Source organism: Mesorhizobium sp. M0077, assembly GCF_040322955.1.
Lineage (GTDB): Bacteria > Pseudomonadota > Alphaproteobacteria > Rhizobiales > Rhizobiaceae > Mesorhizobium.
Genome location: NZ_JAMYUL010000002.1, coordinates 113362 through 340330, shown reverse-complemented (window position 1 = coordinate 340330; position 226969 = coordinate 113362). Strand labels below are relative to the sequence as shown.

General features: G+C 60.9%; 211 protein-coding genes and 13 pseudogenes (1 of these 224 cut by a window edge). 118 read left to right on the top strand and 106 right to left on the bottom strand.

All coding sequences use genetic code 11. The features are described from left to right. The 8 genes and pseudogenes from NKJ57_RS05850 to NKJ57_RS05815 all read left to right on the top strand — a co-directional run. On the top strand, nucleotides 1-54 hold the 3' end of the coding sequence (locus NKJ57_RS05850) for a flavin reductase (RefSeq protein ID WP_352511263.1). It extends 474 nt beyond the left edge of the window; 54 of the gene's 528 nt are visible here — the last part of the coding sequence; its start codon lies beyond the left edge, outside the window; its stop codon occupies nucleotides 52-54. Further along, on the top strand, nucleotides 51-980 hold the full coding sequence (locus tag NKJ57_RS05845) for an AAA family ATPase (RefSeq protein ID WP_352511262.1): 930 nt from the start codon (nucleotides 51-53) through the stop codon (nucleotides 978-980). The genes NKJ57_RS05850 and NKJ57_RS05845 overlap by 4 nt, the downstream gene beginning before the upstream one ends. Nucleotides 981-985: 5 nt before the next feature. Next, nucleotides 986-2230 carry a vWA domain-containing protein gene (locus NKJ57_RS05840; protein ID WP_023669078.1) on the top strand — a complete coding sequence of 415 codons (1245 nt, stop codon included), beginning with the start codon at nucleotides 986-988 and terminating at the stop codon, nucleotides 2228-2230. A 59-nt stretch (nucleotides 2231-2289) separates the two neighbouring features. Further along, a complete protein-coding gene (locus NKJ57_RS05835; RefSeq protein WP_023669077.1) occupies nucleotides 2290-2628 on the top strand; it encodes an XdhC family protein in 339 nt (112 codons plus the stop codon). Between the two features lie 2 nt (nucleotides 2629-2630). After that, nucleotides 2631-3335 (top strand): XdhC family protein, encoded by a 705-nt coding sequence (locus NKJ57_RS05830; protein ID WP_023734543.1) that lies wholly within the window; start codon nucleotides 2631-2633, stop codon nucleotides 3333-3335. After that, complete coding sequence (locus NKJ57_RS05825) at nucleotides 3332-4942, top strand: NTP transferase domain-containing protein (RefSeq protein WP_352511260.1); 1611 nt, start codon at nucleotides 3332-3334, stop codon at nucleotides 4940-4942. Before NKJ57_RS05830 ends, NKJ57_RS05825 begins: the two co-directional genes overlap by 4 nt. A gap of 185 nt (nucleotides 4943-5127) precedes the next feature. Further along, nucleotides 5128-6039, top strand: a complete 912-nt coding sequence (locus NKJ57_RS05820) for an alpha/beta hydrolase family protein (RefSeq protein WP_488377170.1) — start codon at nucleotides 5128-5130, stop codon at nucleotides 6037-6039. A 74-nt stretch (nucleotides 6040-6113) separates the two neighbouring features. Then, a pseudogene (locus NKJ57_RS05815) lies at nucleotides 6114-6440 on the top strand (epoxide hydrolase N-terminal domain-containing protein); the annotation flags it as partial. 9 nt (nucleotides 6441-6449) lie between these two features. Here NKJ57_RS05815 and NKJ57_RS05810 read toward each other — a convergent pair. Further along, the gene (locus tag NKJ57_RS05810; RefSeq protein WP_352511258.1) at nucleotides 6450-7508 is read right to left on the bottom strand and encodes a DUF1176 domain-containing protein; all 1059 of its coding nucleotides are present in this window, start codon (nucleotides 7506-7508) and stop codon (nucleotides 6450-6452) included. Between the two features lie 124 nt (nucleotides 7509-7632). Here NKJ57_RS05810 and NKJ57_RS05805 point away from each other — a divergent pair, with 124 nt between their 5' ends. Beyond that, the gene (locus tag NKJ57_RS05805) at nucleotides 7633-8139 is read left to right on the top strand and encodes a DUF1993 domain-containing protein (RefSeq protein ID WP_023743118.1); all 507 of its coding nucleotides are present in this window, start codon (nucleotides 7633-7635) and stop codon (nucleotides 8137-8139) included. Between the two features lie 58 nt (nucleotides 8140-8197). Here NKJ57_RS05805 and NKJ57_RS05800 read toward each other — a convergent pair whose 3' ends face one another. Next, nucleotides 8198-8362, bottom strand: coding sequence for a hypothetical protein (locus tag NKJ57_RS05800; protein WP_023706483.1), 165 nt, complete (start codon nucleotides 8360-8362; stop codon nucleotides 8198-8200). Nucleotides 8363-8686: 324 nt separating this feature from the next. Here NKJ57_RS05800 and NKJ57_RS05795 point away from each other — a divergent pair, with 324 nt between their 5' ends. The 3 genes from NKJ57_RS05795 to NKJ57_RS05785 all read left to right on the top strand — a co-directional run bounded on the left by NKJ57_RS05795 (nucleotide 8687) and on the right by NKJ57_RS05785 (nucleotide 11727). After that, nucleotides 8687-9229: a hypothetical protein gene (locus NKJ57_RS05795; RefSeq protein WP_352511257.1), complete on the top strand. Its 543-nt coding sequence runs from the start codon at nucleotides 8687-8689 to the stop codon at nucleotides 9227-9229. Nucleotides 9230-9344: 115 nt separating this feature from the next. Then, the gene (locus NKJ57_RS05790) at nucleotides 9345-10412 is read left to right on the top strand and encodes an aldo/keto reductase (protein ID WP_352511255.1); all 1068 of its coding nucleotides are present in this window, start codon (nucleotides 9345-9347) and stop codon (nucleotides 10410-10412) included. Between the two features lie 52 nt (nucleotides 10413-10464). Beyond that, nucleotides 10465-11727, top strand: coding sequence for a cysteine desulfurase-like protein (locus tag NKJ57_RS05785; RefSeq protein ID WP_023690167.1), 1263 nt, complete (start codon nucleotides 10465-10467; stop codon nucleotides 11725-11727). A 4-nt stretch (nucleotides 11728-11731) separates the two neighbouring features. Here the strand turns inward: NKJ57_RS05785 and NKJ57_RS05780 are convergent, their stop codons facing one another. The 5 genes from NKJ57_RS05780 to NKJ57_RS05760 all read right to left on the bottom strand — a co-directional run bounded on the left by NKJ57_RS05780 (nucleotide 11732) and on the right by NKJ57_RS05760 (nucleotide 17416). Then, nucleotides 11732-12760 carry a histone deacetylase family protein gene (locus NKJ57_RS05780; RefSeq protein WP_352511253.1) on the bottom strand — a complete coding sequence of 343 codons (1029 nt, stop codon included), beginning with the start codon at nucleotides 12758-12760 and terminating at the stop codon, nucleotides 11732-11734. Then, a complete protein-coding gene (locus NKJ57_RS05775; protein ID WP_352511251.1) occupies nucleotides 12757-13260 on the bottom strand; it encodes a GNAT family N-acetyltransferase in 504 nt (167 codons plus the stop codon). Before NKJ57_RS05775 ends, NKJ57_RS05780 begins: the two co-directional genes overlap by 4 nt. A 209-nt stretch (nucleotides 13261-13469) precedes the next feature. Next, nucleotides 13470-14399, bottom strand: a complete 930-nt coding sequence (gene kce / locus NKJ57_RS05770) for a 3,5-dioxohexanoate:acetyl-CoA acetone transferase (protein ID WP_023743112.1) — start codon at nucleotides 14397-14399, stop codon at nucleotides 13470-13472. Nucleotides 14400-14409: 10 nt separating this feature from the next. After that, complete coding sequence (locus NKJ57_RS05765) at nucleotides 14410-15783, bottom strand: aminotransferase family protein (protein ID WP_023743111.1); 1374 nt, start codon at nucleotides 15781-15783, stop codon at nucleotides 14410-14412. A 1-nt stretch (nucleotide 15784) separates the two neighbouring features. Then, nucleotides 15785-17416: a N,N-dimethylformamidase beta subunit family domain-containing protein gene (locus tag NKJ57_RS05760; protein WP_352511250.1), complete on the bottom strand. Its 1632-nt coding sequence runs from the start codon at nucleotides 17414-17416 to the stop codon at nucleotides 15785-15787. A 169-nt stretch (nucleotides 17417-17585) separates the two neighbouring features. On the opposite strand from NKJ57_RS05760, the gene NKJ57_RS05755 reads away from it, so the two are divergent. From NKJ57_RS05755 to NKJ57_RS05730, 6 genes are all read left to right on the top strand, one after another. Beyond that, on the top strand, nucleotides 17586-17834 hold the full coding sequence (locus NKJ57_RS05755) for a ParB N-terminal domain-containing protein (RefSeq protein ID WP_023694150.1): 249 nt from the start codon (nucleotides 17586-17588) through the stop codon (nucleotides 17832-17834). A gap of 117 nt (nucleotides 17835-17951) precedes the next feature. Next, the gene (locus NKJ57_RS05750) at nucleotides 17952-18908 is read left to right on the top strand and encodes an alpha/beta fold hydrolase (RefSeq protein ID WP_352511248.1); all 957 of its coding nucleotides are present in this window, start codon (nucleotides 17952-17954) and stop codon (nucleotides 18906-18908) included. 186 nt (nucleotides 18909-19094) lie between these two features. Beyond that, entirely contained in the window at nucleotides 19095-19493 is a 399-nt protein-coding gene (locus tag NKJ57_RS05745; protein WP_023684918.1) for a GFA family protein, read from the top strand. Between the two features lie 116 nt (nucleotides 19494-19609). After that, nucleotides 19610-19801 (top strand): hypothetical protein, encoded by a 192-nt coding sequence (locus NKJ57_RS05740; RefSeq protein ID WP_023669058.1) that lies wholly within the window; start codon nucleotides 19610-19612, stop codon nucleotides 19799-19801. Between the two features lie 281 nt (nucleotides 19802-20082). Next, entirely contained in the window at nucleotides 20083-21147 is a 1065-nt protein-coding gene (locus tag NKJ57_RS05735) for a glycoside hydrolase family 25 protein (RefSeq protein ID WP_352511247.1), read from the top strand. A gap of 153 nt (nucleotides 21148-21300) precedes the next feature. Further along, nucleotides 21301-21807 carry a DUF2314 domain-containing protein gene (locus NKJ57_RS05730; protein ID WP_023684921.1) on the top strand — a complete coding sequence of 169 codons (507 nt, stop codon included), beginning with the start codon at nucleotides 21301-21303 and terminating at the stop codon, nucleotides 21805-21807. On the opposite strand, the gene NKJ57_RS05725 is transcribed toward NKJ57_RS05730, so the two are convergent. Further along, nucleotides 21797-22756: a LysR substrate-binding domain-containing protein gene (locus tag NKJ57_RS05725; protein ID WP_023684922.1), complete on the bottom strand. Its 960-nt coding sequence runs from the start codon at nucleotides 22754-22756 to the stop codon at nucleotides 21797-21799. The genes NKJ57_RS05730 and NKJ57_RS05725 overlap by 11 nt on opposite strands. A 104-nt stretch (nucleotides 22757-22860) precedes the next feature. Between NKJ57_RS05725 and NKJ57_RS05720 the strand changes: the two genes are divergently transcribed. From NKJ57_RS05720 to NKJ57_RS05710, 3 genes are read left to right on the top strand one after another with little or no spacing between them, the layout of a single operon-like run. Beyond that, complete coding sequence (locus tag NKJ57_RS05720; protein WP_198022463.1) at nucleotides 22861-23034, top strand: hypothetical protein; 174 nt, start codon at nucleotides 22861-22863, stop codon at nucleotides 23032-23034. A gap of 28 nt (nucleotides 23035-23062) precedes the next feature. Next, nucleotides 23063-23671 carry a class I SAM-dependent DNA methyltransferase gene (locus NKJ57_RS05715; RefSeq protein ID WP_352511245.1) on the top strand — a complete coding sequence of 203 codons (609 nt, stop codon included), beginning with the start codon at nucleotides 23063-23065 and terminating at the stop codon, nucleotides 23669-23671. Further along, a complete protein-coding gene (locus tag NKJ57_RS05710) occupies nucleotides 23668-24552 on the top strand; it encodes a DMT family transporter (protein WP_023739360.1) in 885 nt (294 codons plus the stop codon). The genes NKJ57_RS05715 and NKJ57_RS05710 overlap by 4 nt, the downstream gene beginning before the upstream one ends. 20 nt (nucleotides 24553-24572) lie before the next feature. Here NKJ57_RS05710 and NKJ57_RS05705 read toward each other — a convergent pair whose 3' ends face one another. Next, a complete protein-coding gene (locus NKJ57_RS05705; protein WP_023739359.1) occupies nucleotides 24573-25514 on the bottom strand; it encodes a phosphoribosylaminoimidazolesuccinocarboxamide synthase in 942 nt (313 codons plus the stop codon). Between the two features lie 163 nt (nucleotides 25515-25677). Between NKJ57_RS05705 and NKJ57_RS05700 the strand changes: the two genes are divergently transcribed. The 3 genes from NKJ57_RS05700 to NKJ57_RS05690 are packed head-to-tail and all read left to right on the top strand — an operon-like array spanning nucleotide 25678 to nucleotide 27808. Then, nucleotides 25678-26649 carry a DUF3592 domain-containing protein gene (locus NKJ57_RS05700; RefSeq protein WP_352511243.1) on the top strand — a complete coding sequence of 324 codons (972 nt, stop codon included), beginning with the start codon at nucleotides 25678-25680 and terminating at the stop codon, nucleotides 26647-26649. Between the two features lie 27 nt (nucleotides 26650-26676). Further along, nucleotides 26677-27198, top strand: a complete 522-nt coding sequence (locus NKJ57_RS05695) for a hypothetical protein (protein ID WP_352511241.1) — start codon at nucleotides 26677-26679, stop codon at nucleotides 27196-27198. Between the two features lie 4 nt (nucleotides 27199-27202). Continuing rightward, nucleotides 27203-27808: a hypothetical protein gene (locus NKJ57_RS05690; protein WP_352511239.1), complete on the top strand. Its 606-nt coding sequence runs from the start codon at nucleotides 27203-27205 to the stop codon at nucleotides 27806-27808. A gap of 29 nt (nucleotides 27809-27837) precedes the next feature. Here NKJ57_RS05690 and NKJ57_RS05685 read toward each other — a convergent pair whose 3' ends face one another. From NKJ57_RS05685 to NKJ57_RS05660, 6 genes are all read right to left on the bottom strand, one after another. Beyond that, nucleotides 27838-28044, bottom strand: a complete 207-nt coding sequence (locus NKJ57_RS05685; protein WP_023816570.1) for a type II toxin-antitoxin system HicB family antitoxin — start codon at nucleotides 28042-28044, stop codon at nucleotides 27838-27840. A 475-nt stretch (nucleotides 28045-28519) separates the two neighbouring features. Then, the gene (locus NKJ57_RS05680; RefSeq protein WP_352444732.1) at nucleotides 28520-29233 is read right to left on the bottom strand and encodes an ImmA/IrrE family metallo-endopeptidase; all 714 of its coding nucleotides are present in this window, start codon (nucleotides 29231-29233) and stop codon (nucleotides 28520-28522) included. A gap of 1283 nt (nucleotides 29234-30516) precedes the next feature. Then, nucleotides 30517-30900 carry a hypothetical protein gene (locus tag NKJ57_RS05675; protein ID WP_352511237.1) on the bottom strand — a complete coding sequence of 128 codons (384 nt, stop codon included), beginning with the start codon at nucleotides 30898-30900 and terminating at the stop codon, nucleotides 30517-30519. 217 nt (nucleotides 30901-31117) lie between these two features. Continuing rightward, nucleotides 31118-32497: a hypothetical protein gene (locus NKJ57_RS05670; RefSeq protein ID WP_352511235.1), complete on the bottom strand. Its 1380-nt coding sequence runs from the start codon at nucleotides 32495-32497 to the stop codon at nucleotides 31118-31120. A 550-nt stretch (nucleotides 32498-33047) separates the two neighbouring features. Beyond that, nucleotides 33048-33608, bottom strand: a complete 561-nt coding sequence (locus NKJ57_RS05665; RefSeq protein ID WP_352511234.1) for a hypothetical protein — start codon at nucleotides 33606-33608, stop codon at nucleotides 33048-33050. A gap of 344 nt (nucleotides 33609-33952) precedes the next feature. Then, nucleotides 33953-34711, bottom strand: coding sequence for a DUF3800 domain-containing protein (locus tag NKJ57_RS05660; protein ID WP_352511232.1), 759 nt, complete (start codon nucleotides 34709-34711; stop codon nucleotides 33953-33955). A 558-nt stretch (nucleotides 34712-35269) separates the two neighbouring features. On the opposite strand from NKJ57_RS05660, the gene NKJ57_RS05655 reads away from it, so the two are divergent. Then, entirely contained in the window at nucleotides 35270-35635 is a 366-nt protein-coding gene (locus NKJ57_RS05655; protein WP_352511231.1) for a hypothetical protein, read from the top strand. Here the strand turns inward: NKJ57_RS05655 and NKJ57_RS05650 are convergent. From NKJ57_RS05650 to NKJ57_RS05625, 6 genes are all read right to left on the bottom strand, one after another. After that, entirely contained in the window at nucleotides 35593-35895 is a 303-nt protein-coding gene (locus NKJ57_RS05650; protein WP_352511229.1) for a hypothetical protein, read from the bottom strand. The two genes, NKJ57_RS05655 and NKJ57_RS05650, sit on opposite strands and share 43 nt — an antisense overlap. A gap of 233 nt (nucleotides 35896-36128) precedes the next feature. Further along, nucleotides 36129-36974, bottom strand: coding sequence for a hypothetical protein (locus NKJ57_RS05645; RefSeq protein WP_352511227.1), 846 nt, complete (start codon nucleotides 36972-36974; stop codon nucleotides 36129-36131). 205 nt (nucleotides 36975-37179) lie between these two features. After that, nucleotides 37180-39201 carry a TniQ family protein gene (locus NKJ57_RS05640; protein WP_352511225.1) on the bottom strand — a complete coding sequence of 674 codons (2022 nt, stop codon included), beginning with the start codon at nucleotides 39199-39201 and terminating at the stop codon, nucleotides 37180-37182. 2 nt (nucleotides 39202-39203) lie between these two features. Beyond that, nucleotides 39204-40280: an ATP-binding protein gene (locus NKJ57_RS05635; protein WP_352511224.1), complete on the bottom strand. Its 1077-nt coding sequence runs from the start codon at nucleotides 40278-40280 to the stop codon at nucleotides 39204-39206. Beyond that, complete coding sequence (locus NKJ57_RS05630; RefSeq protein ID WP_352511400.1) at nucleotides 40277-42523, bottom strand: TnsB C-terminal domain-containing protein; 2247 nt, start codon at nucleotides 42521-42523, stop codon at nucleotides 40277-40279. The genes NKJ57_RS05635 and NKJ57_RS05630 overlap by 4 nt, the downstream gene beginning before the upstream one ends. Before the next feature lie 66 nt (nucleotides 42524-42589). Continuing rightward, nucleotides 42590-43171, bottom strand: coding sequence for a PDDEXK family nuclease (locus NKJ57_RS05625; RefSeq protein ID WP_352511223.1), 582 nt, complete (start codon nucleotides 43169-43171; stop codon nucleotides 42590-42592). A gap of 1325 nt (nucleotides 43172-44496) precedes the next feature. Here NKJ57_RS05625 and NKJ57_RS05620 point away from each other — a divergent pair. Both NKJ57_RS05620 and NKJ57_RS05615 read left to right on the top strand, forming a co-directional pair. Further along, on the top strand, nucleotides 44497-44682 hold the full coding sequence (locus NKJ57_RS05620) for a hypothetical protein (protein ID WP_352511221.1): 186 nt from the start codon (nucleotides 44497-44499) through the stop codon (nucleotides 44680-44682). Nucleotides 44683-44899: 217 nt separating this feature from the next. Next, nucleotides 44900-45259: a hypothetical protein gene (locus NKJ57_RS05615; protein ID WP_352511220.1), complete on the top strand. Its 360-nt coding sequence runs from the start codon at nucleotides 44900-44902 to the stop codon at nucleotides 45257-45259. A 559-nt stretch (nucleotides 45260-45818) separates the two neighbouring features. Here the strand turns inward: NKJ57_RS05615 and NKJ57_RS05610 are convergent. After that, the gene (locus NKJ57_RS05610) at nucleotides 45819-46037 is read right to left on the bottom strand and encodes a hypothetical protein (protein ID WP_352511219.1); all 219 of its coding nucleotides are present in this window, start codon (nucleotides 46035-46037) and stop codon (nucleotides 45819-45821) included. A 323-nt stretch (nucleotides 46038-46360) separates the two neighbouring features. On the opposite strand from NKJ57_RS05610, the gene NKJ57_RS05605 reads away from it, so the two are divergent. Further along, nucleotides 46361-46852: a hypothetical protein gene (locus NKJ57_RS05605; RefSeq protein ID WP_352511218.1), complete on the top strand. Its 492-nt coding sequence runs from the start codon at nucleotides 46361-46363 to the stop codon at nucleotides 46850-46852. Between the two features lie 33 nt (nucleotides 46853-46885). Here NKJ57_RS05605 and NKJ57_RS05600 read toward each other — a convergent pair whose 3' ends face one another. From NKJ57_RS05600 to NKJ57_RS05560, 9 genes and pseudogenes are all read right to left on the bottom strand, one after another. Next, complete coding sequence (locus tag NKJ57_RS05600) at nucleotides 46886-47722, bottom strand: carbon-nitrogen hydrolase family protein (RefSeq protein WP_352511217.1); 837 nt, start codon at nucleotides 47720-47722, stop codon at nucleotides 46886-46888. A 129-nt stretch (nucleotides 47723-47851) separates the two neighbouring features. Continuing rightward, nucleotides 47852-48628, bottom strand: coding sequence for a Qat anti-phage system TatD family nuclease QatD (qatD, locus tag NKJ57_RS05595; RefSeq protein WP_352511216.1), 777 nt, complete (start codon nucleotides 48626-48628; stop codon nucleotides 47852-47854). Next, the gene (qatC, locus tag NKJ57_RS05590) at nucleotides 48625-49947 is read right to left on the bottom strand and encodes a Qat anti-phage system QueC-like protein QatC (RefSeq protein WP_352511215.1); all 1323 of its coding nucleotides are present in this window, start codon (nucleotides 49945-49947) and stop codon (nucleotides 48625-48627) included. Before qatC ends, qatD begins: the two co-directional genes overlap by 4 nt. Beyond that, nucleotides 49940-50611, bottom strand: a complete 672-nt coding sequence (locus tag NKJ57_RS05585) for a Qat anti-phage system associated protein QatB (protein ID WP_352511213.1) — start codon at nucleotides 50609-50611, stop codon at nucleotides 49940-49942. The genes qatC and NKJ57_RS05585 overlap by 8 nt, the downstream gene beginning before the upstream one ends. Nucleotides 50612-50700: 89 nt before the next feature. Further along, a pseudogene (locus NKJ57_RS05580) lies at nucleotides 50701-51921 on the bottom strand (KAP family P-loop NTPase fold protein); the annotation flags it as partial. Between the two features lie 108 nt (nucleotides 51922-52029). Further along, on the bottom strand, nucleotides 52030-52464 hold the full coding sequence (locus tag NKJ57_RS05575; RefSeq protein WP_352573663.1) for a P-loop NTPase fold protein: 435 nt from the start codon (nucleotides 52462-52464) through the stop codon (nucleotides 52030-52032). A gap of 140 nt (nucleotides 52465-52604) precedes the next feature. Next, on the bottom strand, nucleotides 52605-53879 hold the full coding sequence (locus tag NKJ57_RS05570; RefSeq protein ID WP_352573661.1) for a hypothetical protein: 1275 nt from the start codon (nucleotides 53877-53879) through the stop codon (nucleotides 52605-52607). 397 nt (nucleotides 53880-54276) lie between these two features. Further along, complete coding sequence (locus NKJ57_RS05565; RefSeq protein ID WP_352511210.1) at nucleotides 54277-55248, bottom strand: TniB family NTP-binding protein; 972 nt, start codon at nucleotides 55246-55248, stop codon at nucleotides 54277-54279. 209 nt (nucleotides 55249-55457) lie between these two features. Further along, complete coding sequence (locus tag NKJ57_RS05560; RefSeq protein WP_352511208.1) at nucleotides 55458-56033, bottom strand: hypothetical protein; 576 nt, start codon at nucleotides 56031-56033, stop codon at nucleotides 55458-55460. Between the two features lie 184 nt (nucleotides 56034-56217). Between NKJ57_RS05560 and NKJ57_RS05555 the strand changes: the two genes are divergently transcribed. From NKJ57_RS05555 to NKJ57_RS05545, 3 genes and pseudogenes are all read left to right on the top strand, one after another. Beyond that, nucleotides 56218-57075 (top strand): serine hydrolase domain-containing protein, encoded by an 858-nt coding sequence (locus tag NKJ57_RS05555; RefSeq protein ID WP_352511207.1) that lies wholly within the window; start codon nucleotides 56218-56220, stop codon nucleotides 57073-57075. Nucleotides 57076-57173: 98 nt separating this feature from the next. Continuing rightward, a pseudogene (locus tag NKJ57_RS05550) lies at nucleotides 57174-57419 on the top strand (amidohydrolase); the annotation flags it as partial. A 214-nt stretch (nucleotides 57420-57633) separates the two neighbouring features. Continuing rightward, a complete protein-coding gene (locus NKJ57_RS05545; protein ID WP_352511206.1) occupies nucleotides 57634-58161 on the top strand; it encodes a hypothetical protein in 528 nt (175 codons plus the stop codon). On the opposite strand, the gene NKJ57_RS05540 is transcribed toward NKJ57_RS05545, so the two are convergent. After that, entirely contained in the window at nucleotides 58162-58749 is a 588-nt protein-coding gene (locus tag NKJ57_RS05540) for a TetR/AcrR family transcriptional regulator (RefSeq protein ID WP_352511205.1), read from the bottom strand. It lies immediately after the preceding gene. A 203-nt stretch (nucleotides 58750-58952) separates the two neighbouring features. Here NKJ57_RS05540 and NKJ57_RS05535 point away from each other — a divergent pair, with 203 nt between their 5' ends. Together NKJ57_RS05535 and NKJ57_RS05530 are read left to right on the top strand one after the other, a co-directional pair. Then, complete coding sequence (locus tag NKJ57_RS05535; protein ID WP_352511204.1) at nucleotides 58953-59777, top strand: class I SAM-dependent methyltransferase; 825 nt, start codon at nucleotides 58953-58955, stop codon at nucleotides 59775-59777. A 145-nt stretch (nucleotides 59778-59922) separates the two neighbouring features. Continuing rightward, nucleotides 59923-60552, top strand: a complete 630-nt coding sequence (locus NKJ57_RS05530) for a DUF1007 family protein (protein ID WP_352511398.1) — start codon at nucleotides 59923-59925, stop codon at nucleotides 60550-60552. A gap of 1 nt (nucleotide 60553) precedes the next feature. On the opposite strand, the gene NKJ57_RS05525 is transcribed toward NKJ57_RS05530, so the two are convergent. The 5 genes from NKJ57_RS05525 to NKJ57_RS05505 form a co-directional block, all read right to left on the bottom strand. Next, entirely contained in the window at nucleotides 60554-61279 is a 726-nt protein-coding gene (locus tag NKJ57_RS05525) for a nickel/cobalt transporter (RefSeq protein WP_352511203.1), read from the bottom strand. A gap of 3 nt (nucleotides 61280-61282) precedes the next feature. Next, a complete protein-coding gene (locus NKJ57_RS05520) occupies nucleotides 61283-61717 on the bottom strand; it encodes a YqaA family protein (RefSeq protein WP_352511202.1) in 435 nt (144 codons plus the stop codon). Between the two features lie 37 nt (nucleotides 61718-61754). Continuing rightward, entirely contained in the window at nucleotides 61755-63077 is a 1323-nt protein-coding gene (locus NKJ57_RS05515) for an MFS transporter (RefSeq protein WP_352511200.1), read from the bottom strand. A 64-nt stretch (nucleotides 63078-63141) separates the two neighbouring features. Continuing rightward, nucleotides 63142-64482, bottom strand: coding sequence for a cation diffusion facilitator family transporter (locus NKJ57_RS05510; RefSeq protein ID WP_352511397.1), 1341 nt, complete (start codon nucleotides 64480-64482; stop codon nucleotides 63142-63144). Between the two features lie 8 nt (nucleotides 64483-64490). Then, nucleotides 64491-64772 (bottom strand): metal-sensing transcriptional repressor, encoded by a 282-nt coding sequence (locus NKJ57_RS05505; protein ID WP_352511198.1) that lies wholly within the window; start codon nucleotides 64770-64772, stop codon nucleotides 64491-64493. Between the two features lie 102 nt (nucleotides 64773-64874). Here NKJ57_RS05505 and NKJ57_RS05500 point away from each other — a divergent pair, with 102 nt between their 5' ends. The 9 genes and pseudogenes from NKJ57_RS05500 to NKJ57_RS05460 all read left to right on the top strand — a co-directional run. Further along, complete coding sequence (locus NKJ57_RS05500; RefSeq protein ID WP_352511197.1) at nucleotides 64875-65264, top strand: hypothetical protein; 390 nt, start codon at nucleotides 64875-64877, stop codon at nucleotides 65262-65264. 48 nt (nucleotides 65265-65312) lie between these two features. Then, entirely contained in the window at nucleotides 65313-66047 is a 735-nt protein-coding gene (locus tag NKJ57_RS05495) for a HupE/UreJ family protein (protein WP_352511195.1), read from the top strand. Between the two features lie 23 nt (nucleotides 66048-66070). Further along, entirely contained in the window at nucleotides 66071-66724 is a 654-nt protein-coding gene (locus tag NKJ57_RS05490; protein ID WP_352511194.1) for a transmembrane anchor protein, read from the top strand. Between the two features lie 236 nt (nucleotides 66725-66960). Further along, nucleotides 66961-68304 (top strand): hemolysin family protein, encoded by a 1344-nt coding sequence (locus tag NKJ57_RS05485; RefSeq protein ID WP_352511395.1) that lies wholly within the window; start codon nucleotides 66961-66963, stop codon nucleotides 68302-68304. A 272-nt stretch (nucleotides 68305-68576) separates the two neighbouring features. Next, entirely contained in the window at nucleotides 68577-69770 is a 1194-nt protein-coding gene (locus NKJ57_RS05480) for a hypothetical protein (RefSeq protein ID WP_352511193.1), read from the top strand. A 94-nt stretch (nucleotides 69771-69864) separates the two neighbouring features. Further along, nucleotides 69865-71541 (top strand): RecQ family ATP-dependent DNA helicase, encoded by a 1677-nt coding sequence (locus NKJ57_RS05475; protein ID WP_352511192.1) that lies wholly within the window; start codon nucleotides 69865-69867, stop codon nucleotides 71539-71541. Between the two features lie 268 nt (nucleotides 71542-71809). Further along, complete coding sequence (locus NKJ57_RS05470; RefSeq protein ID WP_352511190.1) at nucleotides 71810-72145, top strand: system killer suppression protein; 336 nt, start codon at nucleotides 71810-71812, stop codon at nucleotides 72143-72145. After that, the gene (locus tag NKJ57_RS05465) at nucleotides 72145-73236 is read left to right on the top strand and encodes a HigA family addiction module antitoxin (protein WP_352511188.1); all 1092 of its coding nucleotides are present in this window, start codon (nucleotides 72145-72147) and stop codon (nucleotides 73234-73236) included. Before NKJ57_RS05470 ends, NKJ57_RS05465 begins: the two co-directional genes overlap by 1 nt. A 20-nt stretch (nucleotides 73237-73256) precedes the next feature. After that, nucleotides 73257-73499: pseudogene (locus NKJ57_RS05460) on the top strand (ATP-binding cassette domain-containing protein); the annotation flags it as partial. 344 nt (nucleotides 73500-73843) lie between these two features. On the opposite strand, the gene NKJ57_RS05455 reads toward NKJ57_RS05460, so the two are convergent. From NKJ57_RS05455 to NKJ57_RS05445, 3 genes are all read right to left on the bottom strand, one after another. After that, on the bottom strand, nucleotides 73844-74287 hold the full coding sequence (locus NKJ57_RS05455) for a hypothetical protein (protein ID WP_352511187.1): 444 nt from the start codon (nucleotides 74285-74287) through the stop codon (nucleotides 73844-73846). A 420-nt stretch (nucleotides 74288-74707) separates the two neighbouring features. Continuing rightward, nucleotides 74708-75499 (bottom strand): hypothetical protein, encoded by a 792-nt coding sequence (locus tag NKJ57_RS05450; protein ID WP_352511186.1) that lies wholly within the window; start codon nucleotides 75497-75499, stop codon nucleotides 74708-74710. A 359-nt stretch (nucleotides 75500-75858) separates the two neighbouring features. Further along, a complete protein-coding gene (locus tag NKJ57_RS05445; RefSeq protein ID WP_352511184.1) occupies nucleotides 75859-76143 on the bottom strand; it encodes a hypothetical protein in 285 nt (94 codons plus the stop codon). A gap of 463 nt (nucleotides 76144-76606) precedes the next feature. Between NKJ57_RS05445 and NKJ57_RS05440 the strand changes: the two genes are divergently transcribed. Then, nucleotides 76607-78037, top strand: coding sequence for an ATP-binding protein (locus NKJ57_RS05440; protein WP_352511183.1), 1431 nt, complete (start codon nucleotides 76607-76609; stop codon nucleotides 78035-78037). Nucleotides 78038-78328: 291 nt separating this feature from the next. Here NKJ57_RS05440 and NKJ57_RS05435 read toward each other — a convergent pair whose 3' ends face one another. Then, nucleotides 78329-78877: a hypothetical protein gene (locus NKJ57_RS05435; protein ID WP_352511182.1), complete on the bottom strand. Its 549-nt coding sequence runs from the start codon at nucleotides 78875-78877 to the stop codon at nucleotides 78329-78331. Nucleotides 78878-78935: 58 nt separating this feature from the next. Here NKJ57_RS05435 and NKJ57_RS05430 point away from each other — a divergent pair, with 58 nt between their 5' ends. The 6 genes from NKJ57_RS05430 (at nucleotide 78936) to NKJ57_RS05405 (ending at nucleotide 84969) form a co-directional block, all read left to right on the top strand. Then, entirely contained in the window at nucleotides 78936-79940 is a 1005-nt protein-coding gene (locus tag NKJ57_RS05430; RefSeq protein WP_352511181.1) for a hypothetical protein, read from the top strand. Nucleotides 79941-80315: 375 nt separating this feature from the next. Continuing rightward, complete coding sequence (msuE, locus tag NKJ57_RS05425) at nucleotides 80316-80873, top strand: FMN reductase (protein ID WP_352511180.1); 558 nt, start codon at nucleotides 80316-80318, stop codon at nucleotides 80871-80873. A 34-nt stretch (nucleotides 80874-80907) separates the two neighbouring features. Beyond that, a complete protein-coding gene (locus NKJ57_RS05420; RefSeq protein WP_352511178.1) occupies nucleotides 80908-82272 on the top strand; it encodes an LLM class flavin-dependent oxidoreductase in 1365 nt (454 codons plus the stop codon). Nucleotides 82273-82296: 24 nt separating this feature from the next. Continuing rightward, nucleotides 82297-83145, top strand: a complete 849-nt coding sequence (locus NKJ57_RS05415) for an ABC transporter permease (protein ID WP_352511176.1) — start codon at nucleotides 82297-82299, stop codon at nucleotides 83143-83145. 35 nt (nucleotides 83146-83180) lie between these two features. After that, entirely contained in the window at nucleotides 83181-84179 is a 999-nt protein-coding gene (locus tag NKJ57_RS05410) for an ABC transporter substrate-binding protein (protein WP_352511174.1), read from the top strand. A gap of 25 nt (nucleotides 84180-84204) precedes the next feature. Further along, complete coding sequence (locus tag NKJ57_RS05405) at nucleotides 84205-84969, top strand: ABC transporter ATP-binding protein (protein ID WP_352511172.1); 765 nt, start codon at nucleotides 84205-84207, stop codon at nucleotides 84967-84969. 189 nt (nucleotides 84970-85158) lie between these two features. Here NKJ57_RS05405 and NKJ57_RS05400 read toward each other — a convergent pair. The 9 genes and pseudogenes from NKJ57_RS05400 to NKJ57_RS05360 form a co-directional block, all read right to left on the bottom strand. After that, a pseudogene (locus NKJ57_RS05400) lies at nucleotides 85159-86045 on the bottom strand (transposase); the annotation flags it as partial. A gap of 286 nt (nucleotides 86046-86331) precedes the next feature. Beyond that, on the bottom strand, nucleotides 86332-89196 hold the full coding sequence (locus NKJ57_RS05395) for a phospholipase D-like domain-containing protein (RefSeq protein ID WP_352511170.1): 2865 nt from the start codon (nucleotides 89194-89196) through the stop codon (nucleotides 86332-86334). Nucleotides 89197-89790: 594 nt separating this feature from the next. Further along, nucleotides 89791-90732: a DMT family transporter gene (locus tag NKJ57_RS05390; RefSeq protein ID WP_352511169.1), complete on the bottom strand. Its 942-nt coding sequence runs from the start codon at nucleotides 90730-90732 to the stop codon at nucleotides 89791-89793. Between the two features lie 13 nt (nucleotides 90733-90745). Next, entirely contained in the window at nucleotides 90746-91882 is a 1137-nt protein-coding gene (locus tag NKJ57_RS05385; protein WP_352511168.1) for an aromatic ring-hydroxylating oxygenase subunit alpha, read from the bottom strand. A 387-nt stretch (nucleotides 91883-92269) separates the two neighbouring features. Further along, nucleotides 92270-92719 carry an SET domain-containing protein-lysine N-methyltransferase gene (locus tag NKJ57_RS05380; RefSeq protein ID WP_352511393.1) on the bottom strand — a complete coding sequence of 150 codons (450 nt, stop codon included), beginning with the start codon at nucleotides 92717-92719 and terminating at the stop codon, nucleotides 92270-92272. 230 nt (nucleotides 92720-92949) lie between these two features. Then, entirely contained in the window at nucleotides 92950-94521 is a 1572-nt protein-coding gene (gene tnpC, locus NKJ57_RS05375) for an IS66 family transposase (RefSeq protein WP_352493672.1), read from the bottom strand. A 54-nt stretch (nucleotides 94522-94575) separates the two neighbouring features. Further along, nucleotides 94576-94929 carry an IS66 family insertion sequence element accessory protein TnpB gene (tnpB, locus tag NKJ57_RS05370; protein ID WP_352469379.1) on the bottom strand — a complete coding sequence of 118 codons (354 nt, stop codon included), beginning with the start codon at nucleotides 94927-94929 and terminating at the stop codon, nucleotides 94576-94578. Further along, nucleotides 94910-95383, bottom strand: coding sequence for an IS66-like element accessory protein TnpA (gene tnpA / locus NKJ57_RS05365; RefSeq protein ID WP_352453912.1), 474 nt, complete (start codon nucleotides 95381-95383; stop codon nucleotides 94910-94912). Before tnpA ends, tnpB begins: the two co-directional genes overlap by 20 nt. 457 nt (nucleotides 95384-95840) lie before the next feature. Beyond that, nucleotides 95841-96845, bottom strand: coding sequence for an NADP-dependent oxidoreductase (locus NKJ57_RS05360; protein ID WP_352511167.1), 1005 nt, complete (start codon nucleotides 96843-96845; stop codon nucleotides 95841-95843). A 132-nt stretch (nucleotides 96846-96977) separates the two neighbouring features. Here NKJ57_RS05360 and NKJ57_RS05355 point away from each other — a divergent pair, with 132 nt between their 5' ends. From NKJ57_RS05355 to NKJ57_RS05345, 3 genes are all read left to right on the top strand, one after another. Beyond that, the gene (locus NKJ57_RS05355; protein WP_352511165.1) at nucleotides 96978-97889 is read left to right on the top strand and encodes a LysR family transcriptional regulator; all 912 of its coding nucleotides are present in this window, start codon (nucleotides 96978-96980) and stop codon (nucleotides 97887-97889) included. A 467-nt stretch (nucleotides 97890-98356) separates the two neighbouring features. Further along, nucleotides 98357-98713 (top strand): hypothetical protein, encoded by a 357-nt coding sequence (locus NKJ57_RS05350; RefSeq protein ID WP_352511163.1) that lies wholly within the window; start codon nucleotides 98357-98359, stop codon nucleotides 98711-98713. 261 nt (nucleotides 98714-98974) lie between these two features. Continuing rightward, on the top strand, nucleotides 98975-99160 hold the full coding sequence (locus NKJ57_RS05345; RefSeq protein ID WP_352511162.1) for a hypothetical protein: 186 nt from the start codon (nucleotides 98975-98977) through the stop codon (nucleotides 99158-99160). Between the two features lie 111 nt (nucleotides 99161-99271). Here the strand turns inward: NKJ57_RS05345 and NKJ57_RS05340 are convergent. Next, nucleotides 99272-99454, bottom strand: a pseudogene (locus NKJ57_RS05340) (AAA family ATPase); the annotation flags it as partial. A gap of 59 nt (nucleotides 99455-99513) precedes the next feature. Here NKJ57_RS05340 and NKJ57_RS05335 point away from each other — a divergent pair. Then, nucleotides 99514-100626 (top strand): hypothetical protein, encoded by a 1113-nt coding sequence (locus NKJ57_RS05335; RefSeq protein ID WP_352511160.1) that lies wholly within the window; start codon nucleotides 99514-99516, stop codon nucleotides 100624-100626. Nucleotides 100627-100670: 44 nt separating this feature from the next. On the opposite strand, the gene NKJ57_RS05330 is transcribed toward NKJ57_RS05335, so the two are convergent. Continuing rightward, entirely contained in the window at nucleotides 100671-101450 is a 780-nt protein-coding gene (locus tag NKJ57_RS05330) for a DUF1194 domain-containing protein (RefSeq protein ID WP_352511159.1), read from the bottom strand. Between the two features lie 578 nt (nucleotides 101451-102028). On the opposite strand from NKJ57_RS05330, the pseudogene NKJ57_RS05325 reads away from it, so the two are divergent. The 5 genes and pseudogenes from NKJ57_RS05325 to arsC form a co-directional block, all read left to right on the top strand. Further along, nucleotides 102029-102158 (top strand): annotated as a pseudogene (locus NKJ57_RS05325) (IS481 family transposase); the annotation flags it as partial. A gap of 69 nt (nucleotides 102159-102227) precedes the next feature. Continuing rightward, a complete protein-coding gene (locus NKJ57_RS05320; protein ID WP_352511157.1) occupies nucleotides 102228-102560 on the top strand; it encodes an ArsR/SmtB family transcription factor in 333 nt (110 codons plus the stop codon). Nucleotides 102561-102571: 11 nt separating this feature from the next. Beyond that, entirely contained in the window at nucleotides 102572-103081 is a 510-nt protein-coding gene (locus NKJ57_RS05315; RefSeq protein ID WP_352511155.1) for an arsenate reductase ArsC, read from the top strand. A 5-nt stretch (nucleotides 103082-103086) separates the two neighbouring features. Continuing rightward, the gene (locus tag NKJ57_RS05310) at nucleotides 103087-103776 is read left to right on the top strand and encodes an aquaporin (protein ID WP_352511153.1); all 690 of its coding nucleotides are present in this window, start codon (nucleotides 103087-103089) and stop codon (nucleotides 103774-103776) included. Beyond that, nucleotides 103773-104195: an arsenate reductase (glutaredoxin) gene (gene arsC / locus NKJ57_RS05305; protein ID WP_352511151.1), complete on the top strand. Its 423-nt coding sequence runs from the start codon at nucleotides 103773-103775 to the stop codon at nucleotides 104193-104195. Before NKJ57_RS05310 ends, arsC begins: the two co-directional genes overlap by 4 nt. 475 nt (nucleotides 104196-104670) lie before the next feature. Here arsC and NKJ57_RS05300 read toward each other — a convergent pair whose 3' ends face one another. Together NKJ57_RS05300 and NKJ57_RS05295 are read right to left on the bottom strand one after the other, a co-directional pair. Next, complete coding sequence (locus NKJ57_RS05300; protein ID WP_352511150.1) at nucleotides 104671-108198, bottom strand: AAA family ATPase; 3528 nt, start codon at nucleotides 108196-108198, stop codon at nucleotides 104671-104673. Next, nucleotides 108198-109472: a metallophosphoesterase family protein gene (locus NKJ57_RS05295; RefSeq protein WP_352511148.1), complete on the bottom strand. Its 1275-nt coding sequence runs from the start codon at nucleotides 109470-109472 to the stop codon at nucleotides 108198-108200. The genes NKJ57_RS05300 and NKJ57_RS05295 overlap by 1 nt, the downstream gene beginning before the upstream one ends. A 726-nt stretch (nucleotides 109473-110198) precedes the next feature. Between NKJ57_RS05295 and NKJ57_RS05290 the strand changes: the two genes are divergently transcribed. Continuing rightward, complete coding sequence (locus NKJ57_RS05290; RefSeq protein ID WP_352511147.1) at nucleotides 110199-111188, top strand: hypothetical protein; 990 nt, start codon at nucleotides 110199-110201, stop codon at nucleotides 111186-111188. A 182-nt stretch (nucleotides 111189-111370) separates the two neighbouring features. Here NKJ57_RS05290 and NKJ57_RS05285 read toward each other — a convergent pair. Both NKJ57_RS05285 and NKJ57_RS05280 read right to left on the bottom strand, forming a co-directional pair. Further along, nucleotides 111371-111956, bottom strand: a pseudogene (locus NKJ57_RS05285) (DUF6088 family protein). Between the two features lie 216 nt (nucleotides 111957-112172). After that, nucleotides 112173-113295 (bottom strand): annotated as a pseudogene (locus tag NKJ57_RS05280) (IS630 family transposase). 46 nt (nucleotides 113296-113341) lie between these two features. On the opposite strand from NKJ57_RS05280, the gene NKJ57_RS05275 reads away from it, so the two are divergent. Next, nucleotides 113342-113647, top strand: a complete 306-nt coding sequence (locus NKJ57_RS05275; RefSeq protein ID WP_352511145.1) for a LexA family protein — start codon at nucleotides 113342-113344, stop codon at nucleotides 113645-113647. Between the two features lie 215 nt (nucleotides 113648-113862). Beyond that, nucleotides 113863-114414, top strand: a complete 552-nt coding sequence (locus tag NKJ57_RS05270; protein WP_352511144.1) for a hypothetical protein — start codon at nucleotides 113863-113865, stop codon at nucleotides 114412-114414. A 256-nt stretch (nucleotides 114415-114670) separates the two neighbouring features. Here the strand turns inward: NKJ57_RS05270 and NKJ57_RS05265 are convergent, their stop codons facing one another. From NKJ57_RS05265 to NKJ57_RS30875, 4 genes and pseudogenes are all read right to left on the bottom strand, one after another. Then, a complete protein-coding gene (locus NKJ57_RS05265; RefSeq protein WP_352511143.1) occupies nucleotides 114671-115096 on the bottom strand; it encodes a HEPN domain-containing protein in 426 nt (141 codons plus the stop codon). Beyond that, a complete protein-coding gene (locus tag NKJ57_RS05260) occupies nucleotides 115093-115452 on the bottom strand; it encodes a nucleotidyltransferase domain-containing protein (RefSeq protein WP_352511142.1) in 360 nt (119 codons plus the stop codon). The genes NKJ57_RS05265 and NKJ57_RS05260 overlap by 4 nt, the downstream gene beginning before the upstream one ends. 124 nt (nucleotides 115453-115576) lie before the next feature. Further along, nucleotides 115577-115921: a hypothetical protein gene (locus NKJ57_RS05255; RefSeq protein ID WP_352573658.1), complete on the bottom strand. Its 345-nt coding sequence runs from the start codon at nucleotides 115919-115921 to the stop codon at nucleotides 115577-115579. Nucleotides 115922-116004: 83 nt separating this feature from the next. Beyond that, nucleotides 116005-116091 (bottom strand): annotated as a pseudogene (locus NKJ57_RS30875) (transcriptional regulator TraR); the annotation flags it as partial. Between the two features lie 317 nt (nucleotides 116092-116408). On the opposite strand from NKJ57_RS30875, the gene NKJ57_RS05250 reads away from it, so the two are divergent. The 3 genes from NKJ57_RS05250 to NKJ57_RS05240 all read left to right on the top strand — a co-directional run bounded on the left by NKJ57_RS05250 (nucleotide 116409) and on the right by NKJ57_RS05240 (nucleotide 119803). Then, complete coding sequence (locus NKJ57_RS05250; protein ID WP_352511140.1) at nucleotides 116409-116810, top strand: hypothetical protein; 402 nt, start codon at nucleotides 116409-116411, stop codon at nucleotides 116808-116810. Nucleotides 116811-117214: 404 nt separating this feature from the next. Beyond that, nucleotides 117215-117835 carry a hypothetical protein gene (locus NKJ57_RS05245; protein ID WP_352512711.1) on the top strand — a complete coding sequence of 207 codons (621 nt, stop codon included), beginning with the start codon at nucleotides 117215-117217 and terminating at the stop codon, nucleotides 117833-117835. Nucleotides 117836-117904: 69 nt separating this feature from the next. After that, nucleotides 117905-119803: an AAA family ATPase gene (locus NKJ57_RS05240; protein WP_352512710.1), complete on the top strand. Its 1899-nt coding sequence runs from the start codon at nucleotides 117905-117907 to the stop codon at nucleotides 119801-119803. A 655-nt stretch (nucleotides 119804-120458) separates the two neighbouring features. On the opposite strand, the gene NKJ57_RS05235 is transcribed toward NKJ57_RS05240, so the two are convergent. The 4 genes from NKJ57_RS05235 to NKJ57_RS05220 all read right to left on the bottom strand — a co-directional run bounded on the left by NKJ57_RS05235 (nucleotide 120459) and on the right by NKJ57_RS05220 (nucleotide 122540). Then, the gene (locus tag NKJ57_RS05235; RefSeq protein ID WP_352512708.1) at nucleotides 120459-121076 is read right to left on the bottom strand and encodes a hypothetical protein; all 618 of its coding nucleotides are present in this window, start codon (nucleotides 121074-121076) and stop codon (nucleotides 120459-120461) included. 6 nt (nucleotides 121077-121082) lie between these two features. Beyond that, a complete protein-coding gene (locus NKJ57_RS05230; RefSeq protein WP_352512707.1) occupies nucleotides 121083-121373 on the bottom strand; it encodes a hypothetical protein in 291 nt (96 codons plus the stop codon). Between the two features lie 325 nt (nucleotides 121374-121698). Then, nucleotides 121699-121833, bottom strand: a complete 135-nt coding sequence (locus NKJ57_RS05225; protein ID WP_352512706.1) for a hypothetical protein — start codon at nucleotides 121831-121833, stop codon at nucleotides 121699-121701. A 140-nt stretch (nucleotides 121834-121973) separates the two neighbouring features. Then, nucleotides 121974-122540, bottom strand: coding sequence for a PIN domain-containing protein (locus NKJ57_RS05220; RefSeq protein WP_352512705.1), 567 nt, complete (start codon nucleotides 122538-122540; stop codon nucleotides 121974-121976). A 97-nt stretch (nucleotides 122541-122637) separates the two neighbouring features. Between NKJ57_RS05220 and NKJ57_RS05215 the strand changes: the two genes are divergently transcribed. From NKJ57_RS05215 to NKJ57_RS05205, 3 genes are all read left to right on the top strand, one after another. Then, the gene (locus NKJ57_RS05215; protein WP_352512704.1) at nucleotides 122638-122877 is read left to right on the top strand and encodes a hypothetical protein; all 240 of its coding nucleotides are present in this window, start codon (nucleotides 122638-122640) and stop codon (nucleotides 122875-122877) included. A 390-nt stretch (nucleotides 122878-123267) separates the two neighbouring features. Further along, nucleotides 123268-123900: a hypothetical protein gene (locus tag NKJ57_RS05210; RefSeq protein WP_352512702.1), complete on the top strand. Its 633-nt coding sequence runs from the start codon at nucleotides 123268-123270 to the stop codon at nucleotides 123898-123900. A gap of 476 nt (nucleotides 123901-124376) precedes the next feature. Next, nucleotides 124377-124955: a hypothetical protein gene (locus tag NKJ57_RS05205; protein WP_352512700.1), complete on the top strand. Its 579-nt coding sequence runs from the start codon at nucleotides 124377-124379 to the stop codon at nucleotides 124953-124955. Nucleotides 124956-125465: 510 nt separating this feature from the next. Here the strand turns inward: NKJ57_RS05205 and NKJ57_RS05200 are convergent. After that, nucleotides 125466-125738, bottom strand: a complete 273-nt coding sequence (locus NKJ57_RS05200) for a DNA -binding domain-containing protein (protein ID WP_502902055.1) — start codon at nucleotides 125736-125738, stop codon at nucleotides 125466-125468. Nucleotides 125739-126193: 455 nt separating this feature from the next. On the opposite strand from NKJ57_RS05200, the gene NKJ57_RS05195 reads away from it, so the two are divergent. From NKJ57_RS05195 to wecB, 15 genes are all read left to right on the top strand, one after another. Further along, on the top strand, nucleotides 126194-127153 hold the full coding sequence (locus NKJ57_RS05195; RefSeq protein WP_352512699.1) for an ROK family protein: 960 nt from the start codon (nucleotides 126194-126196) through the stop codon (nucleotides 127151-127153). A gap of 8 nt (nucleotides 127154-127161) precedes the next feature. Beyond that, nucleotides 127162-128226 (top strand): SIS domain-containing protein, encoded by a 1065-nt coding sequence (locus tag NKJ57_RS05190; RefSeq protein ID WP_352512697.1) that lies wholly within the window; start codon nucleotides 127162-127164, stop codon nucleotides 128224-128226. Between the two features lie 62 nt (nucleotides 128227-128288). Further along, nucleotides 128289-129242 carry an alpha/beta hydrolase gene (locus tag NKJ57_RS05185; protein WP_352512695.1) on the top strand — a complete coding sequence of 318 codons (954 nt, stop codon included), beginning with the start codon at nucleotides 128289-128291 and terminating at the stop codon, nucleotides 129240-129242. Between the two features lie 126 nt (nucleotides 129243-129368). Further along, nucleotides 129369-130706 carry an MGH1-like glycoside hydrolase domain-containing protein gene (locus NKJ57_RS05180; RefSeq protein ID WP_352512693.1) on the top strand — a complete coding sequence of 446 codons (1338 nt, stop codon included), beginning with the start codon at nucleotides 129369-129371 and terminating at the stop codon, nucleotides 130704-130706. Nucleotides 130707-130797: 91 nt separating this feature from the next. Next, nucleotides 130798-132078: an ABC transporter substrate-binding protein gene (locus tag NKJ57_RS05175; RefSeq protein ID WP_352512692.1), complete on the top strand. Its 1281-nt coding sequence runs from the start codon at nucleotides 130798-130800 to the stop codon at nucleotides 132076-132078. A gap of 73 nt (nucleotides 132079-132151) precedes the next feature. Further along, a complete protein-coding gene (locus NKJ57_RS05170) occupies nucleotides 132152-133000 on the top strand; it encodes a carbohydrate ABC transporter permease (protein ID WP_352512691.1) in 849 nt (282 codons plus the stop codon). Further along, on the top strand, nucleotides 132997-133836 hold the full coding sequence (locus NKJ57_RS05165) for a carbohydrate ABC transporter permease (protein ID WP_352512690.1): 840 nt from the start codon (nucleotides 132997-132999) through the stop codon (nucleotides 133834-133836). Before NKJ57_RS05170 ends, NKJ57_RS05165 begins: the two co-directional genes overlap by 4 nt. Before the next feature lie 13 nt (nucleotides 133837-133849). After that, on the top strand, nucleotides 133850-134896 hold the full coding sequence (locus NKJ57_RS05160; protein ID WP_352512689.1) for an ABC transporter ATP-binding protein: 1047 nt from the start codon (nucleotides 133850-133852) through the stop codon (nucleotides 134894-134896). A gap of 46 nt (nucleotides 134897-134942) precedes the next feature. Continuing rightward, on the top strand, nucleotides 134943-135992 hold the full coding sequence (locus NKJ57_RS05155; protein WP_352512688.1) for a LacI family DNA-binding transcriptional regulator: 1050 nt from the start codon (nucleotides 134943-134945) through the stop codon (nucleotides 135990-135992). Between the two features lie 278 nt (nucleotides 135993-136270). After that, nucleotides 136271-136822: a Mu transposase domain-containing protein gene (locus NKJ57_RS05150; protein WP_352512687.1), complete on the top strand. Its 552-nt coding sequence runs from the start codon at nucleotides 136271-136273 to the stop codon at nucleotides 136820-136822. A 413-nt stretch (nucleotides 136823-137235) separates the two neighbouring features. Next, nucleotides 137236-137940 (top strand): glycosyltransferase, encoded by a 705-nt coding sequence (locus tag NKJ57_RS05145; protein WP_352512686.1) that lies wholly within the window; start codon nucleotides 137236-137238, stop codon nucleotides 137938-137940. Further along, on the top strand, nucleotides 137937-138815 hold the full coding sequence (locus NKJ57_RS05140) for a DMT family transporter (RefSeq protein ID WP_352512685.1): 879 nt from the start codon (nucleotides 137937-137939) through the stop codon (nucleotides 138813-138815). Before NKJ57_RS05145 ends, NKJ57_RS05140 begins: the two co-directional genes overlap by 4 nt. After that, nucleotides 138805-139740: an alpha/beta hydrolase gene (locus tag NKJ57_RS05135; RefSeq protein ID WP_352512683.1), complete on the top strand. Its 936-nt coding sequence runs from the start codon at nucleotides 138805-138807 to the stop codon at nucleotides 139738-139740. Before NKJ57_RS05140 ends, NKJ57_RS05135 begins: the two co-directional genes overlap by 11 nt. After that, nucleotides 139724-140308, top strand: a complete 585-nt coding sequence (locus tag NKJ57_RS05130) for a histidine phosphatase family protein (RefSeq protein WP_352512682.1) — start codon at nucleotides 139724-139726, stop codon at nucleotides 140306-140308. The genes NKJ57_RS05135 and NKJ57_RS05130 overlap by 17 nt, the downstream gene beginning before the upstream one ends. After that, complete coding sequence (gene wecB, locus NKJ57_RS05125) at nucleotides 140301-141416, top strand: non-hydrolyzing UDP-N-acetylglucosamine 2-epimerase (protein ID WP_352512680.1); 1116 nt, start codon at nucleotides 140301-140303, stop codon at nucleotides 141414-141416. The genes NKJ57_RS05130 and wecB overlap by 8 nt, the downstream gene beginning before the upstream one ends. Before the next feature lie 337 nt (nucleotides 141417-141753). On the opposite strand, the gene NKJ57_RS05120 is transcribed toward wecB, so the two are convergent. The 3 genes from NKJ57_RS05120 to NKJ57_RS05110 all read right to left on the bottom strand — a co-directional run bounded on the left by NKJ57_RS05120 (nucleotide 141754) and on the right by NKJ57_RS05110 (nucleotide 146678). Continuing rightward, entirely contained in the window at nucleotides 141754-145188 is a 3435-nt protein-coding gene (locus NKJ57_RS05120) for a class I SAM-dependent DNA methyltransferase (RefSeq protein WP_352512679.1), read from the bottom strand. 274 nt (nucleotides 145189-145462) lie between these two features. Beyond that, on the bottom strand, nucleotides 145463-145612 hold the full coding sequence (locus NKJ57_RS05115; protein ID WP_352512677.1) for a hypothetical protein: 150 nt from the start codon (nucleotides 145610-145612) through the stop codon (nucleotides 145463-145465). Between the two features lie 208 nt (nucleotides 145613-145820). Further along, nucleotides 145821-146678, bottom strand: coding sequence for a metallophosphoesterase (locus tag NKJ57_RS05110; protein WP_352512676.1), 858 nt, complete (start codon nucleotides 146676-146678; stop codon nucleotides 145821-145823). 373 nt (nucleotides 146679-147051) lie between these two features. Here NKJ57_RS05110 and NKJ57_RS05105 point away from each other — a divergent pair. Next, nucleotides 147052-147219 (top strand): annotated as a pseudogene (locus NKJ57_RS05105) (DUF4236 domain-containing protein); the annotation flags it as partial. Between the two features lie 111 nt (nucleotides 147220-147330). Beyond that, nucleotides 147331-148188: a hypothetical protein gene (locus tag NKJ57_RS05100; RefSeq protein WP_352512717.1), complete on the top strand. Its 858-nt coding sequence runs from the start codon at nucleotides 147331-147333 to the stop codon at nucleotides 148186-148188. A gap of 320 nt (nucleotides 148189-148508) precedes the next feature. Here the strand turns inward: NKJ57_RS05100 and NKJ57_RS30870 are convergent. The 10 genes and pseudogenes from NKJ57_RS30870 to NKJ57_RS05045 all read right to left on the bottom strand — a co-directional run bounded on the left by NKJ57_RS30870 (nucleotide 148509) and on the right by NKJ57_RS05045 (nucleotide 160024). Further along, nucleotides 148509-149460 (bottom strand): annotated as a pseudogene (locus NKJ57_RS30870) (IS630 family transposase). 77 nt (nucleotides 149461-149537) lie between these two features. Beyond that, nucleotides 149538-149888 (bottom strand): hypothetical protein, encoded by a 351-nt coding sequence (locus tag NKJ57_RS05085; RefSeq protein WP_352512670.1) that lies wholly within the window; start codon nucleotides 149886-149888, stop codon nucleotides 149538-149540. Nucleotides 149889-150174: 286 nt separating this feature from the next. Continuing rightward, nucleotides 150175-150816 (bottom strand): hypothetical protein, encoded by a 642-nt coding sequence (locus tag NKJ57_RS05080; protein WP_352512668.1) that lies wholly within the window; start codon nucleotides 150814-150816, stop codon nucleotides 150175-150177. Between the two features lie 427 nt (nucleotides 150817-151243). Beyond that, nucleotides 151244-151906 carry a Pycsar system effector family protein gene (locus NKJ57_RS05075; RefSeq protein ID WP_352512666.1) on the bottom strand — a complete coding sequence of 221 codons (663 nt, stop codon included), beginning with the start codon at nucleotides 151904-151906 and terminating at the stop codon, nucleotides 151244-151246. Next, complete coding sequence (locus NKJ57_RS05070) at nucleotides 151903-152901, bottom strand: MvdC/MvdD family ATP grasp protein (protein WP_352573656.1); 999 nt, start codon at nucleotides 152899-152901, stop codon at nucleotides 151903-151905. Before NKJ57_RS05070 ends, NKJ57_RS05075 begins: the two co-directional genes overlap by 4 nt. After that, nucleotides 152867-153163, bottom strand: a complete 297-nt coding sequence (locus tag NKJ57_RS05065) for a hypothetical protein (RefSeq protein ID WP_352512662.1) — start codon at nucleotides 153161-153163, stop codon at nucleotides 152867-152869. Before NKJ57_RS05065 ends, NKJ57_RS05070 begins: the two co-directional genes overlap by 35 nt. 246 nt (nucleotides 153164-153409) lie before the next feature. Continuing rightward, on the bottom strand, nucleotides 153410-154867 hold the full coding sequence (locus NKJ57_RS05060; RefSeq protein ID WP_352512660.1) for an SIR2 family protein: 1458 nt from the start codon (nucleotides 154865-154867) through the stop codon (nucleotides 153410-153412). 20 nt (nucleotides 154868-154887) lie between these two features. Beyond that, nucleotides 154888-155331 (bottom strand): TIR domain-containing protein, encoded by a 444-nt coding sequence (locus NKJ57_RS05055; RefSeq protein ID WP_352512659.1) that lies wholly within the window; start codon nucleotides 155329-155331, stop codon nucleotides 154888-154890. An 8-nt stretch (nucleotides 155332-155339) separates the two neighbouring features. After that, the gene (locus tag NKJ57_RS05050) at nucleotides 155340-155873 is read right to left on the bottom strand and encodes a hypothetical protein (protein ID WP_352512657.1); all 534 of its coding nucleotides are present in this window, start codon (nucleotides 155871-155873) and stop codon (nucleotides 155340-155342) included. Nucleotides 155874-156259: 386 nt separating this feature from the next. After that, nucleotides 156260-160024 (bottom strand): vitamin B12-dependent ribonucleotide reductase, encoded by a 3765-nt coding sequence (locus NKJ57_RS05045; protein ID WP_352512656.1) that lies wholly within the window; start codon nucleotides 160022-160024, stop codon nucleotides 156260-156262. 731 nt (nucleotides 160025-160755) lie between these two features. On the opposite strand from NKJ57_RS05045, the gene gltX reads away from it, so the two are divergent. Continuing rightward, nucleotides 160756-162129 (top strand): glutamate--tRNA ligase, encoded by a 1374-nt coding sequence (gene gltX, locus NKJ57_RS05040; protein WP_352512654.1) that lies wholly within the window; start codon nucleotides 160756-160758, stop codon nucleotides 162127-162129. Here gltX and NKJ57_RS05035 read toward each other — a convergent pair. After that, on the bottom strand, nucleotides 162047-163240 hold the full coding sequence (locus NKJ57_RS05035; RefSeq protein WP_352512652.1) for a DUF2865 domain-containing protein: 1194 nt from the start codon (nucleotides 163238-163240) through the stop codon (nucleotides 162047-162049). The genes gltX and NKJ57_RS05035 overlap by 83 nt on opposite strands. A 203-nt stretch (nucleotides 163241-163443) precedes the next feature. On the opposite strand from NKJ57_RS05035, the gene NKJ57_RS05030 reads away from it, so the two are divergent. Then, on the top strand, nucleotides 163444-164064 hold the full coding sequence (locus tag NKJ57_RS05030; protein ID WP_352512650.1) for a DUF1287 domain-containing protein: 621 nt from the start codon (nucleotides 163444-163446) through the stop codon (nucleotides 164062-164064). A 5-nt stretch (nucleotides 164065-164069) separates the two neighbouring features. On the opposite strand, the gene NKJ57_RS05025 is transcribed toward NKJ57_RS05030, so the two are convergent. Together NKJ57_RS05025 and NKJ57_RS05020 are read right to left on the bottom strand one after the other, a co-directional pair. Continuing rightward, nucleotides 164070-166394, bottom strand: coding sequence for an NADP-dependent malic enzyme (locus tag NKJ57_RS05025; protein ID WP_352512648.1), 2325 nt, complete (start codon nucleotides 166392-166394; stop codon nucleotides 164070-164072). Nucleotides 166395-166553: 159 nt separating this feature from the next. Further along, a complete protein-coding gene (locus tag NKJ57_RS05020; protein WP_352512646.1) occupies nucleotides 166554-167333 on the bottom strand; it encodes an SDR family oxidoreductase in 780 nt (259 codons plus the stop codon). Between the two features lie 120 nt (nucleotides 167334-167453). On the opposite strand from NKJ57_RS05020, the gene NKJ57_RS05015 reads away from it, so the two are divergent. Beyond that, nucleotides 167454-168269: a UDP-2,3-diacylglucosamine diphosphatase gene (locus NKJ57_RS05015; RefSeq protein ID WP_352512644.1), complete on the top strand. Its 816-nt coding sequence runs from the start codon at nucleotides 167454-167456 to the stop codon at nucleotides 168267-168269. Nucleotides 168270-168373: 104 nt separating this feature from the next. Next, a complete protein-coding gene (locus NKJ57_RS05010) occupies nucleotides 168374-169588 on the top strand; it encodes an MFS transporter (RefSeq protein ID WP_352512643.1) in 1215 nt (404 codons plus the stop codon). Here NKJ57_RS05010 and dgcA read toward each other — a convergent pair. After that, nucleotides 169559-170542 (bottom strand): N-acetyl-D-Glu racemase DgcA, encoded by a 984-nt coding sequence (gene dgcA, locus NKJ57_RS05005; RefSeq protein WP_023690143.1) that lies wholly within the window; start codon nucleotides 170540-170542, stop codon nucleotides 169559-169561. The two genes, NKJ57_RS05010 and dgcA, sit on opposite strands and share 30 nt — an antisense overlap. A gap of 77 nt (nucleotides 170543-170619) precedes the next feature. On the opposite strand from dgcA, the gene NKJ57_RS05000 reads away from it, so the two are divergent. The 4 genes from NKJ57_RS05000 to NKJ57_RS04985 are packed head-to-tail and all read left to right on the top strand — an operon-like array spanning nucleotide 170620 to nucleotide 174694. Beyond that, a complete protein-coding gene (locus tag NKJ57_RS05000; protein WP_023708615.1) occupies nucleotides 170620-171807 on the top strand; it encodes an MlaE family ABC transporter permease in 1188 nt (395 codons plus the stop codon). Between the two features lies 1 nt (nucleotide 171808). After that, a complete protein-coding gene (locus NKJ57_RS04995) occupies nucleotides 171809-172627 on the top strand; it encodes an ABC transporter ATP-binding protein (RefSeq protein WP_488494662.1) in 819 nt (272 codons plus the stop codon). Between the two features lie 14 nt (nucleotides 172628-172641). Further along, a complete protein-coding gene (locus tag NKJ57_RS04990; RefSeq protein WP_023708614.1) occupies nucleotides 172642-174015 on the top strand; it encodes an MlaD family protein in 1374 nt (457 codons plus the stop codon). A gap of 37 nt (nucleotides 174016-174052) precedes the next feature. Continuing rightward, a complete protein-coding gene (locus NKJ57_RS04985; protein ID WP_502897930.1) occupies nucleotides 174053-174694 on the top strand; it encodes an ABC-type transport auxiliary lipoprotein family protein in 642 nt (213 codons plus the stop codon). Nucleotides 174695-175003: 309 nt separating this feature from the next. Here the strand turns inward: NKJ57_RS04985 and NKJ57_RS04980 are convergent, their stop codons facing one another. Continuing rightward, a complete protein-coding gene (locus tag NKJ57_RS04980) occupies nucleotides 175004-181213 on the bottom strand; it encodes a kinesin (RefSeq protein WP_352512640.1) in 6210 nt (2069 codons plus the stop codon). A 313-nt stretch (nucleotides 181214-181526) separates the two neighbouring features. Here NKJ57_RS04980 and NKJ57_RS04975 point away from each other — a divergent pair, with 313 nt between their 5' ends. From NKJ57_RS04975 to NKJ57_RS04965, 3 genes are all read left to right on the top strand, one after another. Beyond that, nucleotides 181527-181865, top strand: a complete 339-nt coding sequence (locus tag NKJ57_RS04975; RefSeq protein ID WP_023700815.1) for an Hpt domain-containing protein — start codon at nucleotides 181527-181529, stop codon at nucleotides 181863-181865. A 157-nt stretch (nucleotides 181866-182022) separates the two neighbouring features. Next, entirely contained in the window at nucleotides 182023-182343 is a 321-nt protein-coding gene (locus NKJ57_RS04970; RefSeq protein ID WP_023707481.1) for a 2Fe-2S iron-sulfur cluster-binding protein, read from the top strand. Nucleotides 182344-182447: 104 nt separating this feature from the next. After that, complete coding sequence (locus tag NKJ57_RS04965; RefSeq protein ID WP_023715858.1) at nucleotides 182448-183479, top strand: NAD(P)/FAD-dependent oxidoreductase; 1032 nt, start codon at nucleotides 182448-182450, stop codon at nucleotides 183477-183479. Nucleotides 183480-183499: 20 nt separating this feature from the next. Here NKJ57_RS04965 and NKJ57_RS04960 read toward each other — a convergent pair whose 3' ends face one another. Beyond that, nucleotides 183500-184984 (bottom strand): MDR family MFS transporter, encoded by a 1485-nt coding sequence (locus NKJ57_RS04960; RefSeq protein WP_023715857.1) that lies wholly within the window; start codon nucleotides 184982-184984, stop codon nucleotides 183500-183502. Between the two features lie 231 nt (nucleotides 184985-185215). Then, on the bottom strand, nucleotides 185216-185836 hold the full coding sequence (locus tag NKJ57_RS04955; RefSeq protein ID WP_023728091.1) for a DUF922 domain-containing Zn-dependent protease: 621 nt from the start codon (nucleotides 185834-185836) through the stop codon (nucleotides 185216-185218). A gap of 148 nt (nucleotides 185837-185984) precedes the next feature. Here NKJ57_RS04955 and folP point away from each other — a divergent pair, with 148 nt between their 5' ends. Genes folP through folK form a run of 3 tightly spaced genes read left to right on the top strand, consistent with a single transcriptional unit; the run spans nucleotide 185985 to nucleotide 187709 of the window. Continuing rightward, entirely contained in the window at nucleotides 185985-186830 is an 846-nt protein-coding gene (folP, locus tag NKJ57_RS04950) for a dihydropteroate synthase (protein ID WP_352512639.1), read from the top strand. Nucleotides 186831-186847: 17 nt separating this feature from the next. Beyond that, nucleotides 186848-187207, top strand: coding sequence for a dihydroneopterin aldolase (gene folB, locus NKJ57_RS04945; protein WP_023673502.1), 360 nt, complete (start codon nucleotides 186848-186850; stop codon nucleotides 187205-187207). Further along, complete coding sequence (folK, locus tag NKJ57_RS04940) at nucleotides 187191-187709, top strand: 2-amino-4-hydroxy-6-hydroxymethyldihydropteridine diphosphokinase (RefSeq protein WP_352512638.1); 519 nt, start codon at nucleotides 187191-187193, stop codon at nucleotides 187707-187709. Before folB ends, folK begins: the two co-directional genes overlap by 17 nt. Here folK and NKJ57_RS04935 read toward each other — a convergent pair. Beyond that, nucleotides 187706-188254: a DUF924 family protein gene (locus tag NKJ57_RS04935; RefSeq protein ID WP_023673500.1), complete on the bottom strand. Its 549-nt coding sequence runs from the start codon at nucleotides 188252-188254 to the stop codon at nucleotides 187706-187708. The two genes, folK and NKJ57_RS04935, sit on opposite strands and share 4 nt — an antisense overlap. Beyond that, complete coding sequence (locus tag NKJ57_RS04930; protein WP_023742508.1) at nucleotides 188254-190101, bottom strand: monovalent cation:proton antiporter-2 (CPA2) family protein; 1848 nt, start codon at nucleotides 190099-190101, stop codon at nucleotides 188254-188256. Before NKJ57_RS04930 ends, NKJ57_RS04935 begins: the two co-directional genes overlap by 1 nt. A gap of 160 nt (nucleotides 190102-190261) precedes the next feature. Here NKJ57_RS04930 and NKJ57_RS04925 point away from each other — a divergent pair, with 160 nt between their 5' ends. The 3 genes from NKJ57_RS04925 to NKJ57_RS04915 all read left to right on the top strand — a co-directional run bounded on the left by NKJ57_RS04925 (nucleotide 190262) and on the right by NKJ57_RS04915 (nucleotide 192970). Continuing rightward, nucleotides 190262-191251: an AraC family transcriptional regulator gene (locus NKJ57_RS04925; RefSeq protein WP_023706171.1), complete on the top strand. Its 990-nt coding sequence runs from the start codon at nucleotides 190262-190264 to the stop codon at nucleotides 191249-191251. A 60-nt stretch (nucleotides 191252-191311) separates the two neighbouring features. Further along, a complete protein-coding gene (locus NKJ57_RS04920) occupies nucleotides 191312-192520 on the top strand; it encodes an MFS transporter (RefSeq protein WP_023688655.1) in 1209 nt (402 codons plus the stop codon). A gap of 183 nt (nucleotides 192521-192703) precedes the next feature. Next, on the top strand, nucleotides 192704-192970 hold the full coding sequence (locus NKJ57_RS04915) for a hypothetical protein (RefSeq protein ID WP_023688654.1): 267 nt from the start codon (nucleotides 192704-192706) through the stop codon (nucleotides 192968-192970). A 343-nt stretch (nucleotides 192971-193313) separates the two neighbouring features. On the opposite strand, the gene NKJ57_RS04910 is transcribed toward NKJ57_RS04915, so the two are convergent. The 4 genes from NKJ57_RS04910 to NKJ57_RS04895 all read right to left on the bottom strand — a co-directional run bounded on the left by NKJ57_RS04910 (nucleotide 193314) and on the right by NKJ57_RS04895 (nucleotide 197076). Next, nucleotides 193314-193862 (bottom strand): hypothetical protein, encoded by a 549-nt coding sequence (locus NKJ57_RS04910; protein ID WP_023673495.1) that lies wholly within the window; start codon nucleotides 193860-193862, stop codon nucleotides 193314-193316. Between the two features lie 82 nt (nucleotides 193863-193944). Beyond that, a complete protein-coding gene (locus NKJ57_RS04905) occupies nucleotides 193945-195012 on the bottom strand; it encodes a YcjF family protein (RefSeq protein WP_352512636.1) in 1068 nt (355 codons plus the stop codon). After that, nucleotides 195009-196487, bottom strand: coding sequence for a YcjX family GTP-binding protein (locus tag NKJ57_RS04900; protein WP_352512634.1), 1479 nt, complete (start codon nucleotides 196485-196487; stop codon nucleotides 195009-195011). The genes NKJ57_RS04905 and NKJ57_RS04900 overlap by 4 nt, the downstream gene beginning before the upstream one ends. An 85-nt stretch (nucleotides 196488-196572) precedes the next feature. Beyond that, entirely contained in the window at nucleotides 196573-197076 is a 504-nt protein-coding gene (locus NKJ57_RS04895; protein ID WP_023688651.1) for a SixA phosphatase family protein, read from the bottom strand. Between the two features lie 69 nt (nucleotides 197077-197145). Here NKJ57_RS04895 and NKJ57_RS04890 point away from each other — a divergent pair, with 69 nt between their 5' ends. Both NKJ57_RS04890 and dksA read left to right on the top strand, forming a co-directional pair. Beyond that, nucleotides 197146-197325: a hypothetical protein gene (locus tag NKJ57_RS04890; protein WP_023696495.1), complete on the top strand. Its 180-nt coding sequence runs from the start codon at nucleotides 197146-197148 to the stop codon at nucleotides 197323-197325. 5 nt (nucleotides 197326-197330) lie between these two features. Further along, the gene (gene dksA, locus NKJ57_RS04885) at nucleotides 197331-197747 is read left to right on the top strand and encodes an RNA polymerase-binding protein DksA (protein ID WP_023673491.1); all 417 of its coding nucleotides are present in this window, start codon (nucleotides 197331-197333) and stop codon (nucleotides 197745-197747) included. Nucleotides 197748-197922: 175 nt separating this feature from the next. Here the strand turns inward: dksA and NKJ57_RS04880 are convergent, their stop codons facing one another. Then, on the bottom strand, nucleotides 197923-198639 hold the full coding sequence (locus tag NKJ57_RS04880) for a hypothetical protein (RefSeq protein ID WP_352512632.1): 717 nt from the start codon (nucleotides 198637-198639) through the stop codon (nucleotides 197923-197925). Nucleotides 198640-198844: 205 nt separating this feature from the next. Here NKJ57_RS04880 and cckA point away from each other — a divergent pair, with 205 nt between their 5' ends. Together cckA and NKJ57_RS04870 are read left to right on the top strand one after the other, a co-directional pair. Beyond that, nucleotides 198845-201415, top strand: a complete 2571-nt coding sequence (cckA, locus tag NKJ57_RS04875) for a cell cycle histidine kinase CckA (protein WP_352512630.1) — start codon at nucleotides 198845-198847, stop codon at nucleotides 201413-201415. 84 nt (nucleotides 201416-201499) lie between these two features. Then, nucleotides 201500-202210, top strand: a complete 711-nt coding sequence (locus NKJ57_RS04870) for a purine-nucleoside phosphorylase (RefSeq protein WP_352512628.1) — start codon at nucleotides 201500-201502, stop codon at nucleotides 202208-202210. A gap of 5 nt (nucleotides 202211-202215) precedes the next feature. Here the strand turns inward: NKJ57_RS04870 and NKJ57_RS04865 are convergent, their stop codons facing one another. Next, on the bottom strand, nucleotides 202216-202518 hold the full coding sequence (locus NKJ57_RS04865) for a ribbon-helix-helix domain-containing protein (RefSeq protein WP_023670924.1): 303 nt from the start codon (nucleotides 202516-202518) through the stop codon (nucleotides 202216-202218). A gap of 220 nt (nucleotides 202519-202738) precedes the next feature. Between NKJ57_RS04865 and NKJ57_RS04860 the strand changes: the two genes are divergently transcribed. The 3 genes from NKJ57_RS04860 to NKJ57_RS04850 all read left to right on the top strand — a co-directional run bounded on the left by NKJ57_RS04860 (nucleotide 202739) and on the right by NKJ57_RS04850 (nucleotide 205363). After that, on the top strand, nucleotides 202739-203134 hold the full coding sequence (locus tag NKJ57_RS04860) for a VOC family protein (RefSeq protein WP_023684616.1): 396 nt from the start codon (nucleotides 202739-202741) through the stop codon (nucleotides 203132-203134). A gap of 82 nt (nucleotides 203135-203216) precedes the next feature. Beyond that, nucleotides 203217-203741, top strand: coding sequence for a gluconate 2-dehydrogenase subunit 3 family protein (locus NKJ57_RS04855; protein ID WP_352512627.1), 525 nt, complete (start codon nucleotides 203217-203219; stop codon nucleotides 203739-203741). A gap of 50 nt (nucleotides 203742-203791) precedes the next feature. Further along, on the top strand, nucleotides 203792-205363 hold the full coding sequence (locus NKJ57_RS04850) for a GMC family oxidoreductase (RefSeq protein WP_352512625.1): 1572 nt from the start codon (nucleotides 203792-203794) through the stop codon (nucleotides 205361-205363). Nucleotides 205364-205427: 64 nt separating this feature from the next. Here the strand turns inward: NKJ57_RS04850 and NKJ57_RS04845 are convergent, their stop codons facing one another. Continuing rightward, nucleotides 205428-207341 (bottom strand): PhoX family protein, encoded by a 1914-nt coding sequence (locus tag NKJ57_RS04845; protein WP_352512624.1) that lies wholly within the window; start codon nucleotides 207339-207341, stop codon nucleotides 205428-205430. A 117-nt stretch (nucleotides 207342-207458) separates the two neighbouring features. Further along, nucleotides 207459-207854 (bottom strand): hypothetical protein, encoded by a 396-nt coding sequence (locus NKJ57_RS04840; protein WP_352512622.1) that lies wholly within the window; start codon nucleotides 207852-207854, stop codon nucleotides 207459-207461. 312 nt (nucleotides 207855-208166) lie between these two features. Here NKJ57_RS04840 and urtA point away from each other — a divergent pair, with 312 nt between their 5' ends. From urtA to NKJ57_RS04810, 6 genes are all read left to right on the top strand, one after another. Further along, complete coding sequence (gene urtA, locus NKJ57_RS04835; RefSeq protein WP_023832056.1) at nucleotides 208167-209477, top strand: urea ABC transporter substrate-binding protein; 1311 nt, start codon at nucleotides 208167-208169, stop codon at nucleotides 209475-209477. Nucleotides 209478-209589: 112 nt separating this feature from the next. After that, nucleotides 209590-211206, top strand: coding sequence for an urea ABC transporter permease subunit UrtB (gene urtB / locus NKJ57_RS04830; RefSeq protein ID WP_352512620.1), 1617 nt, complete (start codon nucleotides 209590-209592; stop codon nucleotides 211204-211206). Further along, complete coding sequence (urtC, locus tag NKJ57_RS04825) at nucleotides 211203-212435, top strand: urea ABC transporter permease subunit UrtC (RefSeq protein WP_023670933.1); 1233 nt, start codon at nucleotides 211203-211205, stop codon at nucleotides 212433-212435. The genes urtB and urtC overlap by 4 nt, the downstream gene beginning before the upstream one ends. Nucleotides 212436-212439: 4 nt before the next feature. Next, nucleotides 212440-213186, top strand: coding sequence for an urea ABC transporter ATP-binding protein UrtD (gene urtD / locus NKJ57_RS04820; protein WP_352512619.1), 747 nt, complete (start codon nucleotides 212440-212442; stop codon nucleotides 213184-213186). 69 nt (nucleotides 213187-213255) lie between these two features. Beyond that, nucleotides 213256-213951: an urea ABC transporter ATP-binding subunit UrtE gene (urtE, locus tag NKJ57_RS04815; RefSeq protein WP_352512617.1), complete on the top strand. Its 696-nt coding sequence runs from the start codon at nucleotides 213256-213258 to the stop codon at nucleotides 213949-213951. A gap of 530 nt (nucleotides 213952-214481) precedes the next feature. Beyond that, complete coding sequence (locus NKJ57_RS04810) at nucleotides 214482-214658, top strand: hypothetical protein (protein WP_023670936.1); 177 nt, start codon at nucleotides 214482-214484, stop codon at nucleotides 214656-214658. 92 nt (nucleotides 214659-214750) lie between these two features. Here NKJ57_RS04810 and NKJ57_RS04805 read toward each other — a convergent pair whose 3' ends face one another. From NKJ57_RS04805 to NKJ57_RS04770, 8 genes are all read right to left on the bottom strand, one after another. Beyond that, nucleotides 214751-215896 (bottom strand): GGDEF domain-containing protein, encoded by a 1146-nt coding sequence (locus tag NKJ57_RS04805; RefSeq protein WP_352512615.1) that lies wholly within the window; start codon nucleotides 215894-215896, stop codon nucleotides 214751-214753. A 315-nt stretch (nucleotides 215897-216211) separates the two neighbouring features. Continuing rightward, nucleotides 216212-217015 (bottom strand): DUF72 domain-containing protein, encoded by an 804-nt coding sequence (locus tag NKJ57_RS04800; RefSeq protein WP_023693383.1) that lies wholly within the window; start codon nucleotides 217013-217015, stop codon nucleotides 216212-216214. A gap of 28 nt (nucleotides 217016-217043) precedes the next feature. Continuing rightward, nucleotides 217044-217508 carry a GNAT family N-acetyltransferase gene (locus NKJ57_RS04795; protein ID WP_023706185.1) on the bottom strand — a complete coding sequence of 155 codons (465 nt, stop codon included), beginning with the start codon at nucleotides 217506-217508 and terminating at the stop codon, nucleotides 217044-217046. A 34-nt stretch (nucleotides 217509-217542) separates the two neighbouring features. Beyond that, nucleotides 217543-220464, bottom strand: coding sequence for an excinuclease ABC subunit UvrA (uvrA, locus tag NKJ57_RS04790; protein WP_023693385.1), 2922 nt, complete (start codon nucleotides 220462-220464; stop codon nucleotides 217543-217545). A gap of 783 nt (nucleotides 220465-221247) precedes the next feature. Continuing rightward, the gene (locus NKJ57_RS04785; protein ID WP_033003135.1) at nucleotides 221248-221469 is read right to left on the bottom strand and encodes a hypothetical protein; all 222 of its coding nucleotides are present in this window, start codon (nucleotides 221467-221469) and stop codon (nucleotides 221248-221250) included. Between the two features lie 146 nt (nucleotides 221470-221615). Then, nucleotides 221616-222224, bottom strand: a complete 609-nt coding sequence (locus tag NKJ57_RS04780; RefSeq protein WP_023734315.1) for an ATP-dependent Clp protease proteolytic subunit — start codon at nucleotides 222222-222224, stop codon at nucleotides 221616-221618. Nucleotides 222225-222253: 29 nt separating this feature from the next. Then, nucleotides 222254-222721: an SRPBCC family protein gene (locus NKJ57_RS04775; RefSeq protein ID WP_023734316.1), complete on the bottom strand. Its 468-nt coding sequence runs from the start codon at nucleotides 222719-222721 to the stop codon at nucleotides 222254-222256. Beyond that, the gene (locus tag NKJ57_RS04770; RefSeq protein ID WP_023670944.1) at nucleotides 222718-223032 is read right to left on the bottom strand and encodes an ArsR/SmtB family transcription factor; all 315 of its coding nucleotides are present in this window, start codon (nucleotides 223030-223032) and stop codon (nucleotides 222718-222720) included. The genes NKJ57_RS04775 and NKJ57_RS04770 overlap by 4 nt, the downstream gene beginning before the upstream one ends. 133 nt (nucleotides 223033-223165) lie before the next feature. Between NKJ57_RS04770 and NKJ57_RS04765 the strand changes: the two genes are divergently transcribed. From NKJ57_RS04765 to NKJ57_RS04750, 4 genes and pseudogenes are all read left to right on the top strand, one after another. Then, nucleotides 223166-223567, top strand: coding sequence for a hypothetical protein (locus NKJ57_RS04765; protein WP_023734317.1), 402 nt, complete (start codon nucleotides 223166-223168; stop codon nucleotides 223565-223567). A 210-nt stretch (nucleotides 223568-223777) separates the two neighbouring features. Continuing rightward, nucleotides 223778-224311 carry a single-stranded DNA-binding protein gene (ssb, locus tag NKJ57_RS04760; protein ID WP_023670946.1) on the top strand — a complete coding sequence of 178 codons (534 nt, stop codon included), beginning with the start codon at nucleotides 223778-223780 and terminating at the stop codon, nucleotides 224309-224311. A gap of 37 nt (nucleotides 224312-224348) precedes the next feature. Next, complete coding sequence (locus NKJ57_RS04755; protein ID WP_460221574.1) at nucleotides 224349-224747, top strand: DUF2306 domain-containing protein; 399 nt, start codon at nucleotides 224349-224351, stop codon at nucleotides 224745-224747. A gap of 23 nt (nucleotides 224748-224770) precedes the next feature. Beyond that, nucleotides 224771-225195, top strand: a pseudogene (locus tag NKJ57_RS04750) (OsmC family protein). A gap of 16 nt (nucleotides 225196-225211) precedes the next feature. Here the strand turns inward: NKJ57_RS04750 and NKJ57_RS04745 are convergent. From NKJ57_RS04745 to NKJ57_RS04735, 3 genes are all read right to left on the bottom strand, one after another. Next, on the bottom strand, nucleotides 225212-225841 hold the full coding sequence (locus NKJ57_RS04745; RefSeq protein ID WP_023670949.1) for a MarC family protein: 630 nt from the start codon (nucleotides 225839-225841) through the stop codon (nucleotides 225212-225214). 106 nt (nucleotides 225842-225947) lie between these two features. Further along, the gene (locus NKJ57_RS04740) at nucleotides 225948-226325 is read right to left on the bottom strand and encodes a VOC family protein (protein WP_023734320.1); all 378 of its coding nucleotides are present in this window, start codon (nucleotides 226323-226325) and stop codon (nucleotides 225948-225950) included. 34 nt (nucleotides 226326-226359) lie between these two features. Next, a complete protein-coding gene (locus NKJ57_RS04735; protein ID WP_023734321.1) occupies nucleotides 226360-226896 on the bottom strand; it encodes a hypothetical protein in 537 nt (178 codons plus the stop codon). Between the last annotated feature and the right edge of the window lie 73 nt (nucleotides 226897-226969).

Genomic DNA, 226969 nt, shown 5'->3' with positions numbered 1-226969 from the left:
CGCGACTACCACGTGCTGCAGAGCGGAGCAGAGGCGGCAACGGAGAAAGAATGACCGAGCTGAAACCGCGCCCCGTGCCGCGGACGATCGACGAAACGCTCGATCTCCTGACCGGCGCGGACTATGTCGCGGATCGCTCGCTGGCCACGGTGCTGTTCCTGTCGCTGCGCATGCAGCGGCCGCTCTTCCTTGAAGGCGAGGCCGGCGTCGGCAAGACCGAGATCGCCAAGGTGCTGGCGCAGGCGCTCGGCCGCCGGCTGATCCGCCTGCAATGCTATGAAGGGCTCGACGTCTCCTCCGCCGTCTACGAGTGGAACTACGCTGCGCAGATGATCGAAATCCGCATGGAGGAGGCGGCAGGCAAGGTCGACCGCTCCGACATGGAACGCAACGTGTTCTCCGAAAAATACCTGATCCGCCGCCCGGTGCTCGATGCGCTGACCGGCAAGGCGGGTGCGGCCCCGGTGTTCCTGATCGATGAGCTCGACCGCACCGACGAGGCGTTCGAGGCGTTCCTGCTCGAAATCCTCTCCGACTTCCAGGTGACGGTCCCCGAACTCGGCACGATCAAGGCCGAGGAGCCGCCGATCGTCATCATCACCACCAACCGCACCCGCGAAATCCACGACGCGCTGAAGCGGCGCTGCCTCTATCACTGGGTCGACTATCCCAATGCCGAGCGCGAGCTGGAGATCGTGCGCCGCAAGGTGCCGCAGGCCAACAGCCGACTTTCCGCGGAAGTGGTGTCGTTCATCCAGAAGCTGCGCCGGGTCGAGCTGTTCAAGGCGCCGGGTGTCGCCGAAACCATCGACTGGGCCGGCGCGCTGACAGAACTCGACAAGGTGGCGCTCGATCCCGAAACCGTCTCCGACACGATCGGCGTTTTGCTGAAATACCAGGACGACATTGCCCGCATCGGCGCGGGCGAGGGCCGGCGCATCCTCGACGAGGTCAAGGCCGAGCTGGCGGCGGCGGAGTAGGGCAAGTGAAGGCGCCCGAACCCAGAGAGGCGACGGAAGACGGGCGCATCGCCGACAACATCGTCTATTTCGCCCGTACCTTGCGCAAAGCGGGCATGCGCGTCGGGCCGGCTTCGGTCAAGGATGCGATCGAGGCGGTGCTGGCCGCCGGCATCGGTTCGCGCGACGATTTCTACTGGACGCTGCATGCCGTGCTTGTGTCGCGGCACGAAGATCACCCTGTTTTCGACGAAGCCTTCCGGCTGTTCTGGAAATCGCGCGAGCTGATCGAGAAACTTCTGGCGATGTTCTCGCCGGTGGCTCCTGACACCAGGGAGAAGCAAAAGCCGCGCGCGGCAGAAAACCGCGTCAGCCAGGCCATGTTCGAAGGCCACGAGAAGAATCGGCCGGTCAGGGAAATCCCGGAGATCGAAGTCGACGCCCGGCTAACCTTCTCCGGGAATGAAGTGCTGCGCGGCAAGGATTTTGCCCAGATGAATGCCGACGAGATGGCAGACGCCAAGAAGGCGATTGCCCGGCTGCGGCTGCCGTTCGACATGGTCCGTACCCGACGCTTCAAGGCAGACCTGCATGGCCGCCGTATCGATCCACGCGCCATGATGCGCTCGGCCGCGCGCACCGGCGGCGAACTGATCCTGCCGAAATTCCGCTCAGCCCGCGAAGTGCATCCGCCGCTGGTGGTTCTCGCCGATATCTCCGGTTCGATGAGCCAGTACACGCGCATCTTCCTGCACTTTCTGCATGCGCTGACCGAAAAACGGCGGCGCGTGCACACCTTCGTCTTCGGCACGAGGCTGACCAATCTCACGCGGCAGATGCGCCATCGCGACCCCGATGCCGCCCTTGCCGACTGCTCGGCGGCGGTCAAGGACTGGTCGGGCGGCACCCGCATCGGCGATACGCTGGCGGAGTTCAACAAGCACTGGTCACGCCGCGTGCTCGGGCAGGGCGCGGTGGTGCTTTTAATCACCGACGGTTTGGAGCGCGACGATGTTTCCGGCCTGTCGCAAGAAATGGATCGCCTGCACAAATCCTGCCGGCGGCTGATCTGGCTCAACCCGCTTCTGCGCTTTGGCGGCTTCGAGGCGCGGGCCCGCGGCGTCAGAGCGATGCTGCCTCATGTCGACGAGTTCCGCTCGGTGCACAATCTCGATGCGCTGGCCGACCTCTGCGCCTCGCTGGACAAGAAATCGGCCGCTTCGGTCGATCCGCGTCGCTGGCTGGACGCTGGTGTCAGGCGCGCCGCATAGCCATATTGGATTCCGAAAAACAGGCTCCCAGAGAAAAACAGACTTTGAGGCAAGCGATCATGGACAACAGCATCTATCTCGATGAGGCCCGCGACCCCTTGATCATCGCGGAAGGCTGGATGAAGGACGGCAAGGATGTCGCCATCGCCACTGTGGTCGAGACCTGGGGTTCGGCGCCGAGGCCGGCCGGCAGTCATCTGGTCATCGACGCCGAAGGCAATTTTCACGGCTCGGTCTCGGGCGGCTGCGTTGAGGGTACCGTGGTGAGCGAGGCGATGGACGTCATCGACTCGGGGAAAGCGAAGATGCTGGAGTTCGGCGTTGCCGACGAAACCGCCTGGCAGGTCGGCCTGTCCTGCGGCGGCCGCATCAAGGTCTATGTGGAGCGGCTCGGTTAGGCATGGATCCCTACGCTCTCAAAGCCCTCAATGCCGAACGCCGTGCCCGCCGTGCGGCGATCCTGGTGACCGATCTCGGCGACGGCCGCGACCGCATCGTGCGAGAAGGCGACCAGGTTGCCGGCGATCTCGGGCAAGCGATCGCCAAGGCTTTCCGCACCGGCAATTCGGGTTCGGTCGAGGCTGAAGGGCGCACCTTCTTCCTCAACGCGCATTTGCCGCAGCCGCGCCTGGTGGTAGTCGGCGCCGTCCATATCAGTCAGGCGCTGGCGCCGATGGCCAGGATCGCCGGCTATCCCCTGGAGATCGTCGATCCGCGCACCGCCTTCGCCACCCCGGACCGTTTTCCCGATGTAGCCCTGCATGCCGAATGGCCGGAGGATGTGCTGAAACGCCAGCCGCTCGACAGCTATACGGCGCTCGCCGCCGTCACCCATGATCCGAAGATCGACGATTTCGCACTGAAGGCCGCGCTCGACGCCAACTGTTTCTATGTCGGCGCACTCGGCAGCCGCAAAACACACGCCAGGCGCGTCGAGCGCCTGCTGGCGCTCGGCGCCAGCGCCGACCAGATCGCCCGCATCCACGCACCGATCGGTATCGACATTGGCGCGGCGAGCCCGGCCGAGATCGCCGTCGCCATCCTGGCGCAGACGATCCACGCCTTTCGCTCGCGCGGGCTGGAATCGAAAGGCGCTGCGGCGTGAGATTCGGTCCGGTTCCAATCGACCAGGCCGAAGGCGCGGTGCTCGCGCATGCCACCACGGCGGGTGAGCGACGTTTCCGCAAGGCGCACACGCTGAGCGCACAGGACGTGGCGGCGCTGAAAGCAGCCGGCATTACCGAAATTGTCGCGGCGGTGCTTGCCGCTGATGATCTGAGCGAAGATGCGGCGGCTGAAAAGATCGCCGCTAGCATGATCCATCGCAACATCGAGGCAAAACCCGCCGCGACCGGCCGGGTCAATCTCCATGCCAAGGCAGCCGGTGTCTTCACCGTCGATGCCGCTATGATCGACGCTATCAACACGGTCGACCCGACCATCACCATTGCCACGCTGGCGCAGCACGCGCCGGTCGAGCAAGGCCAGATGGTGGCGACGGTCAAGATCATCCCGTTCGCCGTCGCCTCGGCCCTTGTCGATGCGGTGACAAAGATCTGCGCCGGCGGCGAGATCTTCGCCGTCAACGCCTACCATCCGGTGCGCATCGGCGTCATTCAGACGATGCTGCCCGGCATCAAGCCCAGCGTGCTCGACAAAACGCTGCGCGTCACCGAGGCCCGGCTGGCACGCTCCGGCGGTCGGCTGACGACGGAGCGCCGCACGCCGCACGAGATCGCGCGTGTAGCCGAGGCAGCGGCCGCGCTGGCGCGCGACAACGACATGGTGGTGATCTTCGGCGCCTCGGCGATGAGCGATTTCAACGATGTCGTTCCGGCGGCGATCGAGGCAGCAGGTGGCACGGTGATCCGCGCGGGCATGCCCGTCGATCCCGGCAATCTGCTGGTGCTGGGCACGCTCGACGGCAAGCGCGTCATCGGCGCGCCCGGTTGCGCCCGCAGCCCCAAGGAGAACGGTTTCGATTGGGTGCTCGACAGGCTGATCGCCGGCCTCGACGTCACCGCCAAGGACATCGCCGGCATGGGCGTTGGCGGCCTCTTGATGGAAATCCCGACCCGGCCGCAGCCGCGCGAGCCGCTGCCGGCGAGAGCCGGGCTGAAGGTCGAGATCGTGCTTCTGGCCGCCGGTCGCTCCAGCCGCATGGGCGGGCCGAACAAGCTTCTGGCGCTGTTCGACGGCAAACCGCTGGTGCGCCGGACAGTCGAGCGCGCACTGGCCTCGAAGGCAACCAGCACCGTTGTCGTCACCGGCCACCAGCGTGAGCGGGTGCACCAAGCCTTGACCGGCCTCGACGTGATCTTCGCCGACAATCCGGATTTTGCCGACGGCCTGTCCTCGTCTCTAAAAGCCGGCATTGCCCGCGTTGGAGCCGAGGCGGCCGGCGCCATGATCGTCCTCGGCGACATGCCGGGTATCTCATCGGCCGATCTCGACCGGTTGATCGAGGCCTTCCGTAGGGACGGCGGCCGCTCAGTGGTGCGTGCCGCCCATGACGGCCGCCGCGGCAATCCGGTGCTGCTGCCACGCGCGCTGTTTGGAGGCATCGCTCACCTCGAGGGCGACACCGGCGCCCGCCACCTGGTCGAGGCCGAGGGACTGGATGTCATCGACGTTGAGATCGGCGACGGCGCGTCGATCGATGTCGACACCCGCGAGGCGCTGGAAGACGCCGGCGGCGTGCTGCAGGATTGACAAAGCGAAGCCGAAAAACGCATGCCTTTAGCATGGCTCTCTCTTTACTTGCCTCAGCGCTTCTACCCCCCTCTGGCCTGCCGGCCATCTCCCCCTCAAGGGGGGAGATCAGCAGCCTCGATGGCGGCGTCTATCCTACAGCTTTGAAGATTGGCGGAAGCCGGCGTGACATCCAATCTCCCCCCTTGAGGGGGAGATGGCCGGCAGGCCAGAGGGGGGTAGCCGCGCTCCATACCCTTCTGGTTTCACTTCTGTTCCTGTTCTCCACCACCCACGCTGACGCCCTCGAACTAAAACCCTACAAGGATGACCTCTTCGCCTATCCGGCGACGCTCTCTTCGTCTGACAAAGGCGCTTACGCCGTCATCGACTATCGCGAGATGCGCGACATCAACGACCGCGACGAAGTGCCGGAAAAGCGCGTGCATGCGCAGTATACCGACACCGGCGTGCGCAAGGTGCAGCGGGATTTGATGCTGAAAACCGAAGCCGGCGATGTCAGGCATGTCGCCGTAGGCAAGACCGAAGGCGCCGGTATCATCGTGCTTTACCTGCACGGGCAGGGCGGCAGCCGCAAGCAGGGCGTCGACGACTTCACCTTCGGCGGCAACTTCAACCGAATCAAGAACCTGATGGCCGGCAATGGCGGCCTCTATCTCTCACCCGATTTCACCGATTTCGGCGACAAGGGCGCGGCCCAGGTCGCGGCGCTGATCGGCCATTATGCCGAGGCCTCGCCGGACGCGAAAATCTTCGTCGCCTGTGGCTCGATGGGCGGCGCGCTGTGCTGGAAGCTGGCCGGCCGCAGCGATACGGGACGGCGCATCAACGGGCTGCTGTTGCTCGGCTCGCTGTGGGATGACAGTTTCCTGTCGAGCCCGGCCTACAGGCGCCATGTGCCGGTGTTCTTCGGCCAGGGCAGCAAGGACCCGGTCTTTCCCGTGGAGAAGCAGGAGGCCTTCTTCCGCTCCATCATTGCGAACTCGAAAGCCTATCCGACCCGGTTCGTCCGGTTCGAGACCGGCACCCATGGCACGCCGATCCGCATGGTCGACTGGCGCCAAACGCTGAACTGGATGCTGTCGAAGGCGCCCTGAGGCATATCGCCCAGAGGTGCCCCTTGGTTTTGGCAATCATGGTTCGGCCGATATCCTCTTAGGTGTAGGCTGATATGATCCAACAGATCGGAAGCACAGCGATGGACGCCCACCCCTTCAAGATCCAAATTCCGAACGAACAACTTGAAGATCTCCAGCGCCGGCTTAGCGCAACACGATGGCCAATTCCGCTAAGCGAAGCGGGCTGGAGCGATGGGGCCGAGCTGCCGTTTATCAAGCGCCTTGCGGATTACTGGCGAGACCGCTTCGACTGGAGAGTGCAAGAGGCGCGGCTGAACCGGCTGCCGCAATATCTGACGAGGCTGAACAACCTAGATGTCCACTTTCTCCACCAGCCAGGCAACGGACCGGCGCCGCTGCCGCTGATCATAACGCATGGCTGGCCCGGCTCACGGCGCGGTGTTGTAGTCGACCACTGTCTGCGGGTTCTCCTCGCCATCGTAAGACGCGTCCACATCATATTGGACGAGGGAAAAATCGCCGTTACGGAACAGGTATATCCCCTTGTCCGAGGCGTCGCCGATGCCGCGCCATTTGTTGAACGTGGTCAGCGTCTTGGCGTCTTCGTCATATTCGGAATTGGCCGCCCAGCCGGTTGTGCGGAAGCCGATGATATCCATGCCCAGCAGTTTGCCGTCGCTGTCATTGTTCTCGTAACGGATATCCATTTCGGGCTCGGTGAACTGCAACTGCCGCACGCCCGATACTTCGTCGGTCATGTAGTAGACCGAACTTGCGTTATAGGCTGCCGCTTGGCAGTAGAACTCGAAAAGCCGCGTTTCCTTGTCGGGATCGCTGGCAGCCGCGTCCTTTGCCTTGTATTTGATCGAAAAGATGTTCGGCTCCTCGCCGAGAAATTGCTTGTCACACTGATCGCCATAATCGGCGGCGAACAGTTTCTTCACCTGCTCGAGTGCGGTGTCCTTCTTCGGCGGCGGCGGCCCGTCACCACAGCTTGGCGGCAGCGCCCCCTCGAAATCGGCCTTGGATGGCTTCAGCGCGCCCTTGTCGATAAAGATTGGTCGGAACGGCGGGGCCTGGATCTGAGCGCTGACCTGGCGCAGCGTGTAGCAGCCGGCGAAGACTGCTTCCTTGCCGTCCTTGTCGGTGGCGCGGATGGCCACCGGGACACTGTAATAGATGCTGCCGGCGGCACCTTCATCGGAAATGGCGCCGGTTTCCACGTCGACCTTGTCGGTGCCGTCATAGCCCTTGACGAAAGTGTCGAAATCCTTTGCCGGCTTGGTATCGCCGTAGTAAGCCCAGGCGCGGGCGAATTCGTGCCGGTTGATGGCACTGTAGAGCGAACGGACCACCGCTGCGGCATCCGACCTGTCGTCGACATAAGGTGCCTGGTCATCGGTCGCCGGGTCATCATCGGCCAACAAAGCTTGGCTGGATACAGCAAGGGAGAAAAAAGCGGTCGCTGCCAGAAAGACAAGTCTCATCGGGGATCTCCACCACGACAGGATTCTATCACATCGATTGCGGCGACGTGGTGACGCTTGAAAAATCCTCCGGGAAGGCGCTACGTCCCGCCGTCGGCGCTTCAGCCGCAATGGAGATTTGAACGTGACACTATCGATGTATGAAGCCTCGGTGCCGGTGTTTTCGGCCAGGCTGAAGGCGCTGTCCGGCGTGCTGTCGGCGGCCGAACAGAATGCAATCGAGCGCAAGATCGACCCGCAGGTGTTTTTGACCGCGAGGTTGGCGCCCGACATGTACGCGCTGGTCAGGCAGGTGCAGGTCGCCACCGACCACGCCAAGGGCGCGCCATCAAGGCTGGCCCGTCGCGAGGTGCCGAAATACGAAGACAATGAAGCGACCTTCGCCGAGCTTCAGGCGCGCCTGACCAAGACGCTCGATCTGCTGGCGTCATTCTCGGCCGCCGAATTCGATGGTTCGGATGAAAGGGTGGTCGAACTGAAGTTTGGCCAGCGCGAAGCCTCGATGCCCGGCATGCAGTATCTGCTGCATGTCGCCATGCCCAACTTCTATTTCCACGTGACCACCGCCTACGACATCCTGCGCCACAATGGCGTGCCGCTGACCAAGGGCGCCTATCTCGGTAATCGTTGACGAATTCGGCATTCCGAGGTTTCCCGGTCGCTGCCGGGAAACCTCGTCTCGCGCTGGTTCAGCGCACGGACATTTCGCGGGCTATGCGCGGGAAGTCGGCCGGCTTGATGCCGATGTCGGCGCGGTCGGCATTGCTCATCGAGTGCAGCAGTGCCAGGGCGGAACGATAACGCAGATGCTCCTGCGGACGCGGACGGGCAAACATTTCAGTGAAGAACCCCATGATTCGGCCCCTAGTTGATCCTCCACATCTTCGAGTATAGGCAAATTATGAAGATTGTGGTGCAGCATTTGCATGGCAGCCATGCCGGGGGCGCAATTTTTTCGGCACAATTGGCTCACCCGCTGAAACTTATGACTGGTGCCGACCGTACGCATAGACGCTGGCACATGGCCGGCTTTTCCTCGCCACTCCTGGCGAATTTCCGGACTGCATGCAAATGCAGTCCGGCTTTTTGTTGAGCTGCACCATCAACCGGTCGCGCAAGCCCGGCGAACGCCTAAACTGGTTAAGATCAGCGGCATTCATTTTTAACGAGCCGGTTCTATGCTGCGACCGGCTCTGTTCGCACGCTTAAACGAGGGGGAGGCTGACATCGGCGCCAAGCGGGATTTCGCTTCCTTGCTCGACGATCTGTTCGTTGCCTCCGACAAGGATGAGGCGGCGGAAGAGACGAGCGCCCGGCCGTCGATCCCGTTCGACTATCTCTCCGTGGCCGACGAGCTTCATTCCGGCCGCATCAAGGTCTCGGGCGAAACGTTCGCAGCCGAATACCGCGAGGCGGGAGCCGATCTCGCCGCCGAATTCGCAGCCCTTCTCGATCATGCCAAGCTGGCGCTGGCCGGCGAAGAGGCAAAGCCCGAGGAAAAGCTGCCGACGATCGACCCTGACGCGATCGCCGTCGAGCTCGGCCTCGATCATCCAGTCAAGAACGCCGATCTCGGCCGCATGCGCCGCAGCTTCGCCTTCGCCAACCACCCCGACCGCGTCGCGCCGCATCTGCGCCAGCGCGCAATGATCCGCATGCAGGTGGCCAACATGCTGATCGACGAGGCCAAGCGGCGCGCTTTGGCTGGCGTCCGGCGCTGACTTTCCAGGGTTCACGCAAAAGTCGGTCCGCTAAGGGTTGGAGAGCGGCGCCGCTTTCCCTATAGATGCGGCTTCCTTCCAGCGTAGCCGCGCAATTCCCGCCGGAGAAAATTCGATGCATAAACGCCGTCTCGGTCGGACCGATCTTCTTGTGACCCAGATCTGCCTGGGGTCGATGACCTGGGGCGAGCAGAACACCGAGGCCGATGGCCATGCGCAGATGGATCTGGCTTTTGAGCGCGGCGTGAATTTCATCGACACCGCCGAGCTCTACCCGATCCCGCCCAAGGCCGAGACGCAGGGGCGCACGGAAAAGATCATCGGCAGCTGGATGAAGGCCAAGGGCAACCGCGACAAGGTGATCCTGGCCTCGAAGGTGGTCGGCCGCACCGCCAACAGCTGGTTTCGTGGCGACCGTCCGTCGAAATTGGTGCGCGCCGACATCTTTGACGCCATCGACAAATCGCTGGCCGAGCTCGGCACCGACTATCTCGACCTCTACCAGATCCACTGGCCGGAGCGCGACATCCCCTGGGGCGCCAACCCGACCCGCGTGGGTGCTGTGCCGCGCCGTGCCGATGCCGTTGGCGCGCCGGCCGGCGAGACGCCGATCGCCGAGACACTCGCAGTCTTCGAGGAGCTGGTGAAGGCGGGAAAGATCCGCCATCTCGGCCTGTCGAACGAAAGCTCCTGGGGTGTCATGCGTTTCATCGCCGAGGCCGACAAGGGCGTCGGCCCGCGCATCGTTTCGCTGCAGAACGCCTACAATCTGGTCAACCGTACGTTCGAGGTGAACCTGGCCGAAGTCTGCGGGCGCGAGGATGTCGGCTTTCTCGCCTATTCGCCGCTGGCGCAGGGCTATCTCACCGGCAAATACGACCATGGCGCACGGCCGCAGGGTTCGCGCTCGCAGCTGTTCAACCGCGGCCAGCGCTACGAGACGCCGAATGCGGCGGAGGCGCAACTCGCATACAACGAACTGGCGCGTTCCTTCGGCCTTGAACCGGCGCTGTTTGCCAACGCCTATGTCGCCAGCCGGCCTTTCGTCACGTCCAGCATCATCGGCGCGACGACGATTGCCCAGCTTGAGATGGCGCTGTCGTCAGCCGACGTGACCTGGACCGACGAGATGCAGAAGGGCGTGGATGCGATCCACCAGCGCGTCGGCAATCCGTGCCCATAAGCAGACCGTTTGGCCGGGATTGCCGAGCAAAGACAAGGGGAAGGGGACAGCCATGGATTTTCCGATCGAGACCGTCAGGGGAAAATTTCCGGCGCTGGACCTGACCGACAAGGGCCGCCGGCGCATCTATCTCGACAATCCGGCCGGCACGCAGGTGCCGCAAGCGGTTGCCGACGCGGTGGCGCGCTGCCTCCTCACCACCAACGCCAATCTCGGCGGCTATTTCGAAACCACGCTTGCCGCGCAAAAGGTGTTCGACGACGCCCATGAGGCGATGGCCGATTTCCTGGGTGCAGCGAGCGCGGAGGAAATAATCATCGGCGCCAACATGACGACGCTGACCTATCACATGTCGCGCACGCTCGGCCGCGGCTTCAAGCCGGGCGACGAGATCATCGTCACCCGCATGGATCATGAGGGCAATGTCTCGCCCTGGCTGCAACTGGCCGAAGATCTTGGCCTCCTGGTGCGCTTCCTGCCTTTCGACGAGAACAGCTGGCAGGTCGAGGAGGCGGCGCTCAGCGCTCTGCTTACCGACAGGACAAAACTCGTTGCGCTGAACTATGCCTCGAACCTCACCGGCTCGATCAATCGGGTGAAAGCGCTGACGGCCATCGCCAAACAGGCCGGCGCGGTGGTCTATGTCGACGCCGTGCAGTTCGCGCCGCATGGGCTGGTCGACGTGCAGGATCTCGGCTGCGACTTCCTGATCTGCTCGGCCTACAAATTCTTCGGCCCGCATATGGGCATATTGTGGGGACGCCGCGACATCATCGATGCGCTGCAACCCTACAAATGCCGTTGCTCTTCCAATGGCCTGCCGGAGCGCTTCGAACTCGGCACGCCGCAGATCGAACTGATGGCCGGGCTTACCGCAGCGGTCGATTACTTCGCCGAACTCGGTGCTGCGGCCGGCGAGGGCGGTTCGCGAAGGCAAAAGATCGCAAAGGCATACGAAGTGTCGATCGCCTACGAAAACCCGCTGGCGCTGAGGCTGATCGATGGGCTGTCCGCCATTGAGGGCCTGACCATCCGCGGCATCACCGATCAGAAGCGTGTCATTGAGCGCGTGCCGACCGTGTCCTTCACCGTCGACGGCATCGTGCCAGAGACGATCGTGCGGCAGATGAATGCCGAGAACATTTTTCTATGGTCGGGTCACAACTACGCCTGGGAGATCGTCCACCATCTCGGCATTCCGGCCGAGCAGGGCGTCGTGCGCATCGGTATTGCGCACTACAACACGGCGGCAGAGATCGACGAGACGTTGGAAAGCGTGCACCGGGTGATCGCCATGCTGAGGCAGCAGCGCTAGTCAGCTATCGCTGTTTGCCGCCGAAACCGGTGAGGAACGCCGTGAGATTGTCGCCGAGCGCGTCGCAAAGATAGCCGCCTTCCTGGACGATAACCGTCGGCAGGCCGAGCTTGGCAATTGCCTCGCCGATCCGCGAGAAACCGGGCGTGGTCACCGAAAGCCCGCCGAACGGATCGCCCTCGAACGCATCGAGACCGAGCGCCACGACCAGCGCGTCCGGCGAAAAGGCGCGGATACGCTGGAACGCCACTTCGAGGGCCTCCAGAAACGCCGCGTCGGCTGATTTGCGCGGCAATGGCAGGTTGAAATTATAGCCGAGGCCCGGACCTTCGCCGCGCTCATCGGCATGGCCCCAGAAGAACGGATAGAAGCGCACCGGATCGGCGTGCAGCGACACCGTCAGGACGTCGGAACGCGTATAAAAGATGCCTTGCGTGCCATTGCCGTGATGCAGGTCGACATCGAGGATCACCACCCGCGCTGCCTGCTTGCGCAACACCTGGGCCGCGACCGCTGAATTGTTGATGAAGCAGAAGCCGCCGGCGACATCGGCAAAGGCATGGTGCCCGGGTGGCCGGCAGAGCGCATAGGCGGCGGGCGCGCCAGCCATGACGGTTTCAGCCGCCTCGACCGCGCTCCAGGCGCTCCACAGCGCGCTGTGCCAGGTTTCGGCCGAAATCGGGCAGGCGGTGTCGGCCATGTGGTAGCCGGCCTGGCCGACCGCCGAGGCCGGATAGGACCCTGTGCGGGCCAGTGGATGGATGTTGGGGATGACTTCCGCGGATGCGCCCTCGATGCGCTGCCAGCGCGCAAAAATGTGTTCGAGGAAGGCGAGATATTCCGGCGTATGCACCGCCGCCACCGGGCCTAGGCCATGTTCCCTGGGCCGTTCGATGGTCAATCCGGCAGCTCTTGCGCCGGCTAACAATCGCTCGGCGCGCTCCGGCTGTTCCGGATTGGGCTGCGGCGCGCCGCTGGACAGGAATGCCTTCGGGTCGTGGCGTTTCTGCTCCTCGGCAAAGAAGGCTTTCATTCCGCGTCCCCATCCTGCGCTGCATCGGCAAAGGCGAAAAAGGCTTCACCGACGATCTTCTGCGTCTGCTCGTAGTGCGCCCAGGCAATGCCCAGCTTTTCATAAAAAGCCTTGGCGCCGTCATTATCGGTGTCGACGGACAGCCTGAGATAGACGCCGCCATCCCTGCGGCAGTCGCGGGCGACGCGGCGCAGCAGACTTTCGCCAATCTTGCGGCCGCGAAACCGGTCCTCGACATAGAGGTCCTGGATATAGACGCCGGGCCGCCCCATCCATGTCGAGAAGATCGGGAAATGCAGGCAGAGCCCCGCAAAATCGCCGCCGATCTCGGCGATCAGGGTGGAGAAGGCGGGCTTGTCGCCAAAGCCGTAGCGGCGGAGATCGTCGGCAGTGGACGTGATCTCCTGATGCGCGCCGATATGGGTGCCGAGCTTGAGCAGCGCGGCATGGATGGTGTCGACGTCGTCGATGGTGCCGGGGCGGAGGGTGACTGTACTCACGATAGGCAAGGCGCCCAGGCACCCCCCTCTGTCCTGCCGGACATCTCACCCTCAAGGGGGGGGATTGGCAGCTTTGGCGCTGCCATCCATTTTGCAACGATTGAGATTGGCGAAGGCCGCAGTGACATCCGATCTCCCCCCTTGAGGGGGAAATGGCCGGCAGGCCAGAGGGGGGTGTGCCAGAAGGCCATCATCGCAGATCAATCATCTCAAAACGCCACCCTATCACCGCCCTTCAGCGCCAGCATCTCGCGCGCCTCGGTCGGCGTTGCGACCTCCAGCGACAGGCCATCGAGAATGGCGCGTATCCTGCGCACCTGATCGGCATTGGATTTCGCCAATTGCCTTCCATCGTAGAGACTGTCCTCCAGCCCGACGCGGACATTGCCGCCCATCGCCGCCGCGATCGAGATCAGCGGCATCTGGTGGCGGCCGGCGGCGAGCACCGAGAACTGGTAGCTGTCGCCGAACAGCTTGTCGGCGATGCGCTTCATATGGATGAGATTGTCGGGATCGGCGCCGATGCCGCCGAGAATGCCGAGCACGAACTGGATGAACAGCGGCCCCGACACCAGCCCGCGGTCGCGAAAATGCGCCAGCGAATAGAGATGGCCGACATCGTAGCATTCGAACTCAAAGCGCGTGCCGCAGCCCTTGCCGAGCTTTTCGAGCACGCCTTCCATATCGGCAAAGGTGTTCTTGAAGATGGTGTCGCGCGTGGCTTCGAGCAGCTTTGGTTCCCACTCGTGCTGCCACTCCCTTGGCTTGTCGAGCATCGGGAACAGCGCGAAATTCATCGAGCCCATGTTCAGCGAGCACATTTCCGGCTCGGCCCGCAGTGGTGCCGCCAGCCGCTGGTCGAGCGTCATCAGCGACGAACCGCCGGTGGTGATGTTGATCACCGCATCGGTCGCTTGCTTGATGCGCGGCAGGAACTGCATGAACACCTCAGGATCGGCGGTCGGCCGGCCGTCTTTGGGATCGCGGGCGTGGAGATGCAGGATTGAGGCGCCGGCCTCGGCCGCCGCGATGGCGTCAGCCGCGATCTGGTCCGGCGTCACCGGCAGATAGCGCGACATGGACGGGGTGTGCACCGAGCCAGTGACCGCGCAGGTGATGATGACTTTCCTCGGCGCCATTCTTTAGCCCTCAGCCTTCGACCGGCAGGTCGAGTTCGGCGGCCAGAACTTCCAGCGAATCGCCGATGATGGAAATGATCTCGCCGACCTCTTCAGCCGTGACGATCATCGGCGGCGCCACCATGAAATTGTCGCCGTCGACACCGCCCTTGACCCTGCGGCCGTAGATGATCAGCCCGCGCTCGTAGGCGAGGTCGAGCAGGCGCTGCGTGGTTTTCTTGCCCTGCTCGATCGGCCGCAGCGTGTCGGGATCGGCAACCATCTCGGCGCCGGTGAGCAGGCCTTTGCCTCGGACATCGGCGATGAACGGAAAACGCTTCGCCAGCCCTTTCAGCCCGTCCATCAGCACGTCGCCCATCGCGGCGGCATTGGCGATCAGGTCGAGGCGGTCCATCTCGCCGAGCACGGCGAGCCCGGCCGCGCAGGCGAGCGGATTGCCAGCATAGGTGTGGCCATGCTGGAAGCCGCCCGACGCCAGCAGCGGCTCGACCAGCCGCATCGGGGCGGCCAGCGCGCCGAGCGGCGCATAGCCGGAGCCAAGCCCCTTCGACAGCGCGACGATGTCGGGCTTGCAGTTCCAATGGTCGCCGCCAAGGAATTTTCCGGTGCGGCCGGCGCCGCTCATCACTTCATCATGGATGAGCAGGATGCCGTAGCGGTCGCAGATCTCGCGTATACGCGGATAATAGCTGTCCGGTGCGACGAGGGCCGAAGTCGCCGCACCGCCGATCGGCTCCATGATGAAGGCGAGCACGCTGTCCGGGCCCTCGGCCTGAATCTTCTCCTCCAGCATGTCGGCATAGCGGACGCCGCGCTGCTCCATCGAAAGATTGTCGCGGTCGCGCCATGCCGTCGGCGCCGGCACGGTCGGCATCACCCGCATCATCGGTGTGAACGTTTCGGCCAGCGCATCGTCGCCGGTTATCGAAAGCGAACCCAGCGTGCCGCCATGATAGGAGGGAAAACGCGTGATAACCTTCCAGCGCTTCGGCTGGCCGGTCGCGACCGCCCATTGCCGCGCCAGCTTGATGCAGGATTCCGTCGCCTCCGAACCGCCGGAGACGAAGAAGATTCGGTCCATGCCCTCCGGCAGTTTGCCGGCGAGCTCCCGCGCCAGTTCTTCCGCCGGCTCGTTTTCGAAATGCAGGCGGTAGGCGAAGGTGGCGCGGTCCATCTGCCGCTTCATGGCGTCGAGCACGTTGCGGTTGGAATGGCCGATATTGGCGACCATCGGTCCGCTCGATCCGTCGATGAAGCGGCGGCCGTCCTGCGTCCACATATAAATGCCTTCGGCGCGGTCGATCAGCGGCCGGCGCAGGCTGGAGAGGTAGAACAGGTGCGAGGGCGCGCGCGTTCCTGAACCAGTTGATGAGGGCTTCTGCATGTCAGGACTTTCCGAGGTAGCGATCGATTACATTCCTGGTCACGCGCTCGACCATCGGGTCCTGCCTGAGCAGGCCGGCGACCCATTCGCAGCTTCCGGCGTGGAAAACCTCGCCCTTGCCGCGCGGGAAATTGACGATCATGCCGTTGCCGCGTTTGACCTTTTCCAGATTGGCGTCGGTCGCCTCACCAAACAGCGTTTCGGCCGTAAAGCGGCCATCCTCGTCGGTGAGAAACTGGTCCTCGATCGGGATATCGGCGCTTTCCTCGACCTGGCTCGCCATGCCGACGGCCAGCACCTGCAGCCCGTCAGGCGCACCGCTGTCCGGTGTCGGATAGGGCAGGCCGCCGCGGATCTCGAAATCGAGCCCGTCGACCTCATAGCCATAGACATGACTGTCGGCGCCAAGCAGGTCGCCATAATAGATTCCGGTGCCGGCAAAGGCCCAATGCTCGGGCCGATAGACCGGAAAGCCGCGCACGCCGCGCGGCGCGCAGCCGCCCCAGCCGGCATAGACGCCCCTCGTTGCGTTGAGGCCGAAGGTCAGAGCGCCGGGACGGCCGATCTCCGGCGCTTCCCAGGAGTTGGTGGCGCGGGTGACGTCGCCGCCATAGGCCGGGTCTTCGGCCCGCGCGCGGTATTTGTAACAGACCTGCCGGCGGCCTTCGTCCTCCAGCCTTGTCTGCCACATGAAATTGCCGGCAAAGCGCGCCGCATGGCCGCCGCGCTCGACGTAGCTGTCGACGGCGTCCCGCATTTCCCAGGTCCAGTACTCGTCATGGCCGACGAAGACCACGCAGTCATAGCCATCGAGGATTTCGGGCGAGAAGTGCAAATCGTGCTGGCTGGCGAGATCGACGCCGTAGCCGGCGCGCTCGGCAAAGCGGAAGAAGTGGCAGTCATAGCTCGCCCAGCCGGAGGAGGTGTATTTCTTCGAATGTCCGGTGGCGTACGCCCATTCCATGTGCGGATAGCGCGGCACTGTTTTCGGCGGCACCGCGACCTCCAGGGGCACGCGCGGCGCGTCCTTGGGCAGCACGACAAAGCCGCGGCACCACGGCCGCTGCGTCGACACCATGCGCGCATACTGGTCGCGGCCAGGTCCGGTGATACCCTGATAGGCGTTGGAGCCGCCCCAGGTGTTGTAGGACAGCCAGGTGCCCGTCGCCGCCACCTGCAGCACGCGACCGGGTTTTCTGCCGGGCAGGGGCGCGACGATGATGAGGTGATGGCAATGGATAGGCTCGCGCCCGTCCGCCGTCAGCGTCAGCCGATAGGCGCCGGATGGCCAATCGTCGCCGATGCGAAATTCGAAAGACGCCTCCCAGCCGCAGCCTTCGACCGAGCACTGGTCGGGCGTATCCTGCCAGCGCGCCGAAAGCCCCGTTTGCTCGAAGACCTTTGTCTCGCTGCCGCCGTCGCGGACAATGACAATGCTGAAGCGCGGCGCCGTCGAGCTGACATGCAGCGTCACGCTCTCGCCGGCGCGGTAGGAAAATCGATCAGAATAGCACCAGATCTCGCCCCGCTCGCCGTCCATTCCCGGCCATTCATAGTAGTGGCCGCGCACTGCCTCGCGGCGCTGCTCGGGCGTCAGTCCGAAATCGGGAAATTCGGTTGGCAGATGGGTCATGAACACCGGAAAAGTGACAGGCCGCCATTTCGGCCATCTGCCGGCCAAGCGTCAAATGGAAACGATCGGGCCAGCAATTGCATACGACACAATTGCTTGGCCGCTCTTGGCCGCACCCGGCAAACCGACTATCTCAGGCGAGGCGGTATGTTCCGCCTCGGGAGCCGGCATGCTGAGAGTGCAGAAGGTCAAGGTCGATGACATCTACGTGCCGACGGCGCGCAAGAAGACGCTGCATCCCGAAACGGTCCGGCACCTGGCCGAAGACATACTGGAAAACGGCATGAAGACGCCGATCCAGGTTCGCAATGACGGCAAGCGCCACATCCTGGTCGAGGGCCTGCACCGGCTGGAAGCCGCCAAATGGCTCGGCGAGACCGAGATCGACGCCTATCTGGTGCAGGCCAAGCGCCACTGAGGCGCGCGACCCGATCGAAAACAGCCAAACCGGTCATTCTTCCGCGGATTTTTTCGCAGGGCATGTCGGCATGCGGCGTGCTCGCTCGTCCTTGGGGCGGAACCCGAGGAGACCGACATGTCCAGACCAATCTATTTCGCCATTCTTGCCTCGGTCGCTGCCTTGTTTGCAGCGCCCGGCCCAGCCAATGCAGTGGAGACCAAGCCCGCCATGACCACCGGAGCAACAGCCATGCCGAAGCCGGAAAAGTCCGGCCTGCTGCCGATCGACGGCCTGAATTACTACTATGCCGTCTACGGCAAGGGCGAACCGCTGCTTCTGCTGCATGGCGGCCTTGGCACGTCGGACATGTTCGCGCCGCTGCTGCCGAAGCTGGCGGAAAACCGCACCATCATTGCCGTTGACCTGCAGGGCCATGGCCGCACCGCGCTCGGCGAGCGACCCTTCAGCCTGGAGGGGATGGGCGACGACATGGCTGGTATCGTCAAGGCGCTCGGCTATGACAAGGTCGACGTGCTTGGCTATTCGCTGGGCGGCGGCGTCGCCTTCCGCATGGCCGTTCAGCATCCCGAGACGGTGAGACGTCTGGTCCTGGTCTCGACCGGCTTCGCCGCCAATGGCTTCTATGACGAGATGCGCGGCCAGCAGGCGCAGGTGAGCGCGGCCGCCGCCGATTTCATGAAGGACACGCCGATGTACAAATCCTACGTCGCCGTCGCCCCACGTCCCGACGATTTCCCCAAACTGCTCGATGCGCTGGGCAATTTCATGCGCAAGGATTACGACTATTCCGCCGATGTGGCGAAGCTGAAGATGCCAGTCATGCTGGCCTATGGCGACAGCGACATGTACAAGCCCGAGCACGAGATCAAGTTCTACCAGATGCTCGGCGGCGGGCTGAAGGATGCCGGCTGGATGCGTGAGAACCTGTCGCAGAACCGGCTGGCCATCATTCCCAATCGCACCCACTACGACGTCTTCTTCGCACCGGATCTGACGGCCGCGGCACTGCCCTTCCTCAATGGCGAAACCAAGGTGAAGACCTGGGACGAAGTCCTCAGCGAAACGAAATAGCTTGCCTGAAATGCATGCCGGCCGTCTCGAAGAGGCGGTCGGCTTTTTTGTGCCTGCGAAGCTACGGAGCCTTGGCGCAGCGATTGGTCGTATCAGCGCAATCGATGGCGCCATCAGGGCTTTTCAATTGACCGAAAGGTACCTGTCGATATCATCAAGAGACCTTCAGTGTGATGGGTTCGAATGATGACGAAATACCAGGGCGGATGCCATTGCGGGGCAGTGCGCTACGGCACCGAGGCGGCGCCGCTCAACCAGCGCGTCTGCCACTGCCGGCGCTGCCAGAAGGTCATCGGCGCGGCGTTCAACGCCCGCCTTTTGTTTCGCATCGACGATGTCACGGTCGAGGGAGAGGTGGCGACGGTCAACACCTCTCCGGACCTCAAGCGCGGCTTTTGCGCCGCTTGCGGCACCACGCTGTTTTCCCGACGCGACTCCGCCGGCATCGTCGGCATCACCACCGGCTCGCTCGACGATCCCTCGCTGTTCAAGCCGGAAATGCATATGTGGACCGCCTCGAAGCAGCCCTGGCTGCAACTCGATGACGGCCTGCCGCACCATGAAGGCGCGCCGCCTCCGAACTGACGCCGGCCTTACCGGAAATTAATCCCGAAACCACGACATAGCCGGCAAAGCGTCATTGGCGGGCCATGATTGCCTGCCTATCTATCGTCTGCGGGCCGGTATCGAGGAGACGACCGATGAGCGACAGAATCAGCACCCTGGACGAGCTTTTGAGCGACCCGATGGTCCTCCTCGTCATGGAGCGTGACCGCGTGCGCCCCGAACAGGTTCGCCTGCTGCTCGAACGTGCCCGCCGCCCGGCCGCCGACGCCGTGCCACCGGCGCATGTGGTGGCCAAAAGCTGCATGCAGCAATGGCTGGGAAGGTAAGGGCTTCCCCTTCTCCCCTTGTGGGAGAAGGTGGCCGAGCGAAGCTCGGTCGGATGAGGGGTGTTCCAGGGAACGCCAACGCCTCACTCCGCTGGAACACCCCTCATCCGTCTCGGCGCTACGCGCCGATCCACCTTCTCCCACAGGGGGAGAAGACAAGAGGGCCAATTCCTAACAACTTGATTCAAACTTTGTTGGTAATTTCTCGTTAGTAATCGAGGCCGGTTTGTCCGGCGGCGTCTGTTTGCCATCGGTCTGTTGTGTTTTGCGTACAGGTCCAGATGCGGATTTCAGGCGTCGTCAGTTTTGTCGTGGCATCGATTTGCCTTGCCGGCTGTTCGTCCACAGCGGGCGTCGATGGCTTGCAGCCGTCGAACGAGACGACCAGTTCGGTCGTGCGTCCGAGCGCGCCGGTCACAGCGGCTCCGGCGGAGACCGCCGACCTCGCGCCGATGCGGTCCGACATGGTGGCCGACAACGCTGTGGCCGACAATGCGCCGCCCTTTTCCATGGTCGAGGAAGAAGAGGCCATCGTCGCGGGCACGCCGCAGGGGAGCACCAGACCACAGCTCGAGCCCGCCGCTCTGATGTCTGCGCCGAAGCGGTTGACGCGCGCGGCGCCGGCCATGCTGGCCTCGCCGGTCACCCGCTACGGTTTCCGCGACGCCAAGCCGATCAATTTCGGCAAGGCTTCGCCACGCTACCTTGCCGTCCACGGCGTCGACGTCTCGCGCTGGCAGGGCAATGTCAACTGGGGCAAGCTGCGTGCCCAGGGCGCCAACTTCGCCTACATCAAGGCGACTGATGGCGGCGACCATCTCGACCCGATGTTCATGAAGAACTGGCGCAATGCCGACGCCGCCGGGCTGAAGCGCGGCGCCTATCATTTCTTCTACTGGTGCCGCACTGCGGGCGAGCAGGCCGACTGGTTCATCCGCAATGTGCCGAGGGTCGAAGGCGCGCTGCCACCGGTGATCGATGTCGAGTGGAACGGCGAATCTTCCTGCAAGCGGCGGCCGTCGCGGGCCACCGTGCTGGAAAAGATGAAGGTGTTCATGGACAAGCTGGAGCGCCATTACGGCCAGCGGCCCATCATCTACACCGCACCGGATTTCTATCGCGACAATCTCAAGGGTGCGTTTCTCGATTATCCGTTCTGGCTGCGCGCCGTGGCGCGGCATCCCTCAAAAGTCTATCCCGGCCGCAAATGGCTGTTCTGGCAGTATTCCGGCTCCGGCCTGTCGCACGGCGTGACCGGCCGCATCGACCTCAACGTCTTCCATGGCGACGAGCGCGCCTGGCGGGCATGGGCAGGCGGGCAGACGACCGTCGCCGACGCCGACTGAACGTCAGGCCGGTGCCGGTGCGCCTGCGCTGCCTGCCGCTGCGCCTTGGGTTGAATTTTCAGCGTCTCGCTAACGATCCGCTCACTCTGTCCTTTAGCGGTATCGCAACAGCCTTCCGGTAACGTGCCCGTGATCGGGTTTTCGGAGGGATCCATGCGCAATCCAGTTGTGGCTGTCGCACTTGCCGCCGCCGTCGGCTACGGGTTTTTCAGTTCGCTCGGCCACATGCCGGGCGGAAGTGGCGCTTCGCTGGCGGAGTCGAAGCAGAACGTCGTGTCCTATTCCACCGAGGACAAGGCGATGCAGGCCGCCAAGGACAGCGGCCGCTCGACCCTCAAGCGCTTCCACGAACTGATGGACGCCGGCACACCCGGCACCTACACGGTAAAATTCCCGCTGACCCAGAACGGTGCCACCGAGCATATCTGGCTGCAGCTGGTCGGCTACAGCGACGGCTCCTATATCGGCCTGCTCGCCGACGTCCCGGTCAATGGCAACAAGTACAAGATGGGCGACAGGATGACGGTGACCGAGGCCGACGTCGAGGACTGGATGATCAAGAACGGCAAGGTGATCTATGGCGGCTACACCACGCGCCAGGCGCTTGCGGATATGCCGAAGGAACAGGTTGCAAGATACGGGTTGACCTTCAAGGACTGAGGGTTGAGGCGGGGGCGAGTTTTATCGCGGTGCCTAGAGGGCTGTCGCGCTTTTCGCGTTCGCGTATCTCAGCCGTCTGCGCCAGCACCCAGTCGCGAAACACCTTGATTTTGGGCGCGTTGCGGCGGCTCTCCAGATGCACCAGCCAATAGCCGTCGCCGTCCGAGCCAAGCACGTCGAATGGCTGTATCAACTGGCCCTTTTCCAACAGGGCGCTGTAAAGGTTTCTGGTGAGGATCGCGGCGCCCTTGTCGGTCAGCGCCGCCATCGCATCATAGGCCTGCGTACCCAGCTTCGGGCCAGCGATGACGCGATCGGGCTCGAACGGCACGCCGGCAGCCTTGAACCAGATTTCCCACCAGGGATCGTCGGCACAGCATAGCGGCAGTTGGTAGAGATCCTCAGGGCGGTGGATGCCGCCGACGCTTTCGGCGAGTCTCGGGCTGAGCATCGGCGTATAGTCCGCCTTGAACAGATAGTGAGCCGTCAGGCCCGGCCATTTTCCACTGCCGGTGCGAATGCCGACATCCATGTCGCCGCGCGTGAAATCGACCAGCCCGTGCGATGTATTCACCTTCACGGCAAGATCGGGATGCATCAGCTGGAATGTTCCAAGCCATACGGCCAGCCAGTTCGATGCGAAGGTTTCCATGGTCGTCACCGACAGCACGCCGGTCGCTCCACCCTTGGTGGCGACCCATGCGTCGGCCAGGGTCGAGAACGCGCCTGTTGCGTGCGGCGCCAGCTGCTGTCCGGCCTCGGTCAGCGCGATCTGCCTTGTTTTTCTTATAAAAAGCGGCGTTCCGGCACGTTCTTCCAGCACCTTTATCTGATAGCTGGCAGCTGATTGGGTCATGCCGAGTTCTTCGGCTGCCTTGGTGAAACTGCCCAGCCGGGCCGCGGCTTCAAAGACCCTGATGGCTCCTAATGGTGGTAGTTCCCAGCTCATGACGCATCAATCCCGCTGATGCATACTACGCGACGTTCGATTGGAAACCAAGCCCGGAAAACGGCATGCTGCATTCATTGGATCAAACCCTGGAGGATACGGCAATGACCACCACCATCGCTCTCTACAACACGCTTCGCCGCCCGGTGCTCGACCTCTTCACCGCGCCGTTCAGGCCTCGCAAGCACGGCCTGCTCGACCGCCGCTCGCTGTCGGATCATTTCCTCAGGGATATCGGTATGCTTGACGGACGCGTGCCTCCCGGCACCATTGGCTAAGCAAGCTCTTTGACCAGGGGAGGGAAAGATGACTGTGTTATCCGAGGATCTGGCGAAGAGCCGACAAACGATCAACGCCTATGAGGACTATGCCGAACGCTACGACGCTCTGGTGCGGCACGTTCCGAACCAAAGAGAACAGAAATGGCTGAAGCGCCTGGTGAAGATCGCCGGCAAAGGTGGCCGGATTCTGGAAGTCGGTTCGGGACCCGGATACGATGCGGACTTCGTCGAAGGGCTCGGTGTCCAGGTTCGGCGCACAGACGCAACGAAGCGGTTTCTCGAGTTGCAGGCCGCACGCGGCAAGCAGGGTGAGTTTCTCGATCTCGTCACCGACGATCTCGGCGGCCCCTATGACGCGGTGCTCGCATTGTGCGTCCTGATCCACGTGCCGCGCGAGCAGGCCGACCAGGTGCTTGCCAAGATTGCCGGGGCGCTGCGGCCGGGCGGCGCCTTCCTCGTCTCGATGCGCATTGGCGATGGCGAGAAGAGCGGCGAATATCATACGGTCTACTGGCGCAGGGACGACTTCGCGGCCCGCCTCGAAAACGCCGGGCTGGTCCTTGTCGGAGACGAATTCAACGTCGGCCGCGATCGCGAAGAGTGGACCACCTTTCTGGCTTTGAGGCCGTCATGACGCGCCGCGGACTGTTTTTGTTCGTGCTGCTCAGCCTCCTGTGGGGCATTCCCTATTTGTTGATCAAGCTGGCGGTTGCCGAGGTGTCGGTGCCCTTCCTGGTCTTTGCCCGAACAGCCGTCGGCGCGCTCGCGCTGCTGCCCTTCGTCCTTGTCCAGCGCAGTTTCGGATGGCTGAAGACACATTGGCGGGCGGTCGCCGCATTCTGTCTGGTCGAGATGATCCTGCCATGGGGGCTGATCACCCATGGCGAAGTCAGCATCGACAGTTCCACCGCCGGACTGCTGATTGCCATGACGCCGGCCGTAACCGTCGCGCTCTCAAAGCTGATGGGCTCGGATGAGCGGCTGGGGATACGCCGCTGGACCGGTCTTTTCCTCGGTTTTGCCGGTGTCTTCGTGCTGGCGCTGCCGACCTTGGGTGGCGGATTTCTCGCGGTCGTCGAGATTCTCATGGCCGCGGCCTGCTATGCCTCGGGTTCGATCATCGCGTCGCGCTGGCTGAACGATGTGCCGGCAACCTCGCTGACGGCAGTCTGTCTGGCAGGGGCCGCGCTGATCTACGCCGTGCCGGCGGCGTTGGCCTGGCCGGCGGCCATGCCGTCGACAACGGTGGTTGGCGCAATCCTCGGTCTTGGCGTGTTTTGCACGGCGATCGCCTTCGCCACCTATTTCCTGCTGGTGCGGGAGATCGGCCCCGAACGGGCGGTCGTCATAACCTATGTGGCGCCCGCCGTCTCCGTGGCAGCCGGCGTGCTCGTCCTTTCGGAGCCGCTCGATATCGGCATTGTCGCGGCCTTCGCGCTCATCCTGTGCGGATCATATCTCGGCACGTGGCGCGCTCCGCCAGAACCGTCCGCGTCCGCGACCTCGGCAAGTTGACCGGCGGCCGCCAGCCGCCGTCAGAAATAAGGTCGCAGGTTCTCGCGAATGCGGTCCAGCACCGTCTTTCCCGAGATATCGGCGGTGAAGGTCTTGCCGGTGATGGTCTCAAAGGCCTGCGTGTAAACCCGCGATGTCTGCTCGATGAGCTCGGCGGGGATTTTCGGAATACGATCCTTGTAGGGATCGCAGCGCGCGGTCACCCAGGCGCGAATAAAGTCCTTGTCGAAACTTTGCGGCCGCTCGCCCGCCTTGAAACGCTCTTCATAGCTTGCCGCAAGCCAGTAGCGGCTTGAGTCGGGCGTATGGATTTCATCGGCAAGGATGATGGCGCCATCCTTGTCCGTGCCGAACTCGTATTTGGTGTCGACCAGGATCAGGCCCCGCTTGGCGGCCAACGCTTTGCCGCGCGCAAACAGCGCCAGCGCATAGCGCGAGACTGTGTCCCATTGCTCTTCCGATAACAGGCCGCGCGTCAGGATCTCGTCGCGCGTCAAGGGCTCGTCATGACCGCCATCGAGCGCCTTGCTGGTCGGCGTGATGATGGCCTGCGGCAGCTTCTCATTGTCGCGCAGTCCGTCCGGCAGGCGGATGCCGTACATATCGCGTTCGCCGTTCTTGTATTTCGTCAGCACCGAAGTGCTGGTGGTGCCGGCGAGATAGTCGCGAACGACGATTTCCACCGGCAGAATGTCGAGCCTGGTGCCGACGACGACATTGGGGTCGGGATAATCGAGCACATGGTTGGGGCAGATGTCCGCCGTTTCCTCGAACCAGTAGCGCGCCGTCTGCGTCAGCAGCTCTCCCTTGAGCGGTATTGCGGTCAGGATCACATCGAAGGCGCTCAGCCGGTCGGTGGCGATGATGATGCGGCGGCCATCCGGCAGATCGTAATTCTCGCGGACCTTGCCTTTGTAGTGGTTCGGGAGTTCCGGAATGAAGGCATCCGAGAGAACGCGCAGTGCTGTCATCCTGGTCTCATGGCTCCTAACAGTTTGGGCGACTCTTAACAAAGTTGAGGGGGCTTCGATACCCGAGGAAGGGCGGTTCGTCCTTTGCGAATAATCAAGACATTGCCTTCGCCGTGCTATCTATTTGCAGCTTCCGGCACTCCTGGGGGACGCGGTGGACGTAGAGCTCAAATTTCTGATTGTCGGATTTGCCTGCGCGATCGCGGGCGGTCTGTCGTTCATCACCTTCGTCAAATGGCGCGAGGTGCAGGCGATGAGCCACTGGCTGCCGGCGACGGGCAAGATCATCTCGTCGCGCGTCGAGGCGCGTGAAGTCAGAAGGTCGGGCGTCGGCTCGGACAGCAGCGACACCACCGAGATGCGCAATTTTCCGGCGATCACCTTCGAATACAAGGTCGGTAAAAAGAAATATCAAAGCTCGCGCTACAGCGTGAAGGAGAATCTGGGGAATTTCGAAGTCACCGAAACCCTGGCGCAGTTTCCCACCGGCGCTGAAGTGACCGTCTTCTACAATCCGGCCAATCCGGGCAAGGCCGTGATCGAACGCACCCTGCCGGACGGCGCCTTCAAGTTCATGGTCAAGCTCTCGGCCTGGCTGGTGATCGGCACGGTGGTGTTGGTGTTTTCGCTCGGTGGCGTGCTGGAGGCGATCCGGCCGCACCTGCCCAAGCCGCAGAACCTCGGCGCCGGAGCGCTGCTGCTGTTCATGGGCCTGATGATCCTGCGCATGGCCTTCGTCCAGAAGTCGCTTGCCGAGCAGGCGGCAAAATGGCCGGTCGCGCCCGGCCGCATCGATTCCTCCGGTCTGCAGGCGCTACGAAACTACAGGGGCCACCGACGCTGGAGCACCGTTTTCAAATCCCGCATCGTGTACAGCTACGGCGTCGCAGGCCAGCACTACACCTCAGACCGCGTCACCTTCGGCGCCACGGTCACCGCTTCAATGCCCGGCCTCGTCAGCGGCCAAGGGCGCAGCTATGCCGAGGGCGGCAAGGTCGACGTGCATTACGACCCAGCCAACCCCGCCTCGGCAGTGCTGGAATGCAGGGTGCGCGGGCTTTGGCTGCTGTGGGTCTGTTCGGCCGCGTTTTTGGGCGGCGCGGCTTGGCTGGTCGGTTTTATCTGAGGCGCCACTTTTATGACGAGACATCCAATGATCGTTCGCAGGCTGGCCGTCGTTTGCCTGGCTCTGCTCGGCGCCGTGCAGGCAGCGAGCGCAAGAGAGTGTCTGCTAAGCCACGCCACCTATCGCGAGCCGCGTTCGGGCGCGGTGTTGCAATTCCGCCCGCTCGACAATGAACCGGCGGCACTGACGGTCGAAGTGTTTTCGGTGACCGTCCCCAACACCGACACGCGCTTGCCGGCCGACATCACCTGGACCAATGGCAAAAATTCGTTTCCGCTCGGCACCATCCGCCATGCCTGCACCGACGACGACCGCGAAGCGGGGCTGGAGGACGGCAGCGGGATGTGCCGGATATGGATGGGCCAGGTCTATGCGTTGACCGGAGGCGGCGCCGAGCAGCTGAATTCGCGCGAAGCGACACCGGCGCCGAAAGGGCTGTTGCTGCCCGATTTCGGCGCGGGCTTCACCGAATTTGCCGATTTCGCCAATGCCAATCCGGACGGCTCGGCGTGGGACGCCTTCACATTGACAGGATGCAGCGATGAATAACGCCATGAGATCAATTGTCTGGATTTGCGTGCTGTTTGCCGCCGCGGCGATATCAGCCGCTGCATATGCGGACGAGCCGTCGCCGTCGCGCCCGCCGATCGACAAATGCGTCTGGGAAAAAATGGCCGACAAGACGGTTGGGCTGGCCGCTTGGGCGCAGCGCTGCGATTTCGGCTTCCGCCAGATCCATTTCGAGTTCGCCGGCAATGCGCTCGCCATCAAATACAGCGATGGCGGCGCGCCCGATCCACTGGTCGAGGTATTCGATATTAAGGCAGGCGAAACCGCCGAGCCTGCGGTGCTGCGCCTGCTATTGGACAAGACCGACAAATCAGTCAGCGCCCGCTGCGTGCTGGTACCCTACACCGAAGGCACCGTGCCCGCCGGCGTCAAACGCTACACATTCAGCCCTGATGCTGCCTATGCCAAAGAGCTGAAAGCGGTGGTGAGTGATGACGTTCCCGAACCACCCTGCGGCGACTGGGGCGAAATGCCCGACGGCATCCAGTACTTCGAGGTACCGGCGGGGCGGAAGGTGCTGTTCGTACGGGCGGGGCAGGACGAGCCGTTGTTTGATGAGCAGACGCTGCGGGTGGTGTCGGCGGGGTAGGTGCTGAGATCCTGATCGCAGGATCTGTCTTATGCTTCGACGTATTCCGCGAGGCTGACGCCTTTCGGCACGTCCAGCCCATCGGCACGCAAGCCTTCGATGTGAAAGCGTATAGCGTCGCGAACTTCGGTTTCCACTTCTGGCACGGTCGCACCGGTCGCGATGCAGCCGGGTAAGTCCGGCACATAGGCAGAGAAATTGTTTCCTGTTTTTTCGATCACTACCGCGTAACGCATTGACCACTCACAGATCGGTTTGATCGATCAGCCTACTCAGGCCTTTCTTCGATTGTATGGAGACTGGTTTGTGGGCTTTAGGGACACCCCTTCCTCAGAAGCCTTCGATTGCACCGCTCCCGGTGTACGGCCAAGCTTTAGGCCGATAATGCGTGTAGGGGTGTTATCTTTCGCCAAAACCTTAAGCTGCTTAATCTCTGCCGGTTGCCATATCTTCCCTGAATTGCGTTCTGTCTTCGGTGTCTTAGCCATTTTATGACCTTTATTTGCGTTGCTGCTTTGTTCTACAAGGGTCTTACGTGCAAGGCAATCTGTCTTGCACGTAACGATTTAGTTTCTCGCAGCTAATTTAGGAATATCCCGTCACTCTGCATGCGGCACTCGCAGGCGTTCCTGCAGAGGGGTTTGGTATCTGGAGCAGTATTGCCCTATAGCCGCGCAGCAGCGGCGGATGCCGTCCATGCGGCGTAAATATCTATGCGTTGAGTGCGCCGCGCTGTGATTGCTTGCCGTTAAAAAATAACGAGAGTTGACCGAGGGGGTCCGGAGTCCGTTCCAACGAAGCTCTTTTTGGGAGTTCGGAAATTACAGCTTTGATCCAATTGCCATCGTTGGACGCAACGGTTTCATTTTTTCGTACTTTAAGCCGACTCAAGTGTCGACTAATTCTAATGGCCTGCTTCTCAGTCAATTTATATGACTTCCGAATTTCGTTTGCTGATTTATATTTTTTGCAAAAGGAATACGGATAAAGGAAGCAAAGAGCAAAAGCTGTTGCTTGCCATTCGGCGCTATTAGGTAGGGGGGTATTTCTGACGCTGTCGCTATATACTGCGTCAGCGTTATTCAGGCCAAGCGCCGCATACCTGTGATGTAGAAACAGGTGCCCAACCTCATGGAGGAGAACTTCCATAGCGAACGCCGACTTATTTGCGGCGGCCTCATAGATGCTCTCGGATACAACGATCCCCAGCGGGTCTTCAGAAATGAAGGCGCGCCGCGAGCCCATCGTTACATCGTCTTCTATGAAGAGATAAAGCCCCGGAAAAATCTTAGGTAAATCGATTTCCAGATATCGAATTATATCCAGTTCTCCTTCGCCAGGCCCAAACGCGGACGTCCGAATTGTCTCTGCCAAACGATTGATTTGGTGGAGAGAGGCTCCTTTGGCGACATAGACGTTTTTCATCGCACATCACCGTATCGTGGCTGCGAAACGCGCGTAAGCCTGTAAGTCGGGTCTTGGGCCGCAAGTGCTGCTTCAACCTCTTCGAGATCTAAGCCGAGAACTCCCATCGCCAGCACGACATAGTGCGCAGGGGGTATCTTTTGGCCACTCTCCATAAGAGAAATATCGCGGGGACTTGTATTTACCAGTTTTGCCATTTCAGGTCGGGTCATTGTCATGGCTGTACGCCCTTCGGTACATTGCTGTCCAAAGGGCGTAAGCTGGTAGTGGTCATTCGACGCCACAACTTTTGTTGTAGCCATTTCGGTTGGTGCGAGAGCCAAAGTTGTATCCAGGCCCCTTCAGATCTAATTGAAATTGCAGGCATTTTAATTGGGAATATATTCCACACCCAAAGTTAGGTACCTGCCAGACGCAAAGTTGTATCCTGATGTGCCTGACAAGGGTTTTCTGGCCCCGTTTCTGGCATCAAGATCAAGTCTATCTCGTGCGGGACGAGGTATTTGCGCCTGGGCGATGGCCGAGGCCGCTCTCCCGTTAGCATCCAGATCGCGCCCAAGAGGAGCTGGGCAACCCGTCACCGCGGGAGATGGCGCTGAGACCACAGTCTGACTGCTGGCGAGCCCGCGATGCCCCTGAGCAGAGTGGCGCGCGGGACGACGGCGGCACTGCCAACCGGGGTCTTGGCGGGAAGAGACCAGCAGAGGACTAGGCGGATGACCCGCGCCGACGGACTACCTTGACGCTATGAAGACGGTCACGAACCGACGGTGACAGCGAGATCAGGGCAGATTCCGAACGTTTATCCTCAGCATCGAGCTCTTCAACACCGATTGGAGAGCGTGCCTCCGGGCCTGAGTTGGAAGATCCCTCGGGGGGAATAGGCCTACGAGATGAGCCGTTGACGTTTGCCAATTGGCGCCTGACCTTGGTTGGGTTCAAACAAGAGGAGCCACGGTCATGGAAGATGGAAGCCGGAAAATCTACGTGACGAGCGAAGCAGAGAAGCTTGAGGTTCTCGCCGGGCTCGAGTTGTCCGGAAGCGTTCGCACCCTGAATCGGCTCCTCGGGACAAGTTACGCCGACTTGGCGGCTTCGCAGTCCGAAGAGGTCAGGGCGAGATACGCGAGATGGCAGGAGGTTGCCCGGAATGGACTGGCCATCGAGGCGGAATGGGGCGAGGGGGCTCTCCTGAATCTTAACGATCCAGTCTTCGTCGACATGCGAGCACGAGGGCAAATGAATCCCGTCCGCGTCCGGAATGCGGAAGCGTATGCCGCAGCTCATCCGCCGGCTGAGTTCAATTCAGCAAGCTCGTTGTAGGCGCGAATTTGGGTGCCGACCACTGTGTGCCGCACCCCGGTGCTAGCCGGAATCACAATAAAGGTTCCTTCGCTTTCGTCCGGCGCCTTTCCGTCCTCCGTTAGTTTCAGCTGAAGGTAGATCTCGCCGTCTTGGCTCATATCGACCAGGCGTTCCTCGTACTGGCTGATATGGCCGGGTTTCTCGTTTTCTTTGTTATGTTCAGGATGTTCCACAGGCATACTCAAGCTCCCTTCTAAGGACTTATGCGTCGGCAACCCGTAACCCTTGAAACATTGCGGTTTCGTTATCGTGCTCGTCGCGGTGTAGAGTCCGCGCATCGTCTTGCCGAAGCGGGTCGACACCAAACGCGCGATTGCTGTCCTAAGGCTTCGAACGGTTCGCCGATGCGGTTCTGGAAATCGACCCGCCAAATCCTCGCTATGTCCTCGCGGCTGCAAGAGTTTGCCGAAAGGAGCCGTCCGCCGTTATCGGCTCCAACGCCAACAAGACGCTTCATTTGCTGGCCAGCCCGTACCTGGCTCCGTTCTTGATCGCCTCTCGGCCTGCTCTCATCGCTGCCTAGGCTTTTGCCAGTCCCGCTAATTGCAGATTGACTTGAACGGACCGGTCTTCCCAACCAGGGGGCTCGACACGAACTGCTCGGGTTTTCAGCAGGTTATGCAGGGGCTCAACAAAGTGAGATTGAAAGTCCCGGTTGTCGGTAACGCCTGCGATCCTGATTTCGATCGATGGGGGCGCTAACGAGTCTGCAGCGCGCCGGAGCATTCGTTCGGCATCCACCGCAAGGATTAGCGCCGTGACAGACGCTAAGTCAGGCAAGGTCATAAGTTCGAGCCGCTTACGGCTTCGGTAGAGTTCAAGGTCGCTGAAACTGGCATCCAGTGTCCACAATTTTGCGGTGGTTTCAATCCTTCGACAAAGCACGATGCTGGTCCCCCACCATTGTGTCCTATTCATCAACCCGACGGCGCTTCGTCCATCAAGTCCTGTCGCCCCCAGACGCTTCGGTACCCAAAACTCGCTGTGCCGACGAAAATCGTCTCCTGCAACACGCAGTCCTTCAGGATAGTGCGGGAACAGCTTATGCGCATCATCCGTCCAACCCCGAAAAATGTCATACGGTGAAACGTTGCCCCATTTCCGATAATCGGCGACCCAGCGCGCATCCATAGGCCTGATTGGTCCTGGCGCCAAATCGGGCATCTCTGCAGGAGCCTTAATCTCGCTGTCGCGCTCGCCTGCCTCTGGATGTCGATGCAGCATAGGATCATTGACCCTTCCGCCACGCTTACGGTCGTAGATCAGTCGGCACGGTACTGCCAAAGCGATGAGATTCATGGTGCTCTCTTGGACACCGCTAAGAAGAGGATGCCGGCGAGATCCGAAGAGAACGCGGTCCGTCATCCAACCTTCCTTCGACCAGCGACGCTCCCAGTGGCTCGGAGCGTCGCTAATCCTGGACAAAAGCCTATCGATGTGGCGCAACATGCCGTCGTAATCGCCAGCATATCTGGGCCGTCGCGCCTTCTTCAATGCCAGATCAATATCGCCAACGCTGTCCTGCTCCCTCAGGAGGCTGCCGAACAGCCAAACTTCTTCGACAAAATTGACCGCATCGGGATCTTGATTGAGAGCGTTGACGCGGTCGAGGAATTCATCGAGCTGTGTCTGTGCCTGGGAATAAGGTGTCCGTCGCTTCGCTTTCGCACGCGCGATGGCTTCGCCGCTGTCGGTAAGCTTAAGCGTCTCTTGGTCGATTAGCCCTCGGTCAAGGCATTCTTCAAACACGATCGCGCCGTCCCGACGCAACGGGAATACCGATTTGAGATCGATTACGTTTCCTGGCGATCCGGTCCTCTCAAAGCTCTGCAGCGCTTGCTTGAAAACCGCAGGTCTGTAACCGGCGATCCGCATTCTCCCATCGAAGCTGATCCCCACCGCTTTCCTCCTTCAGCCTGCGCACAATCGAGGGATGCAGCACAATTTGAAAGCGAGTCAATCGATCAATAGTCCTTTTACGAAATCTCGGGAAGGATTGGATCTGCTCGATCACCTGAGGCTTGAGAACGTGCGTGCCGTAGCTGCCGTGCGCCGGCTCGTCGCAAAGTGATCGCACAGGAGGCGGGGCGCGATCGAAACGATGTGTTCGGCTGGTCCATTTGATGCCGTCCTTGCCTTCGCGCTGGTTTCTGCGCGCCTCGAATGCTTGGCGTACGAAGTCGGCGTGACAGCCCTGAACACGACGCCGGAAGAAGCGGCAGCGGTCCTTTGGCAGGTCGCGGAACGCCCATCTCAGATTTCGTCGAGAATTTCCAGGCAGCGAAGTTTCACGGAATGGTTCGGAGGCCCTGCCGAGAAGGCTGTGGGAGAAAGCGCGGTCGGATATCGGGAAAGAGATTGGAGTGATTACGGCAGGACTGTTCGATCCACAATCCAGCTGGTTCTGCTCAGAGCGGCCTGAGTGACGGACCCGGTCCTTGGCGGAGCTTTACGGAGACATCCTCGCGCTGTGACAGCGAGTTTGCCGGGAGGCTATCTCGACTTCAACTGCCTTCAACAGAGCCTCGTTGCGCCTGTCGTTGGCGGCGACGTCCGCCTCGGTTTGGGTGATTGGACGACTAAGGTCGGCGTCGTTGTAGTACCGCCCCTGTTTGTATGGTGATCCCGGCGGCGCGAACTTCACCTTGTAGATGAGGATCGCCATTATCGTCTCGCCGCTGAGCCGCCTTATGTCTTCAGGAAGGATCACCTCCTTGTATGCGCGCATGAAGTCAACGCCATGCCTTTCGGCCGATGGTACCGGAAGGCTCCGCATAGCAGTTTCGAGCTCGCCGGCAGGGAGGCATAAGATGACTCGGTACGAGTACCTTGAGTTTCCAACCGTCAGTTCCCAGAAGGGCGGCAGCGCCGGATCGTAGAAAGGGTTGCGCTGGAAGTGGACGACGTAGTTCGGAGTGCGTCGGATCCAGTTCTCATGGAAAACTGTCGCGGGAATGCCCAAGTAAGCATCAGCGCCGGTAGGGCGGCTCATGTTTTTCCTGCGTCGCATCCTTCATCTCCTCGATATCTCGGGAGAAGATTGCGCGGCGCGATGCAAGCTTCAAAGCTTGGCTGCCCCGGGGGGACTTCAAGGGCTTTTCGGCCCTCCAAGATCAGCATTAGCTGCATTTTGGCCTCGGAAGCCCCCGTCCAGCGTTGGAAGAAGCTCAAGCTCGCCTGGCAGCAAAAGCCACAACGGGAATCGGAGCAGCGTGCAGCTTTTGAAGGCCGGCTCACTGTTCTGATGATCTAAAAAAGCGCTTGAAAAGCCGGAAGCACCGCCCTATAACATGTTCATGGCTTTGCCACGGGGTCTGGCTTTACGCTGACCGCCATAAGGGACCTTCGGGTCCCTTATGTGTTTCTAGGGTTCACCCATTCCTTGTATGGATCATCGTAGCAGGAGTACTTGACCGCGATCGTCTCGTCGCCGTTGCTCCTCAAATCGATAATTTGTCCTGCTTCTGACAATCGGTCGTGCGCTCGGTTTTTCAAGCCGGTTGGACGGTGACCGAGGGGGTGAAGCACAAGGTCAGCCAATTGCAGCATGGGATTGCTTTTCCCGTCTGGCCAAATGGTCAGAAGCGTCTCTGCCAGCTCATCTTTCGTGAGAGGCGTATGCTTCGATGAGTTTGTTGCATCAAAGCCAGTTCCTTTTTTGAGAAGTCCCTCGAAATAATTTTCGATGAGGCGATCCTCGACCGCGCCTGATCGTTCATAAGCAATAGAGAGTTTCCGGCCAGCGAGCCTCGCGTACTTCGCCGCACGCTCGACGGAGATGTCGAAGGCCGTCCGGCTCATCTGCCATCGTGATCCTTCAGCGTGCTTCTCATAGTACCTGTCTCGATAGCCCGGGCGGCAGATCACGCATGCATGGGCCGTAATACGATCATCGATGATCAGAGCTTCCAGCTCTTCGAAGAAGAGGTTCCTCCGTCCCTCGTCCTGTTTCAGGAAACCGAACTTGCCCTTTCCGGATCGAATCTTATTTCCGTGCAGCTCCGGTACACCCCAGCGCTTGCAGAACCGAATTGTGGCATCAGACAGCGCCTGGACCGCCTCCGAAGGAACGATTATCCCGCCGAGGCCAAAGCTGAAGATATGAGACTCCATAGGCAGGGCGTCATAGGCAGGGCGTCACCCGGTTTGCACATGGTACGAGTTCCGAAATCGTCCATGAAAAAAGTCAGGTGAGGCTGGTCGTCGTTCACAGTATTTCTTTCCACCACAATTGCTGTCGACACTGAGCTTTGCGAGAACTACATCCATTCGGGTTTACAGATTGTTTTGCGTATCGCTCTTTGGGGTTTCGGATTCGGGGCACGTACCACAGAGCAATGCCCGGGAGTCGCCCTTACCGTCTCGCGACGTTGACTATGCCGCCTGGGCTCGTTTGGAGCAGAAGCCAGAGACCTCAATTTTATTGCGCTTCGTCACGACTATGGAACGGTCGGCTGAGATTGCCGGATCGGGAACGGGCGAGTGGAACTGCCGGAGCGACATGGAAGCGTAACGCGCCCCCTCATGGAATCGCGCCTCATCTCTTACTATGGTGTCAGCTTGCTTCGGCTTCCGGGCGAGCCAAAGGGAGCGGGATATGAGGCGTGCTGCGGTTGACGTCAGCAACCTGGCGCCTGACCCTTTCTGCATCGAGAACAGAAAGGTTGCGCGATGGAAAACGAGCCACGGTATTTCTGCAGGCTGACCGAGGATGAAAAGCTTAGTGTCCTCGCCGGGCTCGAGCGGTCCGGCAGTGTCAGAATGATGGCCAACGTCTTGAAGGGGAACTTCTCGGACTTGGCGACCTCGGCGTCGAAGGACGTCAGGGCGAAGTACGCACGATGGCAGGAAGTCACAAAGAAGTGGCAGGCCATCGAGGCGGAATGGGGCGAGGGCGCCCTCCTGAAGCTCGACGATCCGGTCTTCGTGGACTTGCGTGCAAAAGGGCTGTTAAATTCGGATATCATCCGCAATGCAGAGGCATATGCCTGCGCTCACTCGTCCTTGCCGGAATTCAACACTCCGAGCGCCTTATGAGCGTCTCCCAAGTCACCAACCACGGTGTGTCGTTTCCCGGTCTTCGCCGGAATGACCACGTAGGCGACATGCTCTCCGCCCTTCCGTTGTTCAACGATTTCGCCATCGCCGTTGCTGTCGACCGGACCTTCTTCGATCTCCGGGGCGATGTCGTCGGAATGGTTCCCTGACAAAGTCTTGCTCCTTCCACTAGCTTCGCTTTCGGTAGCGACCAGCTTTCGAATCCTTGCAGTCCGCTGGTTAGCGCGATCCGGCCACATTCGGCACTCACGGATTCACTGCTGATGTCAAGCATACGTGCTGGATATCGGCGAGCTGGAACGTTCGGCGTAGTGGGCGATCCGATTTCGAAACTCCTTGATCCGCATGAATCCGCTCCAGATGAGCGGCCACCTTGTTTCAAACTGGAGATCCATCGGACGGCAGCGTTTTAGAAAGGAGCTGGCGAAATTTCCACGCGCGTGCAAACCTCGTTGCTTGCGCAAAACTCAAGCTAATTCTGGATTGCGAGCCGATCATGAGGTATGGGGGCGCATGCCCAGACGCGGCGAAATGCCGAAGTCTTGCCTGCTGCATCTTGCGTCTTGGCGCATAGCATTCCGATGACGTCCAATGTTTTCTCGTAGTTCTCCACCACCGGCTTGCATATCAGGTCCTTGTGGTGGGCTACGTTATTTCTGAACGTGCGGACGAACTCCACTCCATCGTGAAGGTGATCGATATTCTTCTCTTTCGGGAACCCCGCCAATATTGTGTGGAGTTCGGCTCTCCATAGATGCGGGTGGAATTTCCTCGTGAAAACGTTCACCCAGAAACCGAAAGTCAGTTCGCTGGTGATGTAGTCGGATAGGTCGCCTCGGCGTCCCTTATCGATTTCGCTCTGATAGGCGTCCGTCAACTGCTGGGCAAGGTTCGACTTTCCCAACCGATAATCGAGGAGATCGGTGCTACGGTACCATTGCCTGCCATATTTGCTCGCGAGCCTTCTCATCGCGACGTTCCGAATCGTGATCTCTGCGATGTGCAACGTTGGCAGAAGCGAACCAGCGACCGCAGCATTCCACGTATGCAAGCGTACCGCTAGTCGCAGGTCGCCATCGGCCAAATCGAGGTAGCGCTTCATACGGGCAGGCGATATGGTTTTCTTCAGTTTCTCCAAGGCTGCGATAGGCACGGAATTTGGGCCTTGCAGAAAGTGATCAGCTACCTTATAAGTTTCGCATGCGCTGTCGGGTTCCATTTCTGCACTAGCAGTCAAATCCCCGGTGGACACAGACATGGGGGTTGGACCTACGGGTGCCAGCCCCCCTTTGTTTTCAGCCTCTACAACGCCGTTCAAGCATCATTCTCCGTTGGTTCGTCATTGCGACCATATCCGGCGTTCTTTCGCTCCACAACAACCAGATCGCCAGCTTCCTCACCGTACTCGTATGCAACGCCGTCAATGGCAACGCCGCATGGTGAACTGTTTCCTACATTGTCCTTTTAATTGCGTATTCCTGCCGTCTCTGTCTGTCACTTACGGTTGTGCGTTGCGGTGAGCATCAGGAAACCCGCGGACCTGACGTCGCGTCGGCCGGAGGGTCTGTTTTTCTGGGCGCAACTGCAGAAGGAGCGGCCCGCCGCACTTCCGCTTTCTGCTTCCTGATCATTTTCTGAACTGATGCCTTGTCGTAGGCCCAGGCATTCGCGCCTTCGGCCTCAAAGCATTCGACCAACTGCCTGTTATAGAAGAACGCTCCGACCGTTTCCGGGAGCAGGGTCGGCGCGATTCCGGCCAGCCTGAGAAGCGCACGGACCTGCTTGTGATGCATCAACGTCTTCTGGCAGAGCTCGCCAAGCGAAACGAAGCGCGTCCTGAATGCCTCTGCGCTCTCCCGTGAAACGACCGGGATCATCCGCCTTGCGTCGGGACTGAATTCTTCGACGAGGGTAAGGTGGCCTGCCTCGATCAACCTGTTGACGACACGCTCATGCGTACCGGGAAGGAACGCCTCGGCCTCCGCTTTGGTAAAGTTTGTGCGCGTCTCGCGAGAACGCACGATCCGCGTCATCTCGTCGGCGTCCAGCAGCAGTGCCATGTAGTCCGTCCTGCCAACTAGCCTGCCTTTCCAACTCAGCTTCCCCGTGAAGACCATGTCGAGAAGGTCTGGAATGCTGCAGGAGGACGCACGCCGCGCGCCGATAACATCGACCTGACGCTCGGTTGGCTTTAAAATCTCGCAAGCGCCGTCGAAAAGGTGGGTCCGAAGCTCTTCGACTGCTTCTGTTGAGAAACGTCGCTTCGCATTCCTTCGAGAGCCTGTATCTGCCAATGCAGAAAGGTGCCCGCCGGCGACCAATGCCTTCAGGTGTAGGCGGGGAACGCCGAGAAGCTTCTCGACCTCCGGAGCGGTGATCGCATCCTTGAGCTCGGAAACGACTCGATGGACGTCGCCGGACGTGGCGAGGATGCGATGGTCCATGACCCCGGATCGCTCTCCCGCGCCGTCGATGCCCATCCGCTTGAATAGCCGACGGATGGTGAGGGCATGCACGCCGGAGTCCCGGGCCGCGGTGCGAACCGTGTGGACCTTGCGGTCGCCCGCTGGCTCTCCGAGCACGTCGGTCCCGGGTTCGATCGGCATGGTCGCCAGGGCGAAGTGGCGCACGGCGTCGCGCAGTTTGGCGTATGCCGGGTCGTCCACCGTCTTTTGGAGCAGGCCGTATGCATAACCGTAGGTGTCCCGTGGACCCCAGAAACCGCGCGTCGAAGACTGCGCGTCGTTGAGCCTTCCGAGAAACGTGCGAAGGGATTCCTCACCGACGCTGGCAATACGGAATCCTTCATCGGCGGCCGCGGCCCAGTCGGAGGCGGTGAACTGCGCGACCTTGACCTTGGGCTCGTGCAGCGAGGAAACGCCGAGAGCCTCGCAGAACGGGGCCGCCACGTACAGCGGGAGGTCGTCCAGCCAGTTCTCCTGCGACCGCACACCGCGGATCCGTTTCTGAAGCCATGTCTGGAAAGGGGAGGCGGGCGCAGGGATCGCCGCGTCAGCAATCTGGTGAAGGCTCGGAATCAGCCCATGCATCGTGCCGCTGAAATCGAATGGAGCGAAGGGCGTTCGGATGGGGTTCGTCGCGGTAAGAAGGACATTGTGGCGATCGCAGGACCGAAAATGAGACAGGGTCCATTGAAGGCGGAGCCACGGTCTACTGGACGACGGACCGTCATAGCGGTCCATGTCCTCCCGCGCGCAGCGGGCACAGAACCGGAAATACGTCCGGTTGACCGCAAGCCGGACGACTGTCTCGTCGGCTACCTCGTAGAATCTGCCGCCCTTGGGAATAGGCGTAAACCTCAGCAGGGTATCCGGGTCTGCCCGTCCAAGCGTGGCGATGTCTCGCACTGCCGACGGGACACCCTTGTCGAGGCTCCGCTGATGGATGCTCATGTCGCGGAGGAGATCCTTCAGCGAACGGCCATTCAGGACCGCCAGGCGGGACGCGAAGCCCGCCGCCGGTTCCTGATCCTCGAGCGGATAGGCAAACGCAAGCGGTTCGAGAATCCGCCCGTTCGTTCTCATGATCAGTGGTCCTCGATCATGAATAGGCCGGGCTCCAATCGAATCCAGTCGTCTACAAGGAAGGGGTTCATTTCGTCATGGCCGCGGGCCTGTGAATGTTCGATGTAGGCTAGGGCGAAATGGTCGCGCGTCAGAGCGGCAGCGTTTTTCGACGCCGCTTGCTCAATCGCGGCGAGGATCACCTGAGCGATCCGTCCGTACCGATACCTGGCCGCATGCGCGATACGGTCCGGGAGGTCGCTTTCCAGCACCTTGCTGGGGTTCAGCCCGGCCGCTTCGCACATAGCGGCCACGACATTGAGGATGAGGATGCGCTCCGCTGGAAGAACGACATCCGGAAGGTGCAGGTGTCGTGCGCGCCGCTCGATCTGCTCGTCAAGCTTCGCGAGGGAGGTGATGCTTGGCATGCCGGACATGATGAGGCTGACAGGCCACGGCGTGTAGTTCATGACGCCCTTGAGCGCCTTCCTGACGGAGTCCCGCTCCTTGTCGGATTCGGTCAGCTTCAGCAGGTGCTGCGTTTCGTCGATATGAATGACAAGAACCTTCCGCAGGTGGAGCTGCTCGGGGAGGATGTCCCATACCTCGCCTTGCTCGTACTTGCGGGTGATCTTGTAACCTGCCTTCCGCAGGATATTCAGCCCTAGGAACTTGAGGGTCGAAGGTCCCATCAGCGTAAGGGAAATCACGGGTTCGATGGTGCCATACGACTTCTTGATCGGGGCCAGCGTGAGGTTTTCCTCAAGCATGCGCTCCACCAAGGTAGTTTTTCCCGCGCCGCTTTCGCCGGTGACGAACAGGATGCGGCCGTCGTCTCTCCGATTGTTTTTCTTCGCCAGCATCATCGCGACAAAGCGGGAGAGAGTCTTTTTGGCGACGTCGTCCCGTCCGCAGCGCACGTAAACGCTCTTCGCGCGTTCCAGCATCTGCTTGACGCGTTTGTCCTTCTCGCTCAGGCGGCTCTCGATCGTATCGAGAAAGTCGTCGTCGGACATGGCATCGTTCCAGTCCGTCACGGGCGTACCGTCGGCACGCTCGTGATCTGCACGGAGCCCCTGATCGGCAAGTTGACGCGTCATTCGTCGTCTCCGTCGTAAAGGTTCATGCTTCCGCCGAACGGCTTCGGCTTTGGTGAACTTTCTTCGTGGGGCGATTCCGGAGACGGGAGGGACTTCTGCCCGGTATCGACACGGCGTCGCGTCGAGAGCGCGACGATTGTACCCAAACCGTCGCCCTCGGGTTCCTCGGCCGCATGTTCAACAGACCCAAGTCCTGCCCTGCCGGAGAACACGATCCGAGCTTCGATCAGATCCAGCGTCTTTTCCGTGATTTCGTGGGTCGCGATGGCGGCCCTCTTGCGGACGTTTTCGGCCAGATCAAGGAAGTGCCGATGGGCATCGATGCGGATCGTTCGCCCTGCTGCCTGCTCGGCTTTGACGAACTCGCGCACCGCCTGCTTCGCCAGGAGCGTTTCAGCAAGCGTCTTCCCGTTGCCTGTGCCGTCCACGCTGGGAACCGTGAGGAAGTGCTGGTCTTCGGGGACTCCTTTGATCCGACCCCTGAACTGCTTGGGAATCCGGACGTATACGCCGCCCAGGTCCTCAGGTTCGATGATGACGTCGACCTTCTTCTGGCCCAAGAGAGCATAGAGATGAGCGAGTTCCAGCGAGTTGTATGAAATCCCCAGAAACTCGACGCCGTGCTTGCTGATGCTGCGATCCTTGCGCCGCAGCCCGAAGGCAACGGCCAGTTGCTGCTTGGATGGGGCAGGCGGCAGGCCAGCCTTTTCAAGCTCCATCCACTTGCCGTACGGCGTCCGGCCCTCGAGGCCACGGTGGGGGCGGAGATGGTAATAGTCGACGATGAACACGATGAGGGTCTTGTAGAATTCTCCGACCGTCAGCGCCGCGAGCTGTTCCGCCGGATAGTCTCCCCGTTCGACAACGTTCGCGAACGCTCGTCCGGCGAAGTAGCGGCAAAGGCGCTTCATGTAGCGGAAAAAGGCTTCGACCGTGCCGCGCATGCGGGGGTCTTGCTCTGGGATCACACGACTGACGTTAGCGCGCATCGCTGCGTCATCGAATTCGCTGCCGTACGCCGGTCCTCCGTCAGTCGCCACATAGGTGGGGCGGCCATGCATATGCCAAGAGGCCTTTGCGCCCGCCGCAGCCGCCAATTCGGTCTTGTCGACCATTACCGACCTGAGCGCCGGCTTCGTCGTGGCAGTCGAGGGACTGTTGATGGAAAGGTTGAACCCGACGATGGCGCGGGACGCGCAGCAGATTCCCGCCGTAAAGGCCATCCGGACGCGGGGCACAAGCTTTCGCTGCTCGGGCTTCAAGACCTTCCAGATAGCGGAGCGCTCAATGAGCGCATGGAGGTCGACTTCCCAGTCGTCCATTTCGACCCGGCCCAACGCCGTGGTGACCAAAAGCCCCTTGCCGACCGGTGTGTATTTCCGAAGAGCGTAGTCGCTGTCCTCACGGCCGGCGTCGACCATAAAGGGGTCGAGCGCATGAATCCTGCGGCGAATGGCGTTGTCGCTGGCGTAGACATGCTGTTGCGGCGGAAGCCTTTTGTTGATTTCGTGGAAGGCCAGCTCAACGTTCTGGCAGATGTCCGCCATCTTGGGCTTCAGGATGCTGGCAAACTTTTGGACTTCAACGGCAATCACCGCGGCGGCGCGGGGGTCGAGTTGATCCCGGTTTCCGCAGTTCGAGTAGCGCGGACGGAAGCTGTCCATGCGGCAGTGCCCCGCAATGAACTTTGCCATCCATTTCTTTAGGGAGGGAGGGCTTGGGTAATCGAATGCCTTCCGCACTTCGCCTGGGAGTCGCCGGCCGGGCCGCCGTCGCTCTCCGAATGTGTCGAGGTACCAGCGATCCATGCGGTCCGCGTTCTCCTCAATGAAACGCGCGCAATCATCGATCGTGCGGCGAGGTCGCCAATGCCCTTCGACGTTTGCCGCGGCGTCCAAGAAACGAACGCACCACTCCTTCTTCCAGGCGACGGTCCTGAGATCCGCTTCCGAAAGATCGCTGAGGTCGGAGTCGTCGAACCGTACCCGCAGGATGCCGAGGGCCTTAGAATAATAGCCTTCGTCGATGCGAATGCGCTTCGAACGGATCAGGCCGTTGATCTCTTTGTCCGTCTTTACGACGAAGAAGTCCTCGGCGATCAGGTCGCCGGTCACGGGCTGCAGTACGTGCGAGTCCTTGACCTTGCGCTCGACCCTGAAGGACTGACTGTCGATGACGAGCCTGTCGTGGCGGCCAAATAGGTGAGGTCTTTCGTAGCCTCCCGCCAACACCGCCGGGTTCATCAGTTTCACGCACGCCCCCATTATCTTGTTTTCCTTCGCCTTTATTGGGTTCCCGTAAGGATTGAATTAACGGAGCACTTCGCGTGCCGCGAGATTGACGAGGAGCGCGTTGTCGGCCAGCCGGACGTTCGCCGGAACCTTCAGGAGTCCTTTCTGGACCAAGGCCACAGCGGCGCGTCGCCCGCGTTCACCCAAGCCTGTCACGCGGACGACGTCGGCGAGCAGGACCCGCGCGGGAAGCCCTTGCAGCGCAGCGGTCACGAGCGCCTGGCCTTCGAAGTCGAAGTCGGACGCATACGCCAGGATTTCCCTGGCGTTCTCGATCTGCGTCAGTGTCAGGTCTTTCTCGGTCAGGATCCGGAACTCGTCGGCGAACCGATCACCCTGTTGTTCAGAGACAAGCCGGAGCGTTTCTCGGAGGTCGTCATCCACGTCCTCCTTGTACTTGACGGCGTAGGCGATCCTGCCTGATGCCGTTCGCTGGACGAAGTCGAAGTAGTGCCTTCGCTTCTCGCCGTGTTGGATGTACTCCGCTTTCTGCTGTTCGCGGATCTCCAGGGTTTGGGGCAGGGTGACGAGGACTACAAGTACGGACTCTTCCAGGCCGCTGTCGAACCGAATGGTCCTGCGGCGGAACGGATCGACCACGGCGCCTACCTTGGAGCCGCGCTTCCTCGGTCGCGGCACACGGTTGGCTACGCTGTCCTCGACGTCTACCGCAGAGGCATCCCGGCCCCAGTCACGTGTAGCGGCATCGGTATAGACCAGCCCCCGGACGAGCTGCGGACCTCGGCCACCTGATGGTTGGCGAGCGCGTCGGAACGGAAGCTGAATCCGTGGAAGGATGTCTTCAAGGCTTCGGCGAGCAGGAGGTTATGGCAGCGCATTTTCGTTTCCCTTGCGACAATCGGAGCGCCCCGCCAACAGGCGACGTACGCATTGATGAGCCGACCGCAGGCGACGGGAAGGATTCCGACAGCAGGCGGAACCAGACCCGACCTTCCGGTCATGGAAACGTTCACGCAAGCCGTCGCGGGAAACCGCCACGTCATCCATCGATCAAGGGGAGGGCCGAAAAGCCGGGCTTGAAATCCGGCGGAACATGCCGGGGGCTTCAGTTCTGTGCTTTGCGGACTTCCCGCAGTGCTATCGATATGTTCTTCGCGAACATGAAATTGTCCTCTCGAATGGTCGCTTGAGCGCGTGTCCATTAAGGGCCCGCAACCGGAGCGGCGAATACGGCGTCAAAGCGGAGCGTGTCAAAAGAAAATCTTGGAGAAGGTTACGCCGATGGGTCAGAGGATCCGGCGGACCTGGCGACCGTCCGCCGGGGCGGCCAACGCGTTGAGCAAACATCGCGATACGGCAGCGGGTGCCGCCTGCTCAGCCAGCGGCAGATCATCTGTCCGTTGGGAGAAAAATGTTTAGAGGCGAGCTGTTTACTCATGACTACGATCCTTCCTGGCTAGATAAACAGGCTAGCTGGGGAAGGGCGAACCGAAGCCGATGTCAGCCATCGGCATGAATCATACCGATGGCTTAAGTTCTGGCTTTACGGCCGTCCTGCCCAACTATCGATATGAATTTCATCATGGAATTCGGTTCCTTTTTTCCGGCAGGCTTGGTGCCGGGAGCGGCGTTTTGACGGCAAAGGATTGAGATATGGTTAGGAAAACTCATCAAATTCGATAGGATCCGAACTTCTTCGATCGCGATATCGAAATCCTTGTCTTCTTGGTCAGGGTGCCGCGAGAGGTGGGGCAAATGGCAAATGATACCGACTTGCAGTCAAAGTGGAGACTGGTTCGCTGGCGAACTAACTGGGATAGTTGACGGGGATTTTTCGGATTGCCGAAGGCCTAAGGCAGGGCGTATGCGACATCACAAGTAAGCTTTCCCAGCGAAAATTCGGCTTTCGTCGCGAAATGTTTACTGTTTCTCGGTAGGCCACTTTATGTCATAGGAAGCGTGAATTGAACATTCTAATTGAAGCTCGGCAAGGAAAGTTGTTCTTCCACGTCAAGCTTGACGACGGCAGCGAGGAGAGCGGCTTCGCCCCCGAAGGGTGTTCGTTGCCACATAAGCCTCGACTCACCCCCATTGAAATCGTTGATGTTTATCTAGCGGTCGCCAATGGTGTTCAAACCGTCGCCACATAAGTCTCGATTCCGGGCGGCCATCGCCACATGAATTTGCACCATGCTCAGGGCGGCCTTCAAAGCACAACCTCCGGTGTCATGAGGCCAAGAGCGAATCTCAGTGGAATCCCGCCCAAGCAGAGAGTGCAAGGGATTGATCTAGAATTCGAACTCTTCCTGTTGTTTCAGACCACGAATCCGCAGATACAGCAGCCTGACACGACAGCAGGAATCCTGAATGGCGGAGCGGCGGATTTCAGTAACATTCGACGCGGATGGCGAGATCGTCGTCTACGCTAGGACTCGCAGCGGGAAACCACTGTCCGCGATTGGCCGGGGCGGCTTCGACGACATGATGGAAGAACTGGCGCACGACGAGGACTTCCACGATCTGATCGACGCGGCAACCAGCCTCATTCGCTCGATTCCAAACGGCCGTCGAGTGGAAATCGAAGACCTTGGCGGACTTCGGTTTTCGATCTTCGATTTGTCGGGCAACGCCGTGTTCCTCGACCTCATCGGCTTGGATAACGCTCGCGAAACTTTAGAAGGGATTCCGGAAGCTGCACGGTCAGTGCGTGATCCGGGGTCTCCCTGAACCGCTCGGCATTCGCGATCTCGTCCGCGGTCACGAACTTCACTGGGCCGTTATTGACGATCAAACGTTGAACATGTGGATGTTCGAGGCTCATAACGGACCCTGTTCCGTGTCTTGCCTCGGCGACTTCCCATCGTTCCAAAAGCGAGCGAGCCGCCTCGACGAACTCGGCGGCAGACGGCGGGTTCTCCCGGTGTTCCAGCATTGGCTTGTAGCGACGGAGCATTCCCCTGAGACTGCCAAGCCTCCCGCACTCAGCCGCGAACACTATGGAACTGATAATGTCATCAGAAAGAGGGACCTGCAGAGCCTTCTCTCGCCAGCTTGGCTGTCTCTCGACCAATTGACCAACGACCGCGTCACAGCCTGCGCGTCCTTTGTTTGCCGAACGGTCTTGATTTCCGGCCCCTAGGTCAGCACCGCTCATCACATTTCCTTCCAGCGTTGGCACAAGCCTATCTGAATGGTTGCCGGTGCTGGATGTCGGCGCAAGCTCAACCGCGCTGGGGTTACACATCGCGAAAACTGGCGATTAGGTCGAACGACAGACGCGGCTGTCCTAGAATTCTTGGTTGGCGGCGCTTGGCATCGTTACCTGATCGATGTCGTTTCTGCCGCCAACTTGATTGTTCAAATTCGCGATGCGCTGGATGCTGATTTCCACCGTGGTAGCGGTGCGGTCCACTGACCGGCTGTGCCAGGAGGATGCCCGCCAATGCTCGATCAGGGACCTGGCTTCCTTAGCGCAGGATCGCCGAGGACGTTTCACTACCTGCATGGCCGTCTTGCCTCCAAGCTGAATCCTTCTTCCATGGTGTGGTGTTGGTCTTCTGGACGCAAGCGCTGGCCGTCGGATTCCGCACCTCCGGTACCTGCATACGCTTGATTCCGGATGGGCGCTGCCAGGCTGTCTGGCAGCGCTCCGATCCGATCTTGCTGGGAATGGGTATTGCACTGGCGCTCGTCACCCACGGCCCCCCCTCTGCCATTCAGTTATCGACGAATTCACGGGTGTCCGCACCCTGTGTTGACAGGGCTTGACGTTTCCACTACACATGTGTCCGCACCATGTTGCAACACGCTGCGAGAAGGAGATCGGCCTTGACTTCACAGAACACAACCAGGGTCTCGCTGAGGCTAAAGAACGATGTACATGGGGCGATCCTGCGGCGGGCCGAGGATGCGGGTCTCGATCCTTCGGCGTACATGCAGGACATTCTTGAAAAGGCGGTAATCGAGAATCTGCCGGAGGACCTGCGCCTCAGGATCGAGAGGGAGAGGGCACTCTACGATGCGGCCCAGCGAAAGGCGCGGGAGGCATTCGCCGACGGCGTGTTCGATGAGCATTTCACCAGAACCGTGTTCCGGCTCCTGGTCGAGGACAGTGATACGCGAAGGCTCTACGAGGACGTGATCGGCGCCGGGGCCGGAGCCGACGGCGCGCCGGGGAAGACCCCCGTCAACATGTACCTGGGGTGGTATATCAAGAACGCCATCGGGGCCAAGCCGCAGCTTGGACCAGACGGCAATCCTCGCAGGGCGTTCGTCAGAGGCGAACCAATCAAGAGCTACACGCTCCTGACCATGGAGTGACGAGAGGTAAGCCTGAGCGGTCCCGCGTTCGCCTCAATATCCGCCTCTGTTCCGGCTTCTGGTGTCATCCACCATCTTTTCCCGATAAATCTCGCCTAAACGGGCCTTTGCGCGCCACGGGCGGGCTTTTTGAAGCGGGACATCGTAGTCTGGATCATCACGATCCAGAACCGCCACCGCATAGCAGGGGATCGGTGAGGCTGGACAAAGTGCCGACCATTTGCCGTCGGGCCCGAGGATACCCGCAGGTCCCTTCGGTGCTTTTTGCGCAGGCGTTGCTGCGCTGATCCACAAGCAGTTCAAGCCTGCATGTGCCCGCAACGCGGCCTGAAAGTATTCCGGAATTCCATAGGATGAGAAAAGCACGGCATCCGTCCCGAGGCGTTCGTATTCGCTGAACACCTCGGGGAACTGGGATTCTATGCATATCGCGCAACCGAAGCGGTATCCGTCGGCCTCGAAGATGATCGGTTCGGTACCGGGCGTGTACCAGTCTGTGACCTCGCTGTGAGACAGGAACCGCTTGTCATATCGGGTGAGTAATTCTCCAGATGCCGAGAAAATGTAGAGGCTGTTGTGGGGGCGGTGTGTCGCCGACAGCCTGTGAGCCCCGCCGACGACCGCGAAGATGCCGAACTTGCCGCAGAGAGCGGCGATGCCCCGAAGCTCGGCTTCCTGGGCGCTCCAGTCGAAAGACACCCAGTCATTGGGCTCCGCTATCTGGAACTTCGAGTATCCGGAAAGAGCGCCCTCGCAGAAGCTGACCAGCCTCACGCCTTCTGAAGCGGCATCCGAAAGCACTTGTCTGATGGCTGCCCCGTTCGCGGACAGGTCCTTTGAAACAACGGTTTGGGCAGCGGCGATCTTCACGGTCTGTTTCCCTCAAATCATGGATATTATTGTCCGTTGATTTGAAGGACTTGAGAACCGATAAATCTTACAAGACTGCTTTTTGTGGCACTGTTCCGTAATGCCATAAAACTGACTTGGAGCACTTCGTTAGTTGATGAGTGCCGCCGAGCTGAGCGAATTCGGCCGGAACTTGCCCGCTTTCGCAACGAGCGTCCTCAGGTTATCGTTCAGCTGTCGCTCTACGGAAGCGACATCGCATTCCCAGAATCCCGCAAGCGCCGACACCGTCTCCGCAACCGCTGCCACCGGATAGTGCTGTCCCGACGTCGACGCGAACGGCGCGTCCGTCTCAGTGAGAATTCGGTTCCTGGGCATTTTGGAAAGCAGGCTTGCAGCGCGTCTGCTCCGGACCATAGGAAGGCCTACGGAAAACCATGCACCGATATCGGCAGCCTTCTCGGCATGCGGAACGGATCCAGAGAACCAATGTAGGATTGGAATGCCCGATCCGGGATTCCGCGCAAGCGCTTCGAGTACTTCCCCGCTGGCATGCCGGCTATGGATGGACATCACGCGACCGCCCGCCTGCGAGCACGCTCGCAAGAGCCTGTCGAAGACATCCTTCTGCAGGTCAAGGTGGCGCGCGAATTCATCGCCGCCGTCCAGGCCTATCTCACCAACGTATTCGCTCTCGCCCAGCAGCCTGACAAACAGCGGCACCTCGCCATGCCGCTCATGAACAAGCTGGGGGTGAAGTCCAAGGGCTGTCCTGATCCGCTTCCTGCCTTTGGCGAGCTGGGCCGTTTTAGGGAATGCCTTCGGCGTGTTCGTCACGGAAAGCACGTACATTCCGGCGCGCTCTGCGCTATCCGCGGCAAGTGCCGGGTTCGGAAACAGGTCAAGGTGGCAATGAAAGTCGATCAAGGCCCGAACCCTTGGCTCCTCAAGTAGGTTCCGACCTCCTCGAGCCCACGCTTGTGGACGCCGAACCATCCCTCACGTTCTGCACTTTCCATTGGCAAAGGTCCACTCGAGATCGCTCGCTGCCGGAGACCACTTCCATCGCGCGCCGTCGCCACAAGCATCGCCATCACGTCGTCACGGATGTCGGGCCTGTCCCACGCCAGCCCGAGGTCGGGATATTGGTAGTTCGTGGTATCCTTTATGCCTGCCTTGGCGAAGGCAGAACGACGGATGAGGCAGGGGACGCAGTGCCCGCATTGCTGGCTCTTGCGCTTCCACTTACCACAGGAGACCGTCGAAAGCGCCGTCTGTGTCAAATCCTTGCCCGGGTTAAGTCCCTTTAGCATCTCGCCCTTCGTCATGTGGCGGTATTTGTTCTCCAGCTGAACCGGGAGGCCGACCTTGTCGAGGATTGCCTGTACCTGAGCGAGAAAGTGAGGGTGAGTCGTGCGGGTGCTGTGCGACCCGATCCGCCGCCGGGTTAGAGGAGCGTTGAGCGCGATGAAACCATTTTCTGGCACGTAAAGCTTGATATCGTTTTGGGCGGCTTTCACCGATGATAGGGCGCTGGCTCCGATCACACCGTAAGCCAAGAACCCGAGGCTGCGGGTCCGCATGCTAGTATCATTCTTGTTCGGTCCGCTGAAGACCGGGTTGGCGTTTGCCTCGAAGCGGGGGAGGGTCTTGCCCAGTCCCGGAGCGACGTTCTCTTGGTAGCTCTTGTCGCCGCGGTATGAGTGGCTGATCAGCAGCGGCTTCCGCCCATCCTCGATCAGGCGTTGTGCGCCAATCATGCTGTCGAGGCCGCCGGAGAAGAGGCAGGCGCAGTCCGTCGCACCGATACCGATATGGGTCCGGAAATGTCGGAGGATACTGTCCTTGGATGGAGGTGCCTTCCCGCCCGTAGAAAAAGATAGCTTCCACTGGTCGCCACTCAGGAAATTCAATGCCTGCTCGAGTTCGCCAGATACGCCCTGCCAGACTGCAGGTCGCGCCACCGGAATTTGGAGCGAAAGTTCGCGCGACCATCCGTTCGCTGACCTGGATTCTCTGTCGATGAACGTGTCGGCAGCGACGACCGCGAGAGCGATGGAGAGAAAATCGAACGCGACCGGATCGATGGGAGCGCCAAGCCGGGTCGCAGCCTTCTCAAGTCGGTTGCCAATCGATCCGGTTCCAAGGCGGGCAGGCCGGGAGCCAAAAAGATGCACATGGACGGTATCGGCAACGTCGGTAGGCGGGATGGAAGCCTCGTCCACATGGAATTTCAGCTTAGTCATCGTAGTTCTCCCACTCCTGCCAAACTTCGGTGACCGTTTCCCGCATGAACCGATGGACGTCGGCTCTATTCAGGCCTTTTTTTCCCTCCATTTTCGGACCAAGCTTCTCATCGACAATGACGCGGATCAGTTCAAGCAACTCGGCTTCGGCTTCCGGAGTCCTCTTCTCGTCCGGGGCGTTCGCCCACGACCCGCCGACCTCTTCGACGATCTCCTGAAACACGGCTTGCGATAGGTATTCGGCGAGAATGCGGTGAACCGTCTCCTCATCGAGGCGGTCGGGATCGAAATTCTCGTCCTCGCCGAGTACCTCAAGCATCGCTTCATCGATAGCCTCGCGAATTCTGTCCGCATCAGCATTGTCGGGCGCGAGCGCCTCCGCGAGACGCTGACACACGACGTCGAGCGGCTGGCCGGTCAAGGATTCCTTCGAAAGCCCTAGCGTGTCGGCTTCAGCGCCGTCTCCACCCAGCGATGACAGCACCGAGTAGAGGTCCCCGCCCGTGGTGTAGACGGAGCCAAACCGCCGAGGTCCGACCGAGCTGCCGCCCGTAGAGGTACGAGCATAATGCCCGAGAGCGCGCTGCAGGGTGGCCTTGTCGCCTCCTTTCAGGTAGCTTCCGAAGGACGTGCGGAAGGCTTGAAAGCGTTTGGGAGGCGGCATCGGCAATGGCGTTCCCGGCTGGTCGTCAGCCCATGGCGGGACCATTGGCTGATTTCGTCCCGATCCCTTCGACGAAGAAGACGTTCCCATCAGCTATGCCCTCCCGTGTCATCCTTCATTAGCGCGGTAATCCATCTGGGGACGCGCGGGAGCCCTTCGACAAAGCGAACAAGTTTCTCGTGGGCCATAGGCCAACGCCTTGCCAAGAGCACAGCGCCGCGGAAATCGTCTCGCCCCTTCGCCCAATCGGAGTTACGGGCAAAGGACCCAATCATTTCGTCCATGGCCTCGCCTGCCTCCGCAGGGTCGATCTCTTTCAATGCCTGTTTCGACGCAGGCGAACTCGTCGTGGTGGTCTTCAGGAGCGTCTCCACCGCCTTTTTGGTCTTGGAACTCAGACGTGACGTGTCGAAGCGCATGGGTAACGTCTCACGAGCCAAGTAGACGGCGGGCCGGAGGTCGATCTCGCCCAGCGGCGGGTGAAGCTTGACCCAGTCAGAGACGAACGCAGCGAAATCGCCCCAATCCTTGGGAAGAAGCCCAGGGATGTCAGCCGCCTTCGAGGATTCAAGCTTCGCGAGAAGCGGGACCTTGCCGTCAGGAGCGCCGCTCACGAGGCGGTTGAACTCTCGGATTGCGTCCTCACTCGTGCAGCGCTCAAAGAGGACCAGCTTGGCGATGATCGCCTCGTCGAGCGCCATATTGCGGCGCCTCGCGACAGAGGCTCGCATGCGGATCACGTTCAGCATCCGCTTGACGATGCGGGGATTTCCGTTGATCCGCTGCGAGAACGCCAGAAGCCCTGCTAGCCGATTCATCGTGTCCAGAGCGCGTCTCAGCTCGTGTGTGGCCGGAATCTCAAGTCTCGCGGCCACCTGGTCGACATCAAACGGTGGGTCGTCTGACCAGCTCTGCCTGAGCTTGTCGATGAGGAATTTCCGTAGGCTTTCGAGCTTCCCCGGATCCACGCCGGACCGTGAGGCAGCAAGCATGAAGAGGTAGGCCCGCACTTCTTGCAGGCCAAGCTTCGGGACGCGCACGGGAACCTGGATGAGTTTGTCGAGATAGTCGGAAACATGCCGATCACCCGGGCTCGAGAAATGCTTGGAAACAGCGTGCCGGATCATCTCTTCGTCTGCCGCCACTATGAAGGCCGTGCGCGGAAGAAACAGGAATAGCCGCATCGCCTCGAGTGTGGCGATCGCATTCGCCGGCAGGCAACGGTCGAGGTTATCAACGAATACGACGAGCTTCCGATCTATCGACAGCAGCAGGTCACTGAACTCCTTCCGGAAGGCTTCGATCTCCTCCGGCGGATTTCGTTTCTCCTGCGGACGGAGAAGGCCGGAGGCCCGCCCCTTGACTTCCTTGGCTGCACCTTTGAAAGCTGCGACATCCTCTTCGTCGGCATCGGCCTCCTAGATGTGGGCGAACGCCCCTGCCGCATTCGTAAACATTCCGAATGTTGGTATCCAGGCAGCAAATGCCCCGATGTCCGCGGCAATTGCGAAGGCTTTATGCTTGTTGGTCCGCCTGTAGAGGCTGACAGCCTTGTCTTTGAAGCCTTCAGGGGTCGCGTCGTACAAGCTCTTCGCGATCACCGACATCAAGGCGGACTTGGCTTCGTCGAAATCCTGATAAAGCCATGCGTCGAATGGGACGATCAGGTTCCGCTTGTCCCCGGAGAGTTCCTTTGCGACCAGCTGCAGGACGCTAGACTTGCCAACGCCCCAGCTGCCATACACGCCCAAGGAAATCGGCAGCATGGAATCGTCGGAGATCATCTCGCTGATCATCTCCGATACTTCCGAATAGTTCAGGTAGTCGACATCGCTTTCGCTGTCTGCCCACATGTCACGCCCCAAAATGCCCGAAAACGAGGGTGAGCTTTGGGGAACCATGCGTCAATCGCTTAAACGTCCGCTCAACAGGAAGTTGCACGGCGTATGTCTCATCAGTCGGCTGCCGAACCTGATCCACCGAAAGGAATCGATCACACTCGGGATCTCAGCTCTGCGGCGGCGTTCACCCTGTCCTCCTGCCTTCCTAACCCCATCCGGATGAGATGCTTCCTGATGGTGGGGGTCGATACGCGTTCGCCTTCCTCAGCCAGAACCTTCGAAAACGTGCGTGGTCCGCCCATTGGATTGGCCAGCGCGAGTTCCCTGATCCGATCACGCGATGCTTGTGAGGTGTCTCGTCGCCGCCTCTGAAGCAAACGGGCTGGTTCGAGGAACCGAAGGCCCATCAGGCCAACGCTTCCAGGCTTCCGGCAGACTGGCGCCAGTTCGCCCGTCGCGGCCATCGCCACCAGCCTGCCGGATTCCATGCGCAGGCGCCTGGCGCACACGATCAACGAGATCGCCTGCTTGACCTCACCTTCCGGGATGTCGCCGAACATGTTTTCAAGGAATCCCTCAACCTGAGACCTCGCGTACCTGCTGCCCCGCATTCCGCGGCCGGTCACGTTTGCGAGCCGATCCAGGACGCCGGCTTTCACCAAGGGGCCGAGCTGACCCGGAGGAAGGCCAAGGATGCCATCTGCCTCCTGTGTCGTGATGACGTCGTCCATGAAATGCCGGATGCGTGTAGCCTCTCCATGATCGAAATGAACCCGTGCCCGATACCATTCCCGCTCGGGCAGGATGCCGAGCTTGTCCGCAATGGCAGCAACCCCGCGGCGAACGATCCCTAGTTCTTGTGCGAGGGCCTCGATCCCGATGTCGTCGCTATAGAAGTCGGCGTCCGAGAATTCTCGCGGCATAGTACGGTTCTCCGCCGCGAGGGCTTTCTTCATCGCCTTGTTGAACAAGTTCGACATTCGGGGGGACAATGCGAACCGATTGTCGGTAATCCAGCCGAACGCAACGGCATGGCCGCGACGACGGGACTCCTCCGGAACCTCGCGGCTGAGCCACATTCGGAGCTTGCCCACGAGACTCGCCGGACCATGAAACAGAGCCTCGAATCCGATTCCCGGGTGGGCCTCTAACGAGGGTGGATGGCGTGCAGTCCTCGGCGAACCAAGTAGCCGCCCGAGCATGTCGCACGCGTCGATAACCTCCTGCAGCGACATGTCGTCCAAGAGAGGGGCAGGGCGCGACTCACAGAAGCCAAGCCGGGAGAGGACATATCCGGCGAACGTGCCTCCGGGATATTGCCGGGAGACCCCCTTCCTCCCAAGGTACTCGCCCTTCGGGGAACGATCGAAATACGGCCACCACCACATGAGCGGACTCCCGTCGGGAAGCGAATCCTCGATCCGCATCCGGTGGAACGGACATTCCGTGATTGCCAGGATGTCCCACCAGAGCCGATGGTAGGCGCTCTCCCCGAGGCAGGCGGGACAGAAGCGCCGCTTCGAGATGGAGAACTGCTTGTCCCGCAGAAACTCGCCACAGAGCCTGATGCCGTCCTCCTGGTCACGGGCGTGGAGTGCCGCAGCCTGTCGCGCCAGCTCGCGGGAATAGGCAGTTGAAGGATGACACCCAGCTGCTCGGCAGGGACGATGTCCCTACCGTTCATGCCGATCTCGTTTGCGTACACCCGCGAGCTGCCGTGTTCCTCCTCCGCAACGAGACGCCCGAAATAGCCATGCGCCGGCTCGTCAGGATGCGGTTCGATATTCCAGATGGAGAACGGTCGTTGAAGCGCCTCCTGCCGTGTCATGCAGATTCTCCCGAGCGGTTGTCGTAGAATGGACGATAGGTCTCGCCGACTTTCATCCGGATAATTGCAGCTGCTTGCAGGTGCTCCATCATGATGCATGCGGTGCCGTCGTTGATGGCACGCAGCGCCGCGTCGGCGATGATGTTCATGACGCGGCCGATCTTGCCCTCCGAGCCGTGGTAGAAGTCTGCAGCCTTGCTCGGATTCGCCAGACCCGACAGCTTGAGGAACGGAAGCCTCCTGTCGATGCCGTGCAGCAGGAGCATGAACTGCTCCCGTTCGTCCTCGATCTCCCACCTCAGGGGCTTGGTCTCCCAATGCGGGAAGTCGCCACTTCCGTTAAGCTGGTCCGCACCTTCAATAAACGCCTGGAGGCCCGGCAGACCCGCCAGAAGCACGTTGCAGGAACCGATGTCGGCAATCCCCTTCACCAAGCTCTTGAAGGTCGCCTGCACGCGTCCTTTCGTTTCGAGCAGAAGGAAATGGGAGTCATCGATGATAACGAGTTCGGTCCCGACCTTGAGCAGCCGTCGCTGGCTGGCCGTAATCAGCGCGGGAGTCTTCATCGAAGGTACGGACTTTGCGCCCGTGGCCATGAAGACCTGTTCGGCGAAGTGGTAGGGTGTCCAGTCGCCGCGGGCTTCGAGGTAAACGACGGGATATTTTTCTCCCTCCTCAAGAACCTGAACGGGGTAGTCGGCTGCGTAGTGCTTGCAGATGTACGACTTGCCAGATCGGGAGGCGCCGATCACGCCCCCGATCGCTCCCGTGCCGTGCGTCCCGCCAACAACGGGGTGGTGGAAGCGGGCGACCTCCGACGACACTTCCTTGAAAAGCGGATACTCGAATAGCAAGTTCTCGACCATCCACTGACGCTGCGCTGCGGGAAGCGCGGCGGCGGTCCCACGCTCCTCGTCGGTGTCGAACTTGGTCGTGTGGAACCGGACCTCAGAGGGTACTGCAGACATGGGTCACTCCTTCGTCAGGGTTGAAGAGGTCGGCGTCATCCCCGCATCCGGTGATGACGCGGGGAAGCTGTTCAGGAATTCGGGGTGCGGCAGGACCAGGCTGCCGATCGCGTTATTCGAGCGTCCCGGAGGCCTGTCCGGGCGCGTGGTCCCGCATGCGGGGAATGACGGCGTGACTGCGCATCAATCGTATCCCTCATGCTTGGATTTCAGGAATGCGATGTCCTGTAGAGGAGCCCGCGGCAGCGTGTTTCTCGATGCCGCCTTTCGTGCGGGCTTGCTCCCCGCGGGCTTCGGAACCGGATCGCGTTGCACGCCGTGTAAGTTGGCACGGTGAAATTGCCTCCGGTCTCAGGACGAACCGCAGTCTTGCTTGCCCGAATTGACCGCGGCTCTGCAGGAGCAGGCGACAGCGGGTTGGCCACGTCCAGTCGCTCGGAGCTGGCATTGGGGCTGGTGACGGCCTCCACGAGCCTGCTGCGGGCCACTTTGCGGGCCTGCTGGCTCATGAAACGGGCAAGCTTGAATCCTGTGCCGTGCTTCCGGCGGCGCTGGTGGATCTTGACGAGGCCGAGCTGGTACTCGTCCTTGGCCTTCTCAAGTTCGGCGGCGTTGGCAGGCTGGCCGTGGTTCTCGTTCCAGTATTTGACGAGAGCGCGGTGCTGGAAGAGCCGAAGCCCGTTGGCGTAGCTGTAGTCGGCCGAGCAGGCCGGGACCTCGATCGTGGTCTTGCGGTAAGGATCCCAGAGCCATGCCCGACCGAGATCCCCAGGATCACGCACCACCCGGTATTTGGTGCCCCTGTGCCGACCCTCACAGATTCACAGTCTATGAGGCTCATAGCCTGTGAGGCCTCGCCTCTGCAGGCCGACAGCGGCACCATGCTGCAGCCGGCCCGGGGCTATGCTGTGCGGAAGGCTGACCGCAAACGGTTCTCGCGCCGTGCTCGCAGGCAGCTTAGAATATGGCATGGAAGCAAGGGTGTTCATTCGTCAGGATGGCAAAACGGACGCAGGGGGCGTTTCGGACCCGGTTCCGTGGTGGAGCTTCACGAAGACAGCGTTGGCTATTGCTCTGCTGCGCCTGTCGGATTACGGCAGGGTCAACCTCGATGAACCGGTCGAAGGTGAGCCCTACACTCCCGTTCAACTCCTGCGGCATGAAGCTGGGTTGCCGGACTACGGTTCCCTTCCAAGCTACCATTCGGATGTTGAGGCGGGGCGTTCGCCTTGGCCTACCAACGATCTATTGAAGGCGGTCGAAGCGGAACGGCCACGATATGTCCCCGGGCAGGATTGGGCCTACTCGAATGTCGGCTATCTGAAAGTCGCCCAGCTGATCGAACGAGCGTCAGGACTGCATCTGGCCGATGCCCTTTCCGAGATGGTTTTCTCCCCAGCCAAAGTCACCACAGCCCGGCTGGCGACTACACCTGATGATTTGGGGAACGTTTGCATGGGAGATGTCGTCGGCTACCATCCGGGGTGGGTCTATCACGGGTTGGTCGTTGGGACGGTGCTGGACGCGGCTCGCCTTCTGCATGGCCTGTTTGAGGGTGCTTTGGTCAAACCTGAAACGTTGACCAGAATGCTCGACTGTCGGCCGCTTCCCCAACTTCGCTCGGAGCTTCACCCCAATCCGGCATACGGATTGGGGTTGATGGTGAGCGCGACGAATTCGCTCAATCATCCTGTCGGACACAGTGGAAGCGGTCCCGGCAGTCGGATCGCCGTCTATGCAAAGCGAGGGACGACGAGTGCTGTATGGGCCGCCACGACATCTCGCACTTATCCGGAAGCGGAGGTTTTCCGATCTCTGCAGAAATAGCAGCTTCTGACATGCCCGACGCGATGGCGCTGAGGTGACTGTCCCTCTGTTTTCCCTTAGCCTCGAAGGCGGTATCGAAAGCGATGGAGGACGGCGCGATGGCCGATCTGAACCGCCAAAAACTAGGGTGTGCCGAGGTCGCCGAATGGCGCCGCGAACTACATGCACATCCGGAACTCCTCTACGACGTTCACAGAACGGCATCGTTCGTCTCAGCGAAACTCACGGAGTTTGGATGCGATGAGGTCGTGACCGAAATCGGCAGGACAGGCGTCGTAGGCCTCATTCACGGACAGAAGCGCTCAAGCGGCAAAGTCGTTGGCCTAAGGGCCGACATGGACGCTTGCCGATTCTTCTGCTTGCTCTGTTCCGCAAGGTTCGCCCGCCGGAGGAACGATTGGAAGGCCTGTAGCAGCTCCGCGGCACGCCCGAGCCAACATGAGCGGCGCGCCCCACGTCATTCTGCAGGTGCGACGTCCTGGCGACCGCTTGACCAGCGTGCCAATGGGTCCGTCTTAATCGCACCGGTGCTCGCTCTTCAGCGCGAGTGTAACTGATATGTTGAAGGTCCTCTTCGTTTTTGCGCTCGCAGGCGTCTGCCTGATATCGACGCCGGTGTATGCCGACACTGTCGATCTGGGGCTAGAAGCTTTTCACGAAACCTGTCTTGCCCATGGCCCCGACTTCGAGCGAACCGCCGCTGTGGCGAAGGCGCGTGGGTGGACACCGCTATCCGGTGACGCAGCGCTTGCTCCAGTCGATGACGTGGATGCCTTTCAGGGGTGGGCGGTGACTGGCAACGATCTACCTGCCGGAACCATAATCGCGGTGACCAAAGCCACCTTGAACGGCAAGGCCGTGCAGACCTGTTCCATCAGACTGTTCGACGTCGACCGCGCGACATTCGAGCAACGCTTCTTCGCCCGGACGGACGCCGAAAAAATCAGCGAGGAACGGAATGGAGATCAGGTCTCCAAACTTTACATATTGATTGCGGGCAATCGAAAACAGCTTGTCCATTTGACATCGCCGATCGACACGGGGAGATCGAACACGATTATTGCAAGCTCGATAGCCGACGACTAGTCAGGCGCCGATGCCTCTTCCCGCCATCCCCTGGAACAGATCATCTGCCTGTGTCGGTGAAAGGTTCATGTCGGTGCCGACCCACCAGGCGAGGACCGCAAGAAATGCGCCGGCGATGAACTGAATGGCGAATTCGGCAGGCATACCGCGATCGCCGATCCGTTTCTCGACGAGTTCTTCCCGGACGGCTCGCCGGATACGCTCGCGCAATTCGTCGTGGATCGTATCGCCGCTGCTTGCAAGCAATGCGTGGTGAAGCGGTCGGAATGCATGGGCGTGCTCGAACATGGGCAGGCTGAACTCGAACAGGCGGCTACCTGTTTCTTGACTTGCCGCCTCGCGCCTGCGGCCGATCGACCGCAGATGCGCCTCGATGGTTGCGCTGCGCAGAGCATCCTTGTCGGCATAGTGGGTATAGAAGGTCGACCTGCCAACATTGGCCCGCTGGCAAATGTCATCGACCGTGATGGCGGCATATCCCTGCTCCGGGATCAGGGCGATGAGCGCGTCCTGCAGCAGGCCGCGCGTCCGCGCAACGCGTCGATCGATCGTGTTCCGCTCGCCCGCACGTTCGATTTTCATGGTCATGGCCCTCTGCAGTGGCCGGTTTCGGACATTCGGCGGTCCGGTGTCCGACAACAGCATTTCCAGACATTGTGTCCATTAGATACGCCAAGTCCAGGAGCTCAGATTGGTTGGGCACGCCGCAATGAAGCAGAAGGTCGCCAGACATGCACTCATCTGATCATCACGCCGGTAACGGATCGCATTCGCGCAAGAGGGTGATTGCGTTGGCCCTGCTTGCCAAGCTGTCGCTGGTCGCTGGCTTCCTCGTCCTCGCCAAATTGGGCATGGGCTACATTCAGGCCGGCGCCTGGACGGCGGCATTCCACGGCCTCGTCCTCGCCGTGATCGCGGGATTGGCGCTGTGGGGCAGCCTGCGTCACAGGGTGCTGGTCGGCAAGGGTGCGCAGAGCGCGAGCGACCGGGGCATTGGCATCGTCCTGCACCGGGCGGTGGCCTATGACTTGCTTGCGCGCGTTCTGACCTTCGGGCACGAGGGCCGGTTTCGCGAGTTCATGCTTCGCCCGGCAAAGCTCCAGCCCGGCGAAGCGATGCTCGATGTGGCCTGTGGAACGGGAACCCTTGCCATTGCCGCGAAGCGGCTGGTCGGTTCGGCCGGAAGCGTCACCGGCGTCGATGCGTCGGCCGAAATGATCGAGCGAGCGCGCGCCAAGGCCGAACGGTCCGGTCTCGATCTGACTTTCGTCAAGGGGATGGCGCAGGAGCTTCCCTTCAAGGACGCGCAATTCGACATCGTCGTCGGCACGCTGATGCTGCATCACCTGTCGAAGCCCGTTCGATCGGCCTTCATCCGCGAGGCGGCGCGCGTCTTGAAGCCAGCAGGCCGGCTGTTGCTCATCGATTTCGGCAGGCCGGTGCGCAAGTCCAGATTGCCCAGGCTCCACAAGCATGGTCATGTCGACATGCATTCGGTCGCCTCGCTGTTGGCCGAGAGCGGATTCCAGGTCAGCGATATCGGCGCCATAGGTACCAAGAACCTGAGCTATATTCGCGCGACGACGAACAAGGACCAGCAAGGCCAAGCGTCGTGATGACGCTCAGGCGCTAGTTGCATGGCGACCCTGTTCTGAAGAATTGGCGTTTGAATGTCCCATTTCGGCCTGCTTGCAATGGCAGGTGTCCTGCCTGATCCGGAATCGGCGAGCGAAATGTGAGCGAAAAATGCGACTGACAGGCATGATATCAGGCGCGGCGCTGTTGCTCGCTTCCGCCACGGCGGCGAACGCCCATCCGCATGTGTTTGCCGAAGCGAAGCTGGACCTGACCGTCGGTCCAGACAGGACGGTCAAGTCGCTTCGGCATTCCTGGCGTTTCGACGACCTCTTTTCCAGCACCGTGCTGATGGAATTCGACAGGAATTCCGACCTTGTGCTTGATGCCAAGGAACTCGATGAAGTCGCTCTCACCGTCCATGCGTCGCTGGCCGAGTACAACTACTTTCAGATGGTGACCTTGAATGGCAAGGACGTGGCTATGGCGCCACCGCCGAAATTTAGCGTCAGCTATGAAAACGATCAACTCGTCGTCCAATTCGAAACGCAGCCGAAGGACCCGTTGGCTCTTGCTGGAAAAGTCAGCATCGGCGTCTACGACCCGACCTTCTACACGGCGATCGATTTTACCGACGACGACAAGATTGCTGTGGCTGGCCTGCCTGAAGGCTGCTCGCGCGCGGTCGTGCGTCCCGATCCGGACACGGCCATCGCGCAGAACCAGAAGAGCCTGACGGACGCGTTCTTCAGTGACCCGACGGGAACCGATCTCGGCAAGATTTTCGCGACGCGCCTTGAATTGACGTGCGGCTGACTCACTTCGCGATGATCGCGTTCCAGGCTACGATGACAAGGACAAGTCCCGCCAGAATTTGAATGGCCCTCGTGATCACATCCACGACGCGTGGCTGAGTCTCCAAGAGCCTGACAAGCTGCTGGCGAAAGAACACGGCCGCAAGCGCCACGACAGAGAGCGTGAAAGCCACCCCGAGCATCATCGTCACCGCGAAGGCAACGCCTGCCTGCGGAACGCCGCGCGTGATCGCGAACGTCATGACGAACAGCGTCAGCGGGCAGGGGATCAGGCCCGCCATGAAACCGACCATCGAGCCTTCGCGGCTGCCGTGGTGATGATGCTCCCCGCGAAAGCCCTGCCAAAGCATCCAGAGGCCGATCACGCCCAGGAGGCCCCGGCTGATGTCCTCCAGCAGCGGCGCGCGGCCGACGCTGCCGAGCGTCACCGAGACCAGCGGCAGCGACAGCAGCGCGATGATGACTGATGTCGTGACATGGGTGAAGGACAGCACCAGTGACACGAGCAGCGCCCTCGGCAGCGATGCCGTCGATCCGGTCAGGTATGTCGCAAGGACCGCCTTGCTGTGGCCGGGGGTCATCGCGTGGACGGCGCCGAAGACGATTCCCATCGGGAGGTAGGCGGCAAGGACCGCCCAGTCGCCCGTCTTCGCAAAGCTCCCGATCCGGTCAGCGAAGGCCAGGTAGATTTCGCGCTGGATCGCGATCAGGTGCTGGAAAAGGAACATCGGCTAGATCCAGCTCAGCGTGGCTGCCAGCACGACATAGCGCAAGGTCTTGGCTATCGCCACCAGCATCAGGAAACTCCAGAACGGTTCGCGCAGGGCACCCGCCACCACGGTCAGCGGATCGCCGATCACGGGCACCCAGCTCAGCAGCAGCGACCATTTCCCATAGCGACGGTACCATCTCATGGCGCGTTCGAGCATCGCAGGATTTGCTGGAAACCACGAGCGGTCTCGGAACCGTTCAATGCCGCGACCAAGCAGCCAGTTGACGATGGAACCAAGCACGTTTCCGGTGCTGGCCACCAGGATCAGGATTCCCGCTGGAAAGGTTTGCGTCAGCAGCAGCCCGACGAGCGCTGCCTCCGACTGCATCGGCAGGATGGTAGCAGCGGCGAATGCGACGGCAAACAATCCGGAATAGAGAGCGAGATCAGTCACAGAGCGGTATCGCAAGATACCGATTTGAACAGGCGCGTCATGCGAGGCGAGGCCATTCAGGGTGATGACCGTCGATGACATAGGCATGGGCGTGCCTGTGGCCGTTGCCGACGGGCACCGCATCGGCAAGATGCTGGTGGCCAGCGTCGAGCGTGTCATGGACGTGCTCGATCGCGTCGGGATCGTGAGCCGGCCACAACCGCGTTGCGACGAATACGGCCACTGCGGCGATCACTCCGAGCGTTGCGAAGGTGAACGGCAAGCCTGCCTGGGCGCCCAGCCAGCCGGCGACGGGATAGGTAATCAGCCAGCATGCATGCGACAGCGCGAATTGGGCCGCGAACAGGGACGGACGGTCCTCGGGCTGCGAGGATCGGCGCAGCAGGCGGCCGGACGGCGTCTGCGCCAGCGAATAGCCGAGACCGAGCGCAAACCAGAGCGGCAGCAGCAACCTGAAGCCAGGAACAAGGGTGCCGACAAACAGGCCGGCGATCAGAATAATCGCGCCGACGAGCATAGCGGTTCGGTCAGGTATGTTCTCGAGCAGGCGCGGCAGGAAGAGCGCCGCGATCATCGAGCCACCTCCGAACGCAGCGAGGGCGAGTGCCGTGGCGCGCTGCGTCATGCCGAACTCTGCCTGCACCAGCACCACAGTGTTTACGATCACCATGGCGCTCGCGGCGGCGACGGCGAGATTGAGCGCTAGCAGGCCACGCAGGCGCGGCGTGGCGAGGTAGATGCGCAGGCCGCGCGTGGTGCGGTCGTAGATGCCTCGGCGCTCGGTCGCCTTCGGGCTTGGCAGCACGACCGAGACGACGAGCGCGGCCGAAGCGAGGAAGCCGACAATCGTGCCTGCGAACAGGCTGTGGAAGCTTATGACGGTCAGCAGCGCCGCCGCCAGCATCGGACTGACGACGCTCTCCAGATCGTACGCAAGCCGTGAGAGGGACAGGGCCCGGGTGTATTCCTTCTCGTCCGGCAGCACGTCGGGAATGGTCGCCTGGAAGGTCGGCGTGAACGCGGCCGAGGCTGATTGCAGCACGAAGATCAGGACATAGATTTCCCATATCTGCGTCACGAAGGGCAGCGCCAGGGCCACCGCCGCCCGTATCAGGTCGAGCGAAACCAGCATCGTCCGGCGTGGAAGGCGCTCGGCAAACGCGGCGGCTACAGGCGCTACGCCAACATAGGCGATCATCTTGATGGCGAGCGCTGTCCCAAGCACCGCGCCCGCGTTTGCCCCGGCGAGGTTATAGGCCAGAAGTCCGAGCGCCACGGTGGCAAGGCCAGTGCCGACGAGGGCGATGACTTGGGCAAGAAACAAATGGCGGTAGGTTCGATTGGCGAGGACTTGCAGCATATGTCTGTCTTCTTGGAGGAGCGACGGGTGGTTGATCCGCGGCGATTGAAAGCGGCCGCCGATCTCAGTGATGGTGGCCTTCGGGTTCGACCATCTTGAACGGAAGCACCTGCTCTCGATCCTTTGCGGCCAAGACCAATCTCGCCTGGAACTCATGCGGCTCGGCAGGGGCCACGGTGCTCTCAAGGCGATGATGGTTGTCGGCGACGGGTTCGAGGTGAAGCGTCTCCGGGCCGTTGGGGCGCTCGATAATCACCGTGGCGGTCAAATCATCGGCGTGCCGATCGACCGTGAGACGCATCCGCTCCCCCGCAGCGGTGTCGACAATTTCTAATGTCCCAGCGGCCAGATCACACGCGACCTTGAAAGGCGACGGCGCATGATGACCGTGGGCATGAGACGTTTCCGTGCCCTTGGCGGCCGACCCGGCCGGGCTTTCCAGGCGGACATTCGCTTCGGCCAGCGCCGGCAGGTGAGCGAACAGTTCCTCCTTGAGGGCCTCGGTGACGCTCAGGACGTCTTTTGCTGTTGCTGCGTCTTGGACACTGATAGCAACGTCTGCATGCAGGCGATGGCCGATCCAGCGCGCCTGCACGCTTTGGACACGCTCGATGCCGGACACGTGCTCGGCTGCATGATGGATTTCATCGATGATGCCGGGCTCGACGCCATCGAGCATGCGCGTCAACACGGCTTTGGACGACTGCCAGACGATGGCGAAGATCGCTACGGTGATCAACAAGCCGACGATCGGATCGGCAAGCGGAAAGCCCAGCCATACGCCGATAGCACCCAGCACGACCGCCAGACTGGTAAAGCCATCTGTACGGGCATGATAGCCATCCGCGATCAGCGCCGCGCTGTTGATCTCGCGGCCGACCCGGATACGGAACACGGCGACGGCTTCATTGCCGATGAAACCTATGAGGCCAGCGATCGCGACCCAACCAAGAAATGTGATGGGCTTCGGATTGATCAACCGGTCGATCGCCTCATAGCCGGCGACGATGGCGCTGAAGAGGATGATGAGAACGATGACGATCCCGGCCAGATCCTCGACCCGGCCCAGGCCGTAGGTGAACGTTTTGCTCGGTTTGCGGCGGGCCAGCACGAAGGCGATCCACAGCGGGATAGCGGTGACCGCGTCGCCGACATTGTGGATCGTGTCGGCCAGCAGCGCCACGCTGCCGGACAGGAACACGACCACAAGCTGGAGCGCTGCCGTGATGGCCAGAACGACGAATGACCATTTAATCGCCCAGATGCCGCGCGTCGTCGTAGCGATCGTCGGATCGATGACGCCGTGTGTGTGGCCATGGCCACCATCGCCGTGATCATGTCCGTGGCTGCCCATGCCATTCGTCATCGGGCCAAACCCGAACCAGTCGCGAACTTTGTCCATAATGGCGCTTCTCACAGGTACTTGGTGATATCTTTGAACTCGTCGATCGAGCGGCGCTGCTCGCGCGCCAGCGGCCCGACGACGTCTTCAAGGCAATGATTGAGATGATCCTGGATCAGCGTCCGCTTCGCCTGGCAGACCGCCTTCTCGACCGCATGAAGCTGCTGGGCGATATCGAGACAGGGCCGGCCCGCCTCGATCATCTCGATGATGCTCTTGAGATGGCCATCGGCGCGTTTCAGGCGCTTGACGATATCGGGGTGGGTTTCGTGGACGTGAGGTTGCTCGCTCATCTCTTGATACTATCCTCCTGGAGAGGATATACAAGCCTCAAACTCGCCCCGATTCCGGTGCATGTAACCGCTCGTTAAGATTTTAGAGAATAATCGCCAAGCATGCCGAATTGGGTCCATAGCGCAGCCTTTCGCCTCGCCGTCGCTTTCGCGATGACGCTCGGCATGCTGCTCTCGCCTGTGGGCGGTTCGGTCTCGCACGATCCCATCGCGCTTGCCGCGGCCGAGGCCGCCCGTCACGCCGAACTGGCGGGACAGATCGAGACTCATGGGCACGTCCACGATGACGGTGCGACCGAGGAGCAGGGGCCTGGCCATTCCCATGGCCACAATCCAGCAGACCACTCGCACGAGACGGCAAGCACGCATCCGGGCTTCGCGCCGGCCGTCCCAGCAGTCGGACGGAACTGGGTGATTTATCCACCGTCCTTTTCCAATCCGGAAACAAGCTCCCGGATCGATCGCCCCCCGCAACCAATCCTCGCCGCATGATCGCGGCCGCTCGCGCGGCCACCCTCAACGACGAAGATTGGAATTCTCATGCAAGGACCCTGCTACCAGGGCCCGCCATGTTCGCCTCGCGCGCGCTGGCGGCCCGCCGTTCCTGTGTTGCTCGCCCTCCTGATCCTGCCCCTTCTGGCCGGAGCGGCATTCGCCCATGCCGTCGCCGCAGGCGACAAGGGCTACATCCAGGAGATCTCGGGCATCAATCTCTTGCCCTTCATCTATCTCGGCGCCAAGCACATGGTGACGGGATACGACCACATCCTGTTCCTGTTCGGGGTGATCTTCTTCCTCTACCGGATGAAGCACATCGGCATCTATGTGAGCCTTTTCGCACTCGGCCACTCCACGACCATGCTGCTCGGCGTCTATTTCAACGTCGGGATCAACAGCTACGTCATCGACGCGATCATCGGGCTGTCAGTCGTCTACAAGACGCTCGACAACATGGGCGCTTTCCAGAGATGGCTTGGCTTCCAGCCGAACACCAAGGTCGCGACCCTGATCTTCGGCTTCTTCCACGGTTTCGGCCTGTCGACCAAGATCATCGAGTACGACATCTCGCCCGATGGGCTGGTGCCCAACCTGCTCGCCTTCAATGTCGGCGTCGAGATCGGCCAGCTTCTCGCTCTCGCCGCCATCCTGATCGTCATGGGCTACTGGCGGCGGACCGACAGTTTCTGGCGTCACGCCTATACCGCCAATACCGTCATGATGACCGCCGGGTTCGTGCTGATCGGGTATCAGCTCACTGGCTTGTTTGTTTCCTGAACGTCAAAAAAGGACATTCTCCCATGTACAACACCGACATTCCAACCCGCGCCGAACTGCCGACCTCCAGGCAGCTTCTCCGCTCAACCGTCATCGCCATCGTCGCAGCTGCTGCCATCCTCGTAACCATCGTGCTGCCGGCCGAGTACGCCATCGATCCGACGGGCATCGGGCGGGCGCTCAATCTCACCGAGATGGGTGAGATCAAGATCCAACTCGCCGACGAGGCGGAACGAGACCGTGCCGCTGGTCAGCAGGGCGAAGCCCCGGCGCCCGCCGCTCCCGATCAGGAATCGAGCCTGCTTGGCCGCGTCTTCGCCGAATTGGTGATCGGTTCCGCCGTTGCCCAGACAGCGCCAGAGGGACGCGCCGACGAGATATCGGTCACGCTGAAGCCGGGCGAAGGCGCGGAGGTCAAGCTTGCAATGGCGATCGGAGCCAAGGCGGCCTATTCATGGACGGCCAACGGAGCGGCCGTAAACTTCGACATGCACGGTGACGGCGGCGGGAAGACGATCAGCTACGAGAAGGGCCGCGCCGTGGCTGAGAACTCAGGCGTTCTCGAAGCCGCTTTCGATGGCAACCACGGCTGGTTCTGGCGCAACCGGACCGATGCCGAGGTCACCGTGACGCTGAAGACGGACGGCGCTTATGCCGACATCAAGCGCATGATGTGACGGAACGGTGGAACATGCCTTGTCCGATCGGGCAGGGCATGTTCGCTTCAGGTCCGGGACGGCAGGACAGAGTGCTCGCCGCCGCCGCCTTCCCACTTCAGCGAGCACTGCAAGGAGCGGACTGCCGAAGGGGCCCGCGTCCGACCGCTGCAGGCATATCCGTGGTGCTGCGACGAAGCCATGTTATACATAGATTCCATCAACAGTACGTGGCGCATTCCGCCCAAAAGGAGATCATGTCTAGTACCAATGGCAGTATTTACGATTTACTCGGAATACTCGCCGTACTTGCCCTCGTTGCCGCCAATGGTTTCTTTGTCGCGGCGGAATTTTCACTTGTCGCTGTCCGTCGCAGCCGCGTAACCGAACTTGTCAATTCGGGTCGGCTCAATGCCATCGCTTTGAAGCGCGCCGTCGACAACCTCGACGCCAATCTGGCGGCAACGCAGCTCGGCATCACCATATCCTCGCTGGCTCTCGGCTGGGTCGGCGAACCCGCGCTCGCCCATCTGATCGAGCCCTTGTTGAGCGCGTTGCCGGGATCGCTTGCCACCGCCAGTTCTCACGTGATCGCAGTCGCGATTTCCTTCGTCATCATCACGGCGCTCCATATCGTGCTCGGTGAACTGGCGCCGAAGAGCCTGGCACTCCAGCGCAGCGAGGGAACCGCGCTCTGGGTGGTGCGTCCGCTCGGGCTCTTCCTGTTTCTGCTGCGCCCGGCCATCATCGGCCTGAACGGGCTCGGCAACCTCGTGCTGCGCCTGTGCGGCCTGCGGCCGGGCACAGGCGAGGAATCCCTGCATTCGCCCGAAGAGCTGAAGCTGCTCGTCGCCGCAAGTCAGGAAGCCGGGTTGCTCCACCAGACACAGCAGGAACTCGTCGAGCGCGTCTTCAACATAGGCGACCGACGTATCGCAGATATCATGACGCCGCGCCGCGACGTTGACTGGATCGATGCCGATGATAGTCCTGACGAGGTTCTACGCACCATTCGGAACTGCCGCCATGAACAGCTGTTGGTCGGCCGAGGCGACATCGACGAACCGTTGGGCATGATCCTGAAGAAGGAGCTCCTCGACCAGGTGCTCGACGGCAAGGCACTCGATCCGATGGCGGTTATGCGCGAACCTGTGATCGTTCACGAAGGTACGCCGATCTTCCGCGTGCTCGATCAATTCAAGAGGGCCCCGGTGCGCCTGGCGATCGTCATCGACGAATATGGCAGCCTGGAGGGGATCGTCACCCAGACCGATCTGCTCGAAGCCATCGCCGGCGACCTGCCGGACTTGGACGGTGAGGATCCCGATGTCGTCGAGCAGGAGGACGGCTCCCTGCTGATCGACGGCATGATGCTGGCGCACGATGCCTTCGCGCGACTTGGCTTCAAGTCAGGATTGGCGGAGGGCGATTTTCACACGATCGCAGGCTTTGCCTTGTCCCAGCTTGGACACCTGCCGGAAGTTGGCGAGCACTTTGACTACGAGGGCTGGCGCTTCGAGATCCTCGACATGGACGGAAGGCGGATCGACAAGCTGCTCGCTCGCCGCGAACTGCCTACATCCACGCCTGCAACCATTTGAGACAGGATACGCCAGGGGAGGGCGATCCGTTGCGCGACCGTGACAGAATATTCTTGATGGTGGCTGCTGCACTGATCTTCGGTGTGGCCACCATCTTGCTCCGGCATTGGTTGGCGGACGAACTCAGCGCGCGAACTCACGCGGCTGAATTTGTCGACACGATGTACTTGGCGTAATCCTCCAAAGGGATAGTCCTCGGTACGCTTGATGACATCGCGCTTGCCTGGTGCGGCCAAATCGCCAATCATCGCCCCCCGCGAACAGGAACGGCGATGCACCGGACGACCCTCGGCGAATTGATGAGCTGCACCGCCGATGGGAAGCGCTTGGTCGCCCATGCCGCTGATACTGGGGAACCTGTCCATATTTTCGATGCTTTGTCAGGTCTGGCCTGCAACTGCATCTGTCCAGGCTGCGAGCAGAGAATGGTGGCTCACCGCGGCAGCCGCCGACAGCATTTCCAGCACGAGGCCCGCGTCGAGGATCGTACTTGCACCTCCTCCGGCGAAACGGCGCTCCACAAGTTCGCGAAGACGATTCTTGGACGCGAGCTGGTCCTCGTGCTTCCCGCCCTCGACGAGACCGAGGGTCCTCATACCGTGCATGTTGTCAGGGAAGGGCGCTTCGAATTCCAGAAGGCGATCCTCGAATGCAAGCAGGGCGAAGTCGTGCCCGACGTGATCTGCCGGATCGGCGACAGGGACCTGCACGTCGAATTCAAAGTCGCCCATGCATGCGGCCCGGAGAAGATAGCCAAGCTGAAGGAGATGGACGTCGGCGCGGTCGAAATCGACCTATCAGGCTGCCGTGACCGTCCGCTGGACGAACTGGCTGACGCGATCCTGTTCGAAGCGCCGCGGACCTGGCTGCACAATCCGAAGACAGCCATGGCGCGGACCAAGCTCGCGGGAATGGAGCGCGAGCGGCAGGAAAGGATCGGCAACGAAGCGCAGCATCTGCTGGCGGCGTACAAGGCCGAGGCCATCGATTTGTCTGAGACAGGCGTATGGGAGGACGGCGCCGTCACCCACGGACTCGCCGACGCGGTCGCGGGTAGCGGTGCTGATAACCGAGGGTTCCTGGTGCGCGATGCCGAATGGAAGGCTTTTGTGCTGCTGCAGATGGGTATCGGCGAGAAGAATGGCTTCACCCGGAAAGAGGCATTGGCCGCCATGAAGGCGGAGGGCTGGGTGTCCAGGGATTTCGGATTTGTCAGGGAAGAGCTGGCTGACCGGATGCGGGAACTGGAGGGCAGCGCGCTCAGGGTGCCGTGGGAGGCGCTTGGCGATTACATGAAAGCGATGGAGCGCGAGCGTTACCTGGTTCCCGCCGGCGAGTTCGGCAAGCGTGTCACGCGCGGGTCGCGGCTTCTCGAGTCGATCGCGGCGGCGAAAGAGCTGAAGGAGCGCCCCGGCAGGCGGGCCGAAGATCTGCAAGGTCTGGTTCAGGCCCAAAGCACCCTGTAGCAAATTTCATCCTTTGATCAATGCAGCAATGGTCATCCTTTCATAAACCTGTTCTGCTATGTGCGTTATTTCGGGGACTTGGACACGAGCAGAAATGGATCAACCTATTGCCACCGGTTCGTGGCACGAAATACGCCTTCAAGTTCTCAAGCGTGACAATTACCGCTGCGTCTCATGCTCGACGCCGGTGAAATCGGCCGAAGCGGATGTCCACCACCTGTTGCCCAGATCGATGGGTGGAACGGACGAACTCTCGAATCTGGTCACCCTGTGCGATGGCTGCCATGCAGTCCATCACCCAAACCTGGCTGGTGGCCTTGCGAGGAGGGTTATTGAGCGATGGGCGGTCAGGCTTGCCCGTTGGTTGGATACTGAAGGCCAGGTTTCCGAAGGCGTTGGCAATTTCGGCCCGGTCCTCCGTCTGTTCGGGATAGATCGCTTCCGGGAAGGCCAGTTGCCGATCGTGCTGGCTGCTCTCTCTGGAAAGTCGGTCCTGGTCGTCAGTCCGACTGGATCAGGCAAGACCCTTTGCTTTCAACTGCCTGCTGTGCTTCGCCGCGGTCTGACCATGGTTGTCAGCCCTCTGAAAACTCTGATGTCGGAACAGGTGTCTGGCCTGTTGGCCAAGAAGATCCCGGCCACCTTCATAAATAGCGACCTGAGCGCCGACGAAAAGCAAACCCGGTTTTCACTGCTGGGACAGGGCGCGATCAAGTTGCTCTATCTGGCTCCCGAGCGCTTCTTCGTCAGGAGCGAGGACGAACGTGCTCGCCTGAAGCAGACGCGGCCATCGTTCATCGTCGTGGACGAGGCCCACTGTGTCGATCAATGGGGCAGGGACTTTCGGCGGGAATACGGCCGGCTGAAGGAGGTCCGCGAAAAGCTAGGTGCGCCACCCGTCTTGGCATTCACCGCGACCGCTGGGCTCGAGATGCAGCAACGCATCCTGAAATCGCTCGGTATCGAAGACGCCGAGGTCTTTGTGCGCGACGTCGACAGACCCAATATCGCGCTCCTCCGATGGCGGTGCGCAGCCGATCAGCGAGCCGGGGAAATCGCATCTCTCCTGCGGATACCCCAGCTCCAAGGACACAAGGCGATGGTGTTCGTGCCCTCGACGAAGGTCGGGGAGGAGTTGCAAGCGGCGCTACGCAACCTCGGACTTGAAGTGCCGCTCTATCATTCCAGACTGGGAAACGCATGGGAACGACAGGAGCTCGTTAAGCGCTTCCTTGGGCAAAGCAGGCCATCCCTCGACCAGATCATCTGCACTAACGCCTTTGGCATGGGCCTCGACGTCCCGAATGTCCGCCTCGTGATCCATTGGCAGCAGTCTGCATCGGTTGAGGACCAGCTACAGGAATTCGGTCGCGCTGGGAGGGACGGAAAGCCTTCCGTGGCGGTTATGTTCCACAATGGTTTGAGCGTTGGTCGCGATATCTCAAGGCTGCGTTTCATGGCCGAGACAACAGTGGAGTCGGCACAAGTCTCCGCGCTCGACCGGGAGACGATGCTAGAGCAGCGCTATCATCAGATTGATCAAGTCAGTGAGCTGATGAAGACCGGGGCCTGCATGCGCACCGCAATCTCGGAGTATTTTCAGGGGCCGAAGACCACTCGACGCCCAAGCCTCTCGGTCTGGATCCTGGACTGGGCATTCGGCAACCGCACGAAGTCTCGACGTTTCCAGGCTTGTTGCGATCATTGCGACAAGGCGGACCTCAGACGCCGCGGGATGGCGGGATACGTTGCCCGGGTTATTGCTGGCTAAGTTCACAGGGATCGATGAAAACGCGCGCGTCAGCCGATTTTCGCATGGCGGTACCGATCGAATGGTCACGGCCAAATTCCGCGGACGATGTCCATGAGACGACTGCTTTCCGAAGCTTTGCCACGAGTTCGTGTGAATCCCGCGTGCGACACGTATGCCTTCGTTGCAACCAGACCGAGTTCCCTGGCAACATTGATTCTGCGCGATTCGATGGCCAGCACTTGACCTTCGCTATTTTTGCTTTACCTAATGGGTTAAGGGTTTTCAGGTGGATATTGAGTATGCAACCACGAAACTGGAGAAACTCTGCCTCAGCAGCAAGGCCTTGGTGAAGGAGTTCGGAACCGTTGTCGCTGGCGCATTCCAGAATCGCCATGCATTCCTTGCCGCAGCGCCGGCGTTGGCCGACGTGCCTACCGACAAGCCGTTCAGGCGTCACCTTTTAGAAGGTGACCGCAAAGGCCAATGGTCCGTGGCGGTGAAGAACGGAACCTGCATCTGTCTGGTGCCGGATCACGACCCGGTGCCAGAGATGGAAAGCGGCGGCATCGACCTCAAGAAGGTCACCAAGGTAAGGATCATTTACGTAGGGGATTACCACTGATGGCAACCGCGACGACCGAGAAGCCGGACTACATCGTTTCCCCAGGCGCAATCCTGGACGAAATCCTGGAAGAGCGCGGGATCGCCAAGCAGGCATTCGCCGAACGATGCGGACGGACGCCTAAGTTCATCAGCGAGATCATTTCGGGAAAAGCTCCGCTCACCGAGGAAACGGCGCTCCATTTCGGCAGGGTCCTCGACATGGAACCGCAGGTCTGGGTCAATCTCGAAAGCAATTACCGATTGAGGCTGGCGGAGCGCCAGGAGGAAGAAGAGTTCGCTCGGCAGTCGGCCTGGGCGAAGAAATTTCCGGTGAGGGACATGGTCCGGTACCGGATGTTCGACACCCCAAAAAGCCCGGCGGAAACAGTTCGATGCATCCTGGACTTCTTCGGGACAGCTTCGATCGCGGCGTGCGACGACATGCTCGCCAGCCGACAGGCTTCGGTGGCCTATCGGCGGTCGCAGTCTTTCCGCGGCCGCCCCGAAGCTGTCATGGCGTGGCTTCATTGGGGGGCGCGCATCGCCGCGGACATTCAATGCTCCGAGTACGATCCCATGAGGTTCAAGGCTTGCCTGAAGCAAGCCCGCTCGTTGACACTGTCCGGACCCGAAGAGATTCAGGCCCGTCTCGGAAAGCTATGCGCCGAGGCGGGTGTCGCTCTCGTGTTCTCCCCGGAGTTGCCGGGCACGAGACTTAGCGGAGCTGCCCGATGGGCGGGAGACACTCCGATCATCCAGCTGAGCCTTCGGCACAAGTCCGACGATCACCTCTGGTTTACGTTCTTTCACGAGGCGGGTCACATCCTACTGCACGGCAAGAAAGGCCTTTTCATCGACGACGACAAAGGTGACATTGACGATCCTAGGGAAGCTGAAGCAAATGAGTTTGCGGCATCGAGCCTGATCCTAAAGCCAATGTGGAAAGCGTTCGTTGCCAATCGATGCTTTGACGAGGCTTCCATCCGAGCGTTTTCCGCGGAATGCGGCATCGCGCCCGGCATTGCAGTCGGGCGCCTTCAATACGAGCGCGTGGTCCCCTACAACACGGCGCTGAACAGGTTGAAGCAGCGGTTCGAGTGGATCGCCTAGACAGACCGGAGGCCCAGCCCTTCGGTCTCGAAGTGCGCGGCCTGGGGAAGGCGGAAGCCGAGGAGCGGGCGCGCTTTTACATCGCGCTGGTAGGCCTCAGCGAATTCACCGGGGCTTACCCGAGGCAGCTTTACGGCGGCATGGCGCAGCGTGTCGGCATTGCCCGCGCTTTGACCGTGCAGCCCGAGATCCTGCTGCTTGACGAACCGCTCGGCGCCCTCGACGCCATGACCAAGATTTCCATGCAGGAGGAACTGGCGCGCGGTCGGCAAGGTTTCGAGCATCTCGGGATGATGCGGCCTTGGTGATCTTGGATCGTGCGCCGGATGCTTGAGGACGATGAAAGGGCGCGGAAAGGTCGCGCCGGCGATTGACTTTTCTACCGAGATCGCTATGGTTTCGGTTGTCGTAAAGAGCATAACGAGCATCGGCCCCTGTTTCAGCGCCCGCTCGCTAGGACGACCAAGTGTGCAGGAAGCTTGTGACAGGACACTTCGGGTGGCTTCCAACCCCTTGAGCTAAGGAAGCGCTTCTACTGTCGAAATTTTAACGAACGCCCATGGAGCCTATGCAGGTTCCCTGGGCGTTTCGCTTTCTGCGGCCTTCTCTAATCAGTCAGCGGCACGTGCGCAAGAATAGAACCTATCCGGGTCCCGTGTGGGTTTCGTTGCGCGAAAGCCGTTACCACCGAATAATGGATATCATCGCCGCGAATCTTGTGCTCGAGGACGGCAATCCCGATTTTTGTGCGGACGACTGTCACCCGCACGTCCCGGATGTGGCCGAACTCGCAATACACTGGCGAGCCGGGGCAGACGATAGCGGCGACGTATTTCGGAACGTCGCCTTCCTCAACGTATCCGCACGCGAGGACCTCCGCTTTGTGTCGCGCCCAGATGTGACGTACTCCAAAGCCGCCCCGCGCGCTGTGGCGCCCGAGTTTTAGGACGACGGGTGCGCCTGGAATTGCCACTCCCCTGACGTTCTTTTCTTCGACCCTCCGGAAATAATACGTGCCGTTTGAAGGATGTTGAATGAGAGTATTCGGCATCTACCCCGTCATGAACTGAAACTGCATCGAGCGCGCCCCTAACATGAGGCATTGAATATTGACAGTGAATGTCACCGGAATCGTCTCCGGCACCACATTCCGGAATCCACCTGGCAACCGATCGCTCAACCCTCGACATACGGAGCGGCATTCGGCAGCAAAAACCGCCATGCCTGAACTCCCACCAATGGTAGGCACACCGATGTCTGGAGCGGGAGGCCCGCATCAGGGAAGCCACGGGACGACATGACCGCAATCGACAGGGTGATCCGCATTTGCGACCGAGCACAAACAGGGATTTTGCGCTCGCGCTGATAGCGTTTTCCCGGGTTGCGTAATCGCAGATTTCCGCGCGTCCGGTCTGACGATGAAGATCACGGAACAAGATGGCGGCCGCGTCATCATTAAGCAAACCGTGTCCTAGTCCGCTGATGCTTGTTTTTTGAGAGCATCACAGGCTGAGTTCAGTCTGTGATGAATCAGACTGACGTCGCGCCTGCTCGGTTCGTCTTGACTACTTGCGATTTGGCCCAGCCATCGAGTCGCCTTTTCGATTTCTTCGATCGCGGTCCTGATGCCTTTGACCTTTTCTACAGCCTGTCTGCGACGCTTTTGAAGGGCATCCTGCCGTTCGGCATTCGACATCGCTACGCCGGTCTTCGGCAGCCGACCACGCCGTTTCGGAGATTGTGCGGGAAATTGGACGTCAATGAGCTTCATGACGATGCGCTCGATGGCTTCGTGTTTCCAGGCTCCCGTTGTGTCGTATTGCCCCGGCGTGATTTTTGCGATGCGATGGGCTTCGAGAATGGCTTCTGTTGCTGTTCCTGAGAATCCTCCGCTCATGAGTGATGCGACGCCTGTAAGCGTGTTCGCGAAGTGTCGGCTGAGAAATGGATCGCTCCGTTTAGCGGCCGGATAATAGGCGAGGATCGGCGCTGTGATCTCGCGAAGCATCGCTTCGTTCGGTTCCGCTGGCGACAGCGACGTCGACTGTGTTGAAGGGGGCCTTTCGCCGAGGGGCTTCGGACCTCCAATTCTTCGCAGGTGTTCAATGATCGCCCTGCCGGTCGGCATTATAATGTTTTCGAAACGCTCCGCTCCGCAGCGGATTTCGTAGACGTTGTGCCTGCCTCCATCGTGCTTGACCTGTCCTTTTCCATTGATGACGTAGGTCTTTCCTTCGAAGTCGATCGTGCGCGTGCCCGTCACTTTTCCCTCATATTTACGTTATTACCGGAATCTCATGTCGGAGCAATTGCGTCAACATGAGGCCGGATCGAAATGCCGACACGGTCGCATCTTGGCTGGAGCGCCATCTGCGCGGGGTCCGCCTGGTGAATCCAAGGGGTCACCGCTAGTCGATCCGCCTCGCTGAGCTTAGGGAAACCCGCTTGCCGACTCAGGTCGCGCAGCAGCTTCTCGTCCAGGTGGCATTCTGCCTCTCGTCGCGTGAGCGCAAGTCAGGGCGTATGCCAAGCAGAGATCGACCAGGGCGTAGCCGTTCCGCAGATGGATGCATGGGGCGCCCGCCGCGAACCACTAGCCGAGCGATCCTTTGACCATCACTTTCACGCAATGGTCTCCACGATCTCATAGCGCTGGATCAGCGGTCCAATCCCATCGTTGAGTAGGGTCAGGACGCTCTGCGCTGTCGGAGCGAGGATTTCAATCCGCTCGATGCGAACCGCACTCCATGAAGGTTCGTCGTCCCCATTCGAGGTGACTTCGCGGCGGAGTTCGATGACGGCCTGCCGCACCTCGTCCAGTTCCGCAAAAAAGAAGCCCGGGGTTCCAGGGTCTTTCCAGCGGCCTTCGTTCGGCTCAACGTCTAGGGAATAGGTATACAAGATCATGGTTCGTTCGCTCCTGCTGTACGCCCTGCCGGATGCTACAATTGCCTGTCCTACCGCCGGAGATCAAATCCCCCGAAACGTCGATCCCAAGCAACACCGAACGAGACAGTCTTCCCGTCTGGGAGGCCGAGGCCGCTCTTCTGCCCAAGAACCCCTGGTGCGTCCCCACGTCCGATTGAATTCCGAGCGCCTCTTTTGCAGCGTTAGGTAGCAAAAGCCACCAACCGTTAAACCCTCCCGGCCCACTTAATATCACCCGATGCAATTCAGGAAAAAGTCGGCACGGGGCCGTGGCTGGCACGCTCTGATCATAGGAGGGCTCACACCTCTTCGCGTACTGAAACTCGCTGAGGGAGGCGACTGTTATGCCGGGCGGAAGACGGATCAATGGCGCTTGAAATTAACATAATCGTGATTATACTAAACGTAATTATGCTAATCGTGATTATGCTAGGGGCGGATGATGAGGTTTGTCGGCAGGGAACGCGAACTTGAACTTATCCGCAAGGAACTTGCCCTTCCGCGGCCATCGTTGATTGTGGCCTATGGCAGGCGGCGGATCGGGAAGTCACGGCTGCTGCGGGAAGCGGTTGACGGGACAAACGAAATCTATTTCCAGGCGACGCGCGTCTCGTCGACCTTGAACCTCGAAGCTTTCAAAGCCGAAACGGCACGTGTCCTTGGAAGCGATCCGCTGCTCCAGGCCATCGAGTCTTGGGAGGGGGTGCTCCACTACGTGGCGGGCGCCGCCGGCAGCGGCCGCCGAGGGCTTGCCGTGATTATCGACGAGTTTCCATATATCGTCGACCAAGAGCAGGCACTGCCTTCGATCCTCCAGAAATTCTGGGATAGCGGTGCTCCTCGGACGGGAAGCCTGAAACTTATCATCTGCGGTTCGGCGATCGCGCAGATGGAAGAACTGCTCGCGGAGCGGAACCCGCTTTATGGCCGCAAGACGATGACGCTTGAGGTGAAACAGCTTCCGTTGCGGGACGCCGCCTTGTTTTTCCCAGACTACGATTCGCGCCAGGCCATCAAGGCCTATGGCATTTTCGGGGGAATCCCCCACTACCTGCAGCTCTGCGACCCGGAGAAGAGCCTCAGGCAAAATGTGGTGGACCTGCTCTTGACGGAAACAGGCGCACTGGTGGACGAACCTATGACGCTGCTCCAAAACGAGCTGCGGGACCCCGGCATGTATTCAAGCATCGTGGCCGCGATCGCGGACGGCTGTACGACATCGAGCGAGATTGCGGGAAGGCTTCGGGTGGATGCTGGGAGCCTGCCTCCGTACATTCAGAAACTTTCGAAGCTAGACCTCGTGAACGTGAACAAGTCTTTGGACGCAAGTGAGAAGGCGAGGAACCGCCGCTATACGCTGAATGACCCCATGATGGCCTTCTGGCACCATTTCGTCCGCCCGAACCTGTCTGCGATCAACAGCGGCTTTGGCGAGCAGGTATTCCAAGACGTGATCGAGTCCAGACTGCCTGAATTCATGGGCGGAGCGTTCGAGCGCATGTGCGTGGATCATGCCCGGGCGAACGCTCAGGAATCTCTCGGTTCTCCCGCGATGGAGGTCGGAAGCGTCTGGGGCCATGCGGACTTTGACATCGACGTTGCGGGTCGGACCCTGAACGGCTCCTTCTTTTACGGCGAATGCAAGTGGCGCTCGGTGGCGATGGATCTTGCGATGCTCGAAACCCTGCGAAATCGTTCGGAGCAGACGACCTATGGCGCAGGGAAAAAAGGCAAGCACTATCTGTTATTCAGCCGCAACGGCTTCCGTGCAGAAGTCGAAGAACTAGCAAAGTCCGACGGTTCGATACACCTGCTGCGACTGGATGACTTGGCCAGGCATCCGCTCCCAAAGACTGCGCCCAATTCGATTTAGAATTTAGACAGGGAAAGCGAGTTTGCTCTTTGACAAATCAGCATCTGAGTTTGGTGGCATTTGCTGACTAATGCTGCTCTTTTGCCGCCGAGGGTCGCTCGCTCCGCCCTCGGTGGGAACCGGAAGCGTAAGCGACACTTCCCAGTTGCTGGCTAGCCAGACAGGGTTCCAGAACAGTTGCCAGGAGGAAGAAGCGTGTTTGGAACAGTGAGCATAAACCCGTTTGAATGCATCGACTTGACCCGGTCCAACTCCGCATCATTCGATCCGAGTCTGAAGCGAAGGACGTACTTATCGATCAATTCCCGGATGTGGCCGACATAGGCGGCTTCTGCTCGTTACCCCTTTATGCGAATGGGAATTGACGCGAGCAGTCTGCCCGGAAACATTTGCTGGCGCGGTCTTGAGCTTCTTGCAATTCCTCCCTAACCTGGAGTTGCTTCGCCCGGAAGGCACGCAAATCTCCTCGGCGGGCGCTTGCCGACCGACAACGGGATGCTCCCGCGCATGTGAGCATAAGTTGGCGCCTGGCGTGCGGAACTGCAATCCGCGCGTGTCTCGACACATGAACACGACAATATGCTCGCCGACAGCAAGGTCTTGCTTGTCCCGCTCCAGGATTGACGGATAGCCGAAGCGTTTCATCACCAGCTTTGGCACTTCCAAAGTTCGCTCTGACGCGCCGATGTCAATGGAGCCGGAGGCGATAGGGCTTTCAGCAGGCTCAGTCGCCAGCGATGCGAGTTGGAGGTAGATGAAAATAATTGCAACGGCACCCTTAATTTCGGGCGCGCGAGTAAGTACATGCCGCTTCACAGCGCCATCTTGGGGGTCGGCCATAAATACGATCTGTGAAACCGAAGAAGACGAGACCCCTTCAACGCTCCCGAACATCTCCGTGAGCGTCCGCGGTTTCGACAACGAGGAAGCCGCGAAGGCATTGGCCCATGCAATGTTGGCGCTTATCCATGAGGTCGGGCGCTATATTGATATCAGCACCATCGACGGTGTTACGATCGCGATGGACTATGACGAGGCCTTGCGGGAGCTCGATCGAGGCGTCGAGGGTCTTGGGCCTGAAGAGCGGACCAATGACGAGGGATTGGTAGGAGTCGGCAAATCCATCGTGGTCAAGCGCGGCGATGCCGTGAAGACGCATTTAGTGTTCTCAGCTGGTCCCGTATGTTGCCTTGCACTTGAGGAGCATGAGCCTGAGGATTTCCGTGTTGCTTTGGCGATCATCGCTCACGAATGCGCACATGTGGCGGAACATGCCGACCGTGAGCGGCAGTTCCCCGGTATCCTTCTGGACCAGACGCCAGCTAGTTACATCCGCCTTTACGAGCAGCAATTCTCCCAAGCCTTTTGGTGTGAATACGCCGTATGCCGAGCATCTGCTCGATTTGCGAGGAACGAGGAGCAGCGGTTCCGGAACAATCTCGCTGTTCGCCTGCAGGACGCGCGCATCAAGGCCCGCGATGCTATCAGATCTTACCGGACCCACGGAGATGTGGAGCGGGTTTTTCAGGAAGTCGGCGTGGTCGTTTTGGAGCCTTTACGCATGGCTTCCTACCTGTTTGGCCATCTTGACGGCATGGCAGAGGAAGAACTCCCCGAGGTTGCGCTGGAGGTCCCGAAGGAGGACCAGGCTTTCGTTTCTGCCGTCACCACCCTCGTGTCACAGTTACGCTCTCTATGGGAAAACCGGGGAAGCTGGGCTAGCCACGATGATATGCTCATTCTGGGTCGGACAGCCTTTGATCTGCTCAGGGAATGCGGTGTGCACGCGCGACCCGAGCCGGACGGACGTGCCTATATCAACGTGCCGTTTACGCCCGACACGTTACCAGGTGCATCAGCTGCGGACCTCCTTGCGGCGCAATGGCAAGGTCGACGTCGCTAGGGAAGCGGGTGGCGCGGCCTAGCCCATAGGGACAATAGCGAGAATGCAGGTGCGGCCTGCTCGCCTAGTTACCTTCTCAGCACCGACTGTTGCGGTCGTCGTGTCCGCTACGCGAATTGTTCCCAAAAGCATCGTAGAATTTCTCGAATGGAGCAAGTCCCGAAAGGACAATGTTTTCGGGGTTCCATCATTCAGGCAGATGTCGCTGCTGCGGAGCAGTCAAAACGGCCCGAAGCCCGCATCCGCTGAACCAATGAACGGCGTTGCGGCGCAATTTCAATCCCGCCTTCCGGTTGCTTTTGAAATCTTCTCGCTCATTTAATTCTACAAAATCGGTAATCTTAATTGAAAGCGCGCATCGAAGGAGAGCCCGAAATGACAAAAAAGCTGGTCGTGGGGATATCGGGCAATCGGACGCGGCCGTCGAAGACCAACGCGTTCATCAGTCATATAGTCGGCGAGGTGGCGGACCACATCGGGGCGACTTCGGGTGTATTCGACATTGAAGACCTCGGTCCCTCGCTCCCCGCCGCACGGAGCATTGGCAATCTCGACCTGACCGCGCGCAGCATCATCGGACAAGTGTTGGGCGCGGATGTGCTGGTGGTCGGCACGCCGACCTTCAAGGGCAGCTATACCGGGCTTTTCAAGCATTTCTTCGATCTGCTCGATCCGGCCTCGCTGCGCGGCAAGCCGGTCATTCTCGCGGCAACGGGCGGCGGAGAGCGGCACTCGCTAATCGTAGAGCATCAGCTGCGGCCGCTGTTCGGCCTCTTCGAGGCGCTGACCATGCCGACGGCGATCTACGCCTCCGACAAGGACTTCGCCAATGGCATGCCGGCGTCGGAGGCCATCCAGGCCCGCGCGCGACAGGCGGTTGCCGAAGTTTCCCGCGTTGTCGGCGCGACCCACGGCGTCGGCCTTGCAGCCTGATGCCCAAGCAGCCGTTTGAACGGAGGACTCAGCCATGACCAGCTCCAGCAGATCCAGAAAGATCAAGCTTGGCGCCTTCCTGCCTGGTGGCGGACAGCATATTGCCGCCTGGCGCCATCCCGACGCGCCGGCCGACGGCGCCACGAGCTTCGAATTCCATAAGCAGCTTGCTTTGACCGCCGAGCGCGGCCTGTTCGACGCTTATTTCCTCGCCGACAATCTGACGGTCGGGCTCGGCGCCCGCGAGGGCGGCAATGCCAAGATCGCCGGTTTCGAACCAGTGACGCTGTTTGCAGCCCTAGCGCCGCTCACCACGCATCTCGGCTTCATCGCCACCGCGTCAACCACCTATGAGGAGCCATATACGCTGGCGCGCAAATTCGCGTCGCTTGATCTGTTGTCCAACGGCCGTGCCGGCTGGAATGTGGTGACCTCGGCCGGCGACGAGACCGCCCAGAACTTCAACCGCGATGTCCAGCCCAACCATGCCGACCGCTATGCCCGGGCGCATGAACATGTCGAGACCGTCAAGGCGCTGTGGGACAGCTGGGAGGACGACGCCTTCATCCGCGACAAGCAGTCGGGCCGCTTCTACGACAAGGACAAGCTGCACGACGTCAATCACAAGGGCGCGCATTTCAGCGTCAAGGGTCCGCTCAACGTGCCGCGCCCTGTGCAGGGGCATCCGGTGGTGGTGCAGGCCGGGCAGTCCGAGGATGGGCGCGGGCTGGCCGCGCATTCGGCCGAGGTGATCTTCACCGCTCATCAAAAGCTCGAGACGGCACAAGAGTTCTACCGCGACATCAAGGCGCGCGTGGCGGGCGTCGGTCGCGATCCCGACCAAGTGCTGATCATGCCTGGCGTGGCACCCTTCGTCGGCCGTACCGAGGAAGAAGCCCGCGCCAAATATGAGCAGTTGACCGGTCTCATCCTGCCCGAGGACGGCGTCGCCTTGCTCAACGCGCTGGCCGGCCAGACGCTCGACATCACCGGCTATCCGCTCGACGGACCGCTGCCACCGAGCAGGGAAACGGAAGGCATGAAGAGCCGTCAGGCGCTGATCCGCCAGATTGCCGACGAGCACAACTTCACGATCCGCCAGCTCTACCAGTGGGTGGCGACGGCGCGAGGCCACTACACAGTCATCGGCAGCGCCACGCAGGTGGCCGATCAACTGGAAGAATGGTTCACCAATGAGGCGGCCGACGGCTTCAACATCCTGCCGCCGTGGCTGCCGGGCGCGCTCGACGATTTTGTCGATTTGGTGATTCCGGAGCTGCAGCGCCGCGGCCTGTTCCGCACGGCTTACCAAGGCCGGACGCTGCGCGAGAACCTCGGCCTCAGGCGGCCGGAGAACCCGTGGACGGTCGCTCGTTCGACTGTGCTGGCTGCCGAATGACCCGTTGAAGCGAAAGGCAAGACGATGACTTTGCAGCACATCGAGCGCTCGGTCGACATAGGCTCCCATCAAGGCGGTAACGGCCTCGGCGCGGAGGCCTTGCGTGCGGCCGCCCGGTCCACGGCGCGGACCCTGTCGCGTTATGGCTTGCTTCTTGGTTTCCTGGCGCTCTGGCAGGTGGCGGCGAGCAGCGGCTTTGTCAACGCAGCAGTGCTGCCGCCGATCGATACGATCTTGGTAGCGCTCTGGAAGGGTCTCGCTGGCGGCAGCCTGCTCGGCGACATCGCCATCAGCCTGCAACGCGCTGGCCTAGCCTTCGTGGCGGCGGTCGTCGTCGCCATTCCGCTCGGCCTGATCATGGGCCAGGTGCGGGCCGTCGAAACGGCGCTCGATCCGATCCTGCAGGTTCTCCGGCAGACCTCAGCGCTGGCACTCTACCCGGTGTTTATCCTGCTGCTCGGCCTGGGCGAGGCCTCCAAGGTGTTCGTCATCTTCTGGGCGACGCTGTTTCCGCTGCTGCTCAACACCATCAGCGGCGTCAAGGAAGTCGATCCGAAGCTGCTCGAGATGGCCCGCGTCTATGGTGCTGCGCGCCTCACCGTGTTCCGCCGTGTCGTGCTTCCGGGCGCCGTTCCCTCGATCTTCGTCGGGCTGAGGCTGAGCGCTACCACGGCGCTGCTGCTGTTGATCGCCTCCGAAATGATCGGCGCCAACAAAGGTATCGGCTTTCAGGTGATGAACGCGCAGTACAACTTCCAGATCCCGCTGATGTTCGCGGCGATCGTCATCCTCGCCAGCCTCGGCCTGATCGCCAACCAGGTTCTGGTTATCCTGCAGCGGCGGCTGTGCCGCTGGAGCAATCCTGTCAACTGAGCAGCCCCTCCTCTCATCCTAGGAAAGACCGGATCATGAAAATCACGCGCCGTTCCCTGCTTGCAAGCGCCCCCGTTGCCGCCGGCATCATCGCCGCCGGCCTGCCCCGTTTCGCTTTTGCGCAAGCCACAGCCGTCAAATTCCGCTACCTCGCCAGCCGCGGCAGCATCTCCCCGCATGAGCTCGCCGACGAGCTCGGCTACTACAAGGACCTCGGTGTCGAGCTGGAGAATGTCGGCTACGCCACCGGCGGCCCGGAATCGTTGTTTGCACTTTCCTCCGGCAGCGTCGATCTCGGTTCGGCAGCCACGGCCGCTGTGATCAACTCGATCTCCGGCGGCAATGACTTCGTCGCTGCCTATCCGAGCAACGGCATCAACAAGGACGTGAAAAGCGTCTTTTACGTGCTCGCGGACAGCCCGATCAAATCGATCGCCGATATTGCCGGCAAGACCATCTCGGTCAACACGCTCGGCGCCCATCTCGACTATACGGTGCGCGAAGCACTGCACAGCGTTGGCCTGTCGCCCGATGCCGCCAACCTCGTCGTCGTGCCTGGTCCACAGCTCGAGCAGACCTTACGCTCGCATCAGGTCGATATTGCTGGGCTCGGCTACTGGCAGGCAACTTTCGCCGGCGCGCTGGTCGCCAATGGCGGCGTGCGCGGCGTGTTCAACGATACGGACGTGCTGGGCGAGCTCGCCGGCGGCTTCGTCGTGCTGCGGCGCGACTTCATCGCCGCCAACCCGGCAGCTGCCCGCCACTTCGTCGAACAGTCTGCCCGCGCCGCCGATTGGTCGAGGCAGAACCCGGACGAAGCGCGCAAGGTGCTCGCCAGTATCCTCGACAAGCGGGGCGAAAATGGCGACCTGGCCCGTTACTGGACCGGCTTTGGTCTGCGCGAAGGGGCACAGGCGACCGATCGCGACATCGACTTCTGGGTCAGCGTACTGGAGCGGGACGGCCGCCTGACCAAGGGCAAACTGAAGGCCGCGGACATTCTGTATCGGCGCGGCGAAACCAAGACGAACTGACAGCTGAGATGGACTGGGGACTGAAATGACTGGCACCAAAGGCGGTGGAGAGGTCTCGATCCGCGACTTGTCGAAATCATTCACACTCGGCGGACGTCAGCTTGCCGTTCTGCGTACGCTCAACCTCGATGTCCGTTCCGGCGAATGCCTGGTCATCGTCGGCGCCAGCGGGTCGGGCAAGACCACGCTGCTGCGCATCCTTGCCGGGCTGGAGGCCGCCGACAGTGGCCGTGTCGCGATCGACGGCAAGCCGGTCGACGGTGTCGGCGCCGAACGGGCGGTGATCTTCCAGGAACCGCGCCTGCTTCCCTGGTTGACCGTACTCGGCAATGTGGCCTTCGGTCTCGAGGTGCGGGGCATCGCGAAGGCGGACGCCGAGGAGAAGGCCCGCTTCTACATCGCGCTCGTCGGTCTCGCCGAATTCGCCGACGCCTTTCCTCGGCAGCTTTCCGGCGGCATGGCCCAGCGCGTCGGCATTGCCCGGGCGTTGACGGTGCAGCCCGAGATCCTGCTGCTCGACGAGCCGCTAGGCGCTCTCGATGCCATGACCAAGATCGGCATGCAAGAAGAACTGGCTCGCATCTGGAGCGAGGAGAACGTCACCATGGTCATGGTCACCCACGATCTGGAAGAGGCGATCTATCTTGCCGACCGGGTGTTGATCCTGCCCAAGGAGAAAGGCGGTGCGGCGCGGTTGATCGACGTCGACCTGCCACGTCCGCGCGACCGCAGCGAAACCAGGTTCGTGCGCTATCGTGAGGAATTGTTGCGCGAGTTCGGCCTGCACTAGCAGCCTGTCGGGCTGGGGCATGCGAAGTGGACTGAGCACACATTGGAACGTGAAGATTTCATGGTTTCAGGACTTCTCTTGAGGAACGGGGAGGGCGGCTGCTGGCTCAGGCTTGGCTGAGGGCGAACATCCGCTTCATGTTCCAGGCCAGGACCACCAGGTTCCACTCGCCTTTCACCTTTTCGAGGCCACCAGCAGGCTGCCCGTCGCCACTGCGGCCTGGACATTGTAGGCCTGCACGAAGCCGCCGCCAGCCACTGGCATGATGCGCGAATCCTCATCCGTCAGATTGACCTGGTCCGTCGGCCCCGGACCCGCCGTGGGCGGCTGCGGCGGCTTGCCACCCGGTTTGCGTCCGGTCTTCTTCGCCTTCTCCTCGCGCGCCTGCAGCTTGGCCTGATGTTCGGCCTGCTCGCGCAAAAACCGCTCCTTGGTCCGTGCCTCGATCGCCGCCTTGGCCGCGGCAATCCGTTGCAGGCGCTGTTCGCGCCGGGCCAGTTCTTCGGGCACCGACATGCCGTCCGGCACGTCCGCCTGATCAGCCGCCTCCGCCAACGCCATCAGTTCCTGAACCTCGGCCCGCAACTGCGCTTCGATCTTGCTCGCAAGCTCATAGGACTGCGCGCTGTGCCGGCTGGTATTGGCGTGTACCTTGGTGCCGTCCAACGCCACCGTGCCCAGCTTGAGCATGCCGGCCTCCCGCGCCAGCGCCAGCACCTCGACAAACAGTTGCTCGATATCGGCAAGAAAGCGCCGCCGGAAAGTGGCGATGGTGTCGTGGTCGGGATGATCGTTGGCCGCAATGAAGCGGAACGCCACCGAATCGTAGGTCGCCCGCTCCAGCTTGCGGCTCGAGAACACCCCGGTGGCGTAGCCGTAGACTAAAAGCCCCAGCAGGACGCTCGGGTGATAGGAGGCCGAGCCCGAGCCGTGTAGGCCTTGACCATCGCCGACAAGTCCAGCTGCTCGATCACTTCCACCACGAAACGCGCCAGATGCCGCTCCGGAAGCCATTCATCCACCGAGGGTGGCAGCAGAAAACCCGTCTGGCGGTCGACCTGGCGAAAATTGTTCATCGTTGCTCCGCTCATCGAGAAGGAATCAATCAATGAAACTGAATCTCATCCGAGCCCTCCGCTCAAGTCCGACAGGCTGCTAGGGCAGGCGGTCATCTGGCGTCGTCCGCCTGGTCGCTGCCCAACGCATCGCGCTGCGCCCGGACCTGCTGGGTCAGGGCATCTTCTCGGCGAAACGAGCCAGATGACAGCGGAAAATCCCGCAAGCATGCAGTACTTTTTCCGCCCGTCGCCGGGCCGATGTCGTCGGAATGCTTCCCTGACGAAGTCTCGAATAGCCCGCTGGTCAACGCCCGAGGATGACTGAAAGCGGCACTGCGACGTAGCCGGGATGTGGCGTTGTGTCGTTGGCCGCGGTCACGATCATAGGGGCTGGCAGCGACTCGTCGATCTTGGCCGGTCCGATACGGTCCCAATCGTAGAGGAAGATGTCCTCGTAGAACTTGGCAATATCACGATCGTAGAAGATCAGGCTGGCGTCGCGGTTGAACCCGGTTCCGGCTGTAGTCCAATTGTGGCTTCCGATAAGTACCGCTTCGCCGTCGATTACGATGCCTTTGGTGTGACAGTTCCTCTGCTTGCGGACCTTGCCTGTGTCGAAGCCGTAGTCCTTGGCATTGCTGATCGTATCGCGGTCTTCCGAGCCGAAAGAACGGAAGATGATGCGGACGTCGAGACCTGCTTTCTGCTGTGCCAAGAGGGCGTCGAGCAGTGCGCGGTAGTTGTCGCCCACGGTCTTGGTGCTGAAACTCTGGTTCTGAAAAAAGATCGTGCGTCTCGCCGACCGGACGAATGGCAGCACTACGTCGATGTAGTTATCGGGCGTAAGGATCGGCTGCACATCGATCTCGCGCGTGTCCGTCATCGGCTGGAAGTAACGCGGCTTCGCCGCCGCTTCGAGCGTGTCGAACGTCAGGTCAGCCGGCACCCACACCAGCGGCTCGTCCATCACCGATTCTGGCGCTCCCTTAGCCTCCTCGAGGTCGCGCAGGATGTGCGCTTCGTAGAGCTGGCTTAGCTCCTTATCTTCAAGCACCACGTGCCATTCACGGTTGTATAGCCTTAGCGCGTTCGCATCGCCCGGATTAGTTAGCGGCGCTACGTCGGGCTGGTTTGAGCTCTGCCAGTTGCCGCTTGACAGCCACATTGCCGAGCGATCGCGCACAGCAACCTTGATATGGTAGGCGGAATCGAAGATGCCCGTCTTGCCCACGCTCGCTGGAGCGAAGTTGAATTTGCTACCCTTTTCGTCGCGAATCTTATCCACGGCTTCGTAATCGGTGAAATCGCCTGCGTGTACCTTGCCGCCCATCTGCAACACGAGAGACATCGTCTCCGCTTTGGTCTTGACCGCGTCGAGAACGCCGCTCACCACGTTGACGGCTCCAAAATCGTACATCGCCACCACCAGTGACTTCGTCGTTGCTGCAAGGAACGGCCCCAGCACGGGCCAGCTTGCGTCGGGTCCGGTATGTAATGTGAACTTTGTCGACGTCTTGCGCCGCGTGAGAGGCAGATCAGGCCGCGGCTTGTAGCTGGTATGCCAGCTCGGCGGTGCCTCGTCCCCGGCACTGAATCCCGTAAGATCAGCCGTCGAGGCAACCGTAACGTCGGTCCGTACGCCGTCGATGTAAGAGGGCAGCGGCATCACCCCGCGGGACTCAAGTGCGCCGAGGTCGATCTTGCGCTTGACCGCGATCACCACCGCGCGCTGGTCGGTGATCTCGCCATTCTCGAAGCGATAGCCCGGTTTGACCGCAACGACATCTTCGCGGTTTGCGAGAAGCGCGCGCGCGGTGCGTATGGCGGCGAGCGTCTTTTCCCTGTCGGGAGGTGGGCTGCCCGGCGGTGGTGCCGCGGTGGTCGAGGCCGAACCGGCGGCAGGAGCTAGTGTAGGGCCGATCGGCGAGGCCGCAGCAAACATCGGCGACGCAGCGCCGTCGATCTCGACTGTAATCCTGAGCGGCACGGTGAAGGTGATCCCACCCCGTCCAGAGCTTGGATTGCCTCCCCCGCTGCTGTTGTCGGCCATGACAAATCCTCCAGTGTTTTCCAGTAGGCCGCGTGCGCGGGCAAGACAGCGCTTGAGCTGGTCAATTGGCACCGCGTCGTTTTCAATGAATTCAATGCCACGATAATGCAGCGCCACCACCTGCCCGGTACCAATGTCTATGACCGGGGAGCCGGAGTTGCCGCCCAACGTCGAGCAAGAATGGGTGATGTTGTCGTCGCCGACGCCGAGCAGGTTGCCCACCGCCACCCGCTTCTTGTCGTAGACGCCACCGAAAATCTTGTTAGCCAGCTGCTGATCCGAGAACCGGATGTCGCTTGCCGGATATCCAACCACGGCCACGGGCAGCTTTGCCCGCGGCGGGTCGTTGGCAAGCTGCAGCTTCACTCGACCGACGGACGACGAGTTCTGCGCGAGCTTTAGAAAGGCGATGTCGGGTAGGTTTTCCGGTGCCACCCAGACGACGCGCTCAACTGCCACAGGATCGGAAACTGTGTTCCCGTATTCCTGGAGGAAGTCGATGTCGGCGCCGATCGGCGTGCGCGCGTCGAAGCCGAGTTTGAAGGTGAAGCCTGCCCCGCTAGTTTCCGCAAAGAGGTTGGCAACATGCCGGTTGGTGACCACCAGACCGTCGTCGATAACCCAGGCCGTGCCAACAAACGGGTTGTCGAAATTGCTCACGTCGACGCGACCGATCGAAGCCATGCTGCGATTGAGCAGCGGCGCGTTGGTTGTCAGAATCTGTCGCCAAGCCGTCGCCTCGGCGCGGGCGCTGTCGATGTCGATGGTGTTATTCTGGACGAGGAAGACCGGCGTGCCCACGGCGAATACGATGGTTTCGTCATTGGTGATCGGCGGCGGAGGCCGCATTGGTGCGCCACCCGCCCCGCTGGGCGGTGGTAGGCCTGGAGGATGGGGCGCCCCGCCGCCAGCCGGCTCCACACCCTCATCGATCGGCTGCGGCGCGGCCTGCGACACGCGGCCATAGCGAGCGTTCATCGCCTTGGTGGCATCGGCCACCCATACAGAATTCTCCGCGTGTCTCTGCACTTCGCCGATATTGGCCAGGACTTCCGGCGAGCTCGCGTCGGCGATTTGCTTCGCTATGGTGCGCAGGCGTTGCGAGTCAGCGACTGTCATTTTGTACGCTCCACCAAAATCTTACGGTGATATCCTGGCAAATGTAACGAGGAGTATGCGACTGAAGCTATGTTAGTCGGCGTATATTACGATCAGTATTCTATAGGAAAACATTTGTTGCTATCCTACATAAAACCAATGCAGACGATATCTGAAGTTTTAGATCAATACCAGCCGCTTTGCGTGCTTCACCCAAAGTCTAAACGTTGAGAGGCCCGTCAGACCCGGCCCACTACAGCATACGTCTACAACGGACTAGAAGAGACCGTAAGGCCTACCCACGTAATGCGCGTGGGAACGCGCTACCTTGCGGGATGTCGAGGCTTTAGTCGCCCTGCTGACCACTTTATCAAAGCGCCCCACGAAATCGGCGCGGGAGAGGTAACTCCGGGTTTCAAGCGTCAGGAACGTGCACGTGACCGTAAGTCGCCAGCTGGCCGTTGTGTCGACGAACCGCCAGATCACCTCGTCGGGAGCCGCGACCGCTCCAGCGTGCTCATTGAAGGCGACGGTCTTCATGACCTCGTCGCGTAGGATCTGCCGTCGCGTCGGTATGCCTCTACCAACAGGGCAAACGCCGTCTCATAGGATAACCTAACACAGAAGGGCTGGACGGCGGCGGGTTGATATGATGCCTGCCAAAGCAATAAGCGCGATGCCCAATATCGATGCCGCATCCAAGCGTTCGGAGAACAGGACCACGCCCCACAAAACCGCAAAGGCCAGATATGAGAAATCCCAGGTTGAGATGACCGAAGGCGGCCCGAGCTGATAGGCGAATGCCGTTCCGACGCTGCCGATCAGCATGGTCAAGCTCAAAAGCATGACCAATCCCCATTGGAACCAGCCCATCGCGATCCACTCACCGAGGAAACGGCTTCCGGTAGCGTCTAAAGCTTCGGCCGTGCCGCCGAACCCGGCTACGCAGGTGACGGCACCACCGAGGCCAACAGCAATCAGATTGAATGTCAGGGCTAGGACCAGGGGATGCTCGCCGCGGCTCTTCGTGCGAGTGACGACCACCCCGAGAGCGTAGAGCATCGCCGATGTCAGCGGCAGCAAGGCAAAGATGTTCAGATCCCCGGTTTGTGGCTTGAGCATGAGAAGCACGCCCCCAAAACCGATCCCGACCCCGGTCCAGCCCTGAACACCGACGGGCTCCCTGAGCCAGGCCGCAGCGAACAGGGTTGTGAAGAGCGGGATCGTATAATAGACGGCAGCGGCCGTAGAGAAGTCGAGCCGTGGCAGCGAGGCATAGTAGAGCAGCAGGCTGACCAGGAGCAGACTGCTTCGCAGGATCGCCCAGGCAGGAAAAACCGGGCGTAGCGGGACCTGCGGGTAGCGCAGCCTGAGGATCAGAACCACGAGAGGAACCGTGATGCCGCATCGCAGAAAGATGAACTGCAATAACGGCATATCGGAAATCGTCACCTTGATGATAGCATCGGCGATTGAGAGCGTGAGGTCGGTGAAGACCATCGCCATGATGGCAAGCCCTACCTGATCCTCCTTTGCGACAGCCTGATTTGTCGTCACAGGATAGCCCCGATCACGTCCTGACACCCGCATCGGGAAACATCCATCGCATGTACATGCGATGGAATTGTCGAACCGTGTCCTCACTAAAATTGCCGTTCAGCGAATCGAGGACATAATAGCCCATGTCGAAGCCGCGCTGGAACATCCCTTTTTGCACACTGCGGCAGATTTGCCGGTCCTCCTCGTTCAGAACGTCTAACCCCCATTTCGAGCGCGCGGCTTCCCGCTCCTTCGAGATGTTGTCGGGCGTGAGCGTCACGAACCGCCGTATGGAAGTTTCGGCCGAGACGGGCTCGACCCACGAGACCGAAAAGTTCTTCGTGCCCGGAAAGATCGAGAAGATGATGTTGGGGAAGAGGAGCCAGAAATGTCCGTCAACGGCATCCTCCTCCAGATTAATCGGATAGGCGGCGCTGGTCTCTTTCCCGCCGGAAGGGACGAACTGATAGATGAAATTATCGTGCAGAGTGAAAGTCGAGCGTTTTGCGTCCATCATGTCGCAAAAGCTCTTGTGGGCAGTCTCGCAGTGGTAGCATTCGAGATAGTTGTCGATCGCGATCTTCCAGTTACACTCGTAGTCGCCCCCGAAATAGCCGACGCCTTCACGCACCTTGTAGCCGCTCAGGTCGGGGATGACGCTGGCGATGCTTGCTGCCAGCTCGGCAGTATAGTCTGAGAACGGGGCGGCGCCCGCGTCGAGGTTCACGAAGACAAAACCCGCGATAAAACCCACTTGGACAGGCTTCAGACAGATGGCCGAACGCACGAATTTCTTGTCCTGGCCACTTTCCCTAGCTGCTACCAGCCGCCCGGTAAGGTCGTAGCTCCAATCATGATACGGACAGGTGATGACCTTCTTCTCACCGCGGCCTTCCAGCAGTAGATGTCCGCGGTGAGCACAGACGTTGAAGAAAGCCCGGATCTGCCCGTCCTGTTCGCAAACCACGAACACGCGCTGATCAAAGATTTGCAGCGTAACGAATGCGCCTTTCTCCAACAGGGCGCTTTCATGGCAAGCGTAGTGCCAGCTTTTCATGAAGATGCCCTGTTTCTCGGCCTCAAAAATGGCGGGATCGGCGTAGAAACTACCCGGCAACGTTCTCGAATGGGCCACTTCCTGGGGTGGGTACGGAACATCGATCTTCATGGCAAAAGCCCTCTGGTCAGCTGCGTATTAAACATCGGCAGGCCGATCTCCGAAGCAAAGCTTTCTACCTCCTTGGAAGCCGCCGCCAACCGATAAGCGGGTATTGAACGCCGGACTCTGTTGAGGAGCTGACGTCGGGTGAATCTGTATTGGCACGGACTGCCGCAAGCCCCTTCGCCGCAGCATACTCGTAGGGAGCTGGATCAGCCGACGAGGTAATAGGATGAAGACCGCTGGGCAGCTTTGCGATTAGCAGACCATTACTCCATGACCTTCAACCAAGATGAGCGCTGTTTTTTGCTGTTGGCCTCGTCTCCTTTGCCTGCTGTGTGGCCGGATGAGCGTAGGTTGGCATTCAACTCAATCTGTGAGTAATGTCTCCAGGCGCTAGGAGCCTACGATCTTTGCCAACATCCCTATCCCCCTCGGGAAATGCCTAGGGTTTCGTTGGAGATAAGGTGCGTAGAATGCTGACGCGAGCAGCGGATGATCCGGAGGCAACTTGGGGAAGCCCCCGACTGTTTTTCGACAATTTGCTGCCGAACAAAGACAGGCTGATACCCCGATGCACTCGATCTCCGAGGTGGCATAATCCCACGTCACCTCGACATCAGGCGAGATTTCCCGAATTGCAATGAAACTATAGGCTCCGAATCGGTTAGGCACGATGGCGAGATTGGGATCACAAGAGTGATTCGAGAATATCGTCGGCTCCTCAAAGAGCGCATGAACATTCCAATCCATTTGAATTGTATATATTGCCCTAGCTTTCTCCATGCGTTGGACTAGCCCAATCATAACGATCTCGCCGGGCAAGAAATGACGAGCGGCGAACACGCCGCGTCCTCTCTCGTCGCCCGTGTCGCGGACCGTCACGTTGCGGACATTGATTCTCCTGGCACAGCCAACATCGTCTGATAAGATAGAGGCGCATTTCTTTGCGCGTGGATTCGGCACGACGCGATTCTTCCATGATGACACTTCAACTGTAAGCGCTATTTTCGCTGCACGTTGACGCGAGCGCTTTCGACGGATGGCCTTCGAATCGGGAACGGTATCTGGTCTGATCAGGCTGCTGTTGCTTTGGCGAAGTTGAAGGGCAGCAGATCCTCGATGGCTGCGTTCTCGGGGCGCTGAGGTAGTTCAGTGAGGACGTGGCGCAGCCACGCTAACGGCTCGACGCCACAGGCGCGGCAGGTCAACATCAGGCTGTAGATGACGGCGCTGGCCCTGGCTCCGTCGACGGTATCGCTGAACAGCCAACTTTTCCGGCCAGTGGCAAAGATTCTGATGTCACGCTCGAGAAGATTGTTGTCGATCGGCATGCTGCCGTCCTCGGTGTAACGAGTCAGATATCCCCATTGGTTCAGGGTGTAGGAGACGGCGTCGCCGAGCTTGCTGTCCGGCAAGACTTTTGGGGCGATGTCGTCGAGCCATGCCTTGAGAGCATGGAGGATCGGGACACTATGTTGCTGGCGGAAGTGGCGAATGCAGTGATCTCGCGTTTCGCCGTCATCGGGGATTTCGTTCCGCGCCTGCCTTTCAACCCGATAGAGCTGTTCAAAGAACCGGAGCGCCTGTTCCGGCGGGCCGCCGCCTTTCTTCCTCGCCTTTAGGGCATCGACGAAGCGCCGCCTGGAATGGGCCATGCAGCCAAGATGCGTTGCCCCTTCCAGCGTGCGCCAGGCGGAATAACCGTCACTCATCACGATGCCGCGGTAATCGCCCAAGAAGGTCTGCGGGTGTATCTGGCCGCGACCCGGCTGATAATCGAGCAGCACGATCGGCTCGTCACTGTCGTGGCCGCTCCGGTATGCCCACATGTACGAGGTGCTGGTGGCCTCTCTGTCCATTTCCTTCAGCACCTGGACCGTGGTCTCGTCGCCATGGATGAGGGGCTGCGATCTGAGCCGCAGCTTCAGCACGTCATAGATGCGGGCGAGATGCTTTTCGCTCGAGCCGATCACCCAGTGACCCAGAGCGCCACGGCTGACAGGAACGCCCGCGCGCTCGAAGGCCTGCGCCAGGCGGTAGAGCGGTGTGCCGTCGACGTATTTGTGAACGAGCGCGAAGGCCAGCGTCGAAGCCGTGGCGATGCTGCCAGGCAAGGGTTGCGCGGGCATCGGCGCGGTCACGACCGGCGTGTTGATGCCGGTACGGTCGCAATGACGGCAAGCATATTTGAACCGCACATTCTGCAGGACCTTCGCCTTCACCTCGATATGAAGTTGCTCGGTAACGGCCTCGCCCATGCGATGCATCTGGTGACGGCAGCAAGGACAAGCCTTCTGATCGTCGGGAAGGTCATACTCGACGCGCTCGCGCGGCAGGTTTTCCGGCAAGGCCTTGCGGCCGCGCTTCTTTCCCGTCGCCCCTTCGCTCGCCGGCAAGCCCGTGTCCGGCAGGACAACGACGCCGCCATCTTCGTTGTCGGCGGCGTCCTCATCCGCGGCCTGTTCGGCTTCATTGAAGAGGCGGTCAATGTGCTTTTCACTGCGCGGCGCAAAACGATGCAGTCGTGCAAGCGCCAGCTCTTCCTCGAGTTTGACGACGCGTTCGGTGAGTTGACGGTTCTGCGCCTGCAGCGCAGCAATACGCGCCATCAACGCTTCAACAGTCGGTTCGCCGGGTCGATTCATCAGATTCTTGAATCGAAAGCATGCCGCCGCGTCAACCGCTCAATTCGAGAGCCCTCAACCGGCAACCTGATATTGCCGCACCGGATGGCGGACCATCGCATCGATGTCGATGCCGTCGAGGATCCAGTGCAATTGCTCGGTCGTAAGCGTGACCACCGCTGCCTCCCGGCGCGGCCACCGGAACTTGTCCTCGGTCAGCCGCTTCATTACCAGCACAAAGCCCGACCGATCGAAGAACAGGAGCTTCATCCGGTCGCGACGGCGATTGCAGAACGCAAAAACCGCCGGAGCAAACGGATCGAGCGCCATCGTCTCTTGGACCAGAACCGCAAGGCTGTTGATGCCGGCCCGGAAGTCGATCGGCTCGCGGTGCAGGTAGACTTTCAGGTCAGCGCCCAGTCTGAACATGACCCAGTGCTCCGATGGTCGCCGTCAACGCATCCACATCACCGCATTCCAGCGTCAACTTCACGCCGTTCGGCAGCGACGCGCTCACCTTGGCTGGAGAGGAAAAAGGCGCTGTCCTTTTCGATGCCGACCTACGTGCCCCATCGCAAGTCCCCGGCAAATCCACCGCAGCCATGCTGCTCTGTCGCAGCAAGGCCCGATCGGAAGTGCTTTCAATCTGAACCGGGATGAACGCCGATGGTGGGGGCTGTGGGAGGGACTGGGTCTCCGCCCGCTTCTTTATCCACTTCCGAAGAAGGTTCGCATTGACCCCATGTTCGAGCGCAAGCCTCGATACCGACACGCCAGGCTCAAGACAGGCCGAGACAAGACGGTCCTTCGATGCCGGGTCGTATCGGCGTCGCCCGTCCCGACCGACAAGCCTCACCCGCAGTTTCTGCTCATCTTCTTCCATCACAAGGTGTCCACCTATTTTGGTGGACACCTCATGCATCAGAGCACTCAACAGCAAAAGGTGCGGGGAAATTCGCGCTTACCTTCAACTGGGCGCTGATCTGCTCTTATGAGACGGTCAGTTCCCTTATAAAAAATGCATCAAGATCCGTGCCAATTTATCCGCTCGCCCTGAAGAGGATCTTTTCGCCGCTTTCAGCTATTTTGGTTGAGGCAGGGCCAGCTTAACGACATGGCGAACGGTGGAAACGCGACAATCAATGTCGGAAAGCGGCGATCGTACAGTCCGCCACGCCGCTCCCGCTGTTTCGCTATTAGGATCGCGGGAACGAATCCTCGAACAAAGCGGTTCGTTGCGCACGGGAATCTCAAGTAGGGCCGTCCATGAAATCGGCCGCTCAGTCGGATAAAGAACTCACGGCTTCCCGCGGCAATTAATGACAAAACATCATTTAGGTTCATAGTTTTACTAGCTGCTTGCCGAAGTTCTCGCCATTCAACAAGCGGACAAAGGCATACGGCACCGATTCGATCCCTTCAGCGATGTCTTCTCTTGTCTCAAGAAGCCCCTGTTTATACCAGGATAGAAGGTCGGCCTTTGCTGTCTCAAATTCGTTTTCATGGTCATCAAGCAAAAAACCCTCGATCCGAGCGCGGGTGATCAGGGTTTTCCGGAGATGCCGCAAACCGATATCCTGTTGATCGAAACGATCAGCCAAAGCAACCGTTCCGACCACGATAACTCGACCGAACGTATTTAGATTTAACATTGCCGCATCATGTATCGGTCCCGCGGTATTATCGATAAAAACGTCCACTCCGTTCGGGCATGCAGCGGCGACATCGGCCACCAAGTCAGTGGACGTTCGGTGGTTGACGCCTTCGCGATACCCAAGTTTTTTGCACCACTCGAGTTTTGCGTCCGTGCCTGCAACAGCAACCGGATCAAGCCCCTTGATCCGCGCGATTTGGCCCGCAATCTGCCCCACGCCACCAGAGGCCGCCGATATCAAAACTGTTTCGCCTTTTTTCGGATTGCCGGTCTTGAGTAGCGAGAAATACGCGGTCAGACCTGGCATCCCTAGGTAGCTGAGCGAGGCTTGCATTGGGGCGTCGGTAACGGTCACAAGCTTGGCTGACGAGGCAGGAACGGTAGTAAGAGGCTGCCATCCAAAATAGTCACTCATGACGATATCACCGGGTTTGAAATCGGGAGATTCCGATGAGATCACTTCCCCGATTCCACCTCCCGACATCAGCTCTCCCAATCCGAAGCCAGCGGCGTAATTTTTTGCCCGACTGATCCTACCGCGCATGTACGGATCCACCGAAAGCCACAGGGTTTTGAGTAGCAGTTCTCCGTTTGCGGGTTCCAGAATCGGGCGATCTTCCAGCGTCCAACTGCCGACCGTCGGCATTCCCGACGGATAACTCCGTAGTACCCAGCTAGGATTTTTGGCCATGGCGGTCCTCCTTACGAGTACAGGTGCCCCGATGTCTCGGCCGGTTCCGCCACTCAAACCCTGATGGCCGAACCGCCTTTCTTCTTGATGCAATAGGTCGCATCCCGTGATAATGGGCAACTTGGAGAAACATTGTTTTACATTATGAAAGAGTGGCTGATGGATATGGTGGCGGCAATGCGCATCGCTGTCGAAGTTGCGCGCCTTGGAAGTTTCACCGCAGCAAGCCGGGAGTTAAGGCTTTCCGCGCCGTCAGTGAGTCGAATTATGGCTGAGCTGGAGGCCGATTTAGGGGTGCGTCTTTTCAACCGTACCACCCGTCAACTCAATCTAACCGATGCCGGCCTGGACTTTGTGGAAAAAAGTTCCGGCATACTTGAGCAGCTCGATAACATGCGGAGCGTGGTTCGCGAGCGCCACGACACCCCGCGCGGGCAATTGCGCGTGTCGTGCGTTACGGCGTTCGGCAACGAATGCCTAGCGCCAGCCTTGCCTGAGTTTTTGCAAAGGTTTCCCCAGCTAGGCATCTCACTGGATGTCGGCAACCGCTTGGTTGATCTTATCGAAGAGCATTACGATGTTGCAATTCGAGTTGGTCCATTAAGCGATTCATCTATGATTGCGCAGAAGATATCTACGCAAAGGATAATATTTGTCGCCTCTCCCGAATTCTGTCGAAGGTTTGGGATGCCCAAATCGCTCGACGAAATCAGAAGCTATCCATCGGTCTCGCAAGTCAGCGGAGAATGGGGGCGAACACACCAGTTTAGACATTTGGGTGAAATCATCGATTTCGAAGTTCTGCAACACTTTGCAATGAACTCCGCACAGGCAGTGAAAAATGCGTGCCTGACCGGATACGGCTATTCATTGCTACCGGATTTTTTGATTACAGACGACATTGCAGAAAACCGTCTGGTGCAGCTGCTGCCAAACTACGGACCCGTGGAGCAACCAATCTACGCCTTTTATGCGCAACGGCGCCATACACCGCAGAAGATACGAGTGTTCATTGACTACTTGACTGAGGTTTTCGGTAGTTGAACACTTGAATGCTGCCAGTATCGTTCTTGTCCCAACTGTTGTGCAGGCCCCCGAGTTCGGGCGAGCGCCCAGCGACGACATCAGCCGCACCTCGAAAAATCAGCCTCAGCCAGGCAGCCATGGGATGGAACTTCATGGCGCAGCCCGCCGGCTGCTGGATTGTGATCCCGATTAAACTGGACGGGCTCTAGTAATTTCTTGCCGCAAAAAGGCGAACTGTGAGAGAGTCCTGATGCGGCTCCGGTGTAGACCCGCCCGGTGTTATTCAAATTTCCTTTTGTACAACTCCGGCCCCGTAAACGGGGAGAAATGCCCGGCAGGGCGATGAGGGGCAACGCAAACCTGAAACGTTGCCGTATGGCTTCGGGCCTCTGCCCTTGACTAATTGGCGGCGATGTACAGGGATTTCCCGAGAGCTTAGGTCGACCGTGCAAAGGCCTGCAACGGCTTAGGGAGGGGAGGGACGCTTGGACGAGCACGATCCGAAGGAAGATCTGATCGAGACGATTTTCCGCAACGGAACAATCACCGTCGTGGGCATCCTGCTTGCCTTTTCGCTCGGCTTTGTCACGCATTGGGCGGCGAACCCCATGCCATGGCGATTCTACGACCTGTTCGCCGTTGTGCCGATCCTGGTCGGCATCGCGTTGCAGATGCGGACGCTGTCCATGCTGCTCGACATGAGTTCGCTCCGCCGACCCATCTACGAACGCGCTAACCGCATCTTCATGGCGGGCCTCATCCCGACCGCGCGCGGCGTCGGGCTGGCCATCCTGCTCGATGTCTTCGAGATGTCGGCGAAGGGCACGCTGCCCGGCGCTTGACGGCCTGTCACTGCGCTTTGGCGCTGCCGCTCATCGGCCGACGCGACGTCAAGTCCGGGGGTTTATAAGTGCTTCCTCCCAAGCGGCGCCGATCTCCTTCTCGAAGAGCCTCTTTGTCTTCTCTGGATGTATATTAGCGGATGTTAAATTTAGAGCGTTTCGGCTTGCCAGAAATTAGAATCTCGGTGGCATACTCCCGCATGGCTTTTGGGGTGCTGGCAGCAGGAAAACCGATGCGCGGGCGGTGGATGGATCAAGGCGTTGCGTCAGGACGACGCCCGGCAGGTGCGTGCGCGCATTGCCGAACTGGAGCGCGACCTCATCGCAACCACACCTCAGGGGCGCCATCGACGTTTCGAAGCCGGACATGAACTTCCCAATGCGAAGTTCCGCCTGGAGCGTCTCGAGGAATGCATCGCCGAGATACCGGTGAGATGTAGCCGTTAGACTGGCGGAAGCTTCGCCGCTCTCAATCCCTGCCGCGCGGTCGGCTGGTCGGCGGGGAACAGATGCCGACGGCACGGTTAACTCGTCGCCACGCCTCCGAAGCACATAGTGTGGGGCGTCGATGGTCGCGCTCTTCCCGGCGTCATTCGGGCCGACGACGATGTCGAGTCCTGGCGAAAGTTTAAGTTCTAGTGGCGCTGTCGGCGCGAAACACCGAAAGCCGCTCGTGTGGATTTCGGAAATAAGGATTGCTCTGCGCTCGCCGCCAAGATTATTGACACGGCAGCGTTGCAAAACCCGCGAGTAGCAGCTGACGCAAATACCCGCACCAAAGGATAGGCGAGTGCCTTTATATGAGCATCCGATCGCAGCGCTTCATCATCAATCCGCCATCGGCCTGTCCGGCGCATCTGCAAACGCCCGCCGGTCGGCCGATGTCGCGGGTTTCCTTCGACATCGATGAAGTCGCCCGCTCTGCGTGGAACGAGATTCTTCAGACCGCCCCGCGCTCGAATTCCCTCTTCGCGTTCCTCGAAGACTTGCTCGAGCCCAGTCCGAACCTGGTCTGGCGCGGCCGAGGGCCCGGACGGGGCACCGAAATGCGTCGTTCCTTCTCGGGACTGTTCGGGCGCTTCTTCGCCCGCGCCTATCTTGAGGTGCACCATGAGTTCGTCTGGTTTGCCGCGATCGACGGGGACAACTTTCATCTTTCGCCAAACTGGCGGATCAGCCGCAAGCCGCGTTCGCAGACGGAAATGCCGGACTGGATCTGCGCACGGCCCGGAGAACTGGCGATCGGAGAGGCAAAGGGCTCCCATCAGAAGAGCAACGCCAGCCGCGGCGGAATGCCCGGCCCCATTAAGACGGCGGATGGCCAGATTAGGGGCGTGCGCGTGCAAAAGCGTGTCCGCAACCGCCCGCGAACCACATGGCGTTCTAAGCGCGTGAAAGGATGGGCGGTCATGTCACGGTGGGGGCTGGCCAATCCTCCGCGTGATCCGTTTCTCTACGCGCTCGACCCGGAAACCGACGGTCAGGAACTCTCGACCAAGGAACTGGAACAACTCGTCCAGGCAGTCGCCCGAACCCATGTCGGCCAGACCGCGCTTGGCCTTGGCCTTATAGAGGCGTTCGACGGCGAGTTCGCAGTCACCCCGCGCCGTCGCGTGCGATTGGCCGATGATCAGGAGAAGCGATTCTTTACCGGAGCGGTCATGACACCGTTCGGCCCTCTCGATCTGGACTTTGACCGCGCGAAGGAGCTGACCGCTCTCCTGCCAGATCCGAACCTCGTCCGTTTCGTCGGCCTTGAGGAAGGCCTCTTCGCTAGCTTTCTCGACGGGCAGACACTCGTCCCGCGCGAGCGACAGCGGATTGGCGACCGCTCGCTTGTCGGGAGTGACGGTTTTGTCGTTGCGCCAATCAACCAGATCATCGACCTCGGCTATCAGGTCAACCCTTCCTGATCGGTCGGCTTGGTCTTGTCTCTGCCTCTCGCCACATGGCGATCCTAAGAACGTGTTCCGTCAGGAATGGATCCAACTTCTCGGATCAGTTTGTTTAAGATCGCCCATTGAAACTCGGCGAGGCTGTCGGCCGGAATTACAAATGATCCAGGCCCTCCGATCACATGCCGCTCGTAGTACTCCGCGGTTGTCTCGCCATTTTCCACTTCGCGCCCGATTGGCAGACCGTTGATTATGATTGCCTTCTGAAGCGCTCTCCAGCGGCTATCTTCTAATGATGATCCATCGTTGTTGGCTCCGTCGCCTGAGATGTCGATGACCCTGCGCGACGTTGGAAAGGGCAGTCTCTCCAACGCATCAACAGAAACGTCGATCGCGTACGAGATCGACGTTTTCGCACCGTGCGGTCCTGGACCTTGCCTATCCGACTTTTTGCGGATCGTCTCAGCGACAACGGACGCATCATTTGCATCGGAGAGGACGGTCCAGTCCAAGCGAGTTTTCAAGGAGCCGAAGCTCGACCATTCGACGAAGGTGACGGCGATTTTACCGTGCAAACCCTTTTTGATCGCCTTCAGCACGGTGTCGGACTCCAACGCGGCTGCATAGCTCTCGCGTTGTAGAGCCGCCTCTGCCTCGTTAATGGAACCGGACATGTCAGCGGCAAGCACTATAGCAACGTCGACTTCACTAATTGAGTCGAGGAGTGATTTGTCTGCAACTTCACTAAGAAAAATTCCAGTATCAGCAGAACGAAAAGGCCGATCAACAATCACCAGGATAAGCAGTCCCGCTGTCAAAACAGAACACGAGAGAGTTTTCATCTCCTGTCGGTTCCCCCTGCAACGCGCGCTCAGTCCCTAAATGACCACCGCAATCTACGGCGGTCACGTCAATATACATTAGACAGTGCTAATGTATAGATGGCAGACGTGTCAGTGGTTCGTGGGGGATCGCATGTGGACTGGCCACCCCCCTGCGTCGCAAGAGCGCCGACGGTTCAAGCTTTGCCAAGTGCCCGAGATACTGCAACGAGCCAGGCAGCCTATTGATCGTTTACCAGTCCGGATTGTCATCGTGCCAGTATGCACGAAAGCAACCGAATTGTGGCGGGAGACCAAGCCGACGTCTGGCGTCAAATGCCATTTCCGAGAGTAACCGGGATGAGTTGTTCTCAGTCACGTTAGGCACGATGGCGTACCCGTCCTGGACCAGCATCAGCATGCTGCCTTCAGAATATCGGAATACAGCCGGGCGCTGACGGTTCTCACCACTTCTTCAGAGATAGGTTTGTAAGGTGGGCTGTCCTTGGACCAGCATTGCCCCGCTGCCGATATTAGCCATAATTAATATAAAGACGCGAGTTCTATCGACCGAGGTCAGCCTGCCGCTGCGGCATCCAATGAGCCAGGTCGAGCGCATGAACCGCACCATCAAAGACTCGACGGTCAAGCGCTTCCACTACGAAAGCCACGAACAATCTGCATCGGCACCTAGCTGACTTCGTAGCGGCCTACAACTTTGATCAGCGGACTTGGCTATTTGTCATCCCGCTGTCATATGTTGGCGATAAATACCCTTAATTCCGGATTTATGGATACATGGATAAAAAGTCCGCTCTCCTCGCATTGGCAGCGCTCGGCCAGGATACCCGGCTCGAAGTCTTCCGCCTGCTCGTTAAGGCAGGCGCCGATGGCGTGCCCGCCGGCGAGATCGCCTCGCGCCTTGATACCGTGCAGAACACCATGTCGGCGCACCTGAAGGTTCTTGACCACGCGGGGCTGGTGCGCGCCGAACGCGATGGACGCATCGTCCGCTACGTCGCCGACATGACCGGGTTCCGCGATCTGCTGGCATACCTGATGGAGGATTGCTGCAACGGCGCGCCGGAACTTTGTCAGCCAGTCATTCAGGCTGTGACCTGCAAATGCTGAGGAAGGAAGCCATGAGCGATCAAATCTACAACGTCCTGTTTCTCTGCACGGGCAATTCGGCGCGATCCATCCTTGCAGAGGCAATCCTGAACCGCGTCGGCGCTGGCAAGTTCAAGGCCTATTCGGCCGGATCGCATCCCAAAGGGCAAGTGCACCCGTACTCCCTTCAGCTTCTGGAAACCATCAACTACGACACGTCCTTCGCCCGTTCCAAGGACTGGAAGGAATTCGCGGTCCCCGGCGCGCCTGAGATGAATTTCGTTTTCACCGTCTGCGACAACGCGGCCAACGAATCCTGCCCGGTCTGGCCGGGGCAGCCGATGACGGCGCACTGGGGCATTCCTGACCCGGCCGCGGTGGAAGGCACCGACGCCGAAAAGCATCTCGCCTTCGCCGAAGCCTACCGCATGCTCAACAACCGCATCTCGATCTTCGTGAGCTTGCCCATGAACATGGTCGACAAGCTCACCTTGCAGAAGTGCCTGGACGAGATCGGCCGCAACCTGCCGAAGGCCGGCTGAACCCCGTGGCGAACGACCTGCCACGCCGCATCGTCGCGGAAGCCTTGGGAACCGCGCTGCTTGTCGCGACCGTTGTCGGCTCCGGCATCATGGCATCCCGGATGACCCACGACGTTGCCATTTCGCTGCTCGGCAACACGTTGCCGACTGGGGCCATCCTTGTCGTGCTGGTCACGATACTGGGACCGATCTCGGGGGCGCACTTCAATCCCGTCGTCACGCTGGTGTTCGCGCTCCGCCGCGAGATGGAAGCGAACGCGGCGGTCGCCTATGTCATCGCCCAAATCGTCGGCGGCATCGCCGGGACGTTTCTGGCGCACGCCATGTTCGAGTTGCCGATCCTGCAGGCCTCCGCGACGGTGCGGACCGGGACAGGGCAGTGGATCGCCGAGGCAGTCGCGGCCTTCGGCCTTATCTTCACCATCCTGGCAGGCCTGCGCTTCCGCTCCGACGCGATCCCCTGGCTGGTCGGGCTCTACATCACAGCCGCCTACTGGTTCACCGCCTCGACGTCCTTCGCCAACCCGGCCGTCGCGATCGCCCGCGCCTTTTCAGACACGTTTTCTGGCATTCGACCGGTCGACCTGCCGGGTTTCATAGCTGCCGAATTGCTGGGGGCCTTGCTCGCGATGGCCCTGGCGGGCTGGCTGCTTGCCGAACCGAAACCAATCAGACAGATGAAGGCTGCCGAATGACTGTTACGATCTACCACAACCCTGACTGCGGCACCTCCCGGAACACGCTGGCCATGATCCGCCAGTCCGGCGACGAGCCGCAAGTGATCGAATATCTGAAGAACCCGCCACCGCGCGAAAAGCTCGTCGAACTGATTGCTGCGATGGGAAAGACGCCTCGCCAATTGCTGCGCGAGAAGGACACGCCTTACGCTGAACTCGATCTCGGCAATCCCAAGTGGACCGACGATGAAATCCTGGACTTCATGATGGCGCATCCGATCCTGATCAATCGGCCGATCGTGGTGACGCGTCTCGGCGTCGTCCTCGCGCGGCCTTCGGAAGCGGTTCTCGACATCCTGCCCAACCCCAATATCGGGCTGTTCGTCAAAGAGGATGGGGAGGTTGTCGTCGACACAAAGGGCAAGCGCATTGCCTGATGGGGACCATGTGGCCGAAGACTCGCTGCCGAACGTGGACGACGAGCAATCCTGACGCGTCACTGAATATCGCTCACTTCGGCGTGTAAGCCCCTATCTTTATCAGCGGCACTTCACGCTTCCTCATCGTCCACTCGCACGAAGGCTGCTCAGAATCTTCGCTCCATCTGAGCCGACCAACTCTCAGCCATAAGCAAACCCCCGGCCCAGAGGGCCGGGGGTTTGCGGCGATCACCGGAAGAGCTTCGGGCTGTGCTACGGGCGCGCTACGAGACGAACTCGCGCTTGAAGCGGGCGAGCTCATCTGGACGCACGAGGCAATTGCCGCAGCTGCCCATAGGCTAAGTGCGGGTGCCAGTGCCGATATCGCTTTCTTCATGCTTTTCCCAATCGAGCGACTGTCACGAATCCCGCAATCAGTATCAACCTTCTCGGCTCATCGTCGAACCGCGACGGCGATGTCGCGGCCGCCGGACTACGCTACCTGCTGGGTACTCGCCACGAGATGAAGGGCCGGGGCAACATGCGGCAGTTCGTGGATCGTCACGCTCGGGCACACCTTCCGCGCAAGGTCGCACAGGTGCTGATGGTGGGTGAAATAGACTACCTGGCCCACCTTTGCCATTTCCGCGAAGAGTCGGAAGGCTTCCTCTGCACGGAAATCGTCAAAGGTCTCCATGATGTCATCGGCAAGGAAAGGCACCGACCGATGCGAAGAGGAGAACTCGTGATATCCGGCAACGCGAAGCGCAAGATAGAGCTGGAACCGCGTTCCCTTCGACAGCGCGGATGCAATCTTCGATCCGCCGTCCGCGCTCACCGCGACCAGCATCTCCGTGTCCCTGTCAGGCTGGGTAGCGAGACCCCGGTAGTTGCCCCTGCTGATAGTATGGAACGCCTCAGACGCTTGAGCCATCATGGAACTCCGATGGCGGTCCCGGTAAATTCGAAGCGCCTGTTCGGCTGCCGCGACTCCAATGCGTAGATTAAGATAGCGGACAGCCTTTTCTTCGATTTCGAGCAACACAGTCCGGCGACGCTCTTCGACCCGGGCGACGGCATCGTCATCTCCTATTGCATTGACCGCGTCAGCCGCCTTGCTGTGTTCGGTGAACAGTTCCCGGTTCCGTTGATCCTGATCCTCGAAACGGCCTTTGAGTTCTGCCGCCTCCGTTTCAAGGGCCGCCCGATCAGTGTTCTCGAGGGACCGTTCAGCTTCGTCCAGGGTAGGTGATCCAACAGCGTTCATGATGTCTGTCGCGGCGGAATCAGCTTCACCTCTGAGCGTGGCTCGCCGCTCGAGCTGCTGCAGCACGACTCCGATATCCGTAAGCGAGGTCACGCCGAAGAACTGGAGGAGTTCGCCTTTTCGCCGTTCATGGATCGCGATGGCGTCAGACAACTCACGCTGCTTTTCCTTAGCGACCTGGATAGCCTGCTCTTTCTCAACGCGACGGGCCCAAGCGGACGCGGCCTCGCGAACGCGATTTTCTGTCGCCGCGGCGAGATCCAGCGCAGCGGACTGTTGTACGGATATGCTCAGTTCATCAGCGAGGCGGCCCACTTCGGCAGCAAAATCTGCCTGGTCCCTCTCCATCTTCGTGACACGATCTGCCAGTCCGCTCTTCTTCTCGATGAAGGATCCGAGATCGCCGACGGCTGACAGGATCTCTCGAACGTCCGCGACCGGCCGCGGGCCTTGATCGCCCAGCCACGACGCAGAGCACGCCGCTGTCCATTCGGATGTCCAACGCTGATCGTCCGCGGTGGCTTCTTCAAGGATACGCTCGCGGTCTGCCAGTTCCCGCTGACGGTCCTCCAAGTCTCGCCGGAACTGCTTGATTTCGGACGCCCGGTCGACGAGGGCTTGGGCAAATGCCACCAGTGTCTCGAAGCTCGCGTTCGAATCATATGACGCGCCAACAGCGGCGAAGGCGGCTTTCAGCCGGTCGCCAGCGGCCACACCATCGGCTTTCGCCGCTTGCCGATCCCGCTCAGCTGCCCGAAGCGTGGACAATGCCTCGAGAGCCAGATCGCGCGAACCCAACCAAGCCTCCAGCCGTTCGGGGGAACCGTCTGCCTGAAAGCCGGGCGCGATGCGCAAGAAGGCCTCCGCAATTTCGTCGTTGATGCGTTGAAAGTCCGTTCTCGCGGCTTGGAGGAGCTCTTGGGCGCGGGCAATGTCCGCATCCATGACAACAGCGGCTTGAAGGCTCTGCTGAAGTCTCGCCAGTTCATGGACATGCACGAAGCGGGCGTTGGTTGCGAGGTCGTCGCGCCGGAGGGTCTCTTCGAAGAGGTCGGCCGTGCTCTCGTCCAATTTCCGGCGATGGTCTGCCCATGCCTCCTCGCGGGCCGCTCGGACGGTGCCAGCCTCCTGTTCGGTGACGATGCCTGCGACGGCTTCCAATGCTTCGAGTTCGGCGGTCAGGTGCTTGCGATCCGATGCCAGACGCTCCACCTCCTGCTGGTGGCGTTCGACCTTCTTTCGAGCCGTTGCGAGGTCGGCCTTCCACCGCTCGATGCTGAACTTGTCCGGTACGGCCATGTCGAGAAGCTGCTGCGGGTTCCCGGCCCACGGCCTCAGTTCGCGCAGCTTGGACGAGAGCGTCTCCTGGTGTGAAGCAAGGGTCCGGTCGGCCAGTCGCAGACGAACGCCATGGTCGTCGGCTCGCAGCACAGCCAGTGTGGCCGTCATGCCTGCCATGCCGGCGTCGGCAGAGGCATAGGATGCGGCTCCGGTGCCTTGTCCCGCGGCCTCGAATTTTTCGCGCGCTTCGGCCATGCGTCGCCGCGCACCTGAAACCTCGTTCTCTGCCGACCTGAGCGACGACGTCACGCCGGAGCGGCTCTCGATAAGGTCGCTGAGGGCGCCGACGACGGACGTCCCAAGAACCAGACGCGCCGGATCGGCCTCGTCCTCCTGGCCAATCCGACGCAGAATCCCTGCGATCGCAGCGTCGGCCTCGCGCATCTGCAATCGACGTTCGGGAATGTCCTTCGCCGCCGTGAGATAGCGCGCCCGCAGATCCGGGAGCCGCGACGCGCGATCGGCAAGCCTCAGTGCAGCATCGTCGACAGTCTCCTTTTCCAACTCCGACACAAGTTCATCGATGTTCTCGATGGCGCTTCTTGAGCGCGTCGCCAGTTCGATCTCGTCTTTCTGGAGCGTCGCAAGTTCCTCGGCCACCCCGATCGGGGGCTCCGGAAGGGATTCAAGGGGAGCGAGCTTCTCGCGGGCGGCTCGCAACGTTGTCAGACGAGGAAGCGCGATGAGCAGGCGTTGGATCTGGTCGATCCGCGACTGTATGCGGCCGCGAGCGGCAATCGTCTCTTCATACCGTGAGGCGGCGCTTTCTCGCGTGCCGACCAACTGGGCATATCGGCTGGCCAGTGTGTCGATCTTCGCCCGCTCCTCTTTGAGCGCGTCAAGCTGGCTCTTTAGCTCGCCCAATTCTCCGCTCCGCGCTCGCTTCTTGTAGAAGGCGTCCGCTTCCGTTCTCAGGTCGCCAAGCCGGTGGCTCAGGTCGGCCAGGCCAGCGCTGGCCGAAAACAGGAGTTCTCCGAGGTCGCCCTTGCTCGCCAGGATGCTTTCACCGCCTGCCTCGAGCGTGTCGTCGTCGAGCGAGAACATCGTCCGGTAAGACCCCCGATCGATGCCTCCGAGATCTACGCGCAGCACGGCTTCGGAGATAGGCTGGTCATCCGCGTCAAGAAGGCTGTTCTGCGGGCGCTTGATGCGAAAAACCTCTCGCTCACCCGCCGCTAGTTCCAAAGCCGCGCCGAGCCGCATCGAGGCATAGGGATGCAGGAAGTCATAGGGGCTGCGCGTCTCGATCCCGAACAGGAGGTCCAGGACGGCCGCGAGCGCGGTCGATTTCCCGGCCTCGTTCGGGCCATAGACGATATGCAGGTCCGAGCTGCCCTTGGTGCGCTGGCCGAAGTCGATCGTGTGGTCGGTGAACTTTCCGTAACGGGCGAGATCGAGACGACGAATACGCATCAGGCAGCCTCCACGTCCGAGTCGGCATGCAGGCGTGCGACTACGTTGTCCGCGCCCTCATTCAGCAGGTCGGCAACGACGAGGTCGAATGCGGCCTCGTCCTCTCCGAGTATATGACGGCATTCCGGAGGCAGCTGTCCTCTCAGTTCCTCCGCGACCTCGAATGCCGCCGCCTTGAACGCATCCGAACCTGCAATCTCGTCCGAGATCAGACGCCGCAGCTCGCTCAGCGGATCTCCGGAATCGGCTTGCGCAGCCGACGGTGGCTGGCACTGGACCTCCAGTTTCTCGACCCAACAGCGACCCACCGTGGATGCCCGGTCATCGGCTTCGGCCTTGAGGAGGTCGATGTCGCATCGGATGCGCCAGGCGAGGGGAGTGATGCCCGTCAGGCGGACGCGCGCAACCAGGTGATCGGAAGCGGCATCCGTCCGGGTTCGTTCCAGCGCCTTTCCGATTTCCCGAGCCAGGCCGGCCCAGTCTTGAATCTGGCTCGTATCGACTTCGACGCGTTCGAATTGTGCGACGCTGGTGAAGCGCTCTTCGATCCGGACTGACAGGTCGTCGGCAACGGTTACGAGCGATACCGACTTGACGCCGGATTCGTTGATGTCGCGTCCTTGGGGCATGCCGGGCATGACCACGGTACATTTTCCTTCGAACACCGATCGTTTGTGGATGTGGCCGAGCGCCCAGTATTGGAAGCCCGCCGCCTGAAGGTCGGCGAGGCTGCATGGGGCATAGGGATTGTGGCCGCTCGATCCCGAGAGGCTGGTGTGAAGGATGCCGACGTTGAAGGCTCCGTCGATCGCGGGCTTGTACTTGCCGACGAGACTTTCAGGGGCCTGCGGATCGGCAAAGCTCAGGCCATGAACGACGACGGGGAAGTCGCCTCGCGCCCGGTCGACCGCGATGGCGTCGGCCCGCCCGCTGAACACCTTCACCGTTTCCGGAAAGACCAATTCCTTCGTGATCTGCGAGACGGCGTCGTGATTGCCCCGGATAATGAAAACACGAATGCCCGCTTCGTGCAGCCGACGCACCTGTTCCGCGAGAAACCGCGCGGTCTTCATCGATGTCTGCTCGCCGTCGTAGAGATCGCCAGCCAGCAGCAGCGCGTCGACCTGCTCTCGAAGGCAGAGATCAATGACGCGGACAAATGCCTGCCGGGTCGCATTCCCGATCAGGTCGGCGAGCTCCGGGCTTCGCATAGCCAAAGACTTGAGTGGTGAATCCAAATGGATATCCGCCGCGTGAACAAACCGATACGCCACTTACGCTGCCTCCCGCAACCAATCAGCTGCCGCTGATTCCCAAGGAACCGTACGTTGCACGCCATAGCGGCAGCGGGTGCCAATTCCTGTCATTTGTCCCCAGGAAACTGCACAGGCTAAATGAAAAGGCCGAAAGGAAGCTGCGTGCGTGCAGCGCTGTCAGCAATTGCGGGGAAAGAAGCGCTAGTCCCGCTAGCGCAGACTACATGAAGAGGCCCGACAGGTGCGTGCGCGCATTGCCGAACTGGAGTGCGACCTCATGGTGACCACACCTATGGGACGCGCGCAAAAATGGTCTTTCCCGTGCTAGGCGGGGGATGCATGACCGCCTTGGTCAACATCCGACCAGCCGATCTTCCGGCCTTCCAATCCGCGAGACCGGCCGACAGGCAAGGCGGACGCGTCGAAGCATTGCGCCCGACGACCTTTCGGCTGAGCTGCCTGTACCGGGTTCCGTCCGCGAGGAAATGCGGCACAAGGTTCGCCGTTTACAAGCAGGGGACGCTGCGGTCATCGAGACGTTCGTCGCCTTCGCAGGACACCGGGATCGGATACGTCCTCGATTACTTTACCAAGGGTTGCGAAGTTGGGAAAACATTTCCCGGGATTCGTCCGCGTCCTTAAACGAATATGCCGTAAGTCGCGACAGTCGGCGGGGCGAGCTCTGACGATAGCTCTGGTCGGATCGACCGTTGTTTCGATAACATCGTTGAGGAGGTTATATTAATGGAAGGTTCGAAAGGCCCGGACGGAACCTCGCACGAGCTGGACCAGACCATGCCGCCACGGGACGCCGTCCCGTCTCGGCAGGGACGTCGCGGTCAGTCGGGCTTGAAGAAGAGGAATGAGCAGACGATCGACTACGAGAGCCTCGGCATTCCCAGCGCCGCGGTGCCGTTGTTCGAAGAGGCGCGGGAGATGTTTTCTTCGATCGGCCGAAAGAGAACGGACGAGGTCTTCACCTGCGGGGAGGCGCTCTCGAGGGTGCGCGAAAGCGCCCCCAGCCAGGAAGCGTTCGAGCGATGGTCGAAACGTGCGTGCAGCCTGACGAGGCGAGGGGCGGGCAACTACATCGCGGTTCACAACAATCTACGGGAGCATCGGAACGTCCTCGTCGACTGCAGCATGCCGGCAGCGGCGATGTACACTCTGGCGACCGCCGAACAGGAACTCCTCGCTTCCGTAGTCGCAGACCTCAAGGCAGGCAAGCGGCCAACCGTTCGCGAAATCAAGACGCTCGTTTCCGGTGAAACCCAAAGCCTGAAACGAGAGCCTGCCGACACCGCCGGATCCGAGGGCCTGAGGGCGCTGTCGCGGCAGAAGATCCAGAACGCGGTTCCGATCCTCGTCGAGCGGCTTTGGGGTATCCTGAAGGATATCCAGGAGGCGCTCGAGCCGCATTTCGAAGGCAAGAAGGTCGCCAAGGGAGCCCTCGTTGGGAAAGTGGAGCATCCAGCACGCCGAGCCGGAGCCGAGCTGCAGAGCCTGGCGGTCTTCGTCGAACCGAACGCCCAAAGCAGCAGCGATTGGATCGTACATCCGGCGCGCTTACCGCATGGAAGCCAGTGGTGGAAGGTTTCCCAGGTTCTTTACAAACTCGGCGGTCGCGAGGATTGGCCCGACGCCAGCGAACTGGGAGCATGGCTAGTGAACGACGTCGTGCCGGCGCTCGAATTCGCTGTCGGCGCAACCCGTTCAAAAGATGCCGTAGAATGAAAGCGAAGCGATCGCCTCCTCATGCGGCGCGCGGCTCCCGCCCAACGCGTACCTGGGATTCCCGCCGGCACTCGTAGGCCGGATGGCCTTGGGGGCGTCAAGCTGCGAACCTGTGGCAGAAGTGAGACGTGCGCTTGTTCAGCGCTTCCCGCCGATCCTCGGCCGGAAGGAGGAGGAAGGCATCAGCCATGCGCAACCCTCCCTACGCTGCGCGCGAGCCAGGTGGGAAGCTGAGGCGCTGCCGCAACCAGCTCGCTGAACGCAGCGGGCGGCAGTTTCCGTTTCAGGGTGTGTAGGGCAGTCTCTGCTCCCTCCGGTCCGAGCCAGGCAAGCGCTCGCACGGCCTGACCCGCTGGCCGATGTAGCATGGCGAGCTGCCAGCGCGGCGCGTGGCGAAGCTCGACGACCTGCTTGCCAAGGCTCATCATTCTAGTGCGCCGCGATGTCAGATAGACCGACGGGACCGGCACCTGCGTCGTAAGCCCGAGACTGTTGGCAGCAGCCGCACCGCTTGAGACGATGACCTCGCCGCGCTGAGCGGCGAGCGCCTCGACCGCCTGTTCCACTGAGGGCGCTCGGAAACCGAACCGGCCCGTGACCGGCAGCAGGTAGACGCCGCGCCCGGCTCGGAGCAGGAGGCCCCGCTCGGCCAAACGCGACAAAGGCTTGGTCTAACGCGGCGCGGTTGGCTAGGTGAAGCAAGCTCTTCGCTGCGACGGGCGTGCCTCCCGGCAGCCGCTTCACATACTCCAGGATTTGTTCGGTCATCCTACACCGTCGGGCTGGAGTATCTGGCAGGCAGGGAAACCTATCGCCGGTCGATCACAATCCCGACCGCGGCCGCTACCGGGCCGGCGCAATATCAGGTGACGCTCACCTACGCCTGCATGGGGTCCACAGGCTTGGTTTCCCCATTATCGTAGAGTCTCCGCCAATCCAGTTCGACATTACGCCCGAACAGGGGCTAGTACCTCTGCACAGGGATTATGACTCTTTGGCCGTTGGCTTTGGATAGGCCTTGGCAATTTGAGGCGCGCGTTTTCGGTTGAGAACATCCAGTTGATGCGGGCGCCACTGGTGTTTCGCAGGTGCTCCCAGGCAGCGGTCTCTGCGACGAGGCGATCGTAGCTGTCGATACGACGATCGAGGCACTGGCCGCGCAGAACGCCGATTTCGATCTCGACCATGTTGAGCCAGCTGGCGTGCTTGGGCGTGTAGTGGAACTCCAGCCGTCGCAGGATGCGTCGCGCCTCTGATGGCGGCAGGGCCTGATAGAGCGCGGCGGGCGTGTGGGTTGACAGATTGTCGAGCACCACCCTGACGCGTTCGGCTTGGGGGTAATGGATATCGACGAGGTCGCGCATGCAGTGGGCAAAGTCTTGTGCTGCGCGCCGCTCGGTGACCTTGACCTTGCGCCAGGAACGATGCGCATCGAGGAAGACGAACAGGTTTGCGGTGCCGTTGCGTTTGCACTCGAAGTCGTAGCGCTCCAGCCTTCCCGGCGCGACCGGGATTGGCTGACGCACCTCGCTGATGAGTTGGGTCGGGCTTTCGTCGAAGCACACCACGGGCCGCTTCGGATCGGGTGCTTCGGCATAGAGGTCGAGCACATCCTCCATGCGCGCGACATACTCCGCGTCAACCTTTGGAATGCACCACATTTCCTTGCGCCAAGGCTTGAGATCGTTCTCGGCCAGGCACCGACGCACCGTCTCGCGCGACAGCTGTTCGTGCTCGGTCAGCTTGACGAACTCGTCGGCCAACAACTCCAGTGTCCAACGGGCGCGACCCGGCGGCGGGCTGGAACAGGCGGTGGCCACCAGCAAGGCTCCTCCTTGCCGCTCAGCTTGCGCTCCGCCCCGGGGCGCGGCTCTTCGCTGAGCGCCGCCTCCAGACCTATCTCCACGAAGCGGCGCTTGGTGCGGTAGACCGTGGAGCCGCCGACCACCACCGTCGTCGCAATGGTTTCGTCGCCCAGGCCGACATCGGCAGCGAGCAGAATCTGGGCCCGCTTGAGCTTGCGCGCCGGATGCTTGCCGCTTCGCAGCATCGTTGTGAGTGCGTCGCGTTCGGGTTGGTCGAGATCGACGCGATAGCGTACATTCATCCGGAAGGCCTCCTTCGGTTTGCGGAGATTCCGGAAGAATCGACAAATGAATCAATTAGTTGACGGGCGGTCGCCAGCGGGTCCCAGCTTCACCGAAAAGCAGGGCCAGTATCTCGCCTTCATCTGGACCTACGGCTTGCTCAACGCTCGCTCGCCGGCCGAACGCGATATGCAGCGCTTCTTCGGCGTCACCGCACCTTCCGTCCATCAGATGGTGCTCACCCTTGAGCGCACTGGATTGATCCGCAGGCAACCGGGCCTCGCGCGCAGTATTGAACTGCTTGTCGAACCCGATAGCCTTCCCAGGCTACAACCCATCCAATCCGTCAAATCCTCTGTGCAGAGGTACTAGTGCCGTTCACCGCATCCGCCGACGGCCGAGTTATTGCGGGCTCCAATGTCATGAAATAGCGGGATTTTTTGTCGGTTATGCATCGGCTGGCCTAACGATAATTCTCCCTGCTTACAGGGTAACAATTGACTCATAATGTTAGCCGCAGCTAAGTTTGGCGTTGAGAGGGGACCAACTGAGACTGATCGCATCCACCTGAAGGAGGTTGGATCACTATGTCAGGCAACATCGCAACTTGGTTTCGTACGCACTACATCGCAGCTATCGTCGGTCCAGCATCGGGGGCGATATTCGCCCTTGGTGGCACTTACTTTATCCATCCCTACTCGGGCAGCCAGCAGCAGTTGCCTGCACCTCAGATCGTCTGCGCCCAACCGCCCACGAACATGCAGAAACTTCCCCAAGGGGTTGCAGGTTGGTCGGGGCAAACTGGCACAAGCCAGTTTGCGATGAACGGCGGCCTGAAGGACGGGCTGCTTGGTGGACTAGGGAGCGACGCATATATCGATGACCGCGCTCTTTCCGGGTTGGCCGACGAGCAGTCGAGCTATCCTCAGTTCCAGGCGACCTTCAACCATAGCAAGAAATATGGGCCGCCCCCCGGAGTGAATAAGAGATCGGGTAAAGTCACCAGCTCCTTGAACGGCATGAGTGGATTTAATGCGGTGAGGCGATACACTCCGAATCCGAAGTTTGTGCCGTACCCGAAGAAGTCCAGTGGCGCGGGTTATGTTGACCCGGCTGACGCTGGTCAAAACTATCAGTAAGACATATTTGACAAACCGCTTATCCCGTTCGCTCAGGGGACCACAACATCTTGACGTAGCAGAATTGAGGGAAAGCACCCCAAAACTGCCGCGCGGCGCCTTGGCGATGCCAAGGAGGGGCGCGGTGCCATTCACAGCAGCATCGTTCAGCTGATGGTGTCACGATTCGGGATGGGCAGTCACGGCGCCGCTCCGCGACGGCGTCAGATCATTCGGCGGCGATCGCCAGCGCCCTGCCTACCTCGCCGAACGGAACTCAAGGACCAGAAGAAGGTCGAGGCCCCAGTTCCAGGGCCACTTTGTCGCGAAGCTCGCCGATCTTGTCGAGGATGCGCTGGACCTCTGAAGCATCCGGGAGAGGTTCCGCCGTATATGGATCGTCGACAGGGTAACGAAAGGCGGTCGCCCAAGGCGATATCGGCACCAGCACAACGGCATCGCCAAGCAGCGGGTGCGTGTTGGGCAACGCGCCGACGAGCCTGCGGAGATCGTGGCCGCCCGATCCCCTGAGGTAGGGAAGCCCAAGATGGACGAGCAGCGTCTTGATCAGCTTCTCAACCGCCTGCTGGCAGTGATAGGCCGCTGCGGGAATGTTCGGTTCCGGATCCGGCAAGAGCGAGCGGCGGGCAGCGTCGATATCGGTGTCGGCGATATCTAGCCAGGCATGTGCATCGGAACTCACGGATGCGCCGTCATGCCCGAGGTCGGTTCGAGCGATCCGATGATCGCGTATCCGTCGCGTGCGATGTCATGGCTCAGGCTGTCGATATCGTCCCTCTTGGCCTCAAATACGGAGCGGCGCAACGGGTACACCTGGATGGACGCATCGAGGTCGGAAACGAGTTCCCAGAGTTTCGACGGCGTGAACTGCTGTGGCCGAACATTGTCCGGCAGCACCACGCAGAGATCCCAGTCGCTGTCGGGCTGGTGATCTCCACGCGCCCGGCTTCCGAACAGGATGACGGCCTCTGCATGGGTAGCCTCTGCAAGACGTTCTGCAGCGGTCTCGACATCTCGTTCAATGACGATCTCAGCCATGCTGTTCTCTCCAATCTTACGAGATGATACAGCGGGAGCACGCAATCGTGAAGCGGTGTTCACGCATCGACCACCCAGGCCCTGCCAAGATGCCGCTGTCGAAATATGCCGCCCGCACCGCCATTCACTCAGCGGCCAGCGCGATAGCCGGCCGTTGTGCGGGCAGCGCCAGTATCCGCGGAACGAGTTGATCCGGCTTGCTGTAGCGCCGCCGTCCGGTCATCCGCTCCTCGCCCTTTCGCCGCGGCATAAGCACTGGCCGCTTGGAACGCTTCAGCCGCATGTACTGGCGAGGCTCCTCGAACTCCCTCACGCCACAGAAGTCCCATCCATAGGCGCGGAACAGTTCCGGCTCTTCCTCTCGGAAGCGGTCCACCCACAAGACGAGGTTGTCGAGTACCTCGACCCGATGCACCCGATAGAAGCGGGCGAGATCCTTCACGATCTGCCGCTTGTTCGGGTGGCACATTTCCATGATGTCTTTGATGTGTTCCTTCTTCCACTGGGTCGTGTCTCCGACGATCCCGCAGTAGGTGACCGGACCGACCCGGCGGCCAGGCCCGCCAAAGCCTCTTCAAGGTTGCTTTGATCGCCTTCGATTGCGGCGAGATCAGTCAGCTTGTCCAGCCAGTGCTGCATTCGTTTTCCTCCGTGATCGCTCCAGTGCTTCGGTTCCTGCGCCGCCTGCGACTGTTTCAGCGATCGTAGCATATGGCTCCGCAGATCTTTATGGGCTCCATGCAATGAGGTTTAAGGACTAGGTCACAGCTCAGGAGATGAAGCTATTAGAGCGGCTCGCCGGCTTGGAGCCCGACCCGTAGGAACGCCAAGAACAAATCGCGCTTCCGGGTTCCTTGGAATTCCCCGTTGACATGGATCAATTTTCGCTGAAGCATTAGTAGAATATAAGTATTGCGCGGCCTGAATCGGCATTTCGTAGGAGAGGAAATTTGTTGATGATGTATATTACTATGAGTCATATTGTCGAGGTCGTGACTTATTCTGAAGTCAAACTTGTATCGGACGATATTGACAATTCCATTTGTGTATTCGATGTGATGATGGCATCACTCCATGCGCAACAGATCGGAATTGAGCAGAGGTTGGAGTTCCGCTTCGATTTGAACGATATGAATATCGCTGGCCGATCTGCCGATGGCAGAAAATTTGATTACTCCATGCGCCTTGGGATTCCTTTTGGCCCGCCGGACGAACTTCCGGCATATTCGAGGTGCCGGAGCAAACCAAATGAGTTCATCGCGGATATTCTTTACTCGGCGTTGTATGAGCAGAGCGAGCGGCGCCAGACCGTCATTTCGGAGAACGGCCCGCATCCCGGCGCGAGCTTTCAAAGCTGAAGGATACAGGTGCGTTCGATGATTCTGAGGACAAATGTCGCGAGCAGAATCGAGCGATCGTTGAGGCTATCCATCATTTGAGGTTGAAGCGTTACTCGCCTCGATTGAGCGATCCGCGCACTATCTCGTATGTCGTCTCTGGCCAACAGGTGAGGCCGTGTCGGTTCCCACGGGACGCCGCACTGGCTGTCGTTTGCTTCGCTGACTCGCCGTCGTCCCTATGCGGCCATCATCATGCTTCCGTCAGCGTGACGTTTCGAGCGACCATGGCCGTTGACTCTGTCTTGAGTGTTCTGTATTTGTTCCCGTCACCATGAAACAGGCATCGCTCCTCATACGCTGATCGCCCCGACGCTGCACTTCGCAGCGGCCGATCATTCTTGCGTATGCGTATGGAGCGTCCCATGACCGCCCACCCTGAAATCCAAACCGACCAACTCGCGTCCGTCCGCGCCGATGCCGCGCGTCTTCATTTTCATCCACGCGGAACCGTTCGTTGTGTCGGCGCGCCTCTGTTCAGGAACCAGGTCGCGCGAGACCTCGGATGCCTGCTCGACCTCGACCCGGCGGTGGTCGAATGGTCATGCCTCCCGCTCGTCCTGCATCGCCGGGGCGACAGCCACGTTCCGGATTTCCTAGTCCTCCGGGAAGAGGGGGCATGTCTGTTGGATTCATTTGCTGCGGCAAGCGACCCTCGGGACCGTTGGAACGAGCAAGCCGCTGCCGAAATTGGTTTCCGTTACTCCGCATGGTCGGCTGATGATCTCAGAGCGGGGTACACGCTCGATAACGCGAAGGACCTCCTGCGGTATGCCCGTTGGCATTGTCCGCTGGGCGACCGTGTTCGCCTCCTTGCAGCGCTGGACGATAATGGCTCGCTGACCGTTGCGGAATGCATTCCGGCGTTTCGCGAAGCGCCGCCAATAGCAGGGTTTTCGTCGCTGGTCCTGCATCGCTTCGTCGAGATCGATCTCGACGAAGCCAGGATCGGACCCGAGACCGCCGTCCGCCGTATCCGCAGCTGAACGCGGCTTCGGAACACCACCGCCCGCGGCCGCACCCGAGCGCCGGGAACCATCAAGTCAGGATTTCCAATGAAACAGATGTCGAAAGCGCTGAGCATCAAGCTCGCCTCAAACGCAACGCGGTTCGTCGCTTACTGCACAGTAATGCGGGCACTCAGGCATCAACGCGAATTCCTGTCGGGACGACCGGCCGTGATCGTCCTGATCGCACAGAGGGAAGAGGACGTGGAAATTTATGAGAGCGCGACCAAATTCCCGGCGCAGAGAGAATCGCTCATCACCGGAAGCGTGTACGATCGCGACCGGACGCTCGTCATGACGGTCAAACCGGAGGGCCGGAGAAAGTCCGAACGGTTCGACCTCCTTGGGCTCACAGGTTCCAACGACCGCATTATCGTTGTCACGCATTCCCGCGACCTTCTCGCGGAAAACGTCGACGCGGTTGCGGATGCCGTGCTTGTGCTTCCGGCCGTCCAGCCCCGATACCTCAAGGCGGCCGCCCGTTTCTGTCGCGGTCAGCTCCTGTCGGACGAGGACGCCTCATTCCTGGCGACCGTCCCGCTGCACGTTCTCGGCGCGATCTGGCGCAAGGGCAGGGGGCTGGACAAGGTTCTGCAAGCTGCTCGCGCCATCACCCTGACCGCTCCAAAGACGAGCCTAGGGCAGGGACCGACACTGGACGACCTCCATGGACTGGGCGCCGCGGCCGACTGGGGAAGGGAGCTTGCCGTCGACTTGAAGGACTGGCGCGCAGGCAAGATCGGGTGGTCGGAAGTCGACAGGGGAATCCTGCTCAGCGGGCCGCCGGGGTCGGGCAAGACGATGTTCGCCGCGGCCCTCGCGCGGACCTGTGGAGTCCATCTTGTCTTGGGTTCGCTGGCGCGCTGGCAGGCAATGGGCCACTTGGGAGATCTTTTGAAGGCGATGAGAGGCGCGTTCGCTGAAGGCATGAAGAATGCGCCCTCGATCGTGTTCATTGACGAAATCGATTCCGTAGGGGACAGGATGACCTTCTCCGGGCACAACGCGCAATACAGCCGTGAGGTCGTCAATGGCCTGCTGGAATGCCTCGATGGATCCGGTGGCCGGGAAGGCGTCGTCGTGGTCGGGGCGACGAACTTTCCCCATATGCTGGATGCGGCGCTGACCCGTCCGGGTCGCCTCGACAGGCATGTGAACATTCCGCTGCCGGACATGGCGGGACGACAAGGAATTCTCGGCTGGCATCTAGCCGAGGCGTCGTCTGCTCTGGACCTGACTTCCGTCGCCGCTCGCACGGACGGCTGGACAGGGGCAGCCCTGGAACAGCTCGCCCGGCAGGCGCGTCGCCGTGCGCGCCGTGCCCGGCGCGATGTCGAAACCGCGGATTTGCTCGCTGAATTGCCCGAGCTGGTACCTCTTCCCGAAGCCATGCTGTGGCGAAACGCGATCCACGAGGCCGGTCACGTTGTCGTCGGCCTGACGCTGGGTGTCGGCGATTTCAGGAGCGTGGAGATCATCGACGCCTTCGACTCGTCAGGCGAGACCATGCAAAGGGGAGGAGGGGCGCTTTTCGACGAGCAGGTCTTTCCGGAGCGGACCAAGGCCGGCTTCCTGGACCGGATCGCTCTCGCGCTTGCAGGACTGGCAGCCGAGGAGGTTGTCTTCGGTTCGAGGTCTGCCGGCGGAGGGGGCAGGAAAGGTTCGGACCTTCACATCGCCACGGTGACTGCCCTGCAGGTCGAAGCCGCCTACGGGATGGGTGCAGGATTCACGTTCCTGTCCGGGGCAAGCGAGGAGGAACTGCTGGTGACGCTGCATATGAATGGCGGCCTGCAGGCCAGGGTGGAAAACCTCCTTGCCGCGGAGTTCCGTCGCGCGAAGACGCTTGTGGAAGAGATGAGACCCGAGCTCGAAAATATTGCGGCGGCGCTGCTTCGTGAGCGCCGTCTGTCGGCAGAAACGGTCGAGGAACTTATTTCATGGTAAGCGTTCTCGGGCTGATGCCCTTCCGTGAATTGTCAGTGCCGTTCCTCGTTCCTCCCGCCCCCAGATCCTGAACTTCGCCTCGTGCTGCCCTCTTGGAAGCGCTGGAAACCTTGAAGGCGCAGGGCGATCGTCGCCAGGCTCGCCGCTGAGCCAACGCGCCTATGTCGACGTACGTGTTCCACCACAGATCAAGGATTAAACTTCTGATGGCGGTTGCTACCGAATGGCGAGTATCTGGCTATCGGCAGTTTTGCGGGTTTCCTAGCGGTAGTTTTACGAGTCGGCTTGGTCGACGCAAGTGAGGACAGACCTAATCGCCCGAAGGATGCCGAAGTCTGCGTCTCAAACTTGGCAGCCGCCCTAGGTAAGAACCCTCTCGAAACGCGAAAGCTGGCGCTCGAGAACCTGCAAAGCTTCGGCATTAGGTAGCAAAAACCACCAGGCTTAAAATGGCATCCCTTCCCGATGACCTGCGCGCCTGGAAGGCCGTGCCCCAGGTCACGCTGAACACTGTCTTGCAGGTCTTTTCAGTGCATTCGAAACGGTTACGACTCGTCGTATGGGCACTGCACCGTTCCGCAGCTAGGGCAAGTTTCTTACCCGGAACCCGGTCCGGAGTTGATCGGAGCGAAGTCAGGTGGTTAACGGCTTGCCACTAGGCAGCAAGAGCCGCAGCCATCCTGCGCAACTCAGGCATCATCTGCGGCTCTTCGGGTTCAACGATCTCAGAGCCAATATCCATCACGATGGACTTGACCAACGTTGTCTTATTTAACGCACTTTTCTTGACGAGTTCGTCAAACTCGGCGCCAACGCGTGGAGTTATTTTCATCGAAAGACGTTTCGACGGGGTATCGTGCCAGCTTTTCCACTTCGCTCGATGAACCGCCGCGTTTTTACGAAGCCGCTCCACCAAGAAATCGTCATTTACAGACCTGTGCACGAAGTACGCGATCAGCGACTTCCGGAGGATCACGCCAGCAGAAGGATCAATCCGATAAGATGCTAGGTCCAACGTATCCATAAACGGCGCAGCCATAACCACTTCCAAGGGCCTGGAAGCAATCTCGCGAGCAACACGGATTGCTGGCGTCGACTGCGGCGGGATAGCCACAACGGCGCCACACTCGTCGCATGTAGCCGCCATGATCTGCTTCGCCATGCCGATCCCGCATTCGAAAGGCACATCGTGATAGTCGAAAGTCGTCGTAACGACTTTCCGGCACTTTTCGCAGAGCGCCTTGCTCTTATCTCCAGCATACCAGATTTTCATGTTAGCCTACCTTGATGGATGTACACTTATGAAGACCGTGTCAGGGTCAACGAAATAGAATTTTATGTACCATCCATCTCGTTTGAGGATATGGACTTCAATGCCTTCGAACTCATGGTGCTCAGAACTCTCATGATGCGTGCCATTGCACCTGTCGATAATCGGTATCAGTTGCTCGGGGGAAATATCGCCAGTCATCAAGGCATTCTTGTCCTCGATGCTCCCGCGGGCCGCATGCTGATAAGTACCTTCCTTCAGTGCCTTGATGACGCGATACCTGACACCCTTGAAAGCCATCCGTTCCTCAATATACGAAGTTCTTCGTAAAATTCAACAAAAAAATCACGCCGCAAGCGAGAAGGTTGCGTGACTACCCCTACTCAGTAACCCGTTATCAAATGGACAACCAATACGCGCCGGGCGCTGTGAAGCGCCTTGTGAGCGGAACTTTTTGCTTTTCGGTTCCAAATACGTAGGCCGCTTTCGGTGGTTTTTGCTACCTAACACCGTAGATTTCGGCCGTAAACGCCACCAGGTCTGACCGACCGCCTCATCGCGAGCCGGTCTGGACATGCTTCTTCCGTAGGCCGGGACTCATCGAGCCATTCCACGGCCCCGCCGATCATGACGGCGGCAGGCGGTCCTCGGCCTTGTTCTCAGGCCGGATATTGCCGCCAGCGTATTTGCCGTCGATCTCGTCTTCGCGCTCAAGCAACATGTTTCCCCTGCGCCACGCGATCGCCTCGCGCAGTTTCATCAGAAGCACACAGGCCGTCTTGTATTGCACGCCGATCTTGGCGAGCGGGATTCAAACCTCAATGCTCGCGTGTCCGGCCGGTAGGGCCCGCGGATACAAGAGCGTTCATCTCCGCGAGCGTTTGGACGATCGAGGTAGCGTCAGGCGCAACACCTCAGATGCTGGCTCGGGGTCTCCAAAGACCTGACGTCGATCCTAGCAGATGGTCCTTTCACAAGGTCTCGTTTCATAGGAATTTCCCAAGTTTCCTCGATCGGATTGAAAAGGCCGGGTAATTCAAAATGAGCATGGATTCGAAGGAAATCGTGGACGTCCATCGAGACGACAGGGATTCTGTACACAATGGCGGTCGCCGCGATCGCAAGGTCTTGGCCCGGACCTCGCCGATGGTTCTGGGGAGACGGCACCCACAAATGCCGCAGGCTCGGGACCGTAGTCATCGATGCGTACGTCCGCGCAACTGCGGCATCCATAGCGAGGAAGACCATATCGGTTTCGAGCACTTCATTCAGCCAGCGTGAGAGATCGTGGGCCCGGCTGGGGTTCCTCAACCGCAGCGATTCAATGCCCCGCTGCAGTTCGAAAACCGCGCCGAATGGAATTGCCAGCCGATGACTCGACGTCGCCCAGTCCGCCCAGGCGAGGACATGCCGATTCGGTCTCTTCTTTGTGAATTCGCTCAGGACATTTGTGTCGAGAAGAAACATTCCGGTGGGCTCCTATGCGGCCAGAATTGCTTTATGATGCACGAGGCCTAAATCAGAACCACCGGCGAATAGTAAACGCGGTCAATTGGAGCGTGCATTGGCGAGCGGCGGGACAAGTGGCGGTCGTACAGGACGTGGCATCTGGACCGTCAAAGAGGCGAGGGCACGATTCAACGATTTGTTGGCGGCTGCTGCCGAAGAAGGGCCGCAGGAGATTCACGACCGTCGACGGACGTTCGTGCTCCAGATGTCGAAACTCGGACCGAGGAAGTCCGCTCGGGATGTCTTGCTGAAGGGCGGGCCGCTGAATGATGATGAAGAGCTTGATCTCGACTGATTTGCGCGGCTGTTCCAGGCAGGCGATCTTGCGGCTATATAGGCTGCTGCCGACCTCCAGCGATGACATTCGATCGTAGACAATAACTAGCTGCCTTCCACGATGACGTTGTTGCCGATGGACTCTTTCAGCGGGTGGATCGAGCACTCATCCTCTTCGCCCCCGCACACCTCGCAGAGCATGTGCATGTAGTCCGCGAAAGCCGGATAGCTGAAGTTCAGCGTTCTGCCATCGAGGACCGGAAGCAGCCGTGCTGTTTTGCGCTGAAATCAATCATCCAAGGGCGCGCCACCCATTGCCCAACAGCCTACATTCGTTCAGATGTGGTGTTCAATACAATGTGGAGGGGCAGGTCACGGTGTGTGGTCAGCTGCCGTTGAGAGGTTTTCCGTGAGCGGAGACGCGCTGCATCGGTTTATCGATACTGTCGAGGGCCACTATAAGTCGCCAAACCCGGAGCCGCTGCTGCTTTCGCGTTTTGGGCAACAGCACAAAGAACTGCTGGCTGAGCTCAAGGCAGAGTTCATTTCGCTCAAGGCTGCGGTCCGCGCGGCAGGCGAGGACCGCAGCCGATTCATTGACACGACGGTCGGTCGCGAGGCAATCGCTCCTGTTGCGATTGCTGCCGAACTGCAATTACAGATCCAGGAAGATTCAGCCAGCCGACAGCAGGCGGCGAACTACTTCGAGAGCCTGCCGACGCCGGTCCAGATCGCCTTCTGCGTTCGGACCGATGCTGGAGAGCATGTCGCAATCGATACCGTCCGCCGTTTCGTTTTGCTAAAGTCACAGCGCCGGACCTGGTCCGGCCGACGCAGCGTATCATCCCGGATGTCTATCGTCGGCCCGGTCTTTCACTGCGCACCGCGTCCTTGCAAGATAGGGAAACGCTTTGGCGCCTTTTCCTTGCCTGGTCTAGCGAAGCCAATGTCGATTCGGGGATTTTCCGGCAAGGTGAGGCGTCTACTGCGCTCGGCAGGCTGCTTGCGGCGCAGCCGGCCGACCTTATTCCCCGGCTTGTGATACCCGCCGATATCGCGCAGATCCTGCTCAAACATTCCTGACGATGCCAAGAAGGACGCGGTGCAAGATGTTTCTAGGCCGGAAAGGCGGGGCCAGGCCCCGCTTGGGCCGACGCCGCTGCTTGTCATTGCTGGCCTGCCCGAAATGACGGCGCTGCCTGCCGCGGCGACCATCAATAATAATAGCCGCACACGGTGGCACGCAATCGCGAGCGTGTTTACCAATCGCGACGGCGGTATCTACGGCGAGCCAGGCGCCATTCTTGAGCTCGGTAGGAATGCGTGCCGGTTCGCGACTGCTAGTGAGCGAGACTCCGATGGCGTTCCGACTCCCAGTCGCATCGCTATGGCCTATGTCGATGAGCCTGGATACGAGCATCTCTGGGACGTTTTCGGTCATGCTGTCTGGCCGATCCCCCTCCGCCATCCCAACTGGGCATGGCCGAGGGGCGGCACTGGCGTCACGAGATCGAGACAGTGAACCGGGTCCTTGCCTACGCGATCGCCGCAGCCCAGGCGGATAACCCCGAAGCGATCCGACTTTGGCTCGAGGCGCACCGAGCCGACGACGTTCTCCTCCTGCCCGGTCGCAATTTCCATCTCAATTGCGAGAGCCGCCTTATTGAGCGCTTCCGCGCGTTCATGTCGGGTCAGGTCGATGTTGCCGGGATCGAAGACGGAATTCGCGTCGAGAAATTCGCCTTTGAGCGGCTCGCTGAATTCTACAAGCGCATGGGTGGGCGAGGGAAGCGCTACGCCGTCGACAGTCGGGACGTCATCTTCGCCAAGAGCAACCATGGCCAAGATGGTAGTCAGCATGGGATTGCTGCGTCTACGGAGATCACTGCGCCGCTACTCCAGCGTACGCTTGAGAGCCGATATCGGTTTGGCACGCCGTTGGATCCGCCGGGATTCCAACATGATGCGCAACGTGAAGGCGGTAGCCCATTCAACTACGAGCCATTCGACTGCGTCACCAAGGGACAGGTCCAAATGAGTGGCGATCACGTCAATGTCTTCCCCAGCGACGTGGTGACCGGAATGATTGGAGGCTGAAAAAGTAAAGGGCGGGCATCACTGCCCGCCCGATACATTCAACGCGTTATCTTCATTTTCCATCGACTAGTTGGTTCCAACTACGCGGTCCCCAAAGTTCCGCCACTCGAAGGTCGCAGCTACCCGGTTTCCACGGACCGAACGGCCCTCGACAACATGGCTTCGGGACGGTCCCGATGCGCCAGTGAGCTTTCACCGCAAGGCGGCTTAGGCTCGAATTAGGATAACATCAAACTCGTTGCCTTCATGAGGCACGAGAATATCTTAGTCGTGGGCACGCGTTCTGGCAAGTGTGGGCTAATTCTGTCGACGCCCTATTGCAAATCGGCTCGATCGGCAACAACTCAAATCCGTCCGCCCGGCTTCGGGATCAAAGCTTAGCCGCTCGGCTTCGCGCCACCAGAATCTTCCAATTTGAACCGAGTTCCCGCAGCCCCGGTTGCAAACAAAATGTTGAGGCTGGCGCCGTGGAGGTGTTCACAAGCGTAGCATGTGGGCGCTCCTTCGCTCTCATCCGGCGAACAATTCCTTGTAACCGGTGGTCGCCATCCAGTTCGCCCGATCGAGGTGGCTTCGCGCGGCTTTCCGCGCGCGCTCCGGTTCTTCCACCGGATCGATGCCGAGGATGATCTGCGCCATCTCCTCATAGCTGGCGTCGTCGGCGCCTGCATCCAGGAACCTCATGTAGACCGTGAAGTGCTCCTTGTCGTAGGCGGTCAGCCTGTCGGACCAGGGGACTTCGTCTTTAAGGCCTGGTTCAACGTCTGGGTGTTTGACCATCATACCGGGCTCCGAAACGGAACATATCTTTCGACGAGCTATCCAAGGGAGGGAGAACATCGTCCCCAAGACGACATCCCGGTCATCATCCACAAGCGCCCGCTCGAGGCGATATGCGCCCTTCTGGGCGATGCAACCCCAGGTTAGGGCTGAATCGCAAAAAGCTCAAGACCGTGCGGCGGCACATCGGTTTCCGGCGGACTGCGCGGCCATGAATTTCACATTCCCGAAGAGAGGCACGGCGAACAGAAACCGCTCGGTTTCGAGATCACTGACAAGTTCGGCCCAAAGAAGCTTACGACCGAGACGTGCGTCGCTGCGCCAACTCGGCCATGAGCCGCATCATTCTGGCGCCAGATACAACGCCCAGTCATTGTTGTTCATTTGTCCCTAATGTTGGTTGACTCTCATGTGATACAACGTTATATCACCATGCCATATGAAATTGGCGAGGCGCTATGTTTGCCACAATTGATATGGGAGGAACCACGTGGAAGCTTGCGCTCATGCAAGATGGCGAGCCTCTGGTTTTTGCTGAGCTTCCCAATACGCGATCCCCTGAAGACCTCGATCGGCTGCCGGAAGTGCTTGGTTCCCTCTGTCGAAGAGCGGGGGTTGCGTCATGCGATGGAATTGGTGTCTCGATCGCTGAGTTCGTAGATCCCGTCGCTGGAACTTGCCTGCCACCTGGTGACACTCATTCCTATCTTGAGAATGTGAATCTCGCAGCGATACTGCATCGGCTAATCGGCAAGCCGGTATCCGTCGACAATGACGCACGGTGCGCGTTGCTAGGCGAGCTTTCGGCCGGAGTGGCCCAGGATTTCAAGGACGAGACCGTTGTCCTGGTCGCACTCGGAACCGGCATCGGTGTCGCTATTTCTGCTCGAGGCGACTTGCACTATGGTTCTCACAGTTCGGCCGGAACCGCCTTCGGCCATGTCCAAATCGACCCCCAGGGGCCGCTCTGCGCATGCGGCCGAAGCGGTTGTGCTGAAGCCCTCATTTCGGGTTGGGCAATTTCAGAGCGACTTCGAGAGCGGCAAGGATTTGGCGAAAGCGTTCTCGCTCACTCGGATCCCTTGGACTTCCGGCGCCTCTGCGAGGCTGTGCGAGAGGGAGACCGGTTCGCGGAGCAGGCGCTGGAGGCTTTCGTTTCCGATTGGGCATCGATGCTCGCCGTCCTGATTCAAGTCGCCGATCCTGCTGCTATGGTTCTTGGTGGCGGTTTCATGCAGTCGGCCGACATTTTCATCGAAGATCTCAAGCGGAAAACGCTACGCAAGCTTTGGCGCCCTCAGAATATGCCTGTTTTCCGCGTGGTCGCTGAGCCGAAGCTTTCGGCCCTCCGTGGCGCCGAGGTTCTTGCAAGAAGAGCAGCGGGCTTAGCGCCCCGGCCAAACTCGGCGCATTGTTAGAGGATCATATGGACAAAACAACTGTACGCAGGTTCAGCGCCGGATATGTTCCCCGAGCTGTCTCCGCTCTTGCAAACAGGCAGGGGGCCGATGCGGTGCTCGCGGAATGCGCGCGGCAGCATCGGGATGCGATGCTGACGGTAGAGAGCAATCTGGGTCTAGCGCAGACCGTGGCTAGACCGATCGCCTTGGGTGGTCGGGTTTTGCTCCTCGGAATGGGGGCATCGCATTTCGCAAATCAGATTGCGGCCGCCCGAATGCGAGCCTTGGGCATCGATGCCATCGCAACCCCGGCATCCGAGGCGCTCTACTCGCCACGGCCATATGATGGCCCAATCATCGTCACCACCCAGTCAGGGGGATCCGTCGAGATCCAGAAGTGGATCGCCAACAACGGGACCAAACAAGTTGTTGCCGGCATGACGCTGAGCCCAGAGCAGCCATTCGGAGACGTGCCGACGTTCGTGGGGGAGGGCGGCCCCGAACGCGCATTCGCCGCATCGCGCAGTTTTTCTATTACGCTTGCGGCTTTTTCCACGCTGCTGCTGGCCCTTGGCGGAAGCGTAATGGAAGACACGATCTCGCCGGAGGAGCCCGTCGTCGAGGACGCTGTAGACACACTCATCGAATGGCTCTCGTCGGTATCGGCATTTGCTGTATCTGGCAGGGCCTCATTCGAAGGTGTCGCCGCGATGACTGCGTTGGGGCTCGCAGAGCTCGGACGGATTCCAGCCTTCTCCCTGGAAGGTGGGCAGATGCGGCACGGACCAATCGAGATGCTCTCTCCCGCAGTCGGGGTTCTGCTCTTCCGATGCGCCGGTGCCAGCTCAAAGGCCTGGCAGGGAGTAATCGAGGCGTGCGGCCGCGCCGATGCACCCCTTCTGGTCTTCGACGCCTCAGGCGAACCTCCTCTGCCAGGGGCCAAGACAATCAGGTTCAGGGAAGGCGGCGGAATAGCGTCCATCTACGAGATGCTGCCGACCCAACAGGCGCTAATGCTCGGACTGGGCGCCGTTCACGTCGCGGATGTTGGTACTCCCGCTTTCTCGTCGAAAGTCACCAGGTCGGAATAGTCACCCATCGGGCGTCCGAATGATGCCGGACCAGCATCTCCATGACCTCTGAAGGACTCAATATGCGTATCGATCCCGATCAGACTGCCTACAATGCAAGACTTGCTCGTCTGTCGGGCGAGGTCGGGACGCCGTTCGATCCAGGAATCTCCTTGGAGCGCACCCGGGAAATCGTGGAGGCGATGCAGAAGGAGATCGCTGCGGGCGGCGCTGTCATACGGAATACCTTGGATGTCGCGAAGGGGGAACGAAACGCGCCCGTCAAGCTGAAGCTATACGATGATCGCCAAAATCCCGCGGGGCGTGCGCCGGCGCTGATCTACATCCATGGTGGCGGCTTTTGCGTAAATTCGATCGATACGCACGACTGTCTGCATAGAGAATACGCTCACCGCCTCGGCTGGTTGGTCGTCGCTCCAGACTATCGAAAAGCGCCCGAGAACCCCTTTCCTGCCGCTATTGAAGACGTCGCCGCCACGGTCGCTTGGGTGCGCGACAACTCTGAGGAGTTAGGCGTCGACTCCGAGTTCTTGTTTATCGCGGGAGATTCCGCGGGCGGCAATCTCGCGCTGACCGTTCCGCTTTGGATGGCAGATAGGGGCGGGCCCCCCTTCAAAGGCAGCATCGTAAACTATGGTGTACTCGACTGTGATCTCGCGACCCCATCTCACCGTCGGTTCGGCACCGGTCCGTATCTGCTATCCAGCGCGGCCATCGCACAATTCGCGGAGTGGTACACTTCAGGGAAGGTGCCGATTGCGGACCCGCTTGTTTGCCCGTTGAAAGCCGATCTCCGCCGGCTTCCGCCGGTACATATCTGCACGGGTGAAATTGATGTCCTGGCATCTGAGAACATCCGGCTTTACGACGGGCTCGTCCAGGCTGGCGGCGATTGCGAACTGCACGTCTTTTCAGGGCTGATGCATGGATTTATCCGAATTCCGCACCTGATCAAGCGAGCTAACGACGCGCTGGCCTTGCAGGTCCAGTGGCTACAGGCGCTTGCGATGGAATAACGGGCGCGCGAAAGGCGCGCAGGCGCGAGCCGTCGCGACCGATGAAACATATAGTATCCGCGTGTTCGCCCCTACGGGAAAACAAGCTCTGAGATATAACGTTGTATCAATCAAATGAGGGCATTTGTGGTTGCTTCATCCATACCTCCGGCGACGCGAGGATCAGCGTCCGGTCGCGCATACATCAATGACGAACTCGCGCGGAAAGCGTGGGCGGTTCTCAGCGCCAACGACCGCAGCGGATATACCGTTCCAAGCCCGGAGTTGTTCCCTTTCCAATGGAACTGGGATTCGCCACTGGTTGCGATGGCGCTTGCTCACATCGACGAAGAGCGCGCCTTTGTGGAGATTGAGACCCTTCTTGCCAGTCAGTGGGAAAGCGGGCTTGTGCCTCATATCATTTACCATGTCCCCTCCGACGGGTATTTTCCCGGCCCGGAGGTTTGGGGGACTGATCGGCAGCCCCCAACGTCTGGCATCTCGCAGCCCCCGATCGCGGCGACCTGTCTGCGCTACATTATTGAAATGTCCGCGGATCGTGACGCGGCGCTGAAGCGTGCCGCGCCATTGGTCGTCAACCTGCTCCGTTGGCACAGATGGTGGCACGAGGCTCGCGACCCGGAGGGCACCGGCCTCGTTTCCATCCTCCATCCTTGGGAGTCCGGGCGGGACAACTCGGTCGACTGGGATGAGCCGCTCAACGCATTTGAACCCGTAGTCGACGTTTCGAAACTGCGAAAAGACCGGTTGCATGTGGACGCCAAGCAGCGCCCGTCGGATGTCTACTATGACCGCGTCATTACCCTGATTCAGCTCGCACGATCGGTCGGCTGGAACGATCTCGCCATGGTTCAGAGTTCGCTCTTCAGAGTCTGCGACGTCGGCGTTCAATCCATTCTCGTCAGGGCAGACGAAGATCTGATGGCGCTTCTGCGCCTCATGGGCGACCAAGCGGGGGCCAAGCAAGTCGAATGCTGGCATTCCAAATCTCGCGAAGCAATCGATCGGCTATGGGACGGTGAGGCGGGAGCATATAGGGCGTTCGACCTGAGATCGGGGAAATTCGTGCCCTCAACCAGCGCTACCGCATTCCTGCCGCTTTATGCGGGCGCGGTGGATGAAACGAAGGCAAAGGCCATCAAGGAATTATGCGACCGCGCATTCACGCTTTGCACCTTCGCCATGCCGCAGGTCATGCCCGATACGCCTGGCTATGACCCGGACAACTATAGCCGTGGACCAACTTGGCCGTACCTGAACCGCATTATCGCAGATGGGCTCTCCAGATACGGCTTTCGGGATTCAGCCGAACGCCTGCGTTCTGACACCCAGCGCCTGATCGCACGGTCGGGGTTCCGCGAATATTACAACCCAACGAGCGGAGAGGGGCTGGGCGGCGACCAGTTCGCTTGGACGGCGGCTGCTTGGCTGATCTGGGCCGGGTTTATTGAGAAGGATCAGTGATAATCGGCGCCGCTCATCGGAGGCCCGCAGCTGCGGCCTTAAACTGCCATTGATACACTTGGAAGAGAAACGCAAACATAGGGGAAATAGCATGCGCAATAGAACAATAGCGCTTCTTGTAGGCGTCGTGAGCGTCATGAATATGTGTGGGGCGACGGCAATGCGCGCGGACGAGCCCTTGCTGTTCTGGTCAAATGAGGCTCAGCCGGTGGAGGAGGCGCAAGCCATGCGTGACAATGTGCTCGCTGGCTTTGATGGTCCAGTGGACTACTCGCCGCAGGATCCCAGCGCTGCCGCGTTTCTGACTCGCATTCAGGCGGAGCTCAAGGCGCAATCCGGCTCAATCGGCATCATCGGCGGACTCCATGGCGATTTTTCGAGCTTCGCCGATGGGCTCGTCGACCTTTCCTCCGTAGATACCAAAGGCGTGGCCAATTCCTTTGTCGACCTCGCCCACCTCGGAACGAAGGAGCAGAAGTACATCCCCTGGATGCAAGCCACCTACGTGATGGTGGCGAACAAAAAGGCGCTCGAGTTCCTGCCCGCGGGTGTCAACATCAATGCCATGACCTACGATCAACTCGCCGCCTGGGGCAAGACGCTTGCCGAGCGTACAGGTTCTCCAAAGATTGGCTTTCCCGCCGGTCCACGAGGGCTGATGCACCGCTTCTTCGAAGGCTATCTTTATCCGTCTTACACCGGCAGAGCCGTGACCGAGTTCCGCTCCAAAGAAGCCGAAGCGATGTGGACTGCTTTCCGCGATCTCTGGCAGTATGTCTCCCCGGCCTCGACCGGCTATGGGTTCATGCAGGAACCTCTCCTGACGGAGGACGTCTGGGTCGCCTGGGACCATGTCGCGCGATTGAAGGACGCGCTCAATCAACGCCCCAATGACTTCGTCGTCTTTCCGGTTCCCGCCGGCCCGGAGGGGCGTGGCAACATGCCGGTCATTGCGGGGCTCGGTATTCCGACGACATCGCCAAACCCCGAGCAAGCCAAGCGGCTCATCACCTATATGCTGAAACCAGAGACCCAGATCGCAACGCTTCGCGCGACTGGCTTCTTCCCGGTCGAGGACATCGTCTTGCCGGATGACGTTCCAGTTAGCGCACGAATGATCCAACCGGTGGTGGCCGCCCAAGCTGCGGCGTCGGACAGAATAACGGCACTTTTGCCCACGGGCCTTCGCGATGCCGGCAACCGCTTCAATCAGGTTTTCACCGACTCGTTCGAGCAGATAGTGCTCAATGGCGCAGACATACGTGAGACCCTTGATCGCGAGGGCGAGGCGCTGCAGGGTATCTTCAACGAGACCGGCGCGCCGTGTTGGGCGCCGGATCCCGAAAGCGAAGGCGCGTGCCAGCTGAAGTAGGCAGTCTCACCCGGCGATGTGGTTCCCTGCGTCGCCGGTTACCCTTCATCACGTCCAAGGAGGTTCCCAGTCGATGACCGATGCCGGCAGATTGCCTTACATCCTGCTCGCCCCGGCAATGCTATTCCTCCTCGGCTTTTTCTTTTTGCCGTTTGCCGGAGTGGTCTTGGAAGGGTTCACTCATGGCGGCGAGTTTACCTTTGCCAACTTTGAGGAGATCTCGCACAATTGGCGGTTTTGGCCAGCGATACGCAATACCCTCGTCCTTACGCTCCTCGTGGTACCGATCCAGGTCGTCCTCGCCCTCGGCATGGCGAGCGTCGTGATGGCGCTGAAGACGCGCAGCGACGTCGCTCTCTACATCTTCACGATCCCGCTCGGCATCTCCGACATCGCTGCGGGCCTTATCTGGCTGACCATTCTCGACCAATCCGGCTTTCTCAACACCGCCCTCTATCAGCTTGGACTAATCCATGGGCCGCAGTTACTCCTCGGCTATCACAACGTCATCACGCTCTTTGCGGCGGTAATGGTTGCGGAGGTCTGGCGCGCCACGGCCATCGTGCTGGTCATCCTGATCGCCGGAATGACGCTGATCCCCAAGGAGTACTATGAGGCAGCGGAGGTTTTCGGCGCCGGCCCATGGCGGCGTTTCCTCCGCATTACCCTGCCGCTGCTGCGGCCAAGCCTTCAGACGGCGTTAATCCTGCGCACCATCCTGGCCTTCGAAGTATTCGCTATAGTCCAAGTGCTTGGGGGCACCAACATGCCGGTTCTGATGGGCGAGACCTTCAACTGGCAGTTCGTAATGCAAAACCATGGGGCCGCATCTGCCTATGCACTGGTGGTCCTCGCGATCTCGATCGCGTTCACCGTATTTTTCCTCTGTTGGCTCGGAGAACGGAAGGAGGTGACGCGATGACCGTTGTGGCTAAGGCAAACTCCCTCGCCGGGCACGGCGAGGCTCCCCGCTGGGGTCTCCGTATCGCGACGATAGCGCTTTGCCTCTGGGTGCTCATCCCGATCTACCTCCTGCTCATCAATGCGCTGAACAGTCCGGCCGAAGTGACCGGCTGGCCTAAGCACTTCCTGCCGAGCCTCGATCTAAAAAGTCTCGCCTTCTTTTGGAACTACGCTGGCGTTGCGCGCGCGCTGCTCAACTCTGTCCTGGTCGCGACGCTGACCATGGCGCTCTCGATCGGGCTCGGCGCACCGGCGGGCTATGCGCTCGCCCGCTTCCGCTTCCGTGGCAAGGGTACTTTCCGCCTGTTCGTGCTGATGACACGAGCTTTCCCGCTGCCACTTCTCGCCCTGCCGCTCGCGGTCTTTTACATCCGGGTCGGGCTTGATGACAGCATTTGGGGCCTAGCCCTTGTCCATACGGTGCTAGCGCTGCCCTTTGCCGTCCTTATCACTTCCTCACTGTTCCTCAGCATTCCGGTAGAGCTCGAGGAAGCGGCCTGGACACTCGGTTGCACGCGATTCCAAGCCTTCTGGAAAGTAATTGTGCCTCTGGCCTTGCCGGGGATCGCCGCATCCGGCGTGTTCGCCTTCGTGACCTCTTGGAATGAAGTGTTCGCGGCCGCAGTGCTGACTGTCCGGAACCAGACGCTGACGGCCTTCCTTCTTACAAGCCTGGACGTGTCGCCGCTGCCTCTCAAGTTTGCCGGCGCACTTGTGCTGGTCCTGCCAGCGCTGATCTTTCTGTTCCTTATCCGGAAATATCTTTTCTCGCTTTGGGGCATCGCCAACCGCTAACGGAGACACCGACTTGGCAGACATTGAAATCAAGAAAGTCGAAAAGCGGTTCGGTCACTATGCGGCCCTCCACGCCATCGACCTCCATATTCGCGACCAGGAATTTATGGTTCTGCTCGGCGCCTCGGGCTGTGGCAAGACCACGCTCCTTCGCATCGTTGCCGGCCTTGAGACGGCTACCTCCGGAGAGGTCGCGATCGGAGGCAGGCGGGTCGATCAGTTGCCACCGCGCTCCCGTGGGATCGCCATGGTTTTCCAGAATTACGCCGTCTTCCCGCATATGACGGTGTTCGAGAACATCGCGTTTGGACTGCGCATGGCCAAGCTCGAAAATGGCGAGATCGAGCGGCGCGTAAAGCGCGTCGCCGGTCTCTTGCATATCGAACAGCTGCTTCAGCGTTACTCAGGTCAACTCTCCGGCGGCCAGCGCCAGCGCGTAGCCGTCGCCCGCGCTCTCGCGGTGGAGCCAGCCGTGCTGCTCATGGACGAGCCGCTCTCCAATCTCGATGCACTCCTGCGGCTGGAGATGCGCGCGGAGCTGAAGGGCGTTCTGCAAGAGAGCAAGACAACAACGATCTACGTCACCCACGACCAGGTCGAGGCGATGAGCCTTGCCGACCGGATCGCCGTGATGCACGAGGGCCATATCGTGCAGGCGGCCTCGGCGATGGAGGTTTATTCGCATCCCGCGACGCGCTTCGTAGGCAGCTTCATCGGCAATCCACCGATGAACTTCCTTCCTGCCACCCTGTCGAATGATACTGCCGAGGTTGCTGGTTACCGGCTGCCCGCACCGAGCGGCCCGACAGCGATCGAATTCGCGATTCGGCCGGAAGACGTTGAGCCCGCCGACGATGGGTTCCATGGCAAAGTCAGGGTTGTGGAGCCGCTTGGGCCGCATCAACTCGTTTCGCTCGACATTGCTGGCCAGCTCTTCCGTGCCGTGCTCGACAATGGCTTCACTGTAAGGCCAGGTGAAGCTTTGACGCTCAAGCCAAAGCTGGATCGCGTCCGGTGGTTCGATCCCAAAACTGGACAAGCGCTCGCGCCCATGCATTAAGCTCGGTCAGCAATATCCCGAACACGAGGCCGCTCGGCCCCACAAAATGGCAGATGAATTTGAAAACCGACCGCACGGTCGGGCAACAATTGTTGACGTAGCAAAAAAAGCCGGCGTGTCAGTCGCCTCGGCTTCACAAGCTCTGCGCGGCGCTGGGCGTATTTCAGGCAGGACCCGAGAGAAGATCAAAGCCGCAGCGCAGGCATTGAATTATGTTCCGAATAAGCATGCCACGAGTCTGCGCAGCGGGATGACCCGGGAGATAGGCCTGCTTGTTCAAGATGTTTCCAATCCGTTCAACGCGGAGCTCACCGCCGGCGTGGCCTCGGTCTTTGAAGAAACGGGCCATCTGATCTATCTCCTTGATGCCATTGAGAATGTAGATCGTCAGCAACGATTGATTGAGTCCATCGTGCAGAGCGGAGTATGCGGCCTGCTTTGGCACCCTGCACGCGCGACACCCGAGACAACGGTAGATTTCGTAAAAGAGGCGCAGCTTCCCACAGTGACTGCCCTCCGTTCCTTTCCAGGCGAGCCCTTCGATCATGTCGGCGTCAACGACTTTCAATCTTCACAAGACGCGGCGCGCCATTTGATCTCGCGGGGTCATCGACACGTCGGCTTTCTAGGAGGACAGGAAGGCGTGCTCGACCGCAGCACACAATTCGCTGGCTATATTTCCGCACTTTATGAGGCGGGTATCGAAGTCCATAGAGACTATTGTGAGCCCTGCGCTACCGATAAGCGGTCGGCACGCGACGCGATGTTGAACTTGCTCAATCGAGCTCCGCAGCTCACCTCCGTCATGTGCTACAATGACGTGGTCGCTTTCGGCGCAATGTTCGCATTGGCCTCTGAGGGCAAAGTTGTAGGGAAGGACTTTGCGGTCGTCGGCTGCGACGATATCGCGGACGCCTCACTCTCCATACCGAGCCTGACGACGGTTGCTGTCTCGCCTTACAAAGTCGGAATAGAGCTGGCCCGAGCTCTCCTAGTCAGGCTTGACGAACCGGAACGTGACCACCGGTCGCTCATTTTGGGCACGTCCGTGGTTGTGCGGGATTCCACGTCTTTCATTTTGCAGGGCGGAGACTGATCCAGTTGGCGTGGCCTGTGGGCTGCCTCTAGGCTCGGCGGAGCAGTTGCCAAGCGACAGCGGTATCTGCTGTAAAAGGAACATCCAGCAGGCCGGTCCCCTCATCCCGAGGTACTGGCGTAGCCACCCGCGCGGCGGCCGGCTACGCGTTGGCGGTCGAATAGGATTTTCCGCCACGAGCCAGATCGGCCAAATCAGTCCAGATTTTTTCGACCGGAATCCGCCTACTGTAACGGCATCAAGCCGCTACCACATCTGTGGCTCCCTGAGCGAACGGGATGCAAATTCCAACGATTAACCGGACACCGTTCCGATCAAAAACCGGACGCGATCCGGTTTCGTTTCGGAATCACTGTCCGGTTTCATTGGAATACGCCAATGCCGCTATCCGGGAGGCTGTCGAGCGGATCAACACCCACGTCATGCGCCAACTGGGCCAATGCCGTCGCGACCTGTTCGAGACGATGGAACGACCAGCGCTCGCCACGCTGCCGGCCGAGGAATACGAGTTCGCCGAGTGGCGGCTGGCTCGTGTATCGACCGACTATCATGTCGAGTTCGAGCGCTATTTCTACTCCGTGCCACACGGCCTCATCCGAGAGCAGGTGGATGTCCGGGCAATGAGCCGAACGATCGAGGTCTTCTTCAAGGGCAAACGCGTCGCTGTCCATCAGCGTCGCTATGGTGGGGCCCGTTTCGGAACCGATCCGGACCACATGCCCAGTTCGCACCGCCGCTACGCGGAATGGTCGCCCGAAGAATACGCAAACGGGAAAAGCGACCTTTGGAACGGGCCCGCTAAGGAGCCACGTTCTTCCGCATCGATATAAAAGGCTGTGATGGCGGGTCTGACTGACCAAATTCTGAATTCCGACATGTCTTGTCCATTCCTTATGGGATCGAACATTGGTCACATGTCGGAGCCCGCTAGGCGGCCCGCGATTTGCGTTACATCAAGTTCATTCTTGTTGTGCCCAAATTGCAAGAGAACAAGAGCCAGAAACGATAAAGTAGGCCGACAACGCTTAAGCATTTATGCACAATAATTTGACACAATACTTATTTTCATCCAGTATCATCAATATCATCTCAGAACACGTACAGATATACAAAGTGCGACAAACGGGCGTAACAATTTAACGTTTTCATAAACGTTTTTTACAAAAACTTTACATTTCCGGCCACGTTAAGATGCTACATCCGGTGGCGTTCACTCCAAATTTAACGCGGGTAAATTTGTTTCATGACAAGCACTGCTATCATTCCGGCCTTCAATGAACAAGGTCGCATCGAGAATGTCATCAATACGGTTAGACATGCGGACGATGTGTCCGAAATCATCGTGGTAGCCGACGGCTCTACGGATAATACTCCAGCGATAGCGGAGTCATTGGGCGCAAAAGTTGTCCGCCACGAACGAAACTTGGGGAAGGGCGCCGCCATGCTGACCGGTTCGGCCGCTGCGATAAACGAGAGTCTTCTTTTTCTCGATGCCGATGTTTCGACATTTACCGCGGAAGACATCAATAAAATTACCGACAAGCTGAACGAGGGCTATGACTTTGTGAAAACCCACTTCCAACGCGACAGTGGTCGCGTGACACAACTGACTGTCAGACCTTTGTTGAAACGTTTTTTTCCGGAAGTCTTCGAGAGATTTCCTGAGCCATTAAGCGGTCAGATTGGGATCACGAAATCCGCCTTGAATTCGGTAGTCGTCGCGAGGGATTACGGTGTAGACATCGCACTTCTCCTCGACCTGTATAAGAAGGGTGCCAAGATCGCGGCTGTCGAGATTAATTGGCTGAAGCATCGGCATCACGACTTGGCGCGACTCCACAATATGGCTCTGCAAGTTTCCCGAGAAATTTTGGCGCGGATCGACGACGCAACATTTAACTCGGGAAAATCCGCTGTGTCTGATGAGCTGTCGCTCGTTAGGGAATGATGGCTAGACTTTCTATCGGCCGCAAAGCAGTTGCCGTGATATTGATGGTGATGAGTGTCTTCATGTTCTCCGTTACCGAGGTCTTCATCAAGGCTCTTGGCGGCAACTACAGCCTGTTTCAGATTGTCACCTTCCGGATCTGGCTTTCCCTGCCGATCGTTCTTACGGCTCTGTACGCGGATCGTCGGAATATCCGATTTCGGACCGGCGTCCCTCTGTTGCACGCCGTTCGTTTTCTCTTCGGTTTGGCCTCTATGATTGCCATTTTCTATGCGGTTACAGTAATTCCATTGGGAACAGCCGCCGCGCTGACATCCACCGCTCCTTTTTTTGTGTTGGCCGGTTCTTCCTTTTTTCTTGCCGAACGCGTTTCGAAATTCGGCTGGCTCGGTGCGGTGGTCGGGTTCCTAGGTGTTATCCTTGTTGCAGCACCCCGTTCCACCGGTAACCTCCCGGGAGCCTTCGTTGCCCTCGTCGGCGCATTGTTGACCGGTGGGGTGATCATTTGCCTTCGTCTCTTGGGCAAAACTGAAAATCCCGCAATATCGGCGCTCTACAACACGATAGGCATGTCATTTGTCTGCCTTGCCGCCACAGCCTATTTCGGGTTTCCGTCCTCTTCCTTCGAAGATTATTTGCTCGTGGCCGGCCTCGGAACGGCGGGAGGACTCGCACAAATTCTCAACACCTGGGCCTACCGCCATGGCAACGCAGCAGCGTTAGCCCCGCTTGAGTTCACGGCCTGCCTTTGGGGGCCGCTGCTTGGTCTTGCGATCTGGGGCGAGACCATGACACCCATCGCGATCTTGGGCTTGGCAGCAATTGTGGTTGGTGGATGTCTCTGCACCACAAAGGGTGTCACAGATGATCGATAAGCAACATCTGCGATACGTTGCGGCCCTGAGGGAAAGAGAAAAAATCTATGGGATACCTTTCTCTACTCCGGACATTCAACTGACCCGAAGGACCGTTGATGGAATCCAGTCCGCCTTCAGCGTCGGCGGGCCGGAAATGGATGTGGAAGACGCTCCAGTCGGTGATGGCTCCAACATAAACTGCCGATTCTATCATCCTCGCCGGTCGAACGGGGAAGCCCCAGGCGTCCTCGTGTATCTGCACGGCGGGGGATGGATGATCAATTCCGTAGAAACGCACGACCTTCTTTGCCGCACGTACGCTGGTTTAACTGGCCTTACCGTCGTTGCCCCACGCTACAGCAAAGCGCCAGAAAACCCATTTCCGGCCGCCCTGAATGAAATAACGGAGGTCGTAAGTTCCCTTTTTCGTGGACGCTCGGCCCTCAAGACAATCCCACGGAACATCCTCCTCGCCGGAGACTCCGCAGGCGGAAATCTGGCATTGGCCACGGCAATTCAACTTCGAGATAGACGTCGCCAAAATGCCACTGGCGTTATCGTAAATTACGGTGTCCTGGACTGCGACTTCGACACTCCTTCCTATGATCGCTTCGGAGAAGGCGAGTATCTTCTCAGTCGCTCCGCCATGAAGATGTTCTTCGAGAATTATGTTCCCGCTGGAAATTTCTCGAACCCACTGATATCTCCTTTACGTGCTGATCTCACCGGGCTGCCTCCGATCTTCGTCTCGGTCGGTGAGGCCGACGTTCTCCAATCTGAAAATATCGAGCTGGCCAACCGCGCGATGCGCGCCAACGTATCATGCGACCTGGACGTATATTCCGGCCTGATGCACGGTTTCATCCGGATTCCGCACTACATCGACCGCGCGCAATTGGCATTGGAGCGTCAGAGGAGGTGGATCAATGACCTCGTCTCTTAGCTCCAAAGCGATCATTTTCTTCCGCCACGGTCAGACCGATTGGAACCGCGAAGGCCGTGTTCAGGGGCATACCGAAACAGATATAAACCAAACGGGTATCGATCAAGCCGAAGCGCTTCGCCTGGAAACTCGGGCACAATTCGCTGGCGATATTCCCGTTTTCGTCAGCCCCATGCGCCGAGCACGCCGCACCTTCGAGATCCTCAACGAGGGTACTTCCGAAGTCGGGGATGTTTTCTATGACGATCGGTTGAAGGAGATTTCCTACGGCCTCTGGGAAGGCTTCACGTGGCCCGAAATCAAGGCAAGATTCCCCGCTGAGGCTGATCAATGGCTAGCGGATCCGTGGGACTCGTGCCCGCATGGCGGCGAAAGCTACACTAACTTGTATAGCAGGTTGTCGACCTTTCTGATGGAACTTCCTGAGCGTTCGATTGTCATCAGCCACGCCGGCGTATTCCAGGTGATAGCCGTGGCTTTAGGACTGGTGTCACGCGGTCTCGCACCGCTGATTTCGCCGCCGCAAGAGCGAGTCATCGTGCTTTCAGGGAGAACATGCCTTGAATAGGTATGACCAAAAGAAAATTCTTTGCGTGATCGGCACCAGGCCGGAGGCGATCAAGATGGCGCCGGTCATCATCGAATTGCAGGAGGCTTCTTGGGCGAACCCGATCATTCTAGTCACCGGCCAACATAGAGAGTTGCTTCACAGCGTCCTCGCGGATTTGGCCCTAACTCCGGATATTGATTTCGATATCATGAAATCCGGACAAGATCTGGTCGAGGTCGTCGGCACCCTCACCATGCGTCTCGGCAAAATCATCGATGAACTCACTCCTGACATCATTGTTGCCCAAGGCGATACTGCGAGCGTATTGGCCGCGTCATTATCCTCCTTTCTTAAAAAGATCCCCTTTGCCCACGTTGAGGCAGGTCTCCGAAGCGGAGACCTCACGTCACCGTATCCGGAGGAATTCAACCGTCGTGTCGCCACGCTGGCGACCACGCTACATTTTGCACCGACGGAAGGAGCTCGCCAAAAGTTGCTTCAGGAAGGGATTGAACCAGAAGCTATCCATGTCACCGGCAATACGGTGATCGACGCTGTGAGAATTGCGAGTAGCTCTTCATCCTTGCCAGTGCATGCACTGCCGGAGGATCGGGTGATAGTCTTGCTGACCCTTCATCGCCGGGAGAATTTTGGAGATCGGGCGCGCCAGATCTTTGCCGCAGTCGACCGCTTTGCTAGACAACGATCAGATATCCATTTCGTTTATCCGGTGCATCCCAATCCCAATATAAATGAACTCGCCCACAGCCTTCTTGGAAAGAATCCAGCGGTCACCCTTTTGCCGGCACAAGGCTATCTCGCCATGATCGCACTGATAAAAAGGGCGAAAGTGATTTTGACGGACAGCGGCGGCGTTCAGGAAGAAGCCCCCTTTCTTGGAAAACCAGTACTCGTCCTGCGAACTGAAACTGAACGTCCGGAAGCGATGGAGCAAGGTCTCGCAAAGCTTGTCGGATACGATCAGCACCGTTTAGAAGAGGAACTCGCGAGATTATTGGACGACGAGGCAGCCTATCAACGCATGGCCCGCAAAAGCCATGTCTTCGGCAACGGTTTTGCCGCCCAAAAAGTGTCTCAGTCGATCAAGTCATTCCTAAACATGTAATGTGTGGAATTGTCATAGTTTCAATGCCGCAGCACAGACGCGCGGCAGCATGCCGATGAAGCTGTCGAACAGCGCAAAATCCTAGCGACAGGGACTGACAGTAAGCTTCTCCGGCCGAAGCGCATCCGGCAGTTCCCAGAGCAGACGCCCAGTAACGTCAACGTTGCCCCCAGTTTGACCCTTGCTGACGTGCCGTTTCGCGTTTCGGGATAGTTACCTCTCCAACGGGAACACCAAGGGAGGCGCGGCCGCCTCATGTCCTGTATGCGTCTATATGGAAGAGGTGGATAAACGCTATGGCTGACAATGAAGAGGCCGTAGTATCGAAGAGTAGCGCCTATGCCGCCCGGAAGAAGCTACTTCCGTTGTCGTGGCTTTCCGCTTGGCCGAGCCGGGCCAAGGACTGAAGCACGTCTCGCACTTCGGTGACGGTCTGTTCTGGTGATGAGAACGTCGCGGCGATTTCCTCCGCCGAAATAGGTGCCTTCGCGCGACCCATGATATCCAGCACGATCTGAGCCTGCTCCAGCCGTGCGGCGGGGAATGCTGTCTTTCTGCTCTTCGCTTTGGTGGAGAGGATCCCCTGTACGCGATCGCCGCGGTGTGCCAGCGGACCGATCTTTTCGATCTGGTATTCGGGGCGCAGCCATTTGATGAAGCCTCGACGCTCGTCGGCAGCCCGGACTTCGTTCAGTCGAACAAGGCCGTCAAGGATTTTCTCGACGCTAACATCTGCCTGCCACCCGTAGGATTTCAGAACAGCTGCGTCGAGCCGACCGTGAAGTTCCCGCAGAATCAGAACACAGCCGCGGCTTCGCAAATCTTGCTCCTTGCGGGAGAGTTGGCTACCCGCAAGGATGGCTTCAAGAACATTGTAAAGCGCGGTTAGAGTTATGTCGGGATGCTCGGCAAGGACTCGTTTGCGTGTCTCGTCGAGTTCCTCAGCAATCTTGCCAATTTCGGTGCGAGCCGATGCGGTGGCATGAGGAAACGGGAAGGGATCGAAACACTTAGATTTCACATAAACGGGGTCGTTTCCAACCCCAAGCCTGCCGCCCGCCGCTAGTGACCAAGCCACATGCACGCGCGATGACAATACGCCGAGAACGAAAGCGTCATCGAGTGCCATCACCACAAGCTTGTTGTCTGGAAGTACCTGGCCATCGACGAACTGGAAGATCCGATGCTTCATCGTTTCGACTGTGGCGATGTAGCGGGACAGACCTTCGATTGCTGGTCGGAGTTCCCTTCGTGGCTCACCAAACCACCACCATTTCTCTCGGTAGGAGGCTCGATTGTTCCGGTCCCGCTCCGGCTTCACTGTATCCAAGAGATGTTGGTAGACCTCAGGAAACTCACGTCGAACTTCGTCAGAAGAGGTGCCAAACAAGTCAATGACCATCACTCCGCGCGGCCGTGATGTCAGATCCCTGCCATTCCTATACTCGCGGATATGCCGGTCGAGGCCTGGCCGCTTTGCAAGGCCGAGTTCAATGGCCTTCTCCCGAGTGACGATGAAGCCATCGCCATGGAGCTTCACTCCCGGCGAGCAGATCGCGTCATTGGCCACCAACGCCTTCGCCTTGGTCACGTCCACTCCGATCGTGAGATCAGGATTGATCTTGCCCACACGTTCAATGAACTCGATCGTTGGTTCATCGGTGTCAAGACCTTCTTCTCGGGTCGTGAGGCGCACGACGCCATCCCGTTCGCCGGCTTCAGCCACGGTCATTGCAATTCTGACGGCGGCGGCGTCTTTCGATGCCTTGGTCCATGGGTGGTCCGGAATGGCGAGAACAAGTGAAATAGGCGAAGTGCTCGACAGGTGCCGCTCAAGGACCCGGCGCTGAAAGACCTGCGTTATGGAGTTCGTCGTGACGAAGCCGAAGCGACGCAGTCGACTATCTTTTCTGACGAGCAGCTCGGCTGCACGGTCCCACCAATACATCACGAAATCCGCCGCAGGATTCATCTGCGGATTAGCGGCCCACAATGCTTCGGCGTAACCCGAGCCGAGGCGCCCGCGAATATCCTTTCCGCCGATGAACGGGGGATTCCCGACGATGAAGTCGGCCTGCGGCCAGTCCGCGCTGATTGCGTTCGGATAGACGTAAATCTCGTTGCCGTGACTATCGGCCACGGGCTTGCCCACCGCGTCGCGCTTGAGTTGCGGATGGGGATAGCCCGACCAGGTGATTAAGGCGTCCTTCGCGTGAACATGGTCGCTGCTGCCCAGGACTGGCTCAGGGGGCACTGTGGACCTTGTCCGCATGTGCCACTGGATGTATCCTATCCATAGGACCAGTTCGGCAATCTCGACGGCTCGCTTGTTGAGTTCCATGCCAAAGAACTGCTCCGGCTTCACTGAAATGTCCGCGACCCGTGCAACCGCCTCATCGCCTCCGATATCCTGCAATTGCTTTAGCGCTTCACCCTCCAGTTGCTTCATCCGCCGAAGGGCGACATAGAGGAAATTCCCCGTGCCGCATGCCGGGTCGAGCACCCGCACCGATGCCAGGCGCCTCAGGAAATCTTCGACCTCGCGAATGGCAGCAGCCATTGAGCCGCTGCGGATCGCGCGATCAGCAGCTGATTGATGGCCAATCCAGTCTTTGGTTAGGGGTTCCATGATGGTCGCATCGACGACTCTTTCGACATAAGCGCGCGGCGTGTAGTGCGCTCCCAGCCGCTTCCGCTCAACAGGGTTTAGCGCCTGCTCGAATAGGGTGCCGAAGATAGCGGGCTCCAGATCGCGCCAATCGGCATCCGACGCGTCGCGGAGCAGGCGTATTTCGTCCTTCGTCAGCGGAAGGGAGGCGGCGTTCTTGAACAGCTTGCCGTTGAATCGAAGCAGCCGCTCGCCGATACCCGGTGAATATTCCCCGCGATCCATGTGACGCCAGAGGTCATCGATTTCGAAGGTGAACCGCGTGGGCTCGTCGAGGCACTTCGTCAGAAGCTCCGTAAAGCCCTTCTTGCGGAGAAGGCCGACGTCCTCGACGAACATCGTGAAAAGGCACCGCATGAGGAAAACCGCAACGCTGCGAGCCTCAAAGCCTCGCCCCTCGAGGGCCTTGGAGATCTCGGCGAGCTGCCCGGCGAGCTCGCGGGTGACTTTCGCCGTCTTCTGTGCCGGGTCCAGGGATTGAGGCTGCTCCCATACGGCACGGAGAAGATCTCGCGTCTCCGGATTTGCCAACTGGCCGAGTTCAATGCGGAACTGCCGAGCATCGGGAAACTGGGCATAGTGGCGTCCGTGACCGGAAAAATCAGCATAGAGCTCTATAGCGCGTCCGACATCGCATGCGATGATAAATGGGGGATACGGGTGGTCGGCAGGCAGGGACGCGGCATACCGCTCAGCCTGCCGGCGAGCCAGGACCATGACGTGATCGAGGCTGGGCACCGCGGTGTCTGCAAGACCTGTCGAGGCGAATAGGTCTGCCTGGCTTTCAGGTACGGCTTTCTTGCCGCCACGGAGACGGCTCTGCTTCGCTTCGAGGATGAAGCAACCTCGTCTATAGAGGTCGATCCGACCAGCTTCTGTTGTTCCGTCTGGGCGTTTTCGCTCAACGCGCCGTTCAAACACATAGTCATTGAAGTCATGTGCGGCCAAAGCGGGATCAGGCCGCCTTACTCCAATCACGTCACAAAGCTCTGCCAAGAAAAGAGAATAATTGGCTCGCTCTTGGCCGCCATCAAGATTGGACCACCGCCTGATGAAATCGGCGGTTGGTAATTCCCTATTAATATTCTGCCCTGTCCCACGCAATAAACTGACATCGCGCAGTTACCAAAACTATAAGACGTATGAATTCGGAGTGATGTAGACGAGCTAGATAGGTTAGATGCTGCAGTCACTGCAGCGAAAATTTGAGCGAAGACGAGATGAGGTTATGGCGAACGAAAGTCTCTCAATGTGTAGGTCGTCCAAAGAAATCCCGTCAACGCAAGGCGTTCAATGGAATCGCCGATATGTCAGTCGCATTGCAGATGGGCCGAAGTCCGTTGCCTTCTCAGGGACGATGCCAACATTCCGAATGGCTCTAGTCGCCTTCGCGCTCCACCTCGACAACGACCAGATCGTCGGCCTCTTCATCGTAGTCGTAGGCAATTCCGTCCAGTCTGACCCCGCCCTCGTCTGGCGGCAGGGCCGCCGCTCCGTCAGCATGGTCTTCACATGCGACGTATAACATTCGCTTGTCGCGAAGGCTTCCCGGCTTGCCGCAAGTCTCACAATATCGGTAGGAGCGCGAATCTGCGAGTACCTCTGCCTTGTCCAGCGCAAGCCTAATCTCGGGGGTGACAATGCCCGCTGCCGTAGCATCGATCCTCAAGCTCCCGTATTTCTCGTAAACCCGATCGAGGCTCAGTCGAGCGCCCGCAGGTAACGCCTGGGCTATCTCACCGAAATATTGATCCAGAACCCGTTCCCACCCGACTCCGCACTGAAATGTCATCGTCGTCGGAATGAGGTCCGGATATTTCGCTTTCAGCCGGAAAAAATCGGTCATTCGTCTGCCTGCCCCGCGCGACCTCGATGCTTCCGCCCGAAGCCGTAGCAAACAGGAAGTGAAGGTTCCGTTCATCGGCGGATATCGCCAGACAGGTTAGTCTGCCAGAGGCATAGGCACCCGTGTCTATGGCGATCCGGCATGGCCTCGAGTCTGGCATGCTGTCCGACGTCGGGGTGTGGCCGTGCACGATGAAGTGCGACAGCTGCCCCTCATGATCGAGGAACCTGTCCCGGATCATCATCAAGTCCTTGGGGGCTTGGTCGCCAATGGAACGGGTAGGATCGATTCCTGCGTGAACGTAAGCGAAGCGATCGTCGACGACGATCGGTGACGCATCCGTCAGCGCCTGCAGGTGATGCGGATGGTTGGCGCGAAAGACCATCGCGGCTTCCCGCATGCCTCCAACGGACAGGAGGCCATAGGACTCCATGGTCTGGTAGCCGCCGATCCGCATCAGCCATCTCCCGAACCTCTCCTCGTCAACCTGGTCAGCGGTCATAAAGTCCAGGAAGTAGGCGTCGTGGTTGCCCCGGATCAGCCGTGACCGCGGCCAACGGGCGAGGGTGTCGCAGACGAGATCCATCGCTTCACGGCTGCAAGGGCCGCGGTCGACGATATCGCCGAGGAATAGCACCCGAGGCTCGACATCGGACGCATCTGCATCTCCTGCGATCACGGCTAGCAAGGATCCCAGAAGATCGGCACGGCCGTGAATATCGCCGATGGCGTAGGTTATATGGGGCAAGCGTCATTCCTTTCGGGACACGCCTACCTGCAGGTCATTGGTTTTCTCTTAAATCCGCTTCGATTGGGCGGTCTGGATCGTGCTTTTCTGTGGTCATGCTGCTCAGCGCCGGGCTCCAGTCGTGCTGGAGCGCCCTGCCGCAGAATGATCTTGCCTTTTCTTGTCGGCATTCCCAAGGGTGTAAGTGGTAGCTGTGTCAGACAGAGGTCTGGAGAAAGTTCCGCGCCGCCGCATAGCACATTGGGTGGACTTTGGAGGACAATTGGGGAACGACAAAATTCAGATGCGAGCCGTATAGTCGATTCGAGAAATTTCCGAGAAATATCAGTTGAGGGATATTGAGCTGAAAAGTTAGAAGTCAGTATTATTTGGGATGAGTGCCGGGGGGCGTATCGTGGGATTCTATATTCGGAAATCGGTTTCAGTCGGACCGTTCCGCTTCAATTTGTCGAAATCCGGCATCGGAGCGTCAGTAGGGATACCGGGACTCAGGATCGGAAGCGGACCTCGCGGCAACTACATTCATGCCGGAAGAAATGGCTTTTACTACAGGGCCACCTTGCCATCGACTCGGCCCGCTGGAAAGCCGGTTGCCGTTTCGGTGAGTAGCGTACCGGGCCCGACGCCACGCCATCACCGCGATAAAGTCGTGATGCATGAAATCGACAGCGGCTCCGTGCTCGATATGGTTCCTGAGTCAGCAGCGTCCTTGCTGGCAGAAATTAACGGAAAGCATGCCAGGATCCGCCTAAGTGTTGCTGCTATCATGCTTGGAGCGCTGGTGGTTGCGGGGCTGCTCTTTACAGGCTTCAAATCCGCCGCTGCAACTGGTGTTGTTCTCACCGTGATTTCTATGATTGTCGGCTCCTACTTAGACAAAATCCGGCGTTCGGTTGTCCTTCTATACGACTTTGAACCCGACGTTTTGGAGCGATATCAAGGGTTTGTCGCGTCGTTTGAACGCCTGATCGGAACAGACTCCATATGGCACGTCGCAGCCGAGGGAAACGATCGCAATTGGAAGCGCAACGGCGGCGCGACGCGGATCCAAAATCGCAGCAACATCCGGCTGGCTCTCTCCAGCCCGAGCGTTGTGAAGTCGAACATCGACGTTCCGTCTATCCCTGTCGGAAAGCAGGTGCTTCACTTCTTCCCGGATCGGATTCTGGTCGTCGACAATGCAAAGGTTGGCGCCGTCGAATACGGTCAGCTCCAATTGGATGTCCAGAGCATAAGGTTCGTTGAAGACGGACGGGTCCCGTCTGACGCGAGGGTGGTGGGGCATACTTGGCTACATCCCAACCGGAATGGCGGTCCGGACAGGCGCTTCAGGGACAACAGGCAGATTCCGATCTGTGCTTATGACGAAGGGCGCTTTTCGAGCAGCAGCGGCCTGAACGAATTGGTTCAGATCAGCGCCGAAGGGCGATTGGCACCATTCGCAGCAGAATTGCGGCGGCTCGTTTCGTCGAGGGGGGAGCATGCAGGAAGAACAGGCCGGTCCGACTGATCCTCGCGAAGAAGTCTGCCACGCGTTCAGAGACGCGTTGCGGCTGTTGTTCATTCTCGTGCGCGGCAGCATTCCAATGGAGACGCCACAGGATGGCTGAGGTTCTGCGCTCTGATGGTCCTTGATCTGGTTGATCGAGGTGGAGGCAGCGATCACATCGAGAACCTGGTCGACGTCATGCGTAAACGGCCGCCGTCAGGGCAGGCCTACTATTCTGTTGTCGTGTTCCGGGTCCAAGGGAGGAAACAGTCGTGGAAACGGCGTACATGGCGATGCCGGCGGCTGCATCGATCCGAACGTTGTTCTAAAGCGCGTCGCGATTAATTGGCCTCATATCCGGCAGCCTTGAAGAAGTTTCGGCATTCGGCCGGCTCGAACAGGTGGCAGATATCGCCGAGCGCCTCGCAGAGGGAATCGAAGGTTCTGGCCGCCTTCTTTCGCAGCCGCGCCTTGAGTTTTGAGTAGGCCATTTCGATCGGATTGAGATCGGGTGAGTATGGCGGCAGGAACAAGAGCCATGCGCCCCTTTGGCGAACCAGTTGGGCGGCGCGCTCATTCTTGTGGAAGCCGACATTGTCGAGAATGACGACATCACCGGGCGACAGTTCGGGAGCGAGCTGCGTTTCGACGTAGCGTTCGAAGATGGCGCCATTCATCGGCGCGTTGACGATCCATGGCGCGACAAGACCGTGGCATCGCAGCCCGGCGATGAAGGTCTGCGTCTGCCATTTGCCGAATGGCGCATGTGTCCTCAAGCGCTCGCCCTTCGGCGCCCAGTCCGGTGCGTTTGGTCAGCTTGGTGTTGGTCGACGTCTCATCGATGAAGATCAGCCGCGGCAAAGCCTTGTTGAGAAGCGCTTTCGCCGCCCGGTCCACAGCTCACGCGCCTGGCGCACGTCGGCCCGCTGCTGCTCGCTGGCCAGTAGAGTTTTTTTTATGACTGAGCCCCAGGCGATGGAGCAGGCGTCCGACATTGGAGCGGTGCACGCTCACCCCACGCACCTCCAGTTCGACACAAAGCTCATCCAGCGTCAATTCGCCGGTCTCGGCCAACCGCAAGCGGACAAACTCGGCATGCGGCTCAAGCTTGCCGCCACCCACATGGCCCTGCCGGCGCGCTTCGAGCGAACCGGTCTGCCGGCGCAGGTTGATCAGATTGTTCACAAAGCGAGGCGAAACGCGGAAATGGCGCGCAGCCTCGCGGTGACCATGTCCCTCATCGACATACGCAACAACACGCCGACGCAACTCAAGCGGTAGCGGCTTGCCCATCGCGGTCTCCTTTCAACCGCAATGAATCACGAACTCAAATCAATGGGAATCCTGAATCCCTTAAATCGCGACACGCTTTAGAGCCCGCTGTCTGGTTGTTCGATCGGGGTGTAGATCAGTACGAAATTATGGAAGCCGCTGTCGCAAACGTCCCGCGAGAAATGCACCCGGTTTCCTCGGTCCGCGTCGTTCCATGTCTTGGCTGAATATTTGCAGTCACCTTGGGAGCCACTGTTCTTCTCGGCTGGCGCTCCGTATTGATTCGAAAGTCGGCCTCCGATGAGCGAAGCGGTTTCGCCATCCGCAATCTCAAGGTAGACACCGCTTAACTTGTTGTCAGCAAAGTATAGCCAGACCGGGGCCTTGAATTCCGGAGCAGCGTAGATGCCATTCAGAAGCGCGGCGCCGCGGATTAGCGGGATAGGCATGCCCAGCTTGGTCCTCCGGCGTCGATTGGCTCAATGCGATCTTGCTCGATTTCAAAACTTCGTCAGGCGACTGTCCCCATCGGGTGAATTGCCAATCCGCACGAGCCATCGTCATCGGCAGGAAGGCGGCTAGCGCAAGGCCATGGAAAGCTGCGGCAACCAAGCGTGAAGCCCTTTCCATTGATGTCCTCTCTCTGTTGCCTCAAATCTCACGTTATCGGAGCCTTCGGGCTTGTCGACTTCTTTGCAGCTTTGCCAGGAGCTTTCCGACCAAGACCCATCGAAACTACCTTCCCCAATCGTAGAGCCGGCCATCGGCTGTGAGCCATATGCCGTCTGACAGGTAGATCGGCCCGACTGTGCCGCCGAACGCCGAATAGAGAATTTCCTCTTCTGGCATTCTATGGGGGCGACGAGGCAGGGTCTTTGTAGTCCGCAATGGGGCCACCATCTCTTCGAGTCCGGGTTCATTGCGCAGGAAGGCTTCGGCGAAGTTGGCTGTCCGCTCGAAGACGTTGTGGAGGCTGCCGTGAAACTGCTGCTCGATGAAAGGCGCATCCGTCCTGCTCGTTCGAAGCAAGGAGTTCGGCCTCATCTCTTCGGTGGGAAGGCTTTCGGTAATCTGCACATCTATCCCGTTCTTGCGCATCAAGATCAGTCCGGTTCGCGTCTGGTTCGTGGCCGTATACGCCATTCGGTAGGCTTTGTTTGCGGGACGTCTTGGTATCCAGCCGATCCCGTAGAGGTGCACTGCGAGATCATAGGGGCGTGCGAGTCCGCGGACACTCAGAGCTTCTCCGGGTGGTAGGACAATCCCGTCTTTGGTGAAGCTCGCTTCTCGAGCCAAGCATTCGATCGTATTCCGACAACCCCAACTGAGATAGTTGAGATCGGCAACGCGCGCCCATTTCAGCGCCTGGTCCTCCATTCTACAACGTCTTCCCCAACAACTATGTCAGTTCTGTAGCAGTTGACCGGATAGGTTTTAATTGAGTGGTCGAAGACCACATGAGCAATGATGTAGGACACTTCGCGTTCTCGATGATCATTTGATTTGCGCAAAACACGGGCTCAGGTCAAGAGCACGCCCACGTCAAGAGCACGCCCACGTGGCGTCTACGCGCGGCCAGAGGACGGAAGGGTTCGGCTTCGAGAGAATCTCTTCGGCTGTCCTTCTTTCTGGCCGTTCGGAACGGGAACGATCAAGGGAAGGGAGTGCCCTAGTCGTTCGGCACCATGACCATCTCGTCGGCCAATGCGGTGAAACGGTGATCTGAATATCCTGTTTTTAGCGACTTCCAGAACTCGGCCATCTCAGCGTCCGATATGGCGCCGCACCGAGCCAGAAGCGCTGTTTATCCATTGAACGCTTTCCAAGCTTCGGTGCCGAGCGCTGCGGCTCCCTCGAGGCCGGCGGCCACCGATTTCCAGAGAACGATGACTATAAGGAGCAGCGAGAACGTCAAGAAGGTGCGGATAAGGAAGAGATGCGCCATCCGAATACAGGTGATTTTGGCATTGGCCTCGTCGCGATTCTTCCGGACAGCACAGAGCATCTCCTTCACCAGATGCTGCTCCGGATCAGGGGACGCTGCTGCCTGGAGCAGTTCAGTAATATCGACACGGCTGTAGACCGAAACCTTCAAGGTTCGAAATGACCACACGCCACACGCTAGCAGGTAGGCCATGCCGAAGATGAAGACGGCCAGAGTGACGATGCCGAACGCGTCTCCGGGTGAATTTGGGGCCTGTTGAAAGAAGTCGGTCACGAGCGAACCAAGGATCGGTACGATCGCGGCGATGACGGCCAGGTAGAGGGACGCCTTTGTTTCGGCGCCTTGCTTTCGTTCGTTCTCCGCGGCCGTCAGTTGCCTTGCGTGCTCCATAGTTTCAGGCAGTTTCCAAGTAACCGACCGGATCGCCGCAAGCTCGCCCTCACGATCTTCCTTCGCGTGCTTCGCTGCGGAGCAGGGTATTGGATCGGGAACTGGCCAGAAAAACTCCCTGACGCGTTTCATATGCGACCGATCCTTTCGAGCTCGTCCACTATCGCCGAAGATATCGGCGCGCCAGTGCGGTTTTCGATCCAAGCCCACTGACCATTCGGATTGCATTCTAGGAACCAGTATCGCCCTTCAGTATCGAGAACGAGATCGATGGCACCGAACCTGAGATCTAGCTGCTGCACAAGGAGTATGCACAATGCCTCGATATCCGTCGGCAGTTCGACGAGCTCGTGAGCGAGATCGGGAACGGAGCCCCTACGCCAGTCTGTGACTGTCTCGCTCCTTGACTGGGAATCGATGGCAACCGCGAACACCCGCTCGCCCACGACGGTCACTCGAAGATATCGTTGCTTGGCGATCTCCGTCTGATAGATGGCAGGGACAACGCTGATGGCTTGCCTGTCAGACTCGGCGATTTCAGGCAGGCGTGTAGTGTAGATCACCTGTTCTGTATCGGGCGAGCCGACCAATGCCTGTCTCAGCGGCTTGCCGATGACCGTCTTACCCGTGGCGAACTGGCGAACTTCGCTGAACGAGTTAGAGACCAGCGTCTGGGGGGCGGCGAACCCCAGTGACTTGGCCAGCCGCAGTTGACGGGGCTTATCCTCCGCCATCAGAATCGCACTCGGATGGCTGAACCATCGGTCGCCGAGGTAGAGATACACCGACTTCAGCGCCGACGCCCATTCGTTGGTGCGATACTCGCGATATTCCTCCGGCGATGAGGTGAGCGCGGGGATTTCGGGACGACGGAAATAGGCTGATCTGACGTCGGAAAGCCTAAGCTCGTTGTCTCCAAAACGCAGGTCGAAGGTGTCGTCCTGCAGGGAGAATGCGAGCTCCGAAGCAGGGAAGATCTCGGTGTTGAGCCTGAAGAAAGACCGACCGCGCCGCTTCAACTCCCTGACGATATAGTCGCTTGTGATGTCTCGCTGATTGGTGACGATGAGGCAATCCATCGAGGCACAACGGTCACCAGAGTCCGTGCCCTTGAGGATCCGTGTCATCGCTTTCGAGCTGAGCGTGCGTCTTGGTAATCAGTTCGAGGATCGCGCCGACTGACATGTTCCGATCCCCGCCTTCATTTGGGTTCCCATCCGTTTTCGTCGTGAGTTCGAAAAGCGGGATATCGGCATCGTCCGTCTCCTGCTGAACCTTGGTCTTCGTCAGGAGCTCAGCCAGATCCGTGCGATGTGCAATCAATGGCACCCGACCTTCTGGGCCGTCGACGGTCCAAAGACTCTCGGCGCTGTCATAGCCTCCAGTCAAAGTCGCTCCTGCCGACCTCGTGACAGCGAAGCGAGCTAGGAATGGCACCTCGCTTGATGATCCGTGCATGGTCTCAATTCTCGACATCGGCATGGTCGCCTCAAGTCCGCTAGCAGAAGGATTTAGTAAACGAGCTACAGTGTACTCACAACGGTTTAGAAGCTAATACAAGTGAACGCCATGGGCACCGCTCCGTTTTTATGAAAATCGGAGGACACGAACGCGGGCCGTGTCTGTTCAGAGTTTTTAGATCACGCGCCCGTTTTTCCTGACCCATTTCAATATGTCCCCAACCGCTTTGATAAGCTGCTCGGGCACCGCGGTTGCATCATTGAGAATGTCGAATGAACGCCTTGGCATGGTGCCAAAGACAGCAGGAAAGTTGGCGTTGACGGCTTCCCATATTTTCTGGGCTGCACCGCCTGTCGCGCCGATTGGGATGGGCGTTCGTCCTAGCGCTTTCAGTATGTCGTACTCGGCTATCACGCCGTCTGCGACCACGACGGAGTTGCCGTCAATTTTGGCGCCGCATATGAAGACGCAAGCTCCCGCTTGGCGGACGAGATCTTCCCGGTAGCGACGGTAAAATTCTTGCCGATCCTGTCCGGGCGGAATGAGCTGCGGGAAGGGCCGGAGGAAAAGCCGACGCTCAAGATTCGGAGCGACATCACGATAGAGTTCATCGAGCGCGCCTGACAGGGTCGCACTGCCGACAACGAGGCCGAATCCCGACACAATGCGGTAGTTCTCGTGGATTAGGAATTTGCCCACGCCTTGAGCCACCGCCTCGATCTTTCGCCGATAGTCGGGTTCTCCTTCGGGAAGTACCTCAGGGCAGCTGCCGGATACCATCACGCTTGCCGCGGCGAGCCTCTGCTCGACGGCTTTCATTAGTTCATCCAACTCTGCCCAAGCGTCGACTTCGATGCATTGGATTCCGTAATTTTCCAGGTCCTTGACCCACAGCTTGTGTCGCCGATCTGCATATGCGAAACGCGCCTTGGCACCGCGACCTGCGAAGTCTCCGCGTTGCGGACGTTTGACGACCGCATAGTGCTCAGGCGGCATATCGCCGAATGAGTCCCGGATAAGAGTGAACAACTGGGAGAGATTGGGGTCCGTGAACGAAAAGCCAAGGAACAGCATGCGCCGGGAAACAAGGTGGCTGTGCAGCAGGTTCAGGAACTCGCCGCGCTCACGGCGGTAGCCTTCATAGTCCCCCTTGGCGATCACGACATCAGATGGATTTCCCACCGTACCGTGCATTTTGTACAACTGTGCGTGTGCAGCAGGGTTGTTGATGACGAGATTTTGCTTCGTTGTATTGACCTCGAGGAAAAGTCGTTGCTCCCGCCACGCTCGTTCGAGAAGCTCGTCGTAATTCGTGGTCCAGATGTGTTTCAATGGGAAGCGGGCGAGCGTGTGAAGGATTTCGGGGATTCGCTTGTCAATGCCGATCTCCTTTGAAATCAGGCTAGCAAGACGGGTGCGCTTTCTCCCCGCGCTGTTCAGGAAATATTGCACCACTCCCGGAAGATCGGTTTCCAGGTTCACGTCAAGGCCGATGTCCTCCGCCAAGTCGTGCACGAGGTCTTTCCAACTCGGATAGCCCGCGCTTGTCGATAGGCCAGCGCCGACAAACAACCCCGCGTTTTCCTGTTGCAGGGCCTGAACGTATTCCTCAATGAATTTCTCGTGGCGCATCAGGTGAGACTTCTTCCTGACTACGCGCGCGCCATCATCAGCCGTTCGATTGCCCGCCCAAGCTGATCGGATGTCGAGAAATCTATGACAGGAGCGCGGTAGCTAGAGAGTAGTGGAGGGACGAAACCGGGACTGTCTGCCGAGCCGAACTGGTCACGGAGATGGTGAATGCGAACACCCAAAAGCAGGTTGCCACGAAGCGCAGACTGCTCGATCTCATATCCAACGTATTTCCGGGATGCCGTCTGAGCCCCAATGCACACAACCGTGACGCTGGTTCGTTCCAAACCTTTATCGATCAGGCGCTTGATCGCGGCATCGCCTTGACGTTTGGCCTCTTCCCACAGGGAGGCGTCGTGCCAGCCAGCGGCGGCCGCGCCGTCGATGATGTTGCTATTGCGAACGATGTTCACGCGCCAAATATCGCGCTGATAGTGGAAGCTGAAAAATGTGCGGTATGCCATTGGTATTCCTATCGTAGGTAGGACAAAGGATCGCGTGACGCGGTGGCCCAGAATTTGAGCGGAAATGAAGTTGCGAGCCCGTAGACCTGTCCGGGTGTCATGATCCGCCGTAAGAGTTCTGGTGTCGCCGAGACCTTCAGCTTCTGCATCGCGTCGATCTCGACTACTGGGTAAAGACCGAGGAACTCGCGACCGCGGTAGGGATCATTCGCGCTCCGAACCACGGGAAGGACGCCCACCTTGCCCTTGGCTGCATCGAACCATCCCAGTTCCCAGCACATCCATTTCGACTGGTCAGCGTTCTGGGTGTCCAGGAAAAGGAGTGAATCGCTGTGCTTCATTTTCTCGCGAACATAGTGCGCATTCTCGGGTGTGACGTTTGCGCGATCTGTGTCGGGTGAGTCGATCCAATCACAGAAAACAGTCAGACCGAGGTCTTCCGTCAGAATTGCGTAGACCCCCAACACAAGTTCTCGATCCCTGATGGTTTGCGACAAGAACACGTCGTAGTTGCTCTTGTCGGCCCTCGCGACGGAGTTCAAGGCTCTCTCCACAGTCATGCCCTGGCGTTGCGCCCGGCTCTGGGCGCGGCGCCTAACTTGGTCCTCGGTCAGAAAAGCCAATCCGGCCCCCTTTGGATTTCGTTTCGCTCCTAAGAATCATTTTCCGGGCGCCGAGGCACCCGGAATCTACCGCTTTTGGGAGGGACTCACCTGGCGGGGCGAAATTTGCGTTTAACGCGCGCAGGAGCAAAGTTTCGCGGCCGATCTAGCGCCGATAGGTCGCTTGCTCAAGAATTGCCTGGCGTTTGCGCTATCCTTCCTTCTCACCTTCCGATGGTCTGACGAGCGGCCGTCGAGCCGCTCCAGGTACAAAACATTGGCTTTCAGGTACCCAACTTTGAGTGTGGCACCATCGGTGCTCCTTCTCAGCTGCACCCGCTCGTAGAACCGCAGGTGTCGCACTTCTCGCAGGTTCCGTTCCGCACCATGGTGAAGTTGTGGCATTCCGAGCATTCGTTGCCGGTGTAGCCTTGCATCAAGGATTGCTGACGCCGCGTGGAGGCAAGCGCCTTTGCCTCGGCCGCTTCTTTCGCTGCTTCGTCGGTGAACAAACCGGTGGGGTCGGCTGCCTCCTCGGAAACAATATCTTCGACCAATTCCTTGGCTCGCTCCTCATAGTCGCGCTTGTAGGCGATGGCTTCGTCGCTTGCTGGTTTAAGCGCCAGCACATTGGAGCCTGAGAACGCAGTTGGGGTGACCCGGGCAGGGGCCGCGGCAGGTGATCCGGCAAAACCCTTGGGTTCGCCACCTAGGCCAGACACCAACTTGACCGGCGAGGCGCCGCGGGTAAGGCCCTTCGAGAACGGCGTCGCCTTGCCTTCGTTGATGCCGCGTCCGAGCGCCGTCTTGTCGAAATCCGACTGGTCGACATGGGCGAGGTCGTGGCGGCCGAGGTAGGACACGGCGAGTTCGCGGAACACGTAGTCGAGGATCGACGTCGCGTTCTTGATCGCGTCGTTGCCCTGCACCATGCCGGCCGGCTCGAATTTGGTGAAGGTGAAGGCCTCGACAAATTCCTCGAGCGGCACGCCATATTGCAAGCCAAGCGAGATGGCGATGGCGAAGTTGTTCATCATCGCCCGGAAAGCGGCGCCTTCTTTGTGCATGTCGATGAAGATCTCGCCGATGCGGCCGTCGTCGAATTCGCCCGTGCGCAGGTAGACCTTGTGGCCGCCGACGACTGCCTTCTGGGTGTAGCCCTTGCGGCGATTCGGCAGTTTTTCACGATCGCGGTAGAGGCGTTCGATGACGCGCTCGACGATCTTCTCGGTGACCTGCACGGCACGCTGTGAAGCGGGCGCCGCGATCAACTGCTCGACCGCATCGTCCTCGTCGTCCTCGCTGTCGGCGAGCAGCGACGAATTGAGCGGCTGCGACAGCTTCGAGCCGTCGCGATAGAGCGCGTTGGCCTTCAGCGCCAGCTTCCACGACAGCATGTAGGCGCCCTTGGCGTCTTCCACCGTCGCATCGTTGGGCATGTTGATGGTCTTGGAGATGGCGCCGGAGATGAAAGGCTGTGCCGCCGCCATCATCTGGATGTGGCTGTTGATGGACAGCGAGCGCTTGCCGATCTTGCCGCACGGGCTGGCGCAGTCGAACACCGCGAGATGCTCGGCCTTGAGGAAGGGCGCGCCTTCCAGCGTCATCGCACCGCAGACATGGATGTTGGCGGCTTCGATGTCCTTCCTGGAGAAGCCGAGCGCCGGCAGCATCTCGAACGAGAAGTCGTTGAGCTGCTCGTCGGTGAAGCCGAACGTCTCCTTCACCCAGTCGGCGCCGAGCGTCCACTGGTTGAAGACGAACTTGATGTCGAAGGCCGACTTCAGTGCTGCATTGAGCGCCGCGATCTTGTCATCGGTAAAGCCCTTCGCCTTGAGCGAGCCGGGGTTGACCGCCGGCGCCTGGTTCATGTTGCCGTGACCGACCGCATAGGCCTCGATCTCGGCGATCTGGCTTTCTGAGTAACCCAGCGTGCGCAGCGCTTCCGGCACGGCGCGATTGATGATCTTGAAATAGCCGCCGCCGGCAAGCTTCTTGAACTTCACCAGCGCGAAGTCGGGCTCGATGCCGGTGGTATCGCAATCCATGACCAGGCCGATCGTGCCGGTCGGCGCAATCACGGTCGCCTGCGCATTGCGGTAGCCATGCTCTTCGCCGAGTTCGATGGCGCGGTCCCAGGCAGCCTTGGCGTGCGTGGCCAATTCCTGCTGCTTCAGGTCGGACGCGACCAGCGGCACCGGATTGACGGCGAGCTTCTCGTAGCCCTGTTTCTCGCCATAGGCGGCACGGCGATGGTTGCGCATGACGCGCAGCATGTTCTGGGCATTGCGGTCGTAATCGGCGAAGGCGCCGAGCTCGCCGGCCATCTCGGCCGAAGTGGCATAGGCAGTGCCGGTCATGATGGCGGTGAGTGCGGCGCAGATGGCGCGGCCCTCGTCGGAATCATAGGGAATGCCGGACGTCATCAGCAGGCCGCCAATGTTGGCATAGCCGAGGCCGAGCGTGCGGTACTCGTAGGACTGCTTGGCGATCTCCTTCGACGGGAACTGCGCCATCATCACCGAGATTTCGAGGACGACGGTCCACAGCCGCACCGTGTGCTCATAGGCGGCGATGTCGATCGTGCCATCGGCATTGCGGTAGGGCAAAAGGTTGATCGAGGCGAGGTTGCAGGCCGTGTCGTCGAGGAACATGTATTCCGAGCACGGGTTGGAGGCCCGGATCGCACCGGCCGAAGCGCAGGTATGCCAGTCGTTCATCGTCGTGTTGAAATGCAGGCCCGGGTCGGCCGACGCCCAGGCGGCGTAGCCGATCTTTTCCCAGAGGTCGCGAGCCTTGAGCGTCTTCAAGACCTTGCCGTCCTTGCGGGCGGTCAGGTGCCAGTCGGCATCGTTCTCGACGGCGCGCAGGAAATTGTCCTTCAGCGACACCGAATTGTTCGAGTTCTGGCCCGAGACCGTGAGGTAGGCATCGGAATCCCAGTCGGTGTCGTAGGTCTTGAACGACATCGAGGTGTAGCCCTGCTTGGCGAACTGGATGACACGGTAGATGTAGTTCTCCGGCACGGCCGACTTCTTGGCCGCCTTGATCTCGCGCTTCAGCGCGGTGTTCATCGACGGGTCGAAGCAATCGTCATCATGGCCTTCGCAATTGATGCAGGCCTTCATGATCGCTTCGAGATGTTTTTTCACGATCTTGGAGCCGGTGACCAGCGACGCCACCTTCTGCTCTTCATTGACCTTCCAGTCGATGAATTCCTCGATATCGGGATGGTCGGCGTCGACAATGACCATCTTGGCCGCACGACGCGTGGTGCCGCCCGACTTGATGGCGCCCGCCGCGCGGTCGCCGATCTTGAGGAAGCTCATCAGGCCGGACGAACGGCCGCCGCCCGACAGCTTTTCGCCTTCGCCGCGCAGCATGGAGAAATTGGAGCCGGTGCCCGAGCCGTATTTGAACAGGCGCGCTTCGCGCACCCACAGGTCCATGATGCCGCCTTCGTTGACGAGATCGTCCTGCACGCCCTGGATGAAACAGGCATGTGGCTGCGGATGCTCGTAGGAGGACTTCGACTTGGTCAGCTTGCCGGTAAACGGGTCGACATAATAGTGGCCCTGGCTCGGACCATCGATGCCGTAGGCCCAGTGCAGACCGGTGTTGAACCATTGCGGCGAGTTCGGCGCAACGCGCTGGGTGGCGAGCATATAGGCGAGTTCGTCGCGGAAGGCGCTCGCGTCTTCTTCCGACTTGAAGTAGCCGCCCTTGTAGCCCCAATAGGTCCAGGTGCCGGCCAGCCGGTCGAAGACCTGGCGGGCGTCGATTTCGGAACCGTAGCGCTCGGCTTCCGGCAGCTTGGCAAGCTCGGCCTCGTCGGCGACGGAGCGCCACAGGAAGGAGGGGACGTCGTTCTCCTCGACCTTCTTCAGGCGCGCGGGCACGCCGGCCTTGCGGAAATACTTCTGCGCCAGGATGTCGGCGGCAACCTGCGAGAACTGCGCCGGCACATCGATATTGTCCAAGCGGAACACCACCGAGCCGTCCGGATTCTTGATCTCCGAAAGCGCCTTGCGGAATTCGATCTCCGCGTAAGCTGATTGGCCTGGCTTGGTGAAACGACGCTCGATGCGCATTGGTCCGGTCCCTTTTGTCTATATATAGCGCTTTTCCCCGGGGATTTCTGCCCCCAATGCGAAACGCGCATGTCCGCCGTCTGCCGGCGTTCGAAAACACCGGCTCTCCTTGTGGCAGTCTTCGTCGCCTTGCTGGTCGAGCTTCTTACGAAGCCGCTGTTCCAACTCTGCGCCGAACCCTGCGGGTCCCTCAAAACTGAATTTTTCCTCGATTCCCTCGACCGAGGGAAATTCACACTATCTAGCGTCGAACCTGCCTGCAAACACTAAATATAGTGTTAACAGACAATTTATTCCAGTCCGACAAATCTCCCTTTTCGCTCCCGAAGCCCCCACGATCCAACGCTTCCGCCAGCCTCGTAAACAGGCAGAAATCATGGCCAAAACGCACAAAATCCGGGAAAAATGACCGGGCTCGAAACTCTCCGGTCGCGCCCTCAACAAGAGCACATGGCACATAAAAGGCGACTCGGTTTGCGTCGTCAAGGATTCGTTTGCGTAGCTTTTGTGACCCCAACATCTTGTGTGTCACATATGTGGATAACGGGGACAAAAAGCGGCTGAGGAAAGCCGATTCTGCCGGCGTGGACCGCTGGTGAGCGGTTCACCCGAGACAGGCCCGGCCGGATTCTGGCTCACAGCCTTTTCATTTTAGCTGGCGTGCATTATGTCTTTGGCGTCGCGCGGGGGCGCGTCTTGTCAATTCCAAGAGCATCCGTTACGCCCCGCTCATGACAGTTACCGTCCGTTTTGCCCCCTCACCAACCGGCCGCATTCATATCGGCAATGCCCGCACCGCCTTGTTCAACTGGCTGTTTGCCATGAACAACAAGGGCCGTTTCATCCAGCGCTTCGACGACACAGACATTGCCCGCTCGAGGCAGGAATTTTCCGACGCCATCCTCTACGACCTGCACTGGCTGGGCATTTTTCCCGACGCCACCGAATACCAGTCGCGGCGCTTCGAAACTTACGACGCGGCAGTGGAGCGGCTGCAAAGGGCCGGCGTTGTCTATCCCTGCTACGAGACCCCCGAAGAACTCGACCTGCGCCGCAAGGTGCGCCGCACGCGCGGCCTGCCGCCGGTCTATGGCCGCGAGGCGCTGGCGCTTTCGCAGCAGCAGATCGCCGAATACCGCTCCGATGGCCGCCGGCCGCACTGGCGCTTTCTGCTGCCGAATTTCACCAGCGATCCGCTGCAGCCCGAGCGCACCGAAATGCACTGGAACGATCTGGTGCGCGGCGAGGAAACCGTCGATCTGGCCTCACTGTCCGATCCGGTGCTGCGGCGTGAGGACGGCACTTATCTCTACACGCTGCCTTCGGTCGTCGACGACATCGAGATGGGCGTCAGCCATGTCATCCGCGGCGACGACCACGTCACCAACACCGGCGTGCAGATCGCGTTGTTCAAGGCGCTAGGCGCCGAGCCGCCTGTCTTCGGCCACCACAATCTCTTGACCACGGCCTCGGGCGAGGGCCTGTCGAAGCGCAGCGGTGCGCTGTCGATCGAGAGCTTGCGCGAGGAGGGCATCGAGCCGATGGCGGTTGCCTCGCTGGCCGTCCTTGTCGGCACCTCGGAAAATGTCGCGGCGGTGCATGACATGCCGGCACTGGCCGCGCGCTTCGATCCCGCCGCCACGTCGAAATCGGCGGCCAAATTCGACCCGGACGAGCTGTTCGTGCTCAATCGTGCGCTCATGCACCACATGCCTTTTTCCGAGGCGCGGGACCGGCTGATCGTGCTCGGCATCTCCGGCGACAAGGCCGAGCCGTTCTGGCTGGCGGTGCGCGGCAATCTCGACCGGCTGAGCGACGCGGTCGGCTGGTGGCGCATCCTTGCCGACGGCCCGCAGCCGGCGCCGGAATTTTCCGACGAGGATCGCGACTTCCTGCAGCAGGCCTTCGACCTGTTGCCGGAAGAGCCGTGGACCGGTACGGTCTGGAAAGACTGGACGGCCAGGATCAGGGAAGCCAGCGGCCGCAAGGGCAAGGCGCTGTTCATGCCGCTCAGGCTGGCGCTTACCGGACTTGCTTCCGGGCCGGAGCTTGCAGATCTATTGCCGCTGCTGGGTCGGGAAGGAACGCTGGCCCGACGACCCTGACCTTGCGCTGGTCCGGCGGGATCAGCCACACCGGCGACACCACCGGCTTGACGGCAAGGCGCTTGATGGCGGCGCGGTCGAGCCCGCCTTGTACGTTCGCCAGCGTCTCCGGATCCGCGCCCGGATCGGGTCTGGCCGCCGGCACCGGAATGAATGGCGTTGTCTCGGTATCAGGCTGCGATTGCTCGGGCGGTGGCGGGTTGCCTCCGATGATCTCGAAATTTCCGGCCTGCGCATTGCAGCCACAAGCCAGCGGCCGCGACATGTTGGGCTGTTTGTAGAGATAGGCGGTCGGCAACTCGCTGTAGGGCCTGCCGGTCACCGACGACGTCATGTTGGCCGAATCGTCTTCCATGCCGCGCGAATAGAACACCTGCATTTCGGTGCCGGGGCAGCTCGATTCACAATTCTTCTGGTCGCGCTCGAAATCGCCGAGCGAAGCCGAGTTCGACATCGGGAAGAAATAGCCGTCGCAGGTGCGCACGCAGCTCGTATGGAACTCGCCGCCAACCGTCGGGAAATCCGGCACGCCGGGCTGATTGAGCACCCGGCGCACATTGCGCTCCTCGCCGAGATCATCGGGCTGATCGAGCGTGTCGATCTGCCGGTTGCCGCCGAAAAGCTGGTCGAACAGATTGCCGTCGTCGGGTTCGCGGCTGGCTTCCTGCAGCGGCTCCCGGCGCGGCGCGGGCTCGTCACGGCAGCCATTGGCGTCGAGCGCGGCCAGGATGCGGCCGCGGTCGCGCCGCGAGCCGCCGGCAAGCTGCGCGCGCTTGGCTTGCAACGCATCGAGATTGGCGTTCATGCGATCGATGCTGCTGTTCAGCGCAGCACATTGGCTGACATTGCGCGAAAACAGCGAAAACCCGCAATTCGCATCGCTCGCACGACCGCGCACCTTTGATAGCTGTTCGAACTGGCGGGAGATGGCCTTGTCATACTTCCGCACCATGCTGGAATTGCCGCCGCCATTCGATGAAGAAGCAAGCTCGGCTTCCAGTTGACGGCAAACGCGGGAGGCGGCCTGCGGTTCAGTGGTGGCGACGGCCGAAAGCACAAGCGCGCCGAGCAGCGCAGCCAGGTGCTTCAGCCTCCATCGTCCGCCCGTCATTGCCCGAACCCCGCTTGCTTGCCTGTCTACCGGATTCGCGGTTAACCGTTCCCTCAATCTACAACCAAAGATGGTCTTAGCCCATAGAGGCGTTGCAGGAGGCGTTTGGATAGGGCCGCAACTGTGCGATCTCACCGCTGCATGAAAAAGGCGCAATCGCCCCGGAATTATCCCACGATCCAGCAATGCCCCGGGGAGCTGGCATGATCGCGATTACCCGTCGAACCGCGCTGCAGTTCGGTCTGTTGTGCCTGGCGGCGCCCGCCGCCCGGGCGCAGGAAAATCCGGCCGCTCCGGACTGGCGCAGCAAATTGGTCGAAGCCGCGCGTGAGCAGATCGGCGTCACCACCTTCTACGACCCGGCCTATGTCCGCCTCGGCTATCCCGGCGGCGACGTCGCGCCGGATAGGGGCGTGTGCACGGATGTCATCGTGCGCGCCTATCGCCGCGCCTTCAATCTCGACCTGCAGAAACTGGTGCATGAGGATATGGCCGCCAATTTCGCCGCCTATCCCAAGACCTGGGGCCTGAAAGCGACCGACCGCAACATCGACCACCGACGGGTCGGCAATCTTGCCGCTTTTTTCGGGCGCAAGGGAGTTTCCTTGCCCGCCAGCGAGTATCCTCCCGACTTTCAGCCGGGCGATATCGTCACCCAGATGCTGCCCGGCAACCTGCCGCACATCGTCATCGTCTCATCCGAACGCTCGGCGGACGTGCCGGAACGAGCGCTGGTCATCCACAATATCGGGGCGGGCGCCCGCGAGGAGGACACGCTGTTTGCCTTCAGGCAGACCGGGCATTACCGTTTCGTGCCTGCGTGAGAAACTCAGCCGAAATTAACCACCGCCTGCGCCTTGTGCGCCGCCTCGACCACCGCCAGCGCCGTCATATTGACGACGCCGCGCGACGTCACCGACGGCGTCAAAATATGCGCCGGCTTGTCGGTGCCAAGCAGGATCGGGCCGACATGCAGCGCATCCATCATCGTGCGCAGCGCGGTCAGCGTGATGTTGGCGGAGTCGAGGTTGGGGAACACCAGGAGATTGGCTTCGCCCTTCAGCCGCGAATGCGGATAGACGCGCTGGCGCAGATGCTCCGACAGGGCTGAATCGGCATGCATCTCGCCGTCGCATTGCAGGTCGGGCGCAACGCGCGCCAGGATCGCCGCTGCCTGCCGCATCTTCAGCGCGCTGGGAGAATCGCGCGAGCCGAAATCCGAATGCGACAGCAGCGCTGCCTTCGGCTCGATGCCGAAGCGCTGGATTTCCTCCGCCGCCAATATGGTCATTTCGGCGATTTCCTCGGCCGTCGGGTCGACCGAGACATGGGTGTCGGTGAGGAAGATGATGCCGCGCTGCGAGATCAGCATCGACAGCGTCGACAGGTCGCGGTCCTTGACGCTCGCGCGTGGTCCGATGACCAGCGTCACATTGCGCAGATGCCGCTCGAAACGGCCCTCGAGGCCGCAGATCATGGCGTCGGCGTCGCCGCGTTTGAGGGCCAGTGCCGCAATCACCGTATTGTCGGTGCGCACCATGGTGCGCGCGGCCTCCGTCGTCACGCCGCGCCGGCCGGCAAGCTCGATCAACAGGTCGACATAATGGCGGTAGCGCGGATCGTCTTCCGGGTTGATCAGGCCGAAATCGACGCCCGGCTTGATACGCAGGCCGTAGCGCTTCAGCCTGACCTCGATGACGTGCGGGCGGCCGATCAGGATCGGCTCGGCAATGCCTTCCTCCAGCACCACCTGGGCTGCGCGCAGCACGCGCTCGTCCTCGCCGTCGGCATAGATGACGCGCTTGGCGTTCGAAGCCTTGGCCGACGAAAACACCGGCTTCATCACCAGGCCGGAGCGGAAGACGAAGCGGTTGAGCTGGTCGATATAGGCGGCGAAGTCGGTGATCGGCCGGGTCGCGACGCCGGTGTCGCAGGCAGCCTTGGCCACCGCCGGCGCGATGCGCAGGATCAGGCGGGGATCGAAGGGCGAGGGGATAAGGAAGTCGGGTCCGAAGATCGGCGTCTCGCCGGAATAGGCGCGGGCGGCGACGTCGGATGGTTCCTCGCGGGCAAGGGCAGCAATTGCCCTGACCGCGGCCATCTTCATCTCCTCGTTGATGGCGCTGGCGCCGCAATCCAGCGCACCGCGGAAGATGTAAGGAAAACAAAGCACGTTGTTGACCTGATTGGGGAAATCGGAACGGCCGGTGCAGATCATCGCGTCGGGACGAGCGGCGCGCGCGACCTCCGGCATGATCTCGGGATTGGGGTTGGCCAGCGCCAGGATCAACGGCTTAGGCGCCATATGATCAAGCAATTCCGGCTTCAGCACGCCAGCGGCCGACAGGCCGAGAAAGACGTCGGCGCCAGGGATCACATCGGCCAGCGTGCGCGCCTCGGTGTCCTTCACATATGGGTCTTTCCAGCGATCCATCTCGTCGGTGCGGCCCTTGTAGGCGACGCCGAAGCGGTCGGTGACCCAGATGTTCTCTACCTTGGCGCCAAGCGAGACCAACAGGTTGAGGCAGGCGAGCGCTGCCGCACCGGCGCCTGAGGTGACGATCTTGATGTCGGAAATGGTCTTGCCGGCGAATTCCAGCCCGTTGAGCACCGCGGCGGCGACGATGATGGCGGTGCCATGCTGGTCGTCATGGAAGACGGGAATGCCCATGCGGGCCTTCAACTGCGCCTCGACCTCGAAGCATTCGGGCGCCTTGATGTCCTCGAGATTGATGCCGCCGAATGTCGGTTCCAGCGCCGAGATCGTCTCGACCATGCGCTCTATGCCCGGCGCGTCGATCTCGATGTCGAAGACGTCGATGCCGGCGAATTTCTTGAACAGCACCGCCTTGCCTTCCATCACCGGCTTGGAGGCGAGCGGGCCGATATTGCCGAGGCCGAGAACGGCCGAGCCGTTGGAGACGACGCCGACCAGATTGGCGCGCGCCGTGTAGTCGGCGGCGGTCGCCGGATTGTCGCGGATTTCGAGGCAGGGGGCGGCAACACCAGGCGAATAGGCCAGCGCCAGATCGCGCTGGTTGCCGAGTGGCTTGGTCGCCTGGATCTCGAGCTTTCCCGGCCTTGGATGCTTATGGAAGTAGAGGGCGGCTTCGTCGAGGTCCGAACGTGCCGTTTTCTTGTTCTCGCCTTCCATGCGGCCGCTCCCTCAAACCTGCTTTGCAGCCTTTTAGCACGCAAAAATGGTTTTTCGCGACGCCAAATGACGCAAGGGCGGCTAAAACAACCCGGTCCGGAAAGATCGAACTATTTCAAATGATTGCGCTGAAATCCTGCCGATTATCCATCGAGCCCTTCAGAACGCGCTGACATAGAGGCCGCCATCGACGGGGATGTTCTGGCCGGTGAGATAACCGGCATGGACCGAGCACAGAAAGGCGCAGATCTGGCCGAACTCTTCCGGCGTGCCGAGCCGCTTGGCCGGAACGTCGGCGCTGATGCGGGTCTTGCGCGCTGCGGCCGCTGCCGGGTCTTCCATCGTGCCGGCCTCATGCGGGCCGCGCAGCCGGTCGGTGTCGAGCTTGCCCGGCAGCAGGCTGTTGATGGTGACGTTGCGGTCGATCACCGTGCGCGCCACGCCGGCCAGGAACGAGGTCAGCCCGGCTCGCGCGCCGGACGACAGATCGAGGCCCGGAATCGGGACGTAGACCGACAGCGAGGTGATGTTGACGATGCGGCCGAAGCCGCGCATGGCCATGCCGTTGATGACGGCCTGCACCAGTTCGATCGGCGTCACCATGTTCTGCGTCACGCCTTCGAGGATCTTTGCGCGGTCGAGTTCGCGGAAATCGCGCAAGGGCGGGCCGCCATTGTTGTTGACCAGGATATCCGGGTCGGGGCAGGCGGCAAGGAGCGCGTGCTGCACGTCGGGTTTCGAGACGTCGCCGACGATCTCGGTCACCTTCACGCCGTAGCGTTCGCGCAGTTCGGCTGCGGTTTTTGCCAGCAGCTCGGCATTGCGGCCGTTGACGACGAGATCGCAGCCGGCCTCGGCCAGCGCCATGGCGCAGCCGCGGCCCAGCCCTTTGCTCGATGCGCAGACGATGGCCTTCTTGCCCTTGATGCCCAGATCCATGACGATTTTCTCCTGTGAATGGCGCGGCACGCTAGCCCTTTGGCTGGCCCAATCGCAACCGTCATACGGTTGTTGCATGAATCGAGGCATAGCCTGCGCGAAAGCAACGGTGACGATCTGATGTCCGGTACAGAAACCCGCACTTTCCGCAGCATGTTCATATCCGACCTGCATCTCGGATCGAAGGCGGCCAAGGCCGAGTTCCTGATCGATTTCCTGCGGTATCACGACGCCGATATCATCTATCTCGTCGGTGATATCGTCGACGGCTGGCGGCTGCGGCGCAGCTGGCATTGGCCGCAGAGCCACAATGACGTCGTCCAGAAACTGCTGCGCAAGGCGCGCAAGGGCACCTCGATCACCTATATCGCCGGTAATCACGACGAATTCGCGCGCCAGTTCCAAGGCGTGCATTTCGGCGGCATCGTCGTTGCCGACCGCGCCATCCACGAAACCGCCGATGGCAGGCGCCTGCTGGTCATCCACGGCGACCAGTTCGATACCGTCGTCCACAATGCACGCTGGCTGGCCTACCTCGGCGACTACGCCTATGACGCCGCGATGGTGGTCAACCGCGTGGTGACGAGGCTCCGCCATATGCTCGGCCTTCCCTACTGGTCGTTCTCGTCCTGGGCCAAGGTCAAGGTCAAGAAGGCGGTGAACTTCATCGGCTCGTTCCAGACGGTGCTGACCGAGGAGGCCCGCCGCTCGCATGTCGACGGCGTCATCTGCGGCCACATCCATCACGCCGCCATCGAGACTTATGAGGATGTGCAGTACATCAACACCGGCGACTGGGTGGAGAGCTGCACGGCGGTGGTCGAACATTTCGACGGCAAGATGGAGATCATCCACTGGGCGCTGGTGCTGCCCGAAGCACCGGACGAGCCGTTCATCCCCTTGCTGATCGAAGACAGGGTCGTCGAAGCGGCATAACCCTCCTGTTAATCGACTGGCCCAGGCAGTTTCGGACCGCTTTCGCGCATGTTAAGGGATCGATCTGCGTTGCAGCCCTTTGTGCAGCGTAATTGGATCGATTCATGTCGCTGCCGCCGCTCTCGCCCGAACAACTCGTCAAGCCGCGCCATTTCGAACTGCGCATGAGTCTGATCTTCGCGACATTATTCGTGTCGCTGGGAACGCATGTGCCTTATTTCCCGCTGTGGCTGCATGCCCAGGGTTTCCACGCCGAGCAGATCGCCATCATCCTGGCGGCGCCGATGTTCCTGCGCGTGGTGACGACGCCGCTGCTGACCGCGCTGGCGGACCGGGCGAAGGACAGGGCCGATGTCTATATCGCGCTGGTGGCCGCGACGATGGTGCTTTCCGCCGGCTATTTCCTCACTCCCACCTATGCGGCGGTGCTTGCCGTATCGCTGGCGCTGACGGTGGTGTGGACGCCGCATTCGCCGATCGCCGATTCGCTCGCGCTGTCGGGCGTGCGCCGCTTCGGCTCGAACTACACCGCGATGCGCAAATGGGGCTCGATATCCTATCTCTGCGCCAACGTCGCAGGCGGCTTTATCCTGGCCTGGACGAGCCCGCAGGCCGTGCCGGTAATCATCTTTGCGGCGCTGTCTGCCGCGCTCGTCGCCGGATTGCTGGCGCCGCGGCTTGGCCGCCCGCGCCGCGCTTCGCCGCTATCTGCCGCCGACATCCAGCATCAGGCGCCGAGCCTTCTCAATCCGTATTTCCTGTATTTCACCCTCGGCGTCGGCATCATCACCGCCAGCCATGCCTTCCTCTACGGCTTTGTCTCAATCTACTGGAAATCGGTCGGCATCAGCGATTCCGTCGTTGGCCTGCTGTGGGCCTGGGGCGTAGTGGCCGAGGTCTGCATGTTCGTGTTTTTCAACCGTATTTTTGCCTCGGTCTCGGTCGTCAAGGTGATGCTGATCGCCGGCATCGGCTCCATCGTGCGCTGGATCGCCTTTCCGCTGATCTGGCCACTCGGGCTTGGCGTCGCCGGTTTCTTCGGCGTCCAGACCCTGCATTCGGTGTCGGTGGCGATGGTGTTGATCGGCCTGCAGAAGATGATCGGCGAAACGGTTTCGGAAGAACGCACGGGTGCGGCGCAAGGCATTGCCTATTTCTTCAACGGCTTCTTCATGGCGGCGGTGACGCTGGCGTCCGGCCCGCTTTACGAGCGCTACGGCGTCGACGGCTTCCTGGCGATGATCCCGATCGCCATCGTCGGCCTGGCGCTGATCGGGCTCGCCGCGCGTTCAGCCCCACAGCATCCTGTCAGGCGGTGACACCAGCGACCCCTGGTACACGAGGCCGGGCTGGCGGTCGCGGGCAAGCAGCAGCGGACCGTCGAGGTCGACGAAGTCGGCGCCTTGCGCCAAAAGCACTGCCGGCGCCATCGCCAGCGACGTGCCGACCATGCAGCCGACCATCACGCCGAATCCCAGCTCCCGGGCGCGGTTGCGAAGGGTAAGGGCGGCGGTCAGGCCGCCGGATTTGTCGAGCTTGATGTTGACGGCGTCATAGAGGCCGACAAGCGTTTCGAGGTCCTTCGCCTCGTGGACGCTTTCGTCTGCGCAGATCGGCACCGGATGCGCGATGTGGCGCAGGATGGCATCATGGCCGGCGGGAAGCGGCTGTTCGATCAGGGCTATGCCATGTTCGGCGGCGAAAGCGAGATTCTCGATGATGTTGGCATCGATCCAGCCTTCATTGGCGTCGAGGATGATGCGGCTGTCGGGCGCCGCTTCGGTCACGGCGCGGATGCGGGCCATGTCGTTGTCGCCGCCAATCTTGACCTTGAGCAGCGGCCGCCCGGCATTGGCGCGGGCTTGCGCCGCCATTGCCTCCGGCTCGCCCAGCGACAGCGTGTAGGCCGTCTCCAGCGCCGACAAGGGCACAACGTGGATGGCGTCCGCGACCGCAACGCCGCTGATCTTGGCCTCCAGGTCCCACAAGGCGCAATCGATGGCGTTGCGGGCAGCACCCGCCGGCATCGCATCGAGCAGTTCCTTGCGGCTGATGCCGCCTTCTATCTGCCGGCGCATGGCCTCGATGGCGTCGCGCACCCCCTCCATGGTCTCGCCATAGCGCTTGTAGGGGACGCATTCGCCCCATCCGCGATTGTCCCCATCACTGATCGTGCAGGTAATGACTTCGGCTTCGGTCTTCGACCCGCGCGAGATGGTGAAGGTGCCGGCAATGGGAAAACGCTCGGCCTCAACCGAAATGACACGCGCCATAATTTTCTGCTCCGGCTATGCGACAACGCGTCGTCGGCAAATCGACAGGTACGACCCGTCAGGCTAAACAGGACGCCATGTTGACCATCGGCAAACGCGACGCAAGCGGCAACGCCGCCAAGGAGGCCGACCACCAGCCCCGCGTTGCGGTCGGCGAGGAGGGCGGCGTCCTCGGCTGCGCGTTCTCCGGCATCTGGACGACAACGACAGTGGCGCTGATCGACGCCGAGATGCGCAAGATCGAGCAGCGCAAAGGCTTCCAGACGCTCGCTTTGGATCTTTCCCACATCGAGAAGATGGACACCGCCGGCGCCTGGCTGATCGATCGCCTGGTCAGTGTCTTCGAAAAGAAGGGTGTCGAGATCAAGATGCAGGGGCAAAGCGATGTCGCCTCGATCCTGCTCGGCGCCGTTGGCGAAGCTGTCCGGCGCGAGCCCGAATCGCGCGGCGTCCGGCGCCCCAACATCATCCTCCGCGGGCTGGAGGCGGTCGGCCGCCGCATCTATGAGATGCGCGATGATTTCCTCGCCTCGATGAACATCCTCGGCGCCACCATCGGCGGCGCCCAGATGAAGCTCGGGCGCGGCCATGCCATCAATCCGGCGGCGATCTTCAACCAGATCGATCGCATGGGGGTCGGCGCCATCCCCGTGGTGGTGCTGATGTCGGCGATCGTCGGCGCCATCGTCGCCCAGCAGGGCGCCTACCAGCTCAATTATTTCGGCGCCAACATTTTCGTTGTCGATCTGGTCGGCGTGCTGATCCTGCGCGAACTCGGCGTGCTGATGACCGCCATCATGATCGCCGGCCGCTCCGGCAGCGCCATCACCGCCGAGATCGGCTCGATGAAGATGCGCGAGGAGGTCGACGCGCTGAAGGTCATCGGCCTCAACCCGATCGGCGTGCTGGTGTTTCCGCGCCTGGTGGCGCTGGTGATCGCGCTGCCCTGTCTCACCATCGTCGCCAATTTTGCCGCTCTTGGCGGCGGCATCCTAGCCGCCTGGCTTTATTCCGGTATTGCGCCGACGGCCTTCATCGACCGGCTGCGCGGGGCAATCGATATCAGCACCATCTTCGCCGGGCTGATCAAGGCGCCGTTCATGGCCATGATCATCGGTACCATTGCTTCCGTAGAAGGCATGAAGGTCGGCGGCAGCGCCGAATCGCTGGGTCTGCACGTCACCGCCTCGGTTGTGAAATCGATCTTCGTCGTCATCATCCTCGATGGCCTTTTTGCCATCTTCTACGCATCGATCGAGTTCTGACATGATGCACAGAAACTCAAAGGCGACCAAAGCTGTGCAGGGAATGGAAGAAGACGATATCGTGCTGTCGGTGCGCGATATCACCGTTTCCCTGGACGACAAGCTGATCCTCGACAAACTGGCGCTCGACATCAAGCGCGGCGAAATCCTCGGTTTCGTCGGCGCCTCGGGCGCCGGCAAATCGGTGCTGCTGCGCACGATTCTCGGCCTGCTGCACAAGCAGTCCGGCACGATCAAGCTGTTTGGTCTCGACCTCGAAAAGGCCAGCGACATCGAACGGTTGCGCATCGATATGCGGCTTGGCGTGCTTTTCCAGCACGGCGCCCTGTTTTCGGCGTTGACCGTGCAGGAAAACGTGCAGGTGCCGATGCGCGAATATCTCGATCTGCCGAAGAAACTGATGGACGAGCTGGCCTTGCTCAAGATCGAACTGGTCGGCCTGCCGCCGGACGCCGCGCAAAAATTTCCCTCGGAGCTTTCGGGCGGCATGATCAAGCGCGCCGCCCTGGCGCGGGCGCTGGCGCTCGACCCCGATATCGTCTTCCTCGACGAGCCGACTTCCGGCCTCGACCCGATCAGCGCGTCCGAATTCGACGAACTAGTGGTCAAGCTGCGCGATACGATGGATTTGACGGTCTATATGGTGACGCACGATCTCGACACGCTGTTTACCGCTTGCGACCGCGTGGCGGTGCTCGGCAACAAGAAAATCCTGGTCGAAGGCACGATCGGCGACATGCTGAAAAGCGAAGAACCGTGGGTCAAATCCTATTTCCGCGGAAAACGGGCTCGGCAACTTGATCTTGCCGCGCGCGCATAGACATAAGTGGGGCAATGGAAACCAGAGCCAACTACGTAATTGTCGGCATTTTCACCCTGGCTGCAATCCTGGCGGCGTTCGGGTTCGTCTATTGGACCGCCCAGATCGGTGATCGCGGCGAGACGGCGGAGCTGCGCGTGCGCATTCAGGGTTCGGCCTCCGGCCTCGGCCCCGGCAGTCTGGTGCTGTTCAACGGCGTCAAGGTCGGGGTGGTCAAGCGCGTCTATTTCGACCGCAATGACCCCAATGCCGCCATTGCTACGACCGAGATCGACCAGACAACGCCGCTCACCAAATCGACGCAGGCCGATATCGGCATCGCCAGCCTTGCCGGCCAGGTCAACATCGAATTGAAGGGCGCCGATCCAAAGGAACCAAATCTCCTGGAAGAGGCGGCAAAGGAAGGCAGGACCGCCGAGATCGTCGCCAATCCATCGGCGGTCACCAACCTGCTGCAGACTGCGCAGAATATCTTCACCCGTGCCGACAAGGTGCTTTCCGAACTCGAAGGTTTCACCAGGGATGTGCGCGGGCCGCTGACCCAGACCGTCAAGAACGCCCAGACATTTTCCGATGCGCTGGCCAGGAATGCCGACGGCATCGACAAGTTCCTGACCGCCGTCAGCGCGCTGTCGGATGAGCTGAAGGGTGTTTCCGGCAAGCTCGACGGCACGCTGAAGGCTGCCGAAGGCCTGCTCAATGCCGTCGACAAGGACAAGATCAAGAGCATCGTCGCCAATGTGGACGCCGTCACCGCCAATCTGAAGGAGACCAGCGGACAGCTCGACGGCGTGATCAAGAACGTCGATACCGCGGTCGGCTCGGTCAACGATTTCGCCACGCGCACGCAAGGCACGCTGGCCAAGGTCGACAATGTGCTCGACGGCATCGATCCGGCACAAGTGCGCGTGGCGCTCGCCAACATTCAGAAGGCCAGCGAAAATGCCAACAAGGCCGCCGCCGACATCGCCAAGGTGACCGACAAGTTCGCCGACCGGGCCGACGACATCGACGAGACGATCAAGGACGCCAAACAGCTTGCGTCGCGCCTCAACGATGCCTCGGTGCGCGTCGACGGCATCCTGAAAAGGGTCGATACGCTGCTCGGTTCGGGCCAAGCCGACGGCGTCATGGCCGATGCCAGGGACACGCTGAAGTCGTTCAAGCAGGTCGCCGACACGCTGAACGCCCGGCTTGGCACGATCACCGACAACATCGCGCGCTTCTCGGGCCAGGGCCTGTCGAATGTCGAGGCGCTGGTCCAGGACAGCCGGCGTTCGATCAGTCGCATCGAAGAGGCGGTGACCGATCTCAGCCGCAACCCGCAGCGCATCCTGTCGGGCGGCGACGGTGAGGTCCGGCAGTTCGATGGCAGGGCACGGCGTTGACTTCCGTGCACGCCCGCAGCAATTACATGGACCGCGGATGCGGATTCATCATACGATCCGGGGACAGTGGGGATCACGCGTGACGTTCGGGTTGGGTGGGTATAGATCGGCAGTCGTTTTGCTTGGCTTGACGCTGGCTGGTTGCGCGGCATTGGGAGGCAAGCCGGCGCCGCTCGATACGTTCGAGCTGTCCGCCCCGTCGATCGACGCCCGTGGCCACAGCCGCCGCCAGATCCTGATCGCCCAGCCCTCCGCGCTCAAGGCGCTGGACAGCCAGAACATCGTCATCAAGCCGTCAGATCGCTCGATCCAGTATCTCAAGGGCGCGCAATGGGCCGACCGGCTGCCGCTGATCGTGCAGGCGAGGCTCGCCGAAACCTTCCAGCGCTCCGGCAGCTTTGCCGGCGTCGGCAAGCCGGGCGAGGGGCTGGCGATCGACTACCAGGTGATCGTCGAGATCCGCTCCTTCGAAGTCCGCGTCAATGGTGGCGAGCATGCCGAGGTCAATCTCTTCGTGCGCATCCTGAATGACCGCAACGGCGAGGTGCGCGCCTCGAAGAGCTTCACCGCATCCGCTCCCGTTTCGGGCAGCGGCAATCCGGCCTATGTCAACGCGCTCGACAGCGCCTTCGGCGAGGCGGCGAAGGATATTGTGGGCTGGACGGATTCGGTGATCTGAGCCGGTCGAGGCTTCGAACGATCGTTCGTCGCGTTAGCCATCACTCGACCAAATATCGCAGGTTCGCGCTGACCCTCATTGCGCTGCCGGGCATTTCTCCCCGTATAGTGACGGGAGAAAGAACGCCGCCGCCAATGATTTCGCCAATTGTCACCGTCGCAGTATGGGCGGCGAGGCTGATGCCATCCCCCTTCTCCCCGTCGCTATACGGGAGAAGGTGCCGGCCGGCGGATGAGGGGCAGCGCAGACCGACGATTTTGCACAAAGAAAAGGCGGGAACTTCCCGCCTTGTCTGTGGTGTCGCCTCAATCAGTGCAAACGGCCGCTCGCATGGGCCAGCATGGTGTAGACCTTGCCGGTGTCCGACGTCAGGTAGGTCTGCGCCATGATGTTGTCGCGGTCGTTGCGCGAGACGTCCTTGAGCAGCTTCTCGAAATCGTCGCAGTAGCGGTCGACGGCGGCGCGGAACTCCGCCTCGGCCTGATATTTGCGGCGGATTTCGTCAAAGGTCTGCTGGCCCTTGAGCGTGTAGAGGCGGCGCGTGAACACGTCACGCTCGCCGCGCCGGTAGCGGTTCCACAGCTCGATCGAGGCGTCGTGGTCGATCGCCCGGGCAATATCGACCGAGAGCGAGTTGAGCGACTCCATGACATGCAGCGGCGAGCGCTGGGCGGGAGTTGCGCGCGGTGCTTCCGCGGGCGCAGCCGGCCTGGCGACTTCCTCCTCGCGCGATGCCCCGGTCAGGAGATCGCGCACCCAGCCGCCTTGCGGCGTGCGGGCGTTGGCGTCGCGCTGGCGCGGTGCTTCGGCGGGGCGTTCGATATCGAGCGTGCCACGCAGGCCGCCCAGCGGCGCCTGCGGAGCAGGGCGTTCCGGCTGTGGCGCCGGCGGCGGGCGGCGTACCGGCTCGGCCGGGCGCTGCACTGGCGCCTGCGGCGCCGGGCGCAGGGCGCGCGGTTCGGCATTGTCGCCGCCGCGTCCCGATTTCGCAACGATATCCGAAAGTTCCTTGAGCGCGTTGATCTGCTCGGCAACGGCACGGCGGATCGCCGAGGTCGATTCCTTGGCCTCTTCCGGCATCTCGATGACGCCCTTCTTGAGCTCGGCGCGGGTGAGGTCGAGCTCGCTCTTGATCGAGCTTGCGGTGCGCCGCATCTCCTCGGTCGCATCGGCGAACCGGCTGGTTGCCGAATCGACCACTTCCGTTATGGCGATGCGGATCTTGTCGGCTGATGCCAGCGTCTTGCCTTCGGCATTCTGCATCGTCTGGCCGACAAGGTTTTCGAACGAACGCATCACCTTCTCGAGGTCTTCCGACTTCTTGACAAGGCCGACGGCGAGATCTTCGAGCGACGATTGCCGCTCAAGCGTGTGCTCCAGATTGCTCTGCGCCGAGCTCAACAGATCCGAAGCCGAGGACAGCAAGCGGCTGTGCTCGTCGAACTTGGTGGCGATCGAGGCCACTTCGCGCAGGGTCGACGACGACAGTTCGGTAAGCCGCGTCGTGTTCGAATCGACCAGGCGTGCCGAGCTGGCGAAGGTCTGCGCGGCCTTTTCGGTGGTTGCCGCGAAGCTTTGCGTGCTGCCGCTCAGACGTTCGTCAACCTGGCCGAGGTTGATCGCCGCCTGTTCGATCAGCTCACCAAGCTGCGAGCTGGAGACGCTCATGCGGCCGATGAGGTCGGCGACGCTATCGGCGAGCGACGAGCGCGCGCCTTCGACGGCCGACAGCGTTTCGGCGGTGCGGCTGGCGAGCGCGTTGACGAGGGCGGCATTTTCGCTGCGCAGCTTCTCGGTCGCGCGTTCGGTGACCTCTTCCATGCTCTTTTGCAGTTCCGAGCCGCCCTGGGCGAAGCGCTCGACCAGCGGCCGCGCGGTTTCGTCCAGGATCTTCGCCATCTCGGCCGAACGCGCCGCCAGCATCGTGTTGAGCTCGCGGGTATTGGTGCCGATGGTCTTGGCAGCGTCGTTGGTGCTCTGGCCGATGTGCTGGCCGACTGCGGTAAAAGTCTCCGCAATCGTGTTGGCGCGCGAGATCAGCTGAGCTTCTGCGCTGGAAACCTGCTCGTTGAGCTTCTGGCCCATCGTCTCCGTCGTATAAAGAAGGCGGTTCTCGACGCTGGCGACCTGTTCCTCGACGCGCGAAGCTGCGGACGCAACGCTCGCGGCCAGCCGCTCGTCGGCGCCGGCAAGAGCCTGCTCCATCTCGCGGGCGTGGACGGCAAGTTCTTGGCCGGTCTGGCGTGCGCGTTCGGCAACGCGCTGCTCGGTGCTGGCGAAGGCACCGACGATGTTGTCGGCATGCTCGCCGATCGTCGACGTGGAGTCGGCGATGCGCGACACCAGGCGGTGATCGGCCTCGTCGAAGATGCGGCTGATCTCGGTGGCGCGTGCCGACAGCGCGTCCGAACCCTCGGCAATGCGCGAGATCAGCTGCTGGTCGGCGGCGTCGAAGATGCGGCCAAGGTCCGAGGCGCGGGCGGCCAGCGCTTCGGCGGATTCGCCGATGCGCATGCTCAGCCGCTGGTCGGCGCCCTCGAAGTTACGCAGGATGTCGCCGGCGCGGTCGGCCAGCGACTGCGCCGTCTCCACCGCGCGCGCGACCAGCTTCTGGTCGGCGGCGTCGAACGTGCCGGCGATCTCGCCGGCGCGGGCAGCCAGCCGTCCGGCCGTTTCTTCGGCGCGGGCGAGCAGCGAGTTCGACGTCTCGTCATGTCGGGCAAGCAGCACGCTCGTTGTGTCTTCGGCGCGAGCAAGCAAGGCATTCGTCGTATCCTCGGCGCGAGCAAGCAGGGCGCTCGATGTGTCCTCGGCACGTGCGTGCAGACGGCGATCCGCGTCCTCGAAGGTGCGGGCGATGTCCTCGGCCCGGGCCAAAAGGGCGGCCGAGGTCTGCTCGGCACGCTCGGCGATCTTGCGGTCTGCGTCGCTGAAGGCAGCACCGGCCTGTTCGTGCAGCGCGCTGGTGACTTCCATGACCTTCTCGCGGAGCGCGCCGGCAACGAAGACGGCGCTCTTTTCAAGCACGCTGCGGACATTGTCGACACCCACCGACAACGCGCGCTCCATGGTTCCGGCGCGCTCTTCGATGATGCCGGTCTGCTTGCTGAAGGCCTGCTCGATCTTCTCGACATCGGCAGCGATTGCCGCCGAGATATCGGTGCTTCTGCCGGCAATCTGGTCGATATGGCCCGACAGCGAGCGGTCGACATCCTTACGTATGTCGGCGAGCTTTGCCAGATCGTCTTCCAGCGCCTGGGTCAACATGTTGCGGCCTTCGGCCAACTTGCCGACATGGCCGGCGATGATGTCGTCGACCTCACCGCGGCTTGCCGACAGCTTCTGCAGGTCGGCTTCCAGCGCACGTTTCAGGATGTCTCGGCCCTCGGCCAGCTTCTCGACCTGGCCTGCGACCAGTCCGTCGATGCTCGACCGGCTCTCGGCCAGCTTGGCGAGGTCGTCCTCGAGAGCCTTCGACAGCGTCGCGCGATCCCGGACGAGCTTGTCGCTGTGACCCTCGATCAGGCTGTTGACATTTTCCAAATCCGCTTCCAGCACCCGTGCGAACTCGCCACGGTTTTCGCTCAGCTTCTGCGACTGGTCGGCAATGGCGCTCCTGATCGCATTGAGATCGGCTTCGAGCGCCCGTGTGAGGATGTCTCGGCCCTCGGCGAGCTTCTCGACCTGTCCGGCGACCAGCCCATCGATGTTGGAGCGGCTCTCCGCCAGCTTGGCGATGTCGTCTTCCAGTGCCTTTGAGAGCGCCGAACGGTCCTGGACGAGCCTGTTTTGATGATCGGCCATGATGCCGCTGACATTGTGCAAATCGTCCTGAAGCGCCTGGGATAGCGTCGAACGATCCTGGACAAGCCGGCTCGAGTGGTCGGTGATCAGGCTGTTCACATTCTGAAGGTCATCCTTAAGCGCCTGGGATAGCGTCGAACGATCCTGAACAAGCCGGTTCGAGTGGTCGGCGATCAGGCTGTTCACATTCTGCAGATCGGCCTCCAGTGCCTTGGAAAGCTGACCGCGCTCTTCCGCCACCTTGTCGGAATGACCCGCGATGGCGCCCTTGATGGTGTTGAGGTCGGCTTCGAGCGCGCGCTTGAGGATATCGCGGCCCTCGGCCAGCTTCTCGACCTGGCCGGCGACCAGCCCGTCGATGCTCGACCGGCTCTCGGCGAGCTTGGCGAGGTCGGCCTCGAGCGTCTGTGACAACAGGCCACGATCGTCGGCAAGCCGGCTCGAATGGTCGGAGAGCAGGCCTCTGATGCCGGACAGGTCGTTCTCCAGCGCCTTGCTGAGTTCGGTGCGATCCTCGGCCAGTTTCGCAGAGTGGTTCTCGATCACGCCCTTGATGCCGATAATGTCGTTTTCGAGCGCCTTGGTCAGGATGGCGCGGCCTTCGGCGATCTTTTCAACCTGGCCGGCGACCAGCCCGTCAATCGAGGCGCGGCTGTCGGCGAGCTTGCCGAGATCGGCTTCCAGGGCGCGCGACAGAATGTTGCGGCCTTCGGCCAGCTTACCGACATGCCCGGCGACCATTTCGTCAATGATCGTACGGGCTTGCACAAGTTTTCCGGAGTCTTCATGCAAAGCCTGGTTGAGCCGGTTGCGGCCTTCTTCAAGCCGCTCGAGATGGCTGCCCAGCGACGCGTCGATGGCGGCGCGCGACTCGTTGACCTTGCGCAGATCCTCTTCCAGGGCGCGCGAGATCAGGTTGCGGCCTTCGGCCAGCTTCTGCACCTGGTTCGTTACGGCCGCATCGATGCCGGCGCGGCCCTCGGCGAACTTCGCCAGGTCCGCCTGCATGGCAGCCGCCATGCGTTCGCGGCTTTCGGACAGCTTGCGGCTGTGGTTTTCGACGGCGTCCTCGATGCCGACACGGGCATCGGCAAGACGCTGGATGTCGGTGTCGAATGAGCGCGACACGACATGGCGGGCGGCTTCCATCCGGCCGGCGAAATCGCTGGCGCGGGCTTCGAGCATCGACGAGGTCGACGAGACGATGTCGGCCATGTCGGCGCCGATCTGGGTCTTGCCCTGATCGATCATGGCCGACAAATGATCCTTGCTCTCGGCAAAGGTGTGGGCGATCTCGCGGGCGCGCTCGACCAGCGTTTCGTTGATCTGGCGGGCGCGCGCCTCGAGCGCGGCGTTGAGCTTCTGCGTGCCGGTATCGAGTGCTTCGGCGCGGGTCTGGAATTCGCTGATCAGCGCCTGGCCGCGCTCGGCCAGCGTCCGCTCGATGCCGTTCAGGCTGGACTCGAATTCCGAGCTCAGGGTGCGGGCGGCGCCGCCGAGCAGCGACACCATACCGGTGGTGCGGTCGTCGAGCAGGTCGGTCAGCGACCGGGTCAGGCCGTCTGTGGTGTCCGTCAGCTTGGCGATGCGGGTGTCGAGCAGCGAAGCAAAGGCTTCGCCCGATGTCGACAGCCTGTCGGTGATCGAATCCAGCCGGGTTTCGACGGAATCGAAGATCGACATCGAGCTTTCATTGATGCGGTCGATCAGCGTGTCGCCGGAATTCGTGATCGTCATCGACAGCTTGGTCGACGCGTTGAGGATAGAGTCGCGAATAATGTCGGAGGCCGCGCCGATCTCGTCCTTCAGCGTTTCATGCGCGCCGGTGATCGAGGCGCGCACGCGCTCGGCATGAGTGACGACGGCTTCGCGCTCGCTGCCCAGCCCGTCGACCAGCGACCGGATGCGCGATTCATTCTCCGAATAGGAGCGTTCGATCTGGTTGACCTCGCTGTGGACCAGCGTTTCGAGTTCGACGGCGCGCGCCAGCGTGCGCTCGATGCCTTCGCCCATCGCCGCCACTTCACGGCGAACGGCCTGGCCGATCATCATCACGCGATCCTGGGCGAGGTTTTCCGGCTCCGCCAGACGGAAAGCCACTTCCGTCATCGACTGCGCGGCAATGCGCATTTCCTGCGCGCGGCGGATCATCGCCGCGAAGGCCCAAAACAGGACGACCGGTATGATTGCCGCGATCGCCAGGCCGATCAGTTCAGGGCGGGCCAGGATTTGATCGAATGTACGAATTTTCCAGATGCTGGGGCCAAACAGCAGATTGGCAAGGCCGCCGGCGCCGGCGATCCAGGCCAGCGACACGAACGCCACGACCCAATAGATCGTGCTCGACGCGCGCCGGTTGAGGCTGTGCAGCAGCGTCTTGTAATCTTTTTGGCGGTCATCGTTTGCCGGCTTGAAGCCGGCTGGCTGGGCGCTGTTGCGCGATTCGACCGGGCGCAGCTCGGCGGGCTTGGCTGCCGGCTTCGCACTCTGGTTTTGTTGGACGGACGCGTTTTGAGCGGGAGCGGGCTTCTGGGGGCGGCCTTCGCGCGCCAGTTCGTCCGCGGCCTGCGATATCTGCGCTTCCAGATCTTCCATCGACGCCGCGATATCGAGATCGCCGCTGCCGTCTCCGCTGAGATCGAGGTCTAGCGCCTTTTCGAGTTCCCTGGCTACGTCGCTGTCGAGAGTTCTGGTCGTCGTTGGTTTCTTCGCCATGCCTTCGCTACCCTGTACTAGCTGCCGAGGGACTTCTTATTTTTGCCTGATTCTGGCTCGTCTTATCCCACGCAGGAGGCTGAAAATGGACCTTCGTATCGTAATGACACACAGGGGTAAAGAAAACATGCATTCCGCGAGATACGTAAAACTTTAAATATAAGGTTAACGACAACGTGATCTAACCGCCTCAGCGGCAACAATTTTCCAGCCCATTCATTAACGCGTTGGCGACGGAAATCGCCTAGTTTTTTCGGCGATCGGCACAAGGAGTTTCAAATTGGTACGCGGTGAAAGCGGCATTGCCTTCTCAATGCCGGGCGGCGATGCGTCGGGACCGGCCCGTTCGCGCCCAGTGGATCTGGCCCATCTGGCCCGTCAGACAATGGGCGATCGCGCCCTCGAACAGGAGGTATTGGCACTGTTCGTACAGCAGGCGCTTTCCGTCCGGGACAGAATAGTCGATGCCGACATCAGGGAGCGACTGCTTCTGGCGCATGGGCTGAAAGGTTCGGCGCGCGGGGTCGGCGCCTTCGCCATCGCCGACTGCGCCACCTCGATCGAACAGCAGCCGGAAGATGCGCGCATCCTCAAGCGCCTCGGCACCCTGATCGAGGAAGTGCGCGATTTCATCGCCGCCATCAGCCGGTAATGGCTGCCGCTCGGCAGCGGCCACCGGGATGAATCGACGGGGCCAGGGCGTGCTTTGGCCAGCTTTCCGAAAAAACGTCACAAAGCGGCGCTTTCGCGCCGCAGTTGACTTGTCCGGTGGAGTGATTATCTCGGCTGGGACTCCCTTCAGGTGATAAATGACCAAGCTGACCTTCATTGCCCATGACGGCACTCCTTTCGATGTCGAGGCCGAAAACGGCTCGACCGTCATGGAGAATGCGATCCGCAACGCGGTGCCGGGCATCGAGGCAGAATGCGGCGGCGCCTGCGCCTGCGCGACCTGCCATGTCTATGTCGACGAAGCCTGGACGGCCGAGGTCGGCGAGCCGGAGGCGATGGAAGAGGACATGCTGGACTTCGCCTATGACGTCCAGCCGAACTCGCGGCTGTCCTGCCAGATCAAGGTGCGCGACGCGCTTGACGGCCTGGTCGTGCGCGTGCCGGCTCGCCAGGGTTGATCTCCCGTACCATCTGATTTTTCCCGCCGCCGCTTGGCAGCGGGCCAATGCTCATGCAGTCTCGCGCCAGTTTCGCCCCAGTTTGACAATGAGGCTCGCCTGGCATGACCGATATAATCAAGACGGACGCACTCATTGTCGGGGCGGGGCCGGTCGGCCTGTTCGCCGTGTTCGAACTCGGCCTCTTCGACATGAAGTGCCATCTGATCGATATCCTCGACCGGCCCGGCGGCCAATGCGCCGAACTCTATCCGGAAAAGCCGATCTACGACATTCCAGGCTGGCCCTCGATCTCGGCGCAAGGGCTGGTCGACAAACTGCTCGAGCAAATTCACCCGTTCAAGCCGGATTTTACCTTCAACCGCATGGTCTCCAGCCTGGAAAAGCTGGACGACGGCTCATTTCGGGTCACCACCGACGAGAACGAGGTGTTCGAAGCCAAGGTGGTGGTGATCGCCGCCGGTGGCGGCTCGTTCCAGCCCAAACGGCCGCCCATTCCCGGCATCGAGGCCTATGAGGGCAGGAGCGTCTTCTATTCGGTGCGCCGTATGGAGGAATTCCGCGGCCACGACCTCGTCATCGTCGGCGGCGGCGATTCCGCACTCGACTGGACGCTGAATCTGCAGCCGGTGGCAAAAAGCGTCACGCTGGTCCATCGCCGGCCGGAATTCAGGGCGGCGCCCGACAGCGTCAACAAGATGTATGCCATGCAGGAGATGAAGCAGCTGGAGTTCCGGGTCGGCCAGGTGAGCGGCCTGACCGGCGCCGACGGCGAGCTGGCCTCTGCTACCATCAAGGGCGGGCCTGACGGCGACATCGAGGTGCCGTGCACGCGCATGCTGCCGTTCTTCGGCCTGACCATGAAGCTCGGCCCGATCGCCGAATGGGGGCTCAACCTTCATGAGAACCTCATCCCGGTCGATACCGAGAAATTCCAGACTTCGGTGCCAGGCATCTTTGCCGTCGGCGACATCAACTGGTACCCAGGCAAGCTGAAGCTGATCCTGTCGGGTTTTCACGAGGTGGCGCTGATGGCGCAGGCCGCCAAGCGCATCATCAGCCCCGGCGAACGTATCGTCTTCCAGTACACGACGTCGTCGACCAGCCTGCAGAAGAAGCTCGGCGTCGTGGAGTAGGTCCTACAGGGCTTTCCGGATCACTCCACCAGAACGACCGGCGCCTCGGCGTCGTCGCGGCCGCGCAGTGACTTCTCCGGCATCAGCGCCAGCGTGATCAGCGCCAGCACGAGCGTGACGGCCGCGGCAAGGAAGATCATCATGAAGGGCGTCGCCGAGACGATCTGTCCGGCAGCCGGCGCGCCTTCGCCGGCAAGCGGCAGGCCATAGCCGAGCGCGACGGCGCCGAGCATGGCGACGCCGAGCGCGCTGCCCAGCGAACGCAGGAAGGTCAGCACGCCGGTGGCAACGCCGAGATGCGCGCGGTCGACGGCGTTCTGCACCGATACGGTGGCGACCGGGAAGGTGGTGCCGCTTCCAAGGCCGATGCAGATGGTCAAGAGCTCGACCACCAGCAGCGAGGCGCGGCCGGCGACCAGGCTGAGCACGCCAAGGCAGATAATGGCGAAGAGAACGCCGACCATGGCTATACGCTTGTAGTGGAAGAAGCGCGGTATCGTGCGGCCGCTGAAGGTCGCGCCGGCGACCGTTCCGAGCAGCAGGCCGAGCATGGCAAGGCCCGACTGGCTGACCGACAGGCCGATGATCGACTGCAGATAGACCGGCAGATACACCGACAGGCCGATATTGGCGGCCTGCAGCAGGAACATCGACGCCGTGCCGGCAAGCACGATCGGATTGCTCAGCACTTCAAGCGAAATCAGCGGCTCGGCCGCACGCATCAGCCTGAGCGCGAACGCAGCCCAGAAGACCGCCGAACAGGCGAGCAGGCCGACGATCTCGCGCGAGCCCCATGGATAGGCGCTGCCGCCCCAATTGAGGGCCAAAAGCAGCAATGCCGTCGCCACCACCAGAAGCAGCGCGCCCAGGGCGTCGATGCGATGCCGCTTTGCGGCGACCGGCAGTTTGCGCAACGGCTTGTTGATGATGGCCATGGCCAAGATGCCGAGCGGGATATTGATCCAGAAGATCAGCGACCAATGCAGATGTTCGGCAAAACCGCCGCCGAGCAGAGGTCCGGCGATGCTGGCGACCGCCCAGGTGCCCGAAATCCACGCGGCATAGCGCGCCCGTTCGCGCGGCGGCACAAGATCGCCGATGACGATCTGCGCCAGGGCGAACAGGCCACCTCCGCCCGCACCCTGGATCGCCCGGCCGATGACCAGCACGAACATGTTGGGGGCCATGGCGCTGACCAGCGATCCCAGAAGGAAGATCAGGATCGCCGCATAGACGGTCGGCCGGCGGCCGTAGACGTCGGAAATCTTGCCGTAGAGCGGCGCCATGGCCGTCGCCGTCAGGAGATATCCGGTCACGATCCACGGCAGGTAGTCGGCGTGGCCGAGCGAACGGCCGATGGTCGGCATGGCCGGCGCGACGATGGTCTGGTCGAGCGCCGCCAGCAGCATCGACAAAAGGATGCCGGCGATGATGACGTTCTTCTCGCTTTCCGTAAGCGGCGCGGCGGGCGCCACCCTAGCCGGCTTGTCGACAGCTTGGTCCATATCAGTTCATCCATAAAGTTTGAGAGCGATTGCGCGGCGCCAAATGGCCGCTCCGCTACGCGCCGCCTCAATTGGTCTTGATCTGGTGTTTCGAAGCTCGCGCCTTGCCAGCCTGACATATCTTGCGAGCCTGACATATGTCGTCCCGTATAGGCCGATTTCGACCTATGCCCGAAAATTTTCTGGGGCTGGCCTCATGTTTTGGCAGAATTGGCTTGGTATCGCCGTGTTTCAGCCGGGCGGAAGCTGGCCGTTCTCGACGCGCTGCATGCGGTAGCGCAGCAGCCGCAGGATGCGGCTTTCGAAATTCACGCCTTCCACGCGGTCGAAGCGCAATTGGTCCTGGTCATGCCTGGCGAGTTCGGCCGCGGTGATCTGCGCCGCCTTCGCCTTTGCCCCGGCGCAGGTCTTTTGCGCAAAGCTCGCGTTCAGCGCGTCTTCGAGCAGACGGCCGTGGTTCTTGGCGATCTCGACATGACGCTCCTCATGGCGCTTGATGTCGGCCGACAGGGTGTCCCAGAACAGCCTGACATCGGGATCGGCCTTGCGCGGCCTGCGCCACTCCGGAAGGATGACCTTGACCTTGACGGTAACGGCGGCCTTGGCGATGCGGCAGGTGTCTGCGGTTTGCGCGTAGCTGATGCGGGTGGTGAACGCCATCTGGGTGGCGCCTGGATGCCGCATCCCGGTGCTTTTCACCTCGGGTCCATGCTTCGACAATTGCGTCTCGATGTCATCGAGCGTGCTGCCGCCGATGGCAAAATAGCTGTAAGTCTTCACCAGATTGGCAGCATTCGCCGGCAGGACGGTCAAAGCCAGCATCAGGGCGCAGAGCAGGGGTCGTTTCATCATGTTGCCTCTTCACTCACCTTGCTTTACGGCCGTTGCCGGCGCAACGGAATTGATCTTCCACCGATCACGCATCGTTGATGGATTGCAAGCGCTCGATGAGCCACATGCCAATGAGCCACATGCCAATGAGACACATGGTTGAAGGACAATGACGACAAGGCGATGGCAACTGGCGCATAAGTGCCATCTCGACCTTGGCGAGAAAGCCATTGTGGTCGGCATTCTCAACGTCACGCCGGACAGTTTTTCGGATGGCGGACTGTTCATCACGCCTGACCAGGCGGTGGCGCAGGCGCACCGCATGGTGGAAGAAGGCGCCGCCGTCGTCGATATCGGCGGGGAATCGACGCGCCCCGGCGCCTCGCCCGTGACGCCTGAAGAAGAGCAGACCCGCATCCTGCCGGTGATCGCAGCACTCGCCGGTTCAGGCGAAGCCCTGATTTCGGTCGACACCTATCGCGAGGAAACCGCGCGCCTCGCCGTCGCCGCTGGCGCGCATATCGTCAACGATGTCTGGGGCTTGCAGCGTGAACCCGGCATCGCCCGCGTCGCCGCCGAGACCGGCGCCGGACTGGTCATCATGCATACCGGGCGCGAGCGGCAAAAACTGCCCGACGTCATCGCCGACCAGTTTTTGTTCCTCAAGGCTTCGCTGGAAATCGCCAGGCGCAGCGGCGTTGCGGACGATCATATCGTACTCGATGCCGGCTTCGGCTTCGCCAAGGAGACGGCTGAGGAAAACCTCGACCTGATGGCGCGGTTTTTCGAGCTTAAGGAGCTCGGTTTTCCCTTGATGGCCGGCACCTCCAGAAAACGCTTCATCGGCACCGTCACCGGCCGCGAAGCCGGCGCGCGCGCCGCCGGGACGGCAGCCACCAGTGTCATTCTGAGGCTGAAGGGCGCCGATCTGTTTCGCGTCCACGATGTCGCAATCAACGTGGACGCACTGGCGGTCGCCGATGCTATGCTGGCGCGCGAAAAGCCAGGACGCTGAGCCCAGGACAGTAAGAAATGTACGTCATCCGCATGAAGAACTGCGCCTTCTTTGCCCGGCACGGCGTGCTGGATGAGGAAGAGGCGCTTGGCCAGCGTTTTTATGTCGATGCCGAGTTGACGGTCGAGCCCAGCCGCCCGCTGGAGGATGATTCCATCGAGGATACCGTCAATTACGGCATCGCCTTCACGGTGATTGAAAAGATCGTCACTGGACATCGCCGTTTCCTGATCGAGGCGCTGGCGCTCGAAGTAGCGAAGGCGCTGACTTCACGGTTTCCGCAGATCAGGAAGGCCGAGATCACCGTGCGCAAGCCCAACGCACCGGTGCCCGGCGTGCTCGATTACGTCGAGGTGACCGTTGTCTGGCCAGAGTAGCAATAACACGGTCTATCTCAGCCTTGGCGGCAATCTCGGCGATCCCTCGGCCTCGATGGCCACGGCGCTGCGCCTGCTCGACGCCGACGAGAACACGCGTGTAATCGCCGTCTCCTCGCTCTATCGCACGCCGCCCTGGGGCAAGCTCGACCAGCCGGATTTCCTCAACGCCGCTGCCGAAATCTCGACCTCGCTGGCGCCAAGGGCGCTGCTCGACCTCTGCCTCGAGGCCGAGCGCAAGCTGAAGCGGGTGCGCGAGGAGCGCTGGGGTCCGCGCCTGATCGACATCGACATATTGGTGTTCGGCGACCGCACAATCCACCAAACCGGGCTGGAGGTGCCGCATCCCCGAATGGTGGAGCGCGCCTTCGTGCTGGCGCCCCTGGCCGAGATCGCGCCGGATCTGGCGGTGGGCGGCAGGAGCGTGACCGAGCGGCTCAGCGCCGTCGATACGTCAGGCATAGAGCGGCTGGCTTCCGGCCGCGATTGGTGGCTGGGTTAACCGGAGAAGCCGCCGCCATCGAGAAATGCCTGTTCGTCCGCCGTCGTCTCGCGGCCAAGCATCTTGTTCCTGTGCGGAAAGCGGCCGAAGCGCTGGATGATGTCGCGGTGCTCGATGGCGTATTTCACATACTCCGGCGCCCTGGCGGTGGTGAGCTCGACCGATCTGTCCTGGTCGGCGGGCAGTTCCGAATGTTCGTAGGGCAGGTACAGGAAGACGCGCAGGTTTTCTTCCAGCGAAAGGTCATGGCCGGCCGCAATCGCCTTGGCGGCAAAGTGCCGTGCCAGCGGATCGGTGGCGTACATATGGCCTGAGCCGCGAAAGCAGTTGCGCGGAAACTGGTCGAGCAGGATCATCAGCGCCAGCGAACCCTCGGCATGCTCCGACCATGCGTCGCACTCGCGCCGCGCGGCGGCAAAGTGCAGGTCGAGAAACCTGCTGCGGAAATCCGCGTCGAAGACGTCGTTCTTCTCGAACCACGCGTCTTCGCCGGCCTCGCGCCAGAATTTGGTGACGGCGAGCGCGCGCTCATCCGATGCGGTCATCAGCTTTCCCCCTGATCGGCGGGCTCGGGCTTGTGCAGCACGCCGGCCGTCTCTTCGTTCAGCGCCTGGCCGGGCCGGCGCGGTTGCGTCAGCGGCGTCGGGATCGGCGTGCCGGTATTGCCCCTGAGGAAACGTTGCCCGGCGCGGACGCCTTCGGCCAGCTGCGTCTCCAGTCGGGCATTGTCGCGCCGTCGCACATCCTCGATGACATCGGCGACATCTTCCGGCTCGACGCCCAAAACCTCGAGCGCGGAACCGCCGAAGACGAGGGCCGATTCGAAGGTCTCGCGCAGCTGGAAGTCGACCCCGGCGCGGATGAGCGACAGGGCGGTGCCGCGATCGAAGGCACGCGCCAGGACAGTCAGCAACGGGAACTCCGCCTTGATCAGTTCCGCCATGCGCACCGTGGCGTCCGGCTTGTCGACGCAGATCAGCACGGCGCGCGCGCGGCCTGCACCTGCGGCGCGCAGAATGTCGAGCCGCGTGCCGTCGCCATAGTAGACCTTGAAGCCGAAATCGGCGGCCGCCTGTATCATTTCGACATCATTGTCGATGATCGACACATCGATGCCGCGCAACAAAAGCGGCTGGCTCGCGATCTGGCCGAAACGGCCGAAGCCGATGACCAGTACGCTGCCGGTAAGGCCGTCGGCGATGTCGACGCCTTCAAGCGACTGCTCGTCGCGCGGCGTCAAATATTTGAGCGCAATGATGGCCAGCGGCGTCAGCACCATGGAGATGATGATGATAGCGGTCAGCGTTGCGTTGGCCCGGCTGTCGATGATGCCAACCGCCGCTGCGGCCGAATAGAGGACGAAGGCGAATTCGCCGCCTTGCGCCATGATCACGGCGCGTTCCAGCGCTTCACGATGACCGCTCTTCAGCATGCGGGCGACGAGGTAGATGCCGAGCGCATTCATCGCCATGTAGGCGACGACATAGACGGCGATCAGCCGCCAGTTGTCGGCCACCACATGCAGGTCGAGCGACATGCCGACGGCGAGGAAGAACAGGCCAAGCAGGATGCCGCGGAATGGCTCGACGTCGGCCTCCAGCTGGTGGCGGAAGGTCGATTCCGACAACAGCACGCCGGCCAGGAAGGCGCCCATCGCCATCGAGAGGCCGGAAAGCTGCATAACCAGCGCCGACCCCAGCACGACCAGAAGTGCTGCCGCCGTCATGACTTCGCGCGCCTTGGCGTCGGCCAGGATGCGGAAGAACGGATTGAGCAGATAGCGGCCGGCCACCACCAGCCCGACGATGGCGCCAAGACCGATGCCGATTTCGGTCAGCCTCTGCTGCAGGGTCATCTCGCTGCCGCCCGGCGCCAGGAAGGCGACCAGCGCCAGAAGCGGCACGATTGCCAGATCCTCGAGCAGCAGGATGGACACGATGCGCTGGCCCTTGGGGCTGGCCATCTCGCCACGCTCTTCCAGAAGCTGCATGACGATCGCCGTCGAGGTCAGGACAAAGCCGGCGCCGGCAACGAAGGATTGCGCGATCGGAAAGCCGCCGGCGAGACCAACACCGGTGAGCAGCAATGCGCAGACGCCGACCTGCAGCGCGCCGAGGCCGAAAATCTCGCGGCGCAGGCCCCATAGCCGCGACGGCTGCATCTCCAGCCCGATGATGAACAGGAACATGACCACGCCGAGTTCGGCGACATGCAGGATGGCTTCCGATTCGGAAAAAATGCCAATACCGAACGGGCCGATGACCACGCCCGCGGCGAGATAGCCGAGGATCGAGCCCAGCCCCATGCGTTTGAAGATCGGAACGGCGACGACGCCTGCGGCAAGCAGCGCCACCACCTGAATGAGATCGCTGCCCGATGCTTCCGCTGCCATGCCTCTTGTCCCTGTGTCCGACAGCACTCCTTGCATGCACCGGGAGCGGGAGGCAAGGGCGGGAAGCCTGCCAGGATGGGTAGGGTGCCGCGGCAGCGATTCCCCGGTGGAACAACAGTCTGCGCTTGCCTGTCGGACGGCCGGTATCTATATCTGACAAATGCCTGATTATTCGTCCCGGCCGTCGCCGCTGCCACATATCCCGATGGATGCGCTCAGCGAAGTTCTGCAAGACTTTCGCTTGAGTGGCGTCAACTATGGCCGCTGCGAACTCCGGCACCCATGGAGCATAGACTTTCCGCAACAACAACTGCTTCGTTTTCACTTTGTCGGCCAGGGTCCATGCTGGATTCACACCGAAGCGCAAGGCTGGCAGGAGTTGCGCGATGGCGATCTGGTGCTGCTGCCGCAAGGCATCGCCCATCGGCTGGCGAGTGCGCCGGACGTGGTGGGCGATTCGCTCGAGGGCTGCCAGGTGATCAAGTTGGGCGGCAACGTTTGCGAAGTGATACGGCAGGGAACGGGCGCGACAAGCACCCTTTTCTGCGGCTCCATGTCTCTCGGCTCCTATGCGCTCAATCCGTTGATCACGTTGATGCCGCCTCTCATCAAGGGTTGCGACGTGGCCGGCAATGACCCGATGGTCGGCCCTTTGCTGGCGGCCATGACGGTGGAGGCCGCGCAACCGCAGATGGGCAGCGCCACCATCCTGTCGCGTATGGCGGATTTGCTGACAGCCAGGCTCATACGCTGCTGGGTCAATTGCAACGGCGCCTCGACCATCGGTTGGCTTGCAGCCATCCGCGACCCCCATATAGGGCGCGCTCTGGCGGCCATGCATCGCGATCCCGGCCACAACTGGACGCTGGGAAGCCTGGCCGGCGTGGCAGGCCAATCGCGTTCGATTTTCGCCGAGCGCTTCAGCGCGGTATTGGGTGAGGGCGCCGCACATTATCTCGCCCGCCTGCGCATGCAGCTTGCCCGCGAATTGCTGGGCCAAAACGGCTTGTCTGTTGCCGAAGTCGCTACCCGTTTGGGCTATGATTCCGAGGCGTCCTTCGCCCGCGCGTTCAAGCGCATCACCAATGTCTCGCCAGGCGTTGTGCGCCGCACAATTCCCGGACGAATGGATATGAATTTCGGATTTTAAGGTACATAACATCCGGGCGGACTCGCCTATCTAAGATCTCCAAACTGTGGAGATCTTCCCGTGACTGACACAACATTACAGCTTGAAGACGCCGCCATTGGCCTTGATGCCGATGCACCAGCCGCGTGGAGCGCGGCCACCTGGTTCGCGGTCCTTTCATTGGCGGCCACCAGCTTTGCCCTGGTGTCTGCCGAATTCTTGCCGGCAGGTCTGTTGACGCCGATGGCGCGCGATCTCGGCATCAGCGAGGGAACGGCCGGACAGGTCGTCACCGCCACCGCTTCCGTTGGCGCCGTGACGGCCATGTTGAGCAATGTTCTCATAGGTCGATTGAACCGCAAGGCGGTGCTGGTTGGCCTCATGGCCCTGGCGGTCGGTTCCAATATTCTTGCGGCGCTGGCGCCCAATTTCTGGCTGCTGTTGCTGGGCCGGGCCGGGTTGGGGATCGCTCTCAGCGCTTTCTGGGCACTTTCCGTTGCCGTCGTGGCGCGGCTGGTCGGCGCCAATGCGACAGGTCGCGGCATGGCGATCGTGACCCTCGGCGTCTCGCTCGCCACCATTGCCGCGCCGTCGATGGGTGCGTTGATCAGTGACTGGCTGGGATGGCGCAGCGCCATGGCCATGACGGCGGGGCTGGCCGCGCTTGCCATGCTGCTGCAGCTTCTCAGCCTGCCGACCTTGCCTGCGGCGGCAAGCAACAGCCTTGCAGACGTCTTTCGGCTGACACGGCGGCGTGGCATCCAACTCGGTATGCTTGCCATTGTTCTGCTGATGACCGGGCATTTTGCCGGCTCGGTCTATGTGCGCCCGTTCCTCGAACAGGTGACGCTCCTCACAACCGGGCCGATTGCCCTGGCGCTGCTCGGGTTCGGCATCGCCGCTGTGATCGGCAATATTGCCGGTGGCCGCCTGGCCGACACCAACATCCACATGGCCCTCGCAGTAACCGCCGCGTTGATGGCGTTTGCGGCACTCGCTTTGGTGCTTTGGGGCGCGCAAACCGGCGTTGCCTTCGGCTTTGTTACGCTGTGGGGCTTCGCCTTCGGCATGGCGCCGGTGGTGCTGCCGACCAATATGTCCCGCGCGGCACCTGATGCGCTGGAAGCAGCAGGCAGCCTGATGGTCACTTCCTTCCAGGTTGCCATCACCGTCGGTGCGGTTGTCGGCGGTTATGTCGTGGACACCTATGGCGCTACGGGGCCTTTGACCCTTACCGCCGTCCTTGCCGCGGCGACGGCCGCACTGGCGCTGCTGCAGCCTCGTGGCTGAAACCTTGCTTCGTCTGACACGGGCGGCCTCAATCAGGCCGTCCGCGCCGTTGCAGCAGCGCTGCACAGGTTTATGCGCCGCACACGTTGCGTTTTGCCGCAATCGGCGGCTATGGGACGCCAGGCTTCGGCCGTTGGAAGGCAGCGACGATCAAGTTCTGCCTTCGTGAGGAGAATGACTGACATGAAGAAGTTTTTGCTCGTCGGCGTGGGTGTCGCCATGCTTGCCGCATCGGCCTGTTCGAAGGCGCCTGAATGCACGCAGGAGATTGCCGCCAAGAAGGCGCAGGAGATGACCGCCGCGCTGCAGGAGGCGATCACCAAGGATCCGTCCAAGGCCGCCGACCTGACCGCCAAGGTGCAGGCTGTGACGACCAAATATCAGGGCGCCACCACGCCGGCCGACGCCTGCAAGGCCTATGACGAGCTGACGGCCGCCATCAAGGGCTGATTCTTCGTTCGGAAATTGAGAAAGGCGGTGGCTCGAGTAGCCGCCGCCTTTTTTGCTGGTGTTCTTAAAGCGCATCGCGCTGACACGAAGGACGGCCGGCACGCACAGGACCCTGACACGTTGGCCTTGCTGTGGCTTGGGCCGTCGGAGACGCTGACATCGTCGGTTGCGCGCCACATGTCCGATCGCGGCAGAAAGGTGCCGCACCGAGCGGCCCGTGCTTGAGGAGCGCCAACCCGGCCGCAAGGTGGCCTGTCATTTCCCGACATCGAGCTGAGCGGAACAGCTCAGCTATCGCGCAGTGCAACCCCGTTCCGCGCTTTTTGGGGGAACCGCTTGAGAGTCAGTTTTTGGCGATGGAGCCAACTTCGACGGCATCGACGCGCTTGAGGCTCATACCGATGACCGGCACCAGCTGCTGGTCGACGCGCACCGCGATGGTCACCGTCATCGAATTGTCGTCGGGAATGCGGGCCTGCATGACGCCGCGCAATTGGTTGCGGTTGATGGTGAAGACGACTTTGCGGGCATCGACCACATTGCCGCCGATGATGTCCAGGCCCGACCCCGCGGCGCCGCCCATGAAATTGCCCTTGTAGTCGCGGCCCTTGCGCTCGACGGTCGCCGACATTTTCTGGGTGAAGACACCGACGCGGCAGTCGCCATCGAGCGTCATGCCGGTCTTGTTGTCCGGCGTCGAGCCGTCGAAGCTGCAGGTGAACTTCGTGCCCTTGTATTTGCCGGCGATGATTTCGCCCGGGCCGACCCATTTGCCTTCGACGGTGCGGAAGAACTGCTTGTCGGGCTCGGCTGCAAAGGCTTTCCCGGTCGGGCCCAGAGGTGCTGCAAGCGCGACCAGGGGCAGGACGCAGGACAAGATTACGCTTTTCATAGACGACACCCGGCAACAAGGAGGCTGTTGTTGGACGACCATGAACAAGATTGGTTAATGCTTGGTGACCGCGAGAGGGCGTTCACTTGCTTGAGGCGGGTGCTTCATTCTCTTTTCTGGCCGCAAACGAGGTCAGCGCCGACAGGAAATCGCCCATACCCGGCCGCCTGCCGGCAATGAAGGGCAGGGGCCGCGCCGTCTCCATGGCAGCAATGCCGATACGCGCCGTCATCATGCCGTTGACCACGCCTTCGCCGAGTTTCGCCGAAAGCCGTGCGGCAAGGCCATGCCCGACGATCTGCTGGACAAAGCTGTCGCCGACGGCGATCGAGCCGGTCACCGCCAGATGGGCAAGAACGCTGCGCGCCAGCCGGAAAAAGCCCAGCGTGCCCGGCCTGCCGCCGTAGAGTTCGGACAAGCGGCGGATCAGGCGCCCGGCCTCGAACACGACATAGGCAACGTCTACGAGTGCGCGGGGGCTGACGGCGGTGACCAGCGACACGCGTTTGGCTGCTTCGAGGATCATCACCTTGGCTCTCGCATCGAGCGGCGCGAGAATCTCGGCCTCGGCCAGTCGCACCAGATTGCCGCCGTCGATGATCTCGCCGCGCAATTCGGCCAGGGAGCGCCTGCCGGCCGCGGTTTCGGGTTTCGCAGCGACAAAGGCCGAAAGCTCTTCGACGACGGCCCTTGCAGCCTTCGGATCGTCGCGCGCCACGGCATCGAGCGCCCGCTTTTGCAGTTTTTCGACCTCGGCCAGCCGGGCAATAGCCAGGAATTCCCGCACCAGCACGACTGCGAGGGCCAACACGGCAATTGCGGCCATTCCCGCTGCCAGCCACCCCAGCCACTCTGCGCGCTCGAACAGGTCGCGGATGAGTTGGTCGGTCCACAGGCCGACGGCGAGCGAAACCAGCACGCCGACCGCGCCGAAAAACAGGCTGGCAAACAGCGAGCGCCTGCGCGGCGCGGTCGCCAGCGGCGGTTCGGCGGCGACAATGTCGGGTTCGTCGAAGACATCGATCTCGGCCGGCACGACGACGGCGCGCGACTTGCGTGCCGGCGGCTCGGCATGGGGGCGGCGCGTTTCCTGCTTCGGTTCGGCCTCCGGCTCGATGCGGAAAGCTGCCGGTCTGCGGGGCGCGGTCATGCCAGATGGTCTCCGATCAGGAACTGCAAGGCGCGGTCGAGCCTGATATGCGGCAGCGACAGCGTGACGCCTTCAGCGGTGCGTTCGAGCTTTGGCGGGCGAAAGCGCACGAAACGGATCGCCGGATCGTCGCTGCTCTGCCGGTGGTCGGCTTCGGAAACGTCGAAAACCGCGTCAATTTTCTCCGGCAAGTCCCCGGGAAATATGGCGGTTTCGGCTTTGCCATCAAAGGTTTCGCCGTTGATCTTCTCGCCCTTCAGCGGCGTGCCGATGATCACCGGCAGGGTTTCGCGGCCTTGCTTGACCGTGCCTTCGCGCGTCGCGCGCACCGCCGCCATGGCGACCACGTCGACATCGGCGCCGGTGAAATTTGCCCGCGCCACGGCGCGGTCGGCAAGCCGCCGCACGATTGCCTGCAGCCGGTCATGGCTTTCGTGATGCAAATGGTCGGCCTTGGTCGCGGCAACCAGGATGCGGTCGATGCGGCGTGAAAACAGGTCGGTGAGGAAATTGCCTCGGCCAGGACGGAAACAGGAGAGGATTTCGGTCACCGCGCGTTCCAGGTCGGCCATCGCGCCGGGGCCGGCGTTCAGCGCCTGCATGGCGTCGATCACCACGATCTGGCGGTCGAGGCGGGTGATGTGTTCGCGGAAGAACGGTTTCACCACATGCGTCTTGTAGGCCTCGTAGCGGCGCTCCATCATCGCTTGCAGCGAGCCGGAGCGCGGCCGTTTCTCACCCTTGAGCAGCAAGGGCGCGAAGGTCAGCGCCGGCGATCCCTCGAGGTCGCCAGGCATCAGGAAACGGCCGGGCGGCAAGGTCGAAAGCGCCCGCTCGTCGAGCTTGCAGGCCTTGAGGTAGGCGGCAAAACTCTCGGCGAGGCGCCGCGCCGTCATCTCGTCGGCGTCGGCATTGGGGTCGATCCTCGCCGACAGCGCCCGCCAGTCCTGCGACAGGTCGGCCCGCACCGGCAGCATAGCCATCTCAAAAGCTTCATGCGAAAAATCGGCGAAGGATTTGCCGAGCAGCGGCAGGTCGAGCAGCCATTCGCCGGGGTAGTCGACGATGTCGACCGACAATCGGCCGCTGGAAAACATCCGGTTCCAACCGGAGGCAGACTCATATTCGATGGTGAGCCTGAGTTCCGAAATGGCGCGCGTCGAGTCCGGCCAGGTGCGGTCGTTGACCAGGGCGGAGATATGGTCCTCGTACTGAAAACGCGGCACGGCATCGTCCGGCTGTTCCTCGAGGAAGGCGCGCGCGATCCGGCCCGACTTCTGCGCCTCGAAGAGCGGCAGGCGCCCGCCATGGATGAGATTGTGGACGAGAGCCGAGATGAACACCGTCTTGCCGGCCCGGGACAGGCCGGTGACGCCCAGCCGAAGCGACGGCGAAAAAAGCCCGCTCGCACGCCCCGACAGCGTATCCAGGGCAATTCTCGCTTCGTCGGTGAAAGTGGTCAGCGATGATGCCAAAATCTGTTCTCTCAGGCGTGCTCTTGCGCCGATATAGGCTTTGCGGTTCAAGTTTGAAATGGCGCCCGGCCTCGGCCGGCTCGGCTCAGAGATCGACGGGCGTCAGGAAGGCTTCGAGGTAGCCGGCGCCTTGCGAGGCTTCCGCAAGGTTGCCGCTGAAGCGCACGACCGCAAGGCCGGATGTCGGGAAACCATGGTTCATGATGGCCCGAGCAGCCTCGTCGCCGTCGCCCGAGACCGCCATGGCAAGGTCTTCCGTCATCGGATTGTGGCCGATGACCAGCAGCGAGCCGGGGCCGCCGTTGCTGCGGATGATGGCGAGGTAGCCGGCGGCATCCTCGCTGTAGAGCGTGTCGAAGAACAGCACCCGGCCGGTATCGGTGTGGCCGGCGATGCCTTCCAGCGTCTGGCGCGCCCGCTTGGCGTTGGAGCAGAGCGTGATATCGGGGATGTAGTTGCGGGCACGCATCGCAGTCCCCATCATTTCGGCATCGGCAATGCCGGATGCGTCGAGCGGGCGATCGAAGTCGCGCACGCCGGGAAGGGCCCAGCCAGCCTTCGCATGCCTCAACAGATACAGTCTGCTCACCGGACCCCCAATGGTGTGCTGCCCACCAATGACACAACTGGATTAGCCACGAGAAAGGCCTGAGGCACAATGGGCGGCGACGCCCAAGCGCAGCGAATCATGTGCGAATTCGCCCGCGCCCTTGCTATGGAAGGCTTTGCTGAGGATCGCCCGCGCGGCATTAACAATTGCGTGAAACGCGCGCGGATTACGCTTGTGCAGCCTTCTCTGCGCGAATATATAGGCGCCAAATTTGGGGTTGTTGGGTGAGTCGAATGAACGATATCGTTACAGCCAATTACGTACCCTCTGAAGACGAGCCGTTCATGAACGAACGGCAGAAATCCTACTTTCGCCTGAAGCTCGTCACCTGGAAGACCGACATACTGCGCGAAGCGCGCGAAACCCTCGAAATCCTGCAGCAGGAAAACGCCAACCATCCCGATCTCGCCGATCGCGCTTCCTCGGAAACCGACCGCGCCATCGAGCTTCGGGCCCGCGACCGCCAGCGCAAGCTCATTTCAAAGATCGATTCGGCGCTGCAGCGCATCGATGAAGGCACATACGGCTATTGCGAGGAAACCGGCGAGCCGATCGCGCTGAAGCGGCTGGATGCGCGTCCGATCGCGACCTTGTCGATCGAAGCGCAGGAGCGCCACGAACGCCGCGAGAAGGTCTATCGCGACGATTGAGCCGCTGCCGTCAGGCAGGACTGTTTCATCAGAAATGGCCGGGTTTCCCGGCCATTTCTGTTTTTGGCCGAAGGGTTTAGTCCGCCCCCAAGTTAAAGCGCGTCGCGCTGAAACGGACGACACGCTTAAGCGGCGTTCGATCGGGAATCGGCAAGATGTGACGGTTCGCCGGGCTTTATCGTTTCTGGCTGGCGAGTTCGCCGAGCAGCTTGGTCATCTCGTCGTCGAGAGACTGCGGTGCCTTCGCAGCCGGCCTGCTTGCCGGTTTGGGGTGCGAATCGTCGAGCGAGACCTCGAGCTCCCGCATCAGGGTATCGTCGATGGACTCATGCTTCGGTGGCGGGGCCTGCCGGGCAGTATTGGCGGCGGAGCCATAGGCCGGCAGCGGTGTCACATTGCTCGCCTGGTAGATTTGAGCCGGTTTCGGCGCCGGCGCGGCCTGGCGCGGCGGAACGGCGGCCGGAGCAGCCCTTACCGGTTGCGGCGGCGGCGCCTGCCTTGCGGGCGTGGCCGGAGCGGGTTGTGCTGCGCGCGGACGCGGCGCCTGTTGCTGCTGGCCAACACCGCCATCGCCGGTCAATGCCGGACGGCGTGGCGCTGCAAGCCTGATATCGCGCTCGACGACAACGTCGGTTGGGCCGCCGATCAAAAGCAGGTGTTCGATGTCGTCGCGACGGATGAGCACCAGCCGGCGGTGGCTGTCGACTGCCGTGGCGTCCATGACCGCCAGCCGTGTCTTGCGGTTCCTGCCCCCGGCAACGAAGGTGCCGAAGGTCAGGTTGCGGATCAGCCTGATGATGATGAGCACGATGACCAGCAGGACAAGGGCAGCAAACGTCCACAGCAGCGCTGCGGCATATCCGGGACCCGCCACATTATCCAGCCACTGCATCGGTGCCCCCAATCGGCTTTTGAAGTGGAGGGACACTAGACCGTTGCGGCCAGCCACCGCAAGTTGCCTTCACGCTTCGTGAACAGCTTGAAAACACCGACGCGTCATTTTTATCCGACATTTGCCGCCAAGGCCTTTTCCGGATTAGGAGAATGTGATTCAACCGGCCGGGGGCGGTGTCGGACAACTCACGAGCAGGGGGCATATGGCCAGGGAAACGCGCGGCGATTTCTATCCGGTACCGATCGTCGATCAGAACACGCGGCCAGGCGCGGTTACCCGGCTCATCGTGTTCATCATCGTCCTGACTGGGGCCGCGATCGTTTTCGGCATTTTCCGCGAGCGTCTTGGCGATCCGTTCCTGCTCGGCATGCTGGGCGTGCTTGCCATGATCGGCGTCGGCTTCCTGTTCGCCACGGCCATCGGCTTCGTGCAGATCGCGCCGCGTTCGACCGGGGACGAACTGTCGAAGGCCTTCGTCGATTCGATGTCGCAGGGCCTGATCGTCACCGACACCAAGGGCCGCGTCGTCTACGCCAACCGGGCCTACGCCGAGATGACCGGTGCTGCGTCGGCCGCCGATCTGAAGACGGTCGAAAGCCTGCTTTCCGATGTCCCCGAAGCTTCGGTGACCATATACCGGCTGGCCTCGGGCTTGCGCGATGGCCAGGCCGGCGACGGTGAGTTCCGGTTAGCACAGTCGATCCGGCCGGGCGCCGAGCCCGGCGCGCGCTGGTACCGGGCGCGGGCCCGGACCTTCAGCGTTCCCGGTCAGCGCCTGCCGATGCTTGCCTGGCAGCTTGCCGATATCTCGCAGGAACGGGCCGAGCAGGAGCGTTTCTTCCTCGACTTGCAGAAGGCCATCGACCATCTCGACCATGCGCCGGCCGGTTTCTTCTCAGCCGACCAGGAAGGCCGTGTCACCTACATCAACGCCACGCTCGCCGAATGGCTGGGCATCGATCTGGCGAGCTTCACCCCTGGCGCCGTGACACTCCCGGAAATCGTCGCCGGCGACGGCATGGCGCTGGTGCGCTCGGTCAAGGCCGATCCCGGCACCACCCGCAACGCCGTCATCGATCTCGATCTTACGACGACGACCGGCGAGGCGCTGCCGGTGCGCTTCATGCATCGGGTCTCGGCCAGCCGCGAGGGGACCAACGGTCCCACCCGCACCATCGTGCTCAACCGCACCCAGGGCGAGGACGCATCGGCCGACCTTCGTGCTTCGGAAGTGCGCTTCACCCGTTTCTTCAATTCGACGCCGATGGCCATTGCCGCCGTCGACAATGGCGGCCGCATCCTGCGCACCAACGCGCCGTTCCTGTCGCTGTTTTCCTCCGTCGTCGACGGCGACGCGGTCGACCGCCGCGTGCGGCTGGACACCGTGATCCACGAGCGCGACCGGCCGGCCTTTGCCGCCGCGTTCGAAAAGGCGCGGCTGAGGCAGGCCGACATCGAGCCGATCGACACGCTGCTGCCCGGCAATGAGGAGCGTCACATCCGCTTCTACGTCAACGCCGTCGCCGACGGCACCGGCGAGGGCGCCGAGGAATCGGCCATCGTCTATGCCGTCGAGACCACCGAGCAGAAGGCGCTCGAGGGCCAGATGGCGCAGAGCCAGAAGATGCAGGCGGTCGGACAGCTCGCCGGCGGCATCGCCCACGACTTCAACAATGTGCTGACCGCCATCATCATGGCGTCGGATCTTTTGCTGACCAATCACCGGCCGTCGGACCCGTCCTTCCCCGACATCATGAACATCAAGCAGAATGCCAACCGGGCGGCCTCGCTGGTGCGGCAGTTGCTCGCCTTCTCGCGCAAGCAGACATTGCGGCCGGAAGTGCTGAACCTGACCGACGTGCTTGCCGATCTCCGGATGCTGCTTGCCCGCCTGGTTGGCAACGAGATCAAGCTGAAGGTCGACCACGGCCGCGATTTGTGGCCGGTCAAGGTCGATATCGGCCAGTTCGAGCAGGTGGTGGTCAACCTGGCCGTCAACGCGCGCGACGCCATGCCGGCCGGCGGCGACCTCACCGTGCGCACCCGCAACGTCACCGCCGAACAATGCAAGAGCTTCTCCTACCGCGAGCTCACGCCTGCCGACTATGTCGTGGTCGAGGTCGAGGATAGCGGCTCGGGCATTGCGCCGGACGTGCTGAAGAAGATTTTTGAGCCGTTCTTCACCACTAAGGAAGTCGGCAAAGGCACCGGCCTTGGGCTGTCGATGGTCTATGGCATCATCAAGCAGACCGGCGGTTTCATCTTCTGCGATTCCGAAGTCGGCAAGGGCTCGACCTTCCGCATCTTCTTGCCGCGCCATATCGTGGAGGCGAAGAAGCCCGGCGACGTCAGCGAGGCGCCGGCTGCGCCGGTGAAAGCCGCCGACAGCGCCAAGGACCTGTCGGGCTCGGCCACTGTGCTCCTCGTCGAGGACGAAGACGCCGTGCGCATGGGCGGCTCGCGGGCGCTGACCTCGCGCGGCTATACCGTCCATGAGGCCTCCTCGGGCGTCGAGGCGCTGGAAGTCTTCGAAGCGCTCGGCGGCAAGGTCGATATCGTCGTGTCCGACGTGGTGATGCCGGAAATGGACGGACCGACGCTGCTCGGCGAACTGCGCAAGCGCCAGCCCGACATTAAGTTCGTCTTCGTGTCCGGCTATGCCGAAGACGCTTTCGCCAGAAACCTGCCGCCGGACGCGCAATTCGGCTTCCTGCCGAAGCCGTTCTCCCTCAAGCAACTGGCCACCGTGGTTAAGGATGTATTGGAGTCCTAGGGCGCCCTAATTCAAAGCTTGCGCAATGACGTGACACTGCCATGATTGCAGGCGAAACGGGCGGCGGGTTTTGGGGAGCATGTCGTGACGCCGCACAACGAGGCTGCCAGGGGCGACTATGCCGCAACGGTGCTGTTGCCGGGCGATCCGCAACGCGCCGAGTGGATGGCAAAGACATTTCTTGAGGCGCCGCGCTGCGTCAACCGCCGCCGGGGCGCACTCGGCTTCACTGGTCTCTATCGCGGCCGTCTCATCAGCATCCAGGCCACCGGCATCGGTGTCCCGTCCTTCCTGGTCTATGCGCATGAACTCCTGGATGTTCACGGCGTAAAAACGCTGATCCGCACAGGCACCTGCGGCGGCCTGACACCCCGCGTGCCGCTGCGCTCCTTGGTGATCTCGCAGTCGGTGCGCGCCGAAAGCGACCAAAGCGGCCAGGTCTTCGGCCTCTACGATGCTGCCGCCGGGCCCGATCCCGGCCTGTTCGCCCACGCTTTGGCCTGCGCCGCCCAGCTCGGCATCGACCACCAGGCCGGGCTGACCATCTGCAGCGATGTCTTCTACCACCCTGAAGGGCGCGACCGCTTTGCCGAAGCGCAGGCGCTTGGCGCTCTCGCTGTCGATATGGAAACCAGCGCACTCTACCGAATCGCGGCGCATTTCGGCGCCCGCGCGCTGTCGCTGCTGACCGTCGTCGACAACATCGTGACCGGCGAACAGACTGCCTATTCCGAACGTCAGGCGCTGTTCACCGATATGGCGCGGCTCGGGCTCGACGTTGCGGCGGAAGGCTAGCTTCCTCAGGCCGCTTCGCGCTTCGGCGTCAGCTCATCCATGTCTGGCCGGTGACCGCGCAGATAGAGCGCGCAGGTGGTACGCAGCATCGACGCGAAGTTGGGAATGGCGCCGTTGATCTCGATCGCTTCGTCATAGAGTTTTGAGATGAACTTCGGCGTCGTCAGGCCCTGGCTGTCGGCAATTTCGTCAAGCAGCGCCCAGAACGTTCCTTCAAGCTGGATACTCGTAGAGTGACCGTCGATGCGGATCGACCGGTTGATCTGTCGATAGCCTTCCGGATCCTGCCCGGCAAAAACCCTGCACATCCTTACCTCCCGATATTGTTGGTTTTGGGCGCAGCGTGTCGCGCTTTCAAGTTGTGGTTGTCCCTGCATGTTCGGCCTTGTGGGCCGAATCGGCAATCGGACTTTCGTCTTTAGGCGCAGGCATAGCAGCGATTGCAAATTTAGCCGTGGTAACCGGCTGCCACCACCTTTCGCGCGTGCCGCCCATAATCGCCTCCAACATGCAGCGGCGGAGACTGATTTGGCGAAGGCAATCCATTCCATGATCCGGGTTCTCCAAGAGGCCAGATCCGTCGATTTCTACAGAAACGCTTTCGGGCTCGACGTCGCCGACAGGCTGGATTTCGAGACATTCACGCTGATTTACCTTGCCAACGCCGAAACGGGGTTCGAGCTCGAACTCACCGTGAACAAGGGCCGCACCGAGCCTTATGGGCTTGGCGACGGTTACGGCCATCTGGCGGTCTCGGTGTCCGATCTCGACAGCGAACACGACCGGATCGGCGCGCTCGGCCTCAACCCCAAGAAGATCGTCGAATTCAACCGCGACGGATCGCTGATCGCCCGCTTTTTCTTCATTGAGGACCCCGACGGCTACAAGATCGAGGTTCTGCAGCGTGGAGGGCGCTTCCAGTAGGGGATTATCGGCCGCATTCAGCCCGCGCGACGCCAGCAACGGCGCTGTTCAAGGGCGCAAACAGCAAGCAGGGAGGAACAAAATGGTCACGATCTATGACGCGAGGCTCTCACGTCGTGAACTTCTCAAACGCGGCGGCATCGGCGCGTTGCTGGTCATTTCCGGCAGCGCCGTCATCAGCCCTGAAAATGCCTGGGGGCTCGAGACATCAGCGCTCAAGCCCGAAACCATGGCGACGCTGATCCAGATGGCGCGCGACATCTATCCGCACGATCAGGTGCCCGACAAATACTACGCCATCGCCGTAAAAAGCCATGACGAGCAGGCCGGCAAGGACGCTGCCTACAAGACGATGATCGAAGACGGCATCGCCGACCTCGACAAGAAGTCGGGCGAGGGCGGCTATCGCGGCCTCGGCTGGGAGGAGCAGCGCGTCGCCGTGCTGCAGCAGATCGAGGCGACGCCGTTCTTCCAGTCCATCCGCGGCGGCCTCGTCGTCAGCCTCTACAACCAGCAGGAGGTGTGGCCGATCTTCGGCTACGAGGGCGAATCCTACTCCAAGGGCGGCTACATCGCGCGCGGTTTCGACGACATAGAGTGGCTCTGAGCCCTCCGTCGTTTTGAAACCCCGCAAACAGGAATTCATGGGAGGAAACCATGGCAGCTTCATTTGATCTCAACAACGACGGCGTGGTCGTGATCATCGGCTCCGGCGCCGGCGGCGGCACGCTCGGCAACGAACTCGCCCAGAAAGGCGTCGATGTCGTCATCCTCGAGGCCGGCGCGCGCCACGAATACGAGGATTTCATCAATGACGAGTGGGGTTCCTTCAGCCAGCTCGCCTGGACGGACAAGCGCACAACCTCAGGCGACTGGCGGGTGTCGAAGGATTTCCCCAATTTGCCGGCCTGGATCGTCAAATCGGTCGGCGGCTCGACCACGCACTGGGCAGGCGCCTCGCTGCGCTTCCAGGAGCATGAGTTCAGGACGCTCTCGACCTACGGCAAGCTGGAAGGCGCCAACCTGCTGGACTGGCCAGTCACATTGGCCGAGATGGAGCCGTACTACGCCAAGGCGGAAGCCAAGATGGGCGTCACCGGCACCAATGGCTGGCCGCGGCTGCCCGGCAACAACAATTTCAAGGTGCTCAAGGCCGGCGCCGACAAGCTCGGCTATAAGGAATGTCATACCGGCAACATGGCAATCAATTCGGTCGAGCGCGACGACCGCAACTCCTGCCAACAGACCGGCTTCTGCTTCCAGGGCTGCAAATGGGGCGCCAAATGGTCGACGCTCTACACGGAGATTCCCAAGGGTGAGGCGACCGGCCATCTCGAGGTCCGGCCAAACGCCATGGCGATCAAGATCAACCATGACGCTACCGGAAAAGTGACCGGCGTCGTCTATGCCGACAAGGACGGCAATCTGCAGGAGCAGAAGGCCCGCATTGTCGCCGTCGCCGGCAACTCGATCGAAAGCCCGCGCCTGCTGCTGAACTCCGAGTCAGCGAAGTTTCCGCAAGGGCTTGCCAATTCGTCGGGGCAGGTCGGCAAGAACTACATGCGCCACACCACCGGTTCGGTCTACGCCATTTTCGACCAACCGGTGCATATGTATCGCGGCACCACCATGGCCGGCATTATCCGCGACGAGGCGCGGCACGATCCCTCACGCGGCTTTGTCGGCGGCTATGAATTCGAGACGCTGTCGCTCGGCTTGCCCTTCATGGCCGCCTTCCTCAATCCCGGCGGCTGGGGCCGTTCATTCACCACCGCGCTCGACCACTATGATCACATGGCTGGCCTGTGGATCGTCGGCGAGGACATGCCGCGCGCGGAAAACCGCGTCACGCTGCACAAGGACGAGAAGGACGCGCACGGCATGCCGATCGCCGACGTGCATTTCGATGATCATCCCAACGACACGGCGATGCGCAATCATGCCTACAAGCAGGCCACAGCGCTTTACGATGCGGTCGGCGCGACGCGCTCCTTCCCGACGCCGCCCTATCCCTCAACCCACAATCTCGGCACAAACCGGATGAGCGAAAAGGCGGAAGACGGCGTCGTCAACAAGCACGGCCAGGCGCACGACATCAAGAACCTGTTCGTGTCGGACGGCAGCCAGTTCACGACCGGTGCGGCTGAAAATCCGACGCTGACGATCGTGTCGCTGGCTATCCGCCAGGCCGAATACATCGCTTCGCAAATGTCGGCCAAGACGATCTGAGCCGTCCTCCCGGATCGCTACGCGGAACGCGCATGGCGCGTTCCGCCTTTTTCCCTGGGACTCACTATGCGCCGACCGGCTGTCCGTCCCTGCGGCGGATGGCGACGACGGAAGGTCGCGGCAACTGGCCGTCTTTGAAATCGGGCCATAGCGTCTGCACCTTGTCGAGCGTCTCGGCATCTTCCGCAGGGTGCTGCACCGACAGGAACAAAGTCGTGCCGTCCGGCGTGAAGCACGGGCCGGTCGCTTCGGCGCCGTGCGGGCAGGTGAACAGCAGCTTCGGCAGGCCGCGCGCCGCACCTTCGGTGTCGACGCCGTAGACGCCGTCCGGCAGGTCGAAAGCATTGGCGCCGTCCGTCGCCACCCACAGCCGCCCCGCCGGGTCGAAGGTGATGTTGTCGGGGCAGACGAACCAGCCATTGTCCGACGTATCCGGATGAAAAGTGGCGCCGACCTTGGCATCTTTCGGGTTGCCGCAGAGCACGAACAGGTCCCAGGCATAGTTTTCGGCCGTGTGGTCGGCGTCCGCGCCGCGGCCGCCAGGCGGGATCAACTCGACAATATGGCCCCAGAGATTTTCCGGCCGCGTGTTGGCCGGATTGACCTTTGACTGGTCGCGCTTCTTGTTCTTGGTCATCACCGCATAGACGCGGCCGGTCACCGGATTGGTCTCGATGTCCTCGGGCCGGTCCATCGGCGTGGCGCCGAGCGCATCTGCCGCAAACCGCGTCTTCAACAGCACCTCGGCCTGGTCGGCAAAACCGTTCTCGGCGGTAAGCTTGCCCTGGCCGTGCACCAGCGGCAGCCACGTCATCGAGCCATCGGCATCGAACCGGGCGACCGACAGCACGCCATCGTCGAGCAGATCGGCGCCGGAGGCCGCATTGGCCTTGTCATAGGCCTTGGCTGAGACGAAGCGGTACATATATTCGAAATAGTCGTCATCACCCATATAGACCACGACGTGGCCGTCCTTGTTGAGGACCACGGTCGAGGCCTCATGCGACATGCGGCCAAGTGCCGTGCGCTTCACCGGCTTGGACTGAGGATCGTAAGGGTCGATCTCGACCACCCAGTCGAAGCGGTTGGCCTCGTTCGGTTCCTTGTCGAGGTTGAAGCGGTCATGGAAGCGGCCGCGGCCATAGATATCGGAGCCGTTGAAGCCGTAACGGTCCAGAAGCTCGGCGGCCGGCGCCTTTTTCGGGTCGCCGCCGAAAATGTCGGACACGCCTTCCTCGCAGGTCAGCACCGTACCCCAGGGGGTGAAACCGCCGCTGCAGTTGTAGCTGGTGCCGAGCACTTTCGTGCCAGTCGCGTCGGCCGAGGTCTTCATCAGCGCATGGCCGGCAACCGGTCCGGAAACGGTCATTTCGGTGTTGGCGGTGATGCGGCGGTTCAGCGGGCTGTCCGCCACGCTTGCCCACTTGCCGTCCTTCAATTGCACCTCGACGATCGAATGGCCCATCGCGGCCATGCCGAGATCGACCTGTTCCCTGGTCATCGTCTTGCCGGCATCGCCCTCGGTCATCCCCGGAAACATCACATTGGGCGAGATGTATTCGTTGTTGACGCAGAGCAGGCCATGATCGGAATTCACCGTGCCCTTGGGCAGCGGCATGAAGGCGATGTAGTCGCAATTGTAGCCGAAGCGCTTTTCCTGTTCCTCCGCCGCGACCTTGTTGCCGTCGAATTCGGCGAGGCCGGCTGTAAGCGGGTCGCCCCAGCGCGCGACGATGGTCGTCTCATAGCCTTCGGCGGCGGCATGGGTCTTGCCGTAGACCCGTTTCAGCTCGGGAAAGCCGAGCGTCGACTGCGCTGTGGCGGCATGCGTTTCGCCGGCAAACAAGGAGCCGACAAAGCTGCCGCCGGCAATCAGCGCGCCGGAGGCGAGGCTGCCTTTCAAAAGAGACCGGCGCGAGACGCGCTCGGCGATGATTTCGCGGATGACGGGGGAGGATGAAGACGGTGCATTGGCCATGGTGTCTGCCTCTCAGGGTGGATGTTACGGCGCACCGTTGCCCTAGTCTGCTTAGGCAACATTCACATGACATAAGAGGAAGGTTTTGCCGCAACTGGGCGCGGCACTACGCATCGCTCAGCCCTTGGTGCAGGTCGAGGCGGTGAAGGCGCCGTCGGGCTGCTTCAGAATGATGTCGAATGACGGGGCGGTCTCGCCGTCCAGTGTTGCCTGTGTCATGGAGACGGAGTTGCCACCGGTGGTATAGCCGCCCAGCGGCCCGAGCCAGGTGATCTCGCCATTGGCGTTCATCTGATAGTTGTAGCCTTGCAGCGCCGTTCCGAACGTCACCGGGCCGGTATAGACATTGCCCTTGATGGTGATGTCGCCGAGGTTGAGGAAGGCGCCGAGCAAATAGACCTCGCAATGATAGGTGCCGTCAGGAAGTTTGCCCTCGCTGAAATCGGCGCGCGCGGCGCCGCTCGTTGCCATCAGCAGCAGGATGCCGGAAATGCGTGAGATGCGAGATGTCATGACGTCTCTCTTTTGAAGGGCGAGCTTGCCCTATTTTTGCGCGGTGCCGCAACATTGTTCGCCCGGAACCCACGGCCGGAGATCAAAAACTAGGCATTTGTCTCAATTGGGCAAAAATTAGGCAAAAGCCGTGTGCGCTGCGCAAATTTGGCTCAATCAATTTTCACTGGCTGCCATTGTTTTGCTCCAGGCTAATATACCAACCGGCTGATAACGCTCGGCTATTCCATTCTTGCGAGCGGCGCCTTTGCGTTTGGCACGGCAGTTGCATTGCATTATCGCGGTGCAATCAAACAGCTGGGAGTCTTCGGTATGAGGGGTAATTTCTCCACAATAACAAAAATGTTTTCGGCCGGCGTGGTCGCCGCCGGCCTGTCGATGTCGTCTCCGGCCAAGGCCGCCGAAGACACGATCAAGGTCGGCATTCTGCATTCGCTATCGGGGACCATGGCGATTTCGGAGACGACGCTGAAAGACGCCATGCTGATGCTCATCGAAGAGCAGAACGCCAAGGGCGGCCTGCTCGGCAAGAAGCTTGAGGCGGTCGTCGTCGATCCGGCATCCAATTGGCCGCTCTTCGCCGAGAAGGCGCGCGAGCTGATCTCCAAGGACAAGGTCGCCGCCGTGTTCGGCTGCTGGACCTCGGTGTCGCGCAAGTCGGTGCTGCCGGTGTTCTCGGAACTGGACAACATCCTGTTCTACCCCGTCCAGTATGAGGGCGAGGAAAGCGAGCGCAACGTGTTCTACACCGGCGCCGCCCCAAACCAGCAGGCGATTCCTGCCGTCGATTATCTCATGAGCGAGGACGGTGGCTCGGTGAAGCGCTGGGTGCTGGAAGGCACCGACTACGTCTATCCCCGCACCACCAACAAAATCCTCGAGGCCTATCTGAAGGCCAAGGGCGTCGCCGCCGAAGACATCATGGTCAACTACACGCCGTTCGGCTTCTCCGACTGGCAGACCGAAGTCTCCGCAATCAAGAAATTCGGCTCGGCCGGCAAGAAGACCGCCGTCGTCTCGACCGTCAATGGCGACGCCAACGTTCCGTTCTACAAGGAACTCGGCAACCAGGGCGTCAAGGCTGAGGACATCCCGGTCATGGCCTTCTCGGTCGGCGAAGAAGAACTGGCCGGTCTCGATACCGCGCCGCTGGTCGGCCATCTCGCTGCCTGGAACTATTTCGAGAGCGTCGACACACCCGAAAACAAGAAGTTCATCGCCGACTGGCACAAGTTCATCAAGAACGACAAGCGCACCACCAACGACCCGATGGAAGCCCACTATATCGGCTTCAACATGTGGGTGAAGGCGGTCGAGAAGGCCGGCACCACCGATCCGGACAAGGTCATCGACGCCATGGTCGGCGTGTCCGTGCCGAACCTGACCGGCGGCTATTCGACCATGATGCCGAACCATCACATCACCAAGCCGGTGCTGATCGGCGAGATCCAGGCCGACGGCCAGTTCGAGACCGTGTCGCAGACGCCCGGCCTCGTGATGGGCGACGAATGGTCCGACTATCTGCCCGATTCCAAGGACCTGATCTCGGATTGGCGCGCGCCTCTGTCCTGCGGCAACTTCAACGTTGCCACCGGCAAATGCGGCGGCAAGGGCACGAACTGATCCCTCCCGGGACTGACCGATCGTGGACGTGTCCACGATCGGTACCGCCAAGCGTCCGGGCGCTTCAGCCCGCCCGGACGCGGAATTTCCCCACAGAAGAGTATCTGAACGGATGATCCTGTTGCGCACTCTCGGCCTCATGCTGGTGTTCCTGGTGGCAAGCCTATTGCCGTCGAACGCAGCCGAAGCCGATCTGCGCGCCATCGTCGCCAAATTCGCCGCGGGCACGGGCTTTGCCGCCACTGAGGCTGTTGTGCGCGAACTTGCCGCCACCGGCGATCCGCTGGTTGAACGGCCGCTTGCAGCCCTCGCCGAAGGCAATCTCTACATTCGTAAAGCCGATTCAGCCGTCTTCGTCGGCAGTGAGGCCGCCGACAGCGTCACGCTGCTCGACCCGCTGAGCGGCGAGAAAGCCGGCGACGCCGCCAAGGCCGACATCACCAAGATCAAGGTCAACAACACGCTGCGCCGTGTCATCCGAGATGCGCTGGGAACGCTGACGTTGCGCGCGAAAGATCCTTCTGCCCGCATCGCCGCCGCCGACACCATGTTCAAGACCCCCGATGCCGCCAATATCGAGCCGCTCGATGCAGCCATCGCCGCCGAGACCGACGCCAAGGTCAAGGCATTGTTCGAACAGGCGCGCGCGGCATCGGTGCTGGTCTCCGATAAGCCGGAGGCCGACAAGCTTGCCGCCATTGCCCTGATCGGCGCGCGCGGCGACCGCGACGCGGTCTCGCTGCTCACCGCGGTCGAGGCCAATGCGCAAGGCGCGGTCAAGGATGCCGCGACGGCGGCAATCGCCAGCATCAATTCGAGCCTGGCGCTGTGGGATGCCGGCCAGAACATATGGTACGGCATCTCGCTTGGCTCGGTGCTGCTGCTGGCCGCCATCGGCCTCGCCATCACCTTCGGCGTCATGGGCGTCATCAACATGGCGCATGGCGAGATGGTGATGCTCGGCGCCTACACCACCTTCGTCGTCCAGCAGGTGATCCGAACCTCATTCCCCGGCCTGTTCGACTGGTCGCTGGTGATCGCGCTGCCGCTCGCCTTCCTGGTTGCCGCTTCCGTCGGCCTGATCATCGAGCGCGGCGTCATCCGTTTCCTCTACGGCCGGCCGCTGGAAACGCTGCTCGCAACCTGGGGCGTCTCGCTTGTCCTGCAGCAGGCGGTGCGCTCGATCTTCGGACCGACCAACCAGGAGGTCGGCAACCCCTCCTGGATGTCGGGATCGTTCGATGTCGGCCAACTCGCCGTCACCTGGAACCGCCTCTGGATCCTGGTCTTCGCGCTCACCGTCTTCGGCGTGCTGCTCTTTGTTATGAAGCGCACGCCCTGGGGCCTTCAGATGCGCGCCGTCACCGCCAACCGCCGCATGGCCGCCTCGATGGGCATCAGGACGCCTTGGGTCGATGCGCTGACCTTTGCGCTCGGCTCCGGCATTGCCGGCATTGCCGGCGTCGCGCTCAGCCAGATCGACAATGTCTCGCCCAATCTCGGCCGCGGCTACATCATCGACAGCTTCATGGTCGTGGTCTTCGGCGGCGTCGGCAATCTCTGGGGCACGCTGGTCGGCGCCTTCTCGCTCGGCATCGTCAACAAGGTTCTCGAACCCTATGCTGGCGCGGTGCTCGGCAAGATCGTCGTGCTGGTGCTGATCATCCTGTTCATCCAGAAGCGCCCGCGCGGCCTGTTCGCGCTCAAGGGCAGGGCGGTGGAAACATGATCACGGGACGCTTCTTCGCCGCGGGTGCCGACCGTCGCATCGCCATCACTATTTTCATCCTGCTGACGGCCGCCATTATCGTGCCGCTGCTCAACCTCGCAGTGTCGCCGCAAAGCGCGTTCTATATTCCGTCCTACATCGTCGCGTTGACGGGCAAGTACCTCTGCTATGCATTGCTTGCCTTGGCGCTCGATCTCGTCTGGGGCTATTGCGGCATCCTCTCGCTCGGCCATGGCGCCTTCTTCGCCCTCGGCGGCTATGCGATGGGCATGTACCTCATGCGCCAGATCGGCTCGCGCGGCGTTTACGGCAATCCGATCCTGCCCGATTTCATGGTGTTCCTGAACTACAAGGAATTGCCCTGGTTCTGGACCGGTTTCGACCATTTCTGGTTCGCCGCCATCATGGTGCTGGCGGTGCCCGGCCTGCTCGCCTTCGTCTTCGGCTGGTTCGCCTTCCGCAGCCGCGTCACCGGCGTCTATCTCTCCATCATCACCCAGGCGATGACCTACGCGCTGCTGCTTGCCTTCTTCCGCAACGACATGGGTTTCGGCGGCAACAACGGCTTGACCGATTTCAAGGATATTTTAGGCTTCAACGTGCAGGCCGACGCCACCCGCTCGGCCCTGTTTGCCGCCAGCGCCATCATACTCGCGCTCGCCGTCTTCATCACCTGGGCAATCGTCGGCTCCAAATACGGCAAGCTGCTGATGGCCGTGCGCGATGCCGAGAGCCGCACCCGCTTCCTCGGCTGGCGGGCGGAGAACGTGAAGCTGTTTGCCTTCACCGTCTCGGCTGTCATGGCCGGCATCGCCGGCGCGCTCTATGTGCCGCAGGTCGGTATCATCAATCCCGGCGAATTCGAGCCGTCCAATTCCATCGAAGTCGTGATCTGGGCAGCCGTCGGTGGGCGCGGCACCATTGTCGGCCCGATCGTCGGCGCGCTGCTGGTCAACGCCGGCAAATCCTGGTTCACCGGCCTGCTGCCGGAGTTCTGGCTGTTTGCGCTCGGCGGCCTGTTCGTCGCCGTAACCCTGTTCCTGCCCAAGGGCATCGTCGGCATGTGGGATTCCTGGCGCGGTAACGCTCGGGCGATGCGGGCTGCAGCGATTGCAGAGGAAGCGGGCACAGACCCTGATGCCCCGCCGCCATCGAAGATCGTGCGCAGCGCAGCAACAACGCCCGGTGCGTGGTCCGCGTCCGGGCCCGAACCGCAGCCGGCGGAATAGAGCGATGTCGAAGTCCAACACCATCCTCTATCTCGACGGCGTCTCGGTCTCCTTCGACGGTTTCCGCGCCATCAACAATCTGTCGCTGGTGCTCGACAAGGGCGAGATGCGCGCCGTCATCGGTCCCAACGGCGCCGGCAAGACGACGATGATGGACATCGTCACCGGCAAGACCCGGCCCGACGAAGGCGAAGTGTTCTTCGACGGGCAGGTCGATCTGACCCGGCACGACGAGGCCGAGATCGCCATGATGGGCATTGGCCGGAAGTTCCAGAAGCCGACCGTTTTCGAAAGCCACAGCGTCGAAGACAATCTGATGCTGGCGCTGAAGGGCCCTCGCTCGATCTTCCCGGCGCTCTTCCATCGCCGCTCGGCCGCCGAAGCCAGACAGATCGACGACATCCTCGGCATCATCCGGCTGGGCGACAAGCGCAACGATCTGGCCGCCAATCTCAGCCACGGCCAGAAGCAGTGGCTGGAGATCGGCATGCTGCTCGCGCAGGACCCGAAGCTGCTTTTGGTTGACGAGCCGGTCGCCGGGATGACCGATGCCGAGACCGAGGAAACCGCGCGGCTGCTCAAGGACATAGCGCGCGACCATTCGGTCATCGTCGTCGAGCACGACATGCATTTCGTGCGCGAACTCGGCGTCAAGGTCACCTGCCTGCATGAGGGCTCGGTGCTGTCGGAAGGCTCGCTCGATTTCGTCTCGGCCGACGAGCGGGTCGTCGAAGTTTATCTCGGGAGATGAGCATGGTCTGGCGGGTGCAATTCCATCGCTTCGACTTTTCGTTCCTCCGCTTCTGGAGAAGGCGCTGACATGCTCGAAGTTTCCAACGCCACGCTCCATTACGGCGCCGCCCAGGCGCTGCGCGGCGTGTCGCTGACGGCAGGTGCCGGCAAGATCACCTGCGTGCTCGGCCGCAACGGCGTCGGCAAGACCAGTTTGATGAGATCGATCGTCGGCCACCACCGGCTGACGAGCGGAAGCGTTGCCTTCGAGGGGAAGGCGCTCGACCGGAGCGCGGCGTATGACCGCGCCCGGTCGGGCATCGCATTCGTACCGCAGGGCAGGGAGATCTTTCCGCTGCTGACGGTGCGCGAAAACCTGGAGTCCGGCTTTGCGCCGTTGAAGCGCGCCGACCGCAACGTGCCGGCGCATGTCTTCGAACTGTTTCCGGTGCTGAAGCAGATGCTGGGGCGGCGCGGCGGCGATCTCTCAGGCGGCCAGCAGCAGCAGCTCGCCATCGGCCGGGCGCTCGTCATGCGGCCGAAACTGCTGGTGCTCGACGAGCCGACCGAAGGCATCCAGCCCTCGATCATCAAGGACATCGGCCGCGCGATCCGCTATTTGCGCGATCAGGCCGGCATTGCGGTGCTTCTGGTCGAGCAATATCTGGATTTCTGCCGCGAGCTCGCCGACGAGGTCAACATCATGGACCGCGGCCAGATCGTCCACACCGGCTCGGCCGAAGATCTCGACCGGGCGGACGTCAGGAAGTTTCTGACGGTTTAGCGCAGGTCGACGGCTGCACGGATCGTACACGTCGAAGATTGGCTGAAATGCCCACAGTCACTTCGTCATTCTAGGGCGGAGCAAGGAGCGGAGCGACGCGCGCAGACCCTAGAATCCATGCCGCGACATCAGCCAAAGAGTGCCGCGATGCAGAACAAGATCGCTTCTGCGGCACATTGGCCATTCCACATTCTGCACCGTTAATGACGCTTCTTCGTCCCGGCAGGATCCCTGGGTCTTCGCTCCGCTTCGCGTCGCTACGCCCAAGGATGATGAAGTCGCGAAGGTCCGCGCCCCTTGCGTCGGACTTTCGTCCGAGGCCGCCACCCTCTGGCACGCCGAATACTGCATGCTAGTCTTTCCTAGGCCTCGGTGAGTCGGCCGCTTCCGTATCAGTCTGGTTCTGTAGCAGATCGAGGGAATATGCTGGCTCAGCCTGCAAGTTCCACGCAAGCAAGCCACCCTAGGTTCCCTCGCAGTTCTGATTGTCGGTCAATGCGTTCAGATAATCTTGCCAGGAGAATAGGGCTATGGAACGGTTCGTCGAGGACCACCAGAAACGACGGCTGACAGAGCGTGTCGACATCATCACCGCCATCAACATTCTGCGCTCGCAAGGCTACCAGCAGGATGAGCTGATCGGCGAAATCACCAAGGTTTTCTACGTCGACCTCGACACTTACAACGAGATCGTCATAGCGGCCTAAAAGCGCGTCGCGCCTGAACGGCCTCATGCGACGCGCTTTGGGGTGTTGTTTTACGTGTGGTGAGGTTCAGGCCGGCTGAATATCAGCCCAGCCTACCCGGCGCGCCGGAAGGCGAGCACACGGTTGCGGCCGCCGCGCTTGGCGCCGTAAAGCGCTTTGTCGGCGGCGCTGAGCACCTTGTCGAATTTGGTGCCGCCCTCGCTGCCGAAGGCGTAGCCGGCGCTGACGGTGCAGGACAGCAGGCGGGTCTCGGTATCGATCCGGCGCATGGCAAAACTGGCCCGGATCCGCTCGGCTATGAATTCCACCTTTTCAGGCAAGGTGCGATCGAGCACCAATGCAAATTCCTCTCCGCCCATGCGCGCGGCGACATCGCCCGGCTGGAGATTGGCGGTCAAATCCTTGGCGAACAGTTTCAGCACCTCGTCGCCAGTGGCATGGCCGAACTCGTCATTTATCGCCTTGAAGCCGTCGAGATCGAACACGATCACGGCGGTGAAGGACCGGACCGGTGTTTTGCCGTGCAGGTCGAACAAAGCGCGCCGGTTGAGCAGTCCGGTCAGCGGATCGGTCAGCGCTTCGCGGCGATGATGCTGCGCCAGGCGTCCCTGGTTGAGCGCCAGCGAGAGCGCGCCGATGCCGGTCAAGCAGGCGATGACGACGATGAGGCTGAAATCCTCGGCCCAGTTGCTCGGCGCATGGCCAAGCACCAGCCTGCCATCCCAGACAAGTGCACCGGAGCACAGCACGAAGGAAATTGCGGTGGCGGTGTAGAGCCCTGCAATGCCGAGGATCGGGGCCGGGAATTCCGTACGACCCTTCCAGTATTCATAGGCCGTCGCAAACAAAAGCAGCGCGGCGAAGGCATTCTCCAGCATGAAGCCCAGCCCGTCATAGCCAAGCGCCATCGGCGGCAAGGCGACTGCCAGCGAGACGCCGGCGCCGACAGCGATGCGCGGCAATGGCGAGCGGCCGGTCGTGAACTGATGGGCCGCGCCGAGCATGGTCGCGAAGCCGAGCAGCAGGAACGTGAAGCTGGCGAGGCCGAGCAGGCGTCCGGGCGCGTCGATATAGGCCTGGTAGGCGAAGACGTCGGCGACGATCAGAAGCACGCTGACCGCCCAGGTCAGCAGGAATTGTTCCGAGCGCGCGGTAAGCCAAATGCCGAACAGCGTCAGGCCGAGGCAAGCGGCGGAAAACCCGACAGCCAACAGAAGGGAACTGTAGTCGAGCGACATGCCCTCGTCCTTGCGCGCGGCGGCCGGCCTCTAGAAAGGACCCGCACCGGATTTATGCAGGATGGAGGTATCGATAAGGTTACGATGCGCATAAGCTATCACGCTTCGGTTCATCGTAGCAATTCTGGGTTGAAACCCTTTTCAAGGGAAAGCGCTGCCCGCTTTCCCGGGAAAACCGTTCCACACTTTTCCTGGAATTGCTCCTAATGCATGTCGCCCAGAAGTGTGCCGCGGTTCTGGGACAACGGCATGCATCAAGACAAAGACTTAAATCGCGTCGTATGAATCCGTTTCAGCGCGACGCGCTTTAACCGATCAGCTCACCCGCTTCATCAGCGCCATGGCGCCGAACGGCGCGCGCACCTTGCCCTCGGTGATGAAGTAGACGAACACATCGCGCGGTTTCACCGGCGCGTCGAAAGTCGGATCGGCGCGCCGCAGATCGGCCGGCTGCTTGCCTTGCGCCCAGGTCTTCACCCGCGCTGCCCATTCGTCCAGGCCATTCGGCGTATAGCAATCCGGATTGTCGTCGCTGCCGGTCTGCAGCCGCGCATAGATAAAATCGCCGGTGATGTCGGCGATACCAGGATATTTGGCATGGTCGGCATAGACGATTGCCGCCTTGTATTTGCGCGCTAGGCCCACAAATTCCGGCACGCTGAAACTGTCGTTGCGCACTTCCAGCGCATGGCGCAGCGCCACGCCATCCTGCTTTTCCGGCAGCAGCTTCAGGAAGGCCTCGAAATCGTCGGCGTCGAACTTTTTCGTCGGCGCGAACTGCCACAGGATCGGGCCCAACTTGTCGCCCAGCGCGGCAATGCCCGAGCCGAGGAAGCGCGTCATGGACTCGCCGGCTTCGCCAAGCACGCGGCGGTTGGTGACGAAGCGATTGCCCTTCAGCGAATAGACGAAACCGTCCGGCGCCTCGCCCGCCCATTTGACGAAGGTCGGCTCCTTGAAGCTGGAATAGTAGGTGCCGTTGACCTCGATGCTCGGTACCTGGCGAGTGGCGTAACTCAGCTGTTTGGCCTTGGAAAGCTTGTCCGGGTAGAAGGACGTATCCCAGGGTTCGAAAGTCCAGCCGCCCATCCCGGCGCGGATTGTTCCTTGGCTGATCATCGTCTTCCTCCCAGTTCTAAAAATGCGGTCAGGCTATTTTTCCAACCGGTTTGATCATGTCGACCACGGTCCATCCGGGACGGTGGGGATTGGCTCGGCGGCCCGTTTCGTGGAAGCCATAGGCCGTATAGATCTCGATGTTCCGCTCCATGCGCGAATTGGTGTAGAGCCGCACCTCCGGCACACCCCATAGCCGCGCCTGTTCCTGGGCGAAGTCGAGCAGCGCGGTGCCGAGTTTCCTGCCCTGGAAAGCGGGGGAGACTGCGACGCTGAAGATCATCGCATGATCGGGATGGCGCTCAATAACGATCAGCCCGGCGAGTTCCGCGCCGCTCTCCAAGAGCCAGACCTCGCCACGCTCGATGCGTGGCGCATAGTCCTCGGTGACTGGGAGCGGCGGCGCGCCTAACAGGGGCGTGTAGTGCTCATAGGCGGTCTGCGTCAGCGAGACGACTGCGTCGAGATCACCGGCAAGCGCCTGTCGGACTGTCATTCAAAGCTCTCCAGGCGCCCGACCGGTCTGTCAGTTACTCCGCCGCTTCGCGCTTGCCTCCGGGCCGCCGCTCCAAAAGCTCCTTCAGGAACTGGCCGGTGTAGCTGCGCTTTTCGCGCACGATGGCTTCCGGTGTGCCCTGTGCCACCAGTTCGCCACCGCCATCGCCGCCTTCGGGGCCGAGGTCGAGCACCCAGTCGGCGGTCTTGATGACTTCGAGATTGTGCTCGATGACCACCACCGTGTTGCCCTGGTCGACCAGTTCGTGAAGCACTTCCAGCAACTTGGCGACGTCGTGGAAGTGCAGGCCGGTGGTCGGCTCGTCGAGGATGTAGAGCGTCTTGCCGGTCGCCTTGCGCGACAATTCCTTGGCGAGCTTGATGCGCTGCGCCTCGCCGCCCGACAGCGTCGTCGCCTGCTGGCCGATATGGATGTAGCCGAGGCCGACCTGCTTCAGCGTCTCCAGCTTGTCGCGCACCCCGGGCACGGCGGCAAAGAAATCGACGCCTTCCTCGACCGTCATGTCCAGGACGTCGGCGATCGACTTGCCCTTGAACAGGACGTCGAGCGTCTCGCGGTTGTAGCGCTTGCCGTGGCAGACGTCGCACGTGACGTAGACGTCGGGCAGGAAGTGCATCTCGATCTTGATGACGCCGTCGCCCTGGCAGGCCTCGCAGCGGCCGCCCTTCACGTTGAAGGAGAAGCGGCCCGGCTGATAGCCGCGGGCCTTGGCCTCGGGCAACCCGGCAAACCAGTCGCGGATCGGTGTGAAGGCGCCGGTGTAGGTGGCCGGGTTCGAACGCGGTGTGCGGCCGATCGGCGACTGGTCGATGTCGATGACCTTGTCGAGGAATTCGAGGCCCTCGATGCGGTCGTGATCGGCCGGATGCTCGCGCGAGCCCATGATGCGGCGCGACGCCGCCTTGAACAGCGTCTCGATCAGGAAGGTCGATTTGCCGCCGCCAGACACGCCGGTGACGGCGGTAAAAGTGCCGAGCGGGATTTCGGCAGTGACGTTCTTGAGATTGTTGCCGCGCGCGCCGACGATCTTCAGCCGGCGGTTTTTCTTGGCCTCGCGCCTGACACCGGGCGTGGCGACTTCGAGCGCGCCCGACAGATATTTACCGGTGATCGAGTTGGGATTGGCCATCACCTGCTGCGGCGTGCCCTGGGCGATGATCTCGCCGCCATGAATGCCGGCGGCCGGACCCATGTCGACGACATAATCGGCATGCAGGATGGCGTCTTCGTCATGCTCGACGACGATCACCGTGTTGCCGATGTCGCGCAGATGCTTGAGCGTGTCAAGCAGGCGGGCATTGTCGCGTTGGTGCAGGCCGATCGACGGCTCGTCCAGCACATAGAGCACGCCGGTGAGGCCGGAGCCGATCTGCGACGCCAGACGAATGCGCTGGCTCTCGCCGCCCGACAGCGTGCCGGAATTGCGCGACAGCGTCAGATAGTCGAGGCCGACATCGTTGAGGAAGCGCAGGCGGTCACGGATTTCCTTGAGAACGCGCACCGCGATCTCGTTCTGCTGGTCGTTGAGATGTGGCGGCAGTTCGGTGAACCACTGGTCGGCCTTGCGGATCGACAGCTCTGTGACTTCGCCGATATGCTTGCCGGCGATCTTCACCGCCAGCGCTTCCGGCTTCAGCCGGTATCCCTTGCAGACCGGGCAGGGCGTCGCCGACATGAAGCGCTCGATCTCCTCGCGCATCCAGGCGGATTCGGTTTCCTTCCACCGCCGTTCGAGATTGGGAATGACGCCCTCGAACGTCTTGGTGGTCTTGTAGGAGCGCAGGCCGTCATCATATTGGAAGGTGACCTCGCGCTCGCCGGTGCCACGCAGGACGGCATCCTTTGCCTCTTCGGTCAGGTCTTTGAACTTGTCGCCGAGCTTGAAGCCGTATGCCTTGCCCAGCGCTTCCAGCGTCTGCGCATAATAGGGCGAGGTCGATTTCGCCCACGGGCTGACGGCGCCGTCGCGCAGCGAGACGTTTTCGTCCGGCACGATCAGGCTGGCGTCGATGGCGCGCTGATTGCCGAGGCCGTCGCAGGTCGGGCAGGCGCCGAACGGGTTGTTGAACGAGAACAGCCTGGGCTCGATCTCCGGAATGGTGAAGCCGGAAACCGGGCAGGCGAATTTTTCCGAGAACAGGATGCGCTCATGCGTCTCGTTCTTCGATTTGTTGACCGAGTCCTCGCCGGTCTGGCTGGCGTCGAGCGGCCGGTCGGCGAACTCGGCCACCGCCAGCCCTTCGGCGAGCTTCAGCGCCGTTTCGATGGAATCGGCAAGCCGTGTCGCCAGGTCGCCGCGCACGACGATGCGGTCGACGACGACGTCGATGTCGTGCTTGTACTTCTTGTCCAGCGCCGGCACGTCGGCGATCTCGTAGAAGACGCCGTCGACCTTGACGCGCTGAAAGCCCTTCTTCTGCAGCTCCAGCAGTTCCTTTCGATACTCGCCCTTGCGGCCGCGCACGATCGGCGCCAGCAGGAAAAGGCGCGTGCCTTCCTCGACCGCCAGCACCCGGTCGACCATCTGCGAAACCGTCTGGCTCTCGATCGGCAGGCCGGTGGCCGGCGAATAGGGGATGCCGACGCGCGCAAACAGCAGGCGCATGTAGTCGTAAATCTCGGTGACGGTGCCGACTGTCGAGCGCGGGTTCTTCGACGTGGTCTTCTGCTCGATGGAGATGGCCGGTGATAGGCCGTCGATCTGGTCGACATCCGGCTTCTGCATCATTTCGAGGAACTGGCGCGCATAGGCCGACAGGCTCTCGACGTAACGGCGCTGGCCCTCGGCATAGATGGTGTCGAAAGCAAGCGACGATTTGCCGGAGCCCGACAGGCCGGTCATGACGATCAGGCTGTCACGTGGCAGGTCGAGATCGACATTCTTCAGGTTGTGTTCGCGTGCCCCGCGAATGGAAAGGTATTTATGGTCGGCCATCGCCGGTCGCCGCCTCAGGTCTGGTGTCAGTGGGATCGGCGGGTTTTCCCGGCCATTCCCTATGTAGGTATTTTTGCCGCCACGTCGAGAGACGCCACACTTCTCGACCAAAGCCGTTTAACCGTCTTTCGCGCGAAGGGGCAAGCGGAAAGAACAAAGGCCGAACACGCTCCTGACAAAGCTGTGCAGAAACTGACAAGGGTGTTTCAGAAACTGACCCTGACGTAAGCTCCCGGCGATCACATTTTCCGTAACCGGCTATTCAAGGTTGACGTCGTCGAATCGGGGGCGCACTCTGCCGGAGTCAACGGAGCCGGCCGTCTTTGATGGCCTCGCCGCCCATAGCGGCCTGCGAGACGCCGCAGGTTTTTGCGATTTGTGCTTCGGATTGACACCAGTCGCAACGGACATAGGAGCGGAGCATGACGCCACCGGATAGTCCCTTGAGGCTCCACCTGCTAGTGGAGCCGCGGCGGGCATAGGTGCCAGGTAGTTTCAAGGCATTGGAGTGTATGCGTCCAAACGAACGCATCGCGTCAGTCCAACAAACCACCAGACAAACCGTGACCTGCCGAATCCCACAAAAATCAGAGACGGATAGTCGGATCGTCGGCTGAATGCCGCGAAGCATCCGAAGTCAAAGTCGGTATAACACTACCGGCAGTTTGGATTTGGAATCCAAGAAAAGCCCCGACCGTTAGCGGAAGCAACGGCGGGGCTGTTCTTTTGCGAGGAAGTCGTCGGCGCAGGCTTTCTCTCCCGTATAGTAGCTGGGAGAAGGGGCTACCGGCGCGGCGGCTTGATCCCACCCGTGCCGACATCGACAGTGATGCTGCCGGAAATCTTGACATCGGTGTCGCCGATCTTGAACGTGCCGTTCTCGCCGGCAGGCAGCGCGTCGTCCGGCTCCGGCTGCGGCGCGGGCTTGGCGATGCGGTAGTCGCCGGTCACGCCGGGCAGGGCGCCTTTCCGCGACGTGCTGGTGCTGCCCCCGGCAAAGGCCATGCTCGATGTCGCCGCCGTGATGGCAATGGCTATGGTCAGTCTGTTCAGGTGGTAGCGCATGGCAAGACTATAGTGCCGCGCTCAAGGCGAGGCCAGACCAGCGGCGTTGAAATTGAGGGAACACCGGCCTGCATTCAATCCGCCGATCAGGCCGCCGCCTTTTTGCGGGTGTCGAACACATGGTCGACGAGGCCCCACTCCTTGGCCTCCTTGGCGGTCATGAAGAAATCGCGGTCGAGCGTGCGTTCGACCTCTTCATAGGTGCGGCCGCAATGCTGCGCATACAGTTCCGTCATGTGCCGTTTGGTGCGCAAAATGCCTTCGGCATGGCGCTGGATGTCGGAGGCCTGGCCTTGGAAGCCGCCCAGAGGCTGGTGCAGCACGATGCTGGCGTTGGGGAGCGCGATGCGCCGGCCCGGCGTTCCCGCCATCAGCAGGAACGAGGCCATCGAGGCGGCAAAGCCCATGCACACCGTCGATACCGGGCAACTGACAAATTGCATCGTGTCGTAGATGGCGAAGCCGCTGGTCACCACGCCGCCCGGCGAGTTGATGTAAAGCGAGATCTCCTTGTCGGGGTTTTCGGATTCCAGCGACAGGAGCTGGGCGCAGACCAGCGCCGACATGCCGTCATTGATCTCGCCATTGACGAAGATGATGCGCTCGCGCAGCAGCCGCGAGAAAATGTCGAAGGCGCGTTCGCCGCGGCTCGATTGCTCGATCACCATCGGCACCAGATTGGCAAAGCCGCTCATCTCATTGTCTCCGTTTTGATTTTTCCGGTTCAGGCAGCGCACAGCAACAGGCGTGGCGCGTTGGCGGCGACAGGCGGTTTGGGCTTGTATGCGCGCAGCGAGAGCCGGCAGCCGGCGCCGGCCATCGCAACCGCAGGCGTCAGGACAAACCCGTCATGGACGATGCGCAGATGCGTGCCGCCGGAAACGGTGCGGGCGAGTGTGAAGGTGACGATGCTCTCCAGCTCCTCGCGGTCGGCGTCGCCGGAACGCTCGCGCCAGGAATAGCGCAGCAGGCGCCCCGGTTCGGCATCGAGCACTTCGCACTCGATCGGCTTCTCAGGCCGGGCAAAGGCAAAGCGGCTGCCGGTTTCCGGATTGATGTCGTTCGGCATCATCCATTCCGCCAAGAGGTCCGGCACGGTCAGTGCCCGCCACACCTTTTCCGGTGCGTCCGGCAGATCGCATTCGAAGGCGAGGGCATCTTTGGCGGTCTGCGTCTGCTTTTCGTCGGTCATTGGTCCATGTCCTTCAAAACGGCCTTCAGTCTTTCGATGCGCTCCGGCCAGAATGCGCGGTAGCGTTCGATCCAGCCGAGCAGCGGCTCGAGCCCTTGCGGATCGGCGCGATAGTAGGCGTTGCGGCCGGCGCGTCTTTCGCTGACCAGGCCTGCGCCGCGCAGCACGGCAAGGTGCTGCGACACCGCCGGCTGCGACACGCTCATGCCAGTGCGCAACTCCGACACGCTCATCTCGCCGGAAGTCAGCCGCTCGTAGACGGCGCGTCGCGTCGGGTCGGCCAGGGCGCGAAAAATCTCTGCTTCGATCATGGCAAAAGCATAAGTCGATACTTATCGATTTGGCAAGGGGTGTTTTGAATGCCCGGTATTGATTGGATCCTGCCGGGCCTCTAATCCACGGGGAACAAGATGGGCCGATCATCGCGAGGCAGGAGTAGTATTTATGAATTCCAACGTCGATCTTTCGTCCGCCGAGAACCTCAACGAGGCTCTGAGGCTCTATCGCCGCCTCGTCCTCGGTATAGGCGCCATCGCCGTCATCGGTTTCGTGGCCGTGATCTTGTTGGCCAAGTTGGGTACGGCGCTATCGCCGCCATACGGGATTTACATCTTCGGCGAAGGATTGGGGACCTGGGGCCTGATCGCGGTGGTAGCGGCGCTCGTCGCTCAGGTCTGGTGGCACGGGCGCGCGATCGGGAAATTGCTGAATGACCCGGCTCTGAAATCTGAACCTGCAGTCGGGCTGATGTCGGCACCAACCGTGATCGCACAGCGCGCCCATACCATGGGCATGGAGTGGAGCGGCTTTTTCGGTCCGTTGCGACCAGCTAAAAAACGGCGCTGACGACACCGCTTCTCGCCGCTGCGTGTCAGCTAAATCCACGCGCCCGCGTCGGCGATTGCTGCCATTCCTTGACAATCCGTGGTTAACAGTATAGGAACGAAAAGGGAACAAAAACCTTGTGGGAAAAGCCAGCCGCGGCAAGCCAGGATTGTCCGCGGCCTGTAAGGTGAACGACTTGAAATTTGTTTCGGATGAGCGCGGAGAAGTGTCATGGCGGGTAGCGTCAACAAGGTCATTCTGGTCGGTAACCTCGGCGCGGACCCTGAAATCCGCCGCCTGAATTCTGGTGACCCGGTCGTCAACATCCGCATCGCCACGTCGGAAAGCTGGCGCGACAAGAACTCCGGCGAGCGCAAGGAAAAGACCGAATGGCACAACGTGGTCATTTTCAATGACCAGATCGCCAAGGTCGCCGAGCAGTACCTGAAGAAGGGCATGAAGGTTTACGTCGAAGGCCAGCTGCAGACACGCAAATGGCAGGACCAGACCGGCGCCGACAAGTACACGACCGAAGTCGTGTTGCAGAAATTCCGCGGCGAGCTGCAGATGCTCGATTCTCGCGGCGAGGGCGGCGGTCAGGTCGGCAACTATGCCGGCGGCGGCGGCGCGAGCCGTGGCTCGGATTTCGGCCAGTCTGGCCCCAATGAGAGCTTCAACCGCGGCGGCAACAGCGGTGGCGGCGGTTCCAAGGGCGGCGGTGGCGGCGGCTCGTCGCGCGAACTGGACGACGAAATCCCGTTCTGAGCTGACGATAGTCAGCGATATCTGAGGAGAGGGCGCCATGTCGCTCGGACCGCTTCTGTCGGCGCGCCCTCCCATTCCATGGCACGCCTTCGCGGCCCTTGCCGCGCTGGCCATTGGCGCTACGCAACTGGCACTGCCGAAAGGCACGACGCGCCATCGTGTCGTCGGCTATACCTGGGCGGCGCTGATGCTGGTCGTCGCCATCTCCAGTTTTCTGGATCCAGCAGATACGCCTCGTCGGTCCGTTCAGCCCGATCCATCTCTTGTCGATTTTAGTGTTGATCGCCGTGCCGCTGGCGGTCTGGCACGCGCATATGCATCGGGTCGCCAACATCGCAGGGTCATGATATCGCTGTATGTTTTCGCCCTGATCGGCGCCGGCGTGTTCACGCTGCTGCCAGGGCGGATCATGCACACGGTCGTCTTCGGCCAGTGACGCTTTCTGAAAGGAAGATTGCCGTGAAAGCGCGGATCAAATGGGTCGAGGAGCGCACCTTCGTCGGCGAGTCCGGCAGCGGCCACAAACTGGTGCTGGGGACCGCCCCCGGCCGGAAGGCAAGACGCCGGGTCCGAGCCCGATGGAACTGGTGCTGATCGGCACCGGCGGCTGCTCGGCCTATGATGTCGTCCACATCCTCGAAAAAGGCCGCGAGGCGATTGAGGACTGTGTTGTCGAACTCGACGCCGACCGGGCCGAAACCGACCCGAAAGTCTTCACCCGCATCCACATGCATTTCATCGTCACGGGCCACGCGCTGTCGCACGACAAGGTCCAGCGCGCCATCAACCTATCGATCGAGAAATACTGCTCGGCCTCGGCCATGCTGGCCAAGACGGCTGTCATCACCCACGATTTCAAGGTCGTCGATACGGCGGTGGAGTAGGGAGTAGGGCTGCCGTTTACCCCGCCATCAGCGCCTTGATGCCATCCGCGACGAACTGAACCGCAAGCGCGGCCAGGATGACGCCGAGCAGGCGGGTCAGGATCGAGCGGCCGGTCTGGCCGAGGATGCGGTCGATGCGCTCCGACAGCACGAACACCAGATAGGTGATGGCAAGACAGACGAAGATGATGCCGACAAGCGCCGCTTGTGCGGCAAAACCCTGGAAAGAGCCCGACAGTAGCACGGTCGCCGAAATCGCACCGGGGCCGGCGATCAGCGGGATCGCCAGCGGGAAGGCCGCGATATTGTGGATCATGTCCTTGGTGATGGCGACGTCGCCGATCTTCTCCTTGCGGTCCTGGCGGCGCTCAAACACCATTTCGAACGCGATGAAGAACAGCAAAAACCCGCCGGCGACGCGGAAAGCCGGCAGCGTGATGCCGAACACCGACAGGATGGACGCCCCGGCCACCGCAAACAGCGCCATCACCAGGAAGCCGATGATCGAGGCGCGCACCGAAACCTGCTGACGTTCCTCGCGGTTCATGCCGCGTGTCACCGCGAGGAAGAGCGGCGCGAGACCTGGCGGGTCGATGGTCACCAGAATGGTGACGAAGGCGTTGAACAGGCTGTCGAAACTCGGCATCGCTGACCCCTCCCGCCGGGCCGGACCCCTGCGCCACGATAGTGGTAGAGCAAAGCCTGGCCGGTGGGAACCGTCTGAGATGCCGATACCGGAGACGCCGGCTATGTTAGGCGGCAGCGTTGCAACAGGCCTCCAGACGATAGCCGTCGGGATCGACGACGAAGGCAGCGTAATAGTTCTCGCCATAGTCGGCGCGCAGGCCCGGCGCGCCATTGTCGCTGCCGTCTGCACGCAAGGCGGCGGCATGGAAGGCAACGACACTCTGCCTCGTCGGCGCGGTAAAGCAGAAATGCAGACCGGACTTCTCGTCCGATGGCACTGGCCGCGCCGCGTCGTTCACCCACAGCGCCACGGTTTGCGCACCATAACCCAGTGAGCCTGGCGACTGGCTGAGGCAGGAATAACCGAGCGGCTTTAGCGCGGCATCGTAGAAGGGCTTCGAAACGTTGGTGTCGCGGACGCCGATCGAGACATGGTCAAGCATGCTTTTTGTCACCTTTTTGCAATATGTTGCGTCATCAGTCGTGGGCGACGCGGCGCGCCAGGAACTCGACTTCGAGACGCCATGTCTTGCCATCGTCGTGCGAACGCTCGCCGAGCCAGCGGAAGCTGTCTTTGGTGATGCGCGAAAAGCTCCAGCGGACCGAGGAACCAGTGCCGTCGGCGCCGACCTGCACAATTGTGTCGCCTTCGGCGCGACCAAGCTGGCGGCTGTAGTATTGGTTTCGCGGGTCGCTCCAGAAGATGTGCCAGGCATCCGAGCCGGGATCATAGGCCCGCAGCGTTGTGCCATAGAAAGTCCATCTGCCGACCGAGGGCGAGGGGCTGGCATCGCGCGCGGGCAGGATCCATACATCCTGGATCGCCCTGCCTTCCAGGACCCAACCGAAATGCACCTCGCCGCGTCCGGTGAGAACCGTGCCGTCCTCGAGATGGCGCGTGGCATCGAATGTCCAGGCGCCGACGAAGCGGCCGTAGAGATCCAGCTTTTCAGCCAGGCCGGGATTGGGGCCGTCGCTATGGAGCGCTTTGGCAAAGGAGGATGTACCGATCATACTTGCTGCCTTCGTTGTGTCAGGAGGCTGCAAGCGATAGGCCCCGACCGGGTGTCGCGCTTGGGAAAAATTG

What these genes read in the sequence shown, in the direction of transcription:
- NKJ57_RS05845 (WP_352511262.1), top strand. Translation starts at nt 51, where the DNA reads ATGACCGAGCTGAAACCGCGCCCCGTGCCGCGGACGATCGACGAAACG.
- NKJ57_RS05835 (WP_023669077.1), top strand. Translation starts at nt 2,290, where the DNA reads ATGGACAACAGCATCTATCTCGATGAGGCCCGCGACCCCTTGATCATC.
- NKJ57_RS05830 (WP_023734543.1), top strand. Translation starts at nt 2,631, where the DNA reads ATGGATCCCTACGCTCTCAAAGCCCTCAATGCCGAACGCCGTGCCCGC.
- NKJ57_RS05810 (WP_352511258.1), bottom strand. Translation starts at nt 7,508, where the DNA reads ATGAGACTTGTCTTTCTGGCAGCGACCGCTTTTTTCTCCCTTGCTGTA.
- NKJ57_RS05800 (WP_023706483.1), bottom strand. Translation starts at nt 8,362, where the DNA reads ATGGGGTTCTTCACTGAAATGTTTGCCCGTCCGCGTCCGCAGGAGCAT.
- NKJ57_RS05795 (WP_352511257.1), top strand. Translation starts at nt 8,687, where the DNA reads ATGCTGCGACCGGCTCTGTTCGCACGCTTAAACGAGGGGGAGGCTGAC.
- NKJ57_RS05790 (WP_352511255.1), top strand. Translation starts at nt 9,345, where the DNA reads ATGCATAAACGCCGTCTCGGTCGGACCGATCTTCTTGTGACCCAGATC.
- NKJ57_RS05785 (WP_023690167.1), top strand. Translation starts at nt 10,465, where the DNA reads ATGGATTTTCCGATCGAGACCGTCAGGGGAAAATTTCCGGCGCTGGAC.
- NKJ57_RS05780 (WP_352511253.1), bottom strand. Translation starts at nt 12,760, where the DNA reads ATGAAAGCCTTCTTTGCCGAGGAGCAGAAACGCCACGACCCGAAGGCA.
- kce (WP_023743112.1), bottom strand. Translation starts at nt 14,399, where the DNA reads ATGGCGCCGAGGAAAGTCATCATCACCTGCGCGGTCACTGGCTCGGTG.
- NKJ57_RS05765 (WP_023743111.1), bottom strand. Translation starts at nt 15,783, where the DNA reads ATGCAGAAGCCCTCATCAACTGGTTCAGGAACGCGCGCGCCCTCGCAC.
- NKJ57_RS05760 (WP_352511250.1), bottom strand. Translation starts at nt 17,416, where the DNA reads ATGACCCATCTGCCAACCGAATTTCCCGATTTCGGACTGACGCCCGAG.
- NKJ57_RS05755 (WP_023694150.1), top strand. Translation starts at nt 17,586, where the DNA reads ATGCTGAGAGTGCAGAAGGTCAAGGTCGATGACATCTACGTGCCGACG.
- NKJ57_RS05750 (WP_352511248.1), top strand. Translation starts at nt 17,952, where the DNA reads ATGTCCAGACCAATCTATTTCGCCATTCTTGCCTCGGTCGCTGCCTTG.
- NKJ57_RS05745 (WP_023684918.1), top strand. Translation starts at nt 19,095, where the DNA reads ATGACGAAATACCAGGGCGGATGCCATTGCGGGGCAGTGCGCTACGGC.
- NKJ57_RS05740 (WP_023669058.1), top strand. Translation starts at nt 19,610, where the DNA reads ATGAGCGACAGAATCAGCACCCTGGACGAGCTTTTGAGCGACCCGATG.
- NKJ57_RS05735 (WP_352511247.1), top strand. Translation starts at nt 20,083, where the DNA reads ATGCGGATTTCAGGCGTCGTCAGTTTTGTCGTGGCATCGATTTGCCTT.
- NKJ57_RS05730 (WP_023684921.1), top strand. Translation starts at nt 21,301, where the DNA reads ATGCGCAATCCAGTTGTGGCTGTCGCACTTGCCGCCGCCGTCGGCTAC.
- NKJ57_RS05725 (WP_023684922.1), bottom strand. Translation starts at nt 22,756, where the DNA reads ATGAGCTGGGAACTACCACCATTAGGAGCCATCAGGGTCTTTGAAGCC.
- NKJ57_RS05720 (WP_198022463.1), top strand. Translation starts at nt 22,861, where the DNA reads ATGACCACCACCATCGCTCTCTACAACACGCTTCGCCGCCCGGTGCTC.
- NKJ57_RS05715 (WP_352511245.1), top strand. Translation starts at nt 23,063, where the DNA reads ATGACTGTGTTATCCGAGGATCTGGCGAAGAGCCGACAAACGATCAAC.
- NKJ57_RS05710 (WP_023739360.1), top strand. Translation starts at nt 23,668, where the DNA reads ATGACGCGCCGCGGACTGTTTTTGTTCGTGCTGCTCAGCCTCCTGTGG.
- NKJ57_RS05695 (WP_352511241.1), top strand. Translation starts at nt 26,677, where the DNA reads ATGATCGTTCGCAGGCTGGCCGTCGTTTGCCTGGCTCTGCTCGGCGCC.
- NKJ57_RS05690 (WP_352511239.1), top strand. Translation starts at nt 27,203, where the DNA reads ATGAGATCAATTGTCTGGATTTGCGTGCTGTTTGCCGCCGCGGCGATA.
- NKJ57_RS05685 (WP_023816570.1), bottom strand. Translation starts at nt 28,044, where the DNA reads ATGCGTTACGCGGTAGTGATCGAAAAAACAGGAAACAATTTCTCTGCC.
- NKJ57_RS05680 (WP_352444732.1), bottom strand. Translation starts at nt 29,233, where the DNA reads ATGAAAAACGTCTATGTCGCCAAAGGAGCCTCTCTCCACCAAATCAAT.
- NKJ57_RS05665 (WP_352511234.1), bottom strand. Translation starts at nt 33,608, where the DNA reads ATGCGACGCAGGAAAAACATGAGCCGCCCTACCGGCGCTGATGCTTAC.
- NKJ57_RS05660 (WP_352511232.1), bottom strand. Translation starts at nt 34,711, where the DNA reads ATGGAGTCTCATATCTTCAGCTTTGGCCTCGGCGGGATAATCGTTCCT.
- NKJ57_RS05655 (WP_352511231.1), top strand. Translation starts at nt 35,270, where the DNA reads ATGGAAAACGAGCCACGGTATTTCTGCAGGCTGACCGAGGATGAAAAG.
- NKJ57_RS05650 (WP_352511229.1), bottom strand. Translation starts at nt 35,895, where the DNA reads ATGTGGCCGGATCGCGCTAACCAGCGGACTGCAAGGATTCGAAAGCTG.
- NKJ57_RS05640 (WP_352511225.1), bottom strand. Translation starts at nt 39,201, where the DNA reads ATGAGAACGAACGGGCGGATTCTCGAACCGCTTGCGTTTGCCTATCCG.
- NKJ57_RS05635 (WP_352511224.1), bottom strand. Translation starts at nt 40,280, where the DNA reads ATGACGCGTCAACTTGCCGATCAGGGGCTCCGTGCAGATCACGAGCGT.
- NKJ57_RS05630 (WP_352511400.1), bottom strand. Translation starts at nt 42,523, where the DNA reads ATGAACCCGGCGGTGTTGGCGGGAGGCTACGAAAGACCTCACCTATTT.
- NKJ57_RS05615 (WP_352511220.1), top strand. Translation starts at nt 44,900, where the DNA reads ATGGCGGAGCGGCGGATTTCAGTAACATTCGACGCGGATGGCGAGATC.
- NKJ57_RS05610 (WP_352511219.1), bottom strand. Translation starts at nt 46,037, where the DNA reads ATGCAGGTAGTGAAACGTCCTCGGCGATCCTGCGCTAAGGAAGCCAGG.
- qatC (WP_352511215.1), bottom strand. Translation starts at nt 49,947, where the DNA reads ATGACTAAGCTGAAATTCCATGTGGACGAGGCTTCCATCCCGCCTACC.
- NKJ57_RS05585 (WP_352511213.1), bottom strand. Translation starts at nt 50,611, where the DNA reads ATGCCGCCTCCCAAACGCTTTCAAGCCTTCCGCACGTCCTTCGGAAGC.
- NKJ57_RS05575 (WP_352573663.1), bottom strand. Translation starts at nt 52,464, where the DNA reads ATGTGGGCAGACAGCGAAAGCGATGTCGACTACCTGAACTATTCGGAA.
- NKJ57_RS05570 (WP_352573661.1), bottom strand. Translation starts at nt 53,879, where the DNA reads ATGCGGATCGAGGATTCGCTTCCCGACGGGAGTCCGCTCATGTGGTGG.
- NKJ57_RS05565 (WP_352511210.1), bottom strand. Translation starts at nt 55,248, where the DNA reads ATGTCTGCAGTACCCTCTGAGGTCCGGTTCCACACGACCAAGTTCGAC.
- NKJ57_RS05555 (WP_352511207.1), top strand. Translation starts at nt 56,218, where the DNA reads ATGGAAGCAAGGGTGTTCATTCGTCAGGATGGCAAAACGGACGCAGGG.
- NKJ57_RS05545 (WP_352511206.1), top strand. Translation starts at nt 57,634, where the DNA reads ATGTTGAAGGTCCTCTTCGTTTTTGCGCTCGCAGGCGTCTGCCTGATA.
- NKJ57_RS05540 (WP_352511205.1), bottom strand. Translation starts at nt 58,749, where the DNA reads ATGACCATGAAAATCGAACGTGCGGGCGAGCGGAACACGATCGATCGA.
- NKJ57_RS05530 (WP_352511398.1), top strand. Translation starts at nt 59,923, where the DNA reads ATGATATCAGGCGCGGCGCTGTTGCTCGCTTCCGCCACGGCGGCGAAC.
- NKJ57_RS05525 (WP_352511203.1), bottom strand. Translation starts at nt 61,279, where the DNA reads ATGTTCCTTTTCCAGCACCTGATCGCGATCCAGCGCGAAATCTACCTG.
- NKJ57_RS05515 (WP_352511200.1), bottom strand. Translation starts at nt 63,077, where the DNA reads ATGCTGCAAGTCCTCGCCAATCGAACCTACCGCCATTTGTTTCTTGCC.
- NKJ57_RS05505 (WP_352511198.1), bottom strand. Translation starts at nt 64,772, where the DNA reads ATGAGCGAGCAACCTCACGTCCACGAAACCCACCCCGATATCGTCAAG.
- NKJ57_RS05500 (WP_352511197.1), top strand. Translation starts at nt 64,875, where the DNA reads ATGCCGAATTGGGTCCATAGCGCAGCCTTTCGCCTCGCCGTCGCTTTC.
- NKJ57_RS05495 (WP_352511195.1), top strand. Translation starts at nt 65,313, where the DNA reads ATGCAAGGACCCTGCTACCAGGGCCCGCCATGTTCGCCTCGCGCGCGC.
- NKJ57_RS05490 (WP_352511194.1), top strand. Translation starts at nt 66,071, where the DNA reads ATGTACAACACCGACATTCCAACCCGCGCCGAACTGCCGACCTCCAGG.
- NKJ57_RS05485 (WP_352511395.1), top strand. Translation starts at nt 66,961, where the DNA reads ATGTCTAGTACCAATGGCAGTATTTACGATTTACTCGGAATACTCGCC.
- NKJ57_RS05480 (WP_352511193.1), top strand. Translation starts at nt 68,577, where the DNA reads ATGCACCGGACGACCCTCGGCGAATTGATGAGCTGCACCGCCGATGGG.
- NKJ57_RS05475 (WP_352511192.1), top strand. Translation starts at nt 69,865, where the DNA reads ATGGATCAACCTATTGCCACCGGTTCGTGGCACGAAATACGCCTTCAA.
- NKJ57_RS05465 (WP_352511188.1), top strand. Translation starts at nt 72,145, where the DNA reads ATGGCAACCGCGACGACCGAGAAGCCGGACTACATCGTTTCCCCAGGC.
- NKJ57_RS05455 (WP_352511187.1), bottom strand. Translation starts at nt 74,287, where the DNA reads ATGCCGAATACTCTCATTCAACATCCTTCAAACGGCACGTATTATTTC.
- NKJ57_RS05445 (WP_352511184.1), bottom strand. Translation starts at nt 76,143, where the DNA reads ATGATCTTGTATACCTATTCCCTAGACGTTGAGCCGAACGAAGGCCGC.
- NKJ57_RS05440 (WP_352511183.1), top strand. Translation starts at nt 76,607, where the DNA reads ATGAGGTTTGTCGGCAGGGAACGCGAACTTGAACTTATCCGCAAGGAA.
- NKJ57_RS05435 (WP_352511182.1), bottom strand. Translation starts at nt 78,877, where the DNA reads ATGGCCGACCCCCAAGATGGCGCTGTGAAGCGGCATGTACTTACTCGC.
- msuE (WP_352511180.1), top strand. Translation starts at nt 80,316, where the DNA reads ATGACAAAAAAGCTGGTCGTGGGGATATCGGGCAATCGGACGCGGCCG.
- NKJ57_RS05420 (WP_352511178.1), top strand. Translation starts at nt 80,908, where the DNA reads ATGACCAGCTCCAGCAGATCCAGAAAGATCAAGCTTGGCGCCTTCCTG.
- NKJ57_RS05415 (WP_352511176.1), top strand. Translation starts at nt 82,297, where the DNA reads ATGACTTTGCAGCACATCGAGCGCTCGGTCGACATAGGCTCCCATCAA.
- NKJ57_RS05410 (WP_352511174.1), top strand. Translation starts at nt 83,181, where the DNA reads ATGAAAATCACGCGCCGTTCCCTGCTTGCAAGCGCCCCCGTTGCCGCC.
- NKJ57_RS05405 (WP_352511172.1), top strand. Translation starts at nt 84,205, where the DNA reads ATGACTGGCACCAAAGGCGGTGGAGAGGTCTCGATCCGCGACTTGTCG.
- NKJ57_RS05395 (WP_352511170.1), bottom strand. Translation starts at nt 89,196, where the DNA reads ATGACAGTCGCTGACTCGCAACGCCTGCGCACCATAGCGAAGCAAATC.
- NKJ57_RS05385 (WP_352511168.1), bottom strand. Translation starts at nt 91,882, where the DNA reads ATGAAGATCGATGTTCCGTACCCACCCCAGGAAGTGGCCCATTCGAGA.
- tnpC (WP_352493672.1), bottom strand. Translation starts at nt 94,521, where the DNA reads ATGAATCGACCCGGCGAACCGACTGTTGAAGCGTTGATGGCGCGTATT.
- tnpB (WP_352469379.1), bottom strand. Translation starts at nt 94,929, where the DNA reads ATGTTCAGACTGGGCGCTGACCTGAAAGTCTACCTGCACCGCGAGCCG.
- tnpA (WP_352453912.1), bottom strand. Translation starts at nt 95,383, where the DNA reads ATGGAAGAAGATGAGCAGAAACTGCGGGTGAGGCTTGTCGGTCGGGAC.
- NKJ57_RS05360 (WP_352511167.1), bottom strand. Translation starts at nt 96,845, where the DNA reads ATGGCCAAAAATCCTAGCTGGGTACTACGGAGTTATCCGTCGGGAATG.
- NKJ57_RS05335 (WP_352511160.1), top strand. Translation starts at nt 99,514, where the DNA reads ATGAGCATCCGATCGCAGCGCTTCATCATCAATCCGCCATCGGCCTGT.
- NKJ57_RS05330 (WP_352511159.1), bottom strand. Translation starts at nt 101,450, where the DNA reads ATGAAAACTCTCTCGTGTTCTGTTTTGACAGCGGGACTGCTTATCCTG.
- NKJ57_RS05320 (WP_352511157.1), top strand. Translation starts at nt 102,228, where the DNA reads ATGGATAAAAAGTCCGCTCTCCTCGCATTGGCAGCGCTCGGCCAGGAT.
- NKJ57_RS05315 (WP_352511155.1), top strand. Translation starts at nt 102,572, where the DNA reads ATGAGCGATCAAATCTACAACGTCCTGTTTCTCTGCACGGGCAATTCG.
- arsC (WP_352511151.1), top strand. Translation starts at nt 103,773, where the DNA reads ATGACTGTTACGATCTACCACAACCCTGACTGCGGCACCTCCCGGAAC.
- NKJ57_RS05300 (WP_352511150.1), bottom strand. Translation starts at nt 108,198, where the DNA reads ATGCGTATTCGTCGTCTCGATCTCGCCCGTTACGGAAAGTTCACCGAC.
- NKJ57_RS05290 (WP_352511147.1), top strand. Translation starts at nt 110,199, where the DNA reads ATGGAAGGTTCGAAAGGCCCGGACGGAACCTCGCACGAGCTGGACCAG.
- NKJ57_RS05275 (WP_352511145.1), top strand. Translation starts at nt 113,342, where the DNA reads ATGAATCAATTAGTTGACGGGCGGTCGCCAGCGGGTCCCAGCTTCACC.
- NKJ57_RS05270 (WP_352511144.1), top strand. Translation starts at nt 113,863, where the DNA reads ATGTCAGGCAACATCGCAACTTGGTTTCGTACGCACTACATCGCAGCT.
- NKJ57_RS05260 (WP_352511142.1), bottom strand. Translation starts at nt 115,452, where the DNA reads ATGGCTGAGATCGTCATTGAACGAGATGTCGAGACCGCTGCAGAACGT.
- NKJ57_RS05255 (WP_352573658.1), bottom strand. Translation starts at nt 115,921, where the DNA reads ATGTGCCACCCGAACAAGCGGCAGATCGTGAAGGATCTCGCCCGCTTC.
- NKJ57_RS05250 (WP_352511140.1), top strand. Translation starts at nt 116,409, where the DNA reads ATGATGTATATTACTATGAGTCATATTGTCGAGGTCGTGACTTATTCT.
- NKJ57_RS05245 (WP_352512711.1), top strand. Translation starts at nt 117,215, where the DNA reads ATGACCGCCCACCCTGAAATCCAAACCGACCAACTCGCGTCCGTCCGC.
- NKJ57_RS05240 (WP_352512710.1), top strand. Translation starts at nt 117,905, where the DNA reads ATGAAACAGATGTCGAAAGCGCTGAGCATCAAGCTCGCCTCAAACGCA.
- NKJ57_RS05235 (WP_352512708.1), bottom strand. Translation starts at nt 121,076, where the DNA reads ATGAAAATCTGGTATGCTGGAGATAAGAGCAAGGCGCTCTGCGAAAAG.
- NKJ57_RS05230 (WP_352512707.1), bottom strand. Translation starts at nt 121,373, where the DNA reads ATGGCTTTCAAGGGTGTCAGGTATCGCGTCATCAAGGCACTGAAGGAA.
- NKJ57_RS05225 (WP_352512706.1), bottom strand. Translation starts at nt 121,833, where the DNA reads ATGAAACTGCGCGAGGCGATCGCGTGGCGCAGGGGAAACATGTTGCTT.
- NKJ57_RS05220 (WP_352512705.1), bottom strand. Translation starts at nt 122,540, where the DNA reads ATGTTTCTTCTCGACACAAATGTCCTGAGCGAATTCACAAAGAAGAGA.
- NKJ57_RS05200 (WP_502902055.1), bottom strand. Translation starts at nt 125,738, where the DNA reads ATGATGGTCAAACACCCAGACGTTGAACCAGGCCTTAAAGACGAAGTC.
- NKJ57_RS05195 (WP_352512699.1), top strand. Translation starts at nt 126,194, where the DNA reads ATGTTTGCCACAATTGATATGGGAGGAACCACGTGGAAGCTTGCGCTC.
- NKJ57_RS05190 (WP_352512697.1), top strand. Translation starts at nt 127,162, where the DNA reads ATGGACAAAACAACTGTACGCAGGTTCAGCGCCGGATATGTTCCCCGA.
- NKJ57_RS05185 (WP_352512695.1), top strand. Translation starts at nt 128,289, where the DNA reads ATGCGTATCGATCCCGATCAGACTGCCTACAATGCAAGACTTGCTCGT.
- NKJ57_RS05175 (WP_352512692.1), top strand. Translation starts at nt 130,798, where the DNA reads ATGCGCAATAGAACAATAGCGCTTCTTGTAGGCGTCGTGAGCGTCATG.
- NKJ57_RS05170 (WP_352512691.1), top strand. Translation starts at nt 132,152, where the DNA reads ATGACCGATGCCGGCAGATTGCCTTACATCCTGCTCGCCCCGGCAATG.
- NKJ57_RS05165 (WP_352512690.1), top strand. Translation starts at nt 132,997, where the DNA reads ATGACCGTTGTGGCTAAGGCAAACTCCCTCGCCGGGCACGGCGAGGCT.
- NKJ57_RS05155 (WP_352512688.1), top strand. Translation starts at nt 134,943, where the DNA reads ATGGCAGATGAATTTGAAAACCGACCGCACGGTCGGGCAACAATTGTT.
- NKJ57_RS05150 (WP_352512687.1), top strand. Translation starts at nt 136,271, where the DNA reads ATGCAAATTCCAACGATTAACCGGACACCGTTCCGATCAAAAACCGGA.
- NKJ57_RS05145 (WP_352512686.1), top strand. Translation starts at nt 137,236, where the DNA reads ATGACAAGCACTGCTATCATTCCGGCCTTCAATGAACAAGGTCGCATC.
- NKJ57_RS05140 (WP_352512685.1), top strand. Translation starts at nt 137,937, where the DNA reads ATGATGGCTAGACTTTCTATCGGCCGCAAAGCAGTTGCCGTGATATTG.
- NKJ57_RS05135 (WP_352512683.1), top strand. Translation starts at nt 138,805, where the DNA reads ATGATCGATAAGCAACATCTGCGATACGTTGCGGCCCTGAGGGAAAGA.
- NKJ57_RS05130 (WP_352512682.1), top strand. Translation starts at nt 139,724, where the DNA reads ATGACCTCGTCTCTTAGCTCCAAAGCGATCATTTTCTTCCGCCACGGT.
- NKJ57_RS05115 (WP_352512677.1), bottom strand. Translation starts at nt 145,612, where the DNA reads ATGTTATACGTCGCATGTGAAGACCATGCTGACGGAGCGGCGGCCCTG.
- NKJ57_RS05100 (WP_352512717.1), top strand. Translation starts at nt 147,331, where the DNA reads ATGCATGAAATCGACAGCGGCTCCGTGCTCGATATGGTTCCTGAGTCA.
- NKJ57_RS05085 (WP_352512670.1), bottom strand. Translation starts at nt 149,888, where the DNA reads ATGCCTATCCCGCTAATCCGCGGCGCCGCGCTTCTGAATGGCATCTAC.
- NKJ57_RS05080 (WP_352512668.1), bottom strand. Translation starts at nt 150,816, where the DNA reads ATGGAGGACCAGGCGCTGAAATGGGCGCGCGTTGCCGATCTCAACTAT.
- NKJ57_RS05075 (WP_352512666.1), bottom strand. Translation starts at nt 151,906, where the DNA reads ATGAAACGCGTCAGGGAGTTTTTCTGGCCAGTTCCCGATCCAATACCC.
- NKJ57_RS05070 (WP_352573656.1), bottom strand. Translation starts at nt 152,901, where the DNA reads ATGACACGGATCCTCAAGGGCACGGACTCTGGTGACCGTTGTGCCTCG.
- NKJ57_RS05060 (WP_352512660.1), bottom strand. Translation starts at nt 154,867, where the DNA reads ATGCGCCACGAGAAATTCATTGAGGAATACGTTCAGGCCCTGCAACAG.
- NKJ57_RS05055 (WP_352512659.1), bottom strand. Translation starts at nt 155,331, where the DNA reads ATGGCATACCGCACATTTTTCAGCTTCCACTATCAGCGCGATATTTGG.
- NKJ57_RS05045 (WP_352512656.1), bottom strand. Translation starts at nt 160,024, where the DNA reads ATGCGCATCGAGCGTCGTTTCACCAAGCCAGGCCAATCAGCTTACGCG.
- gltX (WP_352512654.1), top strand. Translation starts at nt 160,756, where the DNA reads ATGACAGTTACCGTCCGTTTTGCCCCCTCACCAACCGGCCGCATTCAT.
- NKJ57_RS05035 (WP_352512652.1), bottom strand. Translation starts at nt 163,240, where the DNA reads ATGACGGGCGGACGATGGAGGCTGAAGCACCTGGCTGCGCTGCTCGGC.
- NKJ57_RS05030 (WP_352512650.1), top strand. Translation starts at nt 163,444, where the DNA reads ATGATCGCGATTACCCGTCGAACCGCGCTGCAGTTCGGTCTGTTGTGC.
- NKJ57_RS05025 (WP_352512648.1), bottom strand. Translation starts at nt 166,394, where the DNA reads ATGGAAGGCGAGAACAAGAAAACGGCACGTTCGGACCTCGACGAAGCC.
- NKJ57_RS05020 (WP_352512646.1), bottom strand. Translation starts at nt 167,333, where the DNA reads ATGGATCTGGGCATCAAGGGCAAGAAGGCCATCGTCTGCGCATCGAGC.
- NKJ57_RS05015 (WP_352512644.1), top strand. Translation starts at nt 167,454, where the DNA reads ATGTCCGGTACAGAAACCCGCACTTTCCGCAGCATGTTCATATCCGAC.
- NKJ57_RS05010 (WP_352512643.1), top strand. Translation starts at nt 168,374, where the DNA reads ATGTCGCTGCCGCCGCTCTCGCCCGAACAACTCGTCAAGCCGCGCCAT.
- dgcA (WP_023690143.1), bottom strand. Translation starts at nt 170,542, where the DNA reads ATGGCGCGTGTCATTTCGGTTGAGGCCGAGCGTTTTCCCATTGCCGGC.
- NKJ57_RS05000 (WP_023708615.1), top strand. Translation starts at nt 170,620, where the DNA reads ATGTTGACCATCGGCAAACGCGACGCAAGCGGCAACGCCGCCAAGGAG.
- NKJ57_RS04995 (WP_488494662.1), top strand. Translation starts at nt 171,809, where the DNA reads ATGATGCACAGAAACTCAAAGGCGACCAAAGCTGTGCAGGGAATGGAA.
- NKJ57_RS04990 (WP_023708614.1), top strand. Translation starts at nt 172,642, where the DNA reads ATGGAAACCAGAGCCAACTACGTAATTGTCGGCATTTTCACCCTGGCT.
- NKJ57_RS04985 (WP_502897930.1), top strand. Translation starts at nt 174,053, where the DNA reads ATGCGGATTCATCATACGATCCGGGGACAGTGGGGATCACGCGTGACG.
- NKJ57_RS04980 (WP_352512640.1), bottom strand. Translation starts at nt 181,213, where the DNA reads ATGGCGAAGAAACCAACGACGACCAGAACTCTCGACAGCGACGTAGCC.
- NKJ57_RS04975 (WP_023700815.1), top strand. Translation starts at nt 181,527, where the DNA reads ATGCCGGGCGGCGATGCGTCGGGACCGGCCCGTTCGCGCCCAGTGGAT.
- NKJ57_RS04970 (WP_023707481.1), top strand. Translation starts at nt 182,023, where the DNA reads ATGACCAAGCTGACCTTCATTGCCCATGACGGCACTCCTTTCGATGTC.
- NKJ57_RS04965 (WP_023715858.1), top strand. Translation starts at nt 182,448, where the DNA reads ATGACCGATATAATCAAGACGGACGCACTCATTGTCGGGGCGGGGCCG.
- NKJ57_RS04960 (WP_023715857.1), bottom strand. Translation starts at nt 184,984, where the DNA reads ATGGACCAAGCTGTCGACAAGCCGGCTAGGGTGGCGCCCGCCGCGCCG.
- NKJ57_RS04955 (WP_023728091.1), bottom strand. Translation starts at nt 185,836, where the DNA reads ATGATGAAACGACCCCTGCTCTGCGCCCTGATGCTGGCTTTGACCGTC.
- folP (WP_352512639.1), top strand. Translation starts at nt 185,985, where the DNA reads ATGACGACAAGGCGATGGCAACTGGCGCATAAGTGCCATCTCGACCTT.
- folB (WP_023673502.1), top strand. Translation starts at nt 186,848, where the DNA reads ATGTACGTCATCCGCATGAAGAACTGCGCCTTCTTTGCCCGGCACGGC.
- NKJ57_RS04935 (WP_023673500.1), bottom strand. Translation starts at nt 188,254, where the DNA reads ATGACCGCATCGGATGAGCGCGCGCTCGCCGTCACCAAATTCTGGCGC.
- NKJ57_RS04930 (WP_023742508.1), bottom strand. Translation starts at nt 190,101, where the DNA reads ATGGCAGCGGAAGCATCGGGCAGCGATCTCATTCAGGTGGTGGCGCTG.
- NKJ57_RS04925 (WP_023706171.1), top strand. Translation starts at nt 190,262, where the DNA reads ATGCCTGATTATTCGTCCCGGCCGTCGCCGCTGCCACATATCCCGATG.
- NKJ57_RS04915 (WP_023688654.1), top strand. Translation starts at nt 192,704, where the DNA reads ATGAAGAAGTTTTTGCTCGTCGGCGTGGGTGTCGCCATGCTTGCCGCA.
- NKJ57_RS04910 (WP_023673495.1), bottom strand. Translation starts at nt 193,862, where the DNA reads ATGAAAAGCGTAATCTTGTCCTGCGTCCTGCCCCTGGTCGCGCTTGCA.
- NKJ57_RS04905 (WP_352512636.1), bottom strand. Translation starts at nt 195,012, where the DNA reads ATGACCGCGCCCCGCAGACCGGCAGCTTTCCGCATCGAGCCGGAGGCC.
- NKJ57_RS04890 (WP_023696495.1), top strand. Translation starts at nt 197,146, where the DNA reads ATGGGCGGCGACGCCCAAGCGCAGCGAATCATGTGCGAATTCGCCCGC.
- dksA (WP_023673491.1), top strand. Translation starts at nt 197,331, where the DNA reads ATGAACGATATCGTTACAGCCAATTACGTACCCTCTGAAGACGAGCCG.
- NKJ57_RS04880 (WP_352512632.1), bottom strand. Translation starts at nt 198,639, where the DNA reads ATGCAGTGGCTGGATAATGTGGCGGGTCCCGGATATGCCGCAGCGCTG.
- cckA (WP_352512630.1), top strand. Translation starts at nt 198,845, where the DNA reads ATGGCCAGGGAAACGCGCGGCGATTTCTATCCGGTACCGATCGTCGAT.
- NKJ57_RS04865 (WP_023670924.1), bottom strand. Translation starts at nt 202,518, where the DNA reads ATGTGCAGGGTTTTTGCCGGGCAGGATCCGGAAGGCTATCGACAGATC.
- NKJ57_RS04855 (WP_352512627.1), top strand. Translation starts at nt 203,217, where the DNA reads ATGGTCACGATCTATGACGCGAGGCTCTCACGTCGTGAACTTCTCAAA.
- NKJ57_RS04850 (WP_352512625.1), top strand. Translation starts at nt 203,792, where the DNA reads ATGGCAGCTTCATTTGATCTCAACAACGACGGCGTGGTCGTGATCATC.
- NKJ57_RS04845 (WP_352512624.1), bottom strand. Translation starts at nt 207,341, where the DNA reads ATGGCCAATGCACCGTCTTCATCCTCCCCCGTCATCCGCGAAATCATC.
- NKJ57_RS04840 (WP_352512622.1), bottom strand. Translation starts at nt 207,854, where the DNA reads ATGACATCTCGCATCTCACGCATTTCCGGCATCCTGCTGCTGATGGCA.
- urtA (WP_023832056.1), top strand. Translation starts at nt 208,167, where the DNA reads ATGAGGGGTAATTTCTCCACAATAACAAAAATGTTTTCGGCCGGCGTG.
- urtB (WP_352512620.1), top strand. Translation starts at nt 209,590, where the DNA reads ATGATCCTGTTGCGCACTCTCGGCCTCATGCTGGTGTTCCTGGTGGCA.
- urtC (WP_023670933.1), top strand. Translation starts at nt 211,203, where the DNA reads ATGATCACGGGACGCTTCTTCGCCGCGGGTGCCGACCGTCGCATCGCC.
- urtD (WP_352512619.1), top strand. Translation starts at nt 212,440, where the DNA reads ATGTCGAAGTCCAACACCATCCTCTATCTCGACGGCGTCTCGGTCTCC.
- urtE (WP_352512617.1), top strand. Translation starts at nt 213,256, where the DNA reads ATGCTCGAAGTTTCCAACGCCACGCTCCATTACGGCGCCGCCCAGGCG.
- NKJ57_RS04810 (WP_023670936.1), top strand. Translation starts at nt 214,482, where the DNA reads ATGGAACGGTTCGTCGAGGACCACCAGAAACGACGGCTGACAGAGCGT.
- NKJ57_RS04805 (WP_352512615.1), bottom strand. Translation starts at nt 215,896, where the DNA reads ATGTCGCTCGACTACAGTTCCCTTCTGTTGGCTGTCGGGTTTTCCGCC.
- NKJ57_RS04800 (WP_023693383.1), bottom strand. Translation starts at nt 217,015, where the DNA reads ATGATCAGCCAAGGAACAATCCGCGCCGGGATGGGCGGCTGGACTTTC.
- NKJ57_RS04795 (WP_023706185.1), bottom strand. Translation starts at nt 217,508, where the DNA reads ATGACAGTCCGACAGGCGCTTGCCGGTGATCTCGACGCAGTCGTCTCG.
- uvrA (WP_023693385.1), bottom strand. Translation starts at nt 220,464, where the DNA reads ATGGCCGACCATAAATACCTTTCCATTCGCGGGGCACGCGAACACAAC.
- NKJ57_RS04785 (WP_033003135.1), bottom strand. Translation starts at nt 221,469, where the DNA reads ATGGCCTTTGCCGGGGGCAGCACCAGCACGTCGCGGAAAGGCGCCCTG.
- NKJ57_RS04780 (WP_023734315.1), bottom strand. Translation starts at nt 222,224, where the DNA reads ATGAGCGGCTTTGCCAATCTGGTGCCGATGGTGATCGAGCAATCGAGC.
- NKJ57_RS04775 (WP_023734316.1), bottom strand. Translation starts at nt 222,721, where the DNA reads ATGACCGACGAAAAGCAGACGCAGACCGCCAAAGATGCCCTCGCCTTC.
- NKJ57_RS04770 (WP_023670944.1), bottom strand. Translation starts at nt 223,032, where the DNA reads ATGATCGAAGCAGAGATTTTTCGCGCCCTGGCCGACCCGACGCGACGC.
- NKJ57_RS04765 (WP_023734317.1), top strand. Translation starts at nt 223,166, where the DNA reads ATGAATTCCAACGTCGATCTTTCGTCCGCCGAGAACCTCAACGAGGCT.
- ssb (WP_023670946.1), top strand. Translation starts at nt 223,778, where the DNA reads ATGGCGGGTAGCGTCAACAAGGTCATTCTGGTCGGTAACCTCGGCGCG.
- NKJ57_RS04755 (WP_460221574.1), top strand. Translation starts at nt 224,349, where the DNA reads ATGTCGCTCGGACCGCTTCTGTCGGCGCGCCCTCCCATTCCATGGCAC.
- NKJ57_RS04745 (WP_023670949.1), bottom strand. Translation starts at nt 225,841, where the DNA reads ATGCCGAGTTTCGACAGCCTGTTCAACGCCTTCGTCACCATTCTGGTG.
- NKJ57_RS04740 (WP_023734320.1), bottom strand. Translation starts at nt 226,325, where the DNA reads ATGCTTGACCATGTCTCGATCGGCGTCCGCGACACCAACGTTTCGAAG.
- NKJ57_RS04735 (WP_023734321.1), bottom strand. Translation starts at nt 226,896, where the DNA reads ATGATCGGTACATCCTCCTTTGCCAAAGCGCTCCATAGCGACGGCCCC.